Origin of the sequence: Burkholderia sp. MSMB2157WGS (assembly GCF_001532755.1) — a bacterium.
Taxonomy (GTDB): Bacteria; Pseudomonadota; Gammaproteobacteria; order Burkholderiales; family Burkholderiaceae; genus Burkholderia.
This window is the reverse complement of record NZ_LPJG01000011.1, coordinates 623771-849795: the sequence shown is the minus strand read 5'-3', so window position 1 is coordinate 849795 and position 226025 is coordinate 623771. Positions and strand designations below refer to the sequence as shown.

The window sequence follows — 226025 nt, the reverse complement described above, 5'->3', positions numbered from 1 at the left end:
GAAGTCACGCAGACGGACGTCGCGCGCGTGATCGAGACCGCGAAGGCGATCAACATCCCGACCGACCAGCAGGTGCTGCACATCCTCACGCAGGAATTCATCATCGACGGCCAGGAAGACGTGCGCGAGCCGATCGGGATGAGCGGCATCCGGCTGGAAGTGAAGGTGCACATCGTGACGGGCGCGGTGAGCGCCGCGCAGAACATCGTCAAGTGCGTGCGCCGCTGCGGGCTGGAAGTGAACGACCTGATCCTGCAGCCGCTCGCGTCATCGCTCGCGGTGCTGACCGAAGACGAGAAGGATCTCGGCGTGGTGCTGGTCGACATCGGCGGCGGCACGACGGACATCGCGATCTTCGCCGAAGGCGCGATCCGCCACACGGCGGTGATCCCGATCGCTGGCGACCAGATCACGAGCGACATCGCGATGGCGCTGCGCACGCCGACGCCGGATGCGGAAGACATCAAGGTCGGCTACGGGATCGCGAAGCAGGCGCTCGCCGATCCGGACGAAATGGTGGAAGTGCCGGGCCTCGGCGAACGCGGCCCGCGCACGCTGTCGCGTCAGGCGCTCGCGGCCGTGATCGAGCCGCGCGTCGAGGAACTGTTCTCGCTCGTGCAGCAGGTCGTGCGCGAATCGGGTTACGAAGAACTCCTGAGCTCCGGCGTGGTCATTACCGGCGGCGCGTCGATGATGCCGGGCATGGTCGAGCTCGGCGAGGACATTTTCCTGAAACCGGTGCGCATCGGCGCGCCGGAATATGCAGGCGGCCTTTCCGACGTCGTGCGCAATCCGCGCTACTCGACGGCGATGGGGCTGCTCGTCGAAGGCAGTGCGCAGCGCATGCGCGGCCGCAAGGTCGCCGTGCAGTCCGGCAACGCGGGGCAAGTGTTCTCGCGGATGAAGGAATGGTTCCTGAGCAACTTCTGACAAACCGAATCGAAATTCGCGCTGGTGCCGGCGGCTGGCGCGCGACAGGGGGTTGCCCGATCTCCTGCCGAATAACGGCCGAGTAGCAGTCATTCTCTTGACGGAGGCAACAATGGAATTCGAAATGCTGGAAACCGAAACCAACGGCACCATCATCAAGGTGGTCGGCGTTGGCGGCGCTGGCGGCAATGCCGTCCAGCACATGATCAACCGCGGCGTGCAGGGCGTCGACTTCATCGTGATGAACACGGACGCCCAGGCGCTGTCGCGTTCGCGCGCATCGTCGGTGATCCAGCTTGGCAACACGGGTCTTGGCGCCGGCGCGAAGCCGGAAATGGGCCGTGCGGCAGCGGAAGAGGCGCGTGAGCGCATCGCCGACGCACTGCGCGGCGCGCACATGGTGTTCATCACGGCCGGCATGGGTGGCGGCACGGGCACGGGCGCGGCACCGGTGGTCGCGCAGATCGCGAAGGAGATGGGCATTCTGACGGTCGGTGTCGTCAGCAAGCCGTTCGAGTTCGAGGGCGGCAAGCGCATGCGCGTCGCCGAAGCAGGCTCGCAGCAACTGGAGGATCACGTCGACTCGCTGATCGTCGTCCTGAACGACAAGCTGTTCGACGTGATGGGCGATGACGCCGAGATGGACAAGTGCTTCCAGTGCGCGGACGACGTGTTGAACAACGCGGTGGCGGGTATCGCGGAAATCATCAACGTCGACGGCCTCGTGAACGTCGACTTCGAAGACGTGAAGACGGTGATGGGCGAGCAGGGCAAGGCGATGATGGGCACGGCGACGGTCGCCGGCGTCGATCGCGCGCGCCTCGCGGCGGAACAGGCCGTGGCGAGCCCGCTGCTCGAAGGCGTCGATCTGTCGGGCGCGCGCGGCGTGCTGGTCAACATCACGTCGAGCCGTTCGCTGCGCCTGTCGGAAACGCGCGAAGTGATGAACACGATCAAGAGCTACGCGGCGGAAGATGCGACGGTGATCTTCGGTGCGGTGTACGACGACGCGATGGGCGATGCACTGCGCGTGACGGTCGTGGCGACGGGTCTGGGCCGTGCGGCGAAGAAGCAGCAGTCGGCTCCGATGACGCTGCTGCGCACGGGTACGGACAACCAGCCGGTCAGCGCGGTGTCGCACGGCTATGCGCAGCCGCATCACGTCAGCACGGCCGACTACGGCGCGCTCGACACGCCGGCGGTGTGGCGCAATTCGCGCGAAACCGCGGCATCGCACGTGCAGGCTCTGCAGGAGAAGGGTGTCGACACGTACGACATCCCGGCTTTCCTGCGCAAGCAGGCTGACTGACGCAAACACAGGCGAAGCCGCGGCGACACCGCCGCGGTATCGCCGGCGTGACGGATGCTACGGACCACGACAGGCCGCGTCGGATGCGACGCCGGGCCGGGAAAGGTGCCCTCTTCGCTCGAGCGAGGCGGGATGGGCCGTGCTGTCCGCAACACGCTGAAAAACCGTATCGCTATGAGGGACCAGCCATGATTCAAGTGGGCGACGCGCTGCCCGACGCGCAATTGTTCGAGTTCGTCGACGAAGCGCGCGAAGGGTGCACGCTGGGGCCGAACGCCTACAGCGTGCGCGACCAGGTTGCGGGAAAGCGGATGGTGATCTTCGGATTGCCGGGCGCGTTCACTCCGACCTGTTCGGCGCAGCATGTGCCGGGCTACGTCGAGCACGCCGAGCAATTGCGCGCGGCGGGGATCGACGAGATCTGGTGCGTGTCCGTCAACGACGCATTCGTGATGGGCGCATGGGGACGTGATCTGCACACCGCGGGCAAGGTGCGCATGATGGCGGACGGCAGCGCGGCTTTCACTCATGCGCTGGGGCTGACGCAGGATTTGTCCGCGCGTGGCATGGGAATTCGTTCCCTGCGCTACGCGATGGTGGTTGACGGCGGTGTGGTCAAGACGCTGGCCGTCGAGGCGCCGGGCAAATTCGAAGTGAGCGATGCGGCGAGTGTTCTCGCGACGTTGACGTCCTGATCGTGCGGTGCGCCGTTGCCTTCCGGCAACGCTGCTCGCCGGCCTCAGGGCAGTTGTAACACGGGCTGATGACCGGAAACGCCTCCGTTCCGGGCATCGGCCCGTCCCGTATCGGCGCGGGTAAACTGTCGAAACAGATTGATACGCAGTTTCGGACAGCGTCGAATAGGGAATTACGCTATAATCCCGCCTATCGAATATAACTCCTGATTGATATCTTCAATCAAGACGAAGAAGACCATGTTGAAGCAGCGCACCATCAAATCCATCGTGAAGACCGTGGGTATCGGTGTCCACTCGGGCCGCAAGATCGAGTTGACGCTCCGTCCCGCCGCGCCCGGCACGGGCATCGTCTTTTCACGCGTCGACCTGCCGACGCCGGTCGACATTCCCGCATCGGCGATGTCGATCGGCGACACGCGGCTCGCGTCGGTGTTGCAGAAGGATGGCGTGCGCGTGTCGACGGTCGAGCACCTGATGTCCGCGTGTGCGGGTCTCGGTATCGACAACCTGTATGTCGACGTGACGGCCGAGGAAATCCCGATCATGGACGGTAGCGCGGCCACGTTCGTGTTCCTGATCCAGTCCGCCGGCATCGAGGAGCAGAACGCGCCGAAGCGCTTCATCAAGGTGAAGAAGCCGGTCGAAATCCGCGATGGCGACAAGTTCGCGCGTCTCGATCCGTATTTCGGCTTCAAGCTGAAGTTCTCGATCGACTTCCGCCACCCGGCCGTCGACAAGACGGGTCAGGAGCTCGAAGTCGATTTCGCGACCACGTCGTACGTGCGCGAGATCGCGCGTGCGCGCACGTTCGGTTTCGCGCACGAGGCCGAGATGCTGCGCGAGATCGGCCTGGCGCGCGGCGGCAGCATGGACAACGCGATCGTGCTCGACGAGTACCGGATCCTGAACAACGACGGGCTGCGCTACGACGACGAGTTCGTGAAGCACAAGATGCTCGACGCGATCGGCGACCTGTACGTGATCGGCCACCCGCTGCTGGCTTCGTACACCGCGTACAAGTCGGGCCACGGCCTGAACAACGCGCTGCTGCGCGAGTTGCTCGCACACGAAGACGCGTACGAGATCGTGACGTTCGACGATCCGCAGGCTGCGCCGAAGGGGTTTGCATTCGACGCGCAGACGGCTTTCGCGTGACCGGCGTTCGGCGCAAGCGATAAAAAAGCGACCCATCGGGTCGCTTTTTTATTGGCTGGCGGTTGCTCGCGGCCTGTGCGTCAACGCGGCTTCGCACCATGCCGTGCCGCCATCCGCGCGAGCGCGGCCTGCAGCGGCGACGGTTCGAGGTGGTCGGCGAGATCGCGCAGCGCGGCGGCGCCGGTCGACGTCATCCGCGCCTGCTTCACGGGCGGCGGCGGCGGCGCGTCCTTCGGCCGCACGCGCACGCGCAGCGTCGTCACCGGCCAGCCGCGTTTCTGGAGATCGCCGAGCAGCCGCATTTCGACCTGCCGCAGCCGTGCGGCCAGCGCATTGTGCGCGGCAAAGAGGGTCAGGGTGCCGTCCTTGATGAAGCCCGGTTCGACGTGATTCGCGAGATAGTCGGGCAGGCACGCGCCCAGGTCGCGCTGCAGCGAGGCGATCTGCTCGACGCCGGCGCGCAGCGCCGCGAATGCGTCGGTCCGACCGAGCACTTCCGACACGGGTTGCGGGCGATAGGCGGCGAGCGGGCCGAAACGCTTGGAAAATCGGTTCATCGAGGCATTCTTCGAGCGCGTACGCGCGCGGACGTTGCAGCCGATTGTACCCGCGCCGGCCCGCGCACGGGCAGCTTTCGCCCGTGTCCGCCCGGCTTGGGCGCGCAATGCCCGTCCGGCCGGGACGCAGGCGCATGCGTCCCCGCGTGCTAAAATTCGACGTTTGAGTCCACTAATTCGCTAAGCCGCCGAGGCTCGGGCGCCGGGGCGCGCAACACGCGCCGGGCGCCGGTGCTGCGACGCAGGATCCGATCCGATGACAACCGGTTTTCTCCAGAAAATTTTTGGCAGCCGCAACCAGCGGCTCGTCAAGCAATACCAAAAGACCGTCGCGACGATCAATGCGCTCGAAACGCAGATCGAGAAGCTGACGGACGACCAGTTGCGCGGCAAGACGGATGAATTCCGCCAGCGGGTCGCGGCCGGCGAGTCGCTCGACAAGCTGTTGCCCGAGGCCTTCGCGGTCTGTCGCGAGGCGAGCCGCCGCGTGCTGAAGATGCGGCACTTCGACGTGCAGATGATCGGCGGCATGGTGCTTCACTACGGCAAGATCGCGGAAATGCGCACGGGCGAGGGCAAGACGCTCGTCGCGACGCTGCCCGTGTACCTGAATGCGCTGGCCGGCCGCGGCGTGCACGTCGTGACCGTCAACGATTACCTCGCGCAGCGCGACGCCGAATGGATGGCGCGCCTCTACAATTTCCTCGGTCTGTCGGTTGGCATCAACCTGTCCGGCATGGAGCACGACCAGAAGCAGCAGGCCTACGCGGCGGACATCACGTACGGCACGAACAACGAATTCGGCTTCGACTACCTGCGCGACAACATGGTCTACGAGACCGACGCGCGCGTGCAGCGGGCGCTGAACTTCGCGGTCGTCGACGAAGTGGACTCGATCCTGATCGACGAAGCGCGGACGCCGCTGATCATTTCGGGTCAGGCCGAGGATCACACCGAGCTGTACGTGCGGATGAACGCGCTGCCGCCGCTGCTCGAGCGCCAGATCGGCGAAGAGAAGGCCGACGGCACGGGCGTCGAGAAGCCGGGCGACTACACGCTCGACGAGAAGGCGCGCCAGGTGTTCCTGACGGAATCGGGCCACGAGAAGGCCGAGCGCCTGCTCGCCGAATGGGGCCTGATCGGCGAGGGCGAAAGCCTGTACGCGCCGCAGAACATCACGCTGATGCACCACGTGTACGCGGCGCTGCGCGCCCACACGCTGTTCCACAAGGATCAGCATTACGTCGTGCAGAACGGCGAAGTGGTCATCGTCGACGAATTCACGGGCCGCCTGATGGCGGGCCGCCGCTGGTCCGACGGCCTGCATCAGGCCGTCGAGGCGAAGGAGCACGTGAAGATCCAGAGCGAGAACCAGACGCTCGCATCGATCACGTTCCAGAACTACTTCCGGATGTACGCGAAGCTGGCCGGCATGACCGGTACCGCGGATACCGAGGCATACGAATTCAACGAGATCTACGGCCTCGAGACGGTCGTGATCCCGACCAACCGCCCGCCGAAGCGGATCGACAAGCAGGACCAGATCTACAAGACGGCCAAGGAGCGCTACGACGCGGTGATCCGCGACATCCGCGACTGCTACGAGCGCGGCCAGCCGGTGCTGGTCGGCACGACGTCGATCGAGAACTCCGAACTGCTGTCGCACCTGCTGAAGCAGGCCGGGCTGCCGCACGAAGTGCTGAACGCGAAGCAGCACGAGCGCGAAGCGGCGATCGTCGCGGAAGCCGGCCGTCCGAACCGCGTGACGATCGCGACCAACATGGCCGGCCGCGGTACCGACATCGTGCTCGGCGGCAACGTCGAGAAGCAGGCCGCGTTCATCGAGGCCGACGACACGATCCCGGCCGACGAAAAGGCGCGCCGCATCCAGAAGCTGCACGACGAGTGGGAAACGCTGCACGAGCAGGTGAAGGCCGCGGGCGGCCTGCACATCATCGGCACCGAGCGCCACGAATCGCGCCGGATCGACAACCAGTTGCGCGGCCGTGCGGGCCGCCAGGGCGATCCGGGCTCGTCGCGCTTCTACCTGTCGCTCGACGATCCGCTGCTGCGCATCTTCGCGGGCGACCGCGTGCGCTCGATCATGGATCGCCTGAAGATGCCGGAAGGCGAGGCGATCGAAGCGGGCATCGTCACGCGGTCGATCGAATCGGCGCAGCGCAAGGTCGAAGCGCGCAACTTCGACATCCGCAAGCAACTGCTCGAATACGACGACGTGTCGAACGACCAGCGCAAGGTGATCTACCAGCAGCGCAACGAATTGCTCGAGGCGCACGACATCACCGAGACGATCACCGCGATGCGTCACGGCGTGATTACCGAAGTCGTCCGCCAGTTCGTGCCGGAAGGCAGCATCGAAGAGCAGTGGGACGTGCCCGAGCTCGAGGAAGCGTTGCGCAACGACTGGCAGCTCGACCTCGCGATCCAGGAAATGGTGAACGAGTCGTCGTCGATCACGGCCGAGGAGATTCTCGACGCGGTGATGACGGCCGCCGACGAGCAGTACGAGGCGAAGGTCGCGATGGTCGGCCGCGAATCGTTCAGCGCATTCGAGCGTTCGGTGATGCTGCAGACGGTCGACCGCCTGTGGCGCGAACACCTCGCGGCGCTCGACCACCTGCGCCAGGGTATCCATCTGCGCGGCTATGCGCAGAAGAATCCGAAGCAGGAATACAAGCGCGAGGCGTTCGAGCTGTTCGCCGCGATGCTCGACGCGATCAAGCAGGAAGTCACGCGCATCGTGATGAACGTGCAGATCCAGTCGCCGGAGCAGCTCGAGGAGGCCGCCGAGCAGATCGAGGAGCGCGGCGGTCATCTCGAGAACGTCGAATACCAGCACGCCGACTACGCGGACGCCGGCGCGCCGGTGGCGAACGTCACGGCTGCGGCGGCCGCCACGGCGACGGCCGACATGGTCGGCAGCGCGATGACGCACAGCGGCCCCGGCGGCGAAATGCCGAAGGTCGGCCGCAACGACCCGTGCCCGTGCGGCAGCGGCAAGAAGTACAAGCAATGTCACGGGAAGCTGTCATGATCGGCGGCGGCGCGCGTCACGCGTGCCGCGTCGTTCGTCGCTTCGAGTCAGTGATGTGAGTTGCGGCGGCCCGCGCGTGCGGCCGCCGGTTCTTCCAATCGATGCCGGCATGTGCCGGCATTTTCCATCCGGCAGGTGTGCCCCATGGCTGTCAATTTTCCGTCGATCGATCCCGCCCAACTGCATCCCGTCGCCGGCGTCACGCTCGGCTGGGCGGAAGCGAACATCCGCAAGCCGAATCGCAAGGACGTGCTGGTCATCTCCGTCGACGAAGGCGCGACGGTCGCGGGCGTGTTCACCGAAAACCGTTTCTGCGCGGCGCCGGTCACCGTCTGCCGCGAGCATCTGGCGAAAGTACGGGCCGGCGGCGCGGGCATCCGCGCGCTGGTCGTGAATACGGGCAATGCGAACGCGGGCACCGGCGAGCCGGGCCTCGTGAACGCACGCGAGACCTGCACGGAACTCGCGCGTCTCGCGGGCATCGAGCCGGCGCAGGTGCTGCCGTTCTCGACCGGCGTGATCCTCGAGCCGCTGCCGATCGACCGCCTGAAGGCCGGCCTGCCGGCCGCGCTCGCGAACCGCAAGGCCGCGAACTGGTTCGACGCCGCGCAGGCGATCATGACGACCGACACGCTGCCGAAGGCGACGTCGCGCCAGGTGGCGATCGACGGCCACACGGTCACGCTGACGGGCATCAGCAAGGGCGCGGGCATGATCAAGCCGAACATGGCGACGATGCTCGGCTTCCTCGCGTTCGATGCGAACGTCGCGCAGCCGGTGCTCGACACGCTCGTGAAGGAAGTGGCCGACCGCTCGTTCAACTGCATCACGATCGACGGCGACACGTCGACGAACGACTCGTTCATCCTGATCGCGTCGGGCAAGAGCACGCTGCCCGCGATCACGTCGACCGATTCGCCCGCCTATGCGGCGCTGCGCGACGCGGTGACGGAAGTTGCACAGGTGCTGTCGCAACTGATCGTGCGCGACGGCGAAGGCGCGACGAAATTCATGACGGTGCAGGTCGAAGGCGGCAAGAGCGTCGCCGAATGCCGCCAGATCGCGTACGCGATCGGCCATTCGCCGCTCGTGAAGACGGCCTTCTATGCATCCGACCCCAACCTCGGTCGGATTCTCGCGGCGATCGGCTATGCGGGCGTCGCGGATCTCGACGTCGGCAAGATCGATCTCTACCTCGACGACGTGCTCGTCGCGAAGGCGGGCGGCCGCAACCCGGCCTACCAGGAAGAGGACGGCCAGCGCGTGATGAAGCAGAGCGAGATCACGATCCGCGTGCTGCTCGGTCGTGGCGACGCACAGGCCACCGTCTGGACGTGCGACCTGTCGCACGATTACGTGAGCATCAACGCGGATTACCGCTCCTGATCGGGAGCGCTCAACGACATGGACAAGCTTGAACAGTTTCTGACGCGCGCGGAAGCGCTGCTCGGCCGTCTCGAAGGGATGCTGCCGCCCGCACCGGCGGCCATCGACTGGAACGCGGCCCACGCGTTCCGCTGGCGCAAGCGCCAGGGGCGCGGTTACCTGCAGCCGGTGCCGGCCGTGTCGTCGATCACGCTCGACGATCTGCACAACATCGATCGCCAGAAAGCGCTGATCGACCAGAACACGCGGCAGTTCGTGCAGCGCAAGCCGGCCAACAACGTGCTGCTGACCGGCGCACGCGGTACCGGCAAGTCGTCGCTGATCAAGGCGTGCCTGAACGCGTACGCGAACGACGGGCTGCGCCTGATCGAAGTCGACAAGGATGACCTGCACGATCTCGGCGACATCGTCGACCTGATTTCGCAGCGTCCGGAGCGGTTCATCGTGTTCTGCGACGACCTGTCGTTCGAGGACGGCGAATCGGGCTACAAGGCGCTGAAGGTCGCGCTCGACGGGTCGATCGCCGCGCAGTCGGACAACGTGCTGATCTACGCGACGTCGAACCGCCGCCATCTGCTGCCCGAGTACATGAGCGACAACGAGTCGTACAAGCATCTGCCGGACGGCGAGATTCACCCCGGCGAAGTCGTCGAGGAGAAGATCTCGCTGTCGGAGCGCTTCGGTCTGTGGGTCAGCTTCTATCCGTTCAAGCAGGACGACTACCTCGACATCGTCGCGCACTGGCTGCGTCACTTCGGCTGCCCCGATGCGGAGATCGAGACGGCGCGCGGTGACGCGCTGGTATGGGCGCTGGAGCGCGGTTCGCGCTCGGGCCGAGTCGCATGGCAGTTCGCGCGCGACTGGTCGGGCCGCAAGGAGCAGGCATGAGCGCGGACCTGGCACAGGGCGCCGTGCGGGCGCCGGACGGCCGCAAGGTGACGGAAGTCGCGGTCGGCGTGATGGTGCAGCCGGACGGCCCGGTCGGCCGCTGCCGTTATCTGCTCGCGCAACGCCTGCAGGGCAAGCCGTATGAAGGTTACTGGGAGTTTCCGGGCGGCAAGCTGGAGGCCGGCGAAAGCGTCGAGGACGCGCTTGCGCGCGAGCTGCATGAGGAACTCGGCATCGAAGTCACGGCCAGCCACCGCTGGCACACGCTCGAGCACGATTATCCGCACGCGTACGTGCGGCTCTATTTCTGCAAGGTGACGGGCTGGACGGGCGAGCCGCACAGCAAGGAAGGGCAGGCGTTCGTGTGGCAGCAACTGCCGGTCGAAGTCGCGCCGCTGCTGCCGGCGGCGCTGCCGGTGCTGGAACTGCTCGAGAAGGAAGCGGCGTCGCGTTGACGCCGACGCGGCCTGCCGGAAAGGCGGGCCATATCGCCGGCGGCCGGCGTCGTGCCGGTCAGCTGTCGCGACGGCCGTCGGCGCCGTCCTCTTCCGACGACGGGCCCTCGTCGGCGGCGCCCCCGATCCGGTACTTTTCCGCGGCCCATGCGCCGAGGTCGAGCTGCTTGCAGCGGGCCGAACAGAACGGGCGGAACTGATTTTCAGGCGTCCAGCGCACTTCGGCGCCGCACGACGGACATTTCACGACGGTAGTCATACGAAAGCATCGATCCGGCACGCGGCCGTTACAGATTGCACAGTGTCAGATGGAACGGCACGTCGATGTCCACCGCGCGCGGCCGCACATCGCCGTCCTGCATGGTGAACCGCACCCACAACATGTATTTGTTGGCGCTCGCTTCGGGAATCACGCGCAGCTCCGGCGGCACCCGGACCTGCATCAACTGGTAGGTGCGGCCGGACAGCATCTGCTGGTAGCTGCCCTGCATCGCCATGACCTTCGACGCCTGACCCGATTCGCGCGCGAGCCGCAGCACGATCGCTGCGGCATCGCGCAACGGCAGCATCGGCAGGATCCACTTCGCGATATCCTGGCGCCGCTGCTCGGCGGGCCATTGCTGCCACGCGTAGTACGACGGCAGGTCGAACTTGCACGTCCCGCCCGGAATCACCGCGCGGCTGCGGATGCTGGCGAGCCACTCGTTGTCGACGAGGTGCTGGCCGGTCTTGCCCTGCATCTGCGCGAGATTCGCGAGCGTCTGCTCGATTTCGCCGAGCACGGCCTCGAGCGCGTTCTGCTCGATGCCCGGATTGCCGCGAAAGGGGGCGAGCGTCTGGCGTTGACGTTCGAGCTCCTTCATCAGATCCGATTTCAGGTCCGCGCGGCCCGTTACCTCGGCGATTTCGAACAGCGTCGTCAACGCGACGTGGTGTTCACGCGGGTCCTCCTGAGCCAAAAAGAACGCGAAGCGCTCGAACAGATCTTCGAGACGCAACAGCGTGCGAATTCGCTCGTTGAACGGATACTCGTAAAGAATCAAGCGCGCTCGCCTCGTCGGTAGGGATTGAAACAATGAAGGACATTCTAATGCCCCCTCTCTACCCTAGCAACGCACCAATTTCGTACACCATCACGATCGCGCGCGGCCCTCAGTGCGCGGCGGCCGCGAATCCGACATAACGTTGATGCAGTGCATCGACCTGCGCGGCGAGCGCGGCGGGCGTGACCGCGTCGTTGACGATCACGTCGTCGGCCGCCGCGAGGCGGGCTTCGCGCGTCGCCTGTCGCGCGATGATCGCTTCGACTTGTTCGCGCGTGAAACCGTTGCGCCGCATCACGCGCGCAATTTGCGTTTCGACCGGGCAGTCGACGACGAGCACGCGATCGCTGCGCGCCTTCCAGGTGCCCGATTCGACGAGCAGCGGCACGACGAACATCACGTACGGGCCCTGTGCTTCGTGCGCCTCGCGATCGGTTTCCGCGCGGATCAGCGGATGCGTGATCGCTTCGAGGCGCCGGCGCGCGTCATCGTCGCTGAAGATCAGCGTGCGCATCTTCGCGCGATCGAGCGAGCCGTCGGCGGCCACGAAGTCGCGACCGAAAGCTTGCTCGATCGCCGGCATCGCGAGGCCGCCCGGTGCGGTGATGCGATGGGCAATCAGGTCGGTATCGACGAGCGATGCGCCACGGGCGCCGAACAGGTCGGCGACGGTCGTCTTGCCGCTGCCGATACCGCCCGTGAGTCCTACGGAAAACATGTCAGCCTCCGAGCGCCGCATAGAAAGGGGTGCCGAAAAACAACGTGGCGACGCCGCCGGCCGCGAGGAACGGGCCGAACGGAATCGGCTCCTCGAAGCGCATGCGGCCGCGCCAGGTCGCGACGAGCCCGACGATCGCACCGGTCACCGCTGCGAACAGCACGACCTGCGGCAGTGCGGCCCAGCCCATCCACGCGCCGAGCGCGGCAAGCAGCTTCAGGTCGCCGAAACCGATGCCCTCGATGCCGCGCAGCCATTTGAACAGCCAGTAGATCGACCACAGGAACAGGTAGCCGGCCATCGCGCCGATCACGGCCGAGCGCAGCGACGTGAAGGTGCCGCCGAGGTTCATGACGAGCCCGGCCCACAGCAGCGGCAGCGTCATCGAGTCGGGCAGGTAGCCGGTCCGGATATCGATCGCGCTCATCGCGAGCAGCGCCGCGCACAGCGCGAACGCGGCAAGCGCGGCGACGGTCGGGCCGAACGCCGCGAGCGAGGCGGCAGCGAGCAGCGCGCACGCGAGTTCGACGAGCACATAGCGGACGCCGATCGCATGGCCGCAGCGCCGGCAGCGCCCGCGCAGCATCAGGTAGCTGACGAGCGGGATGTTTTCCCACGCGCGCAATACGTGGCCGCAGTGCGGGCAGGCGCTGCGCGGGCGCCACAGATCGTAGCGCGGCGGATAACCGTCGTCGGGCGGGGCGCTCGCGGCGCCCGTCGCTTCGGCGATCTCCGCCTGCCACGCGCGCTGCATCATCACGGGCAACCGGTGCACGACCACGTTCAGGAAGCTGCCGATGCAAAGGCCGATGACGACCGCGAACGCATACTGCAGCGCGGGCGGCAGCAACGCCAGCGCGAGCAGCGCGCGCTCGGGCGAATCGGAAACGGCGGACAGGGGCGCTGGCGTCATGAGGCTCGAGGTTCGGACAAAAAGGCGACAGAATCGGTTGCGATGCTACACCACGTTGCCGAGTTGAAGGATCGGCAGGTACATCGCGATCACGAGGCCGCCGACGAGGGCGCCCAGGACGATCACGATCAACGGTTCGCCGAGCGCCGCGAGCGCATCGAGGCGCGCGTCGAGCTGGCGTTCGCACGACGCGGCGATGTCGGCCAGCATCGTATCGAGCGCACCGGATTCCTCGGCGACGGCGATCGGTTGCACGACGTCGTCCGGAAAGCAGCCGGCCGAATGCATCGCGTCGGCCAGACGCACGCCGCGCAACACGCGTGCGGCGATGTGCGCGGTGGCGTGCGCGAACACCGGATGGCCGGCCGTGCGCTCGAGCGTGGCGAATGCATCGGCGAGCGGCACGCCGGCGCCGAGCAGCGTCGCCAGCGAGCGGCACCAGCGTGCGGCCGCGAACCGCTCCAGTGCGCTGCCCGCGAGCGGGGCGCGCAGCAGGTGTCGCGCGAGCGCATGACGCAGCGCGGCCGAGCGTCGAAGCGCGTGCTGCGCGGCGAGCCCCGTGGCGGCCGCGCCGGCCAGAAGCACACCGCCCCAGGCCGACAGCGCGGAGGACAGCGCGAGCAGTGCGCGGGTCGGTGCGGGCAGGGCGGCGCCGAAACCGTCGAAGATCTGACGGAAGGTCGGCACGACCCACACCATCAATGCTGCCGAGATCGCGAGCGCGAACAGGATGACGGCGGCCGGATACGTGAGCGCCGCGCGCAGCTTGCGCCATTGCGCATCGGCGCGCTCGCGGTGTTCCGCGAGCCGCGTCAGCACGATGCCGAGCGAACCGGACGCTTCACCGACTTCGATCAACTGGCGATACAGCGGGCCGAACTGCGATGGATAGCGTGCGAGCGCATCGGCGAAGCGCCGGCCGCCGACGATTTCGCGCGCGAGCCCCGCGGCGATGCGCGGCACGCCGTCGCGCGTGCGGGTGCGCGCGAGCATCTCGAGCGACGGCGCAAGCGGCAGGCCGGCTTGCAGCAGGCTCGCGAGCTGGCGCGTGAAGCGCGTGATGTCGCGCGCGGCCGCCGCAGGCGGACGGGCCGGCCCGCGGACGTCGAGCGACAGTACCGCGACGCCGTCGCGCGCGAGCGTGGCGCGCGCGGCCGCGGCGTCAAAGGCGATGACGATTCCGCGGCGCGGCGAGCCGTCGCGATGGCGGCCGCGCCATGCAAAGCGGGTTTCGCGCGGCGGCGTGCGCATGTTCACGCCGCGGGTGTGGCGGCGACGGCTTCCGCGATGCTCGTCGTGCCGTCCATGACGCGCGCGAGTGCCGCGTCGCGCAGGGTGCGCACGCCCTCGGTCGCCACGCATTGCGCGAGTTCGCCGACGCTCGCCCGCGCGACGATGCGCTCGGCCAGCCGGGGCGATACCGGCATCGTCTGGTGCAGGCCGATGCGGCCGCGATAGCCGATCCCGTGACAGGCGGAACAGCCGCGCGCGACGAACGGCCGCCATCCGGCTGCCAGCGCCGCCGGGTCGCACCCGGATTCCCGCAGCGCGCGCGCCGACGCGTCCGAACGCACGCGGCAGGCGACGCACAGGCGCCGGACGAGACGCTGCGCGGTGACGAGATGCAGCGCGGCGGCGAGGTTGTACGGCGCGACGCCGATGTCGAGCAGCCGCGCGACAGCGGCCGGCGCATCGTTCGTATGCAGCGTCGACAGCACGAGATGGCCGGTCTGCGCGGCCTTGATCGCGACATCGGCCGTCTCCGCATCGCGAATCTCGCCGACCATGATGACGTCCGGATCCTGCCGCAACAGCGCGCGCAGCGCCGTCGCGAACGTGAGCCCCGCCTTGTCGGCGACCCCGACCTGATTGATCCCGTCGAGCTGGATCTCGGCGGGATCCTCGACCGTGCAGACGTTGTGCGCGTCGCGATCGAGCATCTGCAGCGCGCAGTAGAGCGACAGCGTCTTGCCGCTGCCGGTCGGGCCCGTGACGAGCACGAGGCCATGCGGCGCGCGGATCGCGGCCTCCATCGCGGCCGCCTGCCGCGCGTCGAAGCCGAGGTTGGCAAGCGTGAGATCGGGCGGCAGCGTTTCGAGCCGCCGCAGCACGAGCTTTTCGCCGAACAGCGTGGGCAGCGAGCTGACGCGGTAGTCGCCGCGCGTGCCGCCGTCGATCGCGATGCGCAGCCGGCCGTCCTGAGGAAGCCGCCGCTCGGCGATGTCCATGCGCGAGAGCACCTTGATCCGCGTGACGAGCGCATCGCGCAGGTGCAGCGGCGGTCGCGCCAGTTCATGCAGCACGCCGTCGACGCGCAGACGGATGCGCCAGCCGGCTTCGAACGGCTCGACGTGGATATCCGATGCGTCGCGCACGCGCGCCGCATGCAGCGTGTCCGTCAGCAGGCGTACGGCGGGGGCATCGTCGAGCTGGGCCGCATCGAGTGCAGGGGGCGCGGCGGCGGGCGGTGCGCCGGAATGCGCGGGCGACGACTGCGTGTGCAGCGGCGCCCCGGAGGAAGGGAATTGCATGTGAGCCGGCACGCTGGCCGCCTGTTGACCGTGATGCGCAGATGATCGCGCGTCGCGGGCGGCGCCGGCAGTCGGCCGTTCGGCTAGCGCGCGGCGGCGCGTCCGGTACGTGTGCCGCGCGGCTTGAACAGCTTGACGGTGCGTACGGCCTGATCGTCGCTGCGCATCACTTCGAGCATCACGTCGCCGATTTTCACGCACACGTCGTCTTCCGGAATTTCCTCGAGGATCTCGAGTACCAGTCCGTTCAGCGTCTTCGGCCCGTCGGTCGGCAGTTTCAGGTGCAGCCAGCGGTTCAGTTCGCGCAGCGGCATGCTGGCCGAGACGATGCATTCGCCGTTCTCGTCCCAGCCGCCCGCGCGTTCGCTGCGCGGCATCGACGTCGTGAATTCGCCGATCAGTTCCTCGATGATGTCCTCGGGCGTGACGAGCCCCTCGAGTTCGCCGTACTCGTTGACGACGAGCGCGGTGCGCTGTCGGGTTTCCTGGAAGAACTGGAGCTGCTGGACCACCGGCGTGCCCGACGGCACGTAGTACGGTTCGGCGAGCAGCGCGCGCAGCGTCTCGCGGTCGAAATCCTGGTTGTGCAGCGCGGTGAGCGTCTTGCGCACGTGCAGCACCCCGAGCACCTTGTCGATGTCGCCTTCGTAGACGACCAGGCGGTTGTGATAGCAGGTTTCGAGCTGATGCAGGATGTCGTCGAGCGGCGCGTAGAAGTTGAGCGACTCGATCTGGCGGCGCGGCACCATCACGTCGTCGACCGTGATGTTCTCGAGGTCGAACAGGTTGAGCAGGATGCTGCGGTGCTTGGTCGGCATGAAACTGCTCGATTCGAGCACGATGGCGCGCAGCTCGTCGGCCGACATCCGCTGGTCGCGGCCCTTCTTCGTGTTGATGCGCAGCGCCCACAGCACGCCGTTCGCGAGCGCATTGACGAACCAGACGACGGGCTTGAACACGCGCATCAGCGGGGCGATCACGAGGCTCGCGGGCAGCGCGATGCGTTCGGGGAACGTCGCGCCGACGATCTTCGGCGCGATTTCCGCGAACACGATGATCAGGAATGCGACGACGCCGGTCGCGATCGACAGCGCGAGGTTGTTGCGGCCGAACGTATGGAGCGCGAGCGAGGTCGTGAGGACCGGGATGATCGTGTTGAACAGGTTGTTGCCGATCAGGATCACGCTGAGCAGCAAGTCAGTGCGCGTGAGCAGCCCCTGCGTGGTTTTCGCGCCGAGTACGCCCTGGCCGGCGAGATGCTTCAGCCGATGGCGATTGAGCGCCATCATCGCGGTCTCGGAAATGGAAAAGAAGCTGGAACAGAGGAGAAGCAGGAAGACGGCGCCGATTTGCGCCCATAAGGGAATTTGGTCCACGCGTTGGAAAGGGCAGTGAAGGACAGGGATGGGGGAAATATAGCAGAGGCCGGCGACCGCGATGTGTCGCGCGCGACATGGGGGCCGCGGCCGCCGGACGAAAAAAAACCGTGCACACGGTGCACGGTTTTTTTAAATCTGGTCGGGGTGAGAGGATTCGAACCTCCGGCCTCTACGTCCCGAACGTAGCGCTCTACCAGGCTAAGCTACACCCCGATTTTTGCTCTTCGGACTTCGCCGTCTTCATGAAGATCGCTGCGTCGTCTCAAGCAAGAACGTAACTATAACGATGTTTTTTCTAAAAGGGAATACTTGGATGAAGAAATTTTTCGGGACAAGGCCTCGCTCCCCGTTCGCGGCGTGCTTACGATTGCCGCGACGTCGAGTATGAGCACAACCCGAGCAGGCTTTCCTTGTAGATCGAATCGGGGAACGCGGCAATCGCCGCTGCGGCCGCCTGCGCTTCCTGGCGCGCGCATTCGAGCGTGTGATCGAGTGCGCCCGAGCGCGTGATCGCTTCGAAAATCGTGTCGAAGCGATCGGTGCCGCCCTGTTCGATCGCCTCGCGTGCGAGCGCCGACTGTTCGGGCGTGCCGCGCTCGATCAGGTAGATGAGCGGCAGCGTCGGCTTGCCTTCGCGGAGATCGTCGCCGGCATTCTTGCCCATCGCCTCGGCGGTGCCTGCATAGTCGAGCCAGTCGTCCATGATCTGGAACGCGGTGCCGATCCGGCGGCCGTATTCGGCCGCGGCGGCCTCGGTCGGCGCATCGGCGCCCGCGAGCACGGCGCCCAGACGGGCCGACGCCTCGAACAGCTTCGCCGTCTTGTAGCGGATCACCTGCATGTAGCGCGCTTCGTCGACGTCCGCGTCGTGCATGTTGAGGAGTTGCAGCACCTCGCCTTCCGAAATGATCGTCGTCGCTTCGGACAGGATCTCCATCACGCGCATCTTGCCGACGCCGACCATCATCTCGAACGAGCGCGAGTAGAGGTAATCGCCCACCAGCACGCTCGCCGCGTTGCCGAACAGCGCATTGGCGGTCTGGCGGCCGCGGCGCAGTTCGGATTCGTCGACGACGTCGTCGTGCAGCAGCGTGGCCGTGTGGATGAACTCGACGACGGCGGCCAGCACGTGCCGCTGGTGCGACGTTTCGCCGAGCGCGCCGGCGACGAGCAGCAGCAGCGCCGGACGCAGCCGCTTGCCGCCCGCGCCGATGATGTACTCGGCGATCTGGTTGATCAGCAGCACGTCGGACGCGAGGCTTTGCCGGATAACGCGATTCACCTGCTCCATGTCGCTGGTGAGCGGGGCGAGCAGGTGGGCGGCGCTGAGGGTGGGGGAGGCGGTGGACGACGACATGATGATGGAATTGGGTGATGCCGCGGATTATAAGTCGAATCCGCGATATGCCGGTCTGTCAGACGTACCGGCAGCGCGATTTTGGCCGTCCGGCCGAGGCCCGCGCGCGGCAATCGTCGATCGGCTTTGACTTGGGTGCTAACCCCATGTATAATCACGTGTTTTCCGCGCGTGGTGTGCGGAAAAAATTGGATCCAGAGTGAGGTTCTCAATGTACGCGGTCATAAAAACCGGCGGCAAGCAGTACAAGGTTGCCGTTGGCGAAAAACTCAAAGTAGAACAGATACCGGCTGACATTGACGCTGAAATCACGCTCGACCAGGTTCTCGCAGTGGGCGAAGGCGAATCGATTAAGTTCGGTGCGCCGCTGGTCAGTGGGGCTTCCGTCAAGGCCACCGTTGTGTCGCACGGTCGTCATGCCAAGGTCACCATCTTCAAGATGCGTCGCCGGAAGCACTACCAAAAGCACGGCGGCCACCGCCAGAACTACACCGAGCTGCGCATCGACGCGATCAACGCGTAAGCGCCTCGGTAAAGGAGCAATCAGATGGCACACAAAAAGGCAGGCGGCTCTTCCCGGAACGGCCGCGACTCCGAGTCGAAACGTCTCGGCGTGAAAGTGTACGGCGGCCAGGCGATCAATGCCGGCGGCATCATCGTGCGTCAGCGCGGTACGCGCATGCACGCTGGCGATAACGTCGGCATGGGCAAGGATCACACCCTGTTCGCGCTGGTCGACGGTCACGTCAAGTTCGCGACGAAGGGCGCGGACAAGAAGCATCTGGTCATCGTCGTCCCGGCGGCTGCCTAAGTCAGGCACCCACGGGCTTCGTAGCCGAAAGGCCCCGCAGTCTTCGCGGGGCCTTTTTTATTGGGTCGCCGGGCGCATGTGCGTGCCGGCGACCCTCGCGCAACCGGCGTGCGATCGGCCGAACGGCAGATTGTTCAAGCGCGCCGGCGCGCGGCACAATAGCGGAAATACTGGGCGGAGTGACGAATGAAGTTCATTGACGAAGCACGAATCGAAGTCATCGCCGGCGACGGAGGCGATGGCAGCGCGTCGATGCGCCGTGAGAAATTCGTCCCGTTCGGCGGGCCGGACGGTGGCGACGGTGGCCGGGGCGGCAGCGTTTACGCGATCGCCGACCGCAACATCAACACGCTGATCGACTACCGTTACGCGAAGAAGCACCTCGCGCGCAACGGCGAGAACGGTCGCGGCTCGGATTGCTACGGCAAGGGCGGCGACGATGTCACGCTGCGCATGCCGGTCGGCACGATCATCAGCGACATGGATACGGGCGAGCTGATCGCCGATCTGACCGAGCACGGCCAGCAGGTGATGCTCGCGCAGGGCGGCGCCGGCGGCCTCGGCAACCTGCATTTCAAGTCGAGTACGAACCGCGCGCCGCGCCAGAAGACGGACGGCAAGCCGGGCGAGCGGCGCATGCTGAAGCTCGAGCTGAAAGTGCTCGCCGACGTCGGCCTGCTCGGCATGCCGAACGCGGGCAAGTCGACCTTCATCTCGTCGGTGTCGAACGCGAAGCCGAAGATCGCCGATTACCCGTTCACGACGCTCGCGCCGAATCTCGGCGTGGTGCGTGTCGGCCCGAGCAAGAGCTTCGTGATCGCCGATATCCCGGGGCTGATCGAGGGGGCGGCCGAAGGCGCGGGCCTCGGGCATCAATTCCTGCGTCACCTGCAGCGTACCGGCGTGCTGCTGCATCTGGTCGATCTCGCGCCGTTCGACGAAAGCGTCGATCCGGTCGCGGAAGCGAAGGCCATCGTCGGCGAGCTGCGCAAGTACGACGAGGCCCTCTACGAGAAGCCGCGCTGGCTCGTGCTCAACAAGCTGGACATGGTGCCGGAAGACGAGCGCGAGGCGCGCGTCGCGGATTTCCTCGACCGCTTCGGCTGGGACGGCCCCGTGTTCGAGATCTCGGCGCTGACGGGCCAGGGCTGCGAAGCGCTGTGTTACGCGATCTACGACTATCTGTCCGAACACTCGGACGCGCATCGTGCGGCGGAGGCGGAGGATCTCGCGGCCGACGTGCGTTTCCGCGATGCGCCGCCGGCGAAGGGCGGTGCGACGCCGGGCGACGACGCCTGAACGTTCGCTGACGCGCCGGGCGTGCCGCCCGGCGTTGGCGTTCAATCGCGCCTGGCCGGGCAGGCATCAGATACAGGAGACAGTGCAGGATGCGTTCGATCATCGCGGATTCGAAGCGATTGGTGGTGAAGGTGGGCTCCAGCCTCGTGACCAACGACGGCAAGGGGCTCGATCATGCTGCGATCGGCCGCTGGGCGGCTCAGATCGCTGCGCTGCGTGCGCAGGGCAAGGAAGTCGTGCTCGTCAGTTCGGGCGCGATTGCCGAAGGCATGCAACGGCTCGGCTGGAGCAAGCGGCCGCGGGAAATCGACGAGCTGCAGGCCGCCGCCGCGGTCGGCCAGATGGGGCTCGCGCAAGTCTACGAAAGCCGCTTCACCGAGCACGGCATCCGTACCGCGCAGATCCTGCTCACGCACGCCGATCTGGCGGATCGCGAGCGTTACCTGAATGCGCGATCGACGTTGCTCACGCTGCTGCGGCTCGGCGTCGTGCCGATCATCAACGAAAACGACACCGTCGTCACCGACGAAATCAAGTTCGGCGACAACGACACGCTCGGCGCGCTCGTCGCGAACCTGATCGAAGGCGATGCGCTGATCATCCTCACCGACCAGTCGGGGCTGTTCACGGCCGATCCGCGCAAGGACCCGAACGCGACGCTCGTCGGCGAGGCCAATGCGGGCGCGCCGGAGCTCGAGGCGATGGCAGGCGGGGCCGGCTCGAGTCTCGGTCGCGGCGGGATGCTGACGAAGATCCTCGCGGCGAAGCGCGCGGCGCACAGCGGCGCGAATACCGTGATCGCGAGCGGCCGGGAGGCCGACGTGCTCGTGCGTCTGGCGGCCGGCGAGGCGATCGGCACGCAACTGATCGCACGGACCGCGCGGATGGCGGCGCGCAAGCAATGGATGGCCGACCATCTGCAGGTGCGCGGTCATGTCGTGATCGACGCGGGTGCGGTCGAGAAGCTGACGGCCGGCGGCAAGAGCCTGCTGCCGATCGGCGTGACCGACGTGCAGGGCGCGTTCGCGCGCGGCGAGGTGATCGCCTGTGTCGGCCCGGACGGGCGCGAGGTGGCGCGCGGGCTCACGAACTACAGCAGCGCGGAAACGAAGCTGATTCACCGCAAGCCGAGCGGCGAGATCGAGACCGTACTCGGCTATATGCTGGAACCCGAACTGATTCATCGCGACAACCTCGTGCTGGTGTAATCGCCGGCCGGTTCCGTCGTTCAAGTGAAAAAGCCCGCGCGATGCGGGCTTTTTCATGCGCGGGACGATGCGGGCAACCCGCATCGCGTGCCGTCAGCGCAATTGCGTCATCGCGGTGCGGTGGAACCGGATGTTTTCGAGAATCTGCCGGGTCGAGCCCTGCGGCATCTTGTTCGAACAGAAGTAGTCCTGGTAGAGCGCGGAGTGGTAGGCGTTCAGCTCGCCGTTCTCGATGCGCCGCCAGTCGTTCTCGACCGTGCGATCCCAGCCGTCGTGGTCCGAGTTCAGGCCGGCGTACTGGCGCCATTCGTAGGTGTCGCAGCGGATGCCTTCGTAGTTCACGTTGCGCGCACCGGCCGGGCTCGTGATGACGACTGCGTAGCGCACGACGCCGTCGGTACCGACGTCGAGCGATTTCGCATCGACGAAGAACTTCAGCGGCGTGTTCTGCGACACGTTGAACGGCAGCAGGTCGCCCGTTTGCGGCAGCGGCGGCAGCGTGTCGACGGCGTTTTCCTTCCAGGTCCCCTGACGGTCGAGCAGGTACACGAACTCGCTGTCATCCTTGTTGGACGGCGCTTTCGAGTTCGCGCAGCCGGCCAGGGCGGCCACCGCGGCGATCGATGCGAGCGCGAGAGCAATCGCTTTCAATATGCATTCCTCGTAAAAAAAGGGCGCGACACCAAGGTCGCGCCCGGTCATGCAGTCCGACTCGTCATTTGCCGACGATCACGCGGGGCGGCATCTCGTCGAGCGAGCTCGCCTCCACTTCGATCTCCGAACAGACCACCGATGTGTCGACAATCGTCAGCGGCTGGGCCGGTGCGCCAATGACGCGCGGATAGCGCGACACACGCGGCCCGCGCGGCTTCTCGGCTCGCTGCGCCGGGCGGCGCAGGAAGCGCGACAGTTCCGTCAGCGCCAACTGATAGACATCCCGCTTGAACTCGATCACCGCATCGAGCGGTACCCAGTACTCGTTCCAGCGCCACGCATCGAACTCCGGGTGGTCGGTCGCGCGCAAGCAAATGTCGCAATCGCGTCCGACCATCCGCAGCAGGAACCAGATCTGCTTCTGGCCGCGGTAATGACCGCGTACTTCGCGTTTGATGAACTTGTCAGGCACCTCGTAACGCAACCAGTCGCGGGTGCGGCCGATTATCTTGACGTGTTCCGGATGCAGGCCCGTTTCCTCGTGCAGTTCCCGGTACATCGCCTGCATGGGGGTCTCGCCGTACTTGATCCCACCTTGAGGAAACTGCCAGGAATGCTCGCGGAGCCGCTTGCCCCAAAACACCTCGTTGCGCGCGTTCAAGAGGATGATGCCGACGTTCGGGCGAAAGCCTTCACGATCCAGCATACAACCACCTTCGAATCCTTTAAAATTGCTTTGATTATAAACAGATAACGGGCGCTGCGCACCGTGACGGAGCGAATCCGCGCGGGGCACACCGGCTGAATTGTCCCTGATTAGTCTGCTACGTCATCTGCGCCATCGCTGTTCACGGCGCGCAGCTTTTTCACCTTGAAACTTTTTCGGGCGCCCCGCCTGGGGGCGCCGTTTTTGGAACCGTCCGCATGAAAGCTTCCCGTTTCTTTATCGGCACCCTGAAAGAGGCACCCGCCGACGCAGAGATCGTCAGCCACAAGCTGATGGTCCGCGCCGGCATGATCCGCCGTGTCGCCGGCGGCATCTACAACTACCTGCCGGTCGGCCTGCGTTCGATTCGCAAGGTCGAGGCGATCGTGCGCGAGGAAATGAACCGGGCGGGCGCCATCGAGCTGCTGATGCCGGCCGTGCAGCCGGCCGAGCTGTGGCAGGAGTCGGGCCGCTGGGAGCAGTACGGCCCCGAGCTGCTGCGCTTCAAGGACCGCAAGGACAACGATTTCGTGATCGGGCCGACGCACGAGGAAGTCGTCACCGACATCGCGCGCAATCAGATCAAGAGCTACCGGCAGATGCCGGTGAACTTCTACCAGATCCAGACGAAGTTCCGCGACGAGATCCGTCCGCGCTTCGGCGTGATGCGCGGCCGCGAATTCATCATGAAGGACGCGTATTCGTTCGACAAGGACGCGGCGGGCCTGAACGAGTCGTACCGCAAGATGTACGACGCGTACGTGCGCATCTTCACGCGTCTCGGCCTCGAGTTCCGGGCGGTCGCGGCCGACAGCGGTTCGATCGGCGGCAACTTCTCGCACGAGTTCCACGTGATCGCCGATACCGGCGAGGACGCGATCGCCTACTGCCCGACGTCCGACTTCGCCGCGAACGTCGAAGCGGCCGAAGCGCTGCCGCTGACGGCCGAGCGCGCGGCGCCGGCCGAAGCGATGCAGAAGGTCGCGACCCCTGGCAAGGCGAAGTGCGAGGCCGTCGCCGAACTGCTCGCGATCCCGCTCGAGCGCACGATCAAGTCGATCGTGCTCGCGACCGACAACGAAGGCGCCGAGCCGACGATCTGGCTCGTGATGCTGCGCGGCGACCACGACCTGAACGAAATCAAGGTATCGAAGCTGCCGGGGCTGAAGAACCACCGCTTCGCGACCGAGCAGGAAATCGTCGAATGGTTCGGCACGCCGCCGGGCTACCTCGGCCCGGTCGGCACGAAGAAGCCGGTCAAGGTGATCGCCGATCGCACGGTCGCGAACATGAGCGACTTCGTCGTCGGGGCAAACGAGGTCGACTATCACATCGCGGGCGTGAACTGGGGCCGCGACCTGCCGGAGCCGGAAGTCGCCGACGTGCGCAACGTGAAGAAGGGCGACCCGTCGCCGGACGGCAAGGGCGCGATCGACATCTGCCGCGGCATCGAAGTCGGCCACGTGTTCCAGCTCGGCACCAAGTACTCGGAAGCGATGGGCGCGACGTTCCTCGACGAGTCGGGCAAGCCGCAGCCGATGCTGATGGGCTGCTACGGCGTCGGCATCACGCGTATTCTCGGCGCGGCGATCGAGCAGAACTTCGACGATCGCGGCATCGTCTGGCCCGAGTCGATCGCGCCGTTCGAGGTCGTGCTGTGCCCGATGGGCTATGACCGCAGCGACATGGTGCGCGAGACGGCCGACAAGCTGTACGCGGAACTCGTCGCGGCCGGCATCGACGTGATCCTCGACGATCGCGGCGAACGCCCGGGCGTGATGTTCGCCGACTGGGAGCTGATCGGCGTGCCGCATCGTCTCGTGATCGGCGAGCGCGGGCTGAAGGAAGGCAAGATCGAGTACCAGGGCCGCCGCGACACCGAAGCGACGCTGCTGCCGGCCGACACGGCCGCGGCGACGGTCGCGGAGAAGATCCGCGCTGCGCTCGCGCACTAAGCGCGGCGACCGGGGGACACGATGGAATACACGTTCCTGTCGGCCACCGTGCTCCTCGTGCTGATCACGGATCCGCTCGGCAACATCCCGCTGTTCATTTCGGCGATGCGCGACGTGCCGCGCGAGCGGCGCGTGAAGCTGATCCTGCGGGAAGTGGGCATCGCGTTCGTGATCCTGCTGTTCTTCATGGTGGTCGGCGATTGCTTCCTGCGGATGATGAGCCTCACCGACCTGTCGCTGCGGCTCGGCGGCGGGATCGTGCTGTTCCTGATCGCACTGCGGATGATCTTCCCGCATCCGGACGGTGCGCTCGGCAGCGATCCGCGTGCGGGCGGCGAGCCGTTCATCGTGCCGCTCGCGATCCCGGCGCTGGCCGGGCCGTCCGCGCTCGCGACGGTGATGCTGCTGACGTCGCAGGCGCCGGGCAAGATGTTCGAGTGGGTCGGCGCGCTGACGGTCACGATGATCGTCTGTGCGATCACGCTGGTGCTGGCCGAAAGGATTCAGGCGTGGCTCGGCGAGCGGACCGTCGCCGCGTTCGAGCGGCTGATGGGTCTCGTGCTCGTCGCGATCTCGGTCGAGATGCTGCTGGCGGGCATTCGCGCGTTCGTGCACCAGTTGCAGCCGTAGCGCGGGCGGCGCGGTCGACGAAAAAAAGCGGCGCTCCGGGAAACCGGAGCGCCGCTTTCTATTGATATAGCCGGCGGGGCGGCGATCAGACGTTCGCGGTCAGCGCGCGGATCGTCGGCAGGTTGCGCCAGTAGCCCTTCGCGTCCATCCCGCAGCCGAACACGTAGCGATCCGGCACCGAGAAGCCGCAGAAGTCGGGGTGCAGCGGTTTCGCCTTCGCGAGCGTCTTCTCGCACAGCACGGCCGACATGAAGCGCTGCGCGCCCATGTCGAGGATGCGGTCGCGGATCGCGGCCATCGTCTCGCCTTCGTCGAGGATGTCGTCGAGCACGAGCACGATGCGGTCCTTCACCGATTCGCGCGGCGCGACGCGCCAGTGCATTTCCGGGCTGCCCTGCGTCGTGTTGCGGTAGCGGGTCAGGTGGATGTAGTCGAATTCGAGCGGGAAATCGAGATGCGGCAGCAGCATCCCGGTAAACACCGCGGCGCCGCCCATCACCGAGAGAACGAGCGGGAACGCGTCGCCGATCTCGGCGCGGATCGCGTCGGCCATCTTCGAGATCGACGCGTTGACGGCGTCGGCCGAGACGATCTCTTCGGAGTGGTCGAAAATGTGGAGAGCTTCTTCGCGGTTCATGTGTTCTGGCGGGCAGTCGGTATACAAATAAGGATGAAGCAGAACGGCAGGCGCGCGCTACGGCAAAAACCCGCGCGCCGGCCGACGGGCGAAATCAGCGCATGCCGGGCATCATGCCCTTCAGGCCGCGCATCATCTTCTGCATGTTGCCGCCCTTCAGCTTCTTCATCATCGTACGCATCTGATCGTACTGGTTCAGCATCCGGTTGACCTCCTGCACCGGCACGCCCGCGCCGGCTGCAATGCGACGCTTGCGCGTCGCCTTGATGATTTCGGGTTTCGCGCGCTCGGCGGGCGTCATCGAGCTGATGATGCCTTCCATCCGGCGAATCGACTTCTCCGCCTGGCCCATGTCGGCGCCGGCCGCCGCCTGCTGGAACTGCGCGGGGAGTTTGTCCATCAGCGACGACAGGCCGCCCATGTTCTTCATCTGCGAGATCTGCGCGCGGAAATCGTTCAGGTCGAAGTCGCCGCCTTTCTTGACCTTGTCGGCGAGCTTCTGCGCGGCCTGGACATCGACGCCGCGCTGCGCTTCCTCGACCAGCGCGAGGATGTCGCCCATGCCGAGGATCCGGTTGGCCATCCGATCGGGGTGGAACACCTCGAGGCCATCGAGCTTCTCGGCGACGCCGACGAACTTGATCGGCTTGCCCGTGATGTGGCGCACCGACAGCGCGGCGCCGCCGCGCGAGTCGCCGTCGAGCTTGGTCAGCACGACGCCGGTGAGCGGCAGCGTGTCGTTGAACGCCTTCGCGGTGTTGACCGCGTCCTGGCCGAGCATCGCGTCGACGACGAACAGCGTTTCGGCCGGCTTCAGCGCACCGTGCAGCGCGGCGATTTCCTGCATCATCGCTTCGTCGATGCCGAGGCGGCCGGCCGTGTCGACGATCAGCACGTCATGGTAGTGGCGCTTCGCCCAGTCGACGGCCGCGAGCGCGATGTCGACGGGTTTCTGGTCCGGCGTCGACGGGAAGAAATCCGCGCCGACCTGTTCGCTCACCGTTTTCAGCTGCATGATCGCGGCCGGGCGATACACGTCGCACGACACGGTCAGCACCTTCTTCTTGTACTTCTCACGCAGCAGCTTCGCGAGCTTGCCGGCGGTCGTGGTCTTGCCCGCGCCCTGCAGGCCGGCCATCAGGATCACGGCAGGCGGCGTGACCGCGAGGTTCAGCTCGGCGGCCTTGCCTTCGTAGTCGCCGCCGATCACGGCGGTCAGTTCCTTCTGGACCACGCCGACGAGCGCCTGGCCCGGCGACAGGCTGCTGATCACTTCTTCGCCGAGCGCCTTTTCCTTGACCTTGGCGATGAATTCGCGGACGACCGGCAGCGACACGTCGGCTTCCAGCAGCGCGAGACGCACCTCGCGGAGCATCTCCTGCGTGTTCGCCTCGGTGAGCCGGGCCTCGCCGCGCAGCGTCTTGACGACGCGCGCCATCCGTTGAGTGAGATTGTCGAGCATGGGGAGCGATGGACAGTGGGGCCCGAAGGCGCGGCGGAACCGAACAAAGGGAGCCGTCGCGGGAAAGGGGCCTAGTGTAAACTTCGAACATGGATATTGTACTGTATGCCCTCACCGCATTCCTGTACGGCGGCCTCGCCGTCGCCGGCTGGCGCGCGCACCGTCAGGGTGCGACGCCGCTCGTCGCGAGCGTGCCGGCCGTGCCGGTTCCCGCGTCCGCCGCGTCCGGGATGAGCGGGGCCGGCCGCGCGCTGCTGTTCGCCGCGCTGGTCGCGCACGGCGTGCTGCTCCACATGACGATCTTTCCGAACGACGCGATGGTGTTCGGCTTCGCGTTCGCGTTGTCCGCGATGTTCTGGCTCGGCGCCGGCATCTACTGGATCGAAAGCTTCTTCTTCCCGCTCGACAGCCTGCGCCTGCTGGTGCTGCCGCTCGCGTGCGGCGCGTCGCTGCTGCCGCTCGTGTTCGGCGGCGTGCGGGTGCTTCCTTATGCCGCGGCGCCGCTGTTTAAGCTGCATTTCCTGATCGCGAACATCGCGTACGGCCTCTTCGCGATCGCCGCGCTGCACGCGATCCTGATGCTGATGGTCGAGCGGCGCCTGCAGTCGCTGCGCAGCGGCGGGCGCGACGGCTCGACGGGCTGGATCGCGAGCTGGCTCGAAACGCTGCCGCCGCTGCTCACGCTCGAGAAGCTGCTGTTCCGCCTGATCGGCGCCGGCTTCGTGCTGCTCACGCTGACGCTCGCATCGGGCATCCTGTTCAGCGAGCAGGTCGACGCGCGCGCGTTGCGGCTCGACCACAAGACGGTGTTCGCGATCCTGTCGTGGCTGATGTTCGGCGGCCTGCTGATCGCCCGCAAGACGTCGGGCTGGCGCGGCCGCGGCGCCGCGCGCTGGGTGCTCGTGTCGTTCGCCGCGTTGCTGCTCGCGTATGTCGGCAGCCGGTTCGTTTTCGAGGTGCTGCTGCACCGCTCCGTGGTTTGACCGCAGGTTTCCGATGCGACAGATTCTTCTCCTGATCCTTCTCTTCTTCGCGGGTTCGTGGCTCGCGCGCAAACTGCGCCATGCGCAGGAACAGGCACAGGCGCGCGCCGGCCGCGGCGCCGGTCACGACGGTGCGCCCGGCGCCGGCGCCGCGCGCCCGAACGGCGACGCGCGGTCGCTGCCCGAGCCGATGGTGCGCTGCGCCGAATGCGGCGTGCATGCGCCGAAGGGCGACGCCGTCGCCGCGAGCGGCGAATACTTCTGCAGCGCCGAGCATGCGCGGCGCCACGCCGCGCGCGTGAACGGTCGCGACGCCCGATGAGCGACGCGCCGGTGCTGTCGGTCGACGCGAACGGCTGGGTGCGCGAAGCGCGCCATGCGCCGTCGCCGAACTTCGAGATGCGGCCCGCGGGTGCGGTGCCGACGCTCGTGGTCGTCCACAACATCAGCCTGCCGCCCGGCGAATTCGGCGGCGATGCGATCGAGGCGCTGTTCCTGAATCGCCTCGACTGCGATGCGCACCCCTATTACCAGCGCCACCTGCGCGGCGTGCGGGTGTCCGCCCATTTCCTGATCCGCCGCGGCGGCGAGCTCGTGCAGTTCGTGTCGTGCGACGAGCGCGCGTGGCACGCGGGCTCGTCCGAGTTCTTCGGCCGCCCGCGCTGCAACGACTTCTCGATCGGCATCGAGCTCGAAGGCGCGGACGACGTGCCGTTCGACGATGCGCAATACGCGGTGCTCGCCGCGCTCTCCCGCGCGCTCGCCGCGCGCTACCCGGTCGACGCGTTCGCGGGGCACTCGGACGTCGCGCCGGGCCGCAAGACCGACCCGGGCCCGCACTTCGATTGGCAACGCTTCGCGAGCGATGCCGGTTTTTCCGCCGAATACTTTCCTTTCCGTCAGCACTGATCGCGGGGTTTTTTGAGCGGAGAAAGTTTTTTCTCCGACCAATGCCTTGCCGTGTCTGCGCGTGAGCGATGTCAAGACCTCTATCGCAAATTATCCGTTTGGACGTCCTCCGAATGTCCACTATACTTGGTGCCAGTTGAGCAGTTCTGCACTAGATATAGTGTGTGTCGCAGGGGAAAACCCGAGCGGCACCGGCCGGCGGGCAACGCCGGCGGACAGGGTTCTCAAGGCGGCGCGTCAGGCCGGGCGGTCCGGGCGTCGCGACCAGCGCAGCGAATATCGACGGGGCAGGGTATACATGACGAAGCACACGACCGGCCGGGTTGTCGCGCATCGACCGAACCGGCTTCCCCGGCGCATCGCTCGCCTCTTACCGCTCGCGCACCGCATGGCGCGGCGTTCGTTTTAATCCGCGGTTCTCTCCGCACCATCCAACACCAGGAGCTTTGCACATGCAAACCACCGACAACGCGACGTCCCAGTACGAGAGCGCCTCGAGCCGTCCGCTCGGCGGGACCGAACAGGGCGCGAAGGCGCTCGCGCCGCAGGCCACGTTCGCCGACTACAAGGTGATCCGCCGCAACGGCAGCGTCGTGTCGTTCGAACCGTCGAAGATCGCGATCGCGGTGACCAAGGCTTTCCTGGCCGTCAATGGCGGGCAGGGCGCGGCATCGGCGCGCGTACGCGAGCAGGTCGAGCAACTGACGCACAACGTCGTGCGCGCGCTCGTGCGCAGCCGCCCGAACGGCGGTACGTTCCATATCGAAGACATCCAGGACCAGGTCGAACTCGCGCTGATGCGCGGCGGCGAGCACAACGTCGCGCGTGCGTACGTGCTGTATCGCGAGAAGCGTCACCTCGAGCGCCAGCATGCGGGCGAGGAAGCGGCGGCCGCGGGCGGCGAGTCGACCACCGGCATCAACGTGGTCGACAACGGCGTCACGCGCCCGCTCGACCTGAACGCGCTGCGCGCGCTGATCGTGTCGGCGTGCGACGGCCTCGGCGCTGCGGTTAACCCTGACCCGATCGTCGCGGAGACGGTGAAGAACCTGTACGACGGCGTGCCGATGAGCCAGGTCTACGACTCGGCGATCCTCGCGGCGCGCACGATGATCGAAAAGGATCCGGCATACAGCCAGGTCACGGCCCGCATCCTGCTGCACACGATTCGCCGCGAGATCCTCGGCGAGGAAGTCGTGCAGGCCGAGATGTCGACCCGCTACGCCGAATACTTCCCGCAGTTCCTGAAGCGCGGCGTCGACGCCGGCCTGCTCGACGACAAGCTGCTGCAGTTCGACCTGAAGCGCCTCGGCGAAGCGCTCGACGCGAACCGCGACCTGCAGTTCGGCTACCTCGGCCTGCAGACGCTGTACGACCGCTACTTCCTGCACGTCGAAGGCACCCGCATCGAAATGCCGCAGGCATTCTTCATGCGCGTCGCGATGGGCCTGTCGCTGAACGAGATCGACCGCGAAACGCGCGCGATCGAGTTCTACAACGTGCTGTCGAGCTTCGACTTCATGAGCTCGACGCCGACGCTGTTCAACTCGGGCACGCACCGCTCGCAGCTGTCGTCGTGCTACCTGACGACGGTCGCGGACGATCTGGACGGCATCTACGAAGCGCTGAAGGAAAACGCGCTGCTGTCGAAGTTCGCCGGCGGCCTCGGCAACGACTGGACGCGCGTGCGCGCACTCGGCTCGCATATCAAGGGCACGAACGGCAAGTCGCAAGGCGTGGTGCCGTTCCTGAAGGTCGTGAACGACACGGCCGTCGCGGTGAACCAGGGCGGCAAGCGCAAGGGCGCGGTGTGCGCGTACCTCGAATCGTGGCACCTCGACATCGAGGAGTTCCTGGAGCTGCGCAAGAACACCGGCGACGACCGCCGCCGTACGCACGACATGAACACGGCGAACTGGATTCCCGACCTGTTCATGAAGCGCGTGATGGAAGGCGGCGAGTGGACGCTGTTCTCGCCGTCGACCTGCCCGGACCTGCACGACAAGTTCGGCGCGGAATTCGAGGCGGCTTACACGGCTTACGAAGACAAGGTCGCGCGCGGCGAGATCAAGCTGTTCAAGAAGATTCCGGCGCAGCAGCTCTGGCGCAAGATGCTCGGCATGCTGTTCGAGACGGGCCACCCGTGGATCACGTTCAAGGATCCGTGCAACGTGCGCTCGCCGCAGCAGCACGTCGGCGTCGTCCACTCGTCGAACCTGTGCACGGAAATCACGCTGAACACGAGCGACACCGAAATCGCGGTGTGCAACCTGGGCTCGGTGAACCTCGTCGCCCACTTGGTGAAGCAGGCCGACGGCAGCTACGCGCTCGACCACGACAAGCTGAAGCGCACGATCAGCGTCGCGATGCGCATGCTCGACAACGTGATCGACATCAACTACTACGCGGTGCCGAAGGCGCGTAACTCGAACCTGAAGCACCGCCCGGTCGGCCTGGGCATCATGGGCTTCCAGGACTGCCTGCACCTGCTGCGCACGCCGTACGCGTCGGAAGCGGCGGTCGAATTCGCCGACCGTTCGATGGAAGCCGTCTGCTACTACGCGTACTACGCGTCGACCGAGCTGGCCGAAGAGCGCGGCCGCTACTCGAGCTACCGCGGCTCGCTGTGGGATCGCGGCATCCTCCCGCAGGACACGCTGAAGCTGCTGACGGAAGCGCGCGGCGGCTACGTCGAGGTCGACACGTCGGAATCGCTCGACTGGACGACGCTGCGTGCGCGGATCGCCGCGCACGGCATGCGCAACTCGAACTGCGTCGCGATCGCGCCGACGGCGACGATCTCGAACATCATCGGCGTGTCGGCCTGTATCGAGCCGACCTTCCAGAACCTGTACGTGAAGTCGAACCTGTCGGGCGAATTCACGGTGGTGAACGAGTATCTGGTGCGCGACCTGAAGGAACGCGGCCTGTGGGACGAAGTGATGGTCGCCGACCTGAAGTACTTCGACGGCATGCTGTCGCGCATCGACCGCATCCCGGCCGACCTGCGCGCGATCTACGCGACCGCGTTCGAGGTCGACCCGACGTGGCTCGTCGAAGCGGCATCGCGTCGCCAGAAGTGGATCGACCAGGCGCAGTCGCTGAACATCTACATGGGCGGCGCATCGGGCAAGAAGCTCGACGAGGTCTACAAGCTCGCATGGCTGCGCGGCCTGAAGACGACCTACTACCTCCGCACGATGGCGGCGACGCACGTCGAGAAGTCGACGGTCGCACACGGTGCGCTGAACGCAGTGCCGACGGGCGGTGCAGGCAGCGGCGGCTCGGGCAGCGGCGGCGCGCAAGGCGCGGCGGGCGGCTTCGGTGCGGCAGGCGGCGATGCGTCGTCGGGCGTGGTCAACGCGGCGCCGGCACTCGCGCCGGTCGAAGCAGACGGTCCGGTGTGCACGATGCGTCCGGGCGATCCCGGCTTCGACGAGTGCGAAGCGTGCCAGTAACGCAGTGCGCCTGATCTGAGAAAGCAGGTCAGGGCGGCGCACACGACGGCCGATCGAGGTTGAAGTGTGCGCCGCTCTCAACTAAAAAAATGATAAGGAATCTGTAACGCGACACCTGCGTTGCAGGCAGTGACAAGCGATCGAAACATCCCCGACGGCGTCGCGTTTCGATCGGCGTTCGATGCGTCGAGCGCACCTCGCGACACAAGCGCGACGCACATCGCGCACTGCATGAACGACGATGCGTTGCTCAAAGTGTTGTATCGAGGTCGCAACGCGAATCGAAAAAAGGATTTTTCGTGAGCGAACCCTTTTATCGCTCAGGAAAAGATGGTACAAACCGTTCTAAATTGATGGTGAGAATTTATGCTCAACTGGGATGACGAGAAGACTGCCGTAACCCCCGCGAGCGGAGCGCAGCAAAACGCGATGCGCACCTCCGCCGGGATGGCTGTCGGAATGCAGGCTGCAACGCCTGCCGCCCATCAGGTCCGCGACATTTTCGAAGGCGATCTTGCGGTGCCGCCGCAAGCATCGGCTGTTCCCGCCGGCGGTACGGAAGCGCGGGTCAATGTCGCCGACAAGCGCATCATCAACGGCCAGACTGACGTCAATCAGCTGGTGCCGTTCAAGTACAAGTGGGCGTGGGAAAAGTATCTGGCCGGTTGCGCGAACCACTGGATGCCGCAGGAAATCAACATGTCCCGCGACATCGCACTGTGGAAGGACCCGAACGGTCTGACCGAGGACGAGCGCCGCATCGTGAAGCGCAACCTCGGCTTCTTCGTGACGGCCGATTCGCTCGCGGCGAACAACATCGTGCTCGGCACGTACCGCCACATCACGGCGCCCGAGTGCCGGCAGTTCCTGCTGCGCCAGGCGTTCGAGGAAGCGATCCACACGCACGCGTACCAATACATCGTCGAATCGCTCGGTCTCGACGAAGGCGAGATCTTCAACGCGTATCACGAGGTCACGTCGATCCGCGCGAAGGACGAATTCCTGATCCCGTTCATTCATACGCTGACGGACCCGGCCTTCAAGACCGGCACGCTCGAAGCGGATCAGAAGCTGCTGAAGTCGCTGATCGTGTTCGCCTGCATCATGGAAGGCCTGTTCTTCTATGTCGGGTTTACGCAGATCCTCGCACTCGGCCGCCAGAACAAGATGACGGGTGCTGCAGAGCAATATCAGTACATCCTGCGCGACGAGTCGATGCACTGCAACTTCGGCATCGACCTGATCAACCAGATCAAGCTCGAAAACCCGCATCTCTGGACCGCGGAATTCCGCGCCGAGATCCGCGAGCTGTTCAAGCAGGCTGTCGAACTCGAATACCGCTACGCCGAAGACACGATGCCGCGCGGCGTGCTGGGTTTGAACGCGTCGATGTTCAAGAGCTATCTGCGCTTCATCAGCAACCGCCGTTGCCAGCAGATCGGCCTCGACCCGCTGTTCCCGAACGAGGAGAACCCGTTCCCGTGGATGAGCGAGATGATCGACCTGAAGAAGGAGCGCAACTTCTTCGAGACGCGTGTGATCGAGTATCAGACGGGGGGCGCGCTGTCCTGGGAATGACCCGCAGCAGCGAACCCGTTACATGATGGAGCAGCCGGTGGCCTCTCGGCCCCGGCCCAAGGTTTAGGAGCAAGAACGCCTGATGCAAAGCATGCCCGGTGCCTTAACGGCCCAACGATACGACAGGCACTTTGCGAACCCTTCAGTGGGATGGGCAAACTTCCCTCCGGAAAAAGCGGACGGCCGTGTGGCGGTCCGCTTGATCAAGCGATTAGGGGTAGCGGCGCGAGGTGCGCCGGCTACCGACTTGATTTGGCGCGCGAGGCCATGGGGTCACGCGCGCCATACCGTATTCATTAGCGTAAGCGCGCGGTATCTGCGTACGCCGATGAATAGCCCGCTTCGAAGCGCACGTCCTGAACAGCGTCCGCGGGAAGCGGGTTTTGACGAAGGGTGTAGTTTGAACTGACTCTCATCTGAACCTGAAGGAGAACAACATGGCTACTGCCAAGAAGAAACCGGCTGCTAAGAAGGTTGCCGCCAAGAAGACCGTTGCGAAGAAGGCTGCTGCTCCGGCGAAGAAGGCCGCAGTGAAGAAGGTCGCTGCGAAGAAGGTCGCGGTGAAGAAGGTTGCCGCGAAGAAGGCCGCACCGGCGAAGAAGGCCGCTGCAAAGAAGGTCGCAGCCAAGAAGGTCGCAACGAAGAAGGTTGCAGCGAAGAAAGTCGCGGTGAAGAAGGTTGCTGCGAAGAAGGCAGCACCGGCCAAGAAGGCCGCTGCGAAGAAGGTTGCAGCCAAGAAAGTCGCAGTGAAGAAGGTTGCTGCGAAGAAGGCCGCACCGGCGAAGAAGGCTGCTGCGAAGAAGGCTGCGCCGGCGAAGAAGGCTGCTGCGAAGAAGGCCGCGCCGGCGAAGAAGGCTGCCGCGAAGAAGGCTGCGCCCGCCAAGAAGGCTGCCCCTGCGAAGAAGGCCGCCGCACCGGCGAAGAAGGCTGCTGCACCGAAGAAGGCCGTCGTGAAGAAGGCTGCGCCGGCAACGACCGCGTCGACCGCATCGGTTGCGCCGGCATCGGGCGTGAAGACCGCGCTCAACCCGGCAGCGGCATGGCCGTTCCCGACCGGCAGCCGTCCGTAATCGCGGCTGAGCAGCATCACCCGGACACTCACGTGGTGTCCGTGGGTTGAGTAGCGCTACTCAATCAATCCCGCCATCTGGCTCAGGTGGCGGGATTTTTTTCGTCCGTATGGTCGCCGATGGCGCGCCCGGCGGGCTGGCCGACGCGAGCGCGGACGAGAACGGGCGGACGAAAAAAAACGCATGTGCGGCTTCGCACATGCGTTCGATCGCAGCTTGCGCCGCGTGCTGAGGATACCGGTCAGTGCGTGACGCGCGTGACGCCGCCGCTCGACAGCAGGCGCACGCGCTCGCCGGCGCGGAACGCTTCGCCGCTTGCCGCCTGCGTGATCGAGCGCAGATCGCCGTTGTCGAGGCGCACGGTGATTTCGACACCGTTCGCGGTGCTGAGGTTTTCGCCGACCGCGTTACCTGCGACCGCACCGACGAGGCCGCCGGCGATTGCCGTCAGGATCGAGCCTTTGCCGCCGCCGATCGCGCTGCCCGCGACTGCGCCGAGTGCACCGCCGCCGAGCGTGCCGATCGCGCTGCCGCCGCCGTCGGACTGAATGCGTACCGCACGGACGCTTTCGACCGTGCCCATGCGGACCGTCTGTTCGCGCTGCGCCTGGCCGACGCTATAGACATCCGCCGAACCGGGCGCCGTGAAGCAGCCGGCGAGCGTCAGCGTGGCCGTCAGCATGGCCGCGAGCGTGAGGGTTTTTTTCGTCAACATCTTTGCTCTCCCACAATATTCATTTGAGACTGTAACCGAATGCAGTCTCGAAGCGTGCGTCGATTTCGGCGCGCGTCAGTACGTAAGTCTGGGGCCCTTGATGGGCGATCTTGAGCGAGCCCATCAGGCTTGCGAGGCGGCCGGCGGTTGCCCAGTCGAAGCCTTGCTCGATGCCGTACAGCAGGCCACCCCGGAAGGCGTCGCCGCAGCCGGTCGGATCGGCGATGCGCTCGGCCGGCACGACCGGAATCTGTTCCGCACCCTGCTTGTGGCGGATGGTCGCGCCGTGCTCGCCACGCGTGATGACGAGGGCGTCGACCCGGCTGGCGATTTCATCTTCGGACCATCCCGTCTTGTCGCTCACCAGCTTGGCCTCGTAGTCGTTGACCGCGACATAAGTCGCAAGTTCAATGCTGCGGCGCAGCGTCGCACCGTCGAACAGCGGCAGGCCCTGGCCCGGATCGAACACGAACGGCACACCGGCCTCGGCGAGCTCTTCCACGTGCTGCACCATCCCGTCGAAGCCGTCCGGGCCGACGATCGCGAGCTTGATGTCCGGCGCGTCGCCCGCATGGTTCAGGTGCGATTGCATCATCGCGCCGGGGTGGAACGCCGCGATCTGGTTGTTGTCGAGATCGGTCGTGATCATCGCCTGCGCGGTGTACGTATCGGGCAGCACGCGAACGTGGTCGCGGCGCAGGCCGAGAGCGTCGAGCCGGTCGAGGTACGGCTGCGCATCCAGCGCGCCCATCGTGCCCATGATGCGCGCGTCGCCGCCGAGCAGGTGCAGCGCGTACCCGATGTTGCCCGCGCAGCCGCCGAATTCGCGGCGCATCGTCGGCACGAGGAAGCTCAGGTTGATGAGGTGCACCTGGTCGGGCAGGATGTGCTCGCGGAACCGCCCTTCGAAGGTCATGATGGAGTCGTAGGCGATCGAGCCGCAAATCAGCGTAGCCAAGGTGTGCGTTCCTGTAGAAATGAGGGGCCCTGCGCGACAACGCCGCGCGAAGGGCGCGGCGCGGCAGGGGAAAGCGGAAGAAAGCTTACTTCAGTGCGGCGAGCGCTGCATTGTAGTTCGGCTCGTCCTTGATTTCGCCGACGAGTTCCGCATGGATCACCTTGTCCTGCGCGTCGAGCACGACCACCGCGCGTGCGGTCAGGCCGTTCAGCGGGCCGCTCGTCACGTCGACGCCGTACGCGTTCGCGAACGCGCGGCCGGTGCGGAACGTCGATGCCGTCACGACGTTCTCGAGGCCTTCGGTCGTGCAGAAGCGCGTGGCGGCGAACGGCAGGTCGGCGGACACGACCACCACCACCGTGTTGTCGAGCGACGACGCGGCTTCGTTGAACTTGCGGGTCGACGTCGCGCAGGTCGGCGTGTCGAGGCTCGGCACGATGTTCAGCACCTTGCGCTTGCCGGCGAAGCTGGCGAGCGACAGGTCGGCGAGGTCCTTGCCGACCAGCTTGAAATCGGCGGCTTGCGCGCCGACGGCCGGGAACGTGCCGGCGAGATCGATCGGGTTGCCACCCAGCGTAACTTTGCTCATGTTCGTGCTCCGAAATAGCGCGCCGCTCGGGCGCGCGGGTTGAGACGGGCGCGCAAGCGCGCCGCGGCGCGTCACGGATAGAAGATCTGGACGCGGAAATTCGAGGCGGGCGTGCCGTTCGTGTCGAGGCGGACGACCATCGTCTGCGTCGTGCCGGGCGGCAGCCCGGCGTCGATCGGCGTGCCCGGGCGCACGTAGTCGCGCGGCGCGAGCACGCGGCGCACGGTGACGTGATTGGTGTCGTCGAGCAGCGTGAGTTCGAGCGACGGGTACGCGAGCGCGACGCGGTAGCGGTTCGTCAGCGGCACCTTCAGTTCGAGCTTGTGCGGGCCGTCGATCTGGCGCAGGTCGGTCGCATCGAGCCGCAGCCCGTCGATGGCGCGCGGCGGCGCGACCGTGCAGCCGAGCGGCGCACAGGCCTGCCGGAACCAGCTCTGCGTGACGGGCCAGTAGATCATCAGCGCTTCGCGCTGCCACCACGCCAGTTGCACGACGAGCAGGCCGACCAGCGCGGCCGCGACGAGGCCGCCGAAAAAGCCGCCGAGCATTCCGCGTCGCTGCGGCGCGCGCGTCTCGCGCGTGACGGCGAAGTGCGGACGATCGTCGTCGGCCGGCGCGGCGGGGAACGGGACGGTCAGTGGGACGGCCGGTTGGACGGCCGGTTCATCGGTTGCCGCTCCGGCCGGGGCCTTGTCGTGTCGGGCGAGGGTGTCGGATTCCGATGCGGTCCCGGTTTCGGCGACGGCCGGTGCGGGCGTGAACGCAAAGCGCGGTTCGCGCGGCGCGCGTTCGTCGTCCGGCACGGCGAAGTGCGCGTGGCCGATAGGTTCGGCCGGTTCGGCGGCGATTTCCGTTTCCGACGGCAGGTGGGCGACGAAGCGGGGCTCGCGCGGGTCGCGCTCGACGGGCGGCGGCCCGGCTGCTTCGGTTTCGTGCGGTTCGTGGCGCGTTTGCGGCGAATGCGGTTCGGCCGGTTGCTCGACGGCAGCCGATGAATCGAGCTCGGCCGGAGCGTTTGCGAACGGCGCGGGCGTACCCGACAGGTGGACGACGCCGGCTTCCGTGGACGGGAGCGCGAGCGGGATCAGCGGCTCGGTGCGCACGGTCTCGGCGCTGTGCTGCAGCGACGGATCGACGCCGGCGTCGAGCCACGGCGCCCACATGTCCCAGCCATCCGACTTGTAATCGGTGCCGGTCGGCAAGCCGGCCGGCGCGTCGGCGGTGAACAGTCGGACCGGGGCGGCCTGCGAGTGTGCGTGGCCGTCATGCGGCGCGGCAGCCGGTTCCGTCAACGCCGGTTCGGGTTGCTGCGCGTACTCGGGAACGAGCGACTCGGAAGCGTTGAAGACTTCGTGGCAATGCCCGCAGCGCACGAGCCCCTGATGCAGCGAGAGCTGTTCCTGCTGCAGCCGGAAGACGGTTTCGCAATGAGGGCAGCGCGTCGCAAGGAGCATGTCGAGCCGGGCGGCCTGCGGGCCAGAGTGAAGGACAGCGCTATTCTAATGGCTTTCGCGGCGGGTTCCGGCGAGGCATACCCAACCTTCGTGTTCGCGCCAGACCGAGATGTCGACGTAGCGCGCATAAACGGCCGCGACCTCGTCCGCCTGGCGCGCGAGCACGCCCGACAGCGCGATGCGGCCGCCCGGCTTGACCTTCGACGCGAGCATCGATGCCATCAGCTTCAGCGGATTCGACAGGATGTTCGCGACGACGATGTCGAATTCGCCGTCCGGGCATGCATCGGGCAGCCCGTACGTGACTTCCGCCCGGTTGCGTTCGCTGTTCTGGCGCGCCGATTCGACCGCCTGCGGATCGATGTCGATGCCGATCACGGGGTTCGCCCCGCATTTCTTCGCGAGGATCGCGAGGATGCCCGAGCCGCAGCCGTAGTCGAGCACCGACTGGCCGGGCTTCACCGACTGTTCGAGCCACTCCATGCAGAGGCGCGTGGTGGGGTGGCTGCCGGTGCCGAACGCGAGGCCGGGGTCGAGCTCGAGGACGAGCGCATCGGGATCGGGCGCATCGTGCCACGACGGCACGACCCAGATCCGCTCGCCGATCGGGATGGGCTCGAACTGCGACTGCGTGAGCCGCACCCAGTCCTGCTCCTCGACGTCGCGCACGACGAACGCCGGTGTCTCGGCGACGCCGATTTCGTTCGCGGCCGCCGCGAGCAGCACGGCCGGTTCATGGTCGGCCGACAGCAGCGCGACCACGCGCGAGTGCTGCCACGCGGTGCGATCGGGCACGAGGCCCGGCTCGCCGAAGAGCGGCTGTTCGTCGGGCGTGTCGGCGTCGGCGTCTTCGACGGACACCGACAGCGCGCCGAGCTCGAGCAGTGCGTCGGACAGCGCCTCCGCATGCTCGCGGGCCAGTTCGACGACGAGTTCGCGATAACTCATGCTTACGCTTCTTCCGGTGCGACCTGCTGCTTCTGCGCGAGCCGGTTTTCGAGGTAATGGATGCTGGTGCCGCCTTCGACGAACTTCGAGTCGATCATCAGCTCGCGGTGCAGCGGGATGTTGGTCTGGATACCTTCGACGACCATTTCCGACAGCGCGATGCGCATCCGGCGGATCGCCTGCTCGCGCGTCGCGCCGTAGGTGATCAGCTTGCCGATCATCGAATCGTAGTTCGGCGGCACGAAATAGCCATTGTAGGCGTGCGAGTCGACGCGCACGCCGGGGCCGCCCGGCGTATGCCACGACGTGATCCGGCCCGGCGACGGCGTGAACTTGAACGGATCTTCGGCGTTGATCCGGCATTCGATCGCATGCCCGCGGAACTGGATGTCGCGCTGGCGCAGCGCGAGCTTCTCGCCGGCCGCGATGCGGATCTGTTCCTGCACGATGTCGACGCCGGTGATCAGTTCCGATACCGGGTGCTCGACCTGCACGCGCGTGTTCATCTCGATGAAGTAGAACTCGCCGTTTTCGTACAGGAATTCGAAGGTGCCCGCGCCGAGGTAGCCCATCTTCTTGCACGCGTCCGCGCAGCGGTCGCCGATGCGGTCGATCAGGCGGCGCGGAATGCCGGGCGCCGGCGCTTCCTCGATCACCTTCTGGTGGCGGCGCTGCATCGAGCAGTCGCGCTCGCCGAGCCAGATCGCGTTCTTGTGCGCGTCCGACAGCACCTGGATCTCGATGTGGCGCGGGTTCTCGAGGAACTTCTCCATGTACACCTGCGGGTTGCCGAACGCACGGCCGGCTTCCTCGCGGGTCATGTTGACCGCGTTGACGAGCGCGGCCTCGGTGTGCACGACGCGCATCCCGCGCCCGCCGCCGCCGCCCGCCGCCTTGATGATGACCGGATAGCCGATCGCGCGCGCAATCTTGACGATCTCCTTCGGATCTTCCGGCAACGCGCCTTCCGAGCCCGGCACGCACGGCACGCCGGTCTTGATCATCGTCTGCTTCGCAGTGACCTTGTCGCCCATCATGCGGATCGTTTCCGGGCGCGGGCCGATGAACGTGAAGCCCGACTGCTCGACGCGCTCCGCGAAATCGGCGTTCTCCGACAGGAAGCCGTAGCCGGGGTGGATCGCCTCGGCATCGGTCACTTCCGCGGCGCTGATCAGCGCCGGCATGTTCAGGTAGCTCAGGTTCGACGGGGCCGGGCCGATACAGACGGCTTCGTCCGCGAGGCGCACGTACTTGGCTTCCTTGTCGGCTTCCGAGTAGACGACCACCGTCTTGACGCCGAGTTCGCGGCACGCGCGCTGGATGCGCAGCGCGATTTCACCGCGGTTGGCAATGAGGATTTTTTCAAACATAGCGAGTATTCGTCTCTTCGAGGGGCGCGCGAACGGCGCCTGGCGAGCATCGGCGGCGCGCGGCAGGGTGGCCGCGCGGCGGGCTTAGCCGATCACGAAAAGCGGCTGGCCGTATTCGACGGCCTGGCCGTTCTCGACGAGGATTTCCTTGATCACGCCGGCCTTGTCCGACTCGATCTCGTTGAGCAGCTTCATCGCTTCGATGATGCAGATCGTCTGGCCTTCCTTGACCGTGTCGCCGGCCTGCACGAACGGGTCGGCGCCCGGCGACGGCGCGCGATAGAACGTGCCGACCATCGGCGACGTCACGACGTGGCCCTGCGGGGCGGCCGGTGCAGCCGGGGCGCCGGCTGCCGGCGCCGCCGCTGCACCATCGGTCGGCAGCGCGGCCGACGGCGCCGGCGCGCTGACTTGCGGGGCATACCCAGCCGTCGGCTGCACGTAGACCGGCGGCGCGTTCTTGACGATGCGCACCTTGCCTTCGCCTTCCGTCACTTCCAGCTCGGAGATGCCGGATTCGGAAACGAGGTCGATCAGAGTTTTCAGCTTACGAAGATCCATCGGGAATTCCCCTTTTCAATACGTGAAAGCGCCGGTTAGGGGCCGGCGCTGAATCTAGATCGCGAAATCAGCCGCGCGACGCGCCTTGCAGCTTGTCCAGCGCGTACTCGAGCGCGTACAGATAACCTTTCCAGCCGAGCCCGCAGATCACGCCTTCGGCCTGGTCGGAAAAGTAGGAGTGGTGCCTGAACGCTTCGCGGCGATGCACGTTCGACAAGTGAACCTCGACGAACGGGATGCCGACGCCGGCGATCGCGTCCCGGATCGCAACGCTCGTATGCGTATACGCGGCCGGATTGATCAGGATGAAATCGGTCTGTTCCTCCCGCGCGGCCTGGATGCGGTCGACCAGCGCGCCTTCATGGTTGCTCTGGAACGACGACAGTTCGGTGCCGGCTTCCCGGGCGCGCGCGGCAAGCGCCTGATCGATCTGCGCGAGCGTGACGCGGCCATACACCTCCGGTTCCCGGGTGCCGAGAAGGTTCAGGTTGGGGCCGTGCAGCACCAGCAATCGTGTCATGGTCGCTTCTATTTCTGCGGAATTGCGCGAACTTTAGCGCTATTTAGAGAAATTTGTCTAGTTTTGCCGAACGGCCGGGCGCGCCGGCCCTGCAAGAATTACCGGTGCCGATGCGCACTATCGGCGAATTCACGCGAAATTGCGGCGATCGACCTGCAAATCGCCGTCAACGCGCAGGCCGCCGTTCGCGCCGATTACAGCGCGTCGAGCGTCTTTTTCAACTCGGCCGGCTGGATTTGTCCCAATTTTGTCCCGCGGACCTTGCCGGTTTCGTCGATGACGACGGTAAACGGCAGCGCGCCGGCGGTATTCCCGAAATTTCGGGCCAGATCGGCGCCCGCATAACCGCTGACGAAGACCGGATAGTCGACCTTCACCTTCTGCAGGAAGGTCTTCACGTTCTGCTCGGAATCGACGCCGATCCCGACGAAACGGATGCCTTTCTGTTTGTACTGATGCGACAGCGCCACGAGCTCGGGCATCTCCTCGACGCACGGGCCGCACCACGACGCCCAGAAATTGACGACGACTTTCTGACCCTTGAACGCGGCCAGCGTGGCCGGCTTGCCGTCGATGCCGGTGAGCGACGACGCCCACAGCTGGTCGACCGGGTTGCCGTGGGCGGTCGGCGCCGCGACGGCGACGCCGTCGTCGGCCGTGCCGCGGAACCAGTGGCCGGCGGCGATCCCGCCGGCGACGGCGGCGGCCGCGACCACCGCGAGCGCCAACATGCGTTTCATCATCATCGTTGAATCATTCCGGTTCGGAAGGGGCCTGGCTCGCGTCGACCAGCGCGCGCAGCGCGGCGGCATCCGCGCGGGCGACGCGCCCGCGCGCGTCGGCCTTCACCGCGCCGCGCAGATCGTCGCTCGCATAGAGCGCGAGATGGATGCCGATCGCGTCCATGTCGCGCCGCGGGCGCCACAGGAAACTGAGCGTCTCGACGTCGCCGCGGCCCGCGAAATGCCGCGTCTCCGACACGTCGTACTGGACGTTCTGGTTCAGCAGGTAGATCGCGACGTCCTTCGGGTTGTCGGTGAATGCCTGCAAATGGATATCCGAATGCGCGTTCGCGGTGCCGTTCAGCACGGCGCCCGTCACATAAGGATGGAACTCGGCGAGCCGGCGCATCCAGTCGAGCGCGATCTCGCGCAGGCGGCGCAGTTCGTCCGGCTGCGTGTCGCTCTGGAACAGCGCGAGATACTCGCGCAGTTCTTCCTCGATCTGGTCGTTATCCGGCAGCCATTCGCCGGCAACGCGCGAATCGCCCAGCAACTGGCGCGCGGCCTTGCGCTTCGCGCCGGCGTAGTCCTGGCCATCCTCCGCGATCAGGCGGGCGGCTGACTGGGCGATTTCCTCGCGGACGCGCCGCGGGTCGACAAGAGGTTTGCGAGACATGATCCGGCAATCATACTCGATCGTCGCGGCGCCCGAGCACGGGTGCGGCGGCCCGCCGCCCGAGGGCGCCGGCGCCGTTCGCGCGCATCGTTCGGGCCGCCGGGCATCGCAAGCCGTCAGTTACAATACTGCTCTTTGTGTCGCGGCCAGGTCGTTGGCCGGGCGCCGGCCGCACGGCCTCGCCGGCGCGCCGCGCACGCATCCTTTCCGAATCGACGGCGCCCGGCGGCGCGAAAGCATTCATCTATGCACATCCACATTCTTGGCATCTGCGGCACCTTCATGGGCGGTCTCGCCGTACTCGCACGCGAGGCGGGCCACACGGTGACGGGTTGCGACGCGGGCGTCTATCCGCCGATGAGCACGCAGCTCGAGGCACAGGGCATCGCGCTGACCGAGGGCTACGGCGCCGAGCAGATCGACCTGAAACCGGACCTGTTCGTGATCGGCAACGTCGTCACGCGCGGCAATCCGCTGATGGAGGCGATCCTCGATCGCGGCCTGCCTTACGTGTCCGGCCCGCAGTGGCTCGGCGAGCACGTGCTCGCCGGCAAATGGGTGCTCGCGGTCGCGGGCACGCACGGCAAGACGACCACGTCGTCGATGCTCGCGTGGCTGCTGGAAGACGCGGGGCTGAACCCGGGCTTCCTGATCGGCGGCGTGCCGCTGAACTTCGGCGTGTCCGCGCGGCTGACCGATTCGAGCTTCTTCGTGATCGAGGCCGACGAGTACGACACGGCGTTCTTCGACAAGCGCTCGAAATTCGTGCACTACCGGCCGCGCACCGCGGTGCTGAACAACCTCGAATTCGATCACGCCGACATCTTCCCCGATCTCGCCGCGATCGAGACGCAGTTCCATCATCTCGTGCGCACCGTGCCCGGCGTCGGGCGGATCGTCGCCAACGGTCGCTCGGACGCGCTCGAGCGCGTGCTGGCGCGCGGCTGCTGGAGCGAAGTCGAGCGCTTCGGCGTCGACGGCGGCTGGCAGGCGCTGCCGGCCGAGGACGGCGTGCCGGTCGACGAACGCTTCGCGGTGTATTCGCACGCCGAGCGCGTCGGCGAAGTCGCGTGGCAGGTGCAGGGCGACCACAACCGGATGAACGCGCTCGCGGCGATCGCCGCCGCGCGCCACGTCGGCGTGCCGCCCGCGCAGGCCGCCGAATCGCTCGCGTCGTTCCGCAACGTGAAGCGCCGCATGGAAGTGCGCGGCAGCGTCGACGGCGTGATCGTCTACGACGATTTCGCGCACCATCCGACCGCGATCGACACTACGATCGCCGGCCTTCGTGCGCGCATCGGCCGGGAGAATACCCGCATCCTCGCGGTACTCGAGCCGCGCTCGAACACGATGAAGCTCGGCGTGATGAAGTCGCAATTGCCGGCGAGCCTCGCCGATGCCGATCTCGTGTTCGGCTACGGCGCGCCGACCGGGCGCGATGCGCTCGGCTGGAATCTCGCCGAGGCGCTCGCGCCGCTCGGCGAGCGCGCGCGCGCATTCGACGATCTGCATCTGCTGGTGAAGGCGGTGGTCGAGGCCGCGCGTCCGGGCGACCACGTGCTCGTGATGAGCAACGGCGGCTTCGGCGGCGTGCACCAGAAGCTGCTCGACGCGCTCGGGAGCCGCACGTGATCCTGTATCTGCACGGCTTCCGGTCGTCGCCGGAATCGCAGAAATCGCGGCTGCTCGCCGCGCGCATGGCCGAACTCGGCCGCACCGGCGAGTGGCGGTGCCCGTCGCTGTCGGTGTCGCCGCTCGAGGCGATCGCGGTCGCCGAGGCCGAGGTCGCGGGCGCGGCCGACGTCACCGTCATCGGCAGCTCGCTCGGCGGCTATTACGCGACGTGGCTCGCGGAAAAACACGGGTGGAAGGCCGTGCTGCTGAATCCGGCCATCGTCCCGCAGCGCGACCTCGAACAGTATCTCGGCGAACAGCCGCTGTGGCACGGAGGCGGCACGATCGTCGTCGAGCGCCGCCACCTGCACGAACTCGACGCGCTGCGCGTGCCGGCGATCACGCGCGCCGACCGCTACTATCTGTTCGCGGCGACCGGCGACGAAGTGCTCGATTATCGCGAGATGCTCGCCCATTACCCGGGCGCGAAAACCCGCGTGATCGACGGCAGCGATCACGGAATCAGCGAATTTGCCGATTATGTCGACGACGTTCTCGCGTTTTGCGACGGAAAGACGTCATAAACCGGCCGCGTGCCGAACGAATTCCCATCATCATGCGGCGCCGCCGACGCGGCGCCCGGCAGTCTGAACGAGAGTACTGAGTGAACGTTTTCTTCGAGGAATCGGGCAGTTTCAAGGCGGGCAGCGTGCTGTCGCGCCAGGGCGACGCATTTCAGGTCGAGTTGCCCGGCGGGCGGCGCGCGAAGGTGCGCGCGAAAGACGTGCTGATCGAATTCGACAAGCCGGCCGCGGGCGAGCTGATGCAGGAGGCCGACACGGCCGCGCAGCAGATCGACCTGGACTTCCTGTGGGAATGCGCGCCGGCCGACGAGTTCGCGTACACGGCGCTCGCCGCCGAGTACTTCGGCGCGACGTACGGCCCGGTCGAGCGCGCGGCGCTCGTGCTGCGGCTGCACGGCTCGCCCGTCTATTTCCGCCGCAAGGGGCGCGGCCAGTACCAGCGCGCGCCGGAAGAGCAGCTCAAGATGGCGCTCGCCTCGCTCGAGCGCAAGCGCCAGCAGGCGCTCGTGCAGGCGCAGTACGAAGAGGAACTGAAGGCCGGCAAGCTGCCGGAAGCGTTCGCGGGCAAGGTGCTCGGGCTGCTGACGCGGCCGGACAAGAATTCGATCGAATACAAGGCGATGGAAGCGGCGGCCGGCGCGCGCGGCGTGTCGCCGGCGCGGCTGATGCTCGACTGCGGCGGCATCGAGTCGCCGCGCGCGCTGCACGAAGCGCGCTTTCTCGCGGAATTCTTCCCGCACGGCACGGGCTTTCCGCCCGTCACGGTCGGCCCGCTGCCGGACGACCTGCCGCGCGCGAACGTCGAGGCGTTCTCGATCGACGACATCACGACCACCGAAATCGACGACGCATTTTCGGTCGAGCACCTGTCCGACGGACGCGTGCGGATCGGCGTGCACATCGCGGCGCCGGCGCTCGGCATCGTGCGCGGCGATCCGGTCGATGCGATCGCGCGCGCGCGCCTGTCGACCGTCTACATGCCGGGCGACAAGATCACGATGCTGCCGGACGACGTCGTCGACGTGTTCACGCTGAAGGAGGGCGATTACCGCCCGGCGCTGTCGCTGTACATCATCGTCAACCGCGAGACGCAGGACATCGTCGCGAACGAGACGCGCGCCGAGCTCGTCTTCGTGAAGAACAACCTGCGCCACAACACGCTCGACGAACTCGTCACCGAAGAGACGCTCGCGGCCGGCACCGGCGACTATCCGCACAAGGACGACATCGCCGTGCTGTGGCCGCTCGCGCAGGCGCTGTTCGAGAAGCGCCAGGTCGCGCGCGCGGGCTACGGCCTGAAGCGCGAGGTGCAGCGCAACACCGACTACAACTTCTACGTCGAAGGCGAGCACGTGACGATCACGCCGCGCCGCCGCGGCTCGCCGCTCGACCTGATCGTGTCGGAGCTCGCGATTCTCGCGAACTCGACCTGGGGCGCGTTCCTGCACGATCACACGGTGCCGGGCATCTATCGTTCGCAGCGCGGCTTCGGCGCGCCGGGCCCGAAGCGCACGCGGATGCAGACGACGGCCGCGCCGCACGAAGGCCTCGGCGTCGCGCAATACGCGTGGAGCACGTCGCCGCTGCGCCGCTACGTCGACCTCGTGAACCAGTGGCAACTGCTCGCGTGCGTGCAGCACGGCGTCACCGCGAAGCTCGCGGCGCCGTTCAAGCCGAAGGACGCCGACCTGTACGCGGTCGTGCAGGGTTTCGACGATACGTATACGGCCTACGCCGACTACCAGCGCCGGATGGAGTACTTCTGGTGCCTGCGCTGGCTCGCGCAGGAGCAGAAGAAGCAGGTCGTCGCGAGCGTCGTGAAGGGCGATCTCGTGCGCCTCGAGGACATTCCGCTGCTGCTGCACGTGCCGGGGCTTGGCGTGCATGCGCGCGGCACGCGCGTGCTGCTCGACGTGATGTCGCTCGACGAGCTGACGATCGAGGCGTCGGTGCGCCTCTTGAACGTGCTCGACGCGCCGACCGTGACGAGCGGCGACGCGGCCGACGAAGAGGATGACGCCGAAGGCGGCGACGAGACGCTGGTCGACGCGGAAGACGCGTCGGCGCAAGCCGAGGCCGAAGCACTGGCCGAATCGGGCGATGCGGCGGCGGAGGGCGGCGAAGCCGCGAGCGGCAACGACGGCGAGGAAGGGCGCGCATCATGAACGCAGCCGCGTCGTCGAGCGGCGTCGACCGCTATGTCGTGTTCGGCAACCCGGTGGCGCACAGCAAGTCGCCGTTCATCCACGCGCAATTCGCCGCGCAGACCGGCGAGCCGATCGAGTACACGCACCGGCTCGCGCCGGTCGACGGTTTCGAGGCCGCCGTGCGCGCGTTCGTCGCCGAAGGCGGTCGCGGCGCGAACGTGACGGTGCCGTTCAAGCTCGACGCGCATGCGCTCGCCGACACGCTGTCGCCGCGCGCGGCGGCGGCGGGCGCGGTGAACACGCTGCGTATCGACGCCGACGGCCGTCTTCACGGCGACAACACCGACGGCGTCGGCCTCGTGCGCGACATCGAAGCGAATCTCGGCGTGTCGCTTGCGGGCGCGCGCATCCTGCTGCTCGGCGCGGGCGGCGCCGCGCGCGGTGTCGTGCTGCCGCTGCTCGACCGTGCGCCGCTGTCGATCGCGATCGTGAACCGCACCGCGAGCAAGGCCGAAGCGCTCGTCGGCCAGTTCATGCAGGCCGCGCACGATGCGGGTTGCACGCTCGCGGGCGGCGGCCCCGGCGTCGTGCGGGCCGAACCGTACGACGTGGTGATCAATGCGACGGCCGGCAGCCTCGACGCCGCGCTGCCGGAATGCGACGCTGCCGCGTTCGGCGCCGGCACGCTCGCGTACGACATGATGTACGGCGCGCAGCCGACCGTGTTCATGCAGCACGCGGCGTCGCTCGGCGCACGCACGGCCGACGGGCTCGGGATGCTGGTCGAGCAGGCGGCCGAATCGTTCTTCATCTGGCGCGGCGTGCGGCCGGACGGCGCACCGGTGCTGGCCGCGCTGCGCCAGGCGCTCGCGGCGAGCTGAGCGGAGCGCGGCACGTGGTGGCGGTGAGCGGCACGCAGCGCACGCGGACGACGAGCCTCGCTCGCTGGATCGTCTATGCGGGATCGGTGTTCGCGGGCGCATGGCTCGCGACGCAACTGTTCTATCTCGCGCAGATCGCGCTGTGGTCGTTCGTGAACCCGGGCTCGACCGCGTTCATGCGCACCGACGCGTGGTGGCTGTCGCGCGACACGCCGCCCGCGCAGATCCGGCACCAGTGGGTGCCGTACGACCAGATCTCGCGCAACCTGAAGCGTGCGCTGATCGCGTCCGAAGATGCGACCTTCGCGACCAACAACGGCTACGACGTCGACGCGATCCTGCAGGCATGGGAGAAGAACAAGGCGCGCGGCAGGATCGTCGCGGGCGGCTCGACGATCACGCAGCAGCTCGCGCGCAACCTGTTCCTGTCGCGCGAGAAGAGCTACATCCGCAAGGGGCAGGAGCTGATCATCACGTGGATGCTCGAGACGGTGCTCGACAAGGAGCGCATCTTCGAGATCTACCTGAATTCGGTCGAGTGGGGGCGCGGCGTGTACGGCGCCGAAGCGGCCGCACGCTATTACTACAAGATTCCCGCGAGCCGGCTCGGCGCGTGGCAGTCGGCGCGCCTCGCGGTGATGCTGCCGAAGCCGCGCTGGTTCGATGCGCATCGCGGCTCGGCCTACCAGGCGCAGCGGGCGGCGATCATCGCGCGCCGGATGGGCGCGGCCGAGCTGCCGCAATCCGAATGAGCGGCGCGTTCGCGCCGCTGCATTGTCCGTTTCGCCGTCGACGCGCGATTGGTGCGCTGCAGCGGATTCGTGTCGCCGTCATTTCGGGCCACATCCTTTAGACGAATCCGTCTATTTCGGTTTGCTGAGCAATGACGGCGACCGCACGATTTTGTTGGCCGGCAGCGCGTGAAATCGATGCTTTTTTAGTCTTTGCGAGTAAACGCGAAAGTCGATGAAAGCGACGCGAAATGCAACGTTTCGCGAATCGAAGCATTCCTGAAAGGTGTGCGCCGCACCGCCCGCGCGCCAAATATTTCAAAATTTTTCAAAGCTGACGGGCTCGCGTATATTGGCCAGCGCCTCGGCTTATCGGCCGCAATCGAGGCGGGGGGCGGCTTATCCGGCTGCTCGACACGAAAAACATCCGAGAGAAGGAACGCAACGATGCCAGCGAGCAAAGCGAAGCTGTTGTTGGGGGTGGTGTGTTCTTCGCTGATTCTGACGGCCTGCAACGACGACGTGACGTCGTCCGCTGCTGCAAGCGCCGCCAATTCGGCCGATCCCGCCGGTCAGGTCGACCGCGCGTACAACGATCCCAACAGTTATTCGTCGAGCGCGAACGCGTCGCTCGACGCGTCCGCCGCGGTCGAAAAGGCCGCCGTCACGCACCACCAGATCACGCTGAACGGCAAGACGATCCGCTACACGGCCACCGCCGGCCACCTCGTCGCACGCAATCCGCAGACGGGCGCGCCCGAAGCGTCGTTCTTCTATGTCGCCTACACGGCCGACAACCAGCCCGCGGCGAAGCGGCCCGTCACGTTCCTGTACAACGGCGGCCCAGGCTCGGCCTCGGTGTGGCTGCACCTCGGTTCGTTCGGCCCGCGCCGGATCCAGACCGGCGACCCGAACGCGAACACGTCGACGTTCCCGTTCGTCGACAACCAGGAAACGCTGCTCGACACGACCGACCTCGTGTTCGTCGATGCGATCGGCACCGGCTTCTCGGAAGCGATCGCGCCGAACACGAACCAGACGTTCTGGGGCGTCGACCAGGATGCCGGCGCGTTCCGCGATTTCGTGACGCGCTATCTGAGCGTGAACCAGCGCAACGATTCGCCGAAATACCTGTTCGGCGAATCGTACGGCACGCCGCGCACCGACGTGCTCGCGAACCTGCTCGAGACGGCCGGCGTGAAGCTCGACGGCATCGTGCTGCAATCGTCGATCCTGAACTACAACACGAACTGCGACATGGCGAGCGACTATGTCGGCAACTCGAACAATGGCGCGAGCCCGGTGAGCTGCGCCGGCTTCGTGCCGTCGTACGGTACGGTCGGCGCGTATTACCAGCTCGACAACCCCAACCCGTCGAACCTGCCGCAGTATGCGGACCAGATGCGCCTGCTGACGGCCGGCAGCTACGCGCCTGCCGTGAACGCGTATCTGGCGAGCCACACGCCGCCGCCGCCGAATCTCGTCACGACGATGGCGAATTCGACCGGCGTGAAGCGGGCGCTGTGGGAGGCGGACTTCAACGTGGTCCCGACCTTCTTCGACAACAGCTTCCAGCTGTCGCTGGTCCCGGGCACGCTGATCGGCCGCTACGACGCACGCGTGAACGTGCCCGTGTCGAGCCCGCTCGCGGCCGACGGCGATCCGTCCAGCTCGTTCATCACGAAGCCGTTCACCGACACGATCGGCAGCTACCTGCCGAACGAGCTGAAGTACACCGCGCAGTCGGCCTACTCGGTGAGCAGCAATGCGATCAACACGTGGGACTGGACGCACGACGGCCTGGCGATGCCCGACACGATCCCCGATCTGGCCGCGGCGCTGACACTGAATCCGCAACTGAAGGTGCTGTCGCTGAACGGGTATCACGACATCGCGACGCCGTTCTACCAGACCGAGCTCGACCTCGCGCGGCTCGGGACGCAACCGAACCTGACGATCAAGGACTATCAGGGCGGGCACATGGTTTATCTCGACGATACGTCGCGTCCGCAGGAGAAAGCCGATCTCGTGACCTTCTACAGCGCGGCCGCGCACTGATTGCGCTACGCCGGCGACAGGGCGCCCCCGCGGCGCCGCTCGCCGGCCGTCGACCTCATCCAGACTGGAGCCTGACATGAAGAATCGTTTCATCGTCGTTGCCGCCGCGCTCGCATGCGTCGGCGCCGCAGCATCCCTGTCCGCGTTCGCGCAGGCGAGCGACGCCGCCGCGCCGGCGCGGGCGCGCCAGGCGCAACTCGGCGATCCGTACGTGCCGCCGGCCGCCCGTCACCCGACCGCCGGCACGCAAACGACCGGCGCCGCGCTGCATGCGCAGGTGGTGCGCAAGCTCGCGCGGCAATTCAGCGCGGCCGATACGCAGAACACGGGTTCGATCACCGAGTCGCAGGCGCGCGCGGCCGGCCTCGGCTACGTCGCGAACCACTTCCGGCAGATCGACGTGGGCGGCAACGGTCGCGTGTCGTTCGCCGACGTGCAGCGCTACATGCAGGCGCGCGACACGAGCCAGCAGTAAGCGCGCGACGCGTCGAACAAACGGGGGCGGAGCCTGCGACGCGGCAGGTCTTCCGCCCCCGTGCGCATGGCGCGGCCGCCGCGTCGAGCCCGCGACCGATTTCGTCGCCATTCTCATTATCTGGACAACGCATTCAAATATTGGAGACGAGTGCGTGCGCTCCTACAATCCGAAGCACATCGACAGCTTCGGACCCACGCATCGCGCGGCGCCCGTCGCACACGGAGACACCTTCCATGAAGTTCGCCGGGCGCTTTACTCGGTGCATCGACCGCCGCCACGCCGCAGCACCGGACGCAATTCCGGCGCCGCGCGTGCGGCTTCACCGATTCCGTTGAAGAAGCCCCGCCCCATGACCAAGATGCCAGATTCCCTTGCCCTCGACGCCCGGCGCGCGATGCCGGTCAATGCGTCGCTGACCGACAGCATCGGCCCGACCAGCACGCCGCTCGACCTCGCCGCGCAGCAGGCCGGCACGCAGACGCTGCTGCGCGGTCTCGCGATCCTCGAGGCGATCGCCAACGGCGCGCGCGACATGCGCGCGATCGGCGCCGCGCTCGGCACGACGCGCAGCACGACGCACCGGCTCGTCAGCAGCCTCGTGCAGGCGCGCTATCTGCGCCAGGTGCAGGGCGGCTACCTGCTCGGCCCGAAGCTGATCGAGCTCGGCACGATCGCGCTCGAGCAGATGCCGCTCACCGCGGTGGCGCGTCCGCATCTGGAAGCGCTCGCGGAAGCGACGCTCGACACGATCCATCTCGGCGTGCGCGACGGCGACGACGTCTTGTACATCGACAAGATTCCCGGCACGCGCGGCCTCGAAATGCGCTCGCGCGTCGGCCACCGGATGCCGCTCGCGTCGACCGGCATCGGCAAGGCGATGATGCTCGACCTCGATCCGGACCTGTGGCGCTCGCTGTTCGAGGCCGCGCGGCGCGCGCTGGCCGGCGTCAATTTCAAGCCCGACAACCGGCCCGAGACGAGCGCGTTCCTGCAGCGCATGGCCCATTACGCGGCCGGCGGCTATACGTTCGATCTCGAGGAAAACGAGGCGTCGATCCGCTGCGTGGCCGCGCCGATCCGCGATGCGTCGGGCGCGATCGTCGCGGCGGTGTCGGTCGCGAGCACGATTCCGTACATGCCGCACGACCGCATGGACGAACTGATTCCGCTCGTGCAGCGCGAAGCGCGAGCCATTTCCGCGGAACTGGGCTGGAGCCCGCCGCAGGGTACCCGCAGGATCAAACGATGACGACTTCGACCCGGCCCGTTCCGGATGCCAGTTCCGCCTCCCCGTCGCTGATCGCGCTCGACTGGGGCACCACGTCGCTGCGCGCGTATTTGTTCGACGCGCACGGCGTGCCGATCGACACGCGTAGCCGGGCGGCCGGCGTGATGCACGTGCCGGGCGGCGGCGCGCGTGCGTTCGACGCGGTGTTCGAGGAAGCGTGCGGCGACTGGCTCGACCGTGCGCCCGGCCTGCCGGTGCTCGCCGCCGGCATGGTCGGCAGCGCGCAGGGCTGGCGCGAGGCGCCGTACGTCGCGGTGCCGGCCGGCGCGGACGCGCTCGTCGCGGGCCTCATCACGGTGACGACGGCGCGCGGCGCGACGGTCTCGATCGTGCCGGGCGTGATCGCGACGGGCGAATTGCCCGACGTGATGCGCGGCGAAGAAACGCAGATCGTCGGCGCACTCGCGAGCGACCCGACGCTTGGCGCCGATCGTTCAGGGGTCCTGATCGGCTTGCCGGGCACGCATGCGAAATGGGCGTGGGTGAAGGACGGGCTGATCGAGCGCTTCCAGACCTTCATGACCGGCGAGCTGTTCGCGGTGCTGCGCGATCACACGATCCTCGGCCGCACGATGCGAACGGGCGCGTCGCCCGACCGCGACGCGTTCGTGCGCGGCGTGTCGGTCGCACGCGGCGCGCAACACACGGGGCTGCTCGCGACGATTTTCAGCACGCGCACGCTGGGGCTGACCGACCGGCTCGCGCCCGATGCGCAGGGCGACTACCTGTCCGGCCTGCTGATCGGCCACGAGCTGAATGCGCTCGATGCGATGCTCGCGGAGCGCGGCATCGCGCTCGCGGACCAGCCGTTGCTGCTGATCGGCGACGACGGCTTGTGCTCGCGCTACGTCGATGCGCTCCAGGTATTCGGCCATGCGCATGCGCGTGTCGCCGCGCATGCGACCGAGCTCGGCCTGTGGCGGATCGCGTCGCGCGCCGGGCTCGTGCGTGCGGACGGCGAACCCGTCTGCGCCGACCACTGAACACCGAACTGCTTGCAGAGGAATCCTCGATGCCGTCCGACCTGACATTGCCCGCGCCGTACACGCCCCACGCCGCATTGATGCGCGCGTTCGACGCGTGTCCGCTGATCGCGATCATGCGCGGCATCACGCCCGCCGAAGCGGCCGATCACGGCCGCGCGCTCTACGACGCCGGCTTCCGGATCGTCGAGGTGCCGCTCAACTCGCCGGACCCGTTCGACAGCATCGCGGCGCTGCGGCGCGCGTTGCCGGACGACGCGATCGTCGGTGCGGGCACCGTGCTGCGCGCCGAGTACGTCGACCGCGTGCAGGACGCGGGCGGCGCGCTGATCGTGATGCCGCACAGCGACGCAGCCGTGATCCGCCGCGCACGCGAGCGCGGGCTGGCGAGCGCGCCGGGCGTCGCGACGCCGACCGAAGCGTTCGCGGCGCTGACGAACGGCGCCGACGTGCTGAAGATGTTCCCGGCCGAGCAACTCGGCGTGACGGTCGTGAAGGCATGGCGCGCGGTGATCGACCGCGCGGTGCCGCTGATTCCGGTCGGCGGGATCGCGCCGGACAACATGCGCCCGTTCCTCGACGCCGGCGCGAACGGCTTCGGGCTCGGTTCGGCGCTGTACCGCCCCGGCCAGTCGGCCGACACGACCGCGGCGAATGCGCGTGCGTTCCAGGCCGGCTTGCGCGTCGCGCGCGGCGGAGCCGCATGATGGGCCGCCTCGCGGGCAAGGTCGCGATGGTGACGGGCGCGGGCCGCGGCATCGGCGCCGCGATCGCGCGCGCGTTCGTGCGCGAAGGCGCGGCCGTCGCGCTCGTCGATCTCGACTTCCCGCAGGCGCAGCACACGGCCGCCGCGATTGCACGCGAATGCGACGGCGCGCGCGTGCTGCCGCTGCAGGCGGACGTCGCGCGGCAACAGGCGGTGCGCGATGCGCTCGCGCAGACCGAAGCGGCGTTCGGCCCGCTCGACGTGCTCGTGAACAACGCGGGCATCAACGTGTTCGCCGATCCGCTGACGATGACCGACGACGACTGGCGGCGCTGCTTCGCGGTCGATCTCGACGGCGTGTGGCATGGCTGCCGCGCGGCGCTGGAGGGCATGGTCGAGCGCGGGCGCGGCAGCATCGTGAACATCGCGTCGACGCATGCGTTCAGGATCATCCCGGGCTGCTTTCCGTACCCGGTCGCGAAGCACGGCGTGCTGGGGCTCACGCGGGCGCTCGGCATCGAATACGCGGCGCGCAACGTGCGCGTGAACGCGATCGCGCCGGGCTACATCGAGACGCAGCTGACGCGCGACTGGTGGGACGCGCAGCCCGATCCGGCCGCGGCGCGCGCCGAGACGCTCGCGCTGCAGCCGATGAAGCGGATCGGCCGCCCGGAGGAGGTCGCGATGACGGCCGTGTTTCTGGCGTCCGACGAGGCGCCGTTCATCAATGCCGCGTGCATCACCGTCGATGGCGGGCGCGCGGCGCTGTATCACGACTGACAAGATTGACGTAACGATTCGAAAGACCGCACGTGCGACGGCCGCGCGCACGCTGCGTCGAGACCAACAAGCGGCTGCATCCTGTTCGATGAAAACAAGGAGACACTGGAGATGAAACGCAGAACGTTCGTAACGCTGGCCGCCGCGGCCGCGGTGGTGATGGGCAGCCCGGTCGCGCACGCGGCCGACCCGGTCAAGATCGGCTTCCTGGTGAAGCAGCCGGAAGAGCCGTGGTTCCAGGACGAATGGAAATTCGCCGAGATCGCCGCGAAGCAGAAGGGCTTCACGCTCGTGAAGATCGGCGCGCCGTCCGGCGAGAAGGTGATGAGCGCGATCGACAACCTGTCCGCGCAGAAGGCGCAGGGCTTCATCATCTGCACGCCCGACGTGAAGCTCGGGCCGGGCATCGTCGCGAAGGCGAAGTCGCACAACCTGAAGATGATGACGGTCGACGACCGCCTCGTCGACGGCGCGGGCAAGCCGATCGAGGCGGTGCCGCACATGGGGATCTCCGCGTACAACATCGGCAAGCAGGTCGGCGACGGCATCGCGGCCGAGATCAAGAAGCGCGGCTGGGACATGAAGGACGTCGGCGCGATCGACATCACCTACGAGCAGTTGCCGACCGCGCACGACCGCACGAGCGGCGCGACCGACGCGCTGGTCGCCGCCGGCTTCCCGAAGGCGAACGTGATCGCGGCGCCGCAGGCGAAGACCGACACGGAAAACGCGTTCAACGCGGCGAACATCGCGCTCACGAAGAACCCGCAGTTCAAGCACTGGGTCGCCTACGGCCTGAACGACGAAGCCGTGCTCGGCGCGGTGCGCGCGGCCGAAGGGCGCGGCTTCAAGGCCGACAACATGATCGGCATCGGCATCGGCGGTTCCGATTCGGCGTTGAACGAGTTCAAGAAGCCGCAGCCGACGGGCTTCTACGGCACCGTGATCATCAGCCCGAAGCGCCACGGCGAGGAAACCTCGGACCTGATGTACGCGTGGATCACGCAGGGCAAGGCGCCGCCGCCGCTGACGCTGACGACGGGCATGCTCGCGACGCGCGACAACGTGGCGAAGGTGCGCGAGGAGATGGGGCTCGCGTCGAAGTAAGCGGCCCGCCGGCTGCCGCGGCGACGCGGCGGCCGGCGGTCGATCGATCTGGAAGTGGGGAGACGACGTGTCAGCGGCACTGCGTTTTGACAATATCGGCAAGGTATTTCCCGGCGTGCGCGCACTCGACGGCATTTCGTTCGACGTGCATGCGGGCGAGGTGCATGGCCTGATGGGCGAGAACGGCGCGGGCAAGTCGACGCTGTTGAAGATTCTCGGCGGCGAATACCAGCCCGATGCGGGCAGCGTGCTGGTCGACGGCCAGCCCGTGCAGTTCGCGAGTGCGGCCGCGTCGATCGCGGCCGGCATCGCGGTGATTCACCAGGAATTGCAGTACGTGCCCGACCTGACGGTCGCGGAAAACCTGTTGCTCGGCCGCCTGCCGAACGCGTTCGGCTGGGTGAGAAAGCGCGAGGCGAAGCGTTACGTGCGCGAGCGGCTCGCCGAGATGGGCGTCGATCTCGATCCGGATGCGCGGCTCGGGCGGCTGTCGATCGCGCAGCGGCAGATGGTCGAGATCTGCAAGGCGCTGATGCGCAACGCGCGCGTGATCGCGCTCGACGAACCGACGAGCTCGCTGTCGCATCGCGAGACCGAGGTGCTGTTCAAACTGGTCGACGATCTGCGTGCGCAAGGCCGCGCGCTGATCTACATCTCGCACCGGATGGACGAGATCTACCGGCTGTGCGATGCGTGCACGATCTTTCGCGACGGGCGCAAGATCGCGTCGCACGAATCGCTGGCCGACGTGCCGCGCGAGCGGCTGGTTGCCGAGATGGTCGGGCGCGAGATTTCGGACATCTACCATTACGCGCCGCGCGCGCTCGGCGACGTGCGGTTTTCCGCCGAAGGCGTCGACGGCCCGGCGCTGCGCGAACCGGCGAGCTTCTCGGTGCGCGCGGGCGAGATCGTCGGTTTCTTCGGGCTCGTCGGCGCGGGTCGCAGCGAGTTGATGCGGCTCGTGTACGGCGCGGACCGCAAGCGCGCGGGCGTGCTGACGCTCGACGGCGCGCGCATCGACGTGAAGCGCACCGGCGACGCGATTCGTCACGGCATCGTGCTGTGCCCCGAGGACCGCAAGGAAGAAGGGATCATCGCGATCGCGTCGGTCGCGGAGAACATCAACATCAGCTGCCGTCGCCATTCGCTGCGCGCGGGGCTCTTCATCAACGGCAAGACCGAAAGCGAGACGGCCGACCGCTTCATCCAGCGGCTGAAGATCAAGACGCCGAACCGGCGCCAGAAGATCCGCTTCCTGTCGGGCGGCAACCAGCAGAAGGCGATCCTGTCGCGCTGGCTCGCGGAGCCCGACCTGAAGGTCGTGATCCTCGACGAGCCGACGCGCGGGATCGACGTCGGCGCGAAGCACGAGATCTACGACGTGATCTACCGGCTCGCGGAGCGCGGCTGCGCGATCGTGATGGTGTCGTCGGAACTGCCGGAAGTGCTCGGCGTGTCCGACCGCGTCGTCGTGATGCGCGAAGGCCGCATCGCCGGCGAGCTGCCGCGCGCGCAGGCGAACGAGCACGCGGTGCTGAACCTCGCGCTGCCGCAGGCGAGCGCGGTCCAGGCCGCCTGACGCGGCATACGACATTCGAATCGAACACGCGCGGCGCGGGTCGCGCGATGCAGGAGCAGGAGACACACCATGCAAGTCAACGAAAACCTTGCCAGCGCCGCCGCGAAGCCGTCGGCCGACGCGCTGGTGCCACAGCAGAGCGACCGCCAGAAGTGGTGGCAGCATCTGACCGAATACAGCCTGATCGCGATCTTCGCGGTGATGTTCATCACGATGTCGCTGACCGTCGATCACTTCTTCTCGATCGACAACATGCTCGGCCTCGCGCTGTCGATCTCGCAGATCGGCATGGTCGCGTGCACGATGATGTTCTGTCTCGCGTCGCGCGACTTCGACCTGTCGATCGGCTCGACCGTCGCGTTCTCCGGCGTGCTGTGCGCGATGGTGCTGAACGCGACCGACAACACGTTCGTCGCGATCGTCGCGGCGGTCGCCGCCGGCGCGGCGATCGGCTTCGTGAACGGCGCGGTGATCGCGTACCTGCGCATCAACGCGCTGATCACGACGCTCGCGACGATGGAGATCGTGCGCGGGCTCGGCTTCATCGTGTCGAAGGGGCAGGCGGTCGGCGTGTCGTCGGACACGTTCATCGCGCTCGGCGGGATGTCGATGTTCGGCGTGTCGCTGCCGATCTGGGTCACGCTGCTGTGCTTCGTCGGCTTCGGCGTGCTGCTGAACCAGACCGTCTACGGCCGCAACACGCTCGCGATCGGCGGCAATCCGGAAGCGTCGCGGCTCGCGGGGATCAACGTCGAACGCACGCGCGTGTACATCTTCCTGATCCAGGGCGCGGTGACGGCGCTCGCGGGCGTGATTCTCGCGTCGCGCATCACGTCGGGTCAGCCGAACGCCGCGCAGGGTTTCGAGCTGAACGTGATCTCCGCGTGCGTGCTCGGCGGCGTGTCGCTGATGGGCGGTCGCGCGACGATCTCGGGCGTCGTGATCGGCGTGCTGATCATGGGTACCGTCGAGAACGTGATGAACCTGCTGAACATCGACGCGTTCTACCAGTACCTCGTGCGCGGCGCGATCCTGCTCGCGGCCGTGCTGCTCGACCAGCTCAAGAACCGCGGCGTACGCGACTGACCGACCTGTTCCCACGGAGACGATCCGCATGACCATCGACACTTCCGCGCCCGATCCGCACGCCGCGAGCGACGCGCGCTTCGCGCGCTACCCGAGCCTCGAGGATCGCGCGGTGCTGATCACGGGCGGCGCGACCGGCATCGGCGCGTCGTTCGTCGAGCACTTCGCCGAACAGGGCGCGCGCGTCGCGTTCGTCGATCTCGACGCGGCGGCCGGCGCCGCGCTCGCCGAGCGCCTCGCGCATGCGCGACATGCGCCGCTGTTCCTGTCGTGCGACCTGACCGACATCGACGCGCTGCGCCGGGCGATCGACGCGATCCGCGCGCGCATCGGCGCGATCGCGGTGCTCGTGAACAACGCGGCGAACGACGTGCGCCATGCGATCGGCGACGTGACGCCCGCGTCGTTCGACGCGGGCATCGCGGTAAACCTGCGTCACCAGTTCTTCGCCGCGCAGGCGGTGATCGACGACATGAAGCGGCAGGGCGGCGGCGCGATCATCAATCTCGGCTCGATCAGCTGGATGCTGAAGAACGGCGGCTATCCCGTCTACGTGATGGCGAAGGCGGCCGTCCAGGGCCTGACGCGCGGCCTCGCGCGCGATCTCGGCCCGTTCGGCATCCGCGTGAATTCGCTGGTGCCCGGCTGGGTGCTGACCGACAAGCAGCGCCGGCTGTGGCTCGACGACGCGGGCCGCGCGGCGATCAAGGCCGGCCAGTGCATCGATGCCGAACTGCTGCCGGCCGATCTCGCGCGGATGGCGCTGTTTCTCGCGGCCGACGACAGCCGGATGATCACCGCGCAGGACGTGATCGTCGACGGCGGCTGGGCCTGATCGTTCGCACGACCCGCATCGTTTCTTCGACGAAGGAAAGGAGCTCACCATGACCGCCACGTCCTCGCGCGCATCGTCGTCCACCAGCCAGTCGCGCCGCGCGCGCCTGGCCGCCGCCGCCCAGCCGGTCAGCCCGGGCCCGCAGACGGCCGCGTTCGCGCAGGGCGTCGGCGCCGCGCATGCGGCGGCCGTCACGCTGTCGAACGCGTCGCTGCGGCTCGACGTGCTGCCGCACCTCGGCGGCGGCATCGCGCGCTTCGACTGGCGCGGCGACAACGGCGTGCTGATGCCGGTGTTCCGCCGTTGCGAGCACCCGGAGACGGCGAAGGACCCGAACGAGCTCGCGTGCTATCCGCTGCTGCCGTATTCGAACCGGATCGGCGACGGGCGCTTCGAATGCGACGGGCGCAAGGTCGCGGTGCCGCGCAACCGCCGCGACGAGCCGCTGCCGATCCACGGCGACGGCTGGCTCGCGCCGTGGCAGGTGGACGATGCGACGGACACGTCGCTGCAACTGTCGCTCGACCGTGCCGCCGGCGCGCCGTATGCGTTCCGCGCGATCCAGTCGTTCGAACTCGACGACGCGACGCTGTCGATCGCGCTGACGATCGAGAACGCGGGGCGCACGCGGCTGCCGTTCGGGCTCGGCGTGCATCCGTTCCTCGTGCGCGATGCGGTGACCGAGCTGGCTGCGGCGGCGGGCGGCCTGTGGCTGTCGGGCGCCGATTTCCTGCCGGTGCGGCACGTCAGCGTGCCGCCGGCCTGGCAGTTCGGCGTCGCGTATCCGCTGCCGGCCACGCTCGTCAATCACGCGTTCACCGGCTGGGGCGGCCACGCGACGGTGAGCTGGCCGCGTCGCCGGCTGTCGCTGACCGTCTCGGCCGACGCCGACGCGTACGTGCTCTATACGCCGCCGGGCGAGGATTTCTTCTGCTTCGAGCCGGTCGATCATCCGATCAATGCGGTGAACCTGCCGGGCGGCGCGACCGCGCACGGGATGACGCTGCTCGCGCCCGGCGAGCGGCTCACGCGGCGCTTCGCGTTCACCGTCGAGCGCGCCGATGCGCGCGGCAACGCCGCGGCACGCGAGGGCCGCCCGCGACGCGGGTAAAATACGCGGTCTACCAACGGTTTGCCGCGAGTACCCGCCATGTCTTCCCCGCTTACTTTCATCGAATCGCTGCGCGCCGCGTGGCAGCGCACGAATTCGCTGCTGTGCGTCGGCCTCGATCCCGAGCCGTCGCGTTTTCCCGTGCAGTTCGACGGCCAGCCCGACGCGATCTTCGAGTTCTGCCGGCAGATCGTCGACGCGACCGCGCAGTACGCGAGCGCGTTCAAGCCGCAGATCGCGTACTTCGCCGCGCATCGCGCGGAAGACCAGCTCGAGCGCCTGATCGCGCACATCCATCTCCAGCATCCGGGCCTGCCCGTGATCCTCGACGCGAAGCGCGGCGACATCGGCAGCACCGCCGAGCAGTACGCGCGCGAAGCGTTCGAGCGCTATCGCGCGGACGCCGTCACGGTGAACCCGTACATGGGCTACGACTCGGTCGAGCCGTACTTCGAGCACGAAGGCAAGGGCGTGATCGTGCTGTGCCGCACGTCGAACCCGGGCGGCTCGGACCTGCAGTTCCTCGACACGAACGGGGCCGGCCATCCGGCCCGACCGCTGTACCAGGTCGTCGCCGACCTCGCAGCGAACAAGTGGAATGCGAAGAGCGGCCAGCTCGGCCTCGTGGTCGGCGCGACGTTCCCGAACGAAATCGAGATCGTGCGTGGGATCGTCGGCGACATGCCGCTGCTGATCCCCGGCATCGGCGCGCAGGGCGGCGACGTGCAGGCGACCGTCAACGCGGGGCGCACGGCCGACGGCACCGGGATGATGATCAACTCGTCGCGCGCGATCCTGTATGCGAGCAAGGGCGAGGATTTCGCCGACGCCGCGGCGCTCGCCGCGCAGAAGACGCGCGACGCGATCAACGCGCATCGCTGACCGCGTCGCGCGACGCCGTATCGCACCACCGTATCGCACCACACCGCCCGGCCGGCCCGCCGGGCGGTTCGCCGGCTCCGCACCCGCGGGCCCGCACCGCACCTCCCGCTCCTCCTCCGCGTTCCCCGATCGTCCCTGGCGCACGCCGACAACTTCCCGTCGCTTCCGCACTGCATGTCGCTAATTTATTCGCGCGATGCTGCCTGTTGTCATCGATCCGTCACGAAAACGTCAAGAAAAGGAGCGACGCCATGCCCAAGCTGTCCCGCCGTCTTCTGAGCGCGTTCGCCGCGTCGCTGTGCATGACGTTCGCCCATGCGGCGGATCTGTCGCACTGGCCGGCCGACAGCGCGAAGGCGCTGAACGCGATGATCGCCGCGCACGCGAACCGCGGCGACTACGCGGTGTTCGACGCCGACAACACGACCTACCGCTACGACCTCGAGGAATCGCTGCTGCCGTATCTCGAGAACCGCGGCGTGCTGACGCGCGATTCGCTCGACCCGTCGCTGAAGCTGATCCCGTTCAAGGATGCCGCCGACTACAAGGAATCGCTGACGAGCTACTACTACCGGCTGTGCGAGATCGACGACCTGGTCTGCTATCCGTGGATCGCGCAGGCGTTCGCCGGGCAGTCGCTTGCCGATCTGAAGCGCCACGTCGACGCGATGCTCGCCGACGGCAAGCCGATCCCGATCCGCTACTGGCACGGCGACAAGGTCGTCGACGGCACGGTGAACCCGCCGCGCTTCTTCCGCGGGATGCAGGAGCTGTACAACGCGCTGCGCGAGAACGGCATCGACGTCTACGTGATGACGGCCGCGCACGAGGAGCTCGCGCGGCTCGTGCTGTCCGATCCGAAGTACGGCTACAACGTGAAGCCGCAGAACGTGATCGGCGTGACGACGCTGCTGCGCGACCCGGCGACCGGCGCGCTGACGACGTCGCGGCTGCAGATCAAGGCCGGCAAGTACGACGAGGCCGCGAACCGCCACCTCGTGATCACGCCGTTCCTGATGAACCCGATGACGTGGTACGAAGGCAAGCTCGGTTCGATCGTCGGCTGGATCGACCAGTGGAAGAAGCCGGTGCTCGTCGCGGGCGACACGCCGACGTCCGACGGCTACATGCTGCTGAACGCGACCGACGTCGCGCGCGGCGGCGTGCGCGTGTGGGTGAACAAGAAAGACAAGCAGATGGCGCAGATCCGCGCGTGGTCGGACGAATCGGCCGCGAAGCAGAAGTCGCTCGGCCTGCCGGTGACGGCGGACAAGAACTGGATCGTCGTGAAGCCCGACGCGATTCAATAAGCGCGCCGCGGGCGCGGCACGCCGCCCGCGCGGTCAGCGTTCGCGCTCGTCGAGCAGCTTCAGCAGCCCGCGCAGCGCATGCGCGGCAGCCTGCGTGCGGATCTGTTCGCGGTCGCCCTTGAACACGAGCGTTTCGACGTCGGTATGCAGCCGGTTGCTCCAGCCGAACGACACGGTGCCGACCGGCTTCTTCTCGCTGCCGCCGGCCGGACCCGCGATGCCGGTGACGGACAGCGCGACCTGCGCGCGGCTGTTGCGCAGCGCGCCTTCGGCCATCGCACGCGCGACGGGCTCGCTGACGGCGCCGTGCTTGTCGATCAGGTCGGCCGGCACGCCGATCATCTCGATCTTGGCCTGGTTCGAGTACGTGACGAAGCCGCGCTCGAACCACTGGCTGCTGCCGGAGATGTCGGTGATCGCGGTGGCGATCATGCCGCCGGTGCAGGATTCGGCGGTGGCGAGCGTGAGGTGCTCGTCACGCAGCTTGTTGCCTGCGCGGATCGCAAGCTGGTGAACGACGGAATCGGTTGGCATGCGCGTCGGGAAACGGGAGTCGGGAAATCGGTCAGCCGGCGACGGAGCGCCACAGGGCGATCACGAGCAGCGTCATGAACGCGGCCACCAGGTCGTCGACCATGATGCCGAGCCCGCCTTGCAGGCGGCGCTCGACGTAGCGGATCGGCGGCGGCTTGAGCATGTCGAAGAAGCGGAACGCGACGAATGCCCACAGCTGGCCGACGAAGGTCGCGGGCGTGACGAACAGCATCACGAGCCAGATCGCGACGATCTCGTCCCAGACGACGGCGCCCGGATCGGCGATCCCGGCCTTCTTCGCGGTGAAACCGGTGACCCACGTGCCCGCCACGAAGCCGACGGCGATCAGCGCCCACCATTCGGGCACCGTCAGGTAGCGGTTGAGCACGACGAACGTGAGCCAGCCGAACAGCGAGCCGAACGTGCCGGGCATGATCGGCGCGAGCCCGCTGCCGAAGCCGAGCGACACGAGATGCGCCGGGTGCGACAGCATGAAGCGGGCCGTCACGCGTGTCGGCGCGGGCTGCGCGGCGCCGGGCTCGGCCGCGGCGCGCGTGGGCGTCGGATCAGTCTGCATGGAAGTGGTCGAAGCCGTGCAACGTGAGAGCGAGGGGCGCGCCGGCGGCGTCGCGCCACGCGATGGCGGGTTGCGCCGACGGCGCGGACAACGCGCGTATTGTACCGATTCGCGTGACCGGCACGCCGGCCGCGGCGCCCGCCGCCGCGACCGCCGCGCGGGCCGCGACCGGCGCCGTGAAGCACAGTTCGTAGTCGTCGCCGCCGGCCAGCGTGCAGCGGCGCTGCACGTCGATCGGCAGCGTCGCGAGCGCGGCCGAGCGCGGTACCGCGTCGGCGTCGATCTCGGCGCGCACGTTCGAGCGCGTCAGGATGTGCTGGAGATCGCCGGCGAGGCCGTCCGACAGGTCGAGCGCCGCGTGCGCGACGCCCGCGAGCGCGCGGCCGAGCGCGATGCGCGGTTCGGGCCGCTCGAGCGCGCGCCGGAACGCGGCGGCTTCATCCGCGCCGGCCGCCCATTCGCCGCGGGCGACGCCGAGGCCCGCGCGCGCATCGCCCAGCGTGCCGGACACCCACACGTCGTCGTCGTCGCGCGCGGCATCGCGCCGCAGCGCCGCGTCGGGCGCGACTTCGCCGAACACGGTCACGCACAGGTTCAGCGGCCCGCTCGTCGTGTCGCCGCCGATCAGCTCGCAGCCGTATCGCTCGGCCAGCGCGAAGAGGCCGTCGCTGAACGCCTCGAGCCACGCCGCGTCGGCCCGCGGCAGCGCGCACGCGAGCGTGAATGCGCGCGGCTCGGCGCCCATCGCCGCGAGGTCCGACAGGTTGACCGCGAGCGTCTTGTGGCCGAGCGCGTCGGGCGCGACATCGGGGAAGAAGTGGCGGCCTTCCACCAGCATGTCCGTCGAAATGGCCAGCAATTTCCCGGATCGGGGCGCAATCAGTGCGCAATCGTCGCCGATGCCGAGCGTCGACGCACGGGCGCCCCGTGCGGCGCGGCGCGTGAAGAAGCGTTCGATCAGCGAAAACTCGGATAGGGCGGCTGGCACGGCGGGTGGTCCGAAACGGTTGAAGGAACGGCATTGTACGAGGCGAGCGGCGGCGCTCCTGCACCATCCAGTACATTTTGGTCGCGGCTGTTGCACCCGAATCGCCGGTCTGGCGGCCGATGATTGGCGCTACAATGCCGTCGAACAGTTATTCTAATCCGCACGTCACGAGACACATGTCCACCCAAGCCTCCTCCAAAGCCAAGCTCCGCGAAGCCGCGCTCGACTATCACGAATTTCCGACCCCCGGCAAAATCGCGATCGCTCCGACCAAGCAGATGATCAACCAGCGCGACCTCGCGCTCGCGTATTCGCCGGGCGTGGCGTACGCGTGCGAGGAGATCGTCGAGAACCCGCTGAACGCGGCGCGTTTCACCGCGCGCAGCAACCTGGTCGGCGTCGTGACGAACGGCACGGCGGTGCTCGGTCTCGGCAACATCGGCCCGCTCGCGTCGAAGCCGGTGATGGAAGGCAAGGCGGTGCTGTTCAAGAAGTTCGCGGGCATCGACGTGTTCGACATCGAGCTGAACGAATCGGACCCGCACAAGCTCGTCGACGTGATCGCCGCGCTGGAGCCGACCTTCGGCGGGATCAATCTCGAAGACATCAAGGCGCCGGACTGCTTCATCGTCGAGCGCGAAGCGCGCAAGCGGATGAAGATCCCGGTGTTCCACGACGACCAGCATGGCACCGCGATCGTCGTGGCCGCGGCCGTCACGAACGGCCTGAAGGTCGTCAACAAGGACATCAAGAAGGTCAAGCTCGTCGCGTCCGGCGCGGGCGCGGCCGCGCTCGCGTGTCTCGACCTGCTGGTCGACATCGGCCTGCCGCTCGAGAACATCACGGTGACCGACCTGGCCGGCGTGGTCTACAAGGGCCGCACCGAGCTGATGGATCCGGACAAGGAGCGTTTCGCGCGCGAAACCGACGCCCGCACGCTCGCCGAGGTGATCGACGGCGCGGACATCTTCCTCGGCCTGTCGGCCGCGGGCGTGCTGAAGCAGGAGATGGTGAAGGGCATGGCCGAGCGCCCGCTCATTCTCGCGCTCGCGAACCCGACGCCGGAAATCCTGCCGGAACTCGCGCTCGAAGTGCGCCCCGACGCGGTGCTGGCCACCGGCCGCACCGATTACCCGAACCAGGTCAACAACGTCCTGTGCTTCCCGTTCATCTTCCGCGGCGCGCTCGACGTCGGCGCGACGACGATCACGCGCGAAATGGAGATCGCGGCCGTCAATGCGATCGCCGAACTTGCGCAGCACGAGCAGAGCGACATCGTCGCGACCGCGTACGGCATCCAGGATCTGTCGTTCGGGCCCGAATACCTGATTCCGAAGCCGTTCGATCCGCGCCTGATCGTGAAGATCGCGCCGGCCGTCGCGCAGGCCGCGATGGACGGTGGCGTCGCGACGCGCCCGATCGAGGACATGGACGCGTACAAGCAGCATCTGCAGCAGTTCGTGTATCACAGCGGCACGACGATGAAGCCGATCTTCCAGATCGCGCGTGCCGCGCCGGAAGAGAAGAAGCGCGTCGTGTTCGCGGAAGGCGAAGAAGAGCGCGTGTTGCGCGCCGTTCAGATCATCGTCGACGAAAAACTCGCGAAGCCGATCCTGATCGGCCGCCCGTCGGTGATCGAGCACCGGATCCAGCGCTACGGCCTGCGCCTCACGCCGGGCGCCGATTTCACGGTCGTCAACACCGAGCACGACGAGCGCTACCGCGACTTCTGGCAGACGTACTACAAGATGATGGCGCGCAAGGGCATCAGCGAGCAGCTCGCGCGCGTCGAAATGCGCCGCCGCACGACGCTGATCGGCTCGATGCTGGTGAAGAAGGGCGAAGCGGACGGGATGATCTGCGGCACGATCAGCACCACGCACCGCCACCTGCACTTCATCGACCAGGTGATCGGCAAGCGCCCTGGATGCAGCGTGTACGCGGCGATGAACGGCCTCGTGCTGCCGGGCCGCCAGATTTTCCTCGTCGATACGCACGTGAACGTCGATCCGACCCCGGAGCAACTGGCCGAGATCACGATCATGGCCGCGGAAGAAGTGCGCCGCTTCGGCATCGAGCCGAAGGTCGCGCTGCTGTCGCACTCGAATTTCGGCACGAGCAATGCGCCTTCGGCGAAGAAGATGCGCGATACGCTCGCGATCCTGCAGGAAACCGCGCCGGAGCTGAAGGTCGACGGCGAGATGCACGGCGACGTCGCGCTTGACGCGGCGCTGCGCAAGGAGATCCTGCCGGAATCGACGCTGGAAGGCGACGCGAACCTGCTGATCCTGCCGAACATCGACGCCGCGAACATCGCGTACAACCTGCTGAAGACGGCCGCCGGCAACAACATCGCGATCGGGCCGATCCTGTTGGGCGCCGCGGAGCCGGTGCACGTGCTGACCGAATCGGCGACCGTTCGCCGCATCGTCAACATGGCGGCGCTGCTGGTCGCCGACGTCAACGCCGCGCGCTGAGCCGAAACGAACACGCGGCGCCGGCCGAACCGGTGCCGCGCGTCGGGCGAAATTGTAAACAAAGGCAAAAAGAGGCGTGCCCGCAATGGGCACGCCGCGGGCAGGGCGCAACTGCGCTTCCCATAAAGCAACAGCAGCATCTCTCCACTCCGGGCAGCGAGCGTGGCAAGGAGGCAGGGTCTTGCCATACGAAAGATGCCGACCGTATTTTATCTCATGTAAGTTAAATGTAGTTCAAATTCGGTAAGAAATGCGGCATTACGGCTGTCGCGCGGCTTTCGATTCCCAAACGGACATTGATTCGCGCGGCCAATAACGCTACGCTAACGCCTTTGTTGGTCGTCAACTACTTGATTTAACAGCGGGAACCCTGGTTCATGGCACGCAAGTGGCTCCGCAACGGCGCGCTCGCGTCCGTCTTCGCGATGTTCGCGATGGGTATCGTCGGCACGCCGACGGGCAGTCTGGTTTCCGCCGCTTACGCACGGGAAGCCGTTCCGGCCGACGTGGCCGCGAGCGGGCTCGATACGATCCCGGCCGCCAGTCTTCCGCGCGAGGCCGTGACCACGCTGGGCCTGATCAGCGCCGGCGGCCCTTATCCGTACGAGAAAGACGGCGTCGTGTTCGGCAATCGCGAGCGGATCCTGCCGAAGGCGAAGCGCGGCTACTACCATGAGTACACGGTGCCGACGCCGCGTGCGCGCAATCGCGGCGCGCGCCGGATCGTCTGTGGCGGGCCGTTGCGCCGGATCGACAACTGTTATTACACGGGCGACCACTACAACAGTTTTAAACGTATTGTTGAATGACTTCGGGACGAATGGCATGAGCGACTCCATCTACGCGCACGATACGGCGGCGGCGGAACTGTTCGCGGCCGGCGACGGCAATCTGTTTCAGCGAGTGATTCAGTTGCACGCGGCGGCGCAGGCCGGCGGCACGCCGGAGCAACAGGAAGCCGAGCCCGGGCTTTCATCGAACGAGGAGCCTATGAGCCTTTTCACGACCGTGCGACCCAATCTCGTGCAGTCGATCCGCGCGTTCCGCGTGCAGGATCTCGCCGACGAAGCCGGTCGGCTCGGCCAGCATTTCCTGTATGCGTATTGCGGCGCCGCGCAGTCGAAGCAGGAAGTGATGGAAACGATCGCGACGTCGTTCCTGTTCCCGAAGCATTTCGGGAAGAACTACGACGCGCTGTACGACTGCCTGACCGACCTCGTCGCGAAGGCCGGCGCGCAGCCCGGTTTCGTGATCGTCCTCGAAGGGCTGCCGATCGCGCAGAAATTCGACAAGGAAGGGCGCGAGACGCTGCTCGACGTGTTCCGCGAGGCCGCCGAGTTCTGGGCCGAGCGCAAGGTCGCGTTCCGGGTGTTCTACTCGTTCGCGTAAGCGCCTCGCCCGGCGGCCGATTCGCCGAACTGCCCGTCAAAAGCCCGCTTCGAGCGGGCTTTTTTGCGTCTGCACGTGTCGCGCGCGGCACGCGACCCGACACAAGCCTTTCATCGCGCACTTTTTTCCGCGACAATCGGTCGGCCCGGCTGCGGACGACGCGCCGGGCGCACGACACCAATCATTCGAGAGAGGGCCGTCTTCCCCATGACCGCTACCCGATTTGCGGCGCGCGCGCGTGCGCGCCGTCCGCTCTTATGCGCGCTGACCCTGTGCGCGCTGTCGTTCGGCATCCCGCCGGCCGCGCAGGCCGCGGTGCTGACCCCCGAGCAAACCGCCGACCTGTATCTCGGCGCATTCGTCAATGGCGACGTATCGAAGGCCGAGCAGTTCAACGAGGCAACGCGCACGCACTTCGACGGCAAGGGTGTGCTCGACGTGGCGGCAGTTGCGAAGCTCGCCGACAGGGTGAGCGAGGCTATCGTCGCCTCCATCCTGGACAAGGTGCCGGCGCCTGTGCGCGCAACGGTGAGCGGGCCGACCACCGCGGCGATCGAGTCATTTCAGCATGCACTCGCGCGTTCCGAGTGCAAGGCTACCGGCTCGACCCGGAAACCGGACGCATCCGTGGAGGGCGAATCGATCGCGACGGTCGAATTCGCGTGCCGCGTCGCCGAGGTGGAGCCTGGCTTGCGGGCGCTGCGGGAGAAGGTCGACGAGCCGCGCTCGGAGGACGACAACGCGCGCGCGGCATACCTCGCGACGTTCTTGAACGGCATGGTACCCGTGTTCGACCACGCGCAGACGAGCCGGCCGATGACGGGCCGGATCGATCTGCATGGCGCGGACGGCAAGGGCTGGATCATGGATTCCCCCGCTCAGGTGCTGCGGCCGGTCGTCAACGCGCTGATGAGCCAGATGCGGGAGGCGAACGGCGACGCCGGCGAGTAATCGGCAGCATTCGGGCCGTCGTGCACGTTGCCGGCGCGCCGGACATTCGAACGGGGACATTGACGATGAACGCTTTCACGCGAGGGCTGCTGGTTGCCGCAGCCGTGGTTTCGATGGGGGGCGCGGCGGCCGCGAATGCCGTCGCGGCCGAACCGGCGTCGACGCCGGCTGCGCCGACTGTGTATCCGGCGGTAGAGCGGTTGCTTGCCGATTTGCGCACGCGCTCGACGCCCGGCCAGTATGCGGCGGTGGCCGGCGCGATTCACGCGTCGGCGGCGTTGGCCGGCCAGCTGAACGAACTGGTCGATGCGGGGCTGCTGACGCGCATCGCGGTCGACAGCGGCGAACCCGCGCTCGGCAGGACGTCCGGCGCGTTGCGCAACGGGAGCGTCTGGATCCTGACGCCGGCCTTCGTCGACAGTCAGGCGCCGCGACGCTTGTCCCACGTCGTGCATGACGGCGACATCCTGCCGGACAACATGGTCTTCGCGCTCGGCTACATGGCGTGGCGCGCGAAGCACGATACGGATCTCGGCCGCGAAGCCGCCGCGTTGCGCGCATCGGGCGACAGCCCGGACGAGAAGAAGCGGCGCTGGATCGAGCTGAACACACGGATCGACGCCGGCGGCTTCATCCAGGGCTGGAACGACACGGTCGATGCCGCCACGGCGCAGCACGGCGGCCAGCCGGTCGGTATCGCACAGGTCGTGCCGATGCTGATGAACCTGCGCTATCGCGGCCCATTGATCAAGGCGATCCAGGCGACGCCGCCGTTGCGGGTCACCGCGACGACCTTCTCGTTCGATACGGCCAGCATCGACGCGCTTGCGCTGGCGCTCAAGGGTTCCGGCGTCATCGACATCGAGCCGTTCAACGCGGCGCGCTGACGCGCTTTACCACCCACCCCAGCGCGCCGCCAGCGCCGCGAGCACGGCCGCGCCAGCCGTCTCCGTGCGCAGCACGCGCGGCCCGAGCGACAGCGCGGTGAACCCGCGTGCGCGCGCTGCGTTTTCCTCGTCGGGCGACAGCCCGCCTTCAGGCCCGATCAGCAACGTGACGGTTGCCGCAGGCGGCGCGTCGGGCAGCGATGCGAACGGAATGCTCGCACGCGGCGACAGCAGCAGCCGCAGCTCGCCGTCGGCCGGCGTGGCAGGCAGCGTATCGAGCCATGCGCCGAAGCCGCGTACCGCCGCGACGTCCGGCACACGGTTGCGCCCGCACTGTTCGCACGACGCGCGCACGACACCGCGCCAGTGCGCGACGCGCTTGTCCGCCCGTTCGCCGGACAGCTTCACGACGCCGCGCGCGGTCGACAGCGGCACGACCGCCGCGACGCCGAGCTCGACGGCCTTCTCGATCACCCAGTCCATCTTGTCGCCGCCGGCGATGCCTTGCGCGAGCGTCACGCGATAGGGCGGCTCGGCTTCGACGGGTTCGAACGCCTCGATCTGCGCGAGCGCGTTGCGCTTGTCGATCTCGACGAGCCGCGCGCGGTACTGCCCGCCCGTGCCGTCGAACAGCGCGAGCACATCGCCGGGCTGCAGCCGCAGCACCTGCGCGTGGCGCGCGACCTCGGCCGGCAGCGCGAGCGTGGCGTCGGCGCGCAATGCCGCGTCGACGAAAAAGCGCGGCACGGCCGCGGTGGTGGTGGCTTCGTTCATGCGTGTGGCGGTGTCGGTCGTGCGTCGAGGCGGCACCCGAGCGCCCAGCGGTAGCCGTCGAGATCCTCGATCTGCGCGAACCGGTCGCCCCAGAACTGATCCTGCGGCGCGCTCAGCGATTTCGCGCCCGCGTCGAGCGCGCGCTGCCAGGTGGCGTCGACGTCGTCGACGTACAGATAGAACGATTGCGGCGCGACGGCGTTTGCGCTCTTCGGCGTCAGGGCCTTCGAGCCGAACGCGCCCTCGGGCGCGAACATCACGATCAGCTGGCCGCGATAGGTCATCTCGACGTGCATGATCGCGCCGTCCTCGTCGTGCACGTCGCGCAGCTCGAAGCCGAATGCGGCCTTGAAGAAATCGATGGCCGCGCGCACGTTGCGCACGGCCAGGTACGGCGTCAACCAAGGCACGTCGGCCGGACGTGGATCGGTCATGAAAATCTCCTGTTTTCGCGGTCGAACGGTGCGTTGCGGCGCGGTCGGTCGAGTGGCGTTCGCTGCATCCGGGTCGTTCCGGCTCCGCGTTTCGCACGCGAACCGTGCGAAGCCTCGAAGGAGTGCGGAGCGATGCGGCCGTCCGGACGTTCAGCGGCGAACGCCCAGTGTATCGCGCAGCGCGCGCGGCAGGGCAAAGAGGGCCGCATGAAGTCGCGCATCGTAGTAGCGCAACCCCTGCACGCGGCGCGCAGCGAGCCGCTCGTCGACGTCGTGCGCGAACAGCGCGGCCGCATCGAGCGTGTCGCTCGCGATCGCCATCAGCCACTGCGAGCCGTACAGCGGCACGTGCGCGGACAACGGATCGACGAACGCGAAACTCGCGCGCAGGTCGTCGAGCAGCGCGGCGATGCGCGTCGCATGGAACACCGGCGAGCCGAGATGCATCGAGATCGCGCCGCGCGGCGTGAGGATCCGCTTGAGGCGGGCGTAGAACGCCCGCGTGTAGAGGCCGGCCGCCGGCGAATCGGGCGGCGTGAGGTCGAACACCACGAGATCGAAATGCTCGACGGTCGACGCGACGAAATGCGCGGCATCGCCGATCACCACTTCCACACGCGGGTCGTCGAGCGCGCCCTGGTGCACGTCGTCGAGATAGCGGCGCGCCATGCCGACCACCTCGTCGTCGAGTTCGGCGATCACGATCCGTTCGATGCATGCGTGCTTGAGCAACTGCCGCGCGGCGCCGCCGTCGCCGCCGCCGAGCACGAGCGCCTTGCGCGGCGACGGATGCGCGAGCGCGGCCGGGTGCGTCATGCATTCGTGATAGACGTACTCGTCGCCGACCGACGTCATCGGCCGGCCGTCCAGCGTGAACAGGCGGCCGAGCTGCGGGGTGTCCCAGACTTCGATCTGCTGGTGCGGGGACGCGACGTGCGCGAGCCGCCGCGCATTCGGGAAGCCGTAGGTGGCGTCGGGCGTCGGGTGAAAGAGAAGGGTGGTACTCACGGGCAGGCCGCTGGGGGCAGGCAGTTCCGACGCCTGAATTATAGGCGGCGGCCGGTCTGGCGGAAAACCGTGCCGGAACACGACGCGCCGACAAGGGAAATGCCGCCCCATCTGTTAAAATGACGAGCTTTGCAGCCCCGTCCGTAGGCTCCGTCCGCTTCGCGTCCGTCAGGCGCCGCACCGCGCGCCGGGAACGATCGACGCTCGAGCTTCCGGATGCCGCCGTGCCCCCGTTTCCTCGACTCGTTCTCCGGACTCGACATGACGACTTCGTCTCCCGCCTCCACCACCCTGATGGCCAACGCGATCCGTGCGCTCGCGATGGACGCCGTCCAGCAAGCGAACTCCGGTCACCCCGGCATGCCGATGGGCATGGCCGAAATCGGCGTGGCGCTCTGGTCGCGCCATCTGAAGCACAACCCGGCGAACCCGCACTGGGCCGACCGCGACCGTTTCGTGCTGTCGAACGGCCACGGCTCGATGCTGCTGTACTCGCTGCTGCACCTGACCGGCTACGACCTGCCGATCGAAGAGCTGAAGAACTTCCGCCAGCTGCACTCGAAGACGCCGGGCCACCCGGAATACGGGATCACGCCGGGCGTCGAGACGACCACCGGCCCGCTCGGCCAGGGTCTCGCGAACGCGGTCGGCATGGCGCTCGGCGAAGCGCTGATGGCCGACGAGTTCAACCGTGACGGCGCGAAGATCGTCGATCACCACACGTACGTGTTCCTCGGCGACGGCTGCCTGATGGAAGGCATCTCGCACGAAGCCTGCTCGCTCGCGGGCACGCTGAAGCTGAACAAGCTGATCGCGCTGTACGACGACAACGGCATCTCGATCGACGGCGACGTCGTCAACTGGTTCCACGACGACACGCCGAAGCGTTTCGAGGCGTACGGCTGGAACGTGATCCCGAACGTGAACGGCCATGACGTCGACGCGGTCGACGCGGCGATCGCGAAGGCGAAGCTGTCGGACAAGCCGACGCTGATCTGCTGCAAGACGGTGATCGGCAAGGGCGCGGCGACCAAGGCCGGCGGCCACGACGTGCACGGCGCCGCGCTCGGCGCGGAAGAAATCGCGAAGACGCGCGAAGCGCTCGGCTGGAAGTGGGAGCCGTTCGTGATTCCGCAGGAAGTCTATGCGGCATGGGACGCGAAGGAAGCCGGCAAGCGCGCCGAGACCGAATGGGACGCGACGTTCGCGGCCTATCGCGCGAAGTTTCCGGCGGAAGCCGCCGAATTCGAGCGCCGGATGGCCAACAAGCTGCCGGCCGACTGGGCCGAGAAGGCGGCCGCGATCATCGCCGGCGCGAACGAGCGCGCCGAGACGGTCGCGACCCGCAAGGCGTCGCAGCAGGCGATCGAGGGCCTCGCCGCCGCGCTGCCCGAGCTGCTCGGCGGCTCGGCCGACCTGACCGGCTCGAACCTGACCAACTGGAAGGCGTCGAAGGCCGTGCGCGCGAATCCGGAAGGCGCGGGCGTGCTGCTCGGCAACCACATCAACTACGGCGTGCGCGAATTCGGCATGAGCGCCGCGATCAACGGCCTCGCGCTGCACGGCGGCCACAAGCCGTTCGGCGGCACGTTCCTGACGTTCTCCGACTACAGCCGCAACGCGCTGCGCGTGGCCGCGCTGATGAAGGTGCCGTCGATCTTCGTGTTCACGCACGATTCGATCGGCCTCGGCGAAGACGGCCCGACGCACCAGTCGATCGAGCACGTGTCGAGCCTGCGCCTGATCCCGAACCACGACGTCTGGCGCCCGGCCGACACGGTCGAGACGGCCGTCGCATGGACCCAGGCGGTTGCCGCCGACCGTCCGTCGAGCCTGATCTTCAGCCGCCAGAACCTCGCGTTCAACCCGCGTACCGATGCGCAGATCGCGAACATCGAGAAGGGCGGTTACGTGCTGAAGGACTGGGACGACGAAATCGTCGCGCGCAAGATCATCCTGATCGCGACGGGCTCGGAAGTCGAACTCGCGATGAAGGCCGTCGAGCCGCTCGCGCAGCAGGGCATCGCGGCGCGCGTCGTGTCGATGCCGTCGACCAACGTGTTCGACCGCCAGGACGCCGAATACCGCGAACGCGTGCTGCCGCACGGCGTGCGCCGCGTCGCGATCGAAGCGGGCGTGACGAGCTTCTGGCACAAGTACGTCGGCCTCGAAGGCGGCGTCGTCGGGATCGACACGTTCGGCGAATCGGCGCCGGCCGGCGTGCTGTTCAAGTACTTCGGCTTCACCGTCGAGCACGTCGTCGAGACCGCGAAGGCCGTGCTGGCCTAAAAGCATACGCGACGCGCGCCGCCCGATGCGCGCGTCGCACCGTGAAGCTGCACGAAACGAATTTTTTCAGCCATCAGGAGATAGACCATGACGATTCGCGTCGCAATCAACGGCTACGGCCGTATCGGCCGCAACACGCTGCGCGCGTTTTATGAAAACGGCAAGAAGCACGATATCGAGATCGTCGCGATCAACGACCTGGGCGATGCGAAGACCAACGCGCACCTGACCCAGTACGACACCGCGCACGGCAAGTTCCCGGGCGAAGTGTCGGTCGACGGCGACTACCTCGTCGTGAACGGCGACAAGATCCGCGTGCTTGCGAACCGCAACCCGGCCGAACTGCCGTGGGGCGAGCTGGGCGTCGACGTCGTGATGGAGTGCACGGGCTTCTTCACGACCAAGGAAAAGGCGAGCGCGCACCTGAAGGGCGGCGCGAAGAAGGTGATCATCTCGGCGCCGGGCGGCAAGGACGTCGACGCGACGATCGTTTACGGCGTGAACCACGACGTGCTGAAGGCCGAGCACACGGTCATCTCGAACGCATCGTGCACGACGAACTGCCTCGCGCCGCTCGTCAAGCCGCTGAACGACAAGATCGGCCTCGAAACCGGCCTGATGACGACGATCCACGCGTACACGAACGACCAGGTGCTGACGGACGTCTACCACGAAGACCTGCGCCGCGCGCGTTCGGCCACGCACAGCCAGATCCCGACGAAGACGGGCGCCGCATCGGCGGTCGGCCTCGTGCTGCCGGAACTGAACGGCAAGCTCGACGGCTACGCGATCCGCGTCCCGACGATCAACGTGTCGATCGTCGACCTGTCGTTCATCGCGAAGCGCGACACGACGGTCGAGGAAGTCAACGCGATCATGAAGGAAGCATCGGAAGGCGCGCTGAAGGGCATCCTCGGCTACAACGACGCACCGCTGGTGTCGATCGACTTCAACCACAACCCGGCTTCGTCGACGTTCGACGCGACGCTGACCAAGGTGTCGGGCCGCCTCGTGAAGGTGTCGAGCTGGTACGACAACGAGTGGGGCTTCTCGAACCGCATGCTGGATACGGCCGTCGCATTCGCGAACGCGAAGTAATCCCGCACGTCGCGCGGCCGCCGCAACGCGGCCGGCGCGGCGGACGAACCCGGCCCGGGGTTTCCCGGCCGGGTTTTTTATTGCCCGCCGTTCGCCGTCACGTGTTCGATCGCGGCGACGAACGCGCGCTTCAGCGGGCTGTCGAGATCGGTCCACGCGAGGCCGATGCCGCTGCGATGACCGGCCAGGTCGAGCGGCCGCGCGAGCACGTTCGGCGGTAGCGCGCTGGCCGCTTCCGCCGGGATCAGCCCGATCCCCATTCCCGCCGCGACGAGCGCGAGCATCGTCGTGAATTCCCCGAACTCCTGAGCGATCTCGAGCGTCGTGCCCGCGCGGCTCAATGCGAGCAGCATGTCGTCGTGAAAGCCGGGTGCGTAGCGGCGCGCGAGCACGAACGCGGGGTGGCCGCGCAATGCGGCGGGCGAAATCGCATCGCGCGCGGCGAGCGGATGGCCGAGCGGCAGCGCGACGACGAAGCCTTCCTCGAGCACCACGCGCATGTCGATGCCCGCATACGCGGCCGGCAGCCGGATCATGCCGAAGTCGATCCGCCGGTCGCGCAGCGCGGCGATCTGGTCGGGCGTCGGCATGTCCTTCAGTTCGAGCGCGATCAGCGGATAGCGCTCGCGCATCGTGCGCAGCACGGCCGGCAGCAGCGCCGGCAATACCGACGACACGAACGCGATGCGCAGCGTGCCGATTTCGCCGCGGCTCGACAGCCGCGCCATCTGTTCCGCGCGTGCAGCCTGCTGCAGCGTCGCCCGCGCTTCGGGCAGGAACACGCGCCCCGTGTCGCTCAGCTCGACCTTGTGCCGGTCGCGCTCGAACAGGCGTGCGCCGAGTTCCGTCTCGAGCGCCTTGATCTGCATGCTGAGCGCGGGCTGCACGATGCACAGGCGCTGCGCGGCGCGCCCGAAATGCAGCTCTTCGGCGAGCGTGACGAAGGCGCGCAATTGCTTGAGTTCCATGGGGGCGGGCACGAAAGGACGGGAATCAGTTTTCATGATAACCGGATCAAGAAAGACCATTGGCGCGGCGCCCCGGTTGCGGCGGAAGATACCGTCGACGCGAGACCGGCCGCGACGGGCAGCCGGCTCGACGGGTACGAGGAGACATCCATGACTGACGCGCTTGACCGGTTCCGCCTCGACGGCCGCCGCGCGCTGATTACCGGTTCCGGCCGCGGGATCGGGCTGACGCTCGCCCGCGGGCTCGCGGAAGCGGGCGCGGCGATCGTCATCAACGATCGCAATGAAGAGAAGGCCGCGACGCTCGCGCGCCGTTTCCGCGACGAAGGCTTCGCGGCCGACCATGCGGTGTTCGACGTGGCCGAGCACGCGCAGGTACGTACGGCGATCGACGATGTCGAGGCGCGCGTCGGCGCGATCGACATCCTCGTGAACAACGCGGGCATCCAGCGCCGCGCGCCGCTCGACGCATTCGACCCGGACGACTGGCATGCGCTGATGCGCGTGAATCTCGACGGCGTGTTCAACGTCGCGCAGGCGGTGGCGCGCCACATGATCGCGCGCGGCCACGGCAAGATCATCAACATCTGTTCGGTGCAGAGCGAGCTCGCGCGGCCGACGATCGCGCCGTATGCGGCGACCAAGGGCGCGGTGCGGATGCTGACCAAGGGGATGTGCGCCGACTGGGCGCGTCACGGCATCCAGGCGAACGGCCTCGCGCCCGGCTATTTCGAAACGGAGCTGAATCGCGCGCTGGTCGACGACGCGGCGTTCTCGGACTGGCTGTGCAAGCGCACGCCGGCCGGCCGCTGGGGGCAGGTCGACGAGCTGTGCGGCGCGGCGATCTTCCTCGCGTCGGCTGCATCCGATTTCGTGAACGGCCAGACGCTGTTCGTGGACGGCGGGCTGACCAGTGCCGTCTAACGAGGAGAGAGTCATGCGTATGCGTTGCATGTGTGTCGTGATCCACGGGCCGAACGACCTGCGGGTCGAGGAGCGGGACGCGGGCGAAATCGGCCCGGGCCAGGTGCGCGTCGACGTCGCAATGGGCGGCATCTGCGGTTCCGATCTGCATTACTTCCGGCACGGGGGCTTCGGCGCGATCCGGCTGCAGCAGCCGATGGTGCTCGGCCACGAGGTCGCCGGCACGGTCGCGGAAGTGGCGCCGGACGTGACGTCGGTGAAGGTCGGCGATCGCGTCGCGGTCAATCCGAGCCGGCCGTGCGGCGCATGTCGCTACTGCCTCGAAGGGCTGCCGAACCAGTGTCTCGACATGCGCTTCTACGGCAGCGCGATGCGCATGCCGCACGTGCAGGGCGCGTTCCGCAACGCGCTCGTGTGCGACGCGGCGCAGTGCGTGAAGGTCGCCGATCACGTGCCGCTGTCGCTCGCGGCGCTCGCCGAGCCGTTCGCGGTCGGGCTGCATGCGGTGTCGCGCGCGGGCGCGCTGATCGGCAAGCGCGTGCTCGTGTCGGGTTGCGGGCCGATCGGCGTGCTGGCGGTCGCGGCCGCGCGCGTGCATGGCGCGGCGGAGATCGTCGCGACCGACGTCGTCGACGCGCCGCTGGACGTGGCGCGCGCGCTCGGCGCGGACCGCACGATCAACGCGGTGGCCGATGCCGGCTGGGTCGAGCGCTACAGCGCCGACAAGGGCACGTTCGACGTGATGATCGAATGTTCGGGCAATGCGCGCGCGCTGCGCGACGGGCTAGACGTGATGCGTCCGCGTGGCGTCGTCGTGCAGCTCGGACTCGGCGGCGACGTGAGCCTGCCGCAGAACGTCGTGGTCGCGAAGGAGCTGTCGATCTGCGGGTCGTTCCGCTTTCATGCGGAATTCGCGCTGGCGGTGCAGCTGATCAACGCGGGGCGCGTCGACCTGCGGCCGGCCGTCACGCGCGTGTTCCCGATGCGCGATGCGAACCTCGCGTTCGAACTGGCGGGCGACCGCCAGCGTGCGATGAAGGTGCTGATCGATTTCGCGAACGAGGTCGCGTGACGGTGCGGCGTTGGCGCGTCGCGACGGCTGCGGCATCCTTGGTGAAAAGGCACGCCCGCGATGCGCGGCGCGTGCCTTGTTCGTCGTGCGGCGCAAACGGGTCGCCGGCCTGCCGCATTACTGCGTGACCCGTCGCGTGCCGACACGTTGCGATGCGAGCCACAGCGCGATCAGCACGCCCGACAGCGCGGCGCCCGCGACGCACACGCCGCGCCAGCCGTCGAGGCCGTACGCGACGCTCGCGGCGAACGACCCGAACGCGCCGCCGATGAAATAGCTCGTCAGGTAGATCGTCGTCACGCGGCTGCGTGCGTTGCCCGCGAGCGCATAGATCACGCTCTGGTTCGAGATGTGCATGCCCTGCACGCCGACGTCGAGCAGCAGGATGCCCGCGATCAGCGCCGCGAGCGAATGCGAGCCGGTCGCGATCAGCGCGAACGACGCGAGCACGGCCGCCGCGAACAGGCCGGTGGCCGCATTGCCGTGGCCGCGATCGACGAGCCGGCCGGCCGACGTCGCCGCGAGCGCGCCGACCGCGCCGACGATCCCGAACAGGCCGATCTGCCCTTCCGAATAGCTGTACGGCGGTTGGCTCAGCAAAAACGTGAGGCCCGTCCACAGCAGGCTGAAGCACGCGAACACGAGCGCGCCGTAGGTCGAGCGCAGCGCGATCGGCGGCTGCGCGCGCACCAGCGCGACGAGCGACTTCATCAGCGCCGCGTAGTCGACGTGCGCGTCGCGGCGATCCTTCGGCAGCTTCACGGCGAGCACGGCGGTCAGCGCGAGCACCATCGCGGCGGCGATACCGTACACCGCGCGCCAGCCGAGCCAGTCGGCGATCGCGCCGGCCGCGACGCGCGCGAGCAGGATACCCAGCAGGAGCCCGCTCATCACGGTGCCGACCGCGCGGCCGCGCGAGCGTGCGTCGGCGAGCGACGCGGCGAACGGCACGAGCAGCTGCGTCGAACAGGTGACGAAGCCGACCGCGACGTTCGCGACGACGAACATCGTGAAGTTCGTGCTGGACGCGACCGCGATCAGGGCGACGACGTTGAGCATCAGCAGCCGCACGATCAGCGTATGGCGATTGACCGCGTCGCCGAGCGGGACGATCAGCAGCAGGCTGGCCGCATAGCCGAGCTGCGTCAGCGTGACGAGATAGCCGAGCTCGGTCGGCGCGCGCCCGAAGCTGTGCGCGATCGCGGCGAGCAACGGCTGCGCGTAATAGATGTTGCCGATGACGATGCCGCACGCGCACGCGAACAGCAGCGTCATGCCGCGGGTGAGGGGAGGGTGGTCGTCGTGATGCGGTTCCATGGTCGCGAAAGACAGCGGCGCCGCCGGCGGCACGGGGCCTTCGGTGGCGCGGGGTGACGGAAATCGGGGGCCGGCGTCGACGGATCGGCGGTGAGCCGAAGCGCGCCGGGCGGATCGCGGCCGGACCCGGATCGGGCGGGTGCGGATCGCCGTGCGGCGGGCGCAGGCAGGGCGGCCCGGGCGTGCCGCTTCCGTGCGGCGACAGCGGCGCTGCACGCAAGCGGATGTGCGTATGATGCGGGTATCGATTCATAGCGTCCAAGACTGGATCGTTATGGTCTCTATTGGTAAAACCAATACGTTGGTTGCGATGCTTCTCCGTCACATCCGCTATTTCCTGGCCGTCGCCGAGCAGCGCAGTTTCACGCGCGCGGCCGATGCGCTGCACGTGTCGCAGCCGACGCTGTCGCAGCAGGTCCGTCAGCTCGAGGAAACGCTCGGCGTGCAGCTGTTCGACCGTTCGGGCCGCACGGTGCGGCTCACCGAATTCGGCGAGGTCTATGCGCGGCATGCGCGCGCCGCACTGCACGCGCTCGATGCCGGGCAGCGCGCGCTGCACGACGTCGCCGATCTCGGCAGCGGCTCGCTGCGGCTCGCGATGATGCCGACGTTCGCGGCTTACCTGAGCGGCTCGCTGATCGACGCATTCCATGCCGACCATCCGAACGTCGCGCTGACGATCGACGCGATGCCGCAGGCGCGCATCGAGGCGCTGCTCGCCGACGACCGGCTCGACGCCGGCTTCGCGTTCATGCCGCCGCGCGCGCCGGACATCGACGCGCTGCCGCTGTGGGACGAGCCGCTCGCGCTGGTGACGGGCCGCACGCACCGCCTCGCGCGCCGCCGCCGCGCGCTGACGCCGGCCGAGCTCGGCGGCGAGCCGCTGGTGCTGCTGAGCCGCGCGTTCGCGACGCGCGAGCGCATCGACCGGTATTTCGTCGAGCACGGCGCGCGGCCGTCGATCGCGATCGAGACGAATACGGTCAGCGCGGTGCTGGAACTCGTGCGGTGCGGCCGGCTCGCGACGGTGCTGCCCGACGCGGTCGCGCGCGAGAGCGGCGACCTGTGCGCGCTGGAGATCGATCCGCCGCTGCCGACGCGCACGGCCGCGCTGCTCACGCGCAAGGGCGCGTACCGCAGCGTCGCGGCGCGCGCCTTCATCGAGCGCGTGCTCGCCTATCGCGATTCGTCGGAACGGTGACCGGCGCGGCCGGCCGGACGGGCAGGCGGCGGCGCGGGGGAATTACGCGCCGGGCGTCGGGAAGAACACGCCCGCGCGCTGCGCGGCGTTCGCGATGTGCGTTTCGATCGCGATGCCGGCGGTGGCCGCATCGCGCGCGATCAGCGCGTCGACGATCGCGCGGTGCTCGTGCCACGTCGACAGCAGCAGTTCGCGGCGATAGAACGGCATGCGCTGGCTTTCCTTCATGATGTCCGCGCTGCTGCGCAGGATGGACTCGATCGCCGCGTTGCCGGCCAGATGGATGATCCGCATGTGGAAGTCGAAGTCGAGCCGCGAGGCTTCCTCGAGCGCGTTCTCCGTCAGCGCGACGTGCAGGTCGGCGAGGTTGTCCTCGAACCACGCGATGTCGGCGTCGCTGACCACGCGCGCGGCCATCCGCGCGGCGAAGCCTTCGAGCGCATAGCGCATCTGGTAGGTGTCGGGCGGCGACGACTGCTCGGCGAATTGCCACGGATGCGCGGCCGACGCCTGTGCGCTTTCGACGTACACGCCCTTGCCCGCGCGGATGCGCAGCATCCCGAGCGCCTCGAGCGTCGACAGCGCCTCGCGCAGCGACGCGCGGCTGATTTCCAGCTCCTCGGAGAGCTGGCGCTGGGCCGGCAGCAGGCTGCCGACCGGGTACACGCCTGTCTCGATCCGGTCGCGGATCGTCGCGATGGCGGTGTCGGTCACGGTATGCGGAACATTTTTCATGGTGTGAACGATGGCCGGTCTGACCGGCATTGTAATCCGCCCGCGAGGGGTGCACGACCGCCTACGGGAAAGCCACGATCCGCCCCTTTCCGGGGCGCCGCAAGCCCGTGCGCGGGGGCGGGAAATCCCTATTTTGTTCGTCCTTGACGCCACTATATCGGCTTCCTACTATCCCCCATAACATCACTGGTCTTACCAGTATGAACAGACGAAACTGCAACCGTTGGATCGGGAGAGCGCCGTGTCGAAATTCCTCAATTCGCTGTTTGGCCGGGTAGTCGTCGCATTAATCCTGGGGGTCGCGCTCGGCGCGTTCTTCCCGCACTTCGCCGAGTCGCTGCGTCCGCTCGGCGACGGCTTCCTGAAGCTCATCAAGATGGTCATCGGCCCGATCGTGTTCTGCGTCGTGGTCAGCGGCATGGCCAATGCGGGCGACTTGAAGAAGGTCGGCCGGGTCGGCCTGAAGGCGGTCGTCTACTTCGAGGTGATGACGACGCTCGCGCTCGGCATCGGGCTCGTCCTCGCGTGGGTCACGCGCCCCGGCGTCGGGATGAACATCGACCTGCGCTCGCTCGACGCGGCGTCGCTGTCGACGTACGCGAAGAACGCCGAAAGCCTGAAGGACACGGCCGGTTACCTGATGAAGATCATCCCCGAGACGGCGATCGACGCGTTCGCGAAGGGCGACATCCTGCAGATCCTCGTGTTCGCGGTGCTGTTCGGCTCCGCGCTGTCGCTGCTCGGCGACAAGGCGCAGCGCGTCAATTCGCTGATCGAGGAGCTGTCGCACGTGTTCTTCCGGATCATCGGCTTCATCATCAAGCTCGCGCCGCTCGGCGTGCTCGGCGCGATCGCGTTCACGACGGGCAAGTACGGCGTCGCGTCGCTCAAGCAGCTCGGCTACCTGGTCGCGGTGTTCTACCTGAGCTGCTTCGTGTTCGTCACGGTCGTGCTCGGCGCGGTGATGCGGCTCGCGGGCTTCTCCGTGTTCAAGCTGATCCGCTATCTGCGCGAGGAACTGTCGATCGTGCTCGGCACGGCGTCGTCGGACGCCGTGTTGCCGCAGGTGATGAGCAAGCTCGAATACATGGGCATCAAGGATTCGACCGTCGGCCTCGTGATTCCGACCGGCTATTCGTTCAACCTCGACGGCTTCTCGATCTACCTGACGCTCGCGGTGCTGTTCATCGCGCAGGCCACCAACACGCCGCTGTCCACGCACGACCTGATCGTCGTGCTGCTCGTGTCGCTCGTCACGTCGAAGGGCGCGCACGGCATCCCCGGCTCGGCGATCGTGATTCTCGCGGCGACGCTGTCGGCGATTCCCGCGATTCCGGTGCTCGGCCTCGTGCTGATCCTGCCGGTCGACTGGTTCGTCGGCATCGCCCGCGCGTTGACCAACCTGATCGGCAACTGCGTCGCGACGGTGGTGGTCGCCGTGTGGGAGAACGACATCGACCGGGCCCGCGCGCAGCGCGTGCTGAACCGCGAACTGCGCTACGTGGCCGATGCGCCGGGCGGCGCCGCACCGGTGGCCGGCGACCAGGCTCACGCGCTCTGAGCGCGACTCGCGCGCGGCGCGGCTTCCCCGGCCGCACCGCGCGCGAACGAATCTCTCGCGACCGGCGCACTGACGTGCCGGCGCTCCCCCAAAAAAATGGAGACGACATGGCAGCCCCCATCCTCGATCCGAACGCGCCGGCCTTCACGCGGCGCTACATGAACCTCGCCGACCCGCGCCTGGGCGCGCAGGCGCTTTTCGCCAGCGACGAATTCTTCGCGCCGAAGGAGCGCATGCTGAATCCCGAGCCGGCCGTGTTCATTCCCGGCAAGTACGACGACCACGGCAAGTGGATGGACGGCTGGGAAACCCGCCGCAAGCGTACGACCGGCCACGACTTCTGCGTGGTCCGGCTCGCGCGGCCGGGCGTGATCCACGGCGTCGATCTCGATACGAGCCACTTCACCGGCAACTTCCCGCCGGCCGCGTCGATCGAGGCCTGCGCGGTGGACGGCGACACGCCGCCGGACGACGCTGAATGGCGCACGATCGTCCCCGCGACGACGCTGCAGGGCAATGCGCATCACTACGTGAGCGTCGACGATGCGCAGCCGGTCACGCATCTGCGCGTGAACCTGTATCCGGACGGCGGGCTCGCGCGGCTGCGCGTGTACGGCCAGCCGCAGCGCGACTGGCGCCGCGTGCCGGCCGGCGAGCTCGTCGATCTCGCGGCGATCGAGAACGGCGGCTATCTGGTGGCCGCGAACAACCAGCACTTCGGCCCGGCCTCGCAGATGCTGATGCCGGGGCGCGGCGCGAACATGGGCGACGGCTGGGAAACGCGGCGCCGCCGCGAGCCCGGCAACGACTGGGCGATCGTCGCGCTCGCGCGGCCGGGCATCATCCGGCGCGTCGAGGTCGATACGGCGTTCTTCAAGGGCAATTTCCCCGACCGCTGCTCGCTGCAGGCCGCGCACGTGACGGGCGGCACCGACGATTCGATCGTCACGCAGGCGATGTTCTGGGCCGAACTGCTCGGCGAGCAGAAGCTGCAGATGGATCGCGTGCACACGTTCGACTCGCTCGCCGCGCTCGGCCCCGTCACGCACGTGCGGTTCAACATCTTCCCGGACGGCGGCGTGTCGCGCCTGCGTCTGTGGGGCGAGCCGGCTTGAAGGAGGGCAGCGGCATGAGCGGAACTCCCATCCTGCGCGTCGAGCGCCTGACTCGCGAAGCGTTCGCGCCGTTCGGCGACGTGATCGCGCTCGAAGGCGCGCGGCATTTCCCGATCAACGGCGGTACGACCGAGCGCTTTCACGATCTCGCGACGATCGACGTGTGCGCGGACGGCGGCCGGCCGCTCGTCAGCGTGTTTCGCGCGCAGCCGCGTGCGCTGCCGGTCGCGGTCACGCTGATGGAGCGTCACCCGCACGGCAGCCAGGCGTTCATCCCGCTCGCGGCGGTGTCGCGCTACGCGATCGTCGTCGCGCCGGCCGGCGAATTCCGGCCCGACGCGATGCGCGCGTTCCTGGCCGAAGGCTGGCAGGGCGTCAATTATGCGAAGGGTGTCTGGCACCATCCGCTGCTCGCGCTCGACGCGGTCAGCGATTTCGTGATCGTCGATCGCGGCGGCCCGCAGCCGAACTGCGACGAGATTCCGCTGGAGCGTCCGTGGGCGCTCGATTTCGAGTCGGCCTGCGCGGGCGTCGAAGGGCTTTCGTAAGCATCCCGGGCGCGCGGCACGCTCGCCCAAAAAAGCAGACGGCCCGGGCGGCGAGATGCCGGCCGGGCCGTGCTGCGTGCGCCGGTGGCGCGAGTCAGTGCTTGCGGTGCGGGCAGTTCTCGGTCGTGCACGAGCCGTACATCGCGAGCGAATGCTCCTGGAGCCGGAAGCCGCGCTCCTTCGCGATCGCCTGCTGGCGGCTCTCGATCTCGGCGTCGAAGAATTCCTCGACGCGGCCGCAATCGAGGCACACGAGGTGGTCGTGGTGCGAACCTTCGTTCAGCTCGAACACCGCCTTGCCGGATTCGAAGTTGCTGCGCGTGAGCAGGCCGGCCTGCTCGAACTGCGTGAGCACGCGGTAGACGGTCGCGAGCCCGATGTCGAGCTGCTCGTTGAGCAGGTTGCGGTAGACGTCTTCGGCCGTCAGGTGGCGCACGGGGCTCTGCTGGAAGATCTCGAGAATCTTGAGGCGCGGTAGGGTGGCCTTTAGCCCGATATTCTTGAGATCCGTCGGATTGGTCATGGCTAGGCATCCCTAGAGTACAATGCAGGGCTTCAATGTTACCGGCTTTTCGCCGTTCCAGATATACGCGCGGCCTGCACGCGGGCCAGCACGGTGAAGGAAATGATCCCAGAATCGCTTTCGCACTTTCAGAGGAGTCGCATGCGGAGTGCCATCATCGCTGCCGCCGCCGTTGTCGCGCTGGCGGGTTGTTCGTCGTACGACAGCGTGACGCAGCGCATTGCGCAGAGCATCACGCCGTATCGGATCACCGTCGTGCAAGGCAACTTCGTGTCGCAGGAGAAGGCCGCACAGTTGCAGGTCGGGATGACGCGTGAGCAGGTCCGCGCGCTGCTCGGCACGCCGCTGCTGGCGGACATGTTCCACGCGGATCGCTGGGATTACCTTTTCTACTTCAAGCGCGGCTCGACGTCGATCGTCCAGCAGCGCGACCTCGTGGTCAATTTCTCGGGCGATCGCGTGGCGAGCTGGACCGGCGCCGACAACCTGCCGTCCGAACTCGACCTGCTGGCCGACATCGACGGCGACCGCGGCGGCAAGAAGGCGAAGGCCGCTGCCGCGGCGAAGAAGGCGTCCGAAGCCGCCGCCGCGAGCGCCGCGGAGGCGGCCGCTGCCGCGAGCCCGGCCGCCAGCCCGGCCACGGTGCCGGCGTCCGCCGCGGCGGTCGACCAGGATGCGAACGCCCAGGCGGCGCGCGCGGCGAACCGCGCGACCAACCAGGTGTCGGGTCAGGGTTCGGGTTCGCGCCGCTTCACGCCGGCGGCGCAGGCCTCGGGCGGCGCGCCGGTGCCGGGCGGCCAGCCGCCGGGCGCCGCGCCGGCGATCCAGCCGCAGTTCCAGTTCCATCGTCCGCCGCAGCCGAACGTGTCGAACGAGGCGTCGCCGCCGGTCGGTCCGCAAGGCTCGGACAACCTGCAGAACCAGCCGCTCACCGCACCGGCCCAGTAAGCGGCCGGCGTGCGGAAACGGGGCGGCATGCGCCGCCCGCCTTTAGACCTGTCGTGTAGAAAGCCATGAAGATTGCGATTGCCGGCGCATCGGGCCGAATGGGCCGGATGCTGATCGAAGCCGTTCTCAACGACGCCGACGCGCAGCTCGTCGGCGCGCTCGACCGCGCCGGTTCGCCGTTCCTCGGCCAGGACGCCGGTGCGTTCCTCGGCAAGGACACCGGCGTCAAGCTGACCGACGACCTCGACGCCGTGTTCGCGCAGGCCGACTACCTGATCGATTTCACGCGGCCGGAAGGCACGATGGCCCACATCGAGGCCGCGCTGCGCCACGACGTGAAGCTCGTGATCGGCACGACCGGCTTCACCGCCGAGCAGAAGGCCGAATTGCAGGCCGCTGCGGCCAAGCTCGGCATCGTGTTCGCGGCGAACATGAGCGTCGGCGTGAACGTCACGCTGAAGCTGCTCGAATTCGCGGCGAAGCATTTCTCGCACGGCTACGACATCGAGATCATCGAGGCGCATCATCGCCACAAGGTCGACGCGCCGTCGGGCACCGCGCTGATGATGGGCGAGGCCGTCGCCGGCGCGCTCGGCCGCTCGCTCGACGATTGCGCGGTGTACGGCCGCCACGGCGTGACGGGCGAGCGCGATCCGTCGTCGATCGGCTTTGCCGCGGTGCGCGGCGGCGACATCGTCGGCGACCACACCGTGCTGTTCGCCGGGATCGGCGAGCGCATCGAGATCACGCACAAGTCGTCGAGCCGCGTGTCGTACGCGCAGGGCGCGTTGCGCGCGGTCCGGTTCCTGTCGGCGCGCGGCGCCGGCCTGTTCGACATGCAGGACGTGCTCGGCCTGCGCTGACCCCGCGAGGAAACTCCGATGGCGATTCCCACCGGCGTTGTCCACTACCTCGAAAGCGGCGATGCGATCACGCACGCCGTCTCCTATGTGCTGCTGGCGATGTCCGTCGCCAGCTGGTGCTTCCTCCTCATGAAAGCCTGGCTGCTGGTCCGCGCGAAGCGGCAGGGGCCGCGCGCGCTTGCCGCGTTCTGGCGCGCGCCGTCGCTCGACGCGGGGATCGCCGCGCTCGCCGGCGCCGATCGCGAGCGCGTATTCGTGCCGCTCGCCGAAGCCGCGCGCGACGCGGCCGGCGACCACGACCCCACCGCGCTGGCCGCGCGCGTCGAGCACGACGAGCGCGTGCTGCGCGCGTTGCGTCATGCGATGCTGCGCTCGCAGCGGCGCCTCGAATTCGGCCAGGTGCTGCTCGCGTCGATCGGCAGCACCGCGCCGTTCGTCGGGCTGCTCGGCACCGTGTGGGGCATCTATCACGCGCTCGGCAGCATCGCCGCGAGCGGGCAGGCGCAGATCGAGAACGTCGCGGGGCCGGTCGGCGAGGCGCTGATCATGACCGCGTTCGGGCTGGTCGTCGCGATTCCCGCGGTGCTCGCGTACAACATCCTCGGCCGGCTCGTCCGGCAGCTCGCCGAGGAACTCGACGGCTTCGCGCGCGATCTGCACGTGTTCGTGTGCGCGCAGGGCGCCTGACGCGCCGGCTCCGGAGGAACGATCATGGCATTCGGCGGACTGGAGCATCACAAGACGTCCGCGCCGATGGCGGAGATCAACATGACGCCGCTGATCGACGTGATGCTCGTGCTGCTCGTCATCTTCATCATCACCGCGCCGCTGATGACGCACGCGATCCGGCTCGACCTGCCGAAGGTCGCGGCGAGCGTCGCGCGCGACACGCCGCAGTCGGTCACGCTGTCGATCGACGATGCCGGCAAGCTGTACTGGGACGACACGCCCGTCGCGCTCGACGCGCTGCCCGCGCGCTTCAAGGCGGCGGCCGCGGGCGCGGCACCGCCCGAGCTGCGGCTGCGCGCGTCGCGCGCGACGCGCTACGACGTGATCGCGCAGGTGATGGGCGCCGCGCAGGCCGCGGGCCTCACGCGGATCGGCTTCGTGACCGACGTGCCGCCGGCCGGCGCCGCCGGCGCGAAACCCTGATCCGTCGCAGTTGCGGCCGCTGGCCCGCGAGACCGGCCGTGCGGGCCCGCACGGGCGGTATAATCGACGTTTTTCCCGGCCCGGAACCGGTCAGCACGTTCCCGCGCCGGGCACGCACGATTTCGATCCAATCCTGCGCGCGCGCCGTCGCGCCGCCTAAAGCCTAGCCCGAACCACACCATGCACGAGAGATACGTACCCGCCGACGTCGAAGCCGCCGCCCAGGGCGACTGGCGCGCAGCCGATGCCTACAAGACGAAGGAAGATTCGCAGAAGCCGAAGTTCTACTGCGTGTCGATGCTGCCGTACCCGTCCGGCAAGCTGCACATGGGTCACGTGCGCAACTACACGATCAACGACGTGATGTACCGCTATCTGCGGATGAACGGCTACAACACGCTGATGCCGATGGGCTGGGACGCGTTCGGGATGCCGGCCGAGAACGCCGCGATGGCCAACGGCGTGCCGCCCGCGAAGTGGACCTACGACAACATCGACTACATGAAGGGCCAGATGCAGTCGATGGGTCTCGCGATCGACTGGTCGCGCGAGATCGCGACGTGCAAGCCCGACTACTACAAGTGGAACCAGTGGCTGTTCCTGAAGATGCTCGAGAAGGGCATCGCGTACAAGAAGACGGGCACCGTGAACTGGGACCCGGTCGACCAGACCGTGCTCGCGAACGAGCAGGTGATCGACGGCCGCGGCTGGCGCTCGGGCGCGCTCGTCGAGAAGCGCGAGATCCCGATGTACTACCTGCGGATCACGCAGTACGCGGATGAGCTGCTGAACGACCTCGACGGTCTCGGCTGGCCCGAGCGCGTGAAGATCATGCAGCAGAACTGGATCGGCAAGAGCTTCGGCGTGAACTTCGGCTTCCCCTACGAACTCGACGGCGAGCAGAAGCTGCTGCGCGTGTTCACGACGCGCGCCGACACGATCATGGGCGTCACGTTCTGCGCGATCGCGGCCGAGCACCCGCTCGCCACGCGCCTCGCGCAGGACAAGCCGGAGCTGCTCGCGTTCATCGACGAGTGCAAGCGCGGCGGCGTCGCGGAGGCCGACGTCGCGACGATGGAGAAGAAGGGCGTCGCGACCGGCTTCTCGGTCAAGCACCCGCTGACCGGCGAGCCGGTCGAGGTGTGGATCGGCAACTACGTGCTGATGAGCTATGGCGAAGGCGCGGTGATGGGCGTGCCGGGCCACGACGAGCGCGATTTCGCATTCGCGAAGAAATACGGTCTGCCGATCAAGCAGGTGATCGCGAGCGAAGGGCAGACGTACTCGCTCGACGCATGGCAGGAGTGGTACGGCGACAAGGAAACCGCGGTCTGCGTGAACAGCGGCAAGTACGACGGCCTGCGCTACACGGAAGCGGTCGACGCGGTCGCGGCCGACCTGAAGGCCGGCGGCTTCGGCGACAAGCAGGTCACGTGGCGCCTGCGTGACTGGGGCGTGTCGCGCCAGCGCTACTGGGGCACGCCGATCCCGATCATCCACTGCCCGTCGTGCGGCGACGTGCCGGTGCCGGAGCAGGATCTGCCGGTCGTGCTGCCGGAAGACCTCGTGCCGGACGGCTCGGGCAACCCGCTCGCGAAGTCGGAAGCGTTCCTGAACTGCACGTGCCCGAAGTGCGGCGCGGCCGCGAAGCGCGAAACCGACACGATGGACACCTTCGTCGATTCGTCGTGGTACTTCTCGCGCTACACGGCGCCGGACGCCGAGACGATGGTCGACGCGCGCACCGATTACTGGATGCCGATGGATCAGTACATCGGCGGCATCGAGCATGCGATCCTGCACCTGCTGTATTCGCGCTTCTGGACCAAGGTGATGCGCGACCTCGGCCTCGTGAAGTTCGGCGAGCCGGCGAAGAACCTGCTCACGCAGGGGATGGTGCTGAACGAGACGTACTACCGCGAAGACGCAGCGGGCAAGAAGACCTGGTACAACCCGCTCGACGTGACGGTCACGCACGACGACAAGGGCCGCCCGGTCGGCGCGACGCTGAATGCGGACGGCCAGCCGGTCGTGCTCGGCGGCATCGAAAAGATGTCGAAGTCGAAGAACAACGGCGTCGATCCGCAACTGCTGATCGACCAGTACGGCGCCGACACCGCGCGCCTGTTCACGATGTTCGCGGCGCCGCCCGAGCAGCAGCTCGAGTGGTCGGGCGCGGGCGTCGAGGGCGCGAGCCGCTTCCTGCGCCGCGTGTGGAGCTTCGGCTACGCGAACCGCGAAGCGCTCGCCGCGCGCGCGGGCTTCGATGCCGCGGCGCTCGGCGACACCGACAAGGCGCTGCGCCGCGAGATCTACGGCGTGCTGAAGCAGGCCGATTTCGACTACCAGCGCCTGCAGTACAACACGGTCGTGTCGGCCGCGATGAAGATGCTGAACGCGATCGACGGCGCGAAGGGCGCGACGCCCGCCGTGCTGCGCGAGACGTACGGCGTGCTGCTGCGCGTGCTGTATCCGGTCGTGCCGCACGTCACGTTCGAGCTGTGGAAGGCGCTCGGCTACGCGGACGAATTCGGCCCGCTGCTCGATGCGCCGTGGCCGAAGGTCGACGAGGCCGCGCTCGAGCAGGCCGAGATCGAACTCGTGCTGCAGGTGAACGGCAAGGTGCGCGGTGCGCTGAAGGTCGCGAAGGACGCGAGCCGCGACGCGATCGAAGCGGCGGCGGTGGCCGACGAGGCATTCGCGAAATTCAGCGACGGCAAGCCGGCGAAGAAGATCGTCGTCGTGCCGGGCCGCCTCGTGAACATCGTCGTCTGACGGCCGCCGGCCGTCGGACGTACCCAGAAGGAGCGAAGGTGATCCGCAGATCGTTTTTGATGCTCGTCGGCAGCACGGTCGTGCTGTCGGCATGCGGCTTCCAGTTGCGCGGCCAGCAGGACTACGCGTTCAAGCACCTGTTCGTGGCCGGTGCGCCGGCGCCCGTCGAGGCGCGGCTCACGCGCCTCGTCCAGGCCGGCAGCGACACGAAGATCGTCAAGTCGGCGGATGACGCCGACGCCGTGCTGCGCATGTGGGAGTCGCGTGGCCAGAACACGCTGACGCTCAACAAGTACGGTTCCGCGCAGGAATACGCGCTGTTCTACACGCTGAACTACACGCTGACGAGCAAGGACGGCACCGTGCTGATCCCGCCGAGCGCGATCGCGCTGAACCGCGCGATGACGTACAGCGACCAGTACACGAACGCGAAGGCGCAGGAAGCCGACATCCTGTACGGCGACATGCAGAACGACGCGGTCGATCAACTGATGCGGCGTCTCGCGATCGTCCACTCGCTGACGCCGGCGCCGGAGGACGTGGTGCCGGGCGTGGCGCCGCGCGCGCCGCTGCCGCCGCCGCCGCTCTGATCGCGGGCGCACGCAGCGATGCAATTGCGACTTGATGCGCTGGAGCCGCACCTCGCGAAGGGGTTGGCCGGGCTCTATACCGTCTACGGCGACGAGCCGCTGCTCGCGCAGGAAGCGTGCGACCGCATTCGTGCGGCCGCGCGCACGGCCGGCTTCACCGAGCGTTCGGTGCATACGGTCGAGCGCGGCTTCGACTGGAGCGTGCTGCTCGGCGCGACCCAGGCGATGTCGCTGTTCGGCGAGCGCCAGTTGATCGAGCTGCGTATTCCGTCGGGCAAGCCCGGCAAGGAAGGCGCCGATGCGCTGAAGACGCTCGCCGCCACGCCCAATCCGGACGCGCTGATGCTCGTCACGTTGCCGCGCCTCGACGCGGCCACGCAGAAATCCGCCTGGTTTACCGCGCTGCAGAACGGCGGTGTCGCGCTGAAGATCGATCCGGTCGACCGCGCGCAGCTGCCGAACTGGATCGGCCAGCGTCTGGCGATGCAGGGCCAGCGCGTCGCGCCCGGCGACGACGGGCGCCGCGCGCTGCAGTTCATCGCGGAGCGCGTCGAGGGCAACCTGCTCGCCGCGCACCAGGAAATCCAGAAACTCGGGCTGCTGTATCCGCAGGGCGCGCTGTCGTTCGAGCAGGTGCACGACGCGGTGCTGAACGTCGCGCGTTACGACGTGTTCAAGCTGAACGAAGCGATGCTCGCCGGCGACGCCGCGCGGCTCGCGCGGATGATCGACGGGCTGAAGGGCGAGGGCGAGGCGATCGTGCTCGTGATGTGGGCCGTCGTCGAGGAGCTGCGCACGCTGCTGCGGATCAAGCGCGGCACGACGGCCGGCAAGCCGCTCGCGACGCTGCTGCGCGAGAACCGCGTGTGGGGGCCGCGCGAGCGGTTGATCGCGCCCGCGCTGAACCGCGTGTCGGAAGCGGTGCTTGAAAAGGCGCTCGCGTTCGCCGCGAAGCTCGACCGGCAGGTCAAGGGGCTCACGGCGGTCACGCCGGGCCGCCGCACGCAGGACGAACCGCCGCCCGACCCGTGGGACGGGCTGTTCCAGCTCGCGATGACGGTCGCGGGCGAGCGCGGCGAGCGACCGCCGACCGCGGGTCGCGTGCGACGCTAAGTCCCTTCCGGGCCTTCAGCGCGCGCTGCGCAACCCGCTTACAATGCTTCGATGGCAGGCAGCGGCCTGTCGGCCGCCGCCCTGCACGGATGGCTGTCCCGCGGACCGTCGCGCCCGGAGGGTCGTCCCCCGGATGGCCGGCCCCCGGATGGCCGGCTCCTGCTCCCCACGAATTCATGCCGCTCCGCGCGGCTCGCTTCTTGAGTCACACGATGGATATCGATCAGTACATGACCGACCTGGGCCGTCGCGCCCGGCACGCTTCCCGCGCGATGGCGCGCGCCAGCACGGCCGCGAAGAACGCGGCGCTCGACGCCGTGGCCCGCGCGATCGAACGCGACGCGCAGGCGCTGAAGGAGGCGAATGCGCGCGACGTCGCCCGCGCCCGCGAAAAGGGGCTCGATGCGGCGTTCGTCGACCGCCTGACGCTCTCGGACAAGGCGTTGAAGACGATGGTCGACGGGCTGCGTCAGGTCGCGTCGCTCGCCGATCCGATCGGCGAGATCGGCAACCTCAAGTTCCGCCCGAGCGGGATCCAGGTCGGCCAGATGCGCGTGCCGCTCGGCGTGATCGGCATCATCTACGAGTCGCGCCCGAACGTGACGATCGACGCGGCCGCGCTGTGTCTGAAGTCGGGCAACGCGACGATCCTGCGCGGCGGCTCGGAAGCGCTCGAGTCGAACGCGGCGCTCGCGAAGCTGATCGGCGAAGGGCTCGAGGCGGCCGGGCTGCCGCAGGACGCGGTGCAGGTCGTCGCGACGGCCGATCGCGCGGCGGTCGGCAAGCTGATCACGATGACCGAATACGTCGACGTGATCGTGCCGCGCGGCGGCAAGAGCCTGATCGAACGGCTGATCAACGAGGCCCGCGTGCCGATGATCAAGCACCTCGACGGCATCTGCCACGTGTATGTCGACGACCGCGCCGATCTCGCGAAGGCGCTGACCGTCTGCGACAACGCGAAGACGCACCGCTACGGCACCTGCAACACGATGGAGACGCTGCTCGTGTCGGGCGGCATCGCCGCGACGCTGCTGCCGCCGCTCGGCAAGCTGTATCGCGACAAGCAGGTCGAACTGCGCGTCGACGCGGCCGCGCGCGCGGTGCTGGCGGACGCGGGCGTCGGCCCGCTCGTCGACGCGACCGAAGAAGACTGGCACACCGAGTATCTCGCGCCGGTGCTCGCGATCAAGGTCGTCGACGGGCTCGACGCCGCGATCGAGCACATCAATCACTACGGCTCGCATCACACCGATGCGATCGTCACCGAGGATCACGATCGCGCGATGCGGTTCCTGCGCGAAGTCGATTCGGCGAGCGTGATGGTCAATGCGTCGACGCGCTTCGCGGACGGTTTCGAATTCGGCCTCGGCGCGGAAATCGGCATCTCGAACGACAAGCTGCACGCACGCGGCCCCGTCGGCCTGGAAGGGCTGACGTCGCTGAAATACGTGGTGCTCGGGCACGGCGAAGGCCGTCAGTAAGTCAACAACGAGGCGCATCACCAATGGCAATGCTCTGGGTCAAGACGTTCCATATCGTTCTGATCGCCGCGTGGTTCGCGGGGCTCTTCTATCTGCCGCGCATCTACGTGAACCTGGCCATGGAGACCGATCCGGCCGCGGTGCGGCGCCTGCTCTTGATGGCGCGCAAGCTGTTCCGCTTCATGACGATGATCGCGGTGCCGGCGCTGGCGTGCGGGCTGTGGCTCTGGCTCGCGATCGGCATCGGGCAGGGGCAGGGCTGGATCCATGCGAAGGTGACGGTGGTGCTGCTGCTCGTGATCTACCACGCGTATTGCGGGCACCTGCTGCGGGTGTTCGAGCGCGGCGAGAACCGCCGCACCGACAAGTGGTATCGCGTGTTCAACGAACTGCCGGTGCTCGGCATGCTCGCCGCGGTCGCGCTGGTGGTGATCAAGCCGTTCTGAGCGGCGCGGCCGGCGGTGACGTCGCCGTCGAATCATGCGCAACGGCGCCCCTCGGGGCGCCGTTGTTCGTTGACGGGCGGTTCCGTGCGTCGCCGGCTCAATCCTTCGCGTCGTCGATCCGGCGCCGCGTGATCGCTTCCTTCGCGCGGCCGACGCGCTCCATCAGCGCCGGCCCGCGCGACAGCGCGACACCGACCGCGAGAATGTCGCCGATCGCGAGATGCGACATCCGCGACGTCATCGGCGAGAACACGTCGGTTTCCTCGGCAACGTTCGACGCGAGGCTGACCGTCGCGAGCTTCGCGAGCGGCGAGTGGCTCTGCGTGATCGCGACGACTTTCGCGCCGCACGCGAGCGCGGAGCGCGCGGCGTCGACGATGTCGCGCGTGCGGCCGGTGTTCGAGATCGCGACGACGACGTCGTGGGGCCCGAGCAGCGCCGACGACATCGAGAACGTGTGCGGATCCGAATACGCGACGCTCGGCACGCCGAGCCGGAAAAACTTGTGCTGGATGTCCTGCGCGGCAATGCCCGAGCCGCCGGCGCCGTAGAACTCGATGCGCGACGCGTTCGACAGCAGCGCGATCGCGTCGGCGACGCTGCCGGCGGACAGGCTGTTGCGCACTTCGATCAGCGCGCCGATCGTGCGGTCGAACACCTTGCCGATGATGCCGGGCGCCGGTTCGTCGGGCTCGACGTCGCGGTACACCGACGACACGCCCGGCGCCACGCTCTGCGCGAGCCGGATCTTGAATTCGCGAAAGCCGCTGCAGCCGAGCGCCTGGCAGAAGCGCGCGATCGTCGGCTGGCTGACGCCCGCGCGAGTCGACAGCTCGGTCATCGCGAGGTCGAGCACCTCGCGCGGCGCGGCGAGAATGTAGTCGGCGAGCTTGCGCTCGGACGGGCGCAACTCGGCGCGGATCGCTTCAATGCGGGGCAGCATGGGACGGCATCGGGAAATCGGGTTCGGATGAGCGAGTGTATCGCAATCGAATTGTAGAAAATCTACATGAAAATGCTAGCCCAGTCGTGACGATTTCGGTGCGGGATCGGTAGACGGGATTAGGGTTTTCACTGATTTAACCCTTGCTGGTGGCGGGAATGGCGGTTGCGAGTGAATTGATTGGCATTGCATGCTTGTAGTTTTTCTACTAGACTGCCTTCGTTCGATCGACGAAGCTCGACCGTCCCCACGATTCCAACCGCCGGTGTCGGCCGGCATACAGGAGCGCCCAGCATGACGTCGCTGCACCCCACTCTGGCGAAGGTCACCGAACGCGTGATCGCCCGCAGCCAATCGACCCGTTCCGCCTATCTGCAGCGCATCGACGGCGCGCAAGGCAAGTTCCCGGCGCGCGGCGCGCTGTCGTGCGCGAACCTCGCGCACGGCTTCGCGGGCCTCGAGGGCAACGACAAGTTCGCGATCAAGGCGATCCGCGAGCCGAACATCGGCATCGTGTCCTCGTACAACGAGATGCTGTCCGCGCACGCGCCGTACAAGGATTTCCCCGAGATCATCAAGGCCGCCGCGCGCGAAAACGGCGGGGTCGCGCAGTTCGCCGGCGGCGTGCCGGCGATGTGCGACGGCGTCACGCAGGGCAACCCGGGGATGGAGCTGTCGCTGTTCTCGCGCGAGGCGATCGCGATGGGCACGGCGATCGCGCTCACGCACAACATGTTCGATGCGGCGCTCTGCCTCGGCATCTGCGACAAGATCGTGCCGGGCCTGCTGATCGGCGCGCTGCAGTTCGGCCACCTGCCGACGATCTTCGTGCCGGCCGGCCCGATGACGAGCGGGCTGTCGAACGACGACAAGGCGAAGATCCGCCAGCAGTTCGCGACCGGCCAGGTTGGCCGCGACGCGCTGCTCGAAGCCGAATCGGCCGCGTATCACGGCCACGGCACCTGCACGTTCTACGGCACCGCGAACAGCAACCAGATGCTGATGGAGCTGATGGGGCTGCACCTGCCGGGCTCGGCGTTCGTTCACCCGCATACGCCGCTGCGCACCGCGCTGACGGCCGAGGCCGCGCGCCGCGTGCTCGACCTGACCGTCGAGCGCGGTCACTACACGCCGATCGGCCACGTGATCGACGAAAAGGCGATCGTCAACGGGATCGTCGCGCTGCTCGCGACGGGCGGCTCGACCAACCACACGCTGCACCTCGTCGCGATCGCGCGCGCGGCCGGCATCCTGATCGACTGGAACGACTTCGACGAGCTGTCGGCCGTCGTGCCGCTGCTCGCGAAGATCTACCCGAACGGCAAGGCCGACGTGAACCACTTCCATGCGGCGGGCGGCGTCGCGTTCCTGGTACGCAACCTGCTCGAAGGCGGGCTGCTGCACGAGGACGTGACGACGGTCGCGGGCAAGGGCCTGTCGCACTACACGAAGGAGCCGAAGCTGATCGACGGCAAGCTGACGTGGGTCGACGGCGCGGCCGAGAGCCACGACACGAAGGTGCTGCGCGGCATTCGCGACCCGTTCCAGCCGGACGGCGGCCTGCGCCTGATGCAAGGCCGGCTCGGCCGCGGCGTGATCAAGATCTCGGCGGTCGCGCCGGAGCACCGCAAGGTGACGGCGCCCGCGATCGTGTTCGACTCGCAGGAAGCCGTGCAGGAAGCGTTCGATCGCGGCGAGCTGAAGCGCGATTTCGTCGCGGTGGTGCGCTTCCAGGGTGCGCGCGCGAACGGCATGCCCGAGCTGCACCGTTTGACGCCGCTGCTCGGCGTGCTGCAGGATCAGGGCTTCCATGTCGCGCTGGTGACGGACGGGCGCATGTCGGGTGCGTCGGGCAAGGTGCCGGCGGTGATCCACGTGTCGCCGGAGGCGCTGCTGGCCGGCCCGATCGGCAAGGTGAAGACGGGCGATACGCTCGTGATCGACGCGGAAGCCGGCGTGCTCGACATCGAGATCGACGACGCCGAGTGGCACGCGCGCCCGGTCGCGCAGCCGCAGCACCAGGCCGAGAACGAAGTCGGCTTCGGGCGCGAACTGTTCGGCGTGTTCCGCGCGGCGGCCGCACCGGCCGAGCAGGGCGCATCGGTTTTCGGGGCGCTGGTCGGCGAAACGGCCGTCAGCGTCGCCGCATGAATTTCAAGGAGCCAATTCAATGAAGACGATTGCTGAAATCGTGAAGTTGGGCCCGGTCATTCCGGTGCTCGCATTCGACTCGGTCGAGCAGGGCGAACACGTGTCGCGGGCATTGCACGCGGGCGGCGTGAAGGTGCTCGAGATCACGCTGCGCACGCCGGCGGGCCTGGAGGCGATCCAGCGCGCGAGCCAGCTCGCGGACGACATCGTCGTCGGCGTCGGCACGATCACGAAGCCCGAGCATTGCGCGCAGGCCAAGCGCGCGGGCGCGACATTCGGCGTGTCGCCGGGCCTGACGAAGGAACTGCATCTCGCGTCGCTCGACGCCGGTTTGCCGCTGCTGCCGGGCGTGATGACGCCGAGCGACATCATCCAGGCGCTCGAATTCGGCTACGAGATCGTCAAGTTCTTCCCCGCGCAGCAGGCGGGCGGCGTGCCGATGCTGCAGGCGTTCCACGGTCCGTTCCCGGCGCTGAAGTTCTGCCCGACCGGCGGCATCACGGTCGACACCGCGCCGAACTTCCTGAAGCTGCCGAACGTCGTGTGCGTCGGCGGCTCGTGGCTCACGCCGAAGGCCGCGCTCGCCGCGCAGGATTGGGCCGAAGTCACGCGTCTCGCGCAAGCGGCGAGCCAGTTGCCCCGTTAAGACTTGTACCGGATGACCGTTCAACCCTCGGAGACGAGCGCTTAGTGCTTGTTTTACCGAGGGTTTTTGCTGATGGAACCGGTTCTATCCGCGGATCGCAAAGATAAGTAAAATTCAGCGTCCTGACGGGGGGGTACCTCCGTGTTTCGGAGACCTGCATAGCCGGGCATACTCGCAACGACTCGCCCGGTTCGAACAATTCTAGGAGGAGTGCCACATGGGGGCCGTCCAAGGCAGCATGCTGCTCGTATTCACGCTGATCGCGATTGCCGCGCTGATCCTGATGATCGCGCGCTACAAGATCTACCCGTTCCTGGTGCTGATCATCGTTTCGCTCGGCCTCGGCCTCGTCGTCGGCATGCCGATGGACAAGATCGTCAAGTCGTTCGAAACGGGCACCGGCGGCACGCTCGGTCACATTGCGATCGTCGTCGGCCTCGGCACGATGCTCGGCAAGATGATGGCCGAATCGGGCGGCGCCGAACGGATCGCGACCACGCTGATCGACTGGTTCGGTGAAAAGAACATCCACTGGGCGATGATGTTCGTCGCGATCATCGTCGGCCTGCCGGTGTTCTTCGAAGTCGGCTTCGTGCTGCTGATCCCGATCGCGTTCAACGTCGCGAAGCGCACCGGCAAGTCGCTGCTCGTCGTCGGCCTGCCGATGGTGGCCGGCCTGTCGGTCGTGCACGGGCTGATCCCGCCGCACCCGGCCGCGCTGCTGGCCGTCCAGCAATACGGCGCCGATATCGGCAAGACGATCGCATTCGGCCTGGTCGTCGGCGTGCCGACCGCGATCATCGCGGGTCCGCTGTTCGCGCTGACGATCTCGAAGTTCGTGAAGTTGCCGGACAACAACCCGCTCGCATCGCAATTCGTCGATTCGAACGCGGATGGCCGCAAGCGCGAACTGCCGAGCTTCGGCATCACGCTGTTCACGATCCTGCTGCCCGTCGTGCTGATGCTCGTCGGCAGCTGGGCCGACCTGGTGTTCGCGCCGAAGTCGCTGCCGAACAACCTGCTGCGCTTTGCCGGCAACTCGGACGTCGCGCTGCTGATCGCCGTGCTCGTGAGCTTCTTCACGTTCGGCAAGCTGCAGGGCTTCAACCGCGATCAGATCCAGAAGTTCTGCGGCGAGTGCCTGGCGCCGATCGCCGGCATCACGCTGATCGTCGGCGCGGGCGGCGGCTTCGGCGGCGTCCTGCGCGACAGCGGGATCTCGCAGCAGATCGTCGAGACCGCGAAGCATGCGCACCTGTCGCCGCTGCTGCTCGGCTGGTTCGTCGCGGCGCTGATGCGTCTCGCGACGGGTTCGGCGACGGTCGCGATGACGACGGCCTGCGGCATCGTCGCGCCGATCGCGGCGGCGGCCGGCACGACGGTCAGCCCGGAGCTGCTGGTGCTCGCGACCGGCTCGGGCTCGCTGATCTTCTCGCACGTGAACGACGGCGGTTTCTGGCTGATCAAGGAATACTTCGGGATGACGGTCGGTCAGACGTTCAAGACCTGGTCGCTGCTTGAAACCATCATCTCGGTGCTCGGTCTCAGCTTCACGTTGCTGCTGAGCATGGTTCTGTAACAAGGGGTAGTCAATGATTCTGATCGCAATGGGCGTGTCGGGCGCGGGCAAGTCGCTGATCGGCGAAATGCTGGCGGAACGCCTGTCGTGCAGCTATACCGATGGCGACGCGTTTCACAGCGCGGCGAACAAGGAAAAGATGCACCACGGTATTCCGCTGACCGATGAAGACCGCTGGCCGTGGCTGCGCACGATTCGCGCGGCCATCGAGGACAAGCAGCGCGCCGGCGAGACGGCCGTGTTCACGTGCTCGTCGCTGAAGCGCTCGTACCGCGACGTGCTGCGCGGCGCCGATACCGACGTGCGGTTCGTGTATCTGAAGGGCTCGTTCGAGGTGTTGCAAGAGCGCCTGAAGAGCCGCACCGGCCATTTCTTCGATCCGTCGCTGCTGAAAAGCCAGCTCGACACGCTCGAGGAGCCGGGCCCGGACGAAGCGATCGAGGTCAGCATCGACCTGACGCCCGAACAGATCGTCGACGAAGTGATCGTGAAACTCGGCCTCGCGCAGCAGCACTGAGCGCGGTTCGCGGCAATCGTATTGCAGCAATGACGCAGGCGCCCCGACGGGCGCCTGCGTCGTTTACGGACGTGTGGGCGCTCGGGCCGTGCGTGCGCGCTGCGCGATCCCGGCATCGACCATCACGAGATTCCGCCCGGCCCGCAACTGTCGCCGATCGCGATCCCCGCCGCGAAGGCGGCGACGAGCGTGATGAGCGTGATGAGCGCGCCGAACCGCGGGCGGACGACCGCGTTCCGACCGGCGAAAAAAGAAAAAGCCCGATGCGAATCGCTTCGCATCGGGCTTTTTTCCGTCCGGCGACGGCGGTGCTTACGCGATCCGCTTCGCGAGTTCGACGGCCTTGCCGATGTACGACGCCGGCGTCATCGCGAGCAGGCGATCCTTCGCGTCCTGCGGGATCGCGAGCGTGCCGACGAATTCCTGCAGCGCTTCGCGCGTGATGCCCTTGCCGCGCGTCAGTTCCTTCAACTGCTCGTACGGGTTCTCGATGCCGTAGCGGCGCATCACCGTCTGCACCGGCTCGGCGAGCACTTCCCAGCAGTTGTCGAGATCTTCGTTCAGGCGCTGCGGGTTCACTTCGAGCTTGTCGAGGCCGCGGATCAGCGAATCGTACGCGAGCAGCGAATAGCCGAGCGCGACGCCCATGTTGCGCAGCACCGTCGAGTCGGTCAGGTCGCGCTGCCAGCGCGACACCGGCAGCTTGTCGGCGAGGTGGCGCAGCGTCGCGTTCGCGAGGCCGAGGTTGCCTTCCGAGTTCTCGAAGTCGATCGGGTTGACCTTGTGCGGCATCGTCGACGAGCCGATCTCGCCGGCCTTCGTCTTCTGCTTGAAGTAGCCGACCGAGATGTAGCCCCACACGTCGCGATCGAGGTCGAGCAGGATCGTGTTCGCGCGCGCGACCGCGTCGAACAGTTCGGCCATGTAGTCGTGCGGCTCGATCTGGATCGTGTACGGGTTGAACGTGAGCTTCAGGCGGTTCTCGATCACGTCGCGCGAGAACGCTTCCCAGTCGAATTCCGGATACGCGGACAGGTGCGCGTTGAAGTTGCCGACCGCGCCGTTCATCTTGCCGAGGATCTCGACCTTCTCGATGCGCGCGATCGCGCGGGCGAGGCGCGCGGCGACGTTCGCGAGTTCCTTGCCGAGCGTCGTCGGGCTGGCCGGCTGGCCGTGCGTGCGCGACAGCATCGGCTGTTCGGCGTGCGCGTGCGCGAGTGCGACGAGGCGCTTGTGGACCGTGCGCAGCGCCGGCAGGATCACGTGCTCGCGTGCGCCGGCGAGCATCATCCCGTGCGACGTGTTGTTGATGTCCTCGGACGTGCACGCGAAGTGGATGAATTCGCTCGCCTTCTCGAGTTCGGCCTGGCCCTTCACCGATTCCTTCAGCCAGTATTCGACGGCCTTCACGTCGTGGTTCGTCACGCGCTCGATTTCCTTGATGCGCGCGGCGTCGTGCGCGGTGAAGCGCTCGGCGAGCTGCAGCAGGAACTGCTCGGACGCTTCCGAGAAGCGCGGGACTTCCGCGAAGCCGGCGCGCGACAGCGCGATCAGCCAGTGCACCTCGACGGTGACGCGGTGGCGCATGAAGGCGGCTTCGGAGAGCCAGTCGCGCAACGCTTCGGTCTTGCTGGCGTAGCGGCCGTCGATGGGCGAGAGCGCGGTGAGGGCGAAAAGCGTATCGGGACGAGTGTCGGACATGATCGGGCGGGCCTTGGGGCCGGGTCGAGCGAGGGGAGGGAATCCGGCATTTTACCATTGGCGCGGGACGATCCCGGCCGAACCGGTCCGGGCGCGGGCGCCACGGGCCGGCAAGGCTCGGGCAGCGCGCGAACGGCCTGCCGGCCGGCGCCCGCGCCGGCTCGTCGGGCCGCCAGGCAAGCCGCCGGCCGGGCCTGCCCGCCGGTAGAATGCAGGCTTCTTCCCGACCGCCGCCCGCCGCGCCCGCCTGCATGGAACTGAAATGGCTCGAAGACTTCGTCTCGCTCGCGGAAACGCGCAGCTTCAGCCGGTCCGCCGAGCTGCGGCACGTGTCGCAACCGGCGTTCTCGCGGCGCATCCAGGCGCTCGAGGCATGGCTCGCGACCGAGCTGATCGATCGTTCGGTCTATCCGACCCGGCTCACGCAGGCCGGGCAGATCTTCTACGAGCAGGCGCTGACGATGCTGTCGCAGGCGCACGAGGCCAGGACGCTGCTGCGCGGCCACGTCGGCGCACCGGTGCCGACGATCGAATTCGCGGTGCCGCACACGCTGTCGCTCACGTATTTCCCGCGCTGGCTCGAGCGGATCGAGGCGAAGATGGGCCAGGTCCACACGCGGCTGCGCGCGCTGAACGTGCACGACGCGGTGCTGTCGCTCGTCGAGGGCGGCTGCGATCTCGTGATGGGCTACCACCACCCGAGCCATCCGGTCGCGCTCGACCCGGCTCGCTACGACATGCTGATTCTCGGCAGCGAGCCGATCAGCCCGTTCTCCGCGCCCGGCCGCGCGGGCCGGCCGCGCCACACGCTGCCGGGCGCGGCCGACGCGCGCGTGCCGTATCTGTCGTATACGCCGAATGCGTATCTCGGCCGGATGACCGAAGTCATCATCGCGAACGCGCCGACGCGGCTGTTCCTCGATCGCGTGTACGAAACCGACATGGCCGAAGGGCTGAAGGCGATGGCGCTCGCGGGCCACGGCGTCGCGTTCCTGCCGCACAGCGCGGTCGACGATGCGGTCGCGGGCGGCCGGCTGATCCGGCTCGACCGCTCGGCGCGCGGCGCCGGCGCGCATCCGTTCACGTTGACGATGGAGATCCGGCTGTACTGCGACAAGCTCGCGCTGCAGGGTGACGATCCGCGCCAGAAGCTCGTGCGCGCGCTGTGGGACGTCGTGCGCGACGAACTGCGCGAGACCGCCGGCGGCACCGCCGGCTAACCGCCGACGGTTGATCCGGCCGAGCGATCCGGCCGAGCGATCCGGCCGGCTGACGGCGGCCTTGCGGCGCCTGTCGGACGGCTGTCCGCCGGCCGGCTCGCGCGTCGGCAACGCGGTTTTTCACGAACGCGATGCCCGGCCGATCGCGGCCGTTCTTGCGCAAATCGACCGCGATTTTGCGAAAAATCGCGATCATGCAAGAAACGCATAATCGAATAAACAAACGGCATTGGATAAAAAAAACGGGTTTTTCGACAATGTGCGCAATCCGTTGAACGTTGGAGCTTCCATGTCTTCGCAACAGCAGTCCATCCCGTCCTACCTGCACGCCGACGATCTCGGCCCGTGGGGCAACTACCTTCAGCAGGTCGATCGCGTCGCGCCGTACCTCGGTTCGCTGTCGCGCTGGCTCGAAACGCTGAAGCGTCCGAAGCGCATCCTGGTCGTCGACGTGCCCATCGAGCTCGACAACGGTACCGTCGCGCACTTCGAGGGCTATCGCGTGCAGCACAACGTGTCGCGCGGCCCGGGCAAGGGCGGCGTGCGCTACCACCAGGACGTGACGCTGTCGGAAGTGATGGCGCTGTCGGCATGGATGTCGGTGAAGAACGCGGCCGTGAACGTGCCGTACGGCGGCGCGAAGGGCGGCATCCGCGTCGACCCGCGCAAGCTGTCGCGCGGCGAGCTCGAGCGCGTGACGCGTCGCTACACCAGCGAAATCGGCATCATCATCGGCCCGAACACCGACATTCCGGCGCCGGACGTCAACACCAACGAACAGGTGATGGCGTGGATGATGGATACCTTCTCGATGAACCAGGGCCAGACGTCGACCGGCGTCGTGACCGGCAAGCCGATCGCGCTCGGCGGTTCGCTCGGCCGCAAGGAAGCGACGGGCCGCGGCGTGTTCGTCGTCGGCTGCGAAGCGGCGAAGAAGAAGGGCCTCGAGATCGAAGGCGCGCGCATCGCGGTGCAGGGCTTCGGCAACGTCGGCGGCATCGCGGCGAAGCTGTTCCAGGAAGCGGGCGCGAAGGTGATCGCGGTGCAGGATCACACGGGCACGATCTACCAGCCGGCCGGCCTCGATTCGAACAAGCTGCTCGACCACGTCGCCCGCACGGGCGGTGTCGCGGGCTTCGAAGGCGCCGAGCCGATGCCGAACGACGAATTCTGGACCGTCGAAACCGACATCCTGATCCCGGCGGCCCTGGAAAACCAGATCACCGAGAAGAACGCATCGAAGATCCGCACGAAGATCGTCGTCGAAGGCGCGAACGGCCCGACGACGACGGCGGCCGACGACATCCTGAGCGCGAACGGCGTGCTCGTGATCCCCGACGTGATCGCGAACGCAGGCGGCGTGACCGTGTCGTACTTCGAGTGGGTGCAGGATTTCTCGAGCTTCTTCTGGACGGAAGACGAGATCAACCACCGTCTCGAGCGCGTGATGCGCGAAGCGTTCGCCGGCGTGTGGGCGGTCGCGGAAGAGCACAAGGTGACGGTGCGTACGGCGGCGTTCATCGTCGCGTGCAAGCGCATCCTGATGGCGCGCGAAATGCGCGGCCTGTACCCCTGATCGGTTCGACTACGATCGACGCATGACGCAATCCTCGCGATTGCGTGCATGAACCCTCGCGGGCGGTGCCGAATCCGGCGCCGCCCGCGTGCGCATTCAGGCGCCGGACGAGCGCCGGAAGCCGGGAGGACGGCTTCGCACGGGGCGATTCGTAGTGCGGTAAACAACCAGTACTTTCAAAAATATTACTTTGATACACTGGCGCGGGTTTTAGCCAAGGAGATGACCAAAATGAAATACCACAAGGCAGTCCTGATGGTGGCGGCGCTTTGCGCGTTCGCAAGCGGCGCGCATGCTCAGGAGACGGGCACGCTGAAGAAGATCAAGGACACGGGCGTGATCGCGCTGGGCCACCGCGAATCGTCGATTCCGTTCTCTTACTATGACCAGAGCCAGCAGGTGGTCGGCTATTCGCGCGACTTCCAGATGAAGGTCGTGGAGGCGGTGAAGAAGAAGCTGAACCTGCCGAACCTGCAGGTGAAGAACATCCCCGTCACGTCGCAGAACCGTATTCCGCTGGTGCAGAACGGCACGGTCGACATCGAGTGCGGCTCGACGACCAACAACGCCGAGCGTCAGCAGCAGGCTGCATTCTCGAACACGATCTTCGTGATCGGCACGCGCCTGATGACGAAGAAGGATTCCGGCGTCAAGGATTTCGCCGACCTGAAGGGCAAGACGGTCGTGACGACTGCCGGCACGACGTCGGAGCGCCTGCTGCGCAAGATGAACAACGACAAGCAGCTCGGCATGAACATCATCAGCGCGAAGGATCACGGCGATTCGTTCAACACGCTGGAATCGGGCCGCGCGGTCGCGTTCATGATGGATGACGCACTGCTCGCGGGCGAGCGCGCGAAGGCGAAGCAGCCGGGCGAATGGGTGATCGTCGGCACGCCGCAATCGGAAGAGGCTTACGGCTGCATGATGCGCAAGGGCGATGCCGACTTCAAGAAGGTCGTCGACGACGCGATCGCGCAAGTCGAGAAGTCGGGCGAAGCCGCGAAGATCTACGCGAAGTGGTTCGAGAACCCGATCCCGCCGAAGAACCTGAACCTGAACTTCCCGCTGTCCGAGTCGATGAAGAAGCTGTACGCGAACCCGAACGACAAGGCGCTCGACTGATCACACTGCCGTTGATGCAGAAATGACGCTCATGAGACGGAAGAGGCCACGCTTCTTCCGTTTCTTTTTGCTGGAGTCTTGCCCATGTCTTACCACTGGAACTGGGGCATCTTCCTGAGCCCCGTGTCGACCGGCGAGCCGACGACTTATTTCGGATGGCTGATGTCCGGCTTCTGGGTGACGATCGAAGTGTCGCTCGTCGCCTGGGTCATCGCGCTGATCGTCGGATCGCTGTTCGGCGTGCTGCGCACCGTGCCGAACAAATGGCTGTCGGCGATCGGCACCGTGTACGTGTCGATCTTCCGGAACATTCCGCTGATCGTGCAGTTCTTCATCTGGTATCTCGTGATACCCGAGTTGCTGCCCGCGTCGATCGGCACCTGGATCAAGCAGTTGCCGCCCGGCACGCAGTTCTTTACCGCGTCGATCGTCTGTCTCGGCCTGTTCACGGGCGCGCGCGTGTGCGAACAGGTGCGCTCGGGGATCAACGCGCTGCCGAAGGGCCAGCGCGCGGCCGGCCTCGCGATGGGCTTCACGCAATGGCAGACGTATCGCTACGTGCTGCTGCCGGTTGCCTACCGGATCATCGTGCCGCCGCTCACGTCGGAGTTCCTGAACATCTTCAAGAACTCGGCCGTCGCGTCGACGATCGGCCTGCTCGACCTGTCCGCGCAGGCGCGCCAGCTCGTCGACTACACCGCGCAGACCTACGAGTCGTTCATCGCGGTCACGCTCGCTTACGTGCTGATCAACCTCGTCGTGATGGCGTTCATGCGCTGGATCGAAGGCCGTACGCGGCTGCCCGGCTATATCGGAGGCAAGTGATGCATCAGTTCGACTGGAGTAGTATTCCCGGCGCGCTGCCGACGCTGTGGTCGGGGGCGGTCGTCACGTTCAAGATCACGCTGATCGCGATCGTGGTCGGGATCGTCTGGGGCACGCTGCTGGCGTTGCTGCGGCTGTCCGGCGTGAAGCCGCTCGCATGGTTCGCGAAAGCGTACGTGACGGTGTTCCGCTCGATCCCGCTCGTGATGGTGCTGCTGTGGTTCTTCCTGATCGTGCCGCAGGTGCTGCAGGGCGTGCTCGGTCTGTCGCCGACGATCGACATCCGCCTCGCGTCGGCGATGGTCGCGTTCTCGTTGTTCGAAGCCGCGTATTATTCCGAGATCATCCGCGCCGGCATCCAGGCGGTGCCGCGCGGGCAGGTGAATGCCGCGTTCGCGCTCGGCATGAACTACGCGCAGGCGATGCGCCTCGTGATCCTGCCGCAGGCGTTCCGCGCGATGGTGCCGCTGCTGCTCACGCAGGCGATCGTCCTGTTCCAGGATACGTCGCTCGTGTACGTGATCAGTCTCGCGGACTTCTTCCGCACGGCCGCCAACATCGGCGATCGCGACGGCACGACCGTCGAGATGGTCCTGTTCGCCGGTGCATGCTATTTCGTGATTTGCTCGTTGGCGTCTGCTCTCGTCAAGGGTCTCCAGAAAAAGGTCACAAGATGATTTCCATCAAGAACGTTTCGAAGTGGTACGGCCAGTTTCAGGTCCTCACCGAATGCACGACCGAGGTCAAGAAAGGCGAAGTGGTCGTCGTGTGCGGCCCGTCGGGCTCGGGTAAATCTACGCTGATCAAGACCGTGAACGGCCTGGAGCCGTTCCAGCAGGGCGAGATCCTCGTGAACGGCCAGTCGGTCGGCGACAAGAAGACGAACCTGTCGAAGCTGCGCTCGAAGGTCGGGATGGTGTTCCAGCATTTCGAGCTGTTCCCGCACCTGTCGATCACCGAGAACCTGACGCTCGCGCAGATCAAGGTGCTCGGCCGCGGCAAGGACGAAGCGACCGAGAAGGGCATGAAGCTGCTCGATCGCGTCGGCCTGAAGGCGCATGCGCACAAGTTTCCGGGCCAGTTGTCGGGCGGCCAGCAGCAGCGTGTCGCGATCGCGCGCGCGCTGTCGATGGACCCGATCGCGATGCTGTTCGACGAGCCGACGTCCGCGCTCGATCCGGAGATGATCAACGAAGTGCTCGACGTGATGGTCGAACTCGCGCAGGAAGGGATGACGATGATGGTCGTCACGCACGAGATGGGCTTCGCGAAGAAGGTCGCGCATCGCGTGATCTTCATGGACAAGGGCGCGATCGTCGAGGACGACCGCAAGGACGATTTCTTCTCGAATCCGAAATCGGACCGCGCGAAGGACTTCCTCGCGAAGATCCTGCACTGAGCGTTCGCGCGTCTTGCGCGCACCCACGCGAAAACCGCCCGGCATGCCGCCGGGCGGTTTTTTTTCGTCCGCCGCCGGGCGTTACCAGCTGTACCGGTAGCCGACCTGCCCGACGATCCCGCGCCGGTAATCGCCGCCGATGTTGCGCGCGATCTTCGCATTCGCGTACAGCTCGCCCGACTTGCCGAAGCCGGCGGTCACGCCGACGCCGAGCTCGTACCACGTGCGCCCGAGATGCGTCGCGAACGGCGTGCCGCCGACGACGGTCTGCCCCGGCGACAGGAAGTCGTGCAGCACGTCGGCCGTGAAGTACGGCGTCGCGGCGCCGCCGCCCGCGTCCGACTGGAGGTTCGGCCGGAAGAAGCGCACGCCGACGCGGCCGCGCAGCGCATGCGTCGTCGTGCCCGAGACGGCCGACACGTTGTCGTTGAACCCGTTCAGCTTCAGGTACTGGTACATCAACTGCGCCTGCGGCTCGACCGCGATCGGCAACGTGCCGAGCGCGAACGGCTTGCCGACTTCCTGCGACAGCGCGACGCCGAAGCCGTTCTGCGACGCTTCGTTGCCGTAGCTGTCGCGATAGCGGTTGCCGTAGTGCGTGACCTGTCCGACGCTGTCGAAGTAGGTGCCGTCAGGCAGATAGCGCGTCCAGTAGCCGCCCACGCTCTGCGCGTGCATCTCGACCGAGCCCGTCGACGTCGACAGGTTCGGCGAGCCGGCGCGCGCCATGTCGCTGAAGCTCGCATTCGCCACGCCGATGCTGGCCGTCACGCCCGCATGCGTGCTGCCGGCGCCGTTCGGCGCCTGATCGACGGTCCAGTCCTTGCCGAACTGCGCGAAGAACGTGCGTTCGTCGGCCGAGAAGCGGCCCGCGTTCGCATCGAGACTCTGGCCGCCGATACGCCCCCACACGCCGTCGCGATTGCCGGGCTGCTGCTTCTCGACGTTGTAGATGTCGCCGACGCGCTCGTGCAGCCGGCCGAGCGTCGAGAAGCCGTAGTCGGCGTTCAGCAGCGGTGTCATCGCGTAGCCGGAGACGCCCGGGCGATACGCGAGCGCGCCGCCGTTGCCGTTGCCATTTCCGTCGTTGCCGCCGTCGCCGCCGCCAGCCGGGTGGATCGGGTCGCCGGGGTCGGTCGGGTCGAGCTGCGAACGCAGGTACCAGCCGTTCGCGTCGCTTTGCCCGCCGCGATAGAGCCGGTACTCGTATGCGCCGGCCTGTACCGGGCCCGCGAGATGGAACGCCGACGCGGCGGTCGTGCCGCCGTTGGCCGTGACGACGACCGGAATCCCGTCGCCGGTCGTCTGCGCGCCGGTGCCGGCCGTATTGGCGATCTTCAGGCCGGTCGTGCCGGTCGCCGTGCCGCCGTTCACGATCAGGCGGTCGGTCGGCGACGCGTCGGCGCCGAGATACGTGTTCAGCGCGATCGTGCCGCCGTTGCCGACGTAGCCGCCGGTCGTCAGCGTCTTGTAGCTGCCGGTCAGCGTCGGTGAGCCGGTCGGCGCGACGAATGCGACGAGGCCCGCGTTGCTCAGGCGGCTCACGACCGAGCTGCCCGTCATGCGCCACGTGCTCGTGCCGTCGATGGTCAGCGCGACCGGGTCGATCTTCCCGGTCAGCGTCGTGCCGTTCGCGAGGAACACGTTGCCGGTGCTCGACGCGTCGGAAACGATGTCGCCCGCGAGGTTCACCGCCGATGCGTCGAACGTCACGTTGCTGCCGTTCGCGAGGTTCAGCAGCGTGCCGTTGCCGGCCGTCACGACCGTGCCGTTGCGCACCGCGATGTCGGCCGTGCCGCCGCGCGCGGCGAAGGCCGGCCCGGTGGCGGCCGTCACGCTGCCGCCGTCGACGAGTACCGAGCTGGTCGCGCCGTTCGCGAGCGTGTCCGACGTCAGCACGCCGGCCGTCGCGCCCGCGAGCGTCGTGCCGGTCAACGCGAGCACGCCGCCGCTGTTCGCGGTTGCGCCGTTGCCGGCCGCGCTGGCGAGCGACGATCCCGCATCGGCGACGCGGCCGCCGTTTTGCACGACGATGGCATCGGCTGCGCTTCCCGATGTCGAGATTTTCGTGCCCGACAGCAGGGCCGTCGCGCCGGCGTCCATGACGATCGCATGGGCGTTCGAGCCGGTCGTCGCGACGGTCGTTCCATTGGCCGTGAGCATCGAATCGGCCCCCGACACGGACAGGCCGCGCGCATCGGCGCCCGCCGTGCGGACGACCGTGGCCGCATCGGTCGCGATGCGCGCGCCCGCGCCGGTCGACGTGAGGCCGGCGGCGCCATTGCCGGTCGTGGCGACCTGCGTGCCGGACAGCGCGATCGTTGCATTCGCACCGAGGTTGCGGATCCCGCTGCCCGCGCCGCCGACCGCGATCGACGTCGCGCCGGCCGCGATACCGCCGCCCGAGACTGTCGCGTCGATCAGCACGCCGTCGGCGCTGCCGTTCGTGATGACGGCGCCGGCGCCCGACAGCGCGACGGACGCGCCGGCCCCCGTCAGGCGTACGCCCGCGATACCGTCGTCGGCTTCGATCGAGCCCGCATTCGCAAGCGTGGCCGACGCACCCTGCACGAGCGCGCCCGTGCCGTTGGCGACCCGGATCGTCGATGCGTTGTTCACCGTGCCGAGCGTGCCGGCCACGACGCCCGTCGAGCCGGCGCCGGTCAGCGACACCGTGCTGCGGTTCTCGAGCGTGCCGAGGTTTTGCGCGACGAAACCCGTCACGCCGGCGGTCGACGACGTGACGGCGGCATCGTTGATCAGCGTCGTCGCGACCGGTGCGCCGGCATTCGCGCCGGCGAGGTCGTGCGCCTGGCCGTCGACGACGCCCGCGGTCGCGCCGGCCGCGTTCAGGTTGATCGTCGCGCCCGCGTCGATCGTACCTTTCGCGCCGCCTTCGACCGCGATCGCGATGCCGTTCGCGCCGTTGACGTTATAGACCGCGTTGCCGGTCGACAGCGTGGTGCCGGCATCGGTCGCGAGCACGCCGCGCGCCCGCTGGCCGTTGACGTCGGTCGTCAGCGCGCCGGCCGTCGACGCGCCCGTGTAGGCTGCGCCGCCCGCGACGCGGAACAGCGTCGAATCGTCGGTGTCGACGCTCAGGTGCTGCGCGGCGACGTTGATTTTCGAGCCTGCACCGTATGCATAGAAGCCGATCTGGTCGGTGCCGGACGTGAAGGCCGGCACGGCGTTCGCCCCGACGTCGATCGTCGCGCCCGAACGCGCATGCACGCCGATCGCGCCGGTGCCGGTCAGGTTCAGCGCCCCGTCGATCGTGGCCTTCGCGAGCGGCCCTTCGGCCCACACGCCGTAGTTGCGCGTGCCCGACGCGGGATCGAGACCGCCGGCGACGTCGATCGTGCCGGTCGACGTCGCGGCCGTCGCGTTCGTGCCGGTGCCGACGACCATGATGCCGATGCCGTTCACGCCATTCAGCGTGATCGTGCCCGTGTTGGTCACGGCCGCCGCGGTATCGGCGGCGAGCATGCCGACGTTGGCGAGCGGCGTGCCGGGCGCGGCGCCGTCGACGACGATCGCGCCCGCGTTGGTCAGTGCGCCGGAGGTGGAGCCGATGCTCGCCAGCGCGGCGCCGTTCTGCGTTTGCGTGCCGATCACGATCGTGCCGAGGTTGCTCGCGGTGCCCGACGCGCCGAGCAGGATGCCGTACGCGTGCGCGGACAGCGCGACGTCGTTCGCGGCCTCGGGCGAGGCGGCGTCGTATTGCGCGGCGCGGCCGAGATAGATCGTGCCGCCGGCTTCGTTCGTGAAGCTGCCGCCGGCGACGAGGCCGCCGATCACCTGGCTGTCGAGCGTCGTCGCGTTGACGCCGACGTTGATCGTGCCGGCGTTCGACGCGCGTGCGCCGTCCGTGACGGCGACCGCGTAGTTCTGCAGGTCGGGGCGCGTGCTGTTGAAGGTCCAGGCACCGACGTTCATCACGCCGTTGTTGACGAAGGTCGTGCCGGCGCCGTTCGCGTAGATGCCGCTGCCCTCGGTGTATGCGTTGAGGCTGAAGTTGTAGGGCGGCGCGGCGCCGCCCGTGTCGAAGTTGTCGCCGGCGGCGTAGCCGGACGAAATCACGCCGTTGTTCACGCCGCTCGCGCCGGTCAGCAGGCGCACGAGCGTGAAGTCGCCCGACAGCCGTCCGTCGTTGACGAAGTACGCACCGTTTTCGGCGAGGACCGCCGAGCTCGAGTCGATCGTGTTGGTGCCGCGAAAGTCAATCTGGCCGTCCTTGCCGATGTGCAGCGTCGCGTTTGCGCCGGTGCCGTGCATCACCGTCAGGTAATCCATCGGCAGCGTGTTCTTGTCGCCCGGCGACACGTTGTTCGCATACTCGAACGATTGCGTGGAGAACGTGACGGCCTGGCTGAACGCTTGATCGTAGGCGGCCTGCGAGCCGAGTGCGCCGCTCTGGACCGAGCGCACGAGAAAGGTGTTGTACGCGGCGAGCGACGCGGCGTCGGTGACCGTCCAGGCGCTGCCGTCGAACGCCGTGAAGGTGCCCGCGTACGTCGGCACGTCGAGCAGCACGTGGCTGACGGGGCCGCCGCTCGCGAGATAGTCGCCGGTGCCGAGCCAGACCTGGTTGCGCGAGTTCCAGTTGACGACGCTTTGCGCCGTGCCCGTGCCGTCCGCGACGAACAGGTCGGTCTGCTTGGGCGCCATCGTGATCGCGTTGCCGGCCGCCGTCGGCGCGCCCGCCGGAGCGCCGATCGACACGTCGAGCGTGCCGCCGGAGCGATCGACGGTGCCGATCCGCGTGTTCACGTACTGGTCGCCGTTCACGTCGTGATAGACCGGCACGTTGATCGAGCCGGCGCTCGAGGCCACGAACGCACCCGAATCATAGGTCGCGACCGTCGTATGGCTGCCGGTGATCGAGTCGGGCGTGCTGACGCTGCGCGTCTTGCCGCCGATCGACAGCAGCGGCTGGTCGGGGTTGCCCGATACGACGGACGTGCTGCCGAGCGGCGTCAGCGTGTAGCCCATGTCGCCGGTCGCGCCGGTCCAGGCGCCCGTCAGGCCGACCCGGTCGCCGCCCGACACGGTCGTGGCGCCGGCCAGGTTGTCGTTGACCGTCGGGCTGAAGCTGTCGAGCGTGCAGGTGCCCCCGTTCGCGATGGCGGCGCCGCTGCCGCACGTCGATGCGTGCGCGGCGCCGGCCGACAGCGCCGCGAGTGCGGCGCCGAGCGCCGCGACGCGCAGCGGCGACCGGCGCGCCGTTGCGTGCGCGGTGCGGCGACTCGAACCCGACGCGCCGCCCGAGCGCTTGCCGCGCGCCCGGGCCGTTTCCGCAACCGCGACCCAGCAGCCGGCGGCTTCGCTCCATATCGATCGAAATGAGTGATTCACGGCATACCCCTCTTTCTTCTTTTTGACGTGGCATTCGCCGCCATTCGGCGAATTCGCATTCCGCGGTGGGGAAACGATCCGAAGGGGCGAGCGGCGGCTATGGCTGCATGTCGCGCCAATCGTGTTTCGTTACACCGAGGATGGGCGGAGTCTACCGATTCGGGTGGCCGTCGATTATCGAGAAATGGGAAACTGTAATGATGCGAACCGTAATGCGTGGTATTTTCGATTTGTGTGGTTGATCGAACCGAAGGCCATGGCGGTGGCGGGTTTGGGGGATTTTTTCAAAATCCGGAAGGACTGTCGGAGTAGGTGGGATAACGCACGGTTTCGATGGGCAGGTTGCACTAAAATACGGGCCCGGGATTTTATTTTTGATTGACGGTTGTTTTGTTTGTCTCGTCTTTTATTTATTTTCGTTTGTAAATTAATAAAATCAAGCAAATGTTGCGTGACGTCGATCGGTTGCGCCGGGTGGTCGTCAAAATGAAACCATATTGGTCGGAGCGGGGCGATTTGCGCCGATGACGGGCGTCGTCGGACGCGTCGCGTGAAGCTCGCGCAGCAGGCAGTGCGCAGGAAGCGGCCGCGGCCGCGCGTCAGAAATCGATCGCGTCGTCCGAATCGCCGTCGGCCGCGGCGGCGAGCGCTTCGCGAACCGCCGTGCGCGGCGCGGACGCCGATGCGTCGAGCGACGGGTTGCGCAGTTTCTCGAGCACGCGCTCGGGCACCGGAATCCGCATCCGCGCGGCGACGTCGCCGCACTGGAACATGATCAGCTCGCCCGGCTCGAATGCGGTCCAGACTTCGTTGTCGGTGAGCGGCTGCGTCGCGATCACCGCGACGCGATCCTCCGGCGTCGTGTATTTCGCGAAGTCGATCGACAGGTCTTCGTCGACGAGATGCGCGGTCGAGAACGGCCAGCGCCGCACGAGGTAGTGCAGCCGCGTCGAGCAGTGCGCGAAGAGCGCCTGGCCGTTCGACATCAGGAAGTTGAACACGCCGTGATCGGTGATGCCGCGCGTCAGCTCGCCGACCCGCTCGAACAGTTCGGGCAGCGGCGGCTGCGCGCCGGGAAAGGCCTCGCGCAGCCCCTGCATCAGCACGCAGAACGCCTGCTCGCTGTCGGTCGTGCCGACCGGATGGTAGACGCTGCCGTCCATGTCCGGCGCGTAGTCCTGCAGGTCGCCGTTATGCGCGAAGATCCAGTGCCGGCCCCACAGCTCGCGCATGAACGGATGGCTGTTCTCGAGCAGGATGTGCCCTTGCGTCGCCTTGCGGATATGCGCGATCGTGTTCTTGGACTTGATCGGGTAGCGCTTCACCATTTCGGCGATCGGCGACGTGGCCGATGCCTGGTGATCGATGAAGAGACGGCAGGCCTTGTCTTCGAAGAACGCGATGCCCCAGCCGTCGGCATGGTGATCGGTGAGCCCGCCCCGGGCCGCGAAACCTGTGAAGGAGAATGTGACGTCCGTCGGCGCGGCGCAGTTCATTCCAAGGAGTTGGCACATTTTACGTGGGGCGGCAGGCTGAAGCGGGGGTAACGAACCGGGCGAACCCCGGTACAATGCGGTTTCTAGCATATCACCGAGCCCTGAGCGGTAAAAAGCGGATTCCGCTGGTCAAAGGCCCCGTGTTGCGGTTTGCCGTCAGTCGGCCCGCGCACGCGCGTTCCGGCCCCGCCGATGGCAAGCCCGTTCCTCACGACGCCTCCTATGACTGCCTCGAACGCTTCTTCCCCGGCGACGCTTTCGCTCGCCCGTCCCGACGACTGGCATCTGCACCTGCGAGACGGCGACATGCTCGCCGCCGTGCTGCCGCACACCGCCCGCCAGTTCGGCCGCGCCATCGTCATGCCGAACCTGAAGCCGCCGGTCACGACCACCGCGCAGGCGCAGGCCTATCGCGAGCGCATCCTCGCCGCGCTGCCGGCCGGGATGACGTTCGAACCGCTGATGACGCTGTACCTGACCGACAACACGCCGCCCGACGAAATCCGCCGCGCGCGCGAGAGCGGCTTCGTGCACGGCGTGAAGCTGTATCCGGCGGGCGCGACGACGAACTCCGACCACGGCGTCACCGATCTCGCGAAATGCGCGAAGACACTCGAGGCGATGCAGGACACCGGCATGCCGCTGCTCGTGCACGGCGAGGTGACCGATGCGTCGATCGACCTGTTCGATCGCGAGAAGGTGTTCATCGATCGCGTGATGACGCCGCTGCGCCGCGATTTCCCGGGCCTGAAGGTCGTGTTCGAGCACATCACGACGAAGGACGCGGCCGACTACGTGCGCGATGCCGACGCGGCGCCCGGTTTGCTCGGCGCGACGATCACCGCGCATCACCTGCTGTACAACCGCAACGCATTGTTCGTCGGCGGGATTCGCCCGCATTACTACTGCTTGCCGGTGCTGAAGCGCGAGACGCATCGCGTGGCGCTGGTCGAGGCCGCGACGTCGGGCAACCCGCGCTTCTTCCTCGGCACCGACAGCGCGCCGCATGCGCGCGGCGCGAAGGAAACCGCGTGCGGCTGCGCGGGCTGCTACACGGCGCTGCACGCGCTCGAACTGTACGCGGAAGCATTCGACACGGCCGGCGCGCTCGACAAGCTGGAAGGGTTCGCGAGCTTCTTCGGCGCGGATTTCTACGGGCTGCCGCGCAGCGCCGAGACGGTCACGCTGCGTCGCGAGGCGTGGGAGCTGCCGCGCGAGATCTTCGCGGGCGATACGCCGGTCGTGCCGCTGCGCGGCGGCGAGACGATCGGCTGGAAACTCGCGTGACCGGCGCGCCGCCGCGCGAATCCGGCTCTGCGGCCGGTCTCGCGGCGGCGGAATTCGCGCGGATCGACTGGTCCGCGCCGTGGCTCGCGCCCTACGCGGAGCCGGGTCGCGCGTGGCAGGCGGCTGCCCGCGCGGACGAGGCCGCGCTGCTCGATGCGTTGAACGGCGCGTTGCACGGCGGCGATCGCGTCACCGGACGTGGCCGGCCGCTGCGGTTCGTGCCGCAGGCCGAGCTGCCGCCCGGCGTCGCGTACGAGACCCATATCGCGGCCACCGGCCGCGTGCCGACCCGCCAGAATCTCCACGACTTCTTCAATGCGCTCGTCTGGTTCGCGTACCCGCGCGCCAAAGCCGCGCTGAATGCGCGTCAGGCCGCCGCGATCGATGCGGCGGGCGGGGTCGGCCCCGTGCGCGGCGCGTTGCGCGATGCACTGACGTTGTTCGACGAGAATGCGGCGCTGTTCGTCACGGCCGACCGCGCGCTCGCCGACGCGCTGCGCGGCTTCGACTGGCCGCGGCTGCTGGTGGCCGAGCGCGATGCGTGGGGGACGCGCTGCGAAGCGCGGCTGGTCGGCCATGCGCTGCTCGAACAGCTCGTCGTACCGTACAAATCCTGCACCGCGCACACGTGGATCGTGGAAGTGAGCGCCGACTATTTTTCATGGTCCGACGCGCAACGGCGCGCGCATGTCGACGCGCGCATCGCCGCCGAAATCGCGACGCGCGCGCTGACGCCCCGCGATTTCGCGCCGCTGCCGGTGCTCGGCGTGCCGGGCTGGTGCGCCGCGAACGCCGACGCCGCGTTCTACGACGATCCGGCCGTGTTTCGCAGCGGCCGCCGCTCGCGCGCTGCCGACGGCGGCGCGCAGTGCTAGAATGCGCGTCGCAAAGCAGGCCAGGCAGTCGCGGCCTCGCCGCCTTCGGGCGCGCGGGGGCGAGGAAAGTCCGGACTCCACAGGGCAGGGTGATGGCTAACGGCCATCCGTGGCGACACGCGGAACAGGGCAACAGAAAGCAAACCGCCGATGGCCCGGCGCAAGCCGGGATCAGGTAAGGGTGAAACGGTGCGGTAAGAGCGCACCGCGGCGACGGCGACGTTCGCCGGCACGGTAACCTCCACCCGGAGCAATTCCAAGTAGGCAGGCGCGCATTTTCGGATGCAGGACGGGGCCCCCGTCTCGTCTGCGGGTAGGAAGCTTGAGCGCGTCAGCAATGGCGCGCCTAGAGGAATGGCTGCCACGCGTTGCGCGCTTCGGCGCGCGGCGTGCACAGAATCCGGCTTATCGGCCTGCTTTGCCGTTCGAATGCGAAAGGGCCGGCGTCTCCGTGCGGAGCGCCGGCCCTTTTTTCGTGCGTTCGCCGTGCGCTCAGGCGGCGACGATGTCGAACGAATGCGTGAGTTCGGCCGTTTTCGCGATCATGATCGACGCGGAGCAGTACTTGTCGTGCGACAGGTTGATCGCGCGCTCGACCGTGGCCGGGTTCAGGTTGCGGCCGGTGACCGTGAAGTGGAAGTGCACTTTCGTGAACACCTTCGGATCTTCGCTCGCGCGCTCGGCCTTCAGCGTGACCGAGCAGCCGCTCACTTCCTGGCGGCTTTTCTTCAGGATCAGCACGACGTCATAGGCCGTGCAGCCGCCGGTGCCGAGCAGCACCATTTCCATCGGACGCGGCGCGAGGTTGTGGCCGCCGCCTTCGGGCGCGCCGTCCATCGTGACGAGGTGCCCGCTGCCGGTCTCGGCGGAAAACGCCATGCCGTCCTGGCCCATCCAGCTTACTTTGCATTCCATGCTTGCACTCCAGCGTTGCCTGATTCGGATTCGATCCGGCATTGTAGCCCGCGGCGCAACGGTCGGCTGATGCGCTGCACGACGCGCAACGCCGGCGCCGGGCGAACGGGGTGACGAGCGGCGATTTCCCTGCTGGATTTAGGGGTTTTGCTCTAGGCGGGGACGGTTTCAGGTCGTGTCTGGTGCGATTAGGTATTTGATTTAAAACGACAATTTTAGTGTGTGAGTTTGCCGGCCGCAATCCCATATCGTGGGATGTAATTTCGCCATGCAAATTTTCTTGTGAAGTCCGTAGGCCATTCGTATAATGAACCTCATTGGTTGTCGCGCTGCGGCAACCTCCGAATGTCTCCTCCACCCTCCTCCTAAGGTGGATTAAGCCCGAACCATCCGTTCGGGCTTTTTTTCGTCCCATGCAAACATCGGCGCGCGGCTTGCACGCGCCGCCGCGTCACGCGGGCTGTCGCGCCGCCGGCTGCGAGGTCGCGTCGGGCGACGTGCCGCGCGCGCCGGCATCGGGCGTCGGCGCGTGGGCGGCCGACGCGTGGCCGTGGCCGCGCGCGCAGAAGTGGCGCACGCGTTCGCGCACCGCGCGCAGGCGCGCGATGCGGTCTTCGGCATGCGCGGTCCGGGCTTCGGCGATGCGCGCATCGAGTGCGTCGAGCTTGGCTTCGCAGCCGGAGCGGGCGGCGACGGCGGGCGCCGCGGCGGCCAGCAGGGCGGCCGCGAGGAAAGGCGTAAGTTGTTGTTTCATCATGCTGATTTGTTGTTTTTCGGGTTCGGCCGGTCGGGCGCGGCAAGGTCAGGTGCCCCGCGTCGATGGGTGCCTCCCCAGGCGCTCGGTTCGCCTGGCTGGTCGGGGCACGATCGAATTTTGGCTCATTTCGGCCGTTCCGAACACGGGACGTGGAATCTCTTTGACTACGCAGCCGTATTTCCTTTATAATTCAGGGCTTTTCCGCATTCATGCCCACGGAAAAAGAACAGGGAGAGCCTGCACCGCGCCTCGAAGCGCACACAGACAAGCAGGAAGAACACATCGGGCAAAGCATTTTTTTTGGATCGATCATGAAGACGTTTTCCGCAAAAGCCCATGAGGTGACGCGCGAATGGTACGTGATTGACGCGACGGATAAGGTTCTCGGCCGTGTTGCCAGCGAAGTGGCACGCCGTCTGCGCGGCAAGCACAAGCCTGAGTTCACCCCGCACGTCGACACCGGTGATTTCATCATCATCATCAACGCGAGCAAGTTGAAGGTCACGGGCAACAAGACGCTGGACAAGAAGTACTACCGTCACTCGGGCTACCCGGGCGGTATCTATGAAACGACGTTCGGCAAGATGCAGGAACGCTTCCCGGGCCGCGCGCTCGAGAAGGCGGTCAAGGGCATGCTGCCGAAGGGCCCGCTCGGCTACGCGATGATCAAGAAGCTGAAGGTCTACGCAGAAGCGACGCATCCGCATTCGGCTCAACAGCCGAAGGCGCTCGAGATCTAAGGGGAGCCCACATGATCGGTAACTGGAACTACGGCACGGGCCGCCGCAAGAGCGCAGTCGCACGTGTCTTCATCAAGGCTGGCAAGGGCGACATCATCGTCAACGGCAAGCCCATCGCTGACTACTTCTCGCGCGAAACGTCGCTGATGATCGTGCGTCAGCCGCTGGAACTCACGAACCACGGCCAGACGTTCGACATCAAGGTGAACGTCAACGGCGGCGGCGAAACGGGTCAGGCAGGTGCAGTGCGCCACGGCATCACCCGTGCCCTGATCGACTACGATGCGACGCTGAAGCCGTCGCTGTCGAGCGCAGGCTTCGTCACGCGCGATGCGCGTGAAGTCGAGCGTAAGAAGGTCGGTCTGCGCAAGGCTCGCCGCGCAAAGCAGTTCTCGAAGCGTTAATTTCGCTTCATGGCCTCGCCGCTTTCGGGCGGCGTCCGCCGGAAAAACCGCCAGCTTTCGCGCTGGCGGTTTTTTTATGCCCGCTTCCGGGCTTGCTGCGGCGCCCGCACGCGTGGGCGCCCTTGATGAAATCGACAAGAACCTGTTGATTTCATGGACTTCAGCACGATCTTCTGATCGGCCCTACAATAGCGGCTAAAGCTTTTTGGAGAGTTCGAATGAACGCTGTTACCGAATCCGCAGCAACGACGACCGATATGCCGCTGCCGTTCGTCTTCACCGACGCCGCGGCCGACAAGGTCAAGCAATTGATCGACGAAGAGGGCAATCCCGACCTGAAGCTGCGCGTGTTCGTGCAGGGTGGCGGCTGCTCCGGCTTCCAGTATGGCTTCACGTTCGACGAGGAAGTCAACGAGGACGACACCGTGATGAACAAGAACGGCGTCCAGCTCCTGATCGACTCGATGAGCTACCAGTACCTGGTCGGCGCCGAGATCGACTACAAGGACGACCTCAACGGCGCGCAGTTCGTGATCAAGAATCCGAACGCAACCACCACCTGCGGGTGCGGTTCGTCATTCTCGGTCTGAGCGAACGCCGGATCCGCGCCGGTTCGCCGGCATGAAAAACGGGGCTTGATGCCCCGTTTTTCATGCGCGCTCGCCTTGCAGCACCCGCCGCGCAGCGGATATCGCTTCAGCGCGGATAGAGCGCACCGAGTACGCGCTCGCCGGCGGCACCCGTCACGCTCGCGAGATTGCCGGGCTGACGCGCGGTGAAGCGGTACGCGAGCCACGCGAACGCGAGCGCTTCGACCTGCTGCGGCGGTACGCCGAGCGCGGCCGTCGTATCGACGGTGGCCGGCACGCCGGCCTCGCGCAGCGCGTGCCGGAGCGCGTCGAGCAGCACCGGATTGCGTGCGCCGCCGCCGCATACGAAGACGGCCTTGCAGCCCGGCGCGTGCTGCGCGATCTCGCGCGCCACCGATACCGCGGTGAGCGCGGTGAGCGTCGCCTGCACATCCTCCGGCGCAACCTGCGGGAACGCGGCGAGCTTCGCATCGAGCCAGGCGGGATTGAACAGGTCGCGTCCGGTGCTTTTCGGCGGTGGCGCGGTGAAATACGGTTCGTCGAGCAACGCGTCCAGCAGCGGCGCGCGGACGCTGCCGCGTGCGGCGAACTCCCCGCCGTCGTCGTACGGCTTGCCCAGATGGCGGGTCGCCCACGCGTCGATCAGCGCGTTCGCGGGCCCGCAGTCGAAGCCGCGCACGTCGCCGCCCGCGGCCGGCAGGATCGTGATGTTGCTGATCCCGCCGAGATTGCAGACGACGCGCGTTTCGCCCGGCGCGCCGAACACCGTCGCATGGAAGGCGGGTGCGAGCGGCGCGCCGTGGCCGCCCGCGGCCACGTCGCGGCTGCGGAAATCGGCGATCACGTCGATCTGGGTCAGCTCGGCGAGCAGCGCCGGATTGTTGAGCTGGCGCGTATAGCCGCGCTCGGGGCGATGGCGCACCGTCTGGCCGTGCACGCCGATCGCGCGGATCTCGTCGCGCGACAGCCCGGCCGTACGCTGCAATTCATGGCAGCACACCGCATAGCGCGTGACGAGCGCATTCGCCGCGAGCGATTCGCGGTCGATCTCGTTGTCGCCGGGCTGCTGCAGCGCGAACAGCGCGTCGCGCAGCGATGGCGCGAAGCCGACGAACGCTTCCGCGAGCACGGCCGGCGCGCGGCCGGCCTCGAAACGCACGGCGACGCCGTCGACGCCGTCCATGCTGGTTCCCGACATCAGCCCGAAGTAGATGCCGTCTGCCGGATGGGCATTCTGCGGCGGTCGTTGCGGCACGTTGGGTTCTCCTGGATCGTGCGGCGCGGGCCGGTGCCGCGCGCCTTGCGCCCGATTATCCGCGCAACGTGACGCGTCGTTAAGCGATGCGCGCGCAAGTTATGGGAAAATCCCTGTTTTTGCGACATTCTTCCCGGCACCGATGAGCACCGAACCCAGTTCCAAGCCCGTTTTCCCGATCACCGACGAAGTCCGGCATGCGCTCGCCGTCACGAAGCGCGGCGTCGACGAGCTGCTGATCGAGGAAGAGTTCGCGCAGAAGCTCGCGCGCAGCGCAGCCACGGGCACGCCGCTGCGCATCAAGCTCGGCCTCGACCCGACCGCGCCCGACATCCACATCGGCCATACGGTCGTGCTGAACAAGATGCGCCAGCTGCAGGACCTCGGCCACACGGTGATCTTCCTGATCGGCGATTTCACGTCGCTGATCGGCGATCCGTCGGGCCGCAACGCGACGCGCCCGCCGCTCACGCGCGAGCAGATCGAAGCGAACGCGAAGACCTACTTCGAGCAGGCCGCGCTCGTGCTCGATCGCGACAAGACCGAGATCCGCTACAACAGCGAATGGTCGATGCCGCTCGGCGCGGACGGGATGATCAAGCTCGCGTCGCGCTACACGGTCGCGCGGATCCTCGAGCGCGAGGATTTCACGAAGCGCTTCCAGGGCGGCGTGCCGATCTCGATCCACGAATTCCTGTACCCGCTGATGCAGGGCTACGATTCGGTCGCGCTGAACGCCGATCTCGAGCTCGGCGGCACCGACCAGAAATTCAACCTGCTGGTCGGCCGCGAGCTGCAGAAGCAGTACGGCCAGGAACAGCAGTGCATCCTGACGATGCCGCTGCTCGAAGGGCTCGACGGCGTCGAGAAGATGTCGAAGTCGAAGGGCAACTACGTCGGTATCAGCGAGAAGCCGACCGACATGTTCGGCAAGCTGATGAGCATTTCGGACACGCTGATGTGGCGTTACTTCGAACTGCTGTCGTTCCGCAGCATCGAAGAAATCGCCGGCTTCAAGCGCGACGCCGAAGGCGGCCGCAACCCGCGCGACTTCAAGGTGCTGCTCGCGCAGGAAATCGTCGCGCGCTTTCATTCGCAGGCCGACGCCGAGCGCGCGCTCGAGGATTTCAACCACCGCGCGAAGGGCGGCGTGCCGGACGACATTCCGTCGGTCACGCTGGCCGGCGCGCCGCTGGCGATCGGTCAGTTGCTGAAGCAGGCCGGCCTCGTGCCGTCGACGAGCGAAGCGCTGCGCAACATCGAGCAGGGCGGCGTGAAGATCGACGGCGCGACCGTGTCGGACAAGGGCCTGAAGGTCGAGGCCGGCGAGTTCGTCGTGCAGGTCGGCAAGCGCCGCTTCGCGCGCGTCACGCTGACCGCATGATCGCGCTGATCCAGCGCGTGAAGCGCGCCGACGTGCGCGTCGGCGAGCGCACGACGGGCGAGATCGGCGCGGGCCTGCTCGCGCTCGTCTGCGCGGAGCGCGGCGATACCGAGGCCGCGGCCGACAAGCTGCTCGCGAAGCTGCTCGGCTATCGCGTGTTCAGCGACGCGGCCGGCAAGATGAACCTGCCGGTGTCGAACATCGACGGCGCAGGCCGTGCAGGCGGCCTGCTGCTCGTGTCGCAGTTCACGCTCGCGGCCGATACCAACAGCGGGCTGCGTCCGAGCTTCACGCCGGCCGCGCCGCCCGACGAAGGCGCGCGGCTGTTCGACTATTTCGTCGCGGCCGCGCGGGCGCGCCATCCCGTCGTCGAGACGGGCGAGTTCGGCGCCGACATGCAGGTGTCGCTCGTCAACGACGGCCCCGTGACGTTCTGGCTGCAAGTGCGGCCCTGATTCTTCCCCGGAGGCGCGCCGCGATGGCCACCACGCAGATTCTTTTCATCCGCCATGGCGAGACGGCCTGGAACCGCATCAAGCGCATCCAGGGGCATATCGACATTCCGCTGGCCGACACGGGGCTCGCGCAGGCGCAGCGGCTGGCGGCCCGGCTCGGGCGCGAGGCGCGCGACGGCGCGCGGATCGACGCGGTGTATTCGAGCGACCTGATGCGCGCGCAACAGACCGCGCAACCGTTCGCCGATGTGCTCGGGCTGCCGCTGCTGCTGCGCGAAGGGTTGCGCGAGCGTTCGTACGGCGCATTCCAGGGGCACGACAGCACCGAGATCGAAGCGCTGTTTCCGGACGCGTACGCGGCCTGGCAGACGCGCGATCCGGGCTTCGCGCCGGAAGGCGGCGAGTCGCAGCGCCAGTTCTATCACCGCGTGCTGCATGCGCTCGAACCGATCGTCGCCGCGCATCCGGGCGGCCGGATCGCATGCGTCGCGCACGGCGGCGTGCTCGATTGCGTGTATCGCTTCGCGAACGGGATCGAGTTGTCGGCGCCGCGTAATTATCAGCTGCTCAACACCAGCATCAACGTCGTCGATTACGTGGACGGCCGTGCGCAGGTCGTGCGATGGGCCGATGTGTCGCATCTCGACGCCGCGAGCGACGACGACGGATACCGCAAGGTGCTCTGAGTACGCCAACCCCGTCCGGCATGGCCGGCCTCGGGGTTTCGTTGCCTTGCGCGTGACGCTTATTGCGGCAGCCCGTGGCGCGTCTTGTAGTCGAGCGCGTACGCGATCTTGCCGGGTTTGTCGGCCGTGATCGGCTGGCGCAGCTTGTCGAATTCCCCCTTGCCGTATTTCTTCCCGCCGTTGATCGCATCGGCGCGCCCGAGGTCGGCGCCCGTCTTGCCGTCGATCACGGGGTCCGTGGCCGCGACCATCCGCGTCGACGCATTCCAGACCGCATTCAGGTAGCCCGTGTCGGCCTTCGCCGGATCGGGATCGGTCGTGCCCAGCCGCGTCAGGTCGTAGCCGGCCAACGCGAACGTGCCCGGCTGCGCGCGCAGCCAGTCGGCCCAGTAGAACTCGAGGTAGTCGGTCGCTTGTGCGGGTTTGCCGTAGCCGATGTCGCGCGTGAAATAGACGAGCGAGCGGTAGCGGTCGTTCGTCATCCCGAGCGTCAGGCCGAGGCCGGTCGGCAGTTGCGCGGTCGTGATCGGCTGGCCTTCGCCGTTCTTCAGGCGTAGATAGCCGCGGCTCTGCATCTGCTGCCAGAACGCGTCGCCCGAATAGTCGCCGAGGTTGTCCTTGACGACGACGTGCACGTGCAGCGTTGGGCCGCCGTCGGGCGTTTCGTAATAGGTCGACAGCCCGTGATGACCGTCGGTCAGGTACAGCGTATCGCCGTTGGGGCCGATCACGACGGGGTTCAGCACCGAGCGGTCGCGGGCGTTCGCGTCGGTCGTCGCGCACGTGTAGCTCGCCGGATCGCGCAGCGACGATTTGGCCGTGTAGCCGCTCGCTGCGACGCCGCCGAGGCCTTCGTCCGCGCAGAAGTCGTCGAATTTCTTGTCGGGGTGGAGTTCGTAGCGGCCGAGCTTGTAGTAGATCTGGTCGTAGCCGATCGCACCCTGCGTCGGATGGAGGTCGCCGAGCGTGACGTCGATCAGGTCGCCGACGCGGGCAGCCTTCCATTTGCCCGGCTGCGGCGTGGTGGTGGCGGGCGGCGTGGGCGCCGGCGTCGTCGTCGTGCCGCCGGACGGCGGTTGCGCGTCCGTGCGCGCGACGGCGGCGACATCGTCGCCGCCGCACGCGGCGAGCGCGAAGACGGTGGACAGGCTGGCGGCAAGGGCGAAACGGATCGGCAGGCGTGGCATCGCGGGCATCGGGCGTCGGTCGGGTGGGCGGGGGACACCGCGCGGGTCACGGTCGCGCGTGACGAGCAGGACGTGCGACCGTGCGCGGGTGCAGGCCGGTCAGTTTGCCACTGCAATTTGACAGCAAATTGAAATGATACGAACAAGCGGATCGTCAGGCAGGCGGGGCGCCGTCGGGCGGAGTGGCCATCGCGCGGCGGCGCGCACGCTTCGACGCGCCGTTCACGAGCGCCCAGCGCAGCACGGGCGCGATGGCGCGTATGCCGGGTCGGACCACCGCGCGCCGTAACGGCGCGAAGGTCGACACGCCGAGCATGCGCTGCGCCCACGGCGGCAACAGGTCGATCCCGGCGTGCATCACCAGCGACGCGGCAGGCCGCAGCGTGGGCTTCGCGACCGGCACATTCAGCAGGATGGACATGACTTCGAAGGTACGCGGCCCGGCTTCGAGTTCGGGCAGCATGCGCGCGAGATAAGCGGCCACCTCGGCGCGCGAACGCGGAATCTCACGGGCGCCGAGCAGCTCGGCGATCAGCGCCGTCTCCGCGTAATAGCGGTCCTGCAGTTCGCCCGGCAGCGCGGGATTCACGTAACGCAGATGTGCGGCGAGGAAGCTCGACACTTCCGCGACGTGCACCCAGGTGAGCAACGCCGGATCGTCGGCGCGGTACGGCCGGCCGTCGGGCGCGGTACCTGATATGCGCGTGTGGATCGTTTTCACGCGATCGATCAGCGTGAGCGCGTCCGCGCGGCTGCCGAACGTCGTGCCCGTGATGAACGTGGCGGTGCGCCGCAAGCGGCCGAAGATGTCGGTGCGGAACGACGAATGATCCCAGACGCCCGCGAGCGCGAGCGGGTGGAGCGCCTGCAGCAGCAGCGCGGCGATGCCGCCCGTCATCATCGACGTGAAATCGGCATGCACGCGCCAGCAGACGGCGTCGGGGCCGAACAGCCCCGGGTCGCCAGGCGGTGACGAGAGATCGATCGACGGGCCGCCGCCGGCCGTCAGGTGCGTGATACCGGCCACGAGCCACTGGCGGATCGGCTCGGCCCAGCGCGGGCCCGGCACGGGTGCGGTGGGGTGGCGGCTGGGCGGCGTCGTCATGGCGGGTGCGGCGCGGCGACGGATTACTTCCCGTCGGGGGTATCCCACCCGTCGTGCTCGGTGATGCGGCGCGCATCGGGTACCGACAGCCCGAAGTGGCGATACGTGAGCAGCGTCGCGACGCGGCCGCGCGGCGTACGCTGCAGGAAGCCCTGCTGGATCAGGTACGGTTCGAGCACGTCCTCGATCGTGTCGCGCTCCTCGCCGATCGCCGCCGCGAGGTTGTCGATGCCGACCGGGCCGCCGTCGAACTTGTACAGGATCGCTTCGAGCAGCTTGCGGTCCATCAGGTCGAAGCCGACCGGGTCGACGTCGAGCATCGCGAGCGCGGCATCGGCAACGGCCGCGGTGATCTGGCCGTCGGCCTTCACTTCCGCGAAGTCGCGCACGCGGCGCAGCAGACGGTTCGCGATCCGCGGCGTGCCGCGCGCGCGCTTCGCGATTTCCAGCGCGCCGTTCGGATCGATCTGCGCATTCAGCAGCGACGCCGAGCGCCGCACGATGCGCGACAGTTGATCGGCGTCGTAGAACTCGAGGCGCGCGACGATCCCGAAACGATCGCGCAGCGGGTTGGTCAACATCCCCGCGCGGGTGGTCGCGCCGACCAGCGTGAACGGCTGCAGGTCGAGCTTCACGCTGCGCGCCGCCGGCCCTTCGCCGATCATGATGTCGATCTGGTAATCCTCGAGCGCCGGATACAGGATTTCCTCGACGACCGGCGACAGCCGGTGGATCTCGTCGATGAACAGCACGTCGTTCGCCTCGAGGTTCGTCAGCAGCGCGGCGAGATCGCCTGCGCGCTCGAGCACGGGGCCCGACGTCTGGCGCAGGTTCACGCCCATCTCGCGCGCAATGATGTGCGCGAGCGTCGTCTTGCCGAGCCCCGGCGGCCCGAACAGCAGCACGTGATCGAGCGGCTCGGAGCGGCGCTTCGCGGCTTCGATGAAGATCTCGAGCTGGCCGCGCACCTTTTCCTGGCCGACGTAGTCGTCGAGCTGGCGCGGCCGCAGCGCGCGTTCGAACACCTCCTCGTGCGACGAGGCAGGCGTGGCGGCGATGATCCGCTGCTCGGTGGCGAGTTTGTCGGTTTCAATCATGCGGCCATTGTACCGCGCGACGACGCGCGGACCACCTGGCCGAACGGCCGACTGGCGAGCGCCGCGCGGCGGCGCGACACTGGCTTCGACGGCCGGATCGACCGCGCGTTACGCCTTCGACAGCGCCTTCAGCGCGAGCTTGATGCCTTCGGACACGCCGGTGCCGGCCGGCACGTTCTTGATCGCGGCAAGGCCTTCCTTCTCGGAGTAGCCGAGCGCCAGCAGCGCGTTGAGGATGTCGGTCGCGTGGTCGGACGGCGATGCGGCCCCGGCGAGCGCGCCGAGGTCGGCGCCGAGCTTGCCCTTCAGTTCGAGCAGCAGGCGCTCGGCGGTCTTCTTGCCGATGCCGGGCAGGCGCGTGAGGCGGGCGGCGTCCTGCATCGTCACCGCTTGCGCGAGCTCCTGCACGCTCATGCCGGAGAGCACGGCGAGCGCCATGCGCGCGCCGATGCCGGTGATCTTCAGCAGTTCGCGGAAGGTCGTGCGTTCCTGCGGCGTCAGGAAGCCGTACAGCAGGTGGGCGTCCTCGCGGACGATCTGCTGCGTGAGCAGCACGACGCGCTCGCCCGTTTGCGGCAGGTTGTAGAAGGTGCTCATCGGCACGTCGATTTCGTAGCCGACACCGTTGCAGTCGACGAGCAGATGAGGTGGGTTCTTTTCGAGCAGGATGCCGGCGATGCGACCGATCATGGAGGACGGGATGCGAGGAAGAAAGCGCGAGTGTAGCGCACGCGCGGCGCAATGCCGATGGGGCGCGTCCGTCGGCCCGAAGCGGCGCGCGTCGCGGGCATGTCGGGCGCGGGTAGGACGGTCAAGGCGCCAACGCGGTCGAGCCGACGTGCCGGGCGGCGGCGCGCGGCGGCGTCAGCCGACCAGCCTGCCCCGCCGCACGCGCAGCCCTTTCTGCGCGAGCGCCGGCGCGAGGCCGCCCAGCGTGCCGAGCGTGTTGCCGCCGTGTGCGTGGCAGATCGCCATGCCGAGCGCGTCGGCTGCGTCGGAGCCCGGCTGGCCGGACAGGTTGAGCAGCCGCGTGACCATTTCCTGCATTTGCGTCTTGGTCGCGCGGCCGTAGCCGACCACGGCCTGCTTGAGCTGCAGCGCGGTGTATTCGGCGACCGGCAGCCCGCCCGCGACGAGGCCGCAGATCGCGGCGCCACGCGCCTGGCCGAGCAGCAGCGTCGACTGCGGGTTCACGTTGACGAACACCTTTTCGATCGCGGCCTGGTCGGGCGCGTGTTCGCGCACGATCGTCGAGACGCCCTGAAAGATCGTGCCGAGGCGGGTGGCCAGATCGGCTGTCGGCGTGCGGATCACGCCGCTCGTGACATAGGCGAGCCGGTGGCCGCTGACGTCGATGACGCCGAAGCCGGTGACGCGCAGGCCGGGGTCGATGCCGAGAATTCGCATGAGTGAGGAGAATGGCGTGATGCAGCGATACTACAACGAATGGTGCGGCAAGCCGGCCGCCCAGGCCGGCGCGAAGGCGCCGCGCAATAAAAAACCCGGCGCAGGGGATGCCGCCGGGTTTTCGTGCAGCGGCCGCGCGGGCCGCATGCTGCGATCAGTGACGGAAGTGGCGCACGCCCGTCAGGATCATCGCGATGCCGTGCTCGTCGGCCGCCGCGATCACTTCGTCGTCGCGCATCGAGCCGCCCGGCTGGATCACGCAAGTCGCGCCTGCCGCCACGACGACGTCGAGGCCGTCGCGGAACGGGAAAAACGCATCCGACGCGACCGCCGAACCGGCGAGCGTCAGGCCCGCGTTCTGCGCCTTGATGCTCGCGATGCGCGCGGAATCGACACGGCTCATTTGGCCCGCGCCGACGCCGAGCGTCATGCCGTTGCCGCAGAACACGATCGCGTTCGACTTCACGTACTTCGCGACGCGCCATGCGAACAGCAGGTCGTCCATTTCCTTCGCGGTCGGCTGACGCTTCGTGACGACGCGCAGCTCGCTCGGCTGCACGTTCTTCGCGTCGAGCGACTGCACGAGCAGGCCGCCGCCCACGCGCTTCAGGTCGAATGCGTTGTGGCCGTCGCCCAGCGCGATTTCCAGCAGGCGCACGTTCTGCTTCGCGGCGAACACCTGCTTCGCGGCGTCGGAGAACGACGGGGCGATCAGCACTTCGACGAACTGCTTCGCCACCGCTTGCGCGGCCGCTTCGTCGACTTCGCGGTTGAACGCGATGATCCCGCCGAATGCCGAGGTCGGGTCGGTCTGGAACGCCTTCGCGTACGCGTCTGCCGAGTCGTTGCCGACCGCGACGCCGCACGGGTTCGCGTGCTTGATGATCACGCAGGCCGGCGCGTCGAACGTCTTCACGCATTCCCACGCCGCGTCCGAATCCGCGATGTTGTTGTACGACAGTTCCTTGCCCTGCAGCTGGCGGTAGTTCGCCAGCGCGCCGGCCGGCGCCGCGAGGTCGCGGTAGAACGCCGCGCTCTGGTGCGGGTTCTCGCCGTAGCGTAGGTCCTGCACCTTGTCGAACGCCATGTTCAGCGTGGCCGGGTACGCGCTGCGCGATGCGTGCTGCAGCTCGTCGGTCAGGCTCGTCAGGTAGTTCGTGATAGCGCCGTCGTATTGCGCGGTGTGCGCGAACACCTTCGTCGCGAGGCGGAAGTTGGTCGGGTAGCCGACCGTGTTGCCGTTCGCCTTCATTTCGTCGAGCACGACCGCGTAGTCGGCCGGATCGACGACGACCGTCACGTCGCGGTGGTTCTTCGCGGCCGAGCGCAGCATCGTCGGGCCGCCGATGTCGATGTTCTCGATCGCGTCGGCGAGCGTGCAGTCGTCCTTCGCGATCGTCGCGACGAACGGATACAGGTTCACGACGAGCAGGTCGATCGTCGGGATGCCATGCTGTTCGAGCGCCTGCATGTGCTCGGGCAGGTCGCGGCGGGCGAGGATGCCGCCGTGCACCTTCGGGTGCAGCGTCTTCACGCGCCCATCGAGCATTTCCGGGAAGCCCGTGTAATCGGCCACTTCGGTCACGGGCAGGCCGGCATCGGCGAGGAGTTTCGCGGTGCCGCCCGTCGACAGCAGCTTGACGCCGAGGTCGGACAGCGACTTCGCGAAGTCGACGATGCCGGTCTTGTCGGAAACGGAAATGAGCGCTTGCTTGATCATGATGGAACCACCAATAGCCAGGGAAACGGGGACGGGACGGCCGCCTACAGCAGGCCGTGCTGCTGCAGCTTCTTGCGCAGCGTATTGCGATTGATGCCGAGGTACTCGGCGGCGAGCGACTGGTTGCCGCCGGCCTGTACGAGCACGACCTCGAGCATCGGCTTTTCGACGCAGGACATCACCATTTCATAGACGTCGTGCGGATTGGAGCCGTCTAGATCCCGGAAATACACGTCCAGGCTCTCGCGGACACATTGTTCGATGTTGTGCTTGCTCATGCTGCTAACTGGTTATGGTCGTCCGACTCGCCCTGGCTGTTTTCCGCTTCGTCGTCGACGTAGACGAGGTGGTCCGACAGCGCCTTTTGCGCCTCGAAGAATGCATTGACGGCGGCGAGCTGCTCGCGGGTGGAATCGAGCGTGTTCATTCGGTGCCGGAACCCGTTGGCACCGGAAAGGCCGCGAGTGTACCAGCCGATGTGCTTGCGCGCAGTACGGACGCCGGTGAATTCGCCATAGAAAGCGTAGTGGTCTTCCAGGTGTTCGTTCATCACGTGCTGGATCTCGTCGATCCGCGGCGGGGGCAGCAGCTCGCCGGTTTGCAGGAAATGATCGATTTCGCGGAACAACCACGGCCGGCCTTGCGCGGCGCGACCGATCATCAGCGCATCGGCGCCGGTTGCGTCGAGCACGGCCTTCGCCTTGGCGGGCGACGTGATGTCGCCGTTCGCGACGACCGGAATCCGCACGGCCGCCTTCACGGCCGCGATGGTGTCGTACTCGGCGTCGCCGCGATACAGATCGGCGCGCGTGCGGCCATGCACGGTGAGCATCGAGATGCCGGCCGCTTCGGCCAGGCGCGCGACCGTGATCGCATTCTTGTGCTCGCGGTCCCAGCCGGTGCGGATCTTCAGCGTGACGGGCACCGCGTCGGGCCCCGTGCCGACCGCCGCGACGACGGCCTCGACGATCCGCTGCACGAGCGGCTCGTTCTGCAGCAGCGCGGAGCCGGCCGCGACGTTGCAGACCTTCTTCGCCGGGCAGCCCATGTTGATGTCGATGATCTGCGCGCCGTTGTCGACGTTGTAGCGGGCAGCTTCGGCCATCATCGCCGGATCGGCGCCGGCGATCTGCACCGCGATCGGCTCGACTTCGCCTTCGTGGTTCGCGCGCCGCATCGTCTTCGCGCTTTTCCACAGCTGCGCGTTGGACGCGACCATCTCGGACACGGCGTAACCGGCCCCCAGCCGTTTGCACAGCTGGCGGAACGGACGATCCGTCACCCCGGCCATCGGGGCGACGAACAGGTTGTTACGCAATACGTGAGAGCCGATAACGGGCATCGCAATGGCGCCGCCCGCGACGAGCGCGGACAGGGGAAGGGAAGACGGAAAGCGGGCATTTTACCGTATTCCCATGCCCCGCCGATTTGACCCGGTTTGCCTGATTTGCCCGGACGCGCCGTGCGGTGTGCCGCGCGTCAGCTACGCTGGCCGAACATCATCTGACGCGCGATCGCCTTCTTGAGCGGCGGCACGAACTCGAGTGCGGTGAGCGCGGCGCCGCGCAGCAGCGGCAGCGGGCCCGAGTCGATCGTAAACAGGCGCGCCAGCGTGTCGGTCGCGCCGATCGTGAAGCGCCGGTCGAGCGCGCGACGCGCGTTGAAGGTCGCGAGCGCGGTCGCTTCGAAGCCTTGTGCGGACAGCGCGTCGACGAGCGTGTGCGCATCGCGCAGCCCGAGGTTGAGCCCCTGGCCCGCCACCGGGTGCAGCGTTTGCGCGGCATTGCCGACGATCGCGACGCGGCCGCTGACGAGCGTCTGCGCGGCGTTCAGGCCGAGCGGGAAGGACGCGCGCCCGGCGATCGCGACGAATTCGCCCATGCGTTCGCCGAACACGCTGCCGAGCTCGCGCAGGAACGCATCGTCGGGCAGCGCGGCACGTCGCGCCGCTTCGTCGGGCGTACAGCACCAGACGAGCGAGTAATCGGCCTGACGCGGGCCGCCGAGCGGCAGCAGCGCGAGCGGGCCCTCGTGCGTGAAGCGTTCCCACGCGACGTTCGGGCGCGGCGCCGATACCGTGACCGTGCCGACGAGCGCGGTCTGTCCGTAGTCGCGGCGATGCTTGGCCGTATCGGCCTGCTGTTCGTGGAACAGCCCGCCTTCGGCATTGACGACGATGCGCGCGCGCAGCGTGCGCTCGCCTTGCGGGCCGTCGAGCGTCAGCGCGACGCCGTCGGCGTCCTGCTGCGGCGCGCGCGCGGTGGTCGACGTGAGCCAGTCGACGCGCGTGCCGCGCACCGCGTTCGCGAGCGCCTGCACGATCGAGCCGTAGCGGACCACGTAGCCGAGCGCGGCGAGGGCGTGCTCGTCGCGGTCGATCAGCGTGCGGCCGAAATGGCCGCGCTGCGACACGTGGATATGTTCGATCGGCGTGGCGTCGGCGGGCCACGCGAGCGTGTCGAGCAGCACGCGGCTGCCGTGCGACACGGCGATCGCGCGCGGGTCGTTCGCGCTCGCGGCCGGGTCGCGTGCATCGATCAGCGCGATCGATGCATGCTGCGTCGCGCTGCGGCGCGCGAGCCAGCCGGCGAGCGCGAGCCCGACGGGGCCTGCGCCGACGATGGCGAGGTCGTAATCCGGCGTGGCGGAGGGGGAAGCGGTCGTCATCAGGGTTCGTGAAACGGTGTTGGCAGTCGAAGCGGTTCAAGCGGTCCAGGCAGTCGCCGGCGGCACGCGGCCGCTCACGCGCCGTGCGCGGCGCCCTCGCGCATCAGCGCCTCGATCTCGTCGGCCGCGACCGGCACGTCGCGCGTGATCAGTTCGCAGCCGTGCTCGCGCACGATCGCGTCGTCCTCGATGCGGATGCCGATGTTCCAGTATTCGGGCGGCACGTCGTCGGCCGCGCGCACGTACAGGCCGGGCTCGACGGTGAGCGTCATGCCGGCTTTCAGCGTGCGCCACGGCAGCGCGCCGTTGGCGTCGCGCGCGGCGAGCCGCTCGCGGTAGTCGCCGCAGTCGTGCACGTCCATCCCGAGCCAGTGGCCGGTGCGATGCATGTAGAAGCGCGTGTACGCGCGCTCGGCGATCGCGTCGTCGACGTTCGAGAAGCGCGTTTTCGGGATGATGCCGGTGTCGAGCAGCCCCTGCGCGAGCACGCGGACGGCTGCGTCATGCGGCGCCTCGAACGGCACGCCCGCGCGCGTCGCGTCGATCGCGGCCTGCTGCGCGGCGAGCACGATGTCGTACAGCGTGCGCTGCGCGGGCGAGAAGCGGCCGTTGGCCGGGAACGTGCGCGTGATGTCCGACGCATAGCCGTCGAGTTCGCAGGCGGCGTCGATCAGGATCAGGTCGCCGTCTCGCGCGGCCGCGTTGCCGGCCGGATAGTGCAGCACGCACGCATTCGCGCCGGCCGCGACGATCGAACCGTACGCGGGCGCCTGCGCGCCGTGCTTGCGGAACAGGTACAGCAGCTCGGCCTCGAGCTCGTATTCGCGGATGCCGGGGCGGCACACCTGCATCGCGCGGCGGTGCGCGAGCGCGGAGATGTGCGCGGCGCGCATCATGATCGCGAGTTCGTGTTCGTCCTTCACGAGCCGCATGTCGTCGAGCAGCGGCGTGAGGTCGAGCAGCGCGTCCGGCGCGGCGACGCCCGTGCGTGCCTGCGCGCGTACCGCGTCGATCCAGCCTGCGAGCTGGCGCTCGAAGTCGGCCGATGCGCCGAACCGGTAGTGCACGGTGCCCGCATCGGCGAGCAGGCGCGGCATTTCGGTGTCGATCACGTCGACCGCGAATGCCGCGTCGAAGCCGAACGCGTCGCGTGCGGCGTCGGGCCCGTAGTGAAAGCCTTCCCAGATCTCGCGGTCGACGTTCTTGCCGCGGCAGAACAGGATCGATTCCGGCGCGCCGTGCGGCGCGGCCGCGTTCAGCACGAGCACGGCATCCGGTTCGGTGAAGCCTGTCAGGTAATGGAAGTAGCTGTCGAACCGGTACGGGTAGGCCGTATCGCGGTTGCGCAGCATTTCCGGCGCGGTGGGGACGATGGCGACGCCGCCGCCCGCGGCACGCAGTGCGGCAAGCACGCGTTCGCGGCGCTGGCGGTAGACGTCGACGGCAATGGCGGTATCGAGGGGCGCATTCATCGTGCGATTGTAGCGCCGCGCGACGCGGTGCGTGAGGGTGGGGCCGCAAGCCGCGCCGGCCAAGGCCCGCGCGGCGGTTGTTGCAAACCATCCACAGGCCGGACGGGCGATTTTCTACCCGGCCGCGCGTGCCGGTTATGATCGGCGACAACGTATACTCTCGGCGGTTCCCTTGAAAAGGCAGATGATGAAATTAATCGGTTCGCTCAGCAGCCCGTACGTCCGAAAGGCGCGGATCGTGCTTGCTGAAAAGAAGATCGACTACAAGCTGGAGCTCGAGAACGTGTGGGCGCCGGAGACGGATATTCATGCATCGAATCCGCTCGGCAAGGTCCCGTGCCTCGTGATGGAGGACGGCGCCGCGGTGTTCGATTCCCGCGTGATCTGCGAATACGTCGATACGCTGTCGCCGGTCGGCAAGCTGATTCCGCCGTCGGGCCGCGAGCGCGTCGAAGTGCGCTGCTGGGAAGCCCTGGGCGACGGCGTGCTCGACGCGGCGGTCGCGATCCGTCTCGAACACACGCTGCGGGAAGAAGGGCAGCGCAGCGCGAGCTGGATCGCGCGCCAGCAACGCAAGATCGACGACGCGCTCGTCGCGATGTCGCAGGGTCTCGGCGGCAAGACGTGGTGCGTCGGCAATCATTACACGCTCGCCGACATCGCACTCGGTTGCGCGCTCGGCTATCTCGATTTCCGGATGCCCGAGCTCGACTGGCGCGATCGCCACCCGAACCTCGACAAGCACTTCGTGAAGCTGCAGCAGCGACAGTCGTTCGCCGATACGCTGCCGCAGAACTGAGCCGCGGCCCGGCCTTCACGCATTCGGCAGACGAAAGAAAAGCGCCCCGCGGGGCGCTTTTCTTTTTGCGGCGCCGGCCACCGCCGGCGCGGGGCGGCCGCACGCGTCACTCGATCGACGCGTACACGGCTTCGCCGAGCGCAAACGAATCGCTGCGCGCGATCGGCCACCACTTGTCGTACAGGGACAAGCCGCAGGTCTGGCCATCGAGCAGCGCACCGGGCTTCAGGTATTTCAGCAGTTGCGACATCAGCCGCACCTCGTGCGGCGCGACCCGCTGCACGATATGATGCGCGCGCAGCTCGGACGGATGCGCGAGGCCGGCCGCCTGCACGAGTTCCTGCAGCGCATGCAGCGTATTGCGGTGGAAGTTGTATACGCGCTCGGCCTTGTCGGGCACGACGAGCGCGCGCTGGCGCACCGGGTCCTGCGTCGCGACGCCGGTCGGGCAGCGGTCGGTGTGGCAGTGCTGCGCCTGGATGCAGCCGACCGCGAACATGAAGCCGCGCGCCGAGTTCACCCAGTCCGCGCCGATCGCGAGCGTACGCGCGATGTCGAATGCGGTGATGATCTTGCCGCTCGCGCCGAGCTTCACGCGATCGCGCACGCCGATCCCGACGAGCGTGTTGTGCACGAGCAGCAGCCCTTCCTGCAGCGGCACGCCGACGTGGTCGGTGAATTCGAGCGGCGCCGCGCCCGTGCCGCCTTCCGCGCCGTCGACGACGATGAAGTCGGGCACGATGCCCGTCTCGATCATCGCTTTCGCGATCCCGAAGAATTCCCACGGATGGCCGATGCACAGCTTGAAGCCGGTCGGCTTGCCGCCCGACAGCGTGCGCAGCCGCTCGACGAATTCGAGCAGCCCGCGCGGCGTCGAGAATTCCGAGTGCGTCGCGGGCGAGATGCAGTCCTTGCCCATCGGCACGCCGCGCGTCTCGGCGATTTCCGGCGTGATCTTCGCGGCCGGCAGCACGCCGCCGTGGCCGGGCTTCGCGCCCTGCGACAGCTTCACCTCGATCATCTTGACCTGCGGATCGGCCGCCTGCTTCGCGAACTTGTCGGGGTTGAACGTGCCGTCGTCGTTGCGGCAGCCGAAGTAGCCGGACGCGATTTCCCAGATGATGTCGCCGCCGTGCTCGCGGTGGTACTTCGACAGCGAGCCTTCGCCGGTGTCGTGCGCGAAGCCGCCTTTCTTCGCGCCGAGGTTCAGCGAGCGGATCGCGTTCGCGGACAGCGAGCCGAAGCTCATCGCCGAGATGTTGAAGATCGAAATGTCGTACGGTTGCGTGCGATTCGCGCCGACGCGGATGCGGAAGTCGTGGCTCGGCAGCTTCGTCGGCGCGAGCGAATGGCTGATCCATTCGTGCGCGACGGCCTTCACGTTCAGCTCGGTGCCGTACGGACGGTTGTCCGCGACGTTCTTCGCGCGCTGGTAGACGAGGCTGCGCTGCGCGCGCGAGAACGGTTTTTCGTCGGTGTCGTCCTCGACGAAGTACTGGCGGATTTCAGGTCGGATGAATTCGAACAGGAAGCGAAAGTGCCCCCAGAGCGGGTAGTTCCGGAGGATCGCGTGGCGGTCCTGGTTCAGGTCGTACAGGCCGAGTGCGACGAGGGCGATGGGGATGACGATCCACAGCCAGGAAAGAACGTGGGCCGACGCGAGCGCGGCCGCTGCGACGAGCAGCAGCACGGCACACCACATCGCGAGGTAGCGTCTTGAAAGCATGGGGACTCCATAAGAATCTTGAGATACCGCCATGCGTGCGCTGCGAAGGCGGCACACCGGCCGTGGCGGAATCGTGTTCCGCCGGGCGCGGCGTGCCGCAAGTCTAAACCGAATGGATGTCAGCGTGCTTCGGCGAGCGCCGGTGCGCGGCCCGCCGGTGCAGCCTGACCGGGTTGGCCGGTGGCCGCGGACTCGATGATGCCGCCGCCGAGGCAGATCTCGCCGTCGTACAGCACGGCCGACTGGCCGGGTGTGACGGCCCACTGCGCATCGTCGAACGCGAGCGAGAAGCGCGCTTCGCCTGCCGGGCCGGCTGCCGCGGCGCCTGTCGCGGCCCGGCCGTCCGCAGCCCGGCCTATCGCGGCCCGGCCTATCGCGGCCCGGCCTATCGCGGCCCGGCCGAACCTGCACGCCGCGTCGGCCTGCCGGTAGCGCGTCTTCGCGCCGCACGCGAAGCCGTCCGCCGGCGGCTCGCCGGCGACCCAGCTCACGTTGCCGGCGACGAGCTCGCGCGACAGCAGCCACGGATGATCGTGACCCTGCACGACGTACAGTGTGTTCGACGCGATGTCCTTCGCGGCGACGAACCACGGCTCGCCGCTGCCGCTCTTGCTGCCGCCGAGGCCGATGCCCTTGCGCTGGCCGAACGTATAGAACGCGAGGCCGATGTGCTCGCCGACCACCTTGCCGTCGGGCGTCTTCATCGGGCCGGGTTTCGTCGGAAGATAGCGGTTCAGGAAATCGCGGAACGGCCGTTCGCCGATGAAGCAGATGCCGGTCGAATCCTTCTTCTTCGCATTCGGCAGCCCGATCTGCGCGGCGATCTCGCGCACCTTCGTCTTCGGGATCTCGCCGAGCGGGAACATCGTCTTCGACAGTTGCGCCTGGTTCAGCCGGTGCAGGAAGTACGACTGGTCTTTCGTATGATCGAAGGCCTTCAGCAGTTCGAAACGCCCGTCGCGCTCGCGCACGCGCGCGTAGTGGCCGGTCGCGATCATTTCCGCGTCGAGCGACATCGCGTGGTCGAGGAACGCCTTGAACTTGATCTCGGCGTTGCACAGCACGTCGGGGTTCGGCGTGCGGCCGGCCGAGTATTCGCGCAGGAACTCGGCGAACACGCGGTCCTTGTATTCGGCGGCGAAGTTGACGGCTTCCACGTCGATGCCGATCAGGTCGGCCACCGACACGACGTCGATCCAGTCCTGGCGCGTCGAGCAGTACTCGCCGTCGTCGTCGTCTTCCCAGTTCTTCATGAACAGGCCGACCACGTCGTAGCCTTGTTCCTTCAGCAGCCACGCGGTCACCGACGAATCGACGCCGCCCGACATGCCCACCACTACACGGCGCTTGCTCATTTGCCGACCGCCTGACGTTCGAATGCCTCGGGGCGCGGGGCGACCGAGTGCGTGTGCACGAAATCGAGCGGAATGCGCCGCCCGGCGAGATAGTCGTCGACGCAGCGCATCACCGCGGGCGAGCGATGGCGCTCGCTGCAGGCGCGCAGTTCGTCGGCCGTCATCCACAGCGTGCGGACGATGCCGTCGTCGAGCACATGGCCCGCGACCGGTTCGCCGGCGGTGCCGCAGAACGTGAAGCGCAGGTAGGTCGCGCCGGCGCTGCCGGGGCGATCGTAATGCGCGAGATAGACGCCGACGAGCGCGTCGGGCGTGAACGGGCGCGCGGTTTCCTCGAGCGTTTCGCGGATCACGGCGTCGGCCAGCGTTTCGCCGGCTTCGAGATGACCGGCCGGCTGGTTGATGCGCAGGCCCGTCGAGGTTTCTTCCTCGATCACGAGAAAGCGGCCGGCGCGCTCGACGAGCGCGGCGACCGTCACATGCGGGGTCCAGATTTCGGGTTTCATGGTTCGGCATTTTACCGGTTGCGCCCGAACGCTGCCGGTCGTCCGCCGCCGGCCGTTCGTCAAGCGATCCGACCCTCGCGGATCGCCCGTCCCGGCGCTGCGTGGCGACGCTGCGTGACGGCACGGGCCAAGCGCCTGTCGCATTCGAGCACGGTCGTGCGGAAAGTGCTGGCGCGACCATCGCTTTCGGTTAAAGTGCAGCGTGCAAGCCGTTGCTCGTGAGCCGGTAAGTCAGCCTGTCCGGCTCGTTGTGCAGTAAAGATCGCAAGAAAAGAAATACTGACAATGACTGGAGGAACTGACGATGCATATTGGAGTGCCTGCTGAAACGCGGGCCAACGAGGCGCGTGTGGCTGCGACGCCGGAAACCGTGAAGAAATACGCGGCGGCCGGCCATCGCGTCAGTGTCGCGAAAGGGGCCGGCAGCGCAGCCAGCTATCCCGACGAAGCCTATGCGGCCGTCGGCGCCGAATTGACCGACCAGTCGGCCGCGTTCGACGCCGATCTCGTCCTGAAGGTCCAGGCGCCCACCGACGCCGAACTGCCGTTGCTCAAGCGCGGCACCGTGCTGATCGGCATGCTCGAGCCGTTCAACGGCGAGCAGGCGGCGAAACTCGCCGCGGCCGGCGTGACCGGTTTCGCGCTCGAGGCCGCGCCGCGCACGACGCGTGCGCAGAGTCTCGACGTGCTGTCGTCGCAGGCGAACATCGCCGGCTACAAGGCCGTGCTGGTGGCCGCGTCGCTGTATCCGCGCTTCATGCCGATGCTGATGACGGCCGCGGGCACCGTGAAGGCGGCGCGCGTGCTGATTCTCGGCGCGGGCGTCGCGGGCCTGCAGGCGATCGCGACCGCGAAGCGCCTCGGCGCGGTGATCGAGGCGTCCGACGTGCGGCCGGCCGTGAAGGAGCAGATCGAGTCGCTCGGCGCGAAATTCCTGGACGTCCCGTTCGAAACCGACGAAGAGCGCGAAGCCGCGCAGGGTGTCGGCGGCTATGCGCGCCCGATGCCGGCATCGTGGCTCGGCCGCCAGGCCGCGCTCGTGCACGAGCGGGCGAGGCAGGCCGACATCGTGATCACCACCGCGCTGATTCCCGGGCGCCCGGCGCCGACGCTGATCTCGGTCGACACCGCGCGGGCGATGAAGCCCGGCTCGGTGCTCGTCGATCTCGCGGCCGGCCGCGGCCCGGAAATCGACGGCCGCCGGGGCGGCAACTGCCCGCTGACCGTCGCCGACCAGGTGATCGTGCACAACGGCGTGACGATCGCCGGCTACACGAATCTCGCGTCGATGGTCGCGTCGGACGCGTCGGCGCTGTACGCGCGCAACCTGCTCGACTTCACGAAGCTGATCGTCACGAAGGAAGGCGCGCTGAACATCGACCTGACCGACGACATCGTCGCCGCGACGCTGTTGTGCCGCGACGGTGAAGTCACGCGCAAATAACGGAGGAGACCATGGAAGTCATCAATCACACGGTGATCAACGTGATCATCTTCGTGCTGGCGGTGTACGTCGGCTACCACGTCGTCTGGAACGTCACGCCGGCGCTGCATACGCCGCTGATGGCCGTGACCAACGCGATCTCGGCGATCGTGATCGTCGGCGCGATGCTCGCGGCGGCGCTCACCGTCGGCGCGACCGGCAAGTTCTTCGGCACGCTCGCGGTCGCGCTCGCGGCCGTCAACGTGTTCGGCGGCTTTCTCGTGACGAGGCGAATGCTCGAGATGTTCCGCAAGAAGGAGCCCAAGCGCGTCGAGGGCGGCAAGGAGGGCGCGCGATGAGCATGAACGTCGTTACGCTGCTGTACCTCGTCGCGTCGGTGTGCTTCATCCAGGCGCTGAAGGGCCTGTCGAATCCGAAGAGCGCGCGGCGCGGCAACCTGTTCGGGATGGTCGGGATGGCCATCGCGATCCTCACGACGATCGCGCTGATCGTCAAGCAGGCCGCGTGGCTCGGCGCGAACCTGCCGCTCGGCCTCGCGCTCGTGCTCGGCGCGCTGATCGTCGGCGGCGGCGTCGGCGCGTTCGTCGCCGCGCGCGTCGAGATGACGAAGATGCCGGAACTCGTCGCGGCCATGCACTCGCTGATCGGTCTCGCGGCCGTGTGCATCGCGTATGCGGTGGTGTCGGAGCCGGAAGCGTTCGGGCTCGTGCCGCAGGACGCGGTGTCGTCGAGCTTCATCCCGTACGGCAACCGCGTCGAGCTGTTCATCGGCACGTTCGTCGGCGCGATCACGTTCTCCGGTTCGGTGATCGCGTTCGGCAAGCTGTCGGGCAAGTACAAGTTCCGGCTGTTCCAGGGCGCGCCGGTCGTGTACGCGGGCCAGCACCTGATCAACCTGATGCTCGCGATCGCGATGCTCGGCTTCGGCATCCTGTTCTTCATCACGCAGGCGTGGCTGCCGTTCATCATCATGACGGCGATCGCGTTCGTGCTCGGTGTGCTGATCATCATTCCGATCGGCGGCGCGGACATGCCGGTGGTCGTGTCGATGCTGAACTCGTACTCGGGCTGGGCGGCGGCCGGCATCGGCTTCTCGCTGAACAACGCGATGCTGATCATCGCGGGTTCGCTGGTCGGCTCGTCGGGCGCGATCCTGTCGTACATCATGTGCCACGCGATGAACCGCTCGTTCTTCAACGTGATCCTCGGCGGATTTGGCGGGGAAGCGGCGGCCGGCGGCGCGGCGGGCGCGCAGGAGCAGCGGCCGGTGAAGTCGGGTTCGGCCGACGACGCGGCGTTCATGCTCGGCAACGCGGAATCGGTCGTGATCGTGCCGGGTTACGGGCTCGCCGTCGCCCGTGCGCAGCACGCGCTGAAGGAGCTGACCGACAAGCTGGTCGAGAAGGGCATCGACGTGAAGTACGCGATCCACCCGGTCGCCGGCCGGATGCCGGGCCACATGAACGTATTGCTCGCGGAAGCGGAAGTGCCGTACGAGATCGTGCACGAGATGGAGGACATCAACGGCGAATTCGGCCAGGTGGACGTGGTGCTCGTACTCGGCGCGAACGACGTCGTGAACCCGGCCGCGAAGAACGATCCGAAATCGCCGATCGCGGGGATGCCGATCATCGAGGCGTACAAGGCGCGCACGGTGATCGTCAACAAGCGTTCGATGGCGGCCGGCTACGCGGGTCTCGACAACGACCTGTTCTACATGGACAAGACGATGATGGTGTTCGGCGATGCGAAGAAGGTCATCGAGGACATGGTGAAGGCGGTCGAGTAACGCAGGCGCCGGCACGCGGCGCCCGCTTCGATGCGCGGGCGTCGCGGCCGCGGACGGGCCCGACCGGTGCAGTTCACAAGCCGGCCGGGCCTTTTTCATGGTGCGACGAGGCGTGCGACGCAGGCGGTGACCGTGTCGCGCACGCGGTCGGCCGGATCGATCGGGCGCGCATAGCCGCCCGTCGCGACGCACACCGGTTGAGCCCGGCCGCGAAGAACCCGCTCGACGCGACCGCGCGCTCGCCGCCACGCCGCGTCAGCGCATCGGCGCTTCCGCGATCCGCATGTAGTCGGCGATCCGCCGGCCCTCCATGTCCGGAAACTGCTCGTGCACGGTGATGTCGCCCATCCGCGCGATGTCGAAGGTGCGGAAATCGTCGCGCAGCTCGCACCACGCGCCGATCGTCCAGCGCCCGCCCCAGTAGACGAGCCCGAGCGGCCAGACGCGACGCTGCGAATGCGCGCCGAGCCGGTCGCGATAGTCGAAGCTGACGATGTGGCGCGTGTCGATCGCCTGGTGGATCGCGTCGACCTTCGCGCAAAACGTCGCGTCGATGTGGAACGACGGCGCGAACACGGGCAGCCGGTCGAGCGCCGTACGCTTGTCGGCCGGCATCGCCGACGCGATCTTCGCGAGCGCCGAGCGCGCGCCGCTCGCGAAGCGCGCACCGCCCCAGGTCTCGAGCATGCGCGCGCCGGTGGCGAGCGCCGCCAGCTCCTCGGCCGTGAACGTGAGCGGCGGCAGGCTCGCGTTGCGGTTCAGCCGGTAGCCGATGCCGGCCTCGCCTTCGATCGGCACGCCCGACAGTTGCAGGTCGCGTACGTCGCGGTAGACCGTGCGCGGCGACACCGACAGCCAGTCGGCCAGTTGCTGCGCGGTCGTGAGACGACGCCCGCGCAACAGCTCGGCGATCTGGAACAGGCGGTCGGCACGGCGGGTCATGACGGCACCTCGATTCCTCTGGCTACGGGGGCTTCGCGATGATAGCGCCGCGCGAGCCCGCTGACCGCTGCGCTCAGTGGCATTTCGGCGCGTGCAGGCCGACGCGGTTGCCTTCCGTGTCGATCAGGTAGCCGACGTAGCCGTAGTTGTTCGGCAGCTCGACGACGGAGCCCTGCACGACGCCGCCCGCGCGCTTCGCGCGTTCGAGCGCCGCGACGACCGATTCGCCGGCGTTCAGGTAGACGAGCACGCCGTTCGCGCTCGGCTTCATCTGCTGCGGATCGAACACGATGCTGCCGCCCGTGCTCGATGCGTCGCGATCGAACGTCGCCATCGGCACGCCGCCGATGACTTCGCGCTGCAACGTGGTTTGCAGCACGGTCTCGTAGAAGCGGATCGCGCGGTCGAAATCGAGGGACGGAATGTCGAACCAGGCGATCGCGCGTTCCACGGTTGCAGTGGCGGTTGCTGACGTCATGACGAGCTCCTTGGGTTGCGTTGTTATGCGGATTCGATGGGGAAAACCAGCCTGCATTGCGCCGGGATTGCAGTGTGATCGCGGGCTGCTGACACCGTATTGTCAGTAGAGTTGTCACCCTTGACATGCAACCATTCGGTTGCATAATAAGGCCATCGACCCGGGAGCGGCATGGATCTCGTTTTCAAGGCACTGGCCGACGCCACGCGCCGTCGGTTGCTCGATCTGCTGTACGCAAAAAACGGCCAGACCGTGTCCGAGCTGTGCGACGGGCTCGCGATGAGCCGGCAGGCCGTGAGCAAGCATCTCGCGCTGCTCGAGGCCGCGAACCTCGTCGCGACGACGTGGCGCGGCCGGGAGAAGCTGCATTACCTGAATCCGGTGCCGATCCATGACATCGCGCAACGCTGGATCGGCAAGTTCGAGCGTCAGCGCCTGCAGGCGCTGGCGGACCTCAAGCGGGGGCTGGAAGCGCCCCGCGACACGGGAGACGACGATGGGTAATCCCGATTTCGTGTACGTGACCTTCATCGCGGCCACGCCCGAGCGCGTGTTCGACGCGCTGACCAATGCCGAGCTGACGAAGGACTACTGGGTGCGGCATCGCAACGCGTCGCCCGACTGGCGGCCGGGTTCGCGGTGGGAACATCAGGACTACGACGATCCGTCGCGGGTCGACATCGTCGGCGAAGTGGTCGAGAACGATCCGCCGCGCCGGCTGGTCGTCACGTGGCGCACGCCGTCGGGGGAGGGCGAGGAATCGCGCGTGACCTATCTGGTCGAGCCGCACGAGGGCGTCGTGAAGCTGACCGTCACGCACGACGGGCTGGTGCCCGGTTCGGAGATGGACCGCGGGATTCGCGGCGGCTGGCCGGTCGTGCTGTCGAGCCTGAAGACGCTGCTCGAGACGGGGCATGCACTGCCGTTTACGATGGCGCGCTGGTCGCAGTCGAAGCATTGACCGGCAGCGGAAAAGCACAGGGGCCGCGATGGCGGCCCCTGCACGTCGTGGCTTGCGCAAGCGCACGGATGGCTTACGCGTCGCCCTCCGGCGCGGCCGCGCGTGCCTTCACGCTGCCGGCGATCAGGTCGAAGCGGAACAGCCGGCATTCGAGCGCGCCGTTGAACAGCGGCGTCTTGGCCGATTCGCGCAGGCGCAACTGGCCCGGCAGCGAACGGTCGGACGTCAGCAGGAACGCCTGCCAGCCCGTGAAGCGCTGCTTCAGCGCATCGCCGAGCGCGTTGAAGAACTCGCTGTCCGGCGCGTCGGTGTGCGTGCGACGGAATGCGTCGTCGTTGCCGCGGTTGCGGCCGGTTTCGCGCACCTCGCCGCGCGCGCTGCGGCCGCGCACTTCGATCCGCTCGCCGTACGGCGGATTCGCGAGGAGGATGCCCGGCCCGTCGCACGGCGGCGTCATCCCGCGCGCATCGACCTGCTTGAGCCACACCGACGGCACGCCCGCGCGCTCGAGGTTCGCGCGCGCCTTCTCGAGCATGTCGCCGGAGATGTCGCTGCCGTACACGCCGAGCGCGTCGCCGCGCCTGGCCCGCGCCGCGCGCTTCGCGTCGAGCGCCGGGACCTTCAGCCCCTGCCACGCGGTGATGTCGTACTGCTTGAGCTTTTCGAAGCCGAACCGGCGCTCGACGCCGGGCGCCACGCCGAGCGCGATCTGCGCGGCTTCCGCGAGGAACGTACCGCTGCCGCACATCGGGTCGTACAGCGCGGTGCCGGGCGTCCAGCCGGTCAGGCGCAGGATGCCGGCCGCGAGGTTCTCGCGCAGCGGCGCCGCGCCCTTGTCGAGGCGCCAGCCGCGCTTGAACAGCGGCTCGCCCGACGTGTCGAGGTACAGCGTGCATTCGCCCGCCGTCAGGAACGCGAACACGCGCACGTCCGGCGCACCGGTGTCGATGCTCGGGCGCGCGCCGGTCTTGTCGCGCATCCGGTCGCAGATCGCGTCCTTCACGCGCAACGTCGCGAATTCGAGGCTCTTCAGCGGCGACTTGATCGCGGTGATGTCGACACGCAGCGTCTGCGTGGCCGCGAACCAGCGTTCCCACGGTTGCTCGAGCGCGAGCGCATAGACGTCCTGCTCGTTGCGGTACGCGCGGTGCGCGATCTTCAGCAGGATTCGGCTCGCGATCCGCGAATGGAGGTTCGCGGCCATGCCGGCGGCCCAACCGCCGCTGAAATGGACGCCGCCCGGCACCTGCGCGCCCGCGGTGAACGGCGCGCCGTTCAGGTGGCGGCCGGCGATTTCGGCCAGCTCGGCGGCAAGCGCCGCTTCGAGGCCGCGCGGGCAGGGGGCGAAGAATTCGAACAGGGTGGGCGAGGACATAAGGCGGGTGAGGACGTGCAAAAGTCCACTATTGTACGCGGCGCGGCCGACCGGGGCCGGCGTTTCGGTGCGGCGACGCCGGCGCGGCGGCCGCTCGCGCGTGCCGGGAGGGCGGCGGGGCGCCGCCGCTCCACCTCCCGGCCGCCCCCGCCGCCGGTCAGTGTGCGCCCGGCTGGCCGGCGCGCGCGGCCGGGTTGCCCGCCGGCCAGAACAGCGCGGACGGCTTCGCGAGCACCGTGCGGACGATCGCGGCGACGAGCGCGCGCACCTTGGTCGGGCGCAGGCTGCGCGAGCGCACGGCCATCGTGAACGCGAGTGCGAAGCTCACGAGCACGTTTAGGAAGGCCATGCTGAGCACGCCGGCGCCGGCCCACCACAGTTCGGGCGTGCGGAGCGCATCCTTGCCCAGCACGCCGAGCGCGACCCCGATCGAGCCGGCCGACAGCGTCACGTGCCGCACCTCGAACGGGAACATGAACACGGTGACGATCGCCGGGACGAGGCCGAGCATCAGGCCGAGGCCGACGTTCGCGACCACGCCGGCGACGTTCGACCGGCAGAAATGCGCGAGCTTCGCGGCGCCGGCCGCGCCGAGCGTCAGGCGCAGCCGACGGTTGTACGCGAGCGCGTCGCCGACGCGGTGCAGCACGAACCAGTTGTCGGCCCAGCCCGCGAGCAGGCTCGACGCCCACAGCAGCACGCCCGTGAGCGCCGCATAGAACGGCGTCGGGCCGAGCAGCGAGAACGAATGCAGCGTCGCGTGCGCCTTCTCCGGCGAGATCAGGTTCGTATGCGTGACGTTGGCCGCGAACAGCTGCACGAGCAGGCACACGGGCAGCACGACGACCACGTTCCCGGAAATCGCGGCCGCCTGCGTGCGGATCAGTGCGATCACCGACGCGACGAACGCCTTCACGCCTTCCTCGTGACCGGTGTCGTCGAGTTCGCGCGCGAGCGTCGGCGCGGTCATTGCGGGCTGCTTGGTCGCGAGCGTGAAATGCAGGAAGTGCATCAGCATGAAGCTGGCCGCGTAGTTGATGCCCGCCAGCAGCCCTTCGAGCATCGACTGCAGGTGCGCACCCGTGATCGCGAACTTCACGCACACGGTCGCGACCGTGACGAGGCCGCCGCCGGCCGCCATCCGCAGCATCTTCAGATACTCGGCCCGGCCGCGCGAGATGTAGTGCTCGCCGGTGTCCGCGTTGGTCTCGACGAGCTTGCGCGCGAACAGCGAGAAGTTGCTGCGCACGAGGTGCGCGACGCTCTGGCTGCTCTGGTTCGCGTCGACGAGCTCGGCGGTCAGGTGCGCCATGCCGTGCAGGTCGTCGCGCGCCATCCATGCGTTGAGCAGCATTTCCGCGCGCAGGATGCGCATGCGCATCCGCTCGACCTGGAACACGATGTCGACCGACACGCCGTTGCGGTACAGGTGCGCGAACACGTTGTCGACGGCGATCCGGCATTCGTCGAGCAGCACGCGCAGGTAGTTCACCTCGTGCAGCAGCTTGCTCGGGTCGCCGCCGTCCTCGACGGCCGCGTGCGCGGTCTCGACCGCGAGCATCGCGCGCGTGAGGCGGTAGAACGGCTGCGATTCGAGCGGCTTGCGCGCATCGTCGTCGGACAGCCGGCTGCGCACCGTCTGCGACAGGCCGGTCGAGCTGATCTGGCAGGTCAGGTTGTGCAGCGCGGCCAGCAGGTCGCGCGAGAACGAGCCGGGCTCGTGGCGCTCTTCGTCGGTGACGTCGAACGAGAGCAGCTCGGCGAGGCGCGCGAGCAGATCGTCGGGCAGCGCGTCGATCCATTTCGCGTCCTCGGGCGTCGGGAACATCAGCGTGAACAGCGCCGACAGCTCGCGGCGGTTCGGCGCAGGCGGGATCAGCGACGAATCGATCCGCTCGAACAGCGCGCCGAAGAAGCCCGAATGCACGGGCATGCCGGCGTCGCACAGCAGCGAGATGCCGTCGCACTCGCGCAGGATGCCGCGCAGGATGCGCGCGGCGTGCGCTTTCCACGCGGGGTTGCGATCGAGCACGTGGAACAGGTAGCGCAGCCGCGCATGCGCCGGATACGCGCGCGTGTCGGCGTTGCGCTCGGCCGGCGTGTCCTGCACCGTGCCGTTGCGGCGCAGCCAGTGCGCGAGCTCGATCAGCCATTCGCTGCGCTCGGCGTACGACGCGTCGGCGTCGGCATGCGCGAGCAGCGCATCGAGCTGGTGACCGGCATTGCGCGACGCGCGCCACTTCTTGATCAGGGTCGTCAGGGAACGAAACATAAACGGAATAGCGAAAGCCCGGGACGGGCGGGTTCGGGATGCCGGCCGGGGAAACGGCGCGGCGCCGGGAGAACGGGTGAGACGGGGCCGGCGCCGGACGGGGCGCGGCGACCCGCGATGCGGCTGCCCCGCTGTGGTGCACGCCGACCGCGCGCAGCGCCGGGAGGCACGGCGGCCGGGCCGAACGCGGCTCGGCGCCGCTGGCTGGTGCGCATGACGAACGGCGCGAGCCCGAAAGTGCGTAGGATCGTCAATCGGGCCGGAAAACGCAAGCCGACCGCGTTGCATGGCGCGGGTTCCGGCGGCTTTGACAAAGAATGTAAAGGGCCGTTCGGCCGATGAAGGCGGTGCGCGAGGCCGGCGGCGTGCAGCCTCCGACGGGCGGTGCGCGCGGCCGGTCGCGCCGCGCCGTTCGACACCGCGCGGGCGAACGCCGTGCCGAACGTTCGCCTGCGCGCCGTCGGCGTTCGCTTATGCGCCGGACTTACCCGTCGCGCCGGCGTCGCCACCGGACGTCGGGTTGGCCGGGCACGGCACGACCGGCGCGGCCGTCGTCTTGCCGCCGGCGGCGGGCGCGGCCGGCGCGCCGCGGCGGGCGGCCATCGCGCGCACGCCGTCCGCGGCCTGCGTGGCAATCGCGTCGAGCGCGCGCCGGTGGCCGGCGACGAGTGCGTCGTAGCCGTCGGCGACCGGTTCGGCGACGCTCGTACGGCAGGTCATCACGGCCTGCGTGGCGAGCGAGCGCACGCTCCACACGGCGTCGATCGCGGCCCGCTTGCCGGGCCACGACTCGAAGCGCTGCACGTTCACGCTGATGCGGTACACGGGCACGCCGGCCGGATAGGCGGAATTCGCGACGTCGATCGTGCCGAGCCGAGCGGCGAGATCGTCCGACAGCGCGCGGCGGATCTCGTCGGCGGGCGGCGACGCCCAGCGTTCCTGCTCGAGCACGTCGACCTGCGCGGCGTTCTTCTGCACGACCAACTGGTTCCTCGCGACCTGCTCCGGCACGCCGACCGACGGCACCTCGATCAGGAACGCCGGGTTGGCCGGCGCGGTGCGCAGCGGCGCCGCGGCGTCGGCCGGGCTGAGCGTGTAGAACCGCGCGGGCGGCGAGCTGCACGCGGCGAGCGCGAGTGCGGCGAAGACTGCCGCCGCGCTGCTCGCGAAACCGTTCACGCGTGTCGTCATGGTTTATCTCCTGGCTTGCCCTTGAGCAGCGATTCGGGGTGGCGCTCCAGATAGTCGGCGAGCGCGTTCAGCGATTGCAGCGTGCGCGTGAGTTCCTTCAGCGCGCCGCGCACGTCGGACTGCAGCGGCGAATCCTGCTGCAGCGTCGCCTCGGCGGTCGAGAAGGTCTGCTTCGCGGCCGACAGCGTGTCGCGCGCTTCCGGCGCGACCTGCGTGTCGAGCTGCTTGAACAGCTTGTCGGCGTTCGCGAGCGCGCTGTTCAGGTTCGCGCCGATCTGGTCGAACGGTACCTTGTCGAGCTTCTTCGCGATGTCGGCGACCTGCAACTGCAGCTCGTCGAGCGTATTCGGCACGGTCGGCAGCTCGAGCGGCTGGCGGGCCGTGTCGATCTTCACGGCCGGCGCCTTCGGGAAGAAGTCGAGCGCGACGTACAACTGGCTCGTCAGCAGGTTGCCGGTGCGCAGCTGGCCGCGCAGCCCGTGCTGGACGAGCCGCTCGACGATTTCGCGACGCGCCGGTTCGCCCTTGCTCTCGATCGTCTCGCGGAAGCGGCGGCCGAGGCGTTCCGGATACACGTTCATCGTCACCGGCATCAGGAAGTTCTTCGTCTTCGGATCGAAGTCGATGCCGATGTTCGTCACTTCGCCGAGCACGATGCCGCGGAAGTCGACCGGCGCGCCGACGGCGAGCCCGCGCAGCGACTGGTTGAAGTTCATCACGACCTGCAGCGGCTGGCCGTCCGGGTCGCGCATCGCGTCGCCCTCGTCGGAGCCGAGACGGAACGTCGTGTTGTTCGGCGCGGTCGTGCCGCTGCCCTGGTTCGGCGGCGTCTGGAACGCGATGCCGCCGAGGATCACCGTCGCGAGCGACTGCGTGTTCAGCTTCAGGCCGCTCGAGTCGAGCCGCAGATCGACGCCGCTCGCCTGCCACCAGCGCGAGTTCATGCCGACGTACTGGTCGTACGGCGCATTGACGAACACGTTGAACGTGACGCCCGTGCCGTCCTTGTCGAGCGAGAAGCCGACCACCTGGCCGACCTGGACGCGGCGGTAGTAGACCGGCGAGCCGATGTCGACCGAGCCGAGCGAATCGCCGCGCAGCACGTACTGCGTGCCTTTCTGGTCGCCCGTGACGGCGGGCGGCGTCTCGAGGCCGGTGAAGTCGGTCAGCGTGTCCTGCCCGTGACCGGCGTCGACGCCGATGTACGCACCGGACAGCAGCGTGCCGAGCCCCGACACGCCGGTCGCGCCCACGCGCGGGCGCACGATCCAGAAGCGCGAGCCCTGGACCGCGAAGTCCTCGGCTTCCTTCTTGAGCTGCACCTGCACCAGCACGCGCGACAGGTCCTTCGACAGCTTGATCGTCTTGACCATGCCGATCTCGACGTCCTTGTACTTGACCTGGGTCTTGCCCGGCTCGAGCCCTTCGGCGCTGTGGAAGCTGATCGTGATTTCCGGGCCGCGCTCGCGCACGGACTTGATCACGAGGCCGATGCCGATCAGCGCGGCGATCAGCGGCACGAGCCAGACGAGCGACGGCAGCCAGCCGCTTTTCGTCGAGATCGCCGGATCGGGCGGCCGGGGCGCGTCGTGCTGCGGGCCTTGTGGACTATTCATGGTGATTCCCTGAGGTTTCGACTGGATCCCAGATCAGGCGGGGATCGAACTGCATCGACGCGAGCATCGTCAGGATCACGACCGAGCCGAACGCGAGTGCGCCGGGGCCGGCCGTGATGACGGCGAGCGAACGGAAATGGACGAGCGCGACGGTCAGCGTCACGACGAAGATGTCGAGCATCGACCAGCGGCCGATGCGCTCGACGATCCGATAGAGGCGCGTGCGCTGCAGCGGCCGCCAGGCGGCGCGACGCTGCGCGCTGGTGACGAGGATCGTCAGGACGGCGAGCTTGAGCATCGGCACGAGAATGCTCGCGACGAACACGACCACGGCGAGCGGCCAGTCGCCGGACGTCCAGAAATAGATGACGCCGCTCATGATCGTGTCCTGCTGCGACCCGACGATCGACGACGTCCGCATGATCGGCAGCAGGTTCGCCGGAATGTAGAGGATCGCGGCCGCGAGCAGCAGCGCCCACGTGCGCATGACGCTGTTCGGCGTGCGCACGTGAAGCGCGCTGCCGCAGCGCGCGCAATGCGCGTGCGGCCGGTCGATCGTCTGCACGAGCCCGCACGCGTGGCAACTGGCGTAGCCCTCGCGGGCGGCGGTAGGCGTGGGCTGCGTCATCGGCGCGGCGCGTCCGGCAGCGGCGCGGCCGAGTCGGGCCGCTCGGGCGCGCGGCCGGCGCGCAGGTCGTCGGCGATGTCCCATACCGTGCGCGGGTCGAACATCAACACGACGGCGGTCATCAGCGTGAGCGCGCCGAACGCGAACAGCGCCGCGTCGGGCACGACGCGTGCGAGGCTCACCATCTTCACGATCGTGACCACGATGCCGAGCATGAACACCTCGATCATCCCCCACGGCCGCACGAGCTGGATCGTGCGCAGCACGAGGTTGAGGCCGGGCGGCACGATGCCGCGCCGGATCGGCAGCAGCACGTAAAGGAGCGCGGCCATCTCGACGAGCGGGAACAGCACGGTCGAACAGAACACCATCACGCCGACGATCGCCATGTCCTGATGCCACAGCGCATCGATCGCGCCGATCAGCGTCGTCTGCACGCGTGTGCCGTTCAGGTCCATTTCGAGGATCGGGAACGCCTGCGCGATGACGAACGTGACGAGCGCCGCGACCGCGAGCGCGGTGATGCGCTCGATCTGCGTGGTGCTGTTGCGATAGAGCAGCGCGTCGCAGCGCGGACAGCGTGCGATCTCGCGGCCGCTCAGGCGCGGTTTATGCAACAGTGCGTCGCATTCGTGGCAGGCAATCAGGTCGTATCGTTGCATGGAAAAGGCGGTGTTGCGACGGCCGGGGGAACGCGTCGACGGGGCCGGAACCCGCGCCAATCTTACCAAAAGGGCTTTTTCGATGGGTCAAGGATCGTGCGTTGCGTGACCGGTCGGTAACATGACGGGAAGCCGTCAGCCGACTGGCGCGCCTGTCCTCAGAGTCCGCGCGCGTCAAAAGGTTGCGGTAGCATGGCGCCCTCGACATGCGTCGGCCGAATTTACCGGCGCAGCCGTTCGCTGAACTGAGGAACCCAAGATGGCATCGAAATCGCCGCCGGCCGCGCCGGCACGCTACGCGCCTACCGCGATCGCCCTGCACTGGCTGATCGCGCTGTTGATCGTCTGCGGCTTCGCGCTCGGCTGGGTGATGACGGACATCCCCGGCTTCACGCCGACCAAGCTGAAGTACTTCTCGTGGCACAAGTGGATCGGCGTGACGGTGTTCGCGCTCGCCGTCGTGCGCGTGCTCTGGCGTGCGACCCACGTGCCGCCGCCGCTGCCGGGCGACACGCCGGCGTGGCAGCGCGCGGCGTCGCACGGCGTGCACATGCTGCTGTACGTGCTGATGATCGTGATTCCGGCGACGGGCTACCTGTACAGCTCGGCGTCGAACATCCCGGTCGTCTATCTCGGCATCGTGCCGCTGCCGCGCCTGATCGACCCCGATCCGGCGCTCAAGGAAACCTTCAAGACGCTGCACGTGTCTTTGAATTACATTCTGCTTGCGCTCGTCGCGATGCACGTGCTCGCGGCGCTCAAGCATCAGTTGTTGGACCGCGACGGCCTGTTGTCGCGCATGCTTCCCTTTGCCAAATGAAGGATCCCATGAAAGTGTCTTTCTCCCGCTCCATGCTGACCGTGTTCGCCGCGGCGGCGTTTGTCGCGTCGGGCGCGGCGCATGCCGACGTCGATCTCGCGAAGAGCAAGGTGTCCGCCGTGTCGAAGCAGATGAACGTGCCGACCGAAGGCGCGTTCAAGAAGTTTTCCGCGCAGGTGAAGTTCGACCCGGCGAAGGCCGCGCAGGGCAGCGCGCAAATGACGGTCGACGTCGCGAGCTTCGACCTCGGCGACAAGATGTACAACGACCAGGTCGCCGGCAAGGACTGGTTCGACGCGAAGGCCTATCCGCAGGCGACGTTCGTGTCGTCGGCGATCGCGCCGGCCGGCGGCAACAAGTACAACGTGACCGGCAAGCTGACGATCAAGGGCAAGACCGAGACCGTCACGGTGCCCGTCACGGTCGCGCAAAACGGCGCGACGCAGACGTTCGACGGCGTGCTGCCGATCAAGCGCTCGGCCTTCAACGTCGGCACCGGCGAGTGGAAGGACACGTCGATCGTCGCGGACGAAGTGCAGATCAAGTTCCATCTCGTCGCCACGAAGTAAGCGGCAGGTTGCCGCCTCAACTGTATGCCGCGCGAGGGCGCGGCGCCGTTTCCAGGAGAAAAAGTTTGAAAAAGCATCTGATCATCGCCGCCGGCGCGCTGGCCGCTTCGCTGTCGTTCTCGGCCTTCGCCGAAAGCGCGACCTACCAGTTCGACCCGAGCCATACGTACCCGAGCTTCGAGGCCGACCACTTCGGCGGCCTGTCGGTCTGGCGCGGCAAGTTCGACAAGTCGAGCGGCACCGTGACGCTCGATCGCGCGGCGAAGACCGGCACGGTCGACGTGACGACCGACATCGCGTCGATTCACACGGGCAGCGCGAAGCTCGACGAGCACCTGCAGACGCCCGAGTTCTTCGACGTCGCGAAGTTCCCGCAGGCGAACTACAAGGGCACGATCAAGTTCGACGGCGACAAGCCGGTGTCGGTGGTCGGCAATCTGACGCTGCACGGCGTCACGAAGCCGCTCACGCTGAAGATCGATTCGTTCAAGTGCATGCCGCACCCGATGCTCAAGCGTGAAGTGTGCGGCGTCGACGCGGTCGGCGAATTCAGCCGCGACGATTTCGGTCTCGACTACGGCAAGCAGTACGGCTTCAAGATGAAGACGAAGCTGCTGATCACGGCCGAAGCGGTCAAGCAGCAGTAAGACGCTCCGGCCGGGCCGGCCATCGTGCCGGCCCCTGCGGGCAAACCGCCGCGCTCCCGTGACCGGGGCGCGGCGGTTTTTTTTGCGCGCCTATAATCGCCCGAGCGCAGCATGCGGCCATGCGGCCATGCGGCGCCGGCAGGCCGACGGCGCGACGGCGGCCGCCTCGAACAGAACGTACAACGACAAGGAGATCGCCGATGCATGCCGTCACGCAGTCCCGTTCCATTGCCTCGTCGCCGCGCGTCTGGCGCGCGGTGATCGCCGCGTCGATCGGCAACGCGCTCGAGTGGTTCGATCTCGTCGTCTACGGTTTTTTCGCGGTGACGATCTCGAAGCTGTTCTTCCCCGCCGGCAACGACACCGTGTCGCTGCTGCTCACGCTCGGCACGTTCGGCGTGTCGTTCTTCATGCGGCCGCTCGGCGCGATCGTGCTGGGCGCCTATGCCGACCGCGCAGGCCGCAAGGCCGCGCTCACGCTGTCGATCCTGCTGATGATGGCCGGCACGCTGATCATCGCGGTGTTGCCGACCTACGAGACGATCGGCGTCGCCGCGCCGGTGATCCTCGTCGCCGCGCGGCTGATGCAGGGCTTTTCGGCAGGCGGCGAGTTCGGCAGCGCGACCGCGTTCCTCGCCGAGCACGTGCCGGGCCGGCGCGGCTTCTTCGCGAGCTGGCAGGTCGCGAGCCAGGGGCTCACGACGCTGCTCGCCGCCGGCTTCGGCACCGTGCTGAACGCGCAGCTGTCGGCCGCGCAGATGGCGTCGTGGGGCTGGCGCGTGCCGTTCTTCTTCGGGCTGCTGCTCGGGCCGGTCGCGTACTACATCCGCACCAAGGTCGACGAGACGCCCGAATTCCTCGCGGCCGAAGGCACCGCGAACCCGCTGTGCGATACGTTCGCGTCGCACAAGGCGCGCCTCGTCGCGGCAATGGGCGTGGTCGTGCTCGGCACCGTCGCGACCTATCTCGTGCTGTTCATGCCGACCTACGGCGTGAAGCAGCTCGGCCTCGCGCCGTCCGCCGCATTCGCGGCGATTCTCGTCGTCGGCGTGATCCAGATGGCGTTCGCGCCGCTCGTCGGCCACTGGTCGGATCGCTACGGGCGCGTGCGCGTGATGATCGCGCCGGCCGTCGGCATCCTCGTGCTGATCTATCCGGCGTTCGCGTATCTCGTCGCGCATCCGGGCTTCGGCACGCTGATCGCGCTGCAGGTGCTGCTCGCGTTCCTGATGACCGGCTACTTCGCGGCGCTGCCGGGGCTGTTGTCCGAGGTGTTTCCGGTGCAGACGCGCACGACCGGGATGTCGCTCGCGTATAACGTCGCGGTGACGATCTTCGGCGGCTTCGGGCCGTTCATCATCGCGTGGCTGATCCGCGAGACCGGGATGAAGACCGCGCCGAGCTTCTACCTGATGTTCGCGGCCGTGTTGAGCCTCGCGGCGCTGGTCGTGCTGCGGCGGCGGTTCGGGTTTCGCTGAAAGGGGCGGACGGCGCGTCAGTTGCCGCCGCGCTCGCACACCGGTTGCGCCGGCATCAGTTGCGGCGGCGCGTCGACGCTCCGGACCGGGCCCCCCGCGAGCGCGGCGAGCGCCTGTCGGAGCTGCCAGTCCGCGGCCGTGCCGAACGCGCGCTGCGGCAGCGCCGCGCTCCTCGCCGTATCGATCTTCGCGAATGCGCGCCGCTCGCGCAGCTTCTGCCGCTCCTTGCGCACCTTCGCGAACGGATCGGGCGCCTGGCGGTCCGCGTACGGTGCGCGCGGAAGATCGACTTCCCGGTACCACAGCAGCACGCCGTCGACGTCCGAATCGACGCGCGGCGGCACGAGCCAGTCCGGCACGACGCCATAGCCGTCCATCGGGCAGCCGTTCGGCCGGAGGTTGCGCGCGAACGTGAAATTGAGACGCGTGCCGTCGATCAGGTCGACGCCCGTTTGCGCGAGCCCTTTCCCGTAGGTCGGCATGCCGAGCAGTTTCGCGCGGCCGAGATCCTTCAGCGCGGCCGCGGTCGCTTCGGCCGCCGACGCGCTCTGCCCGTCGACCAGCACCACGAGCGGCACCGTGCGCCACCAGTCGTCGGCCTGCAGCGGCGCGAGCGGGTCCTGCCCGTGCATGACGGGCAGTTGGTAGTCGGGCCAGTTGGTCGTGTAGCGGCGGCGGTGCGTGTCGCCGCGCTCGACCGTCACCATCGCGGTGCGGTCGCGTCCCGCGAACAGCGCGGTGATGCCGATCGCCGCATTGAGCGCGCCGCCGCCGTTGATGCGCAGGTCGAGGATGACGCCCTTCGGCGGCGGTCCCGTGCGGCGCGCGGCCTGCACCGCGTCGATATAGTCGCCGACCGCCGGCTCCGGAAAGCTCGACAGCCGCGTGTAGAGGATGTCGCCGTCGAGCCGCTTCGCGGTCGCCGGATGCGGTTTGACGATCGTGCGCACGGGCGCGAAGCTCAGCACCGCATGCTTCGGGCCGCGCTGCACGGTGAGCTTCAGCGGCACGCCCGCGTCGCCCTTCGCGAGCTTCATCAACTCGCTGCCGTCGATGCCGACGACGCTTCGGTCGTTCATCGCGACGACGAGATCGTCGGGCCGCACGCCGGCTTTTTCGGCCGGCGCATCGGGAATCACGTCGATGATGTGCAGCCCGTCGGGCCGCGTCTCGAACACGATGCCGATGCCCGGCGTGCCGTCGCGCGCGCGCCGTTCGTCGTCGCGCCGTTCCTGCTCTTCCTTCGCGTTGAAGAAGCGTGCGTACGGCAGCGTCTTGATGCCTTCGTGGGTCGCGGCGTCGAGCAGCGCGCCGATATCGACGTCGGTCAGGTGCTGTTTCTTCAGCACTTCGACCGCCGCTTTCAGTTCGCAGAGCTGCGGCTCCCAGTCGGGCGGGCAGGGCGACGGCGGTTGGGCGGCGGGCGCCGGGGCGGCGGCGGGTGAAGCGGCAGGCAGCGAAGCGGCGGAGGGTGAAGCGGCGGGTGGTGCGGATTCCGGTTGCGCACCGGCGAGCGGCGCATACGGGCACGCGGTCGCGACGGCTGCGCAGACGGCGAGGCGACGAACGACACGCATGGGAGGCATCATCGGGACCGCACGTTCGGAAGGGTGGCGAGGCGCGTGTCGGGTGCGCGAAGGCAACCGGCACGCGACGGGGCAGGGCGGTGACGATTGTAGCCGACCCTCGCGACCGCGCCGGCCGCCTGCCGTACCGCGGTGGCCCCGCACATAAAAAAAACCGGCCCAAACGGGCCGGTTTTTCGAAGCCGAAACGGCGTGGCGCTCAAACCTGCGCGCCGGCGTTCGGATCGTCCGGATCGTGCGCGGCCTTCTTTTCCTTGATCAGGTCTTCGCGCTTGATGCCGAGCCACATCGCGAGCGAGCCCGCGACGAACACCGACGAGTAGATGCCGAACATGATGCCGACCGTCAGCGCGAGCGCGAAGTAGTGCAGCGTCGGGCCGCCGAAGAAGAACATCGACAGCACCATCATTTCCGTCGACGTGTGCGTGATGATCGTGCGCGACATCGTGGTCGTGATCGCGTGGTTGATCACTTCCTGCACGCTCATCTTGCGTTCGCGGCGGAACGTTTCGCGGATCCGGTCGAAGATGACGACCGACTCGTTGACCGAGTAGCCGAGCACCGCGAGGATCGCCGCGAGCACCGCCAGCGAGAACTCCCACTGGAAGAACGCGAAGAAGCCGAGAATGATCACGACGTCGTGCAGGTTGGCGATGATGCCGGCCACCGCGTACTTCCATTCGAAGCGGAACGACAGGTAGATCACGATGCCGATCACGACGCACGCGAGCGCGAGCAGACCGTCGGTCGCGAGCTCGCGGCCGACTTGCGGGCCGACGAACTCGACGCGCTGCAGCGTCACGTCCGGGCTCTGCGCCTTCAGCGCGCCCATCACCTGGTCGCTCTGCTGCGCGGACGTGAGGCCTTCCTTCAGTTGCAGGCGGATCAGCACGTTGCGCGACGTGCCGAAGTTCTGCACCTGCGCATCGGCATAGCCGAGCTTGCCGAGCGTCGCGCGCACGGGTTCCAGCTGCGCGGCCTGCTGGTACTGAACCTCGATCACCGTGCCGCCGGTGAATTCGACGGACAGGTGCAGCCCGCGGTGGAACAGGAAGAACACGGCGGCGAGGAACGTGACCAGCGAGATCACGTTGAACACCAGCGCGTGCCGCATGAACGGAATGTCTTTACGGATGCGGAAAAATTCCATGGCTTCGTCTCCGGGGCCTTATTGGGTCGAGCCCGGTTTCTTCGGCGACACGCGTTGCTGCGCGCGGTTGCGCAACTGCGGCTTGCCGGTGCGCGGTGCGTTGCCCTTTGCCGGGGCGGCGAGCTTCGCGGCGCGGGCCGTGTCGGTCGATTCGTCGGCCGCGTCGAACGATGCGTCGGCGGCACCGGCCGCGGCGCCTTCCGGCTTCCACACCTGGCCGATCGCGAGCGACTTCAGCTTCTTGCGGCCGCCGTACCAGAGGTTGACGATCCCGCGCGAGAAGAACACCGCGGAGAACATCGACGTCAGGATGCCGAGGCAGTGCACGATCGCGAACGCGCGAACCGGGCCCGAGCCGAACGCGAGCAGCGCGAGGCCGGCAATCAGCGTCGTGACGTTCGAGTCGAGAATCGTCGCCCATGCATGGGCGTAGCCGGCCTGGATCGCGAGCTGCGGCGGCTGGCCGGCGCGCAGCTCCTCGCGCACGCGCTCGTTGATCAGCACGTTCGAGTCGATCGCCATGCCGAGCGCGAGCGCGATGGCCGCGATGCCCGGCAGCGTCAGCGTCGCCTGCATCAGCGACAGCACGGCGACGAGCAGCAACAGGTTCACCGACAGGCCGATCACCGACACCACGCCGAACAGCATGTAGTACGCGACCATGAACACGGCGATCGCGCAGAAGCCCCAGATCACCGAGTGGATGCCCATCTTGATGTTGTCGGCGCCGAGGCTCGGGCCGATCGTGCGTTCCTCGATGATGTCCATCGGCGCGGCGAGCGAACCGGCGCGCAGCAGCAGCGCGAGGTCGGCCGCGGCCTGCGGCGTCGGCTGGCCCGTGATCTGGAAGCGGTCGCCGAGTTCGGACTGGATCGTCGCGACCGTCAGCACTTCGCCCTTGCCCTTCTCGAACAGCACCATCGCCATCGGCTTGCCGATGTTCTCGCGCGACACCGCGCGCACCGCGCGGCCGCCCGCCGAATCGAGGCGAATGTTGACCGACGGACGCTGGTGATCGTCGAAGCCGGCCGACGCGTCGATGATGCGGTCGCCGGTGAAGATCACGTCCTTCTTCAGCAGCACGGGCGCCTGGTTGCCCTGCGTGAAGAGTTCCTCGCCCGGCGGCACGGGGTCGTTCGGGTTCGGGTGCGTGTTGATCGGGTCGGCGAGGCGCGCCTCGAGCGTCGCGGTGCGGCCGATGATGTCCTTCGCCTTCGCGGTGTCCTGCACGCCCGGCAGTTCGACGACGATACGGTCGCTGCCTTGCTGCTGCAGGATCGGCTCGGACACGCCGAGCTCGTTCACGCGGTTGTGGAGGGTGGTCAGGTTCTGCTTGAGCGCGGCGTCCTCGACGGACTTCTGCACGGCCGGCGTGAACGTGCCGACCACTTGCGTGCCGCCGCCGCCGGCCTGCGTCGCCCATTGCAGCTCGGTGATCGACGCGGCGAGCACCTTGCGGGCGTCTTCCGCCGTCTGCGCATCGCTGAAGTTGACGACCACGGACTGCTCGACGCGGCTCACGCCGCCGTCGCGGATGTTCTTGTCGCGCAGCAGCGTGCGCGCGTCGGACGCGTCGGAGTCGAGCTTCTTCGTGAGCGCGCCCGTCATGTCGACCTGGAGCAGGAAGTGCACACCGCCGCGCAGGTCGAGGCCGAGATACATCGGCAGCGCGTGCAGTGCGGTCAGCCAGCGCGGCGACGCGCTCTGCAGGTTCAGTGCGACGACGTACTGCGGATCGTTCGGGTCGGCGTTCAGCGACTTCTGCAGCAGGTCCTTGACGCGCAGCTGCGTATCGGTGTCCTTCAGGCGCACGCGGATGTTCGCGTTGGTCGCCGTGTTCTCGAAGGTGACGTCGTCCGGCGTGATCTGCGCGGACGCGAGCGCCGATTCGACCTGGGTCAGCGTGGCCGAGTCGAGCTTGACCGTGGCCTTGCCGCTCGACACCTGCACCGCCGGCGCTTCGCCGAAGAAGTTGGGCAATGTGTACAGAAGGCCGATGGCGAGCGCCACGACCATCACGACATATTTCCAGAGTGGATAACGATTCATGAGGGGGCCGAACGGGTGGTTGGCGTGAAAGCGTCGCGTCCGGCGCCGCGGCGGCCCGCGCTCTCAGGCGGGCACGGCGCGGGGAGCCGGACGCTCGGTATAAGCCTTACAGCGACTTGATCGTGCCCTTCGGCAGAATGGTCGTGACGGCAGCCTTCTGCACGGTGATTTCGGTGCCTTCGGCGATTTCGACGCCGATGTAGCCTTCGGTGACCTTCGTCACCTTGCCGACGAGGCCGCCGCTCGTGACGACTTCGTCGCCCTTCGCCATGGCCGCGAGCATGTTGCGGTGTTCCTTCTGGCGCTTCATCTGCGGACGGATCATGATGAAGTACAGCACCGCGAACATCAGGATGAGCGGCAGGAAGCTCATCAGGCTCGATTCGGCGCCACCGGCACCTTGCGCGAAGGCATTGGAAATGAACGGCACGTTGGTCTCTCCGTAGGGGAAGATCGAAAAATAAGCCGGTTATTCTACCACCGGCCCCATGCGCAAACGGCGCGGCAAATGCGCTTTCGGATCAAGCTGTTAAAGCGCGAACCGATACCGTTGCGGCTTGCTTGGAAAGGCAATTGTAATGTTTGATGGCTCGGTTCGGCGGGCGGGCCGGGTTTTTTAGTGCGTGTCCTATTGGATATCGTTTTCTTTCAGGTCGTGTCCTACAGGGGCCGCCCGCCGGCCAGTCAGTCGACTCCTCTCGCGCGATCCTCCGCGAAGCGCTGCCGGAACGCGTCGAACGTGTGGGTCTCGATCGCTTCGCGGATCTCGCTCATCAGCTGCAGGTAGTAGTGCAGGTTGTGGATCGTGTTGAGCTGCGCGCCGAGGATTTCGCCGACCCGGTGCAGGTGATGCAGGTAGCCGCGCGAGAAATTCTGGCACGTGTAGCACGTGCAGCTCGCGTCGAGCGGCTTCAGCGAATTCTTGTGCGTCGCGTTGCGGATCTTCACGTCGCCGAAGCGGGTGAAGAGCCAGCCGTTGCGCGCGTTGCGGGTCGGCATCACGCAGTCGAACATGTCGACGCCGTTCGCGACGCCTTCGACGAGATCCTCCGGCGTGCCGACCCCCATCAGGTAGTGCGGCTTGTTCGCCGGCAGCTTCGGGCCGACGTGGCGCAGCACGCGCATCATGTCCTCCTTCGGCTCGCCGACCGACAGCCCGCCGATCGCGAGGCCGTGGAAGCCGAGTTCGGACAGGCCCGCGAGCGATTCGTCGCGCAGATCCTCGAACATCCCGCCCTGCACGATCCCGAACAGCGCGTTCGGATTGCCGAGCCGGTCGAATTCGTCGAGCGAGCGCTTCGCCCAGCGCAGCGACATGCGCATCGAGTCGGCCGCTTCCTTGTGCGTGGTCGGCACGCCGTTGGTCGCGTACGGCGTGCATTCGTCGAACTGCATCACGATGTCCGAGTTCAGCACCTTCTGGATCTGCATCGACACTTCCGGCGACAGGAACAGCTTGTCGCCGTTGATCGGCGACGCGAACGTGACGCCGTCCTCGGTGATCTTGCGCAGGTCGCCGAGCGAGAACACCTGGAAGCCGCCCGAGTCGGTCAGGATCGGCTTGTTCCAGCCCATGAAGCCGTGCAGGCCGCCGTGCGCGTCGATCGTGTCGAGGCCCGGGCGCAGCCACAGGTGGAACGTGTTGCCGAGGATGATCTGGGCCTTGATTTCGTGCAGTTCGCGCGGCTGGATCGCCTTCACGGTGCCGTACGTGCCGACCGGCATGAAGATCGGCGTCTCGACCGTGCCGTGGTTGAGCTTCACGCGGCCGCGGCGCGCGTGGCCGTCGGTCGTCAGCAGTTCGAATTCGAGCCCGTTAGCCGGGCGGTCCTGCACGGGAGCGGGCGTGTTGTGGCTCGCGTGCGTATCGTGGGATGAACCTTCGGTCATCGCGTCATTCTCCTTGCCACCGGAAAACAGTCCGGCGCATGTTGGAAACGCCGCCGGGAAACCGGCGGCGGGGAAAAGCGGGTGCGCGCAAAAGCGTAGCGCGCGCAGCGGGAATACGGGCGTCGCGATGCAACGGCGGCCGCGTGGTGCGCGGGCCGTCGCGCCCGCTGTGCTTTACGCGCGCGGCGCCTCCGGCGTGTCGCGTCGCGTGAGCAGCATCGCGTCGCCGTAGCTGAAGAAGCGGTAGCGTTCTTCGATCGCGTGCCGGTACGCGGCGCGGATCGTCTCGACGCCCGCGAACGCGGACACCAGCATCAGCAGCGTCGACTTCGGCAGGTGGAAGTTCGTGACGAGCCGGTCGACCACGCGGAAACGGTAGCCGGGCGTGATGAAGATGTCGGTCTCGGCCTGCGTCGCCGCGAGCGGGCGACCGGCTTCGTCGGCGCTGCGCGCCGCGGCTTCGAGCGCGCGCATCGACGTCGTGCCCACTGCGATCACGTTGCCGCCGCGGGCGCGGGTCGCGGCGATCCTGTCGACGAGCGACTGCGGCAGGTCGTACCACTCGCTGTGCATCTTGTGCTCGGCGATGTTCTCGACGCGCACCGGCTGGAACGTGCCGGCGCCGACGTGCAGCGTCAGCGTCGCGCGCTCGACGCCCATCGCGTCGAGCTTCTCCAGCAGCGTCTGGTCGAAGTGCAGCCCGGCCGTCGGCGCCGCGACCGCGCCCGGGTTGCTCGCGTAGACGGTCTGGTAGCGCGTTTCGTCGGTCGCATCGGCGTCGTGCTCGATATACGGCGGCAGCGGCAGGCGGCCGTGCTGCTCGATCAGGTCGAGGCACGGCGCGGGGAAGTGCAGCGTGAAGAACGGTTCGACGCGCTCGCCGACCGTCACGTCGAACGCGTCCGCGAGGCGCAGCGTCGTGCCGGCGCCCGGCGACTTGCTCGCGCGGATCTGCGCGAGCGCCGTGTGCGTGCCCGTCACGCGTTCGATCAGCACCTCGATCTTGCCGCCGCTGGCCTTCTGGCCGAAGAACCGCGCCTTCAGCACCTTGGTATCGTTGAACACGAGCAGGTCGCCCGGCGCGATGCACGACGGCAGCTCGGCGAAACGGCGGTCGACGAGGCGTGCGGGCTCGGCGGTGCCGTCGACCTCGAGCAGGCGGCTCGCGGTGCGATCGGGCAGCGCGGTCTGTGCAATCAGCTCGGGCGGCAGATTGAAATCGAAATCGGAAAGCGTGAACATGCGGGCTGGTTCGAAGCGGCCGGCGGGCGCCGCCGACAGGGCGGAAACGCGTAAACGGCGCGCGCGAGCCGCTATGATGGCGGGATGCGCGGCCTGGCCGGCGTCGTTCGTTCGGACGACGTGAAAGCCGCTATTGTACTTGCCTTGCGAAGCACTCAGACGATCCGATGCCCGTATCACCCCGCCGCTCCTCCGCCGCCGTTGCCGATTCCGCCGATCCGTTCGACGCGGACGATGCCGTGCCGCCCGCGCAAGCCGCGGGCGAGCGCGCCGCGCCGCGTGGCGCGGCATCGCGTCGCGCGGGCCCGAAGCGCGGCGCCGACGGGCGGCTCGCGCAGCCGGCCGCCGCCGCGGCCGGCGTCGAACCCGGCGCGGACGGCGACGAAGCGGCGGAAGCGGGCGCACCCGGCTCATCCGGCACGAAGCGCAAGAAGAAGCCGGCCGCCGACAAGCCGGTGAAAACCGCCGACAAGCTCGCGAAGCTCGGCCTCACGCGCTCGATCGATCTCGTGCTGCATCTGCCGATGCGCTACGAGGACGAAACCACGCTCACGCCGATCGGCGAACTGCTGCCGGGCGGCATCGCGCAGACCGAAGGCGTCGTGTTCGACAACGAGGTCGCGTACCGGCCGCGCCGCCAGCTCGTCGTGAAGATCCAGGACGATGACGGCGAGCAACTCGTGCTGCGGTTCCTGAATTTCTACGGCTCGCAGGTCAAGCAGATGGCCGTCGGCCAGCGGCTGCGCGTGCGCGGCGACGTGCGCGGCGGCTTCTTCGGGATGGAGATGGTGCATCCGGCCGTGCGCGTCGTCGAAGCCGATGCGCCGCTGCCGCAGGTGCTCACGCCCGTCTACCCGAGCACGGCCGGCGTGTCGCAGGCGTATCTGCGCAAGGCGATCGAGAACGCGGTCGAGCGCACGCCGCTGCCCGAGCTGCTGCCGCCCGAGATCGAGCGCGATTACCTGAAGCCGCTCGGCGTGCCGACGCTCGCGCAGGCCGTGCGGATCCTGCACCACCCGGGCGTCGATTCCGACGAAGCCGCGCTGATGGACGGCTCGCATCCGGCATGGACGCGCATCAAGTTCGAGGAGCTGCTCGCGCAGCAGCTGTCGCTCAAGCGGGCGCACGAGGAGCGCCGCACCCGCGCCGCGCCCGCGATGCCGCGCCGCGCCGCGACCGATACCGATGCGTTGACCGCGCGCCTTTACGCGGCGCTGCCGTTCACGTTGACCGGCGCGCAGGCGCGCGTCGTCGACGAGATCGCGCACGACCTCACGCTCCCGCACCCGATGCAGCGCCTGCTGCAGGGCGACGTCGGCAGCGGCAAGACGGTCGTCGCGGCGCTGGCCGCCACGCAGGCGATCGACGCCGGCTACCAGGCCGCGCTGATGGCGCCGACCGAAATCCTCGCGGAACAGCACGCGCGCAAGCTGCGCGCATGGCTCGAGCCGCTCGGCGTCACGGTCGCATGGCTCGCGGGCAGCCTGAAGGCGAAGGAGAAACGCGCGGCGATCGAGGCCGCCGCGCTCGGCACCGCGCAGCTCGTGATCGGCACGCACGCGATCATCCAGGACACGGTCGAATTCGCGCGGCTCGGCCTCGTGATCGTCGACGAGCAGCACCGCTTCGGCGTCGAGCAGCGTCTCGCGTTGCGCGCGAAGGCCGCGAATGCCGCCAACGGCGCGCGCGACTTTCAGCCGCACCAGCTGATGATGTCGGCCACGCCGATTCCGCGCACGCTCGCGATGACGTACTACGCGGACCTCGAGGTATCGACGATCGACGAGTTGCCGCCCGGCCGCACGCCCGTGCTGACGCGCCTCGTCGGCGACGCGCGGCGCGAGGAAGTGATCGCCCGCGTGCGCGAGGCCGCGCTGACCGGGCGCCAGGTGTATTGGGTGTGCCCGCTGATCGAGGAGAGCGAGACGCTGCAGTTGCAGACGGCCGTCGAAACCTACGAGACGCTGGCCGCGGCGCTTCCCGAGTTGAAGGTCGGCCTCGTGCATGGCCGCCTGTCGCCGGCCGACAAGGCGGCCGTGATGGAAGCGTTCACGCGCAACGAAGTGCAGTTGCTGGTCGCGACGACCGTGATCGAAGTCGGCGTCGACGTGCCGAACGCGTCGCTGATGGTGATCGAGCACGCAGAGCGGTTCGGCCTCGCGCAGCTGCACCAGTTGCGCGGCCGCGTCGGGCGCGGCACCGCGGCGTCGGTGTGCGTGCTGCTGTACACCGGACCGCTGTCGATCGCCGGCCGCGAGCGGCTGAAGACGATGCGCGAGACGACCGACGGTTTCGAGATCGCGCGGCGCGACCTCGAAATCCGCGGCCCCGGCGAATTCCTCGGCGCGCGCCAGTCGGGTGCGGCGATGCTGCGCTTTGCGAACCTCGAGACCGACGGCTGGCTGATCGATCCTGCCCGCGAGGCCGCGGCGCGGCTGATTGCCGCGTATCCGGAGGTCGTCACGCAGCATCTCGCGCGCTGGCTCGGCGCGCGCGAGCAGTATCTGAAGGCCTGATCGACCTGCTTGGGGCCGGATCGGAGGCCGCCACTCGACGCATCGAGATGCAGAGAAACTTGGCGAACCTGGGTCAGAGGGTGTATAAATTAAACCTATCGCCTGTATATCTCTGATTGACCCACAATGACCCTGACTGAATTGAAGTACATCGTCGCGGTCGCGCGCGAGCGGCATTTCGGTCGCGCGGCCGAAGCGTGCTTCGTGAGCCAGCCGACCCTGTCGGTGGCGATCAAGAAGCTCGAAGACGAGCTCAACGTGCAGATTTTCGAGCGCGGCGCGAGCGAAGTGAGCGTGACGCCGATCGGCGACCAGATCGTCACCCAGGCGCAGCGCGTGCTCGAGCAGACGTTCGCGATCAAGGAGATCGCGAAGCAGGGCAAGGACCCGCTCGTCGGCCCGTTCCGCCTCGGCGTGATCTACACGATCGGGCCGTACCTGCTGCCGACGCTCGTCAAGCAGATGATCCAGCGTGTCCCGCAGATGCCGCTGATGCTGCAGGAGAACTACACGCTGAAGCTGCTCGAACTGCTGAAGCAGGGCGAGATCGACGCCGCGATCATGGCGCTGCCGTTCCCCGAAACCGGCCTGATGGTGCGGCCGCTGTACGACGAGCCGTTCGTCGTCGCGCTGCCGGCCGGCCATCCGTGGGAGAAGCGCGACGAAATCGACGCCGAGGATCTGAAGCAGGAAACCATGCTGCTGCTCGGCAACGGCCACTGCTTCCGCGATCACGTGCTCGGCGTGTGTCCGGAACTGATGCGCTTCTCGCAGACGGCCGACGGCATCCAGAAGACGTTCGAGGGCTCGTCGCTCGAAACCATTCGCCACATGGTCGCGAGCGGCGTCGGCATCACCGTGCTGCCGCGGATGTCGGTCGCCGAGATCGGCCCGCGCGCGAACGGCCCCGACGCCGAGCTGTTGTCGTACGTGCCGTTCAACGAACCGGTGCCCGACCGCCGCGTGGTGCTCGTGTGGCGCAAGAGCTTCACGCGGATGCCGGCGATCGACGCGATCAGCGACGCGATTGCCGCATGCGAGCTGCCGGGCGTCGCGAAGCTCGACATGCCGGCCACGATGAACTGACGTGCCGACGAGGCGTCTGTGGCAGCGTGATGAACGGGGTCGTGTGACCCCGTTTATTTTTCCCTATCGCATAGATGAAATTTATCAAATTCAAATAATTGATAGATATAGATAGAATCCTCTACATGGATCGATGTCGAGCCGATGGGCGAGATGCACGTTGGATGCAAGCGTCAAAGGAGGATGTCATGATGCGGTCGGTATTGAAGCACGCGCAGCGGAACATCCCGTCGCGCGACACGGTCGTACATCGCGCCAGGGCGGCGGTTCGCGGCCTGCGCCCGATTGCGTTCGCGTACCTGGCGGACCGTGTGTATGGCGGATGAGTGCCGCCGCACGCCGGTCCAGTGTTCCCCCGAATCACCTGCCGTCGAGCCTTGAGGGAGCATCGCATGTCCGATATCCGAAAAACCGCCCGCGTCGCCGGTACGACGGCTACCGGCAGCCGCTTCCCCGAGTGCCCCGCCTGCGGCGCACGGCAACGGGAACGCGTGTCCAGGGCCGCGCACGACATCCCGTAGTACGACAGGAGGACCCGCCTGTTCCGTTTCTTACCCCCCGCAACGCTCCACGAACCGCGCCCGGCACGTGGGGGCCTACGAGCCAGTGAAGGAGAAAAAAGCATGTCGAACGAAACGAAGTGCCCGTTCAACCACACCGCAGGCAGCGGCACGACGAACAAGGACTGGTGGCCGAATCAGCTGAACCTGAACGTCCTGCATCGGCATTCGGCGCTGTCCGATCCGATGGACGCGGATTTCGACTACGCCGAGGCGTTCAAGAAGCTGGATCTTGCCGCGGTGAAGCAGGACCTGCACGCGCTGATGACGACGTCGCAGGACTGGTGGCCGGCCGACTTCGGCCACTACGGCGGCCTGTTCGTGCGCATGGCATGGCATAGCGCCGGCACGTACCGCACGGCCGACGGCCGCGGCGGCGCGGGCGGCGGGCAGCAGCGCTTCGCGCCGCTCAACAGCTGGCCGGACAACGTGAGCCTCGACAAGGCGCGCCGCCTGCTGTGGCCGATCAAGCAGAAGTACGGCCGCAACATCTCGTGGGCCGACCTGCTGATCCTGACCGGCAACGTCGCGCTCGAATCGATGGGCTTCAAGACGTTCGGCTATGCCGGCGGCCGCGTCGATACGTGGGAACCGGACGACGTCTACTGGGGCTCGGAAAAGATCTGGCTGGAACTGAGCGGCGGCCCGAACAGCCGCTACACGGGCAAGCGCGAGCTCGAAAGCCCGCTCGCCGCGGTGCAGATGGGCCTGATCTACGTGAACCCCGAAGGCCCGGACGGCAACCCCGACCCGGTCGCCGCCGCGCACGACATCCGCGAGACGTTCGCGCGGATGGCGATGAACGACGAGGAAACGGTCGCGCTGATCGCGGGCGGCCACACGTTCGGCAAGACGCACGGCGCCGGCCCGGCCTCGAACGTCGGTCCCGAGCCGGAAGCCGCGGGCCTCGAGCAGCAGGGCCTCGGCTGGAAGAGCACGTTCGGCACGGGCAAGGGCAAGGACACGATCACGAGCGGTCTCGAAGTCACGTGGACGTCGACGCCGACGAAGTGGAGCAACGACTTCTTCAAGCACCTGTTCAGCTACGAGTGGGAGCTCACGAAGAGCCCGGCGGGCGCGCACCAGTGGGTCGCGAAGGATGCGGACGAGATCATTCCGGACGCGTACGACGCATCGAAGAAGCATCGTCCGACGATGCTGACGACCGACCTGTCGCTGCGTTTCGACCCGGCCTACGAAAAGATCTCGCGCCGCTTCTACGAGAACCCGGACGAATTCGCCGACGCGTTCGCACGCGCGTGGTTCAAGCTCACGCACCGCGACATGGGTCCGCGCGCCCGTTATCTCGGCCCGGAAGTACCGGCGGAACACCTGCTGTGGCAGGACCCGATCCCGGCCGTCGATCACCCGCTGATCGACGCCGCCGACGTCGCCGCGCTGAAGGCGAAGGTGCTGGCGACGGGCCTGTCGGTGTCGCAGCTCGTGTCGACCGCCTGGGCGTCCGCGTCGACGTTCCGCGGCTCGGACAAGCGCGGCGGCGCGAACGGTGCGCGCATCCGCCTCGCGCCGCAAAAGGACTGGGAAGTGAACCGCCCGGCCGAACTCGCGGCGGTGCTCGAAACGCTCGAAGGCGTGCAGAAGGCGTTCAACGATGCGCAGACGGACGGCAAGAAGGTGTCGCTGGCCGACCTGATCGTGCTGGCCGGTGCGGCCGGCGTCGAGCAGGCCGCGAAGAACGCGGGTATCGCGGTCACCGTGCCGTTCGCACCGGGCCGGATGGACGCCTCGCAGGAAGAAACCGACGTCGACGCGATGGCCGTGCTCGAGCCGCTCGCCGACGGTTTCCGCAACTTCCTGAAGCACGCGTACAAGACGCCGGCCGAGGCGCTGCTGGTCGACAAGGCCCAGTTGCTGACGCTGAGCGCACCGGAGATGACGGTGCTCGTCGGTGGCCTGCGCGTGCTCGGTGCGAATGCCGGCGATGCGAAGCATGGCGTGTTCACCGATCGTCCGGAAACGCTGACGAACGACTTCTTCGTGAACCTGCTCGACATGGGCACGGAATGGAAGCCGGTGTCGGCCGCGAACGACGTGTTCGAAGGGCGCGATCGCGCGACGGGCGAGCTCAAGTGGACGGGCACGCGCGTCGACCTGATCTTCGGTTCGCATGCGCAACTGCGTGCGCTGGCCGAGGTGTACGGCAGCGCGGACGCGAAGGAGAAGTTCGTGCGCGATTTCGTCGCGGCCTGGAACAAGGTGATGAACCTCGACCGCTTCGACCTCGCATGAACCCGGCCGCATCCCGATGCGGTGATGCGGTGATGCAGTAACGTGAAACGGCCGGTCCGGCGACCGGCCGTTTCTTCCCTGAACGATGTCTTGTCAAAGGAGTGACGACCATGACGCAAATGATGCTCGACATGCGCGCGGCCGCGTTGCCCATTCTGCGATCGCCGGTGGAGCTGGCGCGCTACGTCGTCGGCTTCGCGATCGTCGTCGGCGGAGCGGCGGAGCTGGCCTCGCAGGCGCTGCACGCGCTCGCGCCGGTCGTGTCGGCCGCCGGCGGTTGAGGGCGGCAACGGATTCGCGACGCTAGACTGGCGAGTCGCGAACGGATGCCGCGCGATGCGGCATGCGGATTGCCCGATGCATTTTCGCCGGTTCGACATTTCGAATGAGGAGTCCCGAAGATGGCCAAGAAAGGCAACGCCACGCAGATCAACATCGGCATCAGCGACAAGGACCGCAAGAACATCGCGGAGGGCCTGTCGCGCCTGCTCGCCGATACGTTTTCGCTGTACCTGAAGACCCACAATTTCCACTGGAACGTGACCGGACCGATGTTCAACACGCTGCACCTGATGTTCGAGGAGCAGTACAACGAACTATGGCTCGCGGTCGACTCCGTCGCCGAGCGCATTCGCACGCTGGGCGTCGTCGCGCCCGGCACGTTCGGCGATTTCGCGAAACTGTCGTCGGTGCCGGAAGCGAAGGGCGTGCCGGCCGCCGAGGAGATGATCCGCCAGCTCGTCGAAGGGCACGAGACGGTCGTGCGCACCGCGCGCGAAATCTTCCCGATCGCCGATGCGGCGAGCGACGAGCCGACCGCCGACCTGCTCACGCAGCGCCTGCAGACGCACGAAAAGACCGCATGGATGCTGCGGTCGCTGCTCGCGTGAGCCCGAAGCCGCTGGCGCGTCATGCCGGGCCCGGGCGGGCCGGCGCCGAATCTGTCCCTGGATCGATGTCCGACGCCGCGCGGCCGTGCGCAGCGGGCCGCGGCGGCCGGCCCGCCCGCCGCGACCGTGGGCTGCGGGTCGCGCCGACATGACGCGCAGCGCCGCTCGGCTCTAAAATGCCGGGATTCTCTTCCTGGTGCTTCGCCATGCTTGCCCGCTTTCCCCTGTATCTGCGGCTCGTCCGGATGGACAAGCCGATCGGCAGCCTGCTGCTGCTGTGGCCGACGCTCAACGCGCTGTGGATCGCATCGGACGGTAAGCCGCGCTGGCCGCTGCTCGTGATCTTCACGCTCGGCACGCTGCTGATGCGCTCGGCCGGCTGCGCGATCAACGATTACGCCGACCGCGATTTCGATCGCCACGTGAAGCGCACGGCCGACCGGCCGCTGACGTCGGGCAAGATCCGCGCATGGGAGGCCGTCGCGATCGCGGTCGGGCTGTCGTTCGTCGCGTTCCTGCTGATCCTGCCGCTCAATACGCTGACGAAAGAATTGTCGGTCGTCGCGCTGTTCGTCGCCGGCTCCTATCCGTTCATGAAGCGCTTCTTCGCGATTCCGCAGGCGTATCTCGGCATCGCGTTCGGCTTCGGCATCCCGATGGCGTTCGCGGCCGTGCAGGACACGGTGCCGATGCTGGCGTGGGTGATGCTGGTCGCGAACATCTTCTGGTCGGTCGCGTACGACACCGAATATGCGATGGTCGATCGCGACGACGACATCAAGATCGGCATCCGCACGTCCGCGCTGACGTTCGGCCGCTTCGACGTTGCGGCCGTGATGGCGTGCTACGCGGTGACGCTCGGCATCTACGTGTGGATCGGCGTGGCGCTCGGCTTCGGCCTCGCATACTGGGCCGGCTGGGCGGCTGCGCTCGGCTGCGCGCTGTATCACTACACGCTGATCAAGGGTCGCGAACGGATGCCGTGCTTCGCGGCGTTCCGCCACAACAACTGGCTCGGCGGCGTGCTGTTCGCGGGCATCGCCGCGCATTACCTGCTGGCCGCTCGCTGAGCGCCCCCCGACATGTCGCGCCTTTGCGGGCGGCGCCAACGAAAAAAGCGACCCGACGGTCGCTTTTTTTACGTCCGGCGCCGGCCAAACCGGCGCCGTTGTCGCGCTTACGCGCGGCCGAGCTCGTCGCCCATTTCCTTCGCGCGCGCGTCGGCTGCGAGCGCGCCGCGCACGATCGCTTCCTTCACGCCCTGCGCGTCGAACGCCGCGAGCGCGGCGGCCGTCGTGCCGCCCTTCGACGTCACGCGTTCGCGCAGCACGCTCGCCGGCTCGCCCGATTGCGCGGCCAGTTGCGCGGCGCCCGCGAACGTCGCGACCGCGAGCGCGCGGCCCTGTTCGTCGTTCATGCCGAGACGGCGCGCGGCTTCCTGCAGCGCTTCGATGAAATAGAACACGTATGCGGGGCCGCTGCCCGAAATCGCCGTGACCGCGTCGAGCTGCGATTCGTCGTCGAACCACACGATCTCGCCGACCGCGCCGAGCACGCTCGACGCGAGTTCGCGGCCTGCCGCGTCGACGCCCGGCAGCGCGGCCAGGCCGGTCACGCCCATGCCGACCAGCGCCGGCGTGTTCGGCATCGTGCGCACGACGCGCGCGTAGCCGCCGAGCCAGCGGGCGAGATCCGTGCCGCGGATGCCGGCCGCGATGCTGATCACGAGCTGCGACTTCAGGTGCGGCGCGAGCGCCTGCGCGACGTCCTTCAGCACCTGCGGCTTCACCGCGAGCACGATCGCGTCGTAATCGGCGAGCGTTGCGTCGACGGCCGCGCCGGTGCGCACGCCGAATTGCTGCGCGGCGCGCGCGCGGACGTCTTCGTTGATGTCGACGGCATACAGGCCGTCCGCGGCGACGCCGCGCTTGATCAGGCCGCCGATCAGGGCCGCGGCCATGTTGCCGCCGCCGATGAATGCGATTTTCATGATGTCGGGAATGAGCGAGTGAGTGAACGGAAAGGCGGAAAAGAACGCGGCGTTCAGCGCGAGTAGTCGCGCGCGCCGAAGATCGCGGTGCCGACGCGCACGATCGTCGCGCCTTCGAGCACGGCCGCGTCGAGATCGGCGGACATGCCCATCGACAGCGTGTCGAGCGGCAGGCCGTCGGCGCGCAACGCGTCGAACAACGCGCGCAGCGCGCGGTGCGGCGCGCGCTGCGCGTCGGTGTCGGCGGCCGGCTCGGGAATCGCCATCAGGCCGCGCAGCCGCAGCGACGGCAGCGCGGCGACCGCCCGCGCGACCTCGGCCACGTCGGCCGGCGCGACGCCGCTCTTCGACGCCTCGCCGCTGATGTTCACCTGCACGCATACGTTGAGCGGCGGCAGGTGCGCGGGGCGTTGTTCCGACAGGCGCTGCGCGATCTTCAGCCGGTCGACCGAATGGACCCAGTCGAAGCGCTCGGCGACGGGGCGCGTCTTGTTCGATTGCAGCGGCCCGATGAAATGCCATTCGAGGCTCGCGCGCAGGTCGGCGAGCGCGTCGATCTTGTCGATCGACTCCTGCACGTAGTTCTCGCCGAAGGCGCGCTGCCCGGCTGCATGCGCGGCGCGCACGTCGTCGGCCGGAAACGTCTTCGACACGGCGAGCAGCGATACGGTGGCGGGATCGCGGCCGGCCGCGCGGGCGGCGTCGGCGATGCGGCGGTGAACGGAGTCGAGACGGGCGGCGAGATCGGACATGACGGGCACGGAAGCAGGCACGCAAGCAGCGCGGAAACGGGCATGAAGCCGATGCGCAGCGATCCGCGGCGCATCGATCCGCTCATTATACGGACGCCGCGCGCCTGCCCGTCATGCGTGAACGGGCGCTAGCCTAGCCGTACAGCAAGTGCTCGACGAGCTGGATCCAGTGGGCGACCGGCACCTGCGTGCCGCTTTGCAGATGCGCGATGCAGCCGATGTTGCCGGATACGATCATCTGCGGTTCGAGCGCCTGCAGCTTCAGCAGCTTCTGCTTGCGCAACCGGTACGACAGCGACGGCTGCGTCAGCGAGTAGGTGCCGGCCGAGCCGCAGCACAGATGGCTGTCGGCCGGCAGCCGCACGTCGATGCCGAGCGTCTCGAGCAGGCGCTCGACCTTGCCGCGCGACTGCTGCCCGTGCTGCAGCGTGCACGGCGGGTGGTACGCGACCGTATGGATCGCGCGGCGCCGGGCGATCGTCGCGAGTTCGGCCTCGAACGCGAGCAGCACGTCGGAGATGTCGCGCGTCAGCGACACGATGCGTTGCGCTTTCTCCGCATAGGCCGGATCGTCGCGCAGCAGGTGCGCGTATTCGAGCACCGTCGCGCCGCAGCCCGATGCATTCATCACGATCGCCTCGGCGCCCTGTTCGACGTGGGGCCACCACGCGTCGATGTTGCGGCGCGCGTCGTCGAGCGCTTCGTCGTGATAGTTCAGATGCAGGCGGATCGCGCCGCAGCAGCCCGCGTCAGGCGAGACGACCGTCTCGATGCCGAGCGCGTCGAGCACGCGTGCGGTCGCGATGTTGATGTTCGGCAGCATCGACGGCTGCACGCAGCCGCCGAGCATCAGCATCTTGCGCGTATGCGTGCGGTGCGGCCATTCGAGCAGCCGCGTGCGCGGCGGCACCTTGTCGCGTAGCCGCTTCGGCAGCAGCGGCCGCACGTGCTGGCCGAGCCGCATCGCCGGAGAGAACAGCGCGGCGTTCGGCACGACGCTCGCGAGCACGCGGCGCATGAGCCGCTGCTGCGCGGGGCGTTCCACCTGCGCCTCCACGTGCTTGCGGCCGATCTCGACGAGCCGGCCGTACTGGACGCCGGACGGGCAGGTCGTCTCGCAGCTGCGGCAGGTGAGGCAGCGGTCGAGGTGCTGCTGCGTGCTGCGCGTGACGGGCGCGCCTTCGACCATCTGCTTGATCAGGTAGATGCGTCCGCGCGGGCCGTCGAGTTCGTCGCCGAGCAGTTGATAGGTCGGGCAGGTCGCGGTGCAGAACCCGCAGTGCACGCACTTGCGCAGGATCGCGTCGGCCTCGTCGCCGTCGGGCGTATTGCGGATGAAATCGGCGAGGTTCGTTTGCATCCTGCCCTCAAAGTTCCGGGTACAGCCGGCCGCGATTGAAGATGCGCGCGGGATCGAACGCGCTCTTCAGCCCGCGGTGGATCTTCATCATCGGCGCGGGCAGCGGTGTGAACACGCCCGCACTGCGGTCGTAGGTGTCGCCCGCGCGGAACAGCGTCGCATGGCCGCCGGCCTGCTTCGCGCTCATGCGCACGGTTTGCGCGTCGGCGTCGGTGATCCACCAGCGCTGCGCGCCGCCCCATTCCATCAACTGCGTGCCGGGCAGATGCATCGGTTCGGTGATCGACGGCAGCGACAGGCGCCACAGCGCGTAGCCGGGCGGGATGCCGTTGAAGAACGGATCGGTATGCTCGCGCAGGCCGGACCAGAAGCGCTCGGCCTCGACCGCGTCGACGACTTCGCCGCCGAGCAGCGTTTTCGCGGATTTCACGGCGGCTTCCGCGCCCGACAGGCGCAGCACGAGCGTGCCGTTGCGCCACGCGCTCGCGCTGACCGGCAGCGGATGGCCGCCCCATTCGTTGAGCTTGCGCACCGCGTCGGTCGCGGTCATCTCGAATTTGAGCGTGACTTCGGCGACAGGCATCGGCAGCACCTTGATCGACAGGTCGAGCATGAGCCCGAGCGTGCCGAGCGCGCCGGCCATCAGCCGTGACACGTCGTAGCCGGCGACGTTCTTCACGACCTGCCCGCCGAAGCGCAGCGTTTCGCCGCGACCGTTCATCAGCGTGGTGCCGAGCACGAAATCGCGCGGTGCGCCGCAGGTGGCGCGGCGCGGGCCCGCGAGGCCGGCCGCGACGCAGCCGCCGACGGTGGCCGAACGGCCGAAGTGCGGCGGCTCGAACGGCAGCATCTGGCCGTGCTCGGCGAGGACGGTTTCAAGTTGCGCGAGCGGCGTGCCTGCGCGGACCGTGACGACGAGTTCGGCCGGGTCGTACGACACGACGCCTTGAAACGCGCGCGTGTCGAGTATTTCGCCCTCGAGCGCCTGGCCGTACCAGTCCTTGGTGCCGCCGCCGCGGATCCGCAGCGGCCGGCCGTCGGCACTGGCGGCGCGGATGCGCTCGGCCCATCCGGCGACGATGTCGTCCTCTTCCATGTTCCGTTGCTTTCTCGTCTCGTTGTCCGGTCGATTGTACCGGGGTGGCGCGATTCCACATCGCGACTATCCCTAAGCCCAGTCCCGCAGCCGGCATGTGCGGCCGGCACGCGAACGCGCCGCGCGGGCACGGCGGACCCGCGCCCCGCGGCCGCCGGTGCGGGCCGCGACCCGCGCGCGCCGCTCAGAAGCGCGGCAGGTCGGGGTGCGGCAGCAGCCCGCCGCGCACGTGCTGGCGCCCGTATTCGGCGCAGCGCGCGCGGGTCGGGATGCCCTTGTCCGGGTTCAGCAGCCCGGCCGGATCGAATGCGCGCTTGACCGCGAAGAACGCATCGCGCTCCTGCGGCGAGAACTGCACGCACATCGAATTGAGCTTTTCGATACCGACGCCGTGCTCGCCCGTCACGCTGCCGCCGAATTCCACGCAGCATTCGAGGATCTCCGCGCCGAACTGCTCGGCGCGGTGCAGCTCGTCCGGATCGTTCGCGTTGTAGAGGATCAGCGGATGCATGTTGCCGTCGCCCGCATGGAACACGTTGATGCAGCGCAGCCCGTAGCGCGTTTCGAGCTGCTCGATGCGCGCGAGCAGCGGGCCGATCGCGCGGCGCGGCACGGTGCCGTCCATGCAGTAGTAATCGGCGGAAATGCGGCCGGCGGCCGGGAACGCGTTCTTGCGGCCGGACCAGAAGCGCAGCCGCTCGCTTTCGTTGCGCGACACCTGGATGCGCGTCGCGCCGTGTTCGCGCAGCACGGCCGTCATCCGCACGATTTCCTCGGCGACTTCTTCGGGCGTGCCGTCCGATTCGCACAGCAGGATCGCCTTCGCGTCGAGGTCGTAGCCCGCGTGCGTGAACGCCTCGACGGCTTGCGTCGCCGGCTTGTCCATCATCTCGAGCCCGGCCGGGATGATGCCCGACGCGATGATCGCCGCGACGGCCTCGCCGCCCTTGACGACGTCGTCGAAACTCGCCATCACGAGCTGCGCGGTCTGCGGCTTCGGGATCAGTCGCACCGTGACCTCGGTGACGATCGCGAACATCCCTTCGCTGCCGATCATCACGGCAAGCAGATCGAGGCCCGGCATGTCGAGTGCGAGCGAGCCGAACTCGACGATCTCGCCGTCGATCGTCACCGCGCGCACGCGCATCACGTTGTGCACGGTCAGCCCGTATTTCAGGCAGTGGACGCCGCCGGAATTTTCCGCGACGTTGCCGCCGATCGTGCAGGCGATCTGCGACGATGGATCGGGCGCGTAATACAGGCCGTACGGCGCGGCCGCTTCCGAGATCGCGAGGTTGCGCACGCCGGGCTGCACGGTCGCCGTGCGTGCGTACGGGTCGACTTCGACGATGCGCGTGAAGCGCGCGAGCGACAGCACGACGCCGAGCGCGATCGGCAGCGCGCCGCCCGACAGGCTGGTGCCGGCGCCGCGCGGCACGATCGGCACTTCCATGCGGCGGCAGATCTGCACGATCCGCTGCACCTGCGACTCCGTCTCGGGCAACGCGACCGCGAGCGGCAGCCGGCGGTACGCGGACAGGCCGTCGCATTCGTACGGCGCCGTGTCCTCGTCGCGGTACAGCAGGCAGTGCGTCGGCAGCACGGCCATCAGCGCCTGCACGACTTCGCGCTGGCGCTGCGCGCGTGCGGCGCTCGACAGTTCGACGGGAGCGTTCATGAGGTCTCCTGCGTGGGCGCGGCGTCGCGCCGCCGTGTCAGCACGTGAAAATCTTGCCCGGATTCATCAGGTTGCGCGGATCGAGCGCGAGCTTGATCGCGCGCATCGTGTCGATGGCGTTGTCGCCGTGCTCCTTCGGCAGGAAGCGCATCTTGTGCAGCCCGACGCCGTGCTCGCCCGTGCAGGTGCCGCCCAGGCGCAGCGCGCGCTCGACGATCCGGTCGTTGATGCGTTCGGCTTCGGCGAGTTCCTCGGGCTTGTCGGGATCGATCAGGATCGCGACGTGGAAATTGCCGTCGCCGACGTGCCCGACGATCGGGCAGGGCAGCGACGACGCGCGCAGGTCGAGCTCGGTTTCCTCGACGCACGCGGCGAGCTGCGAGATCGGCACGCACACGTCGGTCGTCACCGCGCGGCAACCGGGCTTCAACTGCAGCATCGCGAAGTACGCGTTGTGGCGCGCGGACCAGAGCCGCGTGCGATCCTCGGGGCGCGTCGCCCATTCGAAGCCCTGGCCGGAATGCTGGCCGGCGAGCGCCTGCACGAGTTCGGCCTGTTCCTTCACGCCGGCGTCGGTGCCGTGGAATTCGAAGAACAGCGTCGGCGCTTCGGTCAGCGTCAGGTTCGAGTGACGGTTGATCGAGCGCACCGCGAGCGCGTCGACGAATTCGACGCGCGCGATCGGCACGCCGATCTGGATCGTCTCGATCACCGTGCGGACCGCGTCGCCCATCGTCGGGAACGTGCAGATCGCGGCCGACACGGCCTCGGGCAGCGGATGCAGGCGCAGCGTGATCTCGGTGATCACGCCGAGCGTGCCTTCGGACCCGACGAACAGCCGCGTGAGGTCGTAGCCGGCCGACGACTTGCGCGCGCGCGAGCCGGTTTTCACCACGCGGCCGTCCGCGAGCACCGCGCTCAGGCCGAGCACGTTCTCGCGCATCGTGCCGTAGCGCACGGCGTTGGTGCCCGACGCGCGGGTCGCGGTCATCCCGCCGATGCTCGCGTCGGCGCCCGGATCGATCGGGAAGAACAGGCCGGTGTCGCGCAACGCTTCGTTGAGCGCCTTGCGGGTGATACCCGGCTCGACCGTCACCGTGAGATCTTCGGCGTTGATCGACAGCACGCGGTTCATGTCCGACAGGTCGAGCGACACGCCGCCGCGCACCGCGAGCAGGTGGCCTTCGAGCGACGAACCGGCGCCGTACGGGATCAGCGGCACGCCGTAGAGCGAGCACAGCGACACGACTTCGCGCACGTCGTCGGTGCTGCGCGCGAACACGACGGCGTCGGGCAGTTGCGGATCGAACGGGGATTCGTCGCGGCCGTGATGGGCGCGAACCGCGTCGGCGGTCGACACGCGCTCGCCGAAAGCGGCGCGCAGCGCATCGAGCATGGCGGGGGGCAGCGGGCGGCGCGTGGCGGCCGGCGGGGCAGGGTGATTCACGAATGTCTCCTGACTACTTTTCATGCTGTCGGCTCATTCTACGCTGTAACGTCCGCTGCGCCTGCCGCCGCGGGCTGCGATAATCGCGTTCCAGCCAACCGGGCCGCGTGGCGGCCGCGCACGAGAGGACATTCGCATGGGCAACCGCTTGAGCAAGATCGCGACGCGCACGGGCGACGACGGTACCACCGGGCTGGGCGACGGGCGGCGCATCGGCAAGGACGACGCGCGGATCGCCGCGATCGGCGACGTCGACGAACTGAACTCGAATCTCGGCGTGCTGCTGGCCGAGCCGTTGCCGGACGACGTGCGCACGGCGCTCGTCACGATCCAGCACGACCTGTTCGATCTCGGCGGCGAGCTGTGCATTCCCGGCCATACGGTGCTCGACGATACGCATCTCGCGCGCCTCGACCGGTGGCTCGCCGACTACAACGCGACGCTGCCGCCGCTGAAGGAATTCATCCTGCCGGCCGGCTCGCGCGCCGCATCGCTCGCGCACGTCTGCCGAACCGTGTGCCGCCGCGCGGAGCGCTCGATCGTCGCGCTCGGGCGCGGCGACGCGCTCAACGATGCCCCGCGGCGGTACGTGAACCGGCTGTCCGACCTGCTGTTCGTGCTGGCGCGCGTGCTGAACCGCGCCGGCGGCGGCGCCGACGTGCTGTGGGAGCGCGGGCGCGTCCGCTAGCGCGCCGCCACGTTTTTGCGCGCTGCGACAATTTGTCCGGCGGGCGTTCGTTTTTAAACATGTATTGTATGAGCATGTTTAACGGAGAACGCACATGACCCACCTCACCGCTGACCAGATGGCCCGTGTGAAGGCCACGGCCCCCGTCCTCGCCGAGCACGGCGCGACGATCACGAAGCATTTCTATCAGCGCATGTTCGCGCGTCATCCGGAACTGAAGAACCTGTTCAACCAGACGCACCAGAAGACCGGCAGCCAGCCCGAAACGCTCGCGAAGGCCGTTTATGCGTATGCGGCCAACATCGACAACCTCGGCGCGCTCGGCGGCGCGGTGGCGCGCATCTCGCACAAGCACGCGAGCCTGAACATTCGCCCCGAGCACTACCCGATCGTCGGCGAGAACCTGCTTGCGTCGATCGTCGAAGTGCTCGGCGACGCGGTCGATGCCGCCACGCTCGAAGCGTGGCGCGTCGCGTACGGCCAGCTCGCGCAGATCATGATCGGCGCCGAGGCCGATCTGTACGCGAACGCCGCGTGGAGCGGCTTCCGTCCGTTCAAGGTCGCGCGCAAGGTGCGCGAAAGCGACGAGATCACGTCGTTCTACCTGACGCCCGCCGACGGCGGCGCGGCGCCGACGTTCGAGCCGGGCCAGTACATCACCGTGAAGCGCTTCATCGGCGATCTCGGCGTCGACCAGCCGCGCCAGTACAGCCTGTCCGATGCGCCGCACGGCAAGTGGCTGCGCATCTCGGTGAAGCGCGAGGCCGGCAAGGCCGAAGCGATCCCGGCCGGCAAGGTATCGACGCTGATGCACGACGGCGTGGAAGAGGGCGCGATCGTCGAGGTGACCGCACCGATGGGCGACTTCTCGCTGAAGCGCGACGTGGCTACGCCGGTCGTGCTGATCTCGGGCGGGGTCGGCATCACGCCGATGATGTCGATGGCATCGACGCTGGTCGCCGAAGGCAGCAAGCGCGACGTGCGGTTCATTCACGCATGCCGTTCGGGCGCGGTGCACGCGTTCCGCGACTGGCTGAACGACACCGTCGGCGAGCACGCGAACGTCAAGCGAACGGTGCTGTACGAGCTGGTCGGCCCGCACGATCGTCTCGGCATCGATCACGATCTCGAAGGGCGCCTCACGCCGGAACGCGTGCAGCAGTACGCGCTGGTGCCGGACGCCGACTACTACATCTGCGGGCCGATCGCGTTCATGAAGGCGCAGCGCGACGCGCTCGTCGCGCTCGGCGTCGCGCCGGAACGCGTGAATACCGAGATCTTCGGGTCGGGCGCGCTCGAGTGAGGATCCGACGGCCGGTTTCGGCCCACGCAACGCCGCTCAGAGCGCGATTGCGTATCGAGCAGCAGCTTTACGGCGCGAGTTCCTGGTCCGCGCTGGCATCGAAGTCGGCAGCGATCGATTCGTCGCCCGCATTGAATGCCTCGACGCCGGTCGGGATGTTCGATCCGGCAAGCAGCTGACGCGCCGCGCCGATCCGCTTCGGCGCGGCGTAAGGCACGATTCGGGCGACCGGATGGCCATTGCGGGCGATCACGATTTCGGATTCAAGCCCCAATTCGAGCGCTTCGACGAGGCTTGAAAGCCGCAACTTGGCGTCGTGCATGTTGACGGTCGGCATAGTCGCTTCTCTGGTCAGCCAGCCAATGTTCGCTGGTCTAGCGGAATGACACGCCAACCGCAGGCTGGCCGCATGGCCAATGCGCCGGCAGGCTGCGCCATACGGTCAGCCTGCCGGCGTCGTTCAGTTGCCGCTGCCGCGCGCGACCCGGCGCGCCTTCACGGCTTCCGCCAGGCCTTCGAGCACCTTCACGCTATCGTCCCACGCGATGCACGCGTCGGTGATGCTCTGGCCGTAGGTCAGCGCGCAGCCTTCCTTCAGGTCCTGGCGACCCTCGACGAGGTGCGACTCGATCATCACGCCGACGATGCGTTCGTCGCCGGCCGCGATCTGGCGGCCGATGTCGGCGCACACGGGGATCTGGTTCTCGTGCTTCTTCGAGCTGTTCGCGTGGCTCGCGTCGATCATCAGGCGCGCGGCGAGGCCGGCCTTGCCGATGTCCGCGCAGGCGGCGTTCACGCTGTCCGCGTCGTAGTTCGGCGTCTTGCCGCCGCGCAGGATCACGTGGCAATCCTCGTTGCCGGCCGTCGACACGATCGCCGAATGGCCGCCCTTCGTCACCGACAGGAAATGATGCGGCTGCGACGCGGCCTTGATCGCGTCGACCGCGATCTTCACGTTGCCGTCGGTGCCGTTCTTGAAGCCGACCGGGCACGACAGCCCCGACGCGAGCTCGCGGTGCACCTGCGACTCGGTCGTGCGCGCGCCGATCGCGCCCCACGAGATCAGGTCGGCGATGTACTGCGGGCTGATCATGTCGAGGTATTCGGTCGCGGCCGGCAGCCCCATTTCGTTGATCTGCAGCAGCAGCTCGCGCGCGGTGCGCAGCCCTTCGTTGATCTTGAAGCTGTTGTCGAGGTGCGGATCGTTGATGAGCCCCTTCCAGCCGACCGTCGTGCGCGGTTTTTCGAAGTACACGCGCATCACGATTTCCAGTTCGCCCTTGAAGCGCTCGCGTTCCTTCACCAGCCGGCCCGCGTATTCGATCGCCGCCTTCGTGTCGTGGATCGAGCACGGCCCGATCACGACGATCAGCCGGTCGTCCATCCCGTGCAGGATGCGGTGCATCGACTGGCGCGAGTGGTAGATCAGCTCGGACGCGGCTTCGGAGCACGCGAATTCGCGGATCAGGTGGGCGGGCGGCGTCAGTTCCTTGAGTTCGCGAATGCGGACGTCGTCGGTGTTGTGCGGGGGCATGCTGTTTCTCCTGGTTTTCCGGGGCGCCGTTCGGTCAGTGCGCGTGCGGCGGATTCATCGATTCGGGCAATTCGGTGGTGTCGGTCGGGGCCGCGGGACCGCTGCGGCGACGACCGGCTGGCGAAGGGCGAAAAAAAACCGCCGGGTTCGCCGGCGGTTTTTTCGGGAATTTCGGTTGCGCTTCACGCGCCATCAACCCTCTCGATCCGCCAGCGGTCTGAGATACCAAAAAAAGTAAAAGTAAAACTTGGCGGACATGACGGAAATTCGGCTCGTCAAAAAGTTGATTCGGAATTTATACCCCGTCCCCGGACGGCTGGCAACCGGGAATCGTCAAAAATGCGGACAATCCGCGCGTTTTCGTCAAAATGCGCGGATTGTCTGCGCCGCGATGCGGTTATGCCGTACCGCCGACCGTCATCTTGTCGATCCGCAGGGTCGGCTGACCGACGCCGACCGGCACGCTCTGGCCTTCCTTGCCGCACACGCCGACGCCCGTGTCGAGCGACATGTCGTTGCCGATCATGCTCACGTACTTCAGCGATTCCGGGCCGCTGCCGATCAGCGTCGCGCCCTTCACCGGGTAGGTGATCTTGCCGTTCTCGATCATGTACGCCTCGGACGCCGAGAACACGAACTTGCCGTTCGTGATGTCGACCTGGCCGCCGCCGAAGTTCACCGCGTACAGGCCGTTCTTCACCGACGCGATGATTTCCTGCGGATCCTTGTCGCCGTTCAACATGTAGGTGTTCGTCATGCGCGGCATCGGCAGCGCCGCGTACGATTCGCGCCGCGCGTTGCCCGTGACCGGCATCTTCATCAGGCGCGCGTTCAGCGTGTCCTGGATGTAGCCCTTCAGGATGCCGTCCTCGATCAGCGTCGTGCACTGCGTCGGGTTGCCTTCGTCGTCGATGTTCAGCGAGCCGCGGCGGTTCGGCAGCGTGCCGTCGTCGACGACGGTCACGCCCTTCGCGGCGACCTGCTCGCCGATCCGGCCCGCGAACGCGGACGAGCCCTTGCGGTTGAAGTCACCCTCGAGGCCATGGCCGATCGCCTCGTGCAGCAGCACGCCCGGCCAGCCCGGCCCGAGCACGACCGTCATCGCGCCGGCCGGCGCGGGGCGGGCGTCGAGGTTCACGAGCGCCGCGTGCACGGCGTCGTCGACGTAGCGCGACAACACTTCGTCGGTGAAGTAGCCGTAGTCGAAGCGGCCGCCGCCGCCGCCCGAGCCGATCTCGCGGCGGCCGTTCTGTTCGGCGATCACCGTGACCGACACGCGCACGAGCGGCCGGATGTCGGCCGCGAGCGCGCCGTCGCTGCGCGCGACCAGCACGACGTCGTATTCGCCGGCGAGCCCGGCCATCACCTGCGTGACGCGCGGGTCGCGCCCGCGCGCCATCTGCTCGATGCGTTCGAGCAGCTTGACCTTGGCCGTCGCGTCGAGCGACGCGAGCGGGTCGGACGGCAGGTACAGGTCGCGGCCCGAGATGCCCGTCAGCGACGTGGCTGCCCTGATCTTCTGGCGGCCGCCGCCGGCTGCCGCGATCGCCTTGGTCGCGGCGGCGGCTTGCGCGATCGCTTCGGGCGACAGGTCGTCCGAATACGCGAACGCGGTGCGGTCGCCCGCGACCGCGCGCACGCCGACGCCCTGGTCGATGCTGAAGCTGCCCGACTTGACGATGCCTTCCTCGAGGCTCCACGCTTCGCTGCGGGTCGCCTGGAAGTACAGGTCCGCGTAGTCGACGCGATGCGTGAAGATGTCGGCGATCGTGCGCGTGAGCAGGCTTTCGTCGAGGCCGTACGGCGTGAGCAGGATGTCCTTCGCCAGCGCTAGGTTGCGGATGCCGGGTTCGATGATGTTCATGCGGATATCGGGAGTTCTCAAAAAGTTGTCGGGTGCTGCCGTGCAGACGGGTGGGCCGCACGGCATGTCAAGCGGTGCGGCGGATTCAGGTCAGCACGCGGTGCCGCCATGCGGGCAGGCTCTGGCGTACGTCGGCGATGCGTTGCGGATCGATCGTGCCGAGCACGACGCTGGCGCCCTCGTCGCGTACCGCGACGATCTCGCCCCACGGGTCGATCAGCATGCTGTGGCCCCACGTGCGCCGGCCGTTCTCGTGCTTGCCGCCCTGCGCGGCCGCGAGCACGTAGCACTGGTTCTCGACGGCCCGCGCGCGCAGCAGCGTTTCCCAGTGCGCGCGGCCCGTCGTATACGTAAACGCCGACGGCACGACCATCAGCGCGCAGTCGCCCATGCGGCGGTACAGCTCCGGAAAGCGGAGATCGTAACAGACCGACAGGCCGACCTGCCCGAACGGCGCGTCGAACGCGACGACCGTGTCGCCCGCGCGGATCGTGCGCGCCTCGTCGAACGATTCGTCGCCTTTCTCGAAGTTGAACAGGTGGATCTTGTCGTAGCGCGCGGCCTCGTGGCCGGACGGATCGAACACGAGCGTCGTGTTCAGCACGCGATCGGGCTCCGGCGCCTTCAGCGGCAGCGTGCCGCCGATCACCCAGATGCCGTGGCGGCGCGCCGCGTCGGCGAGGAAGTGCTGGATCGGGCCGTCGCGGTACGGTTCGGCGAGCGCGAGCTTGTCGGTGTCGCGGTGACCCATGAAGCAGAAATACTCGGGCAGCAGCACGAGCTGCGCGCCTTCGCCGGCGGCTTCCGCGATCAGGCGGCGCGCTTCGGCCAGATTGCGTGTGACGTCCGGCGTGCTCACCATCTGCAGCGCGGCGACCCGGAAGGGCGTGGCGGAACGGGCGTGGTCGGTCATCGCGGAATCGGTTGCGTCATAAATGGGGTGCGGCCCGGCGCCCTGTGCGCTTCGATGCGCGCTCAATGGCTCGCTGCATCGGCCGGATCGTGATTCATCTTACCCTGATCGCCGCGCACCCGCTCGATGTGCGGGTGCGCCCACGAGCCGGTGATCGCGTAGTCGAGCGCGAACGCCCGCGACAGCGTCTCGGACAGCGCATAGTTCGCGGCCAGCACGCCGACGCCGAGCAGCGGGTTGATGATGGCCGCGCCGATCGCGGCCGCGCCCGCGCTGATTTTCGGCGCGACGTGCGCATGCAGATCCTGCGTCTCGGCGCCGAGATCGACCGCGCCGCGCACGGTGACGTTCGCGGGGCCCGTCATCATCGAGAAGTCGTCGGTGCGCGCGATCCCGTTCGAAATCCGGCCGGTACCGGTGATCTTGTCGAACGGCAGCCCCTTGCCGACCACGTCGCGGAAGTTCAGCGTCAGGAAGCGCGCGAGGCTTTGCAGGCTCAGCACGCCGAGCAGTTTCGCCGCGCCCGGATCGACCTTCAGGATCTGCCCGTGTTCGAGGTCGACCGCGACCTGGCCGCCGAGCGACGGGAAGTCGAGCGCGGTCGGGCCGCCGCGCCAGCCGACCTTGCCCGTGACCGAGCCGTGACCGTCCGCGAGCGTGCGCGGCAGGCCGACGCGGTCGAGCAGCGCACCCGCGTTGTCGATGTCGAGCTTGAAGTCGAACACGGTGCGGCGCGGCGCGTCGGGTTCGTCGGCGCCGCGGGCGAGCGCGCGGCGCGACGTGCGCCAGTTGCCGGTCGCCGTGAGCTTCGCGGCCGGGTTCGACAGTTCCAGCTTGTCGAGCTGCCACACGGGCGTGCCGTCTTCGTCGATGTTGCGTGCGTTGACGACGAGCCGGCCGATGTCGTGATCGCGCGCGACGACCTGGTCGACGATCAGGTCGATCGACGGTATCGGGCGGTCGGCCGGCGTCGGCAGGTTCATCGCGCGGCCGACGAGGTCGTGCTGCGAACTCTGCGGCACGACGAGCTTCGCGAGCCGCGCGTTGAGCACGCCCGCGCCGTTGTGACCGCCGCCCGGCGCCCACGACAGGTAGCCCGAGACCTGGTTCGACGCGATGTTCGCCTGCCAGAGGTCGTCGACGTGCGACGCGCCGACGATCACGTTCTCCCAGTTGCGCTTGAGCAGTTTCAGCGTGCCGAAATGGAACGCGAAGCGCTTCGGCGCGAAGCTCGCGAAATCGACGCGCGGCGCAGCCTGCGGCGCCGGCGCGTGCGGCGTGTCGGGCTGCAGCGTATGGGCGAGGGCGAGCCACGCGTCGGCGTCCAGTTCGCCGACGTCGACGGCCGCGCTCACGCCGTCCTGCGGCATGTCGGGCATCCGGTGGATGCCCATCGCGCCGCGCACCGCGCGCAGCGGCTGGCCGCGCGTCGCGTCGAGCAGGTAGGTCGCGCTCACCGGGCCGAGCGTCAGGTCGGCGTGTTCGAGGCGTTTGCCGTCCGCCTGCGGCGCCGGCTGCAGCGTGAAGCGGAACGGCATCGGCGTGCCGGCCGGCTTCGCGAACGGCGCCGGGAAGTTCAGCGCCACGCCGGTCAGGTCGGATTGCGCGCTGACGTCGGGCAGGCGGCCCGGCGCGCCGCGCACGGCGATCTTGTACGGCGCGTCGCCGACCACGTGCTCGAGCAGCGCGGCGGCCGCGCCGTGCAGGTTCAGGCCGCGCGCGGCGTCGAGCGCGAGCCGGCCGTCGACGTCCACCGCGTACGGGCCGTGCGACTGGAAGTTGCCGTTCGCGCGCACCGGGCCGCCGAGGAAGCGCCCCGACAGCGCGCGCAGCGACGCGCCGGCCTCGGTGAAGCCGACGCTGCCGCGCAGGGCCGACAGCGGCGGCACGCCGCTGGTCGACAGCGTGTTGCCGCCGAACGCGAGCGTGCCTTCGACGTGCGTGTGCGGGTGGGGGACGTGCTGCGGAATCGTGATCTTGAGCGCGAGCGACGCGGGGCCCTGCGCATCGATGCGCTGGCCGATGTGGTTGCTCATCGTGCCGAGCGAGCTGTTGTCCGCGTAGTCGATCAGGTCGGCGAGCGGGCCCTGCGCATGGCCGTCGATGATCAGCGGCGAGTGCGACGGATTGCCGAGATCGTCGATGCGGCCGGCGACCTTCGTCAGCGCGACGCGCTTGTAATGCGCGCGCTCGATGTCGAAGCGCAGCTTGTTCTGCGCGAGCTCGAACACGCCGTCGATGCCGTCGAGCGCGGGCCAGACGCTCGGCGTGCCGTTCGCGAGCTTGCGCGGCGGGTACGGCGTCGGCTCGAAGCGGCCGCCGGTGAACGGCGCGACGATGTGGAACACGCCGGCGTCCGGCTCGTGTTCGAACGGGAATTTCTCGAGCGGGCCGCGCGCGACGATCGACGCGCCCTTGGTCACCTTGCCGTCCTGCAACGCGTGGCCGAGATAGTCGCGCAGGTGTTCGGACATCCCGGTCGGCAGATAGCGCGGAATGCGCGCGACCGACGCGCGCGCGAAATCGGCGCGCAGGTCGAGCGAGCCGCGGCCGTGGCCGGGGTTCGTGTATGAGCCCGACACCGCGATTTCGGCATCGGGGTTCGACACGAGCAGGTCGGGCAGCGACACGTCGACGCGCGCGTGCTTGTCGCCGGGCGCGGGCGTGATCGTCCACTTGGCATTGCCGCGCAGCCGGTCGAACGTCAGGCGCGGCTCGTCGAATTCGCCGGGCACGGTGACGGCCGCGTTGACCGTGTCGATATGCGCGGCGCCGCCCGTCTCGTTCGCGTCGACGCGGCCCCACAGGTTCTCGACGCCCGGCCAGCCGGCGCGCGGGTGGCCGCGCGGCGAGAGGCCGGGCGGCGGCTCCTGCGCGGCGAAGCTGATGCCTTGCAGATCGCCGAGGAAGCGGTAGCGGACGATCGGCGCGGCGCCCATGCGCCGCTCCTCGTCGGCGAGATCGGCGTGCGCGGGTTTCGCGCGCTCGACCTCGATGTGATAGTTCGACACCATCCCCCGCGGGTCGATCTTGATCAGCTCGTTGCGCAGGCGCGCCGGCAGCGGCAGCCCGCGGATGAATTCGCTGAGGATGCCGAGATCGACGCGGTCGCCGACCACGCTGAGCAGTTGCCCCTGGTTCGCGGTCGGCACGCGGTAGCGCGCGGTCAGCGTCGACAACGCGAGCGAGCGGGCGAGCGGCGTGCCGTCCGGCAGCGGCGGCTGGCCGAGCTCCGCATTGAAGCGCGTCAGGTGCAGCGTGTAGTCGTGGCCCGCGTCGAGCACCATGTCCCAGCCGAAGCCGACCGTCGGCACGTCGAGCCGCGGCTGCGTCGGGCGCACGCGCAGCGCGACGTCGGCGCCTTGCAGGTCGCCGCCCGCCGAGCGCAGGTGGCCGTCGCCGAAGGTCGCCCAGATCGCGTTGTCGATCCGGCCCGCGTGGATCGTGAGCGGCACGTCGAGATAGCGCGTGAGCGTCTGCAGGTCGACGGGGCCGGTCGACAGGTAGGCGTCGCCGGTCCAGTTCGACGGCTTGCCGATCGGCGCGAGCGGCTTGTGCTTGAAGCGCGCGCGGAAATCGAGCGGGCCGAGCAGCAGCGTGCCGTTCGCGGGCGCCTGCAGCGCGGCCTTGTGGACGCGGCCGTCGTTGAGCACCGCGAGCCGGATGCCCGACAGCACCAGCTCCGGTGCGTCGTGCTGCGCGTCGCGCCAGCGCAGCGTGCCGCCGCGCAGCACGATCGCCTCCTGCTTCAGCAGCCAGGTGCCGAACGTGTCGTTGCCTCCGTGGGTGGTGGCCACGCCGACGCCGGCGACGCTCAGCGAGCCGTCGGCCGCGCGCGCGACGACGAGGTCGGGCTGGTCGACGATCAGGCTCGACAGCGCGGGCGACAGCCGCAGCAGCGACATCCACGACAGCGCGGCCGTCGCGTGCGGCACCGACAGCGCGACCTGGCCGTCACGGCCGCGAATCGTCAGGTTCGTGAGTTCGACGCCCGGCTGCATGCCGGACCAGTTCGGGGAAAGCTTGCCGATCGAAAGCTGCGCGTGGAGCTTGTCGGACACGGCGCGCTCGATGCGCGGGCGGAATTCGTCGATGCGGGGCAGCAGTACGTAGCGCAGCCCGAGGAGGGCGCCGGACGCGACGAAGTAGGTGCCGATCCCGACTGCCAGCGTCACCCTGAACACGCGACGCAGGACCGGATGATCGTGCTTCGGAGGTCCCGCTTCGGGCGCAGCTACGGCGGATTCCTGACGGTCGGACATGCGGCGGACGGGCGGCGATATGGTAGTTTTGCAGACTGACGTTGAAATGTATCACACGGGTTCGTGCCGGCGGCCGTTGGGGCAGCGCGGCACGGGCTTTCCGGCGCGCGGCGTCGCGACGGGCGCACGAGCGACCGTCGCGACGCCGCGCCGAGTCCATGGGGCCGGTCGGCAGCGGGGCGCGCACGCGCCGGCCCGCCGCCCCCGGCCTTTCCGCCAGGCCCGCTTCTCGATGACCGACGCTTCCGACCTGATCAGCACGTCCTATTCCCGATACCTGGCCCGCGCGGCTGCCGCTCGACCCGCGCTGGCCGAGCAGGTCGCCGCGTGGGCGGCCGCGCCGCTCGGCCGCGCGCAGCTCGACGCGCGCTTGACCGAGCTGCTCGCGACGCCGGCCGGCACGGCCGCGCCGGGCGACGAGCAACTGAAGCGCGCGCTGCGGCAATTGCGCGCCGAGGCGTTCGGTGCGGTCGCGGAGCGCGACCTGCGCGGGCTGGCGAACGTCGCCGAGGTCACGGGCGCGATGACCGATCTCGCCGAGGTGGCCGTGCAGCGCTCGCTGGCACTGCTGTCGGCCGAACTCGAGGCGCTGTACGGCGAGCCGCGCGGCGCCGACGGCCAGCGCGTCGTGCTCGGCGTGGTCGGGATGGGCAAGCTCGGCGGCCGCGAGCTGAACGTGTCGTCGGACATCGACCTGATCTTCGTCTACGAGGACGACGGCGAGACCACCGGCGGCGCACGTTCGCCGCTGTCCACACAGGAATACTTCACGCGGCTCGGCCGGCGCCTGATCGGCGTGCTGTCCGAGGTCACGGCCGACGGCTACGTGTTTCGCGTCGACATGCGGCTGCGCCCGAACGGCGATTCGGGGCCGCTCGTGTGCAGCCTCGGCATGCTCGAGGAATATTTCTACGTGCAGGGCCGCGAGTGGGAGCGCTATGCGTGGATCAAGGGGCGGCTCGTGTCGGAAGGCGACAGCGACGCGGCGCAGCGGCTCGCGTCGCAGCTCGAGTCGATCGTCAAGCCGTTCGTCTACCGTCGCTATCTCGATTTCGGCGTGATCGGCGCGATCCGTTCGCTGCACCAGCAGATCCGGCACGAAGCGGCGCGGCGCGCGTCGATGCGGCCCGACAAGGCCGACGACATCAAGCTCGGGCGCGGCGGGATCCGCGAGATCGAGTTCAGCGCGCAGGTGTTCCAGTTGATCCGCGGCGGCCAGGATGCGGGATTTCGCGTGCGGCCGACGCTCGCGGTGCTGCGGCATGCGCAGGCGCGCGGGCTGATCGGCGACGACGTATGCGCCCGCCTGACCGACGCCTACAACTTCCTGCGTACGCTCGAGCACCGGCTGCAGTATCGCAACGACGCACAGACGCACGCGATGCCGGTCGAGCCCGACGAGCGCGCGGCGCTGGCCGCGTCGCTCGGTTTTGCCGACTATGCGGCGCTGATGACGGTGCTGGACGGCCACCGCACGTTCGTCGAAGCGCAGTTCGACCAGATTTTCGCCGACAAGGCGAGCGGCGCGCCGTGCGCGGCCGGCGACGACACGGCCGCCGCGTGGATCTGGAGCGGCGCGCTGGCCGACGACGGCGAGGACGACGCGCTGGTCGCGCGCCTCGACGGCCTGGGCTTCGCCGATCCGGCCGCCGTGCTCGCGCGGCTGCGCGCGATCTGGCAATCGTCGCGCTATACGGGGCTGCCGGAAAAGAGCCGGCAGCGCTTCGACAGCGTCGCGCAGCGCGCGCTCGACGCCGCGCCGAAGATCGACGCCGCGCGCCGCGACGACACGATCGTGCGCCTGTTCGACCTGCTGGAGACGGTCAGCCGGCGCGGCGTCTATCTCGCGCTGCTGACCGAATATCCGGCCGCGCTCGACCGCGTGCTGTCGGTGCTCGGCGCGACGCGCTGGGGCGGCGGCTACCTGATCCGCCACCCGCAGCTGCTCGACGAATTGCTCGACGACGAGGCGATCGCGAGCCCGTTCGACTGGCCCGCGTTCAAGGATGCGCTGCGCGCGCGGCTCGCGGCGGCCGACGGCCCCGAGCAGCAGATGGACCTGCTGCGCCACGCGCAGCATGCGGAGGTGTTCCGGATCCTGCTGATCGATCTGGCCGGGCAACTGTCGGTCGAGCACGTGAGCGACCGGCTGTCCGAGCTGGCCGACGCGGTGCTCGACGTGACGATCGAAGTCGTCTGGTCGCAGCTCGCGAAGCGCCACCGCGACGTGCCGAAGTTCGCGGTGATCGCGTACGGCAAGCTGGGCGGCAAGGAGCTCGGCTATGCGTCGGATCTCGACCTGATCTTCCTGTACGACGACCCGGACGAGCGCTCGGCGGACGTCTACACGACCTTCACGCGGCGCCTGATCACGTGGCTCACGACCGCGACCGGCGCGGGCGCGCTGTTCGACATCGACCTGCGGCTGCGGCCGAACGGCGAGGCCGGGCTGCTCGTCACCGATCTCGACGCGTTCCGTCGCTATCAGCTGCGCGAGGGCGATGCGGCGAACACCGCGTGGGTGTGGGAGCACCAGGCGCTGACGCGCGCCCGCTACAGCGCGGGCGACGCGCAAATCGGCGCGGATTTCGAGGCGATCCGCCAGCAGGTGCTGACGACGCCGCGCGACGGCGGCGTGCTCGCGAAGGAGATCGTCGACATGCGCGGCAAGGTGTTTGCCGGCCACCCGAACCAGACCGCGCTGTTCGATCTGAAGCACGATCGCGGCGGGATGGTCGACATCGAGTTCATCGTCCAGTACTGGGTGCTGCTGCATGCGTCGAGCGACGCCGAGCTGATCCGCAATACCGGCAACATCGCGTTGCTGCGCGAAGTCGCGCGCTTCGGGCTGATGGGCGAGGACGAGGCCGAGCGCGTCGGCGCGGCGTACCGCACATACCGGAAGCTGCAGCACAAGCTGCGGCTCGACGGGATGGAGAAGGCGCGTGTCGATCCGGCGGTGGTCGCGGACGAGCGCGCGGCCGTGACGGCGCTGTGGACGCGTGTGTTCGGCGCGGTTGAAACGGGCGTTTGAACGAAGGCGGAAAGCGGGGCGGGCGCGGCATCGATCCGCCTACCGCCTCGAGTCGAATGGGCGAGCCCGCTCGACTCGAGCGGGACAGGCCGCGGCAATGTCAGGCCGCCAGCATTTCCTTCGCGTGCTTGCGCGTGGTGGCCGTGATTTCGAGCCCGCCGAGCATCCGCGCGACTTCCTCGATCCGGCTGGCGCGGTCTAGCGCAACCACGGTCGATACCGTGCCGCCGCGTTCGTCGGCGCCCTTCGCCACCTGGAAATGATGGTCGCCGCGCGCGGCGACCTGCGGCAGGTGCGTCACGCACAACACCTGGCGGTCGCGCCCGAGCTGGTGCAGCAGGCGGCCGACCACTTCGGCGACGCCGCCGCCGATTCCCGTATCGACTTCGTCGAAGATCAGCGTCGGCGTCGGGCTCGCCGCGCTGGCGATCACCGCGAGCGCGAGACTGATCCGCGCGAGTTCGCCGCCCGACGCGACCTTCGCGAGCGGCCGCAGCGGCACGCCCGGGTGACCGGCCACGCGGAATTCGACCTGCTCGAGCCCGTGCGGGCCGCCGTCTGCGAGCGGCACGAGCGCGACTTCGAAGCTTCCGCCCGCCATCGACAATTCCTGCATGCCGGCCGTGACGGCCGCGCCGAGCGCCTTGGCCGCCTGCGCGCGCGCCTTCGACAGGCGTTTGGCGTCGGCGAGATAGGCTTCCCGCGCCTTGGCCTGCGCCGCCTCGAGCGCGCCGAGATCGGCGGCCGCGTCGAGCGCGGCGAGTTGCGCGCGGCGCGCCGCATGCTCTTCGTGCAGCGTGTCGGGCGGCAGCCGGAACTTGCGGGCGGTCGAGTGCAGCGCGTCGAGACGCGTTTCGACCTGCGCGAGCCGCTCGGGGTCGAGATCGACGCGCTGTGCATAGTGCGACAGCGAATAGACGGCTTCCTGCAACTGGATCTCGGCCGGCTCCAGCGACGCGAGCGCATCGCCGAGCGCGGTGTCGTAGTCGGCCAGGCCGCGCAGCTTCGACACGATCGCGCCGAGCTGCGCGAGCATCGCGTCGTCGGACTCGGACAGTGCGTTGAGCGCGCCGCGCACGCCTTCGATCAGGTTCGCCGAATGCGATAGGCGCTTGTGTTCGTTGCTGACTTCGTCCCACTCGCCGGCTTGCGGCGCGAGCTTGTCGAGTTCGGCGAGCTGCCATGCGAGCTTTTCGCGTTCGAGCTGCAGCTCGCGCTCGTGCGCCTTCGCGGCGTCGATCGCCTGCGTCGCGTCGCGCCACACGCGCCACGCGCGCGCGACGTTCGCGGCCTCGGCGACGAGCCCCGCGTGCGTGTCGAACAGCTCGCGCTGCGCGTCGGGCCGCATCAGCAACTGATGCGCGTGCTGGCCGTGGATGTCGACGAGCATCTCGCCGAGCTCGCGCAGTTGCGCGAGCGTCGCGCTGGTGCCGTTGATGAATGCGCGCGAGCGGCCGTTCGCGTCGATCACGCGGCGCAGCATCACGGTGTCCTCGGCGTCGAACGCGTGCTCGTCGAGCCAACGCGCGACGCGGTCGTGCGGCGTGAATTCGGCCGTGATGTCGGCGCGGCCGCAGCCGGTGCGCACGACGCTCGCGTCGGCGCGTTCGCCGAGCGCGAGGGCGAGGGCGTCGATCAGGATCGATTTGCCGGCGCCGGTTTCGCCGGAAAAGACGGAAAAGCCGCTGTCGAATTCGAGATCGAGCGCGGCGACGATGACGAAGTCGCGGATCGAGAGGTGGCGGAGCATGGTATCGGGCGGAGCGGCGTCAGGACGCCTTGTCGTCTTCGTTCGATGCGTGTTCGTTCCAGTGCAGCTTCTTGCGCAGCGTCGTGTAGTAGCTGTAGCCGATCGGATGCAGGAACGGCACCGTGTGCTTCGAGCGGCGCACCTCGATCGTATCGTTCAGTTCGAGCGACGTGAACGACTGCATGTCGAAGTTCACGTTGACGTCGCGGCCGCCGACGATCTGGATCGCGATTTTCGAATCGTCGGGCAGCACGATCGGCCGGTTCGACAGCGCGTGCGGCGCGATCGGCACGAGCACGATGCCCGCCAGTTGCGGATGGAGGATCGGGCCGGCCGACGACAGCGCATACGCGGTCGAGCCGGTGGGCGTCGCGACGATCAGGCCGTCCGAGCGCTGGTTGTACATGTAGCGGCCGTCGACCGACGCGCGCAGCTCGACCATCCCGGAGAAGCCGCTGCGGTTCACGACGACGTCGTTGAACGCGAGCGCGTGGTAGATCGGTTCGCCGTCGCGCACGATCCGCGCCTCGAGCAGCGAGCGCTCCTCGCGCTCGAACTTGCCGGCCAGCATCACGGGCACGAGCGCCTGCATGTCGGATGCCGCGATGTCGGTGATGAAACCGAGCCGCCCGTGGTTGATCCCGATCAGCGGGGTCCGGTAGGGCGCAAGCTGGCGGCCGATGCCGAGCATCGTGCCGTCGCCGCCGAGCACGATCGCCACGTCCGCTCGCGCCCCGATTTCGGCCGGCGTGAGCGCCGGGTACCCGGCGATGCCGATTTCGCGTGCTGTCTCGCCTTCGAACACGACCTCGAAGCCGAGCGTGGCGATGCTGTCGGCCAGCGTGGCGAGCGGCTCGGCGATGCCGGGCGTGTTGCTCCGGCCGACGAGCGCGACAGTGTTGAACTGATTACCGGTTTTCATGCCGGCATTACACCATAGCTCGTTGACGAAAAGAACCGGCTGTGCGCCGACGGGGCCGGATCGGGCCGGCCCGCGCAATGGTGGTCGACGCCACTCGCCGCGCTCGCGCGGTTGCGCTAAAATTTTCCACCATGCTAGATCCTCGCGCACGAACCCTCCTGAAAACCCTGATCGAACGGTATATCGCCGACGGTCAGCCGGTCGGATCGCGCACGTTGTCCCGTTACTCCGGGCTCGAGCTGAGCCCGGCGACGATCCGCAACGTGATGTCCGACCTGGAGGAGCTCGGCCTCGTGTCGAGTCCGCACACGTCGGCCGGCCGGGTGCCGACGCCGCGCGGCTACCGGCTGTTCGTCGATACGATGCTGACGGTCGAGGCGCCGATCGACGCCGAGGCCGTCGCGCGCCAGGTGCAGAACACGCTGCAGGCCGGCGAGCCGCAGCAGCGGGTGGTCGCCGCCGCCGCGAGCGTGCTGTCGAACCTGTCGCAGTTCGCGGGTGTCGTGCTGACGCCGCGCCGCAGCCACGTGTTCAAGCAGATCGAGTTCATGCGCCTGTCCGACAAGCGCATCCTGCTGATCATCGTCACGCCCGAGGGCGACGTGCAGAACCGCATGCTCGCGACGCCGCGCGACTATTCGCCGTCGCAGCTGACCGAGGCGTCCAACTACATCAATGCGCATTTCGCCGGGCTGTCGTTCGACGAGGTGCGCCGCCGCCTGCGCGACGAGATCGACCAGCTGCGCGGCGACATGACGACGCTGATGCACGCGGCCGTGACGGCCAGCACCGAGGTGCCCGACACCGAGGACACCGTGCTGATTTCCGGCGAGCGCAACCTGCTCGAAGTGGCGGATCTGTCGTCCGACATGGCGCGGCTGCGCAAGCTGTTCGACGTATTCGACCAAAAGACGGGCCTCCTGCAACTGCTCGACGTGTCGAGCCACGCCCAGGGCGTGCAGATCTTCATCGGCGGCGAATCGACGCTCGTGCCGATCGAGGAAATGAGCGTCGTCACCGCGCCGTACGAGGTGAACGGGCAGATCGTCGGCACGCTCGGCGTGATCGGCCCGACCCGGATGGCGTACAACCGGGTGATACCGATCGTCGACATCACCGCGCGCCTGCTGTCGCTCACGCTGAGCCAGCAATAGCCAGCAATAACCGGCGGTCGCCCGCTCGATCCCGCCCCGCTATCGTGCCGCGCCGCCGCTTGCGACGACAGTCGGCCGAACGGCACGGGGCGGCCCGCTATAATTGAGGGCCGTCCGGTCCCGTGCCTCGAGCACGTCCTTGCCCATGCGTTTCGATCTCGAGCCGCCTTCGAACATCGCGGCCGCCCATCGCATCGGTGTGCTGCTGATCAATCTCGGCACGCCCGACGCGCCCACGCCGCGCGCGGTGCGGCGCTACCTGGCCGAATTCCTGTCGGATCCACGGGTCGTCGAAATTCCGCAGGCCGTCTGGCAGGTGCTGCTGCGCACGCTGATCCTGCCGCTGCGCGGCCGTGCCTCCGCGAAGAAATACGCGGCCGTCTGGATGCCCGAGGGCTCGCCGCTGCGCGTGTACACCGAGCGCCAGACCGACAGCGTGCGACACCTGCTCGTGTCGAACGGCTATCACGTGACGGTCGACTACGCGATGCGCTACGGCAGCCCGAACATTGCGCATGCGCTCGCGCAGTTCAAGCGCGCGGGCGTCGAGCGCGTGCTGTTGATGCCGATGTATCCGCAATACTCGGCGTCGACCACGGCCACCGCGTTCGATGCCGCGTTCGACGCGCTCGCGCGCATGCGCAACCAGCCGGAAGTGCGCACGGTGCGGCACTACGCCGACCATCCGGCCTATATCCATGCACTGGCCGAACAGGTGCGCCAGTACTGGGCACAGCACGGCCGGCCCGATTTCGCGGCCGGCGACAAGCTGGTGCTGAGTTTCCACGGCGTGCCGAAGCGCACGCTCGACCTCGGCGACCCGTATCACGACCAGTGTCAGCAGACCGGCGCGTTGCTGATGGCCGCGCTCGGGCTGTCGAGTACCGAATGCCGCGTCACGTTCCAGTCGCGCTTCGGCAAGGCCGAATGGCTGCAGCCGTACACCGCGCCGACGTTGCGCGAATTCGGCGAGGCCGGCGTGCGGCGGGCGGACGTGTTCTGTCCCGGCTTCACGGCCGATTGCCTGGAGACGATCGAGGAAATCGGCATGGAAGTGCGCGACGAGTTCCTCGCCGGCGGCGGCAAGACCTTCCACCGCATTCCGTGTCTGAACGGCGCGTCCGCGTGGATCGGCGCGCTCGGCGAGATCGTCGCGGAGAATCTGCAGGGCTGGCCCGTCAAGGCCGCGCAGCCCGAAACGGTCGGTTGAGACGAGATGAAACGATTTCCACGCGCTTTTCGTTCGCCGTTTTCCCGGAAAGCGGTCAGCCTCCTTGGGGCGGCCCGGCGGAGGCTGACATGAAACGACCCCCACGCTCACTGCGTTCGCTGCCCCCCGAGGGGGCGGTCAGCCTCCTTGGGGCGGCCCTGCGGAGACTGACATGAACTACAAGATTTCCACCGAGCCGGGCGCGAAGCTGCGCATCGACAAATGGCTGTGGGCGGCCCGGTTCTTCAAGACGCGCTCGCTCGCGACCGATGCGGTCGACAAGGGACACGTGAAGATCGGCGGTGCAGCGGTCAAGCCGGCGAAGGACGTGCGAGTGGGCGACGAGGTCGAGATTGCGATCGACGGCATCGTCTGGCACATTGCCGTGCTGGGCGTGTGCGACGTGCGCGGCCCCGCGAGCGTCGCGCAGACGCTCTACGAGGAAACGGAAGCGGGGCGGGCCGCGCGGCTCGCCGAACTGGAGCGACGCCGCACGTATCGCGAGCCGGCGGCCGGGCTGCACGGCCGGCCGACGAAGCGCGACCGGCGCATCATCGACAGATTTTCTGGTGGGAGCTGAACATCTGGTCGAACGTCGCCCGCGCGCTTCCGTATTCGGTCGTGCGGTCGGTGACGGCTCCCGACAGGCAGATGGTGGTGGTGCCGGCAATGAGTACCAGCGCGACCACCGATATCGCAAAGGTCAGTTTCACGGTACTCCCCTCGAGAACAAGGGTGAAAACGGCGCCAGGTGGATGTCGGGCGGCGGTCAGCTAGGGGTAAACACGCTTTTCCGACGCTTGAGTGGAGTGTAGTGCAGCGGGCCTGTGCGGAGCTAGTACTTGCCGGGTAAGCGTTGTTACAGGCCGTTTCGCCCGATCCGGCGAACGATGCGACGCCTGCACCAGGAAACGCGCGGTTGTTTCACGGCATTGGCGAATGTCGGCGAAAGACCCTCTTGAAATCGCAGTTTTCGCCCTTATTTGCACCACCAATGTGCGGTGCCGTCGGGTATACGTCCGACGGTTGCCGATTTGGCTTCAACCTCTAATCGACTTTCAGCGACATGGAAAACACGCAAGAGAACCCGGCTACCCAATCGGCCGAAGACATCGGTAGCGAAAAGCAGGCGGCGCAAGGCGCCGCACCCGCCGCCGAAGCCGCCGACGCGGCGCTCGCGGAGGCTCAAGCCAAGGTCGCCGAGCTCCAGGAAAGCTTCCTGCGGGCGAAGGCCGAGACCGAGAACGTGCGCCGCCGCGCGCAGGACGACGTGTCGAAGGCGCACAAGTTCGCGATCGAGAGCTTCGCGGAACACCTGCTGCCCGTGCTGGACAGCCTGGAAGCGGCCGTCAGCGATACCTCCGGCGACATCGCGAAGGTGCGCGAAGGCGTCGAGCTGACGCTGCGCCAGTTGACGAGCGCGCTCGAGAAGGGCCGCGTCGTCGCGATCAATCCGGTCGGCGAGAAGTTCGATCCGCACCAGCACCAGGCCATTTCGATGGTGCCGGCCGAGCAGGAGCCGAACACCGTCGTCACGGTGCTGCAAAAGGGCTACATGATCGCCGACCGCGTGCTGCGCCCGGCGCTCGTCACCGTCGCCCAGCCGAAGTAAGGCGGCCGACATGGTGCCCGCCGGCGTCGATCCGGCCGCGTTCGACGCGTTCGCCATGCAGGCGCTCGACGCCGGCACGTTCGACGCGGCCATCGACGGCGCGGGCGACGCACTGGCCGTGGTGTTCTTCTGGGGCGTCGACTGCTTCAACTGCGAGATCGCGAAGAAGGCGATGCTCGCGCAGCCCGACGCGATCCGCGCGCTGGGCCTGAAGTGGTTCCATTGCAACGTGTACGAGCACCCACAGCTGGGGCGCCGCTTCGGGCTGCACGGCGTGCCGACGTGGTTCTTCTTCCACCGCGGCAAGCGGCTGGGCCGCGCGACCGGCTGGCATGGCCTCGCGCAGTTCCAGGCAGCCGTCGCGGCGGCGCGCGCGAAGATGGCCGCGGCGGGAGGCGCGCCGTCCGGCGAAAGCGTCGGCGGCCGGCACGATCCGCTAGCCGGCGGCGATTGAAAAAATTTAATATCCGCATCGCTCGTCAGGTCTTGAAAACGGATCGGACGGACGCATTTCGGGAACAGAGTTGAATTCTGACGTGCGAAACCGCCCAAAAACGCGGCGTTTCGTGCAGCAAACAAGCATTTCTGGAGATTAGGAAAAAATGGGAAAGATCATCGGTATTGACCTCGGCACCACGAACTCGTGCGTCGCCATCATGGAAGGCAACCAGGTCAAGGTCATCGAGAACTCGGAAGGCGCGCGCACCACGCCGTCGATCATCGCCTACATGGACGACAACGAAGTCCTCGTCGGCGCGCCGGCCAAGCGCCAGTCGGTGACCAACCCGAAGAACACGCTGTTCGCCGTGAAGCGCCTGATCGGCCGCCGTTTCGAAGAGAAGGAAGTCCAGAAGGACATCGGCCTGATGCCGTACTCGATCATCAAGGCCGACAACGGCGATGCATGGGTCGAAGCGCACGGCGAAAAGCTCGCGCCGCCGCAGGTGTCGGCCGAAGTGCTGCGCAAGATGAAGAAGACGGCGGAAGACTACCTCGGCGAGCCGGTCACGGAAGCCGTGATCACCGTGCCGGCGTACTTCAACGACAGCCAGCGCCAGGCGACCAAGGACGCCGGCCGCATCGCGGGCCTCGAAGTCAAGCGGATCATCAACGAGCCGACGGCAGCCGCGCTCGCGTTCGGCCTCGACAAGGCCGAGAAGGGTGACCGCAAGATCGCCGTGTACGACCTCGGCGGCGGCACGTTCGACGTGTCGATCATCGAGATCGCGGACGTCGACGGCGAAATGCAGTTCGAAGTGCTGTCGACCAACGGCGACACGTTCCTCGGCGGCGAAGACTTCGACCAGCGCATCATCGATTACATCATCGGCGAGTTCAAGAAGGAGCAGGGCGTCGACCTGTCGAAGGACGTGCTCGCGCTGCAGCGCCTGAAGGAAGCGGCCGAAAAGGCGAAGATCGAGCTGTCGTCGAGCCAGCAGACCGAAATCAACCTGCCGTACATCACGGCGGACGCGTCGGGCCCGAAGCACTTGAACCTGAAGATCACCCGCGCGAAGCTGGAAGCGCTGGTGGAAGACCTCGTCGAGCGCACGATCGAACCGTGCCGCATCGCGATCAAGGACGCAGGCGTCAAGGTGTCGGACATCGACGACGTGATCCTGGTCGGCGGGCAGACGCGCATGCCGAAGGTCATGGACAAGGTGAAGGAGTTCTTCGGCAAGGATCCGCGCCGCGACGTGAACCCGGACGAAGCCGTCGCGGTTGGCGCGGCGATCCAGGGCCAGGTCCTGTCGGGCGACCGCAAGGACGTGCTGCTGCTCGACGTGACCCCGCTGTCGCTCGGTATCGAGACGCTCGGCGGCGTGATGACGAAGATGATCAGCAAGAACACGACGATCCCGACGAAGCACGCGCAGGTGTACTCGACGGCGGACGACAACCAGTCGGCCGTGACGATCAAGGTGTTCCAGGGCGAACGCGAAATGGCGGCGGGCAACAAGCTGCTCGGCGAGTTCAACCTCGAAGGCATCCCGCCGGCACCGCGCGGCGTGCCGCAGATCGAAGTGACCTTCGACATCGACGCGAACGGCATCCTGCACGTCGGCGCGAAGGACAAGGCGACCGGCAAGGAAAACAAGATCACGATCAAGGCGAACTCGGGCCTGTCCGAGGCTGAAATCGACCAGATGATCAAGGACGCGGAAGCGAACGCAGCGGAAGACCACAAGCTGCGCGAGCTGGCCGATTCGCGCAACCAGGGCGACGCGCTGGTCCACAGCACGAAGAAGGCGCTGACCGAGTACGGCGACAAGCTGGACGCGGGCGAGAAGGAAGCGATCGAAGCGGCGCTGAAGTCGCTCGAGGACGTGCTGAAGGACACGTCGGCCGACAAGGCGGCGATCGACGCGAAGGTCGAGGAGCTCGGCAAGGTGTCGCAGAAGCTCGGCGAGAAGATGTACGCCGACATGCAGGCCCAGCAGGCGGGTGCGGCCGGCGCGGCCGGTGCGGCGGAAGGCGCGGCCCATGCGGGCGGTGCGCAACAGGCTGCCGACGACGTCGTCGACGCCGAGTTCAAGGAAGTGAAGAAGGACTAAGCCGGGTTGCCATGGCACCGTACGCCGCGCGCGAAATGCGCGCGGCGCGGCTGACAAGCGGTCTGTCTTTCCTTCCGGATGGCCGGATCGACTCCACGCCTGGCGGGCCTTGCGGCCCTCCGGGCACATTTGTTTTTTGGCGGGTGCTGCGTGAGCCGTCCGCGGACGGCGCAGCGCCAGACGAGTCGAGAGACTTTACTGCGGGCGAAAGGAGCCGCCGCGTGCGCGATGCGTGGCGGCACAGTGAATCGATATGGCGAAACGGGATTACTACGAGGTTCTGGGCGTCGCGAAGAACGCGAGCGACGACGAAATCAAGAAGGCATATCGCAAGCTTGCGATGAAGTATCACCCTGACCGCAATCCGGACAGCAAGGATGCGGAAGAGCATTTCAAGGAGGCGAAGGAAGCCTATGAAATGCTGTCGGATGGTCAGAAGCGGGCCGCGTACGACCAGTACGGCCACGCGGGCGTCGATCCGAACATGGGCGGTGCGGGCGCGCAGGGCTTCGGCGGCTTCGCGGATGCATTCGGCGACATCTTCGGCGACATCTTCGGCCAGGCCGCGGGCGGCGCCGCGCGCGGCGGCCGCGGCGGCCCGCAGGTGTATCGCGGCGCCGACCTGCGCTACAGCATGGAAATCACGCTCGAGCAGGCCGCGCACGGCTACGACACGCAGATCCGCGTGCCGAGCTGGGTGTCGTGCGAAGTCTGTCACGGCTCGGGGGCGAAGCCCGGCACGAAGCCGGAAACCTGCCCGACCTGTCACGGCCAGGGCACGGTGCGCATGTCGCAGGGCTTCTTCAGCATCCAGCAGACCTGCCCGAAGTGCCACGGCACCGGCACCTACATCCCCGAGCCGTGCGCGCATTGCCACGGGTCGGGCAAGGTGAAGGAAACCAAGACGCTCGAAGTGAAGATCCCGGCCGGGATCGACGACGGGATGCGGATCCGCTCGGCCGGCAACGGCGAGCCGGGCATCAACGGCGGGCCGCCGGGCGACCTGTACGTCGAGATCCACATCAAGCCGCACGCGGTGTTCGAGCGCGACGGCGACGATCTCCACTGCCAGATGCCGATTCCGTTCACGACCGCCGCGCTCGGCGGCGAGATCGAGGTGCCGACGCTGGCCGGCCGCGCGTCGTTCCCGGTGCCGGAAGGCACGCAGTCGGGCAAGACGTTCCGCCTGCGGGGCAAGGGCATCAAGGGGCTGCGTTCGAGCATTGCGGGCGATCTGTACGTGCACGTGCAGGTCGAGACGCCGGTGAAGCTGACCGATCACCAGCGCGACCTGCTCAAGCAGTTCGAGAAGTCGCTGGCCGAGGGCGGCGCGCGTCACAGCCCGCAGAGCAAGAGCTGGTTCGATCGGGTGAAGAGCTTCTTCGAGTAACGGCATGACTGAAGGCAACGAGAGCGCGTCGTTCGCGCTCTTGGACGATTGCGACTCGACCGCGTCCGCGCGGTCGAGTCGTTTGTATTCGGGCTTCGTGCGCGAACGCGTGTGCACGGACCCGGCGCAGCTCGACGCCATCGACGCGGCGCTCGCGCAGGATCTGCGCGACGGGCTGCATGCGGTCGTCGTCGGCGATTACGAATTCGGACGCAACCTGCAACGGGCGCAGCCGGGCGATGCCCCGCTGCGCTTTTTGCTGTATGCGCGCTGCGAGCGGCTGTCGCGCGACGACGTCGACGCATGGCTCGCGCAGCAGGACGGCGGCGGCACGCCATCGATCGCGGGCGTCGCGCACGTCGCGAAGAGCGTGTCGCGCGATGCGTTCGACGCGGCGATCGCCGCGGTGCACGACGCGCTGCGCGCGGGCGATTCGTATCAGGTCAACTACACGTACCGGCTGAATTTCGACGTATTCGGCACGCCGCTCGCGCTGTACCGGCGGCTGCGCGCGCGCCAGCCGGTGCGGTACGGCGCGCTGATCGCCCTGCCCGACGGCGCGTGGGTCGTGTCGTGCTCGCCGGAGCTGTTCGTCGAGAAGCATGGCGACGTGCTGCGCGCGCGGCCGATGAAGGGCACCGCGCCGCGCTCGGCCGACCCGCGTGAAGACGCGGCGGCGGCCGCGTTCCTCGCGAGCGACCCGAAAAACCGTGCGGAAAACGTGATGATCGTCGACTTGCTGCGCAACGACGTGTCGCGGATCGCGCGCACGGGCAGCGTCAAGGTGCCGGCGCTGTTCTCCGTCGAGCCGTATGCGTCGGTGTGGCAGATGACGTCGACGGTCGAAGCCGGCTGGCGCGACGGCACGACGTTCGCGCAGATGCTGCGCGCGCTGTTTCCTTGCGGGTCGATCACGGGTGCGCCGAAGTACCGGACGATGCAATTGATCGATGCGATCGAGTCGACGCCGCGCGGGCTGTATACCGGTGCGATCGGCTGGCTCGACGCACCGAAGGGCGAGGCCGCGTCGGCAGGCGCTGCGGCCGGGTGCGGCGATTTCTGCCTGTCGGTCGCGATCCGGACGCTGACGCTCGATGCGGTCGCAGCCGATTCCGCCGCGACGATCGCCGCGCGCGACGCGGCAACGGCCGCCGCCGGCCGGCGGCGCGGCACGATGGGCGTTGGCGCGGGCATCGTGCTCGACAGCGTCGCGGCCGATGAATACGCGGAGTGCGAATTGAAAGCGCGATTCCTGACGGACGCCGACCCCGGCTTCCAGCTGTTCGAAACGACGGCCGCGACGCGGGCGGACGGAATTCGCCATCTCGATCGCCATCTCGCGCGGCTGCAACGCAGCGCGGATGCGTTCGGATTTCGCTTCGATGCCGACGCGTTGCGTCGCGAGATCGATGCGCGCTGCGCGGCGCTCGACGGCGACGGCGCGTACCGGATGAAGCTCGCGCTGGCGAAGGACGGCACGATCGAGATCGTCGCGGCGCCGCTCAAGCCGCTGCCGGCGGGGCCGGTCGGCGTGCTGCTGGCCTGCGCGCACGGCTTCGCGCCGACCCGCGCGAGCGATGCGCTGCTGCTGCACAAGACCACGCGCCGTGCCGAATACGACCGCGCGTGGCAGGCGGCGGAGGCGCTCGGCGGGTTCGACATGCTGTTCGTCAACGAGCGCGGCGAGGTGACGGAGGGCGGGCGCTCGAACCTGTTCGTGAAGCTCGACGGCCAGTGGGTGACGCCGCCGCTGACGAGCGGCGTGCTGCCGGGCGTGATGCGCGGCGTGTTGCTCGACGATCGCGCGTTCGGCGCGGTGGAGCGGGTCGTCATGCGCGACGATCTGGCGCGCGCGCAGGCGTTGCTGTTGACCAACGCACTGCGCGGGGCGCTCGACGCGGTGCTGAAGTGACGGGGTGACGGCTCGGGCAGCTTGCCCGGGCCGCGGCCGCCGAGCTTCGGCCACGCGGCTTCCGTAAAAAAAGCGCGGCGCCCGCAAAGGGCGCCGCGCTTTTTTTATCGGCAGGGCACCGGCGAACGAGCCGCCGGGTGCGCGTCAGAACGAGTGTTCCGGGCCCGGAAACGACTGGTCCTTCACCGCGCTCACGTAGGCTTCGACGGCCGCCTGAATGCTCGGCTGCCCCTGCATGAAATCCTTCACGAAACGCGGCCGCTTGCCGGGGAACACGCCGAGCATGTCGTGCAGCACGAGCACCTGCCCCGAGCAGTCGACGCCCGCTCCGATGCCGATCGTCGGGATTTTCAGCATGTGCGTGACTTCGGATGCGACGAGCGTCGGCACGGCTTCGAGCACGACGAGTTGCGCACCGGCTTCCTCGATCGCGCGCGCATCGCGCAGCAGTTGCGCGGCGCCCGCTTCGGTCTTGCCCTGGACCTTGAAGCCGCCGAACGCATGCACCGACTGCGGCGTGAGGCCGAGGTGCGCGCACACGGGCACCGACCGTTCGACGAGGAAGCGGATCGTATCGGCGAGCCATTCGCCGCCTTCGAGCTTGACCATCTGCGCGCCCGCGCGCATCAGCTTGACCGAATTCGCGAACGCGTCGGCCGGCGTCCCGTACGTGCCGAACGGCAGATCGGCGACGACGAGCGCACGCGGCTGAGCACGTGCGACACAGGCCGTGTGATAGGCGATGTCGTCGAGCGACACGGGCAGCGTGGTCGTATGGCCCTGCAGTACGTTGCCGAGCGAATCGCCGATCAGCAGCACGTCGGTGCCGGCGCGATCGAGCAGCGCCGAAAAGCTCGCGTCGTAGCACGTGAGCATCGCGATCTTCTCGCCGGCGTCGCGCATTGCCTGCAGCTTGGGTACCGTCACGGCAGGTCGGCTCGATTCCTGGAGATAGGTCATGGGAAATCCGGGTCGATGAGGGAGGAACGACAGGCGGGACGCGTCAACGCGCCGTCTCGCCCTTGACGAAGAATTCCTTGCGGCCGCGCATCGTCTCGATGCGCTCGACCAGCAGGGCGAGATCCTCGGGGGAATCCAGCGGGTTCAGGTGTTCGGCCGCGACCGTCAGCACCGGCGTGCGGTCGTAGTGGTAGAAGAATTCGTTGTACGCGTCGACGAGCGAGCGCAGGTACGCGTCGCTGATCTGCAGCTCCATCGGCGTCCCGCGCTTCTGGATGCGCGAGAACAGCACTTCGGGGCTGGCCTGCAGGTAGACGACGAGATCGGGCGACGGCGCCTGCGGCACGTCGACGTGCGCGGCGACCGAGCGATACAGCTGCCACTCGTCTTCCGGCAGGTTCAGCCGCGCGAAGATGTCGTTCTTCTGCGGCATGAAATCGGCGATCGCGGGCCGGCCCGTGTCGAGCGCGCCGATCAGCTCGCGCGCCTGCTGCGCGCGCTGCAGCGCGAACGACAGCTGGACGGGCAGCGCGTAGCGCGCGGTGTCGCGATAGAAGCGCTCGAGGAACGGGTTGTCCTGCGGGCGTTCGAGCAGCGTCTGCATCGACCAGCGCTCGGCGAGCAGGCGCGCGAGCGTCGTCTTGCCGACGCCGATCGGGCCTTCGATCACGAGATAGCGGTGCGGGGCGCGCAGGTCGGGCGCGGTGACGGTCAGCGGAGTCGAGTTCATCGGCAGCGGGTCTTGTCGGCGTTTTCGCCGGCGGCGAGCGCCTTCTGCATCGGGCACTGGCAGGTTTGCACCTTTTCGACGCGCTGATCCGCGACCGCGGCGAGAAAGGCGTCGGCACGGCCGCGCGCGGGGATGTCGAGCGCCGGCTCGATTTCGACGAGCGGCACGAGCGCGAATGCGCGGTCGGTGAGGCGCGGGTGCGGGACGATCAGGTCGGGTTCGTCGATCGAATCGGTGCCGAACAGCAGGATGTCGAGGTCGAGCGTGCGCGGCGCATTGCGGTACGGGCGCTCGCGGCCGAAGTGATGTTCGATCTTCTGGCAGAGCGCGAGCAGCTCGCGGGCCGACAGCGTCGTGTCGAGCTTGACGACGCAGTTGTAGTAGTCGTCGCCGCCGGCTTCGAACGGCGCCGTGCGATACAGGCTCGACTTGCCGAGGATCGAGATGGTGCGCTGCTGCGCGAGGCACACCACCGCGTCCTTCAGGGTCTGGCGTGCATCGCCGAGATTCGCCCCCAATCCGATATATGCAACCGTCATGGCATCACTTCCTACGTCGTTCGCCGGCGCATGCGTCAGTCGTCGGAACCGCTCGCGGTATCCGGCGCCTGCGCGGCGACGCCTTCACCCGGATTGCGGTTTCGCGCACCGCCGCGGCGGCGCCGCTTGCGGGGCGATTTTTCCTTCGAGCCGCCCTGCGTGAGCAATGCCTCGCGAGCGGCCGCGTCGCCTTCGATGAAATCCGTCCACCACTGTCCGACTTCCGCGTCGAGCTCGCCGGATTCGCAGCGTAACAGGAGGAAATCATACCCCGCTCTAAACCTTTGGTGTTCCAGCAGCCGCATCGCGCTGCGGCCCGAGCGCTTCTCGAGGCGCAACTGCAGGCCCCAGATCTCGCGCATGTCGGCCGAGTAACGCTTGTGGATCGCGAGTTTCTCGGTCTGCATGTCGAGCACGTCGTCCATCGCGCGATGGAGCGCCGGCACCGGGATTTCGCCCGCGGCCGTGTACTGCTCGAAGCGCTGGCGCATGTCGTGCCACAGCAGCGTCGCGAACAGGAAACCCGGCGACACCGGCTTGCCGGCGCGCACGCGCGCGTCGGTGTTGTTCAGCGCGAGCGTGATGAACTTCTCGCCCTGCGGCTGTTCGAGCACGACGTCGAGCAGCGGCAGCAGCCCGTGATGCAGGCCTTCCTTGCGCAGCCGCTGCAGGCACGCGAGCGCGTGCCCCGACAGCAGCAGCTTCAGCATTTCGTCGAACAGGCGCGCGGCCGGCACGTTGTTGATCAGGTCGGCGAGCGCGTGGATCGGCTCGCGCGTATGCGGTTCGATCTCGAAATCGAGCTTCGCCGCGAAGCGCACGACGCGCAGCATCCGCACCGGATCCTCGCGGAAGCGGGTGGCCGGATCGCCGATCATCCGCAACAGGCGCGCGCGTACGTCGGCCATCCCGTCGTGATAGTCGAGCACCGTCTGCGTCGACGGGTCGTAGTACATCGCGTTGATCGTGAAGTCGCGGCGCGCGGCGTCCTCGTGCTGCTCGCCCCACACGTTGTCGCGCAGCACGCGGCCGCTCGCATCGACCGCGTGCGTGCGGCGATCGAGTTCGTCGCGCTTCAGGCGCTTCGGCGGCTCGGCCGCGGCCGCCTCGGGCGGCGCGTCGACCAGCGCGCGGAACGTCGATACCTCGATCAGCTCCTGGCCGAACTGCACGTGGACGATCTGGAAGCGGCGGCCGATCAGGCGCGCGCGGCGGAACAGGCGCTGCACCTCGGTGGGCGTCGCGTCGGTCGCGACGTCGAAGTCCTTCGGCGCGATGCCGAGCAGCAGGTCGCGCACCGCGCCGCCGACGATGAACGCGCGAAAGCCCGCCTGCTGCAGCGTGTCGGTCACGCGTACCGCGTTCCTCGAGATCAGTGCCGGGTTGATGCCGTGCACGCTGGCCGGCACGACGGTCGGCGCATGGTTGCTGCGCGATTGCTTCGCGCCGCCGCGGGCGCCCTTCGGCGCGCGCGGGGCAGCAGGGGCCGCTTCGTCGGCCGGGGCCGCGGCGGGAGGCGTTTGCTCGGTTTCGTCCTGCCCGAGCAGCTTGCGAATGAATTTTTTGATCACGACGTTCAGAAGAGATCCAGGATGCGCCAGCCGCGGTTGCTTGCGTGCGCACGCAGCGTGTCGTCGGGGTTGGTCGCGATCGGGTCGGTGACTTTCTCGAGCAACGGAATGTCGTTGTGCGAGTCGCTGTAGAAATAGCTGTGTTCGAAGTCGTCCCAGTGCTTGCCGAGCGATGCGAGCCACGCTTCGGTGCGCACGATCTTGCCTTCGCGATAGCTCGGCGTGCCGGTCGGCCGGCCCGTGTACGGCGAATCGGGATGCCCGTCGGTCGTTTCGGCCTCGCATGCGATCAGCGTGTCGACGCCGAACGCGGTCGCGATCGGGCGCGTGATGAATTCGTTGGTGGCCGTCACGACGCAGCACAGATCGCCGGCGTCGATGTGCTTGCGCACGAGTTCGAGCGCGGCGGGCGTCATCGCGGGGCGGATCACCTCGTGCATGTACTGCTCGTGCCATTCGGCCAGCTGCGCGCGCGAATACTTCGCGAGCGGCGTGAGCATCGCGCACAGGTACGCGTGGATGTCGAGCTTGCCGGCCTTGTAGTCGGCGAAGAACTGATCGTTCTGACGCGAGAAGCTTTCCGCGTCGACGATGCCGAGCTTCACCATGAAGCGACCCCATTCGTGGTCGCTATCGGTCGGGATCAGCGTGTGATCGAGGTCAAAGAGTGCCAGATTAGTCATGGAAGCGCATTTTACTCGAAGCGGTTCGGGCCCGTGCCCGGTGGAGCGATGTCGTCGCCGGGACGCGCGAGCATCCGGCGCAGCAGCGGCAGCGTGACCGCGCGTTTCTGCTCGAGCGAGAAGCGGTCGAGCGCGTCGAGCAACGCCATCAGGCTCGGCATGTCGCGGCGGAAATGGGTCAGCAGGTACGCGGCGATGTCGTCGGTGAGCGCGATCCCGCGCTCCTTCGCCGCGAGCTTGAGCACGGCGATCTTGCCGGCGTCGGACGGCGGCGACAGGTGGAACACGAGCCCCCAGCCGAGCCGCGTGCGCAGATCCTCGCGCACGTCGAGCGCGAGCGGCGCCGCCGGGCCCGCCGCGACGAACGCGCTCGACGGGTGCGCGCGCACTTCGTTGAACAGGTTGAACAGCGCGACCTGCTGCGTGTCGCTCATCCGGTCGCAGTCGTCGATCGCGTAGATGCCGATGCGCGGGTCGAACGTGAACGCGCCGAGCGGGCTCTGCGGCGTCAGGTAGCGCGCGTAGCCGTACGACGCGTCGCTCACGAGCGCCTGCAGCAGGTGGGTGCGGCCGCTGCCCGGTTCGCCCCAGATATAGAACGACCGGTCCGGCACGGGGCCGGCCGCGAGCGCGAGATCGAGCTTCTGCAGGCGCGTGACGAGCTCGTCGTTCTCGTCGCTCATGATGAAGTTGTCGAACGTGGCGGGCGGCGGCGTGCCGAGATCGAGCGTCAGTTGACGGGACACAGCAGTCACAATGCGGGTCGGTTGAAAAAACGCGTGCCGTACGCCGGGCACGCGCGAGGGAAGGCGCCCCGGCTGGCTTCACGCGCGACCGTACGCACGGCGCGGCGCGGGTTTCGGCGCGCTTCGCCCGGCGATGAAAACGGGGACGTGTTGACCAAGATGCGATCCCTGACGATTCGGTGCTGGGAATTCCGGCCAACGGGCCGGCTTCGGGTAAAATCGCATTTTACCGACCTTCTCGCATTCCCCCATGAATCCTCCGAAATCCGCTCCCGACGCTCAGGGTCTGTCCTACCGCGACGCAGGCGTCGACATCGACGCAGGCGACGCGCTCATCGACAAGATCAAGCCTTTTGCGAAGAAAACCTTGCGCGACGGCGTGCTCGGCGGCATCGGCGGGTTCGGCGCGCTGTTCGAAGTGCCGAAGAAGTACAAGGAGCCCGTGCTCGTGTCGGGCACCGACGGCGTGGGCACCAAGCTCAAGCTGGCCTTTCATCTGAACAAACACGACACCGTCGGCCAGGATCTCGTCGCGATGAGCGTCAACGACATCCTCGTGCAGGGTGCCGAGCCGCTGTTCTTTCTCGACTACTTCGCGTGCGGCAAGCTCGACGTCGACACGGCCGCGACCGTCGTCAAGGGCATCGCGCAGGGCTGCGAACTGTCGGGCTGCGCGCTGATCGGCGGCGAAACCGCCGAAATGCCGGGCATGTACCCGGACGGCGAATACGACCTGGCCGGCTTCGCGGTCGGCGCGGTCGAGAAGAGCAAGATCATCGACGGCAGCACGATCGCCGAAGGCGACGTGGTGCTCGGCCTCGCATCGAGCGGCATCCACTCGAACGGCTTCTCGCTCGTGCGCAAGATCATCGAGCGCGCGAATCCCGATCTGTCGGCGGATTTCCACGGCCGCTCGCTGGCCGACGCGCTGATGGCGCCGACGCGCATCTACGTGAAGCCGCTGCTCGCGCTGATGCAGAAGCTGACGGTGAAGGGCATGGCGCACATCACGGGCGGCGGTCTCGTCGAGAACATCCCGCGCGTGCTGCGCGAAGGCCTCACCGCCGAGCTCGACCAGCACGCATGGCCGCTGCCGCCGCTGTTCAAGTGGCTGCAGGAGCACGGCGGCGTCGCCGACGCGGAAATGCACCGCGTGTTCAACTGCGGGATCGGCATGGCCGTGATCGTCTCGGCGGCCGATGCCGACGCAGCGATCGCCGACCTGACCGCCGCCGGCGAACAGGTGTGGAAGATCGGCACCGTGCGTGCGACCCGCGAAGGCGAGGCGCAGACGGTCGTGGTCTGACGCACGGCAGCAGCAGAATGCAGTATGGAAAGCCGCCCGGCATCGCTCCGGGCGGCTTTTTTTCGGGCGCCGCGTGCGTACGGACGCGCGCCGACGAAGGAGGGGCGACGATGACCGAAGACGAACGCGCGATCCGCGAGCTCGTGGAAACCTGGTTCGTGTCGAGCCGGCGCGGCGATCTGGCGACCGTGCTCGACCTGATCGCCGACGACGCGATCTTCATGGTGGCCGGCAAGCCGCCGTTCGACAAGGCGGCGTTCGCGGCCGCGTCGCGCGACGCGAACGTCGGCGCGGCCCCCCCGCCGAAGATCGACGGCCGCTACCGGATCGACGAGCTGCGCGTGATCGGCGATTGGGCATACATGCGCAATTTCATCGAGATCGACGCGACGCCGCCAGGCGGCGAGACGATCCGCCGGTCGGGCCACACGCTGACGATCTTCCGCAAGGCCGACGGCCGCTGGCAGCTCGTGCGCGACGCGAATCTCGTCACGCTCGCGAGCTGAGCGCGACGGCGCCCGACTGCGCTTACGCGGAGGCCCGCGGTGCGTTCACTGGGCGCGCGCCGGCCAGCAACGGCGGCACGAGCAGGTACAGCAGCGCGGCCGCAGCCCACACGAGCCCCGGCCAGGTCGCGCGCGTCGCCGCGTAGGTCGCGGTGACGACCAGCGGCCCCGCGACGCCGATCAGGCTCGCCACGCTCGCCAGCGTGCCCTGCAGTTCGCCCTGGCGCGCGTCGTCGACCTGCCGAGCGAGCATCGCCTGCAACGCCGGCAGCGTCATGCCGCCGGCCGCGAACAGCGGCAGCAGCGCAAACGGCACCCAGGCGGCGGTGGCGCACGCGATGACCGCCAGCCCGAGCGCGTCGCCTGCGAGGCCCAGTGCGAGCGCGCGCCGCTCGCCGAGCCGCGCGATCAACGGCCCGATCGCGAACGCCTGCGCGAGCGCGTGGCACGCGCCGTAACCGGCGAGCGACAGCCCGGCGACCGGCGTCGACCAGCCGAAATGTTCCTGGCCGTACAGAATCCACAGCGTCGCGGGCGCCTGCGACACGAGCGCCACGATCACGTAGATGCCGACCAGAGGCGCGAGCGCGGGCGCGCCGCTCAGCCGGCGCAGGCTCGCGAACGGGTTCAGCGCGCCGACCGTCCGGGCTTCCCGGCCTTCCCGGGCCGGCCGCGATTCCGGCAGCACGCGCCACACGAGCACGAGGTTCAGCGCATTGAGCAACGCGGCCGCGACGAACGGCGCACGCAGGTGCAGCACGCCGAGCAGCCCGCCGATCAGCGGACCGGCGATGAAGCCGATGCCCATCATCGCGCCGAGCTGGCCGAAGCGCCGGGCGCGATCCGGTTCGTCCGTCACGTCGGTCACGTACGCGGTCGCGACCGCGAGGTTCGCGCCGGTGATGCCCGCGATCAGCCGCCCGACGTAAAGCCACGCGAGCGTCGGCGCGAGCGCCATCAGCAGATAATCGAGCGCGGCGCCCGCGAGCGACGCGAGCAGCACCGGGCGGCGGCCGAAACGGTCGCTCAGCGTGCCGAGCAGCGGCGCACACAGGAACTGCGCGAACGCGTACAGAGCGAGCAGGATTCCGTAGTGGGTGTCGGTGCTGCCCGCGCCGACGAGCGAGCGCAGCAGCCCGGGGAGGATCGGCATCACGATCCCGACGCCGATCGCGTCGAGCAGGACCGTGGCCAGGATGGCAATCAGGGACGGGTTCAAGAGGATCACTCTATCGATGATAGAGTGCGAAGTATTCCATAGTTTCCCTATCGGTGATAGAGATGAAGGACACGGGAGCGCGGCTGACGCGCGACACGGTATTGCGCGCGGCGCTCGAATTGCTGGATGAAGTGGGGATCGACGGACTGTCGACGCGACGGCTTGCCGAGCGGCTCGGCGTGCAATCGCCGACGCTGTACTGGCATTTCAGGAACAAGGCCGAGCTGCTCGACGCAATGGCCGAGGCGATCATGCTCGAGCGTCACGGCGCGTCGCTGCCGCGCCCGGGCGACGTGTGGGATGCGTGGCTCGCGGAGAATGCGCGCAGTTTTCGCCGAGCGCTGCTGGCCTATCGCGACGGCGCACGCCTGCATGCCGGCACGCGGCCGCGCGCCCTGCATTTCAGCTCGATCGAACGCAAGGTCGCGCTGCTCGGCGACGCGGGGTTCACGCCGGACGAAGCGGTCGACGTGATGGTCGCGATCGGCCGCTTCGTGGTCGGATGGGTGCTGGAAGAGCAGGCGGCGCCGGACGGCGACGCCGATGCGCCGCTGCCGGACGCGGCCGAGTACCCGCGGCTCGCGCAAGGTTGGGCCGCGCTGCGGGAGCGCAGCGGCGACGAAGCGTTCGAGCGCGGCATCGCGTGGATCATCGACGGCGCCCGCGCGCGCCTGGCGGCGCGGCGGGCGGGCTGACCGCGTCAGCCCGGCGAGCGGCCGTCGAGGACGCGTTCGAGTGCGTCGAGCGCACGGGCCGTCGAATCCGGCGCGATGCAGTCGACCACGATCCGCTCCGGCATCGCGCGCAGCCACGTGATCTGGCGCTTGCACAGCTGGCGTGTCGCGAAGATGCCCTTGTCGCGCATCGTCCGGTAGTCGGTGACGCCGTCGAGGAATTCCCACGCCTGCCGGTAGCCGACGCAGCGCATCGACGGCAGGTCGGGATGGAGATCGGCGCGGCGCCGCAGCCGTTCGACTTCGTCGATGAAGCCCGCGTCGAGCATCGCGTCGAAGCGCTGCGCGATCCGTGCGTGCAGCACCGCGCGATCCGACGGCTCGAGCGCGACCGGCACGAAGCGGTATGCGGCGGCCGCATCGTCCGTGCGGCGCGGCGCGGCGAGCAGCACCGACATCGGCTGCCCGCTCAGCATGAAGATTTCCAGCGCGCGCTGGATCCGCTGCGAATCGTTCGGCGCGAGCCGCGCGGCCGTGTCGGGATCGACTTGCGCGAGCCGCGCGTGCAGCGCGGGCCAGCCGTCGCGCGCGGCGTCGGCATCGAGTGCGGCGCGGATCTCCGCGTCGGCACCCGGCAGGTCGTTGAGCCCTTGCGTCAGCGCCTTGTAGTACAGCATCGTGCCGCCCGCGAGCAACGGCGTGCGGCCGCGCGCGACGATCTCGCCGATCAGGCGCAGCGTGTCCGCGCGGAATTCCGCGGCCGAATACGCGTCGGCCGGGTCGATGATGTCGATCAGATGATGCGGCACGCTCGCGCGCTCGTCGCGCGACGGCTTCGCGGTGCCGATATCCATGTCGCGGTAGACGAGCGCCGAATCGACGCTGACGATCTCGATCGGGCGGCGCGCGGCGAGCGCCAGCGCCGCGGCCGTCTTGCCGGAAGCGGTGGGGCCGAGCAGGCAGGCGATCGTCGTCGGGCTGGACTGCGAGGAAGCGCTCATTGCCCGCGCATGAAGAGACGGTCGAGATCGTTCAGCGTGAGCTGATACCAGGTCGGCCGGCCGTGATTGCACTGGTCCGCGCGCTCGGTCGCCTCCATCTGGCGCAGCAGCGCGTTCATCTCGTCGAGCGTCAGGCGCCGGTTCGCCCGTACCGCGTGATGGCACGCGAGCGTGCCGAGCAGTTCGTGCTGGCGCTCGGTGAGCACGCGCGAGCCGCCGAACGCGTGCAGGTCGGCGAGCACCGCGCGCGCGAGCGACTGCAGGTCCGCATCCTTCAGCAGCGCCGGCACCGCGCGGATCGCGAGCGTCGTCGGCGACAGCACCGCGAGGTCGAAGCCGAGCGATTCGAGCGTGTCGCGCTCTTCCTCGACCGTGCCGATCTCGACCGGCGTGGCCGTCATCGAGATCGGCAGCAGCAGCGACTGCACGGCGACCGAGCGATCCGCGAGCGCGTTCTTGAATTGCTCGTACAGGATCCGCTCGTGCGCCGCGTGCATGTCGACGATCACGAGACCGTACGCGTTCTGCGCGAGCACGTAGATGCCGTGGATCTGGCCGAGCGCGAAGCCGAGCGGCTGCTCGTCGTGCGTGACGGCGGCGAGCGGCGACGCGGCGAAGCCCGGCAGCGGCGTGGCTGGGGCGTCGGCGGCATCGCGCGCCACGAGTGTCGTGCCGTCCGGCGTGCCGGCACCGCTGTCCTTGCGGCCGAACAGCGCATCGTAGAGCGCGAGCGGCTGCGCGACGGGCAGCGTGCCCTGCGTCATCCGCGCCTGGCGCATCCACGTGTTACCCGCCGACGACGAGGACGACGGCGCCGAGAATCCGCTGCCGCCGCTGCCGCCAGTCGCGCCGCCCGGGCTCCGGCCGAGCGGCGTATCGACGAACGATGCCGGCCCGCGCGGCGCGGGTTCGATATGCGCGGCATGGCCGCCCGCGGTGGTTTCCGGCGATGCGCCCGCGTGGCGAGCAAGCGCACGCTGCACCGCGTGGAACACGTACTGGTGGATCGAGCGCGAATCGCGGAACCGCACTTCGATCTTCGACGGATGCACGTTCACATCGACGGCTTCGGGCGGCAGGTCGAGGAACAGCACGTACGACGGGTAGCGGTCGCCGTGCAGCACGTCCTCGTAGGCCGCCCGCACCGCGTGCGTCAGCAGCTTGTCGCGCACGAAGCGGCCGTTCACGAAGAAATACTGCTGGTCGGCGCGACCGCGGCTCGCGGTCGGCAGGCCGGCGCAGCCGTAGACGGCGAGCGGGCCCGCCTGCTCGTCGAGCGGCAGGTGCGCCGTCGCGAAGCTTTCGCCGAGAATCTTCGCGACGCGCTGCGCGGGCTCGGTCGCATTCCAGTGCTCGACGGCCTTGCCGTTGTGCAGCACCGAGATCGCGACGTCCGGCCGTGCGAGCGCCGCGCGGCGGATCATTTCCAGGCAGTGGCCGAATTCCGTCTGCTCGCTCTTCAGGAACTTGCGCCGCGCGGGCGTGTTGAAGTACAGCTCGCGCACCTCGATCGTCGTGCCGATCGAGCCGGCGGCGGGCGACAGCACGCCCGTCTGCGCATCGATCTTCGTCGCGTGCGCGGCATCGGCCGTCCGGCTCGTGATCGACATCTCGGCCACCGATGCGATCGACGCGAGCGCTTCGCCGCGAAAGCCCAGCGTCGCGACCGCCTCGAGCTCCTCGAGCGAGCGGATCTTGCTGGTCGCGTGGCGCATCAGCGCGAGCGCCAGTTCGTCGGGCGGAATCCCGCAGCCGTCGTCGGTGATCGAGATGCGCTTGACGCCGCCTTCTTCCAGCACGATCCGCAGCGTCGTCGCGCCGGCGTCCATCGCGTTCTCGAGCAGCTCCTTGACGACCGACGCCGGGCGTTCGACGACCTCGCCGGCGGCGATCTGGCTGATCAACTGGTCGGGCAGGGGCTGGATCGCGCGCAGCGGGCGCGCGGCGGGGGCGGGTGCGGCGCCCGCGGCCGTTTCGGTGATATCGGACATGGCCGAATTATAGCGAGGCGGCGAACGCGTGCCGGGGCGGCCGGCCGTTACGTTTTTTCACGGAGCCTTAAGGTAGTTTCGGTATCATCGCTGGGTTGCACGCGCCGCCTTGGCTGGCGGGCGCCTCGGCCATCTCTGGCCTGTTCCGGCCGTTCCGGCCCTACCGCCTTCGAGGAATCGCATTTGGATACGCTGCTTCATTTCGTCAACCTTGTCCTGCATATCGACGCTTTCCTCGGCGATTTCATCCGGCAGTACGGCGCGTGGGTCTATCTCGTCCTGTTTCTGATCGTGTTCTGCGAGACGGGGCTCGTCGTGTTCCCGTTCCTGCCCGGCGATTCGCTGCTGTTCATCGGCGGCGCGTTCGCGGCGACGGGCGAAATGAACGTCGGCCTGCTGATCGTGCTGCTGCTCGTCGCGGCGATTTCCGGCAACACCGTGAACTACCTGATCGGCCGCTGGATCGGCCCGAAGGTGTTCAATACGCATATTCCGGTGCTCGAGCGCTTCCTCGATCGCGCCGCGCTGCAGAAGACCCATTCGTTCTACGACAAGCACGGCGGCAAGACGATCGTGCTCGCCCGCTTCATTCCGGTCGTGCGCACGTTCGCGCCGTTCGTCGCGGGCGCGTCGTCGATGAGCGTCGCGCGCTTTCAGTTGTTCAACGTGATCGGCGCGCTGGTGTGGGTGCTGCTGCTCGTGTTGCTCGGCTATTTCTTCGGCAACATCCCGTTCATCCGCCAGTATCTGAACGTGATCGTGCTGGTCGGGATCGGCGCGGCGATCGTGCCGGTCGCGCTCGGCGCGGTGTGGAAGCTCGTGCGCGGGCGGCGCTCGGATGGGGCGCCGAAGGCGGGCGGGCGCTAAGCGCGTTGCTTCTTTTCTGCAGCAGTCAAAAGCGTGGCGAGAGCCACGCTTTTTTTCGTTCGTGCGGTTCGGCTGCTTGCGTTACGTGTTGCGATGCGAGATCGGCGTTTCGGGCGTCGGATAGCCGGCGTCGCGGAACGTCTCGAGGATCACGCGGTTGGTGTCGCAGTACACCTGCCAGTAGTTCTCCGGCTGAGTCGACGGGCGCACGAACAGCAGCGGACCTTCCGGCGTGAACTGCAGCACGCCGACGTCCGGTGCCGGCACTTTCAGCACGTTCGGCACCAACTGGATCTGCGTCTTCAGACGGTTGATCGCATCGGCCGCGTCGACGCCGTTCGCGATCTTCGCGGTCAGGTCGACGCGGCGGTGCGGCGTCGCGCTGTAGTTCGCGATGTTGTCCGAGAAGATCTTGTTGTTGCCGACGATCGTCACGATGTTGTCGGCGGTGATGATCGTCGTGCCGAACAGGCCGAGCTCCTTCACGGTGCCGGTGACGCCGCCCGCGCTGATCACGTCGCCGATCTTGAACGGGCGCAGCACCTGCATGAACACGCCGGCGGCGAAATGCGCGAGCAGGCCGCCCCAGGCCGTGCCGATCGCGAGACCGAGGCCGGCGAGCAACGCGGCGAACGAGGTGGTCTGTACGCCGAAGAGCTGCAGGATCGCGAGGATCAGGAGGATCGTCAGCAGCACGCCGACGACGGAGGTCAGGTAGTCGGCGAGCGTCGGGTCGACCTTGCCGCTGCGGCGAACGACCTTGCCGAGCAGGCGGGTACCGATGCGGATCGCCCAGCGGCCGACGAACCACAGGACGATTGCGGCGAGGAGGTTCAGGCCGAAGTCGAGGCCGCGGGTCATCAGGAATTGCTGGGCGGTGGCGAGATCGATCATGCGTTCTCCGAAGTCAAGGGTAAAAGGGCGGCGCATGCGCCGGAATGAGTGGCGCTTTTATAACCTGAGCCGTGAGGGGTGGGCAACCGGGCTGACATTGGTTGACGTAATGAAAAACGGGCAGGACGGGGGTGTGTGCTGCCCGTGGTGCGCGCCAATCTCGTGAAAATGGCGTCTGAGGCGGTTCGAACAGGTTGTATGGGACGATTCGGCGAACGAGTATCGATCGTCGTCAACGCGTCGTTGGATCGTGAAAATATTGCCGTCCTTGCCAACCGGCATAACCTATTGCATTGCGAGTCCAGCGTATCGCCTTGACGAGCGGGCGGGCGCGGTTGCCGCGAATTTTATCGAGGGGGCGAGTTGCATTCGGCGCGAGCTGCCGGGCGATAGCCTCGGGCGTCGTAAACAGCGAGAGTTGCCAGTCCCAATAGATTGCGTAACGGAGCAGTACCCCCGCCGTCAGCATGTCGAGCGATAGCCGACGCTCGCGCCACGGCTGTTCCAGCGCATCGTGCGTCAATCCCCAACCGGCATAAAACGGCAGGCCGTAGGTATGAACTTCCTTTCCGCGCAACAATGCATCGAAGCCGGCGAGCGATGAGAGCGTATGCAGCTCGTCCGCCACGTCGATCAGAGAAACGAGATCCGCATGCGTATCAACGACATCGGCGAGGTGTTCCGCATCGACTAGCCCGGCGCGATTGCCGGACAGTACGTCCGGATGCGGCTTGTAAATGATGAATGCGTCAGGCCGCCGCGCACGCACTTCCTGCAACAACGCCTCCGACGTGGCTATCGTGCCCGTTCCCAGTCGGATCGACGCATCGTCCGCAACCTGACCGGCGACGAGTACGATGCACCTGTCGTTCGGAACGTGCCACGTCGGTGCCTGGCGGCCGAGATTGTATTTCGTGAGGCCTAGCTGGACGAGCCTTTGCCGCAACGCTGCCGCGCGCTGCAATTCCGGTTCGTCGAAGGTTGCCTGATTGAGAATGACCGTCAGGTCGCTGGGGCGGCTCGCGTCGAAATACAGGCCGCGGCGATCGATCACCTGACTACATGGCGGCGACATGTCGGAACCGAGCCCCGTCGAATGAATGAAGCCGTCTTCGATCCGCACGCGTGCCGCTCCGTCCGGCAGGCCTTCTGCCGAACGTCCACCCCATATCGCCGCGTGTTCGTCCGTGTGCATGTCGCGCGGATCCGCTATCCAGCGTAACGTTCCGCCCCCTGCTGACAGGTACGGAGTGGCGTACGGACGTTTCCACCACTGAAAGCCTATGCCGGCTACCCGGCCGAGGTCGCTATAGCGGTCCGCGACGGCATGCTGCAGTTCGATGCAGTCGAGGGCGTTTTCGAGCGTGCCCTGGGTGCCATGTATCGGATCGAGGTAATGCGCGAGTTGCAGGAACGCAGCATCGAATAGCGCGGACACGCAAGGGCGTGCGCGGCGCTCCGGCATTGCGGCGCGATCCTGCGTCAATCCCCAGCCGGCATAATAGGGTGTACCGAACACATGAACCGGGACGCCGGCCAGAAGTGCAGCCATTCCTTCGGAGGCACCCACGACATAGACGGCGTCCGCCTGTCGAAGGATGTCCCGCAGTGAATGCGCGACGTCGAGGACTCGAGCATGGCCGGGCAACTGCGTTTTGTTCGACAACCAATCGCCGGCGCCTGCATCGGCGGAGCGCAAGATCCACAGGTCGGCGTCGGCGTGCGTGAGACGCGCCGTATCCGTCATTGCCGCAAAGTGCCCGCGGCGGTTCGTTGCCGACGTGCTGCTGTCTACATGTGAGGTTTCGCGTTCGTCGATCAATACGATGCGCTTGCCGCCGCCGGGTACGCGCCATGCGCCGGGCAGTTCGGCTACGCGTTGCCGAACGTGCAGCGCGTCGCTGTCGACAACGCGGCGCATCAGATGGCGGTATCGCGTGTCCGTGTCGCTCCCATGCGTGGCGTTGAGCGTGCGTTCGAGTGCTGCGACGAGCCCGCCACGTGTAACCAGATCCGGCGGGATGCGGAACCACGAAAGAGGTGGCGCGTGCATCGTCCGCCGGCCGAGGACGGGGCCGGGGGCGACCGGGTAGACGGTACGTCCGAGCGATGCGAACGTTCGGGCAAGTGCGACCCCGCGCCACGAATCGATCCATACGAACGGCGACTTGCCGATCGGCAAGTGGCCCCTGCGCTTACCCGGCACCATTGCGGTCGCGTCGAATGGCTGGATTTCGGGCGTCATCGAAGATTCATTCGGTACCGGAACCATTTACCCGAGCGATTCGAGAAAGCCGTCGATTCGTTCGAAGTGCTCCCCCCACGTCGGCGCCCGAAAGCGTTCGATCCGCGCGATCTGGTTCGCTCGTTCGGCGCTGTTCGACCGGGCGTACGCGCGAATCCGGGAGAGCCATCCCGGCCCGTCGAGCGGGTCGAGATAGTCGGGAATGTCCGACGCGATCTCGTGAAAGACGGGCAAATCGCTGGCGAGCACCGGCACGCCCAGCGTTAACGCCTCGGCGAGCGGCATACCGTAGCCTTCGGTGAACGACGGGAACACGAGTGCTCGCGCATGCTGCAACCAAGCATGCAGCCGATCGTCGCTGCAATCCGACTCTTCGATGACCACGCCGCGTATCGTTGCGCAGCGCTCCAGCATATCGACGACGTTCTCACATTCCCACCCTCGTCGGCCGATGACGACGAGCCTGGGAGCAGCGTCGCCCATCTGTTCGACCAGATGCCGCCAGACGTGCAGGATGAACCAATGGTTCTTGCGCGGCTCGATCGTGCTGAGCATCACGAAATAAGGCGCCTCGATCGGCGGCGGGCTCGGCGGATGAGGTTCCACTGCGGGCGCGAGCGGCGCGACGACGACTGGCGGAAGCGGCAGCGACGCTTGCCGCGCTTCGTTCGCCAGTTCGTCGTAGGTCGCCTGTGAGTTGCTGATCAAGCCGCTCGCATGCCGTAGTGCGGTATGAATGCGGGCGCGATGCGATGCGTCCACGCCCGGGCGGCAGTATTCCGGATGCGTCAACGGAATGAGGTCGTGGACCATGAAGACCGAGCGCGCGTTGCGTTGCGCCATCGCCCGATAGTAACGAGTGAACTCCATCCCGTGGTGACTGGTATGCAACAAAATTGCGCGATCGAATCGCTGCGAACGAAACCGGTTCAGCAACGCGGAAGCAACAATTTTGCGTAGTGCCCATCGATCGCGACTCGACGACAGCAACAGCGAGAACGCCTTTTGCGAATCATTTTCCGTTAAAACTGTGGAAAAGCCGCGTTCGCTCAGCACTGCACGTGCGCGGTCGCCATACCGACGGATGTAGGCCAGTCCGACTCGGTCTACCCCGGTGGGGATCAGGCCATCATAAAAGCGAGTGGCAAGACGAGTGACGTCTAGAAGTATTTTTGTCACGCGGGTGCAATGTGGTTGTGCATGCGGAAATGAAAAGTGTTTCTGTTTGCCGAAGCCTGACGGCTCATGCAACAATTCCGCCGGGTAATTCTATGGCATCTCGGATGGCGGGACAATTCGCGCGCGCATCTATTGATCGGTGCAAATGCCGAGCATGCCAAAAACCAATTGAAGCTTGATGTCAGATTTACCGATCCGCTCGTTCTCGCGAGTGGCGGCAATGGACTGTTGAGACCGCACCTGCTTGCACCAAATCGGCTCGCACCTCGAGCAAGGGATTGGCTGCTTGTAAGCCAGGGCCGCTGGACGACGAAAACCGGAGGGACC

At 67.7% G+C, this 226025-nt stretch carries 203 protein-coding genes, 1 tRNA gene, 1 other RNA gene and 1 pseudogene (1 of these 206 cut by a window edge); 111 read left to right on the top strand and 95 right to left on the bottom strand.

Translation table 11 applies throughout. The annotated features are described in order from the left end of the window. From ftsA to lpxC, 4 genes are all read left to right on the top strand, one after another. Window positions 1-930, top strand: the 3' portion of a protein-coding gene (gene ftsA / locus WT53_RS08570) for a cell division protein FtsA (protein WP_006487138.1). It extends 303 nt beyond the left edge of the window; only the last 930 of its 1233 coding nucleotides appear in the window; its start codon lies off the left edge, out of view; the stop codon is at window positions 928-930. A 112-nt stretch (window positions 931-1042) separates the two neighbouring features. After that, entirely contained in the window at window positions 1043-2239 is a 1197-nt protein-coding gene (gene ftsZ, locus WT53_RS08565; protein WP_006477012.1) for a cell division protein FtsZ, read from the top strand. Window positions 2240-2427: 188 nt separating this feature from the next. Further along, the gene (locus tag WT53_RS08560; RefSeq protein WP_034206328.1) at window positions 2428-2934 is read left to right on the top strand and encodes a peroxiredoxin; all 507 of its coding nucleotides are present in this window, start codon (window positions 2428-2430) and stop codon (window positions 2932-2934) included. Window positions 2935-3174: 240 nt separating this feature from the next. Next, on the top strand, window positions 3175-4092 hold the full coding sequence (gene lpxC, locus WT53_RS08555; RefSeq protein WP_006487145.1) for a UDP-3-O-acyl-N-acetylglucosamine deacetylase: 918 nt from the start codon (window positions 3175-3177) through the stop codon (window positions 4090-4092). Between the two features lie 80 nt (window positions 4093-4172). Here the strand turns inward: lpxC and WT53_RS08550 are convergent, their stop codons facing one another. Next, window positions 4173-4649 carry a DUF721 domain-containing protein gene (locus WT53_RS08550; RefSeq protein WP_034206329.1) on the bottom strand — a complete coding sequence of 159 codons (477 nt, stop codon included), beginning with the start codon at window positions 4647-4649 and terminating at the stop codon, window positions 4173-4175. A 256-nt stretch (window positions 4650-4905) separates the two neighbouring features. Here WT53_RS08550 and secA point away from each other — a divergent pair, with 256 nt between their 5' ends. From secA to WT53_RS08530, 4 genes are all read left to right on the top strand, one after another. After that, window positions 4906-7704: a preprotein translocase subunit SecA gene (gene secA, locus WT53_RS08545; protein ID WP_034206330.1), complete on the top strand. Its 2799-nt coding sequence runs from the start codon at window positions 4906-4908 to the stop codon at window positions 7702-7704. Window positions 7705-7848: 144 nt separating this feature from the next. Continuing rightward, the gene (argJ, locus tag WT53_RS08540) at window positions 7849-9090 is read left to right on the top strand and encodes a bifunctional glutamate N-acetyltransferase/amino-acid acetyltransferase ArgJ (RefSeq protein ID WP_059779104.1); all 1242 of its coding nucleotides are present in this window, start codon (window positions 7849-7851) and stop codon (window positions 9088-9090) included. An 18-nt stretch (window positions 9091-9108) separates the two neighbouring features. Beyond that, window positions 9109-9978, top strand: a complete 870-nt coding sequence (locus tag WT53_RS08535) for an ATP-binding protein (protein ID WP_034206332.1) — start codon at window positions 9109-9111, stop codon at window positions 9976-9978. Further along, the gene (locus tag WT53_RS08530) at window positions 9975-10433 is read left to right on the top strand and encodes an NUDIX domain-containing protein (RefSeq protein ID WP_034206333.1); all 459 of its coding nucleotides are present in this window, start codon (window positions 9975-9977) and stop codon (window positions 10431-10433) included. Before WT53_RS08535 ends, WT53_RS08530 begins: the two co-directional genes overlap by 4 nt. A gap of 58 nt (window positions 10434-10491) precedes the next feature. On the opposite strand, the gene WT53_RS08525 is transcribed toward WT53_RS08530, so the two are convergent. The 9 genes from WT53_RS08525 to WT53_RS08485 all read right to left on the bottom strand — a co-directional run bounded on the left by WT53_RS08525 (window position 10492) and on the right by WT53_RS08485 (window position 18374). Then, window positions 10492-10692, bottom strand: coding sequence for a DNA gyrase inhibitor YacG (locus WT53_RS08525; RefSeq protein WP_034206334.1), 201 nt, complete (start codon window positions 10690-10692; stop codon window positions 10492-10494). A 28-nt stretch (window positions 10693-10720) separates the two neighbouring features. Beyond that, a complete protein-coding gene (zapD, locus tag WT53_RS08520) occupies window positions 10721-11476 on the bottom strand; it encodes a cell division protein ZapD (protein ID WP_027783465.1) in 756 nt (251 codons plus the stop codon). Between the two features lie 109 nt (window positions 11477-11585). Next, window positions 11586-12194 (bottom strand): dephospho-CoA kinase, encoded by a 609-nt coding sequence (coaE, locus tag WT53_RS08515; RefSeq protein ID WP_059779110.1) that lies wholly within the window; start codon window positions 12192-12194, stop codon window positions 11586-11588. A 1-nt stretch (window position 12195) separates the two neighbouring features. After that, window positions 12196-13107 carry an A24 family peptidase gene (locus WT53_RS08510; protein ID WP_034206336.1) on the bottom strand — a complete coding sequence of 304 codons (912 nt, stop codon included), beginning with the start codon at window positions 13105-13107 and terminating at the stop codon, window positions 12196-12198. A gap of 45 nt (window positions 13108-13152) precedes the next feature. Next, on the bottom strand, window positions 13153-14358 hold the full coding sequence (locus tag WT53_RS08505) for a type II secretion system F family protein (RefSeq protein WP_060259164.1): 1206 nt from the start codon (window positions 14356-14358) through the stop codon (window positions 13153-13155). A 2-nt stretch (window positions 14359-14360) separates the two neighbouring features. Continuing rightward, a complete protein-coding gene (locus WT53_RS08500; RefSeq protein WP_060259162.1) occupies window positions 14361-15638 on the bottom strand; it encodes a GspE/PulE family protein in 1278 nt (425 codons plus the stop codon). 83 nt (window positions 15639-15721) lie between these two features. After that, complete coding sequence (locus WT53_RS08495) at window positions 15722-17014, bottom strand: HlyC/CorC family transporter (RefSeq protein WP_052100232.1); 1293 nt, start codon at window positions 17012-17014, stop codon at window positions 15722-15724. A gap of 139 nt (window positions 17015-17153) precedes the next feature. Then, window positions 17154-17230 (bottom strand) — tRNA-Pro (locus WT53_RS08490). A 148-nt stretch (window positions 17231-17378) separates the two neighbouring features. Beyond that, window positions 17379-18374: a polyprenyl synthetase family protein gene (locus WT53_RS08485; RefSeq protein ID WP_059824566.1), complete on the bottom strand. Its 996-nt coding sequence runs from the start codon at window positions 18372-18374 to the stop codon at window positions 17379-17381. A gap of 211 nt (window positions 18375-18585) precedes the next feature. On the opposite strand from WT53_RS08485, the gene rplU reads away from it, so the two are divergent. The 4 genes from rplU (at window position 18586) to proB (ending at window position 21692) form a co-directional block, all read left to right on the top strand. Continuing rightward, window positions 18586-18897 (top strand): 50S ribosomal protein L21, encoded by a 312-nt coding sequence (gene rplU / locus WT53_RS08475; RefSeq protein WP_027783472.1) that lies wholly within the window; start codon window positions 18586-18588, stop codon window positions 18895-18897. Window positions 18898-18921: 24 nt separating this feature from the next. Next, the gene (rpmA, locus tag WT53_RS08470; RefSeq protein WP_034206341.1) at window positions 18922-19185 is read left to right on the top strand and encodes a 50S ribosomal protein L27; all 264 of its coding nucleotides are present in this window, start codon (window positions 18922-18924) and stop codon (window positions 19183-19185) included. Between the two features lie 186 nt (window positions 19186-19371). Next, window positions 19372-20484 (top strand): Obg family GTPase CgtA, encoded by a 1113-nt coding sequence (cgtA, locus tag WT53_RS08465; RefSeq protein ID WP_060259160.1) that lies wholly within the window; start codon window positions 19372-19374, stop codon window positions 20482-20484. An 89-nt stretch (window positions 20485-20573) separates the two neighbouring features. Further along, window positions 20574-21692 (top strand): glutamate 5-kinase, encoded by a 1119-nt coding sequence (gene proB / locus WT53_RS08460; RefSeq protein WP_034206343.1) that lies wholly within the window; start codon window positions 20574-20576, stop codon window positions 21690-21692. A 93-nt stretch (window positions 21693-21785) separates the two neighbouring features. Here proB and WT53_RS08455 read toward each other — a convergent pair whose 3' ends face one another. Both WT53_RS08455 and WT53_RS08450 read right to left on the bottom strand, forming a co-directional pair. Next, window positions 21786-22394, bottom strand: a complete 609-nt coding sequence (locus WT53_RS08455; protein ID WP_059779121.1) for a CNP1-like family protein — start codon at window positions 22392-22394, stop codon at window positions 21786-21788. Window positions 22395-22407: 13 nt separating this feature from the next. Continuing rightward, window positions 22408-23052, bottom strand: coding sequence for an RNA pyrophosphohydrolase (locus WT53_RS08450; RefSeq protein ID WP_034206345.1), 645 nt, complete (start codon window positions 23050-23052; stop codon window positions 22408-22410). A gap of 218 nt (window positions 23053-23270) precedes the next feature. On the opposite strand from WT53_RS08450, the gene WT53_RS08445 reads away from it, so the two are divergent. Together WT53_RS08445 and WT53_RS08440 are read left to right on the top strand one after the other, a co-directional pair. Continuing rightward, window positions 23271-25007, top strand: a complete 1737-nt coding sequence (locus tag WT53_RS08445; protein WP_060259158.1) for a proline--tRNA ligase — start codon at window positions 23271-23273, stop codon at window positions 25005-25007. A gap of 21 nt (window positions 25008-25028) precedes the next feature. Next, window positions 25029-25637 carry a MarC family protein gene (locus WT53_RS08440; protein ID WP_060259155.1) on the top strand — a complete coding sequence of 203 codons (609 nt, stop codon included), beginning with the start codon at window positions 25029-25031 and terminating at the stop codon, window positions 25635-25637. An 85-nt stretch (window positions 25638-25722) separates the two neighbouring features. Here the strand turns inward: WT53_RS08440 and WT53_RS08435 are convergent, their stop codons facing one another. Further along, window positions 25723-26274, bottom strand: a complete 552-nt coding sequence (locus WT53_RS08435) for a hypoxanthine-guanine phosphoribosyltransferase (protein ID WP_006489240.1) — start codon at window positions 26272-26274, stop codon at window positions 25723-25725. Window positions 26275-26368: 94 nt separating this feature from the next. Continuing rightward, window positions 26369-27736, bottom strand: a complete 1368-nt coding sequence (gene ffh, locus WT53_RS08430) for a signal recognition particle protein (protein ID WP_059779123.1) — start codon at window positions 27734-27736, stop codon at window positions 26369-26371. 89 nt (window positions 27737-27825) lie between these two features. On the opposite strand from ffh, the gene WT53_RS08425 reads away from it, so the two are divergent. From WT53_RS08425 to WT53_RS32080, 7 genes are all read left to right on the top strand, one after another. Next, window positions 27826-28719 (top strand): inner membrane protein YpjD, encoded by an 894-nt coding sequence (locus WT53_RS08425; protein ID WP_034206348.1) that lies wholly within the window; start codon window positions 27826-27828, stop codon window positions 28717-28719. A gap of 13 nt (window positions 28720-28732) precedes the next feature. Then, window positions 28733-29041, top strand: coding sequence for a PP0621 family protein (locus WT53_RS08420; RefSeq protein ID WP_034206349.1), 309 nt, complete (start codon window positions 28733-28735; stop codon window positions 29039-29041). Further along, window positions 29038-29628, top strand: coding sequence for a 1,6-anhydro-N-acetylmuramyl-L-alanine amidase AmpD (gene ampD / locus WT53_RS08415; RefSeq protein WP_034206350.1), 591 nt, complete (start codon window positions 29038-29040; stop codon window positions 29626-29628). Before WT53_RS08420 ends, ampD begins: the two co-directional genes overlap by 4 nt. Window positions 29629-30080: 452 nt before the next feature. After that, a complete protein-coding gene (locus WT53_RS08410; RefSeq protein ID WP_060259153.1) occupies window positions 30081-33086 on the top strand; it encodes a ribonucleoside-diphosphate reductase subunit alpha in 3006 nt (1001 codons plus the stop codon). Between the two features lie 366 nt (window positions 33087-33452). Further along, window positions 33453-34664, top strand: a complete 1212-nt coding sequence (locus WT53_RS08400; RefSeq protein WP_006476978.1) for a ribonucleotide-diphosphate reductase subunit beta — start codon at window positions 33453-33455, stop codon at window positions 34662-34664. Window positions 34665-34746: 82 nt separating this feature from the next. Next, the gene (locus tag WT53_RS32085; protein WP_080334256.1) at window positions 34747-35073 is read left to right on the top strand and encodes a hypothetical protein; all 327 of its coding nucleotides are present in this window, start codon (window positions 34747-34749) and stop codon (window positions 35071-35073) included. A 28-nt stretch (window positions 35074-35101) separates the two neighbouring features. Then, window positions 35102-35734 (top strand): histone H1-like repetitive region-containing protein, encoded by a 633-nt coding sequence (locus tag WT53_RS32080; RefSeq protein WP_034206353.1) that lies wholly within the window; start codon window positions 35102-35104, stop codon window positions 35732-35734. A gap of 241 nt (window positions 35735-35975) precedes the next feature. Here the strand turns inward: WT53_RS32080 and WT53_RS08390 are convergent, their stop codons facing one another. From WT53_RS08390 to WT53_RS08345, 10 genes are all read right to left on the bottom strand, one after another. Beyond that, entirely contained in the window at window positions 35976-36449 is a 474-nt protein-coding gene (locus WT53_RS08390) for a glycine zipper 2TM domain-containing protein (RefSeq protein WP_006476977.1), read from the bottom strand. A 19-nt stretch (window positions 36450-36468) separates the two neighbouring features. Next, on the bottom strand, window positions 36469-37407 hold the full coding sequence (locus WT53_RS08385; protein ID WP_060259149.1) for a carbohydrate kinase family protein: 939 nt from the start codon (window positions 37405-37407) through the stop codon (window positions 36469-36471). Window positions 37408-37492: 85 nt separating this feature from the next. Further along, window positions 37493-37996 (bottom strand): thiol peroxidase, encoded by a 504-nt coding sequence (gene tpx / locus WT53_RS08380; RefSeq protein ID WP_034206355.1) that lies wholly within the window; start codon window positions 37994-37996, stop codon window positions 37493-37495. Window positions 37997-38067: 71 nt separating this feature from the next. Further along, window positions 38068-39450, bottom strand: coding sequence for a zinc-ribbon and DUF3426 domain-containing protein (locus tag WT53_RS08375; protein WP_060259145.1), 1383 nt, complete (start codon window positions 39448-39450; stop codon window positions 38068-38070). Between the two features lie 45 nt (window positions 39451-39495). Beyond that, a complete protein-coding gene (prmA, locus tag WT53_RS08370; protein ID WP_034206357.1) occupies window positions 39496-40398 on the bottom strand; it encodes a 50S ribosomal protein L11 methyltransferase in 903 nt (300 codons plus the stop codon). Between the two features lie 2 nt (window positions 40399-40400). Then, window positions 40401-41768, bottom strand: a complete 1368-nt coding sequence (accC, locus tag WT53_RS08365; RefSeq protein ID WP_059500935.1) for an acetyl-CoA carboxylase biotin carboxylase subunit — start codon at window positions 41766-41768, stop codon at window positions 40401-40403. Between the two features lie 84 nt (window positions 41769-41852). After that, window positions 41853-42329, bottom strand: coding sequence for an acetyl-CoA carboxylase biotin carboxyl carrier protein (gene accB / locus WT53_RS08360; RefSeq protein WP_034206358.1), 477 nt, complete (start codon window positions 42327-42329; stop codon window positions 41853-41855). Between the two features lie 67 nt (window positions 42330-42396). Next, the gene (gene aroQ, locus WT53_RS08355) at window positions 42397-42849 is read right to left on the bottom strand and encodes a type II 3-dehydroquinate dehydratase (RefSeq protein ID WP_060259142.1); all 453 of its coding nucleotides are present in this window, start codon (window positions 42847-42849) and stop codon (window positions 42397-42399) included. 194 nt (window positions 42850-43043) lie between these two features. Next, the gene (locus WT53_RS08350; protein WP_060259139.1) at window positions 43044-43595 is read right to left on the bottom strand and encodes a TlpA disulfide reductase family protein; all 552 of its coding nucleotides are present in this window, start codon (window positions 43593-43595) and stop codon (window positions 43044-43046) included. A gap of 7 nt (window positions 43596-43602) precedes the next feature. Further along, window positions 43603-44247 carry a hypothetical protein gene (locus WT53_RS08345; RefSeq protein ID WP_059500937.1) on the bottom strand — a complete coding sequence of 215 codons (645 nt, stop codon included), beginning with the start codon at window positions 44245-44247 and terminating at the stop codon, window positions 43603-43605. Between the two features lie 246 nt (window positions 44248-44493). Between WT53_RS08345 and mpl the strand changes: the two genes are divergently transcribed. From mpl to WT53_RS08255, 18 genes are all read left to right on the top strand, one after another. Then, on the top strand, window positions 44494-45879 hold the full coding sequence (gene mpl, locus WT53_RS08340) for a UDP-N-acetylmuramate:L-alanyl-gamma-D-glutamyl-meso-diaminopimelate ligase (protein ID WP_059779127.1): 1386 nt from the start codon (window positions 44494-44496) through the stop codon (window positions 45877-45879). Next, complete coding sequence (locus WT53_RS08335; RefSeq protein ID WP_034206362.1) at window positions 45876-46445, top strand: YqiA/YcfP family alpha/beta fold hydrolase; 570 nt, start codon at window positions 45876-45878, stop codon at window positions 46443-46445. Before mpl ends, WT53_RS08335 begins: the two co-directional genes overlap by 4 nt. A gap of 80 nt (window positions 46446-46525) precedes the next feature. After that, window positions 46526-48610 carry a ribonuclease catalytic domain-containing protein gene (locus WT53_RS08330; protein ID WP_034206363.1) on the top strand — a complete coding sequence of 695 codons (2085 nt, stop codon included), beginning with the start codon at window positions 46526-46528 and terminating at the stop codon, window positions 48608-48610. Beyond that, a complete protein-coding gene (aroE, locus tag WT53_RS08325) occupies window positions 48607-49473 on the top strand; it encodes a shikimate dehydrogenase (RefSeq protein ID WP_060259135.1) in 867 nt (288 codons plus the stop codon). The genes WT53_RS08330 and aroE overlap by 4 nt, the downstream gene beginning before the upstream one ends. A 14-nt stretch (window positions 49474-49487) precedes the next feature. Beyond that, window positions 49488-50225, top strand: a complete 738-nt coding sequence (gene mtgA / locus WT53_RS08320; RefSeq protein ID WP_034206365.1) for a monofunctional biosynthetic peptidoglycan transglycosylase — start codon at window positions 49488-49490, stop codon at window positions 50223-50225. Between the two features lie 426 nt (window positions 50226-50651). Further along, window positions 50652-52262: a S10 family peptidase gene (locus WT53_RS08315; RefSeq protein ID WP_059824554.1), complete on the top strand. Its 1611-nt coding sequence runs from the start codon at window positions 50652-50654 to the stop codon at window positions 52260-52262. A 76-nt stretch (window positions 52263-52338) separates the two neighbouring features. Continuing rightward, complete coding sequence (locus WT53_RS08310) at window positions 52339-52737, top strand: EF-hand domain-containing protein (RefSeq protein ID WP_060259131.1); 399 nt, start codon at window positions 52339-52341, stop codon at window positions 52735-52737. A gap of 352 nt (window positions 52738-53089) precedes the next feature. Then, window positions 53090-53989 (top strand): IclR family transcriptional regulator, encoded by a 900-nt coding sequence (locus WT53_RS08305; RefSeq protein WP_059824552.1) that lies wholly within the window; start codon window positions 53090-53092, stop codon window positions 53987-53989. After that, entirely contained in the window at window positions 53986-55011 is a 1026-nt protein-coding gene (locus WT53_RS08300; protein WP_034206369.1) for a 2-dehydro-3-deoxygalactonokinase, read from the top strand. The genes WT53_RS08305 and WT53_RS08300 overlap by 4 nt, the downstream gene beginning before the upstream one ends. A gap of 29 nt (window positions 55012-55040) precedes the next feature. Then, window positions 55041-55718: a 2-dehydro-3-deoxy-6-phosphogalactonate aldolase gene (locus tag WT53_RS08295; RefSeq protein ID WP_059500946.1), complete on the top strand. Its 678-nt coding sequence runs from the start codon at window positions 55041-55043 to the stop codon at window positions 55716-55718. Beyond that, on the top strand, window positions 55718-56497 hold the full coding sequence (locus tag WT53_RS08290) for an SDR family oxidoreductase (RefSeq protein ID WP_034206371.1): 780 nt from the start codon (window positions 55718-55720) through the stop codon (window positions 56495-56497). Before WT53_RS08295 ends, WT53_RS08290 begins: the two co-directional genes overlap by 1 nt. Before the next feature lie 111 nt (window positions 56498-56608). Then, window positions 56609-57604, top strand: a complete 996-nt coding sequence (locus tag WT53_RS08285) for an arabinose ABC transporter substrate-binding protein (protein WP_034206372.1) — start codon at window positions 56609-56611, stop codon at window positions 57602-57604. Window positions 57605-57671: 67 nt separating this feature from the next. Then, window positions 57672-59183: an L-arabinose ABC transporter ATP-binding protein AraG gene (araG, locus tag WT53_RS08280; RefSeq protein ID WP_060259128.1), complete on the top strand. Its 1512-nt coding sequence runs from the start codon at window positions 57672-57674 to the stop codon at window positions 59181-59183. A 69-nt stretch (window positions 59184-59252) separates the two neighbouring features. Then, window positions 59253-60269 (top strand): L-arabinose ABC transporter permease AraH, encoded by a 1017-nt coding sequence (gene araH / locus WT53_RS08275; RefSeq protein ID WP_034206374.1) that lies wholly within the window; start codon window positions 59253-59255, stop codon window positions 60267-60269. 28 nt (window positions 60270-60297) lie between these two features. Next, window positions 60298-61104, top strand: a complete 807-nt coding sequence (locus WT53_RS08270; RefSeq protein ID WP_034206375.1) for an SDR family NAD(P)-dependent oxidoreductase — start codon at window positions 60298-60300, stop codon at window positions 61102-61104. A gap of 49 nt (window positions 61105-61153) precedes the next feature. Continuing rightward, on the top strand, window positions 61154-62215 hold the full coding sequence (locus WT53_RS08265; protein WP_060259125.1) for an aldose 1-epimerase: 1062 nt from the start codon (window positions 61154-61156) through the stop codon (window positions 62213-62215). Between the two features lie 39 nt (window positions 62216-62254). Next, the gene (pyrF, locus tag WT53_RS08260) at window positions 62255-63097 is read left to right on the top strand and encodes an orotidine-5'-phosphate decarboxylase (RefSeq protein WP_060259122.1); all 843 of its coding nucleotides are present in this window, start codon (window positions 62255-62257) and stop codon (window positions 63095-63097) included. Between the two features lie 251 nt (window positions 63098-63348). After that, window positions 63349-64407, top strand: a complete 1059-nt coding sequence (locus tag WT53_RS08255; RefSeq protein WP_059779766.1) for a hypothetical protein — start codon at window positions 63349-63351, stop codon at window positions 64405-64407. A gap of 33 nt (window positions 64408-64440) precedes the next feature. Here WT53_RS08255 and WT53_RS08250 read toward each other — a convergent pair whose 3' ends face one another. From WT53_RS08250 to thiL, 3 genes are read right to left on the bottom strand one after another with little or no spacing between them, the layout of a single operon-like run. Continuing rightward, window positions 64441-64941 (bottom strand): CinA family protein, encoded by a 501-nt coding sequence (locus WT53_RS08250; RefSeq protein WP_034206379.1) that lies wholly within the window; start codon window positions 64939-64941, stop codon window positions 64441-64443. A 31-nt stretch (window positions 64942-64972) separates the two neighbouring features. Beyond that, window positions 64973-65518 carry a phosphatidylglycerophosphatase A gene (locus tag WT53_RS08245; protein ID WP_034206380.1) on the bottom strand — a complete coding sequence of 182 codons (546 nt, stop codon included), beginning with the start codon at window positions 65516-65518 and terminating at the stop codon, window positions 64973-64975. Further along, on the bottom strand, window positions 65508-66506 hold the full coding sequence (gene thiL / locus WT53_RS08240; RefSeq protein ID WP_060259119.1) for a thiamine-phosphate kinase: 999 nt from the start codon (window positions 66504-66506) through the stop codon (window positions 65508-65510). Before thiL ends, WT53_RS08245 begins: the two co-directional genes overlap by 11 nt. 134 nt (window positions 66507-66640) lie before the next feature. Here thiL and WT53_RS08235 point away from each other — a divergent pair, with 134 nt between their 5' ends. From WT53_RS08235 to WT53_RS08215, 5 genes are all read left to right on the top strand, one after another. After that, window positions 66641-68983 carry an NADP-dependent malic enzyme gene (locus WT53_RS08235; RefSeq protein WP_034206382.1) on the top strand — a complete coding sequence of 781 codons (2343 nt, stop codon included), beginning with the start codon at window positions 66641-66643 and terminating at the stop codon, window positions 68981-68983. A 377-nt stretch (window positions 68984-69360) separates the two neighbouring features. Continuing rightward, window positions 69361-69792, top strand: a complete 432-nt coding sequence (locus tag WT53_RS08230; protein WP_034206383.1) for a ribonuclease domain-containing protein — start codon at window positions 69361-69363, stop codon at window positions 69790-69792. Window positions 69793-69808: 16 nt separating this feature from the next. Then, a complete protein-coding gene (locus WT53_RS08225) occupies window positions 69809-70372 on the top strand; it encodes a barstar family protein (RefSeq protein ID WP_006476945.1) in 564 nt (187 codons plus the stop codon). Between the two features lie 63 nt (window positions 70373-70435). Continuing rightward, on the top strand, window positions 70436-71323 hold the full coding sequence (locus tag WT53_RS08220) for a hypothetical protein (RefSeq protein ID WP_257127818.1): 888 nt from the start codon (window positions 70436-70438) through the stop codon (window positions 71321-71323). Window positions 71324-71388: 65 nt separating this feature from the next. After that, window positions 71389-72210, top strand: coding sequence for a hypothetical protein (locus tag WT53_RS08215; RefSeq protein ID WP_059779154.1), 822 nt, complete (start codon window positions 71389-71391; stop codon window positions 72208-72210). Window positions 72211-72216: 6 nt separating this feature from the next. On the opposite strand, the gene WT53_RS08210 is transcribed toward WT53_RS08215, so the two are convergent. The 3 genes from WT53_RS08210 to speE form a co-directional block, all read right to left on the bottom strand. After that, entirely contained in the window at window positions 72217-72984 is a 768-nt protein-coding gene (locus tag WT53_RS08210; protein WP_059779768.1) for a 16S rRNA (uracil(1498)-N(3))-methyltransferase, read from the bottom strand. Next, entirely contained in the window at window positions 72981-73418 is a 438-nt protein-coding gene (locus tag WT53_RS08205; protein ID WP_059824541.1) for a glyoxalase/bleomycin resistance/extradiol dioxygenase family protein, read from the bottom strand. The genes WT53_RS08210 and WT53_RS08205 overlap by 4 nt, the downstream gene beginning before the upstream one ends. A 150-nt stretch (window positions 73419-73568) precedes the next feature. After that, entirely contained in the window at window positions 73569-74426 is an 858-nt protein-coding gene (speE, locus tag WT53_RS08200; RefSeq protein WP_034206387.1) for a polyamine aminopropyltransferase, read from the bottom strand. A gap of 216 nt (window positions 74427-74642) precedes the next feature. Between speE and tkt the strand changes: the two genes are divergently transcribed. Then, window positions 74643-76715: a transketolase gene (gene tkt, locus WT53_RS08195; RefSeq protein WP_060259112.1), complete on the top strand. Its 2073-nt coding sequence runs from the start codon at window positions 74643-74645 to the stop codon at window positions 76713-76715. 87 nt (window positions 76716-76802) lie between these two features. After that, complete coding sequence (gene gap / locus WT53_RS08190) at window positions 76803-77813, top strand: type I glyceraldehyde-3-phosphate dehydrogenase (protein WP_059500962.1); 1011 nt, start codon at window positions 76803-76805, stop codon at window positions 77811-77813. 77 nt (window positions 77814-77890) lie between these two features. On the opposite strand, the gene WT53_RS08185 is transcribed toward gap, so the two are convergent. Continuing rightward, window positions 77891-78781 (bottom strand): LysR family transcriptional regulator, encoded by an 891-nt coding sequence (locus WT53_RS08185; RefSeq protein ID WP_059779162.1) that lies wholly within the window; start codon window positions 78779-78781, stop codon window positions 77891-77893. A 150-nt stretch (window positions 78782-78931) separates the two neighbouring features. On the opposite strand from WT53_RS08185, the gene WT53_RS08180 reads away from it, so the two are divergent. Together WT53_RS08180 and WT53_RS08175 are read left to right on the top strand one after the other, a co-directional pair. Next, the gene (locus WT53_RS08180; RefSeq protein WP_059832289.1) at window positions 78932-79705 is read left to right on the top strand and encodes an SDR family NAD(P)-dependent oxidoreductase; all 774 of its coding nucleotides are present in this window, start codon (window positions 78932-78934) and stop codon (window positions 79703-79705) included. Between the two features lie 13 nt (window positions 79706-79718). Then, window positions 79719-80777 (top strand): L-idonate 5-dehydrogenase, encoded by a 1059-nt coding sequence (locus WT53_RS08175; protein ID WP_034206392.1) that lies wholly within the window; start codon window positions 79719-79721, stop codon window positions 80775-80777. 117 nt (window positions 80778-80894) lie between these two features. Here WT53_RS08175 and WT53_RS08170 read toward each other — a convergent pair whose 3' ends face one another. Continuing rightward, window positions 80895-82094 (bottom strand): MFS transporter, encoded by a 1200-nt coding sequence (locus WT53_RS08170; RefSeq protein WP_059779169.1) that lies wholly within the window; start codon window positions 82092-82094, stop codon window positions 80895-80897. Window positions 82095-82404: 310 nt separating this feature from the next. Between WT53_RS08170 and cynR the strand changes: the two genes are divergently transcribed. Continuing rightward, the gene (gene cynR, locus WT53_RS08165; RefSeq protein WP_059779171.1) at window positions 82405-83295 is read left to right on the top strand and encodes a transcriptional regulator CynR; all 891 of its coding nucleotides are present in this window, start codon (window positions 82405-82407) and stop codon (window positions 83293-83295) included. A 42-nt stretch (window positions 83296-83337) separates the two neighbouring features. Here the strand turns inward: cynR and WT53_RS08160 are convergent, their stop codons facing one another. Further along, window positions 83338-84060, bottom strand: coding sequence for a FadR/GntR family transcriptional regulator (locus WT53_RS08160; protein WP_179948999.1), 723 nt, complete (start codon window positions 84058-84060; stop codon window positions 83338-83340). 211 nt (window positions 84061-84271) lie between these two features. Here WT53_RS08160 and WT53_RS08155 point away from each other — a divergent pair, with 211 nt between their 5' ends. The 3 genes from WT53_RS08155 to WT53_RS08145 all read left to right on the top strand — a co-directional run bounded on the left by WT53_RS08155 (window position 84272) and on the right by WT53_RS08145 (window position 87254). Continuing rightward, a complete protein-coding gene (locus tag WT53_RS08155; RefSeq protein ID WP_034207833.1) occupies window positions 84272-85591 on the top strand; it encodes a C4-dicarboxylate transporter DctA in 1320 nt (439 codons plus the stop codon). A gap of 107 nt (window positions 85592-85698) precedes the next feature. Continuing rightward, the gene (gene alc, locus WT53_RS08150; RefSeq protein ID WP_059824536.1) at window positions 85699-86706 is read left to right on the top strand and encodes an allantoicase; all 1008 of its coding nucleotides are present in this window, start codon (window positions 85699-85701) and stop codon (window positions 86704-86706) included. Window positions 86707-86720: 14 nt separating this feature from the next. Continuing rightward, entirely contained in the window at window positions 86721-87254 is a 534-nt protein-coding gene (locus tag WT53_RS08145; protein WP_034206395.1) for an ureidoglycolate lyase, read from the top strand. Window positions 87255-87348: 94 nt separating this feature from the next. On the opposite strand, the gene fur is transcribed toward WT53_RS08145, so the two are convergent. After that, on the bottom strand, window positions 87349-87777 hold the full coding sequence (gene fur, locus WT53_RS08140; RefSeq protein ID WP_006753314.1) for a ferric iron uptake transcriptional regulator: 429 nt from the start codon (window positions 87775-87777) through the stop codon (window positions 87349-87351). 141 nt (window positions 87778-87918) lie between these two features. Between fur and WT53_RS08135 the strand changes: the two genes are divergently transcribed. From WT53_RS08135 to WT53_RS08095, 9 genes are all read left to right on the top strand, one after another. Continuing rightward, window positions 87919-88725, top strand: coding sequence for an outer membrane protein assembly factor BamE (locus WT53_RS08135; RefSeq protein ID WP_060259104.1), 807 nt, complete (start codon window positions 87919-87921; stop codon window positions 88723-88725). Between the two features lie 65 nt (window positions 88726-88790). Then, entirely contained in the window at window positions 88791-89588 is a 798-nt protein-coding gene (dapB, locus tag WT53_RS08130) for a 4-hydroxy-tetrahydrodipicolinate reductase (protein WP_034206397.1), read from the top strand. 18 nt (window positions 89589-89606) lie between these two features. Continuing rightward, the gene (locus tag WT53_RS08125) at window positions 89607-90275 is read left to right on the top strand and encodes a MotA/TolQ/ExbB proton channel family protein (protein WP_060259101.1); all 669 of its coding nucleotides are present in this window, start codon (window positions 89607-89609) and stop codon (window positions 90273-90275) included. Window positions 90276-90299: 24 nt separating this feature from the next. After that, window positions 90300-90740: a biopolymer transporter ExbD gene (locus tag WT53_RS08120; protein ID WP_034206399.1), complete on the top strand. Its 441-nt coding sequence runs from the start codon at window positions 90300-90302 to the stop codon at window positions 90738-90740. A 180-nt stretch (window positions 90741-90920) separates the two neighbouring features. After that, on the top strand, window positions 90921-93515 hold the full coding sequence (gene leuS / locus WT53_RS08115) for a leucine--tRNA ligase (protein ID WP_059779181.1): 2595 nt from the start codon (window positions 90921-90923) through the stop codon (window positions 93513-93515). A 38-nt stretch (window positions 93516-93553) separates the two neighbouring features. Then, on the top strand, window positions 93554-94105 hold the full coding sequence (lptE, locus tag WT53_RS08110) for an LPS assembly lipoprotein LptE (RefSeq protein WP_006476923.1): 552 nt from the start codon (window positions 93554-93556) through the stop codon (window positions 94103-94105). An 18-nt stretch (window positions 94106-94123) separates the two neighbouring features. Further along, window positions 94124-95218 carry a DNA polymerase III subunit delta gene (holA, locus tag WT53_RS08105; RefSeq protein ID WP_034206402.1) on the top strand — a complete coding sequence of 365 codons (1095 nt, stop codon included), beginning with the start codon at window positions 94124-94126 and terminating at the stop codon, window positions 95216-95218. A 212-nt stretch (window positions 95219-95430) separates the two neighbouring features. Further along, a complete protein-coding gene (locus tag WT53_RS08100; protein ID WP_034206403.1) occupies window positions 95431-96702 on the top strand; it encodes a glutamate-5-semialdehyde dehydrogenase in 1272 nt (423 codons plus the stop codon). A gap of 23 nt (window positions 96703-96725) precedes the next feature. Next, on the top strand, window positions 96726-97148 hold the full coding sequence (locus WT53_RS08095; protein ID WP_095211718.1) for a CopD family protein: 423 nt from the start codon (window positions 96726-96728) through the stop codon (window positions 97146-97148). Window positions 97149-97245: 97 nt separating this feature from the next. On the opposite strand, the gene WT53_RS08090 is transcribed toward WT53_RS08095, so the two are convergent. Beyond that, window positions 97246-98091, bottom strand: coding sequence for a MurR/RpiR family transcriptional regulator (locus WT53_RS08090; protein WP_034206404.1), 846 nt, complete (start codon window positions 98089-98091; stop codon window positions 97246-97248). Between the two features lie 294 nt (window positions 98092-98385). Here WT53_RS08090 and edd point away from each other — a divergent pair, with 294 nt between their 5' ends. The 4 genes from edd to WT53_RS08070 all read left to right on the top strand — a co-directional run bounded on the left by edd (window position 98386) and on the right by WT53_RS08070 (window position 102984). Next, a complete protein-coding gene (edd, locus tag WT53_RS08085; RefSeq protein ID WP_034206405.1) occupies window positions 98386-100242 on the top strand; it encodes a phosphogluconate dehydratase in 1857 nt (618 codons plus the stop codon). 19 nt (window positions 100243-100261) lie between these two features. Next, a complete protein-coding gene (gene eda, locus WT53_RS08080; RefSeq protein ID WP_034206406.1) occupies window positions 100262-100888 on the top strand; it encodes a bifunctional 4-hydroxy-2-oxoglutarate aldolase/2-dehydro-3-deoxy-phosphogluconate aldolase in 627 nt (208 codons plus the stop codon). Between the two features lie 217 nt (window positions 100889-101105). Next, entirely contained in the window at window positions 101106-102467 is a 1362-nt protein-coding gene (locus WT53_RS08075; RefSeq protein WP_059779191.1) for a GntP family permease, read from the top strand. A gap of 13 nt (window positions 102468-102480) precedes the next feature. Next, window positions 102481-102984, top strand: a complete 504-nt coding sequence (locus WT53_RS08070; RefSeq protein WP_034206408.1) for a gluconokinase — start codon at window positions 102481-102483, stop codon at window positions 102982-102984. A gap of 312 nt (window positions 102985-103296) precedes the next feature. Here WT53_RS08070 and purB read toward each other — a convergent pair whose 3' ends face one another. Beyond that, window positions 103297-104685, bottom strand: a complete 1389-nt coding sequence (purB, locus tag WT53_RS08065; protein WP_060259098.1) for an adenylosuccinate lyase — start codon at window positions 104683-104685, stop codon at window positions 103297-103299. A gap of 251 nt (window positions 104686-104936) precedes the next feature. Between purB and WT53_RS08060 the strand changes: the two genes are divergently transcribed. The 6 genes from WT53_RS08060 (at window position 104937) to WT53_RS08030 (ending at window position 110830) form a co-directional block, all read left to right on the top strand. Then, a complete protein-coding gene (locus WT53_RS08060) occupies window positions 104937-105905 on the top strand; it encodes a LysR substrate-binding domain-containing protein (RefSeq protein WP_034206410.1) in 969 nt (322 codons plus the stop codon). A gap of 289 nt (window positions 105906-106194) precedes the next feature. Continuing rightward, complete coding sequence (locus tag WT53_RS08050) at window positions 106195-107481, top strand: Glu/Leu/Phe/Val dehydrogenase (protein WP_034206412.1); 1287 nt, start codon at window positions 106195-106197, stop codon at window positions 107479-107481. Between the two features lie 231 nt (window positions 107482-107712). Further along, on the top strand, window positions 107713-108606 hold the full coding sequence (locus WT53_RS08045; protein WP_059824627.1) for a glutamate/aspartate ABC transporter substrate-binding protein: 894 nt from the start codon (window positions 107713-107715) through the stop codon (window positions 108604-108606). Between the two features lie 84 nt (window positions 108607-108690). Beyond that, entirely contained in the window at window positions 108691-109431 is a 741-nt protein-coding gene (locus WT53_RS08040) for an amino acid ABC transporter permease (RefSeq protein WP_034206414.1), read from the top strand. Further along, on the top strand, window positions 109431-110108 hold the full coding sequence (gene gltK, locus WT53_RS08035) for a glutamate/aspartate ABC transporter permease GltK (protein WP_006483854.1): 678 nt from the start codon (window positions 109431-109433) through the stop codon (window positions 110106-110108). Before WT53_RS08040 ends, gltK begins: the two co-directional genes overlap by 1 nt. After that, on the top strand, window positions 110105-110830 hold the full coding sequence (locus WT53_RS08030; protein ID WP_034206415.1) for an amino acid ABC transporter ATP-binding protein: 726 nt from the start codon (window positions 110105-110107) through the stop codon (window positions 110828-110830). Before gltK ends, WT53_RS08030 begins: the two co-directional genes overlap by 4 nt. Window positions 110831-110911: 81 nt before the next feature. On the opposite strand, the gene WT53_RS08025 is transcribed toward WT53_RS08030, so the two are convergent. Further along, window positions 110912-116185 (bottom strand): autotransporter outer membrane beta-barrel domain-containing protein, encoded by a 5274-nt coding sequence (locus WT53_RS08025; RefSeq protein WP_060259092.1) that lies wholly within the window; start codon window positions 116183-116185, stop codon window positions 110912-110914. Window positions 116186-116784: 599 nt separating this feature from the next. Then, complete coding sequence (locus WT53_RS08020; RefSeq protein ID WP_034206417.1) at window positions 116785-117699, bottom strand: class II glutamine amidotransferase; 915 nt, start codon at window positions 117697-117699, stop codon at window positions 116785-116787. A gap of 204 nt (window positions 117700-117903) precedes the next feature. On the opposite strand from WT53_RS08020, the gene pyrC reads away from it, so the two are divergent. The 3 genes from pyrC to rnpB all read left to right on the top strand — a co-directional run bounded on the left by pyrC (window position 117904) and on the right by rnpB (window position 120267). Further along, window positions 117904-118968, top strand: coding sequence for a dihydroorotase (pyrC, locus tag WT53_RS08015; RefSeq protein WP_059779200.1), 1065 nt, complete (start codon window positions 117904-117906; stop codon window positions 118966-118968). After that, window positions 118965-119843, top strand: coding sequence for a DUF3025 domain-containing protein (locus tag WT53_RS08010; RefSeq protein ID WP_060259089.1), 879 nt, complete (start codon window positions 118965-118967; stop codon window positions 119841-119843). Before pyrC ends, WT53_RS08010 begins: the two co-directional genes overlap by 4 nt. Before the next feature lie 12 nt (window positions 119844-119855). Beyond that, window positions 119856-120267: RNase P RNA component class A (rnpB, locus tag WT53_RS08005), an RNA gene on the top strand. A 68-nt stretch (window positions 120268-120335) separates the two neighbouring features. On the opposite strand, the gene WT53_RS08000 is transcribed toward rnpB, so the two are convergent. Beyond that, window positions 120336-120800 carry an OsmC family protein gene (locus WT53_RS08000; RefSeq protein ID WP_074801272.1) on the bottom strand — a complete coding sequence of 155 codons (465 nt, stop codon included), beginning with the start codon at window positions 120798-120800 and terminating at the stop codon, window positions 120336-120338. Between the two features lie 409 nt (window positions 120801-121209). Continuing rightward, window positions 121210-121515 (bottom strand): DUF1090 family protein, encoded by a 306-nt coding sequence (locus WT53_RS07995; protein WP_060259087.1) that lies wholly within the window; start codon window positions 121513-121515, stop codon window positions 121210-121212. 311 nt (window positions 121516-121826) lie between these two features. On the opposite strand from WT53_RS07995, the gene rplM reads away from it, so the two are divergent. From rplM to erpA, 3 genes are all read left to right on the top strand, one after another. Then, a complete protein-coding gene (rplM, locus tag WT53_RS07990) occupies window positions 121827-122255 on the top strand; it encodes a 50S ribosomal protein L13 (RefSeq protein WP_009687896.1) in 429 nt (142 codons plus the stop codon). A gap of 11 nt (window positions 122256-122266) precedes the next feature. Continuing rightward, entirely contained in the window at window positions 122267-122659 is a 393-nt protein-coding gene (gene rpsI, locus WT53_RS07985) for a 30S ribosomal protein S9 (RefSeq protein WP_006476904.1), read from the top strand. Window positions 122660-122877: 218 nt separating this feature from the next. After that, on the top strand, window positions 122878-123249 hold the full coding sequence (gene erpA / locus WT53_RS07980) for an iron-sulfur cluster insertion protein ErpA (protein WP_006759918.1): 372 nt from the start codon (window positions 122878-122880) through the stop codon (window positions 123247-123249). 106 nt (window positions 123250-123355) lie between these two features. On the opposite strand, the gene WT53_RS07975 is transcribed toward erpA, so the two are convergent. Then, window positions 123356-124504, bottom strand: a complete 1149-nt coding sequence (locus WT53_RS07975; RefSeq protein WP_060259084.1) for an anhydro-N-acetylmuramic acid kinase — start codon at window positions 124502-124504, stop codon at window positions 123356-123358. Window positions 124505-124646: 142 nt separating this feature from the next. Between WT53_RS07975 and tyrS the strand changes: the two genes are divergently transcribed. Genes tyrS through WT53_RS07960 form a run of 3 tightly spaced genes read left to right on the top strand, consistent with a single transcriptional unit; the run spans window position 124647 to window position 127029 of the window. Next, a complete protein-coding gene (gene tyrS, locus WT53_RS07970; RefSeq protein WP_034206423.1) occupies window positions 124647-125888 on the top strand; it encodes a tyrosine--tRNA ligase in 1242 nt (413 codons plus the stop codon). Then, window positions 125885-126343 (top strand): D-aminoacyl-tRNA deacylase, encoded by a 459-nt coding sequence (gene dtd / locus WT53_RS07965; RefSeq protein WP_034206424.1) that lies wholly within the window; start codon window positions 125885-125887, stop codon window positions 126341-126343. Before tyrS ends, dtd begins: the two co-directional genes overlap by 4 nt. Before the next feature lie 23 nt (window positions 126344-126366). Next, the gene (locus WT53_RS07960; RefSeq protein ID WP_034206425.1) at window positions 126367-127029 is read left to right on the top strand and encodes a histidine phosphatase family protein; all 663 of its coding nucleotides are present in this window, start codon (window positions 126367-126369) and stop codon (window positions 127027-127029) included. Window positions 127030-127088: 59 nt separating this feature from the next. On the opposite strand, the gene WT53_RS07955 is transcribed toward WT53_RS07960, so the two are convergent. From WT53_RS07955 to WT53_RS07910, 10 genes are all read right to left on the bottom strand, one after another. After that, entirely contained in the window at window positions 127089-128225 is a 1137-nt protein-coding gene (locus WT53_RS07955; protein ID WP_082727470.1) for a ParB/Srx family N-terminal domain-containing protein, read from the bottom strand. A 145-nt stretch (window positions 128226-128370) separates the two neighbouring features. Continuing rightward, window positions 128371-129321, bottom strand: a complete 951-nt coding sequence (locus WT53_RS07950; RefSeq protein ID WP_060259081.1) for an oxygenase MpaB family protein — start codon at window positions 129319-129321, stop codon at window positions 128371-128373. 23 nt (window positions 129322-129344) lie between these two features. Further along, complete coding sequence (ruvB, locus tag WT53_RS07945) at window positions 129345-130418, bottom strand: Holliday junction branch migration DNA helicase RuvB (RefSeq protein WP_060259078.1); 1074 nt, start codon at window positions 130416-130418, stop codon at window positions 129345-129347. Between the two features lie 108 nt (window positions 130419-130526). After that, window positions 130527-131108 carry a Holliday junction branch migration protein RuvA gene (gene ruvA, locus WT53_RS07940; RefSeq protein WP_021162490.1) on the bottom strand — a complete coding sequence of 194 codons (582 nt, stop codon included), beginning with the start codon at window positions 131106-131108 and terminating at the stop codon, window positions 130527-130529. A gap of 174 nt (window positions 131109-131282) precedes the next feature. Further along, on the bottom strand, window positions 131283-131825 hold the full coding sequence (gene ruvC / locus WT53_RS07935) for a crossover junction endodeoxyribonuclease RuvC (protein ID WP_059779212.1): 543 nt from the start codon (window positions 131823-131825) through the stop codon (window positions 131283-131285). Window positions 131826-131979: 154 nt separating this feature from the next. Next, window positions 131980-133545, bottom strand: coding sequence for a bifunctional phosphoribosylaminoimidazolecarboxamide formyltransferase/IMP cyclohydrolase (gene purH, locus WT53_RS07930; protein ID WP_034206428.1), 1566 nt, complete (start codon window positions 133543-133545; stop codon window positions 131980-131982). Window positions 133546-133589: 44 nt separating this feature from the next. Then, window positions 133590-133823, bottom strand: a complete 234-nt coding sequence (locus WT53_RS07925; protein WP_006476892.1) for a Fis family transcriptional regulator — start codon at window positions 133821-133823, stop codon at window positions 133590-133592. Continuing rightward, window positions 133820-134887, bottom strand: a complete 1068-nt coding sequence (gene dusB, locus WT53_RS07920; protein WP_034206429.1) for a tRNA dihydrouridine synthase DusB — start codon at window positions 134885-134887, stop codon at window positions 133820-133822. Before dusB ends, WT53_RS07925 begins: the two co-directional genes overlap by 4 nt. Window positions 134888-135024: 137 nt before the next feature. Continuing rightward, window positions 135025-136212: a UbiH/UbiF/VisC/COQ6 family ubiquinone biosynthesis hydroxylase gene (locus WT53_RS07915; RefSeq protein WP_034206430.1), complete on the bottom strand. Its 1188-nt coding sequence runs from the start codon at window positions 136210-136212 to the stop codon at window positions 135025-135027. Between the two features lie 74 nt (window positions 136213-136286). Beyond that, complete coding sequence (locus WT53_RS07910) at window positions 136287-137684, bottom strand: aminopeptidase P N-terminal domain-containing protein (RefSeq protein WP_059779219.1); 1398 nt, start codon at window positions 137682-137684, stop codon at window positions 136287-136289. A gap of 184 nt (window positions 137685-137868) precedes the next feature. Between WT53_RS07910 and WT53_RS07905 the strand changes: the two genes are divergently transcribed. Next, the gene (locus WT53_RS07905; protein ID WP_027783574.1) at window positions 137869-138483 is read left to right on the top strand and encodes a glutathione S-transferase family protein; all 615 of its coding nucleotides are present in this window, start codon (window positions 137869-137871) and stop codon (window positions 138481-138483) included. 106 nt (window positions 138484-138589) lie between these two features. Here the strand turns inward: WT53_RS07905 and WT53_RS07900 are convergent, their stop codons facing one another. From WT53_RS07900 to WT53_RS07890, 3 genes are all read right to left on the bottom strand, one after another. Then, the gene (locus WT53_RS07900) at window positions 138590-140209 is read right to left on the bottom strand and encodes an FMN-binding glutamate synthase family protein (protein WP_060259075.1); all 1620 of its coding nucleotides are present in this window, start codon (window positions 140207-140209) and stop codon (window positions 138590-138592) included. 119 nt (window positions 140210-140328) lie between these two features. Then, the gene (gene mnmA, locus WT53_RS07895) at window positions 140329-141564 is read right to left on the bottom strand and encodes a tRNA 2-thiouridine(34) synthase MnmA (protein ID WP_060259073.1); all 1236 of its coding nucleotides are present in this window, start codon (window positions 141562-141564) and stop codon (window positions 140329-140331) included. Next, window positions 141561-142070: an NUDIX hydrolase gene (locus tag WT53_RS07890; RefSeq protein WP_059779224.1), complete on the bottom strand. Its 510-nt coding sequence runs from the start codon at window positions 142068-142070 to the stop codon at window positions 141561-141563. The genes mnmA and WT53_RS07890 overlap by 4 nt, the downstream gene beginning before the upstream one ends. Window positions 142071-142374: 304 nt before the next feature. Here WT53_RS07890 and WT53_RS07885 point away from each other — a divergent pair, with 304 nt between their 5' ends. The 3 genes from WT53_RS07885 to WT53_RS07875 are packed head-to-tail and all read left to right on the top strand — an operon-like array spanning window position 142375 to window position 145303. Then, window positions 142375-143514, top strand: coding sequence for a Re/Si-specific NAD(P)(+) transhydrogenase subunit alpha (locus WT53_RS07885; RefSeq protein ID WP_059779227.1), 1140 nt, complete (start codon window positions 142375-142377; stop codon window positions 143512-143514). Between the two features lie 11 nt (window positions 143515-143525). Then, a complete protein-coding gene (locus WT53_RS07880) occupies window positions 143526-143852 on the top strand; it encodes an NAD(P) transhydrogenase subunit alpha (RefSeq protein ID WP_006476884.1) in 327 nt (108 codons plus the stop codon). Continuing rightward, entirely contained in the window at window positions 143849-145303 is a 1455-nt protein-coding gene (locus WT53_RS07875) for an NAD(P)(+) transhydrogenase (Re/Si-specific) subunit beta (RefSeq protein ID WP_006483443.1), read from the top strand. The genes WT53_RS07880 and WT53_RS07875 overlap by 4 nt, the downstream gene beginning before the upstream one ends. A gap of 255 nt (window positions 145304-145558) precedes the next feature. Here WT53_RS07875 and WT53_RS07870 read toward each other — a convergent pair whose 3' ends face one another. Together WT53_RS07870 and WT53_RS07865 are read right to left on the bottom strand one after the other, a co-directional pair. Beyond that, window positions 145559-146245, bottom strand: a complete 687-nt coding sequence (locus WT53_RS07870; protein WP_059501008.1) for a YafY family protein — start codon at window positions 146243-146245, stop codon at window positions 145559-145561. A gap of 73 nt (window positions 146246-146318) precedes the next feature. Further along, on the bottom strand, window positions 146319-146723 hold the full coding sequence (locus WT53_RS07865) for a VOC family protein (protein WP_034206437.1): 405 nt from the start codon (window positions 146721-146723) through the stop codon (window positions 146319-146321). Between the two features lie 171 nt (window positions 146724-146894). On the opposite strand from WT53_RS07865, the gene WT53_RS07860 reads away from it, so the two are divergent. Together WT53_RS07860 and WT53_RS07855 are read left to right on the top strand one after the other, a co-directional pair. Continuing rightward, window positions 146895-147227, top strand: a complete 333-nt coding sequence (locus WT53_RS07860; protein WP_034206438.1) for a helix-turn-helix transcriptional regulator — start codon at window positions 146895-146897, stop codon at window positions 147225-147227. Beyond that, a complete protein-coding gene (locus WT53_RS07855) occupies window positions 147220-147684 on the top strand; it encodes an SRPBCC family protein (RefSeq protein ID WP_059779228.1) in 465 nt (154 codons plus the stop codon). Before WT53_RS07860 ends, WT53_RS07855 begins: the two co-directional genes overlap by 8 nt. Before the next feature lie 73 nt (window positions 147685-147757). Here the strand turns inward: WT53_RS07855 and WT53_RS07850 are convergent, their stop codons facing one another. The 6 genes from WT53_RS07850 to WT53_RS07825 form a co-directional block, all read right to left on the bottom strand. Continuing rightward, window positions 147758-149059: a class I SAM-dependent RNA methyltransferase gene (locus WT53_RS07850; RefSeq protein ID WP_059779230.1), complete on the bottom strand. Its 1302-nt coding sequence runs from the start codon at window positions 149057-149059 to the stop codon at window positions 147758-147760. Between the two features lie 157 nt (window positions 149060-149216). After that, on the bottom strand, window positions 149217-151331 hold the full coding sequence (locus WT53_RS07845) for a site-specific recombinase (RefSeq protein WP_060259069.1): 2115 nt from the start codon (window positions 151329-151331) through the stop codon (window positions 149217-149219). 471 nt (window positions 151332-151802) lie between these two features. Continuing rightward, entirely contained in the window at window positions 151803-152522 is a 720-nt protein-coding gene (locus WT53_RS07840) for a membrane integrity-associated transporter subunit PqiC (protein ID WP_034206442.1), read from the bottom strand. Then, entirely contained in the window at window positions 152519-154138 is a 1620-nt protein-coding gene (locus WT53_RS07835) for an intermembrane transport protein PqiB (RefSeq protein WP_034206443.1), read from the bottom strand. Before WT53_RS07835 ends, WT53_RS07840 begins: the two co-directional genes overlap by 4 nt. Next, window positions 154131-154766, bottom strand: coding sequence for a paraquat-inducible protein A (locus tag WT53_RS07830; RefSeq protein ID WP_034206444.1), 636 nt, complete (start codon window positions 154764-154766; stop codon window positions 154131-154133). The genes WT53_RS07835 and WT53_RS07830 overlap by 8 nt, the downstream gene beginning before the upstream one ends. Continuing rightward, window positions 154763-155428, bottom strand: coding sequence for a paraquat-inducible protein A (locus tag WT53_RS07825; RefSeq protein WP_060259064.1), 666 nt, complete (start codon window positions 155426-155428; stop codon window positions 154763-154765). Before WT53_RS07825 ends, WT53_RS07830 begins: the two co-directional genes overlap by 4 nt. Window positions 155429-155687: 259 nt before the next feature. Here WT53_RS07825 and WT53_RS07820 point away from each other — a divergent pair, with 259 nt between their 5' ends. From WT53_RS07820 to WT53_RS07805, 4 genes are all read left to right on the top strand, one after another. Next, on the top strand, window positions 155688-156248 hold the full coding sequence (locus WT53_RS07820) for a cytochrome b (RefSeq protein WP_034206446.1): 561 nt from the start codon (window positions 155688-155690) through the stop codon (window positions 156246-156248). A gap of 8 nt (window positions 156249-156256) precedes the next feature. Then, the gene (locus WT53_RS07815) at window positions 156257-156817 is read left to right on the top strand and encodes a YceI family protein (protein WP_060259205.1); all 561 of its coding nucleotides are present in this window, start codon (window positions 156257-156259) and stop codon (window positions 156815-156817) included. Window positions 156818-156882: 65 nt separating this feature from the next. Continuing rightward, window positions 156883-157464, top strand: coding sequence for a YceI family protein (locus tag WT53_RS07810; RefSeq protein ID WP_059824502.1), 582 nt, complete (start codon window positions 156883-156885; stop codon window positions 157462-157464). A gap of 200 nt (window positions 157465-157664) precedes the next feature. Beyond that, window positions 157665-158942 (top strand): MFS transporter, encoded by a 1278-nt coding sequence (locus WT53_RS07805; protein ID WP_060259061.1) that lies wholly within the window; start codon window positions 157665-157667, stop codon window positions 158940-158942. A 17-nt stretch (window positions 158943-158959) separates the two neighbouring features. Here the strand turns inward: WT53_RS07805 and WT53_RS07800 are convergent, their stop codons facing one another. The 6 genes from WT53_RS07800 to queA form a co-directional block, all read right to left on the bottom strand. Next, window positions 158960-160519 (bottom strand): S41 family peptidase, encoded by a 1560-nt coding sequence (locus WT53_RS07800; RefSeq protein ID WP_179948998.1) that lies wholly within the window; start codon window positions 160517-160519, stop codon window positions 158960-158962. A gap of 208 nt (window positions 160520-160727) precedes the next feature. Beyond that, window positions 160728-161678 carry a protein translocase subunit SecF gene (gene secF, locus WT53_RS07795; protein WP_034206449.1) on the bottom strand — a complete coding sequence of 317 codons (951 nt, stop codon included), beginning with the start codon at window positions 161676-161678 and terminating at the stop codon, window positions 160728-160730. A gap of 18 nt (window positions 161679-161696) precedes the next feature. Further along, window positions 161697-163727 (bottom strand): protein translocase subunit SecD, encoded by a 2031-nt coding sequence (secD, locus tag WT53_RS07790; RefSeq protein WP_034206450.1) that lies wholly within the window; start codon window positions 163725-163727, stop codon window positions 161697-161699. 106 nt (window positions 163728-163833) lie between these two features. Beyond that, the gene (yajC, locus tag WT53_RS07785; protein ID WP_006476868.1) at window positions 163834-164157 is read right to left on the bottom strand and encodes a preprotein translocase subunit YajC; all 324 of its coding nucleotides are present in this window, start codon (window positions 164155-164157) and stop codon (window positions 163834-163836) included. Window positions 164158-164411: 254 nt separating this feature from the next. Then, entirely contained in the window at window positions 164412-165617 is a 1206-nt protein-coding gene (gene tgt / locus WT53_RS07780; RefSeq protein WP_034206451.1) for a tRNA guanosine(34) transglycosylase Tgt, read from the bottom strand. A 174-nt stretch (window positions 165618-165791) separates the two neighbouring features. After that, entirely contained in the window at window positions 165792-166859 is a 1068-nt protein-coding gene (gene queA / locus WT53_RS07775; protein ID WP_034206452.1) for a tRNA preQ1(34) S-adenosylmethionine ribosyltransferase-isomerase QueA, read from the bottom strand. A 167-nt stretch (window positions 166860-167026) separates the two neighbouring features. Here queA and recG point away from each other — a divergent pair, with 167 nt between their 5' ends. The 6 genes from recG to ubiA all read left to right on the top strand — a co-directional run bounded on the left by recG (window position 167027) and on the right by ubiA (window position 175231). Next, entirely contained in the window at window positions 167027-169375 is a 2349-nt protein-coding gene (recG, locus tag WT53_RS07770; protein ID WP_060259058.1) for an ATP-dependent DNA helicase RecG, read from the top strand. A gap of 126 nt (window positions 169376-169501) precedes the next feature. Next, window positions 169502-170461, top strand: coding sequence for a LysR substrate-binding domain-containing protein (locus WT53_RS07765; protein WP_006754461.1), 960 nt, complete (start codon window positions 169502-169504; stop codon window positions 170459-170461). 623 nt (window positions 170462-171084) lie between these two features. Further along, window positions 171085-173271: a catalase/peroxidase HPI gene (gene katG / locus WT53_RS07760; RefSeq protein ID WP_059779246.1), complete on the top strand. Its 2187-nt coding sequence runs from the start codon at window positions 171085-171087 to the stop codon at window positions 173269-173271. A gap of 110 nt (window positions 173272-173381) precedes the next feature. After that, entirely contained in the window at window positions 173382-173552 is a 171-nt protein-coding gene (locus WT53_RS33810; RefSeq protein WP_179948997.1) for a hypothetical protein, read from the top strand. 120 nt (window positions 173553-173672) lie between these two features. Continuing rightward, complete coding sequence (gene dpsA, locus WT53_RS07755; protein ID WP_034206455.1) at window positions 173673-174161, top strand: non-specific DNA-binding protein DpsA; 489 nt, start codon at window positions 173673-173675, stop codon at window positions 174159-174161. 206 nt (window positions 174162-174367) lie between these two features. Then, the gene (gene ubiA, locus WT53_RS07750) at window positions 174368-175231 is read left to right on the top strand and encodes a 4-hydroxybenzoate octaprenyltransferase (RefSeq protein WP_060259054.1); all 864 of its coding nucleotides are present in this window, start codon (window positions 174368-174370) and stop codon (window positions 175229-175231) included. Between the two features lie 107 nt (window positions 175232-175338). Here the strand turns inward: ubiA and proC are convergent, their stop codons facing one another. The 6 genes from proC to WT53_RS07720 form a co-directional block, all read right to left on the bottom strand. Beyond that, on the bottom strand, window positions 175339-176151 hold the full coding sequence (gene proC, locus WT53_RS07745; RefSeq protein ID WP_059779248.1) for a pyrroline-5-carboxylate reductase: 813 nt from the start codon (window positions 176149-176151) through the stop codon (window positions 175339-175341). A gap of 53 nt (window positions 176152-176204) precedes the next feature. Beyond that, the gene (locus tag WT53_RS07740) at window positions 176205-176903 is read right to left on the bottom strand and encodes a YggS family pyridoxal phosphate-dependent enzyme (protein WP_034206458.1); all 699 of its coding nucleotides are present in this window, start codon (window positions 176901-176903) and stop codon (window positions 176205-176207) included. Window positions 176904-177036: 133 nt separating this feature from the next. Beyond that, the gene (glcF, locus tag WT53_RS07735; protein ID WP_034206459.1) at window positions 177037-178263 is read right to left on the bottom strand and encodes a glycolate oxidase subunit GlcF; all 1227 of its coding nucleotides are present in this window, start codon (window positions 178261-178263) and stop codon (window positions 177037-177039) included. A 7-nt stretch (window positions 178264-178270) separates the two neighbouring features. After that, the gene (gene glcE / locus WT53_RS07730) at window positions 178271-179359 is read right to left on the bottom strand and encodes a glycolate oxidase subunit GlcE (RefSeq protein ID WP_059779250.1); all 1089 of its coding nucleotides are present in this window, start codon (window positions 179357-179359) and stop codon (window positions 178271-178273) included. A 184-nt stretch (window positions 179360-179543) separates the two neighbouring features. After that, the gene (locus WT53_RS07725; protein WP_034206461.1) at window positions 179544-181037 is read right to left on the bottom strand and encodes an FAD-linked oxidase C-terminal domain-containing protein; all 1494 of its coding nucleotides are present in this window, start codon (window positions 181035-181037) and stop codon (window positions 179544-179546) included. A gap of 37 nt (window positions 181038-181074) precedes the next feature. Then, the gene (locus WT53_RS07720) at window positions 181075-182484 is read right to left on the bottom strand and encodes an FAD-binding oxidoreductase (protein WP_034206462.1); all 1410 of its coding nucleotides are present in this window, start codon (window positions 182482-182484) and stop codon (window positions 181075-181077) included. Between the two features lie 136 nt (window positions 182485-182620). On the opposite strand from WT53_RS07720, the gene WT53_RS07715 reads away from it, so the two are divergent. Together WT53_RS07715 and hmpA are read left to right on the top strand one after the other, a co-directional pair. Next, on the top strand, window positions 182621-183172 hold the full coding sequence (locus tag WT53_RS07715; RefSeq protein WP_034206463.1) for a cob(I)yrinic acid a,c-diamide adenosyltransferase: 552 nt from the start codon (window positions 182621-182623) through the stop codon (window positions 183170-183172). A gap of 94 nt (window positions 183173-183266) precedes the next feature. Further along, entirely contained in the window at window positions 183267-184475 is a 1209-nt protein-coding gene (hmpA, locus tag WT53_RS07710) for an NO-inducible flavohemoprotein (protein WP_034206464.1), read from the top strand. Window positions 184476-184542: 67 nt separating this feature from the next. Here the strand turns inward: hmpA and WT53_RS07705 are convergent, their stop codons facing one another. From WT53_RS07705 to WT53_RS07685, 6 genes and pseudogenes are all read right to left on the bottom strand, one after another. Next, window positions 184543-184812, bottom strand: a complete 270-nt coding sequence (locus tag WT53_RS07705) for a type II toxin-antitoxin system Phd/YefM family antitoxin (protein ID WP_034206465.1) — start codon at window positions 184810-184812, stop codon at window positions 184543-184545. A 123-nt stretch (window positions 184813-184935) separates the two neighbouring features. Further along, window positions 184936-186009 (bottom strand): 3-deoxy-7-phosphoheptulonate synthase AroG, encoded by a 1074-nt coding sequence (gene aroG / locus WT53_RS07700; protein ID WP_034206466.1) that lies wholly within the window; start codon window positions 186007-186009, stop codon window positions 184936-184938. A gap of 192 nt (window positions 186010-186201) precedes the next feature. Beyond that, window positions 186202-186402 (bottom strand): annotated as a pseudogene (locus WT53_RS34295) (hypothetical protein). 4 nt (window positions 186403-186406) lie between these two features. Beyond that, the gene (tldD, locus tag WT53_RS07695) at window positions 186407-187873 is read right to left on the bottom strand and encodes a metalloprotease TldD (protein ID WP_034206467.1); all 1467 of its coding nucleotides are present in this window, start codon (window positions 187871-187873) and stop codon (window positions 186407-186409) included. Between the two features lie 85 nt (window positions 187874-187958). Then, entirely contained in the window at window positions 187959-188786 is an 828-nt protein-coding gene (locus tag WT53_RS07690) for a carbon-nitrogen hydrolase family protein (protein WP_034206468.1), read from the bottom strand. 62 nt (window positions 188787-188848) lie between these two features. Next, window positions 188849-193048 carry a YhdP family protein gene (locus tag WT53_RS07685; RefSeq protein ID WP_060259050.1) on the bottom strand — a complete coding sequence of 1400 codons (4200 nt, stop codon included), beginning with the start codon at window positions 193046-193048 and terminating at the stop codon, window positions 188849-188851. A gap of 232 nt (window positions 193049-193280) precedes the next feature. Here WT53_RS07685 and glnE point away from each other — a divergent pair, with 232 nt between their 5' ends. Beyond that, window positions 193281-196082, top strand: coding sequence for a bifunctional [glutamate--ammonia ligase]-adenylyl-L-tyrosine phosphorylase/[glutamate--ammonia-ligase] adenylyltransferase (glnE, locus tag WT53_RS07680; protein ID WP_034206470.1), 2802 nt, complete (start codon window positions 193281-193283; stop codon window positions 196080-196082). Window positions 196083-196182: 100 nt separating this feature from the next. Here glnE and recN read toward each other — a convergent pair whose 3' ends face one another. Then, window positions 196183-197832, bottom strand: a complete 1650-nt coding sequence (gene recN / locus WT53_RS07675; RefSeq protein ID WP_034206471.1) for a DNA repair protein RecN — start codon at window positions 197830-197832, stop codon at window positions 196183-196185. 19 nt (window positions 197833-197851) lie between these two features. After that, window positions 197852-198754 (bottom strand): NAD kinase, encoded by a 903-nt coding sequence (locus tag WT53_RS07670; protein ID WP_034206472.1) that lies wholly within the window; start codon window positions 198752-198754, stop codon window positions 197852-197854. A gap of 131 nt (window positions 198755-198885) precedes the next feature. Here WT53_RS07670 and hrcA point away from each other — a divergent pair, with 131 nt between their 5' ends. From hrcA to WT53_RS07655, 3 genes are all read left to right on the top strand, one after another. Beyond that, complete coding sequence (gene hrcA, locus WT53_RS07665; RefSeq protein WP_011544637.1) at window positions 198886-199908, top strand: heat-inducible transcriptional repressor HrcA; 1023 nt, start codon at window positions 198886-198888, stop codon at window positions 199906-199908. Between the two features lie 145 nt (window positions 199909-200053). Next, complete coding sequence (gene hemH / locus WT53_RS07660) at window positions 200054-201118, top strand: ferrochelatase (protein WP_034206473.1); 1065 nt, start codon at window positions 200054-200056, stop codon at window positions 201116-201118. A 172-nt stretch (window positions 201119-201290) separates the two neighbouring features. Next, window positions 201291-201698, top strand: coding sequence for an RNA-binding S4 domain-containing protein (locus WT53_RS07655; protein ID WP_034206474.1), 408 nt, complete (start codon window positions 201291-201293; stop codon window positions 201696-201698). Here the strand turns inward: WT53_RS07655 and WT53_RS33805 are convergent. Continuing rightward, complete coding sequence (locus WT53_RS33805; RefSeq protein ID WP_006476841.1) at window positions 201670-201831, bottom strand: hypothetical protein; 162 nt, start codon at window positions 201829-201831, stop codon at window positions 201670-201672. The two genes, WT53_RS07655 and WT53_RS33805, sit on opposite strands and share 29 nt — an antisense overlap. A 353-nt stretch (window positions 201832-202184) precedes the next feature. Here WT53_RS33805 and grpE point away from each other — a divergent pair, with 353 nt between their 5' ends. The 5 genes from grpE to WT53_RS07630 all read left to right on the top strand — a co-directional run bounded on the left by grpE (window position 202185) and on the right by WT53_RS07630 (window position 208587). Next, window positions 202185-202730, top strand: coding sequence for a nucleotide exchange factor GrpE (grpE, locus tag WT53_RS07650; protein ID WP_034206475.1), 546 nt, complete (start codon window positions 202185-202187; stop codon window positions 202728-202730). A gap of 10 nt (window positions 202731-202740) precedes the next feature. After that, window positions 202741-203184, top strand: a complete 444-nt coding sequence (locus WT53_RS07645) for a thioredoxin family protein (protein WP_060259047.1) — start codon at window positions 202741-202743, stop codon at window positions 203182-203184. A gap of 148 nt (window positions 203185-203332) precedes the next feature. Further along, window positions 203333-205285 carry a molecular chaperone DnaK gene (gene dnaK / locus WT53_RS07640; RefSeq protein ID WP_034206477.1) on the top strand — a complete coding sequence of 651 codons (1953 nt, stop codon included), beginning with the start codon at window positions 203333-203335 and terminating at the stop codon, window positions 205283-205285. Window positions 205286-205538: 253 nt separating this feature from the next. Then, on the top strand, window positions 205539-206675 hold the full coding sequence (gene dnaJ, locus WT53_RS07635; RefSeq protein WP_034206478.1) for a molecular chaperone DnaJ: 1137 nt from the start codon (window positions 205539-205541) through the stop codon (window positions 206673-206675). Between the two features lie 4 nt (window positions 206676-206679). Next, window positions 206680-208587: a chorismate-binding protein gene (locus WT53_RS07630; RefSeq protein WP_034206479.1), complete on the top strand. Its 1908-nt coding sequence runs from the start codon at window positions 206680-206682 to the stop codon at window positions 208585-208587. A gap of 144 nt (window positions 208588-208731) precedes the next feature. Here WT53_RS07630 and panB read toward each other — a convergent pair whose 3' ends face one another. The 6 genes from panB to hda are packed head-to-tail and all read right to left on the bottom strand — an operon-like array spanning window position 208732 to window position 213816. After that, on the bottom strand, window positions 208732-209547 hold the full coding sequence (panB, locus tag WT53_RS07625; protein WP_034206480.1) for a 3-methyl-2-oxobutanoate hydroxymethyltransferase: 816 nt from the start codon (window positions 209545-209547) through the stop codon (window positions 208732-208734). A 43-nt stretch (window positions 209548-209590) separates the two neighbouring features. Next, entirely contained in the window at window positions 209591-210277 is a 687-nt protein-coding gene (locus WT53_RS07620) for a deoxynucleoside kinase (RefSeq protein WP_034206481.1), read from the bottom strand. Further along, window positions 210274-210816 carry a 2-amino-4-hydroxy-6-hydroxymethyldihydropteridine diphosphokinase gene (gene folK / locus WT53_RS07615; protein ID WP_034206482.1) on the bottom strand — a complete coding sequence of 181 codons (543 nt, stop codon included), beginning with the start codon at window positions 210814-210816 and terminating at the stop codon, window positions 210274-210276. The genes WT53_RS07620 and folK overlap by 4 nt, the downstream gene beginning before the upstream one ends. A gap of 35 nt (window positions 210817-210851) precedes the next feature. Next, a complete protein-coding gene (gene pcnB / locus WT53_RS07610) occupies window positions 210852-212387 on the bottom strand; it encodes a polynucleotide adenylyltransferase PcnB (protein WP_060259043.1) in 1536 nt (511 codons plus the stop codon). Window positions 212388-212392: 5 nt separating this feature from the next. Further along, complete coding sequence (locus WT53_RS07605) at window positions 212393-213070, bottom strand: HAD family phosphatase (protein WP_034206484.1); 678 nt, start codon at window positions 213068-213070, stop codon at window positions 212393-212395. A gap of 11 nt (window positions 213071-213081) precedes the next feature. After that, complete coding sequence (gene hda / locus WT53_RS07600; RefSeq protein ID WP_034206485.1) at window positions 213082-213816, bottom strand: DnaA regulatory inactivator Hda; 735 nt, start codon at window positions 213814-213816, stop codon at window positions 213082-213084. Between the two features lie 250 nt (window positions 213817-214066). Here hda and purM point away from each other — a divergent pair, with 250 nt between their 5' ends. Together purM and WT53_RS07590 are read left to right on the top strand one after the other, a co-directional pair. Continuing rightward, window positions 214067-215122 (top strand): phosphoribosylformylglycinamidine cyclo-ligase, encoded by a 1056-nt coding sequence (gene purM, locus WT53_RS07595; RefSeq protein ID WP_027783630.1) that lies wholly within the window; start codon window positions 214067-214069, stop codon window positions 215120-215122. A gap of 110 nt (window positions 215123-215232) precedes the next feature. Further along, complete coding sequence (locus WT53_RS07590; protein ID WP_034206486.1) at window positions 215233-215628, top strand: SgcJ/EcaC family oxidoreductase; 396 nt, start codon at window positions 215233-215235, stop codon at window positions 215626-215628. Between the two features lie 22 nt (window positions 215629-215650). Here WT53_RS07590 and tet read toward each other — a convergent pair whose 3' ends face one another. Further along, complete coding sequence (gene tet, locus WT53_RS07585; RefSeq protein WP_034207837.1) at window positions 215651-216847, bottom strand: Tet(A)/Tet(B)/Tet(C) family tetracycline efflux MFS transporter; 1197 nt, start codon at window positions 216845-216847, stop codon at window positions 215651-215653. A 62-nt stretch (window positions 216848-216909) separates the two neighbouring features. Between tet and tetR the strand changes: the two genes are divergently transcribed. Next, complete coding sequence (tetR, locus tag WT53_RS07580) at window positions 216910-217542, top strand: tetracycline resistance transcriptional repressor TetR (protein WP_034206487.1); 633 nt, start codon at window positions 216910-216912, stop codon at window positions 217540-217542. A 5-nt stretch (window positions 217543-217547) separates the two neighbouring features. Here tetR and miaA read toward each other — a convergent pair whose 3' ends face one another. Both miaA and mutL read right to left on the bottom strand, forming a co-directional pair. After that, complete coding sequence (miaA, locus tag WT53_RS07575) at window positions 217548-218522, bottom strand: tRNA (adenosine(37)-N6)-dimethylallyltransferase MiaA (RefSeq protein WP_034206488.1); 975 nt, start codon at window positions 218520-218522, stop codon at window positions 217548-217550. Continuing rightward, entirely contained in the window at window positions 218519-220513 is a 1995-nt protein-coding gene (mutL, locus tag WT53_RS07570) for a DNA mismatch repair endonuclease MutL (RefSeq protein ID WP_034206489.1), read from the bottom strand. Before mutL ends, miaA begins: the two co-directional genes overlap by 4 nt. A gap of 183 nt (window positions 220514-220696) precedes the next feature. Between mutL and WT53_RS07565 the strand changes: the two genes are divergently transcribed. Then, entirely contained in the window at window positions 220697-221380 is a 684-nt protein-coding gene (locus WT53_RS07565; protein ID WP_034206490.1) for a DedA family protein, read from the top strand. An 81-nt stretch (window positions 221381-221461) separates the two neighbouring features. On the opposite strand, the gene WT53_RS07560 is transcribed toward WT53_RS07565, so the two are convergent. The 3 genes from WT53_RS07560 to WT53_RS07550 form a co-directional block, all read right to left on the bottom strand. Then, window positions 221462-222274, bottom strand: coding sequence for a mechanosensitive ion channel family protein (locus tag WT53_RS07560; protein WP_060259040.1), 813 nt, complete (start codon window positions 222272-222274; stop codon window positions 221462-221464). A 232-nt stretch (window positions 222275-222506) separates the two neighbouring features. Then, complete coding sequence (locus WT53_RS07555; RefSeq protein WP_034206492.1) at window positions 222507-224519, bottom strand: capsular polysaccharide biosynthesis protein; 2013 nt, start codon at window positions 224517-224519, stop codon at window positions 222507-222509. A 27-nt stretch (window positions 224520-224546) separates the two neighbouring features. Then, window positions 224547-225698 carry a glycosyltransferase family 1 protein gene (locus WT53_RS07550; protein ID WP_034206493.1) on the bottom strand — a complete coding sequence of 384 codons (1152 nt, stop codon included), beginning with the start codon at window positions 225696-225698 and terminating at the stop codon, window positions 224547-224549. Window positions 225699-226025 lie beyond the last annotated feature (327 nt).

What these genes read in the sequence shown, in the direction of transcription:
- ftsZ (WP_006477012.1), top strand. Translation starts at nt 1,043, where the DNA reads ATGGAATTCGAAATGCTGGAAACCGAAACCAACGGCACCATCATCAAG.
- WT53_RS08560 (WP_034206328.1), top strand. Translation starts at nt 2,428, where the DNA reads ATGATTCAAGTGGGCGACGCGCTGCCCGACGCGCAATTGTTCGAGTTC.
- lpxC (WP_006487145.1), top strand. Translation starts at nt 3,175, where the DNA reads ATGTTGAAGCAGCGCACCATCAAATCCATCGTGAAGACCGTGGGTATC.
- WT53_RS08550 (WP_034206329.1), bottom strand. Translation starts at nt 4,649, where the DNA reads ATGAACCGATTTTCCAAGCGTTTCGGCCCGCTCGCCGCCTATCGCCCG.
- secA (WP_034206330.1), top strand. Translation starts at nt 4,906, where the DNA reads ATGACAACCGGTTTTCTCCAGAAAATTTTTGGCAGCCGCAACCAGCGG.
- argJ (WP_059779104.1), top strand. Translation starts at nt 7,849, where the DNA reads ATGGCTGTCAATTTTCCGTCGATCGATCCCGCCCAACTGCATCCCGTC.
- WT53_RS08535 (WP_034206332.1), top strand. Translation starts at nt 9,109, where the DNA reads ATGGACAAGCTTGAACAGTTTCTGACGCGCGCGGAAGCGCTGCTCGGC.
- WT53_RS08530 (WP_034206333.1), top strand. Translation starts at nt 9,975, where the DNA reads ATGAGCGCGGACCTGGCACAGGGCGCCGTGCGGGCGCCGGACGGCCGC.
- WT53_RS08525 (WP_034206334.1), bottom strand. Translation starts at nt 10,692, where the DNA reads ATGACTACCGTCGTGAAATGTCCGTCGTGCGGCGCCGAAGTGCGCTGG.
- coaE (WP_059779110.1), bottom strand. Translation starts at nt 12,194, where the DNA reads ATGTTTTCCGTAGGACTCACGGGCGGTATCGGCAGCGGCAAGACGACC.
- WT53_RS08510 (WP_034206336.1), bottom strand. Translation starts at nt 13,107, where the DNA reads ATGACGCCAGCGCCCCTGTCCGCCGTTTCCGATTCGCCCGAGCGCGCG.
- WT53_RS08505 (WP_060259164.1), bottom strand. Translation starts at nt 14,358, where the DNA reads ATGCGCACGCCGCCGCGCGAAACCCGCTTTGCATGGCGCGGCCGCCAT.
- WT53_RS08500 (WP_060259162.1), bottom strand. Translation starts at nt 15,638, where the DNA reads ATGCAATTCCCTTCCTCCGGGGCGCCGCTGCACACGCAGTCGTCGCCC.
- WT53_RS08485 (WP_059824566.1), bottom strand. Translation starts at nt 18,374, where the DNA reads ATGTCGTCGTCCACCGCCTCCCCCACCCTCAGCGCCGCCCACCTGCTC.
- rplU (WP_027783472.1), top strand. Translation starts at nt 18,586, where the DNA reads ATGTACGCGGTCATAAAAACCGGCGGCAAGCAGTACAAGGTTGCCGTT.
- rpmA (WP_034206341.1), top strand. Translation starts at nt 18,922, where the DNA reads ATGGCACACAAAAAGGCAGGCGGCTCTTCCCGGAACGGCCGCGACTCC.
- cgtA (WP_060259160.1), top strand. Translation starts at nt 19,372, where the DNA reads ATGAAGTTCATTGACGAAGCACGAATCGAAGTCATCGCCGGCGACGGA.
- proB (WP_034206343.1), top strand. Translation starts at nt 20,574, where the DNA reads ATGCGTTCGATCATCGCGGATTCGAAGCGATTGGTGGTGAAGGTGGGC.
- WT53_RS08455 (WP_059779121.1), bottom strand. Translation starts at nt 22,394, where the DNA reads ATGACCGGGCGCGACCTTGGTGTCGCGCCCTTTTTTTACGAGGAATGC.
- WT53_RS08450 (WP_034206345.1), bottom strand. Translation starts at nt 23,052, where the DNA reads ATGCTGGATCGTGAAGGCTTTCGCCCGAACGTCGGCATCATCCTCTTG.
- WT53_RS08445 (WP_060259158.1), top strand. Translation starts at nt 23,271, where the DNA reads ATGAAAGCTTCCCGTTTCTTTATCGGCACCCTGAAAGAGGCACCCGCC.
- WT53_RS08440 (WP_060259155.1), top strand. Translation starts at nt 25,029, where the DNA reads ATGGAATACACGTTCCTGTCGGCCACCGTGCTCCTCGTGCTGATCACG.
- WT53_RS08435 (WP_006489240.1), bottom strand. Translation starts at nt 26,274, where the DNA reads ATGAACCGCGAAGAAGCTCTCCACATTTTCGACCACTCCGAAGAGATC.
- ffh (WP_059779123.1), bottom strand. Translation starts at nt 27,736, where the DNA reads ATGCTCGACAATCTCACTCAACGGATGGCGCGCGTCGTCAAGACGCTG.
- WT53_RS08425 (WP_034206348.1), top strand. Translation starts at nt 27,826, where the DNA reads ATGGATATTGTACTGTATGCCCTCACCGCATTCCTGTACGGCGGCCTC.
- WT53_RS08420 (WP_034206349.1), top strand. Translation starts at nt 28,733, where the DNA reads ATGCGACAGATTCTTCTCCTGATCCTTCTCTTCTTCGCGGGTTCGTGG.
- ampD (WP_034206350.1), top strand. Translation starts at nt 29,038, where the DNA reads ATGAGCGACGCGCCGGTGCTGTCGGTCGACGCGAACGGCTGGGTGCGC.
- WT53_RS08410 (WP_060259153.1), top strand. Translation starts at nt 30,081, where the DNA reads ATGCAAACCACCGACAACGCGACGTCCCAGTACGAGAGCGCCTCGAGC.
- WT53_RS08400 (WP_006476978.1), top strand. Translation starts at nt 33,453, where the DNA reads ATGCTCAACTGGGATGACGAGAAGACTGCCGTAACCCCCGCGAGCGGA.
- WT53_RS32085 (WP_080334256.1), top strand. Translation starts at nt 34,747, where the DNA reads ATGCAAAGCATGCCCGGTGCCTTAACGGCCCAACGATACGACAGGCAC.
- WT53_RS32080 (WP_034206353.1), top strand. Translation starts at nt 35,102, where the DNA reads ATGGCTACTGCCAAGAAGAAACCGGCTGCTAAGAAGGTTGCCGCCAAG.
- WT53_RS08390 (WP_006476977.1), bottom strand. Translation starts at nt 36,449, where the DNA reads ATGTTGACGAAAAAAACCCTCACGCTCGCGGCCATGCTGACGGCCACG.
- tpx (WP_034206355.1), bottom strand. Translation starts at nt 37,996, where the DNA reads ATGAGCAAAGTTACGCTGGGTGGCAACCCGATCGATCTCGCCGGCACG.
- WT53_RS08375 (WP_060259145.1), bottom strand. Translation starts at nt 39,450, where the DNA reads ATGCTCCTTGCGACGCGCTGCCCTCATTGCGAAACCGTCTTCCGGCTG.
- prmA (WP_034206357.1), bottom strand. Translation starts at nt 40,398, where the DNA reads ATGAGTTATCGCGAACTCGTCGTCGAACTGGCCCGCGAGCATGCGGAG.
- accC (WP_059500935.1), bottom strand. Translation starts at nt 41,768, where the DNA reads ATGTTTGAAAAAATCCTCATTGCCAACCGCGGTGAAATCGCGCTGCGC.
- accB (WP_034206358.1), bottom strand. Translation starts at nt 42,329, where the DNA reads ATGGATCTTCGTAAGCTGAAAACTCTGATCGACCTCGTTTCCGAATCC.
- aroQ (WP_060259142.1), bottom strand. Translation starts at nt 42,849, where the DNA reads ATGACACGATTGCTGGTGCTGCACGGCCCCAACCTGAACCTTCTCGGC.
- WT53_RS08350 (WP_060259139.1), bottom strand. Translation starts at nt 43,595, where the DNA reads ATGATGATGAAACGCATGTTGGCGCTCGCGGTGGTCGCGGCCGCCGCC.
- WT53_RS08345 (WP_059500937.1), bottom strand. Translation starts at nt 44,247, where the DNA reads ATGTCTCGCAAACCTCTTGTCGACCCGCGGCGCGTCCGCGAGGAAATC.
- mpl (WP_059779127.1), top strand. Translation starts at nt 44,494, where the DNA reads ATGCACATCCACATTCTTGGCATCTGCGGCACCTTCATGGGCGGTCTC.
- aroE (WP_060259135.1), top strand. Translation starts at nt 48,607, where the DNA reads ATGAACGCAGCCGCGTCGTCGAGCGGCGTCGACCGCTATGTCGTGTTC.
- WT53_RS08315 (WP_059824554.1), top strand. Translation starts at nt 50,652, where the DNA reads ATGCCAGCGAGCAAAGCGAAGCTGTTGTTGGGGGTGGTGTGTTCTTCG.
- WT53_RS08310 (WP_060259131.1), top strand. Translation starts at nt 52,339, where the DNA reads ATGAAGAATCGTTTCATCGTCGTTGCCGCCGCGCTCGCATGCGTCGGC.
- WT53_RS08305 (WP_059824552.1), top strand. Translation starts at nt 53,090, where the DNA reads ATGACCAAGATGCCAGATTCCCTTGCCCTCGACGCCCGGCGCGCGATG.
- WT53_RS08300 (WP_034206369.1), top strand. Translation starts at nt 53,986, where the DNA reads ATGACGACTTCGACCCGGCCCGTTCCGGATGCCAGTTCCGCCTCCCCG.
- WT53_RS08295 (WP_059500946.1), top strand. Translation starts at nt 55,041, where the DNA reads ATGCCGTCCGACCTGACATTGCCCGCGCCGTACACGCCCCACGCCGCA.
- WT53_RS08290 (WP_034206371.1), top strand. Translation starts at nt 55,718, where the DNA reads ATGGGCCGCCTCGCGGGCAAGGTCGCGATGGTGACGGGCGCGGGCCGC.
- WT53_RS08285 (WP_034206372.1), top strand. Translation starts at nt 56,609, where the DNA reads ATGAAACGCAGAACGTTCGTAACGCTGGCCGCCGCGGCCGCGGTGGTG.
- araH (WP_034206374.1), top strand. Translation starts at nt 59,253, where the DNA reads ATGCAAGTCAACGAAAACCTTGCCAGCGCCGCCGCGAAGCCGTCGGCC.
- WT53_RS08270 (WP_034206375.1), top strand. Translation starts at nt 60,298, where the DNA reads ATGACCATCGACACTTCCGCGCCCGATCCGCACGCCGCGAGCGACGCG.
- WT53_RS08265 (WP_060259125.1), top strand. Translation starts at nt 61,154, where the DNA reads ATGACCGCCACGTCCTCGCGCGCATCGTCGTCCACCAGCCAGTCGCGC.
- pyrF (WP_060259122.1), top strand. Translation starts at nt 62,255, where the DNA reads ATGTCTTCCCCGCTTACTTTCATCGAATCGCTGCGCGCCGCGTGGCAG.
- WT53_RS08255 (WP_059779766.1), top strand. Translation starts at nt 63,349, where the DNA reads ATGCCCAAGCTGTCCCGCCGTCTTCTGAGCGCGTTCGCCGCGTCGCTG.
- WT53_RS08250 (WP_034206379.1), bottom strand. Translation starts at nt 64,941, where the DNA reads ATGCCAACCGATTCCGTCGTTCACCAGCTTGCGATCCGCGCAGGCAAC.
- WT53_RS08245 (WP_034206380.1), bottom strand. Translation starts at nt 65,518, where the DNA reads ATGCAGACTGATCCGACGCCCACGCGCGCCGCGGCCGAGCCCGGCGCC.
- WT53_RS08235 (WP_034206382.1), top strand. Translation starts at nt 66,641, where the DNA reads ATGCCGTCGAACAGTTATTCTAATCCGCACGTCACGAGACACATGTCC.
- WT53_RS08230 (WP_034206383.1), top strand. Translation starts at nt 69,361, where the DNA reads ATGGCACGCAAGTGGCTCCGCAACGGCGCGCTCGCGTCCGTCTTCGCG.
- WT53_RS08225 (WP_006476945.1), top strand. Translation starts at nt 69,809, where the DNA reads ATGAGCGACTCCATCTACGCGCACGATACGGCGGCGGCGGAACTGTTC.
- WT53_RS08215 (WP_059779154.1), top strand. Translation starts at nt 71,389, where the DNA reads ATGAACGCTTTCACGCGAGGGCTGCTGGTTGCCGCAGCCGTGGTTTCG.
- WT53_RS08210 (WP_059779768.1), bottom strand. Translation starts at nt 72,984, where the DNA reads ATGAACGAAGCCACCACCACCGCGGCCGTGCCGCGCTTTTTCGTCGAC.
- WT53_RS08205 (WP_059824541.1), bottom strand. Translation starts at nt 73,418, where the DNA reads ATGACCGATCCACGTCCGGCCGACGTGCCTTGGTTGACGCCGTACCTG.
- tkt (WP_060259112.1), top strand. Translation starts at nt 74,643, where the DNA reads ATGCCGCCGTGCCCCCGTTTCCTCGACTCGTTCTCCGGACTCGACATG.
- gap (WP_059500962.1), top strand. Translation starts at nt 76,803, where the DNA reads ATGACGATTCGCGTCGCAATCAACGGCTACGGCCGTATCGGCCGCAAC.
- WT53_RS08185 (WP_059779162.1), bottom strand. Translation starts at nt 78,781, where the DNA reads ATGGAACTCAAGCAATTGCGCGCCTTCGTCACGCTCGCCGAAGAGCTG.
- WT53_RS08180 (WP_059832289.1), top strand. Translation starts at nt 78,932, where the DNA reads ATGACTGACGCGCTTGACCGGTTCCGCCTCGACGGCCGCCGCGCGCTG.
- WT53_RS08175 (WP_034206392.1), top strand. Translation starts at nt 79,719, where the DNA reads ATGCGTATGCGTTGCATGTGTGTCGTGATCCACGGGCCGAACGACCTG.
- WT53_RS08170 (WP_059779169.1), bottom strand. Translation starts at nt 82,094, where the DNA reads ATGGAACCGCATCACGACGACCACCCTCCCCTCACCCGCGGCATGACG.
- cynR (WP_059779171.1), top strand. Translation starts at nt 82,405, where the DNA reads ATGCTTCTCCGTCACATCCGCTATTTCCTGGCCGTCGCCGAGCAGCGC.
- WT53_RS08160 (WP_179948999.1), bottom strand. Translation starts at nt 84,060, where the DNA reads ATGCCGGTCAGACCGGCCATCGTTCACACCATGAAAAATGTTCCGCAT.
- alc (WP_059824536.1), top strand. Translation starts at nt 85,699, where the DNA reads ATGGCAGCCCCCATCCTCGATCCGAACGCGCCGGCCTTCACGCGGCGC.
- WT53_RS08145 (WP_034206395.1), top strand. Translation starts at nt 86,721, where the DNA reads ATGAGCGGAACTCCCATCCTGCGCGTCGAGCGCCTGACTCGCGAAGCG.
- fur (WP_006753314.1), bottom strand. Translation starts at nt 87,777, where the DNA reads ATGACCAATCCGACGGATCTCAAGAATATCGGGCTAAAGGCCACCCTA.
- WT53_RS08135 (WP_060259104.1), top strand. Translation starts at nt 87,919, where the DNA reads ATGCGGAGTGCCATCATCGCTGCCGCCGCCGTTGTCGCGCTGGCGGGT.
- dapB (WP_034206397.1), top strand. Translation starts at nt 88,791, where the DNA reads ATGAAGATTGCGATTGCCGGCGCATCGGGCCGAATGGGCCGGATGCTG.
- WT53_RS08125 (WP_060259101.1), top strand. Translation starts at nt 89,607, where the DNA reads ATGGCGATTCCCACCGGCGTTGTCCACTACCTCGAAAGCGGCGATGCG.
- WT53_RS08120 (WP_034206399.1), top strand. Translation starts at nt 90,300, where the DNA reads ATGGCATTCGGCGGACTGGAGCATCACAAGACGTCCGCGCCGATGGCG.
- leuS (WP_059779181.1), top strand. Translation starts at nt 90,921, where the DNA reads ATGCACGAGAGATACGTACCCGCCGACGTCGAAGCCGCCGCCCAGGGC.
- holA (WP_034206402.1), top strand. Translation starts at nt 94,124, where the DNA reads ATGCAATTGCGACTTGATGCGCTGGAGCCGCACCTCGCGAAGGGGTTG.
- WT53_RS08100 (WP_034206403.1), top strand. Translation starts at nt 95,431, where the DNA reads ATGGATATCGATCAGTACATGACCGACCTGGGCCGTCGCGCCCGGCAC.
- WT53_RS08095 (WP_095211718.1), top strand. Translation starts at nt 96,726, where the DNA reads ATGGCAATGCTCTGGGTCAAGACGTTCCATATCGTTCTGATCGCCGCG.
- WT53_RS08090 (WP_034206404.1), bottom strand. Translation starts at nt 98,091, where the DNA reads ATGCTGCCCCGCATTGAAGCGATCCGCGCCGAGTTGCGCCCGTCCGAG.
- edd (WP_034206405.1), top strand. Translation starts at nt 98,386, where the DNA reads ATGACGTCGCTGCACCCCACTCTGGCGAAGGTCACCGAACGCGTGATC.
- eda (WP_034206406.1), top strand. Translation starts at nt 100,262, where the DNA reads ATGAAGACGATTGCTGAAATCGTGAAGTTGGGCCCGGTCATTCCGGTG.
- WT53_RS08075 (WP_059779191.1), top strand. Translation starts at nt 101,106, where the DNA reads ATGGGGGCCGTCCAAGGCAGCATGCTGCTCGTATTCACGCTGATCGCG.
- WT53_RS08070 (WP_034206408.1), top strand. Translation starts at nt 102,481, where the DNA reads ATGATTCTGATCGCAATGGGCGTGTCGGGCGCGGGCAAGTCGCTGATC.
- purB (WP_060259098.1), bottom strand. Translation starts at nt 104,685, where the DNA reads ATGTCCGACACTCGTCCCGATACGCTTTTCGCCCTCACCGCGCTCTCG.
- WT53_RS08060 (WP_034206410.1), top strand. Translation starts at nt 104,937, where the DNA reads ATGGAACTGAAATGGCTCGAAGACTTCGTCTCGCTCGCGGAAACGCGC.
- WT53_RS08050 (WP_034206412.1), top strand. Translation starts at nt 106,195, where the DNA reads ATGTCTTCGCAACAGCAGTCCATCCCGTCCTACCTGCACGCCGACGAT.
- WT53_RS08045 (WP_059824627.1), top strand. Translation starts at nt 107,713, where the DNA reads ATGAAATACCACAAGGCAGTCCTGATGGTGGCGGCGCTTTGCGCGTTC.
- WT53_RS08040 (WP_034206414.1), top strand. Translation starts at nt 108,691, where the DNA reads ATGTCTTACCACTGGAACTGGGGCATCTTCCTGAGCCCCGTGTCGACC.
- gltK (WP_006483854.1), top strand. Translation starts at nt 109,431, where the DNA reads ATGCATCAGTTCGACTGGAGTAGTATTCCCGGCGCGCTGCCGACGCTG.
- WT53_RS08030 (WP_034206415.1), top strand. Translation starts at nt 110,105, where the DNA reads ATGATTTCCATCAAGAACGTTTCGAAGTGGTACGGCCAGTTTCAGGTC.
- WT53_RS08020 (WP_034206417.1), bottom strand. Translation starts at nt 117,699, where the DNA reads ATGTGCCAACTCCTTGGAATGAACTGCGCCGCGCCGACGGACGTCACA.
- pyrC (WP_059779200.1), top strand. Translation starts at nt 117,904, where the DNA reads ATGACTGCCTCGAACGCTTCTTCCCCGGCGACGCTTTCGCTCGCCCGT.
- WT53_RS08000 (WP_074801272.1), bottom strand. Translation starts at nt 120,800, where the DNA reads ATGCCGGATCGAATCCGAATCAGGCAACGCTGGAGTGCAAGCATGGAA.
- WT53_RS07995 (WP_060259087.1), bottom strand. Translation starts at nt 121,515, where the DNA reads ATGATGAAACAACAACTTACGCCTTTCCTCGCGGCCGCCCTGCTGGCC.
- rplM (WP_009687896.1), top strand. Translation starts at nt 121,827, where the DNA reads ATGAAGACGTTTTCCGCAAAAGCCCATGAGGTGACGCGCGAATGGTAC.
- rpsI (WP_006476904.1), top strand. Translation starts at nt 122,267, where the DNA reads ATGATCGGTAACTGGAACTACGGCACGGGCCGCCGCAAGAGCGCAGTC.
- erpA (WP_006759918.1), top strand. Translation starts at nt 122,878, where the DNA reads ATGAACGCTGTTACCGAATCCGCAGCAACGACGACCGATATGCCGCTG.
- tyrS (WP_034206423.1), top strand. Translation starts at nt 124,647, where the DNA reads ATGAGCACCGAACCCAGTTCCAAGCCCGTTTTCCCGATCACCGACGAA.
- dtd (WP_034206424.1), top strand. Translation starts at nt 125,885, where the DNA reads ATGATCGCGCTGATCCAGCGCGTGAAGCGCGCCGACGTGCGCGTCGGC.
- WT53_RS07960 (WP_034206425.1), top strand. Translation starts at nt 126,367, where the DNA reads ATGGCCACCACGCAGATTCTTTTCATCCGCCATGGCGAGACGGCCTGG.
- WT53_RS07955 (WP_082727470.1), bottom strand. Translation starts at nt 128,225, where the DNA reads ATGCCCGCGATGCCACGCCTGCCGATCCGTTTCGCCCTTGCCGCCAGC.
- WT53_RS07950 (WP_060259081.1), bottom strand. Translation starts at nt 129,321, where the DNA reads ATGACGACGCCGCCCAGCCGCCACCCCACCGCACCCGTGCCGGGCCCG.
- ruvB (WP_060259078.1), bottom strand. Translation starts at nt 130,418, where the DNA reads ATGATTGAAACCGACAAACTCGCCACCGAGCAGCGGATCATCGCCGCC.
- ruvA (WP_021162490.1), bottom strand. Translation starts at nt 131,108, where the DNA reads ATGATCGGTCGCATCGCCGGCATCCTGCTCGAAAAGAACCCACCTCAT.
- ruvC (WP_059779212.1), bottom strand. Translation starts at nt 131,825, where the DNA reads ATGCGAATTCTCGGCATCGACCCCGGCCTGCGCGTCACCGGCTTCGGC.
- purH (WP_034206428.1), bottom strand. Translation starts at nt 133,545, where the DNA reads ATGATCAAGCAAGCGCTCATTTCCGTTTCCGACAAGACCGGCATCGTC.
- WT53_RS07925 (WP_006476892.1), bottom strand. Translation starts at nt 133,823, where the DNA reads ATGAGCAAGCACAACATCGAACAATGTGTCCGCGAGAGCCTGGACGTG.
- dusB (WP_034206429.1), bottom strand. Translation starts at nt 134,887, where the DNA reads ATGCCCGTTATCGGCTCTCACGTATTGCGTAACAACCTGTTCGTCGCC.
- WT53_RS07915 (WP_034206430.1), bottom strand. Translation starts at nt 136,212, where the DNA reads ATGACGACCGCTTCCCCCTCCGCCACGCCGGATTACGACCTCGCCATC.
- WT53_RS07910 (WP_059779219.1), bottom strand. Translation starts at nt 137,684, where the DNA reads ATGAATGCGCCCCTCGATACCGCCATTGCCGTCGACGTCTACCGCCAG.
- WT53_RS07905 (WP_027783574.1), top strand. Translation starts at nt 137,869, where the DNA reads ATGATGAAATTAATCGGTTCGCTCAGCAGCCCGTACGTCCGAAAGGCG.
- WT53_RS07900 (WP_060259075.1), bottom strand. Translation starts at nt 140,209, where the DNA reads ATGCTTTCAAGACGCTACCTCGCGATGTGGTGTGCCGTGCTGCTGCTC.
- mnmA (WP_060259073.1), bottom strand. Translation starts at nt 141,564, where the DNA reads ATGAGCAAGCGCCGTGTAGTGGTGGGCATGTCGGGCGGCGTCGATTCG.
- WT53_RS07890 (WP_059779224.1), bottom strand. Translation starts at nt 142,070, where the DNA reads ATGAAACCCGAAATCTGGACCCCGCATGTGACGGTCGCCGCGCTCGTC.
- WT53_RS07885 (WP_059779227.1), top strand. Translation starts at nt 142,375, where the DNA reads ATGCATATTGGAGTGCCTGCTGAAACGCGGGCCAACGAGGCGCGTGTG.
- WT53_RS07880 (WP_006476884.1), top strand. Translation starts at nt 143,526, where the DNA reads ATGGAAGTCATCAATCACACGGTGATCAACGTGATCATCTTCGTGCTG.
- WT53_RS07875 (WP_006483443.1), top strand. Translation starts at nt 143,849, where the DNA reads ATGAGCATGAACGTCGTTACGCTGCTGTACCTCGTCGCGTCGGTGTGC.
- WT53_RS07870 (WP_059501008.1), bottom strand. Translation starts at nt 146,245, where the DNA reads ATGACCCGCCGTGCCGACCGCCTGTTCCAGATCGCCGAGCTGTTGCGC.
- WT53_RS07865 (WP_034206437.1), bottom strand. Translation starts at nt 146,723, where the DNA reads ATGACGTCAGCAACCGCCACTGCAACCGTGGAACGCGCGATCGCCTGG.
- WT53_RS07860 (WP_034206438.1), top strand. Translation starts at nt 146,895, where the DNA reads ATGGATCTCGTTTTCAAGGCACTGGCCGACGCCACGCGCCGTCGGTTG.
- WT53_RS07855 (WP_059779228.1), top strand. Translation starts at nt 147,220, where the DNA reads ATGGGTAATCCCGATTTCGTGTACGTGACCTTCATCGCGGCCACGCCC.
- WT53_RS07850 (WP_059779230.1), bottom strand. Translation starts at nt 149,059, where the DNA reads ATGTCCTCGCCCACCCTGTTCGAATTCTTCGCCCCCTGCCCGCGCGGC.
- WT53_RS07845 (WP_060259069.1), bottom strand. Translation starts at nt 151,331, where the DNA reads ATGTTTCGTTCCCTGACGACCCTGATCAAGAAGTGGCGCGCGTCGCGC.
- WT53_RS07840 (WP_034206442.1), bottom strand. Translation starts at nt 152,522, where the DNA reads ATGACGACACGCGTGAACGGTTTCGCGAGCAGCGCGGCGGCAGTCTTC.
- WT53_RS07835 (WP_034206443.1), bottom strand. Translation starts at nt 154,138, where the DNA reads ATGAATAGTCCACAAGGCCCGCAGCACGACGCGCCCCGGCCGCCCGAT.
- WT53_RS07830 (WP_034206444.1), bottom strand. Translation starts at nt 154,766, where the DNA reads ATGACGCAGCCCACGCCTACCGCCGCCCGCGAGGGCTACGCCAGTTGC.
- WT53_RS07825 (WP_060259064.1), bottom strand. Translation starts at nt 155,428, where the DNA reads ATGCAACGATACGACCTGATTGCCTGCCACGAATGCGACGCACTGTTG.
- WT53_RS07820 (WP_034206446.1), top strand. Translation starts at nt 155,688, where the DNA reads ATGGCATCGAAATCGCCGCCGGCCGCGCCGGCACGCTACGCGCCTACC.
- WT53_RS07815 (WP_060259205.1), top strand. Translation starts at nt 156,257, where the DNA reads ATGAAAGTGTCTTTCTCCCGCTCCATGCTGACCGTGTTCGCCGCGGCG.
- WT53_RS07805 (WP_060259061.1), top strand. Translation starts at nt 157,665, where the DNA reads ATGCATGCCGTCACGCAGTCCCGTTCCATTGCCTCGTCGCCGCGCGTC.
- WT53_RS07800 (WP_179948998.1), bottom strand. Translation starts at nt 160,519, where the DNA reads ATGCGTGTCGTTCGTCGCCTCGCCGTCTGCGCAGCCGTCGCGACCGCG.
- secF (WP_034206449.1), bottom strand. Translation starts at nt 161,678, where the DNA reads ATGGAATTTTTCCGCATCCGTAAAGACATTCCGTTCATGCGGCACGCG.
- secD (WP_034206450.1), bottom strand. Translation starts at nt 163,727, where the DNA reads ATGAATCGTTATCCACTCTGGAAATATGTCGTGATGGTCGTGGCGCTC.
- tgt (WP_034206451.1), bottom strand. Translation starts at nt 165,617, where the DNA reads ATGACCGAAGGTTCATCCCACGATACGCACGCGAGCCACAACACGCCC.
- queA (WP_034206452.1), bottom strand. Translation starts at nt 166,859, where the DNA reads ATGTTCACGCTTTCCGATTTCGATTTCAATCTGCCGCCCGAGCTGATT.
- recG (WP_060259058.1), top strand. Translation starts at nt 167,027, where the DNA reads ATGCCCGTATCACCCCGCCGCTCCTCCGCCGCCGTTGCCGATTCCGCC.
- WT53_RS07765 (WP_006754461.1), top strand. Translation starts at nt 169,502, where the DNA reads ATGACCCTGACTGAATTGAAGTACATCGTCGCGGTCGCGCGCGAGCGG.
- katG (WP_059779246.1), top strand. Translation starts at nt 171,085, where the DNA reads ATGTCGAACGAAACGAAGTGCCCGTTCAACCACACCGCAGGCAGCGGC.
- WT53_RS33810 (WP_179948997.1), top strand. Translation starts at nt 173,382, where the DNA reads ATGACGCAAATGATGCTCGACATGCGCGCGGCCGCGTTGCCCATTCTG.
- dpsA (WP_034206455.1), top strand. Translation starts at nt 173,673, where the DNA reads ATGGCCAAGAAAGGCAACGCCACGCAGATCAACATCGGCATCAGCGAC.
- ubiA (WP_060259054.1), top strand. Translation starts at nt 174,368, where the DNA reads ATGCTTGCCCGCTTTCCCCTGTATCTGCGGCTCGTCCGGATGGACAAG.
- proC (WP_059779248.1), bottom strand. Translation starts at nt 176,151, where the DNA reads ATGAAAATCGCATTCATCGGCGGCGGCAACATGGCCGCGGCCCTGATC.
- WT53_RS07740 (WP_034206458.1), bottom strand. Translation starts at nt 176,903, where the DNA reads ATGTCCGATCTCGCCGCCCGTCTCGACTCCGTTCACCGCCGCATCGCC.
- glcF (WP_034206459.1), bottom strand. Translation starts at nt 178,263, where the DNA reads ATGCAAACGAACCTCGCCGATTTCATCCGCAATACGCCCGACGGCGAC.
- glcE (WP_059779250.1), bottom strand. Translation starts at nt 179,359, where the DNA reads ATGGAAGAGGACGACATCGTCGCCGGATGGGCCGAGCGCATCCGCGCC.
- WT53_RS07725 (WP_034206461.1), bottom strand. Translation starts at nt 181,037, where the DNA reads ATGAACGCTCCCGTCGAACTGTCGAGCGCCGCACGCGCGCAGCGCCAG.
- WT53_RS07715 (WP_034206463.1), top strand. Translation starts at nt 182,621, where the DNA reads ATGGGCAACCGCTTGAGCAAGATCGCGACGCGCACGGGCGACGACGGT.
- hmpA (WP_034206464.1), top strand. Translation starts at nt 183,267, where the DNA reads ATGACCCACCTCACCGCTGACCAGATGGCCCGTGTGAAGGCCACGGCC.
- WT53_RS07705 (WP_034206465.1), bottom strand. Translation starts at nt 184,812, where the DNA reads ATGCCGACCGTCAACATGCACGACGCCAAGTTGCGGCTTTCAAGCCTC.
- aroG (WP_034206466.1), bottom strand. Translation starts at nt 186,009, where the DNA reads ATGCCCCCGCACAACACCGACGACGTCCGCATTCGCGAACTCAAGGAA.
- tldD (WP_034206467.1), bottom strand. Translation starts at nt 187,873, where the DNA reads ATGAACATCATCGAACCCGGCATCCGCAACCTAGCGCTGGCGAAGGAC.
- WT53_RS07690 (WP_034206468.1), bottom strand. Translation starts at nt 188,786, where the DNA reads ATGACCGACCACGCCCGTTCCGCCACGCCCTTCCGGGTCGCCGCGCTG.
- WT53_RS07685 (WP_060259050.1), bottom strand. Translation starts at nt 193,048, where the DNA reads ATGTCCGACCGTCAGGAATCCGCCGTAGCTGCGCCCGAAGCGGGACCT.
- glnE (WP_034206470.1), top strand. Translation starts at nt 193,281, where the DNA reads ATGACCGACGCTTCCGACCTGATCAGCACGTCCTATTCCCGATACCTG.
- recN (WP_034206471.1), bottom strand. Translation starts at nt 197,832, where the DNA reads ATGCTCCGCCACCTCTCGATCCGCGACTTCGTCATCGTCGCCGCGCTC.
- WT53_RS07670 (WP_034206472.1), bottom strand. Translation starts at nt 198,754, where the DNA reads ATGAAAACCGGTAATCAGTTCAACACTGTCGCGCTCGTCGGCCGGAGC.
- hrcA (WP_011544637.1), top strand. Translation starts at nt 198,886, where the DNA reads ATGCTAGATCCTCGCGCACGAACCCTCCTGAAAACCCTGATCGAACGG.
- hemH (WP_034206473.1), top strand. Translation starts at nt 200,054, where the DNA reads ATGCGTTTCGATCTCGAGCCGCCTTCGAACATCGCGGCCGCCCATCGC.
- WT53_RS07655 (WP_034206474.1), top strand. Translation starts at nt 201,291, where the DNA reads ATGAACTACAAGATTTCCACCGAGCCGGGCGCGAAGCTGCGCATCGAC.
- grpE (WP_034206475.1), top strand. Translation starts at nt 202,185, where the DNA reads ATGGAAAACACGCAAGAGAACCCGGCTACCCAATCGGCCGAAGACATC.
- WT53_RS07645 (WP_060259047.1), top strand. Translation starts at nt 202,741, where the DNA reads ATGGTGCCCGCCGGCGTCGATCCGGCCGCGTTCGACGCGTTCGCCATG.
- dnaK (WP_034206477.1), top strand. Translation starts at nt 203,333, where the DNA reads ATGGGAAAGATCATCGGTATTGACCTCGGCACCACGAACTCGTGCGTC.
- dnaJ (WP_034206478.1), top strand. Translation starts at nt 205,539, where the DNA reads ATGGCGAAACGGGATTACTACGAGGTTCTGGGCGTCGCGAAGAACGCG.
- WT53_RS07630 (WP_034206479.1), top strand. Translation starts at nt 206,680, where the DNA reads ATGACTGAAGGCAACGAGAGCGCGTCGTTCGCGCTCTTGGACGATTGC.
- panB (WP_034206480.1), bottom strand. Translation starts at nt 209,547, where the DNA reads ATGACCTATCTCCAGGAATCGAGCCGACCTGCCGTGACGGTACCCAAG.
- WT53_RS07620 (WP_034206481.1), bottom strand. Translation starts at nt 210,277, where the DNA reads ATGAACTCGACTCCGCTGACCGTCACCGCGCCCGACCTGCGCGCCCCG.
- folK (WP_034206482.1), bottom strand. Translation starts at nt 210,816, where the DNA reads ATGACGGTTGCATATATCGGATTGGGGGCGAATCTCGGCGATGCACGC.
- WT53_RS07605 (WP_034206484.1), bottom strand. Translation starts at nt 213,070, where the DNA reads ATGACTAATCTGGCACTCTTTGACCTCGATCACACGCTGATCCCGACC.
- purM (WP_027783630.1), top strand. Translation starts at nt 214,067, where the DNA reads ATGAATCCTCCGAAATCCGCTCCCGACGCTCAGGGTCTGTCCTACCGC.
- WT53_RS07590 (WP_034206486.1), top strand. Translation starts at nt 215,233, where the DNA reads ATGACCGAAGACGAACGCGCGATCCGCGAGCTCGTGGAAACCTGGTTC.
- tetR (WP_034206487.1), top strand. Translation starts at nt 216,910, where the DNA reads ATGAAGGACACGGGAGCGCGGCTGACGCGCGACACGGTATTGCGCGCG.
- miaA (WP_034206488.1), bottom strand. Translation starts at nt 218,522, where the DNA reads ATGAGCGCTTCCTCGCAGTCCAGCCCGACGACGATCGCCTGCCTGCTC.
- mutL (WP_034206489.1), bottom strand. Translation starts at nt 220,513, where the DNA reads ATGTCCGATATCACCGAAACGGCCGCGGGCGCCGCACCCGCCCCCGCC.
- WT53_RS07560 (WP_060259040.1), bottom strand. Translation starts at nt 222,274, where the DNA reads ATGATCGATCTCGCCACCGCCCAGCAATTCCTGATGACCCGCGGCCTC.
- WT53_RS07555 (WP_034206492.1), bottom strand. Translation starts at nt 224,519, where the DNA reads ATGACGCCCGAAATCCAGCCATTCGACGCGACCGCAATGGTGCCGGGT.